The sequence below is a fragment of the Micromonospora gifhornensis genome, assembly GCF_016863515.1.
Taxonomy (GTDB): domain Bacteria; phylum Actinomycetota; class Actinomycetes; order Mycobacteriales; family Micromonosporaceae; genus Micromonospora; species Micromonospora gifhornensis.
Map to the genome: position 1 here is coordinate 1 of NZ_BOPA01000027.1, position 164375 is coordinate 164375.

Below are 164375 nucleotides of genomic sequence, written 5' to 3' on the forward strand. Positions count from 1 at the left end.
AACTTGCCGATCGGCGGTGGTGCCGATACTGCCGAATCTCCGCTGCTAGGGCACCTAACATGAAAACAGCCAAGAGGATCCGGAGGAACGTTCCCAAGCCGAGGTTTCCCTCGCCGATCCGCGAAGCTCCACTCACACCCGCCCAAATCGCCACTGCCGCATACGCCAAGATCCAGAGCAGATGCCGACGCCGGGGACCGCTTTCTACCATCTCCACCTTTCTCCGTCGGGCCGCGTGTCAGGCTCTCGGGCACTTTTGCAGTTATCCCTGTATCGGCCACAACTCGGGACACTGTTACTACCGGCAAAACAGGTCTCGCCAGAGCTTTCCAGGCTGCTGGAACGGTCCACCGTCGTCCGTGGACCGTCCGGGGTCGGCCGCTTCGGTCGTCGCCCAGCTAGTCACCCACCTGCTCGGCACCCAGGCCATCCCGACCTCCCGCGCGTTCGAGCAGGTACCCCGCTCCACCGTCTCCGGAACGCGCTCGCTGTCGCAGATCATCCAGCCGGCCTTCCTCGTAGAGCAGCCGGTTCAGCCGCCTGCGCGCATGCACATCTTGTTGGCCAAGAGTCGCCAGTTCGACATGACGGCCGGCGCGCGCGAGCAGATCCATGTGCCACAGGTGCGCGTTATGGCGCTCGTGGTCGGTGCTGTAACACTCCGCGACAGCACTGACTACCGCGATTGCTCGATCCCAGTCGCCCCGTTCCTCGGCGGCGCGCACAGTCTCCGACCAGTGAGGCACGGACGTAAGCGTAGGTGACACTCGACCCTCAGCTTGGGAATCGTGTTGATCTACACGCTGGGTGACCACGACCGTCTCGGTCCAGCACGGGGCGTGCACACGCGACTGCAGACTGCGCTGCCGTTGACCCATCTTGCCCCCTACATCGGGCACGGACCAGCACGCGGCAGGCAATGGCCCGGCGTCCGTGAGGGTCGTTGTCAGGTCTCCGTTGTACGTAGGGTGCGGAAGTGACAATAGGCGAGCGGCTCGCGAGCAGTTGGACTGGTACTGGCGCAAGAACCTGCGGCCGTCGGCCGCATAGCTGCCACAGGCTTCGGGCGACAATGGTTACGTGCTCACCTACATCCGTTGGTACTGGTCCGATGATGACCGTTGGAACTACGACGAGCTGGATGCTGATCGGTGGGCGCTACGTCACGTTGAGTTGCGCGGGTCGGACGGGGTCTTCGTGGCGGCGGCGTCGCTCGCAGAGGTGCTCATCGCTCGTGACTCAGGGACCGTGGGCGCGGTATCTGAGTACGAACGGCGGTACGGGGTTGTGCCGGAGGCCCCGTTTCCTCCACCCGAGCCCGCGTTGAAGCCTGCTTTGGAAAGCCTGTCCTCCGGGGAGTTTGAGCGTCTGTGGCGGGATGCTCGTCGACACCTGGAACAGCGGACCGGCACCTGACTCATTCGTGCCGAACGAATGGGTCGCTGCCTCAGCCCAGGGCGCGGGCCAGTTCGGTGCGGGAGCGGATGCCGAGCCGGTGGTAGATGTTGCGCAGGTGGTGGTCGACGGTCCGGGTGGACAGGAACATCTGCGTGGCGACCTCCCGGTTGGTGGCGCCGGCGGCGACCAGTTGGGCGATGCGCAGCTGCTGCCCGGTGAGCAGCCGTACCGCCTGCCGGTCCGGCGTACCGACGGACTCTCCCGCCGCGCGTAGTTCCACCGTGGTCTGCCGCGCCCACACGTCAGCGCCGAGCAGGACGAAGGTCTGCCGGGCCCGGTGCAGGTGGTCGCGGGCGTCGCGGGGGCGGCGGGCTCGGCGTAGTTCCCGGCCGTAGAGCAGTTCGGTGCGGGCCCGTTCGAAGGTGGCGGCGTCGGCCGGGTGCAGGCACAACGCCCGGTCGAAGTGTTCCTCGGCTTCGGCGCTGCCGCGCGGGGCCAGCAGCGCGTGGCAGCGGGCCGACAGCGCCCGGCGCAGCGGGCTGGCGGTGCTGCCGGCCCAGCGGTCGAAGACGGCGAGCGCGGCGCGGGCCCGGGCGGGTCTGCTGTCGTGGGCGGCGGCTTCCACCAGGTGGGGTGTGGCCATCACCTGGACGAGCACCTGGCCGCGTCCGGTGCCGGGTCGGGTGCCGGGTCGGGCCAGCGTGGCCAGCCGGTCGGCCGCGTCGGCGTACCGGCCGTCGACCAGGTCCAGCACCCCGAGGGCCCACTGGGCGAGGGCGTACGGGCGGCTGCCGGGTGCGGCGGTGTCGCCCAGCTCGGCGACGTGGCCGAGGCAGGCGTCGTGGTCGGCCCGCACGGCCGACAGCACGGCGAGCAGACCCAGGTGTACGCCGGCAGTGGCGTGCTGTCCGGCGGCCCGGGCCACCCGCAGTCCTTCCTGGCAGCTTTTCGCTGCGGCGTCGTGCCTGCCCAGCCAGTATTCGCTCATCGCGCGCAGTTCGAGCGCCCTGGGCAGTAGTGACACTTCGCCTCGGTCGGTGGCCAGGTCGACGGCGTCCTCGGCGAGCCGGTACGCCGCAGCGTCGACCGCGACCAGCAGGCCGGCGGCGGCCGCACCGGTCAACGCGGTCGGGGTGACTGCGGCACCGCGCAGCCGGCCGCCGAGGGCCACCGCCCGGCGCAGCAGCGGGCCGCCGTGGGCGTGCTCGCCCCGCAGGGTGGCGGCGACCCCGGCGACCAGGGTGGTCAGCAGGTCCGCCCAGGGCGGATCCCCGTCGCGGCGGAGTGCCTGCACCCGGCGGGCCACCTCGCCGTAGCGGTAGTGGTCCCCGGAGAAGCAGACGGCCTCACCGGCGCGGACCAGGGCGACCAGTGCCGACTCGCGGTCGACGTCGGCCAGTGTGGTGGCGGCGGCCAGCAGGGTGGGCAGTGCGGTCGAGGCGCGACCGCAGCGCAGGTGCATCTCACCGCGCAGCAGTTCGGCCAGGCCGCCCGTGGCAGCGGTCACCGGCGAGGCGTCGGCGCTGCATCCGGTCGGCGTGGGTGCGGTCACCGGCGGGCCAGCGGCGCTGTGCACGGTCGGCGCGGGTGGGGTCACCGGCGGGCTAGCGGCGCTGCGGCCGGTCGGCGTGGGTGGGGCCTGGTGTGGCAGTGCGCCGGTCGCGTCGGCGACGTGGTGCAGAAGCGCGTGGGCCCGCTCGGGTTGTCCCGCCTGCCAGGCGTAGCGGGCCGCGGTGACCTGCCGCGCGGTGGCGAGCGCCGCGTCGTCGCTGAGTTCGGCGGCCCGGGCCAGCGCGGTCGCGGCCACCGACCGGTCCTGGTGCGCTGCCGCCGCGTCCTCCAGCTCGGCGGCCAGCGCCGGATCATCTCCGTCGGTTGCCGCGGCCCGGTGCAGGGCCCGACGCAGTCGCGAGCCGGTGCCGTCGAGGGCGGCGGCGAGCAGCAGGTGGGCGTCGCGGCGGGCGGTGACGGAGGCGGTCGCCTCGATCATGCTGCGGGCCAGCGGTCGGGGAAACTCGGCGCCACCGGGTGTGGTGATCCGGATCAGGCCGGCGGCCTCGGCGGGCACGAGTGCCTCGACGCCGCTGCCGGTCGCGCGCAGTGCGCGTCCCAGGGTGACCGGGTCCACGGCGGCGGCCCGGCCGGTCGGGGTGGCGAGGTCGGCTGCGGCGATCGCGGCCAGCAGCAGCGCGCCCTGGGTGTCGCGGGGCAGGCGGGCCAGCAGGGCGCGGTACGTCCGGCCGAGGGTGCCGTCGGTCGGCGGTGCGGCCGGCAGGGGTTCGGTGCCGCACCATTGGCCGGGGGTCAGCGTGTCGGCGAGGTCGACGAGTGCCTGTGGGTTTCCGGCGGCGAGGGTGGTCAGGGCGGCCAGCACCGGCTCGGGTGGTGGTGGGCCGGGGCGTCGGGCGGTCAGCAGGGCGAGGCTGTCGGAGGGGTCCAGGGGCAGTAGTCGGCGGCCGGGTATCGCCTGCGCTGCGGTGTCGTTGCCGGCGGTGAGCAGGAGCACGACCGGCAGTTGGGGCAGCCGTCGGGCCACGAAGGTCAGTACCCGCGCCGTCGGGGTGTCGCCTGCGTCGAGGTCGTCCATGGTGCAGAGCAGTGGGCCGTCGTGGGCGGCTTCGGCGAGCAGTCCGAGGACGGCGTGGGAGAGGATGAGCTGGTCGCGGTCGGGGCAGCCTTCGCCGGTCAGGGCGTCGCGCAGCACCTGCCGCTGCCGTTCGGGTAGCGCGTGTGCGCGGTCGAGCACGGGGTCGAGCAGCCGCTGCAGTCCGGCGTAGGGCAGCATCGCCTCGTCGGCCAGGCCGGCGGCGGCCAGCAGGCGGCGACCTGCACGGTGGCGGTGGGCGTACGCCAGCAGGGCGGTGCGCCCCGCGCCGGGCTCGCCGTGCAGCAGGAGCGCTCCTCCGGCCGGTGCGGCGAGCAGCGAGCGGATCTCCCGGCACTCCCCCTGCCGGCCCCGTAGCACTTCTATTTGCACTGCTGATGCACTAACCATGCATCGAGTCTCACCTATCGGACAGCGCTTGAGAAGAGGTAGAAGCGGAATTCTGCGGCAACTGCCCCAGGTCACCCGCCTCGCGGTACCGGCCGCGACCCGTCAGCGCTCGTCCACCTGAGCCAGCAGCGCGCCGACGGTACGGGCCATCACCGCCCGGGCGGCGTCCACGCCCAGCCCGAGGCCGTCGCGCAGGGTGGACCAGGCAGGCCAGGTGCTGGCCGCCACCACCGCGTTGACCACCTGGTCGCGTGCCGGCCCGGCGCGGTCGAGTTCCTCGGCGAACAACTGCTCGATCTCGTCGCGTACCCGGGCGATGTGCTTGAGCCGGTTGCGGCGCAGCTGTGCGGAGAACGGCTCGCGCATCTGCGCGGCCCGCGCCGACGGTGCGATCAGTTGCAGCAGCTTGGCCCGCTGCCGGCAGAAGGCGTCGACCCGCTTGGCGAGCGGCAGGGTGGGCGAGATCGGCCGCCAGGCGGCGTCCTGCTGGCGCAGCAGCTCCGCGCCGCTGGCCTCGAACAGGGTCTCCATGTCCTTGAAGTTGGTCCAGAGCGTACGCAGGGAGATGCCGGCCCGCTCGGCGATGCGCTCACCGGTCGGACGCAGGTCGCCCTCGGAGATGAGCGCGAGATGCGCCTCGACGATGGCCGCCCGGGTGCGCTCCGCCCGCGCAGTGCGCCCGTCGACCCGACCGGCGGTCTCGGCACCGACCATCCGCGCCCGTCTCCTCACCCTTGCTGCTCCCTCGTGCCAGCCGAGTCTAGACGCGTGCCGGTACGGCATCCGCGTCCCGATACCGGCGCAGCTCCCGGCGGGCCAGCGACTGGCGGTGCACCTCGTCGGGGCCGTCGGCGATGCGTACCGCGCGGGCACGGGCCCAGAGCCGGGCCAGCGGGGTGTCCTGGCTGACGCCGGCCGCGCCGTGGGCCTGCACCGCCCGGTCGATGATCCATTCGACCGCCTCAGGTACCGCGATCTTGATGGCCTGGATCTCGGTGTGTGCGGCCCGGTTGCCGACGGTGTCCATCAGCCAGGCGGTCTTGAGCACGAGCAGGCGGGCCTGCTCCAGGCGTACCCGGGCCTGCGCGATCCAGTCCCGCACCACGCCCTGCTCGGACAGGGGCGCACCGAAGGCGTGCCGCTGGCTGACCCGCCGGCACATCAGCTCGACGGCCCGTTCCGCCATGCCCAGCAGCCGCATGCAGTGGTGCACCCGGCCCGGACCGAGCCGGGCCTGTGAGATGGCGAAGCCGGAGCCCTCGGTGCCGATCAGGTTCGTCACCGGCACCCGTACGTCGACGAAGTCGATCTCGGCGTGGCCGCCGTGGTCGCCGTCGTCGTACCCGAAGGCGGTCATGCCTCGACGGACGGTGACGCCCGGGGTGTCGCGCGGGACGAGGATCTGGCTGTGCTGCTGGTGCCGAAGCGCCGACGGGTCGGTCCGGCCCATCACGATGAAGATCGCGCACCGTGGGTCCATCGCGCCGGTGACGAACCACTTGCGGCCGTTGACGACGTACGCATCGCCGTCGCGTTCGATCCGGGTGGCGATGTTCGTGGCGTCGGAGGAGGCGACCGCCGGCTCGGTCATCGCGAAGGCGGACCGGATCCGGGCGTCGAGCAGCGGGGTGAGCCATCGCTCGCGTTGCTGGGCCGAGCCGAACTGGGCGAGCAGCTCCATGTTGCCGGTGTCCGGTGCGGCGCAGTTGAGCGCCACCGGGGCCAGCCACGGGCAGTGGCCGGTGATCTCCGCCAGGGGCGCGTACTGGAGGTTGGTCAGGCCCGCGCCGTGTTCGCCGGGCAGGAAGAGATTCCACAGGCCGCGCCGACGCGCCTCGGCCTGGAGTTCGGCCACCACCGGCGGTGCCGTCCACGGTTCGTCGGCCGTCCGGGTCTGGGCTTCGAAGATCGGCTCGGCCGGATGGACGCACTCGGTCATGAACTCGTGCAGGCGCTCGCGCAGCCGTTCGGTGGTGTCGTCGTAGCGGAAGTCCACGTCATCGTCTCCCTAGGGTGCTCAGGCCCTCGGCGATCAGCGGCGGCACCCGCGCGCCGATCTGGTCGAATCCGTCACCGACGGTCTGGCCCTGCACGTAGCGGTAGTGCACGCCCTCCAGGATCACCGCGAGTTTGAAGGCGGCGAAGGCGAGATACCAGGGCAGTGCGTCGACCGACCGTCCGGTGCGTCGGGCGTACCGGGCGGCCAGTTCGTCGGTGTCGGGCTGTCCGGGTGCGGTCACCCGGCGGGCGTAGACCAGCGACAGGGCCAGGTCGGCCAGCGGGTCGCCGAGGGTGGACATCTCCCAGTCCAGTACGGCGCGTACGGTGCGGTCCTCGCCGAGCAGGACGTTGTCCAGCCGGAAGTCGCCGTGCAGCACCGCCGCCGACCGGGTCTCGGGTACGGCGGCGGCCAGCCGGTCGTGCAGTTCGCCGATGCCGGGCAGGTCCCGGCTGCGGGAGGCGTCGAGTTGGCGTTTCCAGCGGCGGACCTGCCGGGCGTTGAACCCGTCGGGGCGACCGAAGTCGGCCAGGCCGACCGAGGCCGGTTCGACCGTGTGCAGCACGGCGAGCAGGTCGATCAACCGGAACGCCAGGTCGCGTACCTGCGACGGGGACCAGCCGACAAGCTCCTCCGGTTCCCGGTGCACCCGGCCGGGCACCTGCCCCATCAGGTAGAACGGCACTCCGAGCACCGTCGGGTCGGCGCAGTGGTGGACCATCGGCGGCACCGGGACGGCGGTCGGCGCGAGGGCGTGCATCACCCGGTACTCCCGGCCCATGTCGTGGGCGGTGGCCAGGACGTGGCCCAGCGGCGGGCGGCGCAGCACCCACCGGGTCTGCCCGTCGGTCACCGCGTAGGTGAGGTTGGACCGCCCGCCGGTCAGCAGCGCGCCGTGCAGCGGCCCGGTGAGCAGCCCGGGCACCTGGCGATGCAGGTAGGTCGCCAGCCGGTCCAGGTCGAGTCCGGGCAGCGGCCCGCCGTCGTCCGAAGCGGCGTCGTCCGGTGTGGCGTCGTCCGAAGCGGCGTCGTCCGGCGTGGCGTGGTCTGCCGGGTCAGGCATCGCGGTGCTCCGTCTGCTGCTGGAGGCGGTTCATGCCGCGCAGCCAGCGGTCCGGGTCGGCGGCCCGGTGGGCGTACCAGTCGGCCACCTGCGGGTGTGGCAGCACCAGGAACCGGTCGTCGTCCAGCGCCTCCAGCATGCAGTCGGCCACCCGGTCGGTGGTGACGGCGGTGGCGTCCAGCAGGGCGCTGCTCATCGCGTCGCCCGCGGCCAGCATCGGGGTACGCACACCCTGCGGGCAGAGTGCCTGCACGACGATGCCCCGGTGGGCGTACGTGGCCCGCAGCCATTCGGCGAAGCTGAGCGCGGCGTGTTTGGTCACCGCGTACGGCGCGTTGCCGAGCATGGTCAGCAGGCCGGCGGCCGACGCGGTGACCAGCAGCCGCCCCCGCCCGGCGGCGAGCCAGTACGGCAGCAGTTCGCGGGCGGCGTAAACGTGGGACATCACGTTGACCCGCCAGGCCGTCTCCCACGCCGCGTCGTCGGCGTCGCCTGCGGGTGCCACGCCGGCGTTGGCGCAGTACAGGTCGACGCCGCCGAGGCGTCGGCGGGCGAAGTCCACAAGTTCGGCGACACCGGCCGGGTCGGCGGCGTCACCGGGACAGGCGTGGCCGCCGATCCGAGCGGCCACGGCCTGTGCCGCCTCGGCGTCGAGGTCGTTGACGACCACGCGGGCCCCGACGGCGGCGAACCGCTCGGCGAGGGCCGCACCGATGCCGGAGCCGGCACCGGTAACCACGACCGCCGCCCCCGGCAACCACCGTGCTCCTTCCGGCTGGCCGGCGGTCGAGCCGTCGGTGGCCGGGTCGGCTGTCGACATCGGACTCCCGTCTGCGGTCGGGCGTGGTCCGCACCCGTACGCAGGTGCGGACCACGCGGACGTGTTGCTCAGGCGTTCGGCACACCGTTGGCCGGTGGTGACACCGGCGGTGCGGTGTACTCGTTGACCGGTCCGTCGGCCTCGTCGGTCTCGTACGTCGGGCCGAAGTAGGTCTGCTTGCCCCCACTGACCCGGCTCAGCCGGCCCCCGCCGTAACCGGAGTGGTCGGTGGCGGAGAAGCGCAGCGGCGCCACGCCGGGCCCCTGGTAGCCGCCCTTGCGGACGGCCTCGACAAGTGACTCGCGGGTGAGATCCTTGCCGGCGGCCAGCAGCACCTGCACGAACAGGTAGCCCACGGCCATCCCGTAGACGGCGTTGCCGTCGAACTCCGCGCCGCCGTTGTGTTCGTTGTTCACCTTGGTGAACAGCTGGATCCACGGGTTGTCGGTGTCGCCCTGCATCGGCAGGTAGTTCAGCCCGACCATGCCCTCCAGCAGTCCGGCGGCGTCGCCGAGTTGCCGGGCCAGCGTCGGGTGGTCGGCGCCCACGTTCGACACCACCCACTGGGGGCGGAAGCCCAGCCGGGCGGCGGTGCCGACGGACAGGGCGGTGAAGCCGGGCACGGTGGCGAGGATGACGACCTCGCAGCCGGCGGCCTTGAACGCGCCGATCTGGGGGGCGACGTTGGTGTTGCTTGTCACGTACGTCTCGCGGGCCACCACCCCGTCGGTGCCGAGCACCTTCTCCACGCCGGCCAGGGCGTCCTGCCCGAAGTCGTCGTCCTGGCCGAGGAAACAGACCTTCCGGCCGGGCAGGGTGGTCTTCACGTGGTTGGCCAGGATCTTGCCTTCGACCGTGTAGTCCGGGTTGAAGCCGAAGGTGTTCGGGTAGCGGTCGGGCTGGTCCCAGTTGCGGCTGCCGGAGGCGACGAAGAGGTCCGGCACCCGGTTGGTGTGCAGGAAGTCCAGCACGCCGGTGTGGGTGGGGGTGCCGAGGCCGTTGAGGACGGCGAAGACCTTGTCCTGCAGGACGAGTTGGCGCACGACCTGCTGAGTGGTGGCCGGGTTGTAGCCGTCGTCCATGACCTTGTAGGTGATTTTGCGGCCGTGTACGCCGCCGTTGGCGTTGACGTAGTCGAAGTAGGCCTTCGTGGCCGGGGCGATCTTCGAGTAGCCGGCGGACGCCGGTCCGGTCAGCGGCATGTGGGTGCCGACGACGATCTCCGTGTCGGTGACCCCGGGAACCGGCTCCCCCGAGCCGGGGCCGTCGTCGGAGCCACACGCGGTGAGAGTGAGCAGCAAGGTGAGGGTGGTGGCGATCGCGAGACCGCGCCGTTCCGTGGTTCGCATGGGACACCGACCTTTCATCGGTCCGGTTGTGCGAGGCGGGTGGTGGGGGTGGGGCGGGTTACGAGCGCCCGGCCGGCCTGAGGGCGCGCAGCGCCCGGGTCAGTCGGGACAGCTGACCCTGCACACCGCCGGGGGCGGCGATCATGACCACGATCAACGTGGCCCCGAAGATCGCCAGCGGGAGGTTGCCCTCCAGCCGTTGCGCCGTCGCCGGTGAGAGGGTGAACAGGTTCGTCAGGGAGTGCGTCAGGTCGGGTAGGACGACCAGCAGGAAGGCGCCCCACACGGCGCCGGCGAGCCGGCCGAGACCGCCGATGACGACGGCCATGAGCAGGAACAGCGAAAGGTTCAGTCCGAACGCGCCGGGTGACACGCTCTGCGCGAGCACCGCCAGCAGGGCGCCGCCGAGGCCGGCGCCGGCCGCGCTGACCACGAAGGCGATGACCTGCGTACGGGCGACGTGGATGCCGGCGAGCCGGGCGGCGACCTCGTCGTCGCGTACCGCCCGGAACAACCGGCCGTAGCGGCTGCGGACCAGGTTGGCCAGCACCACCAGGCAGAGCAGGGTCGCCCCGGCGGCCATCCACAGTTGCCACCGCTCGTGCGGGAAGTAGAGACCCAGCCCTGCCGGTGCGGGTGCCACCGGCACCGGCAGGCCCTGCTCGCCGTTGAAGATGCCGTCGAAGGTGACTGTCAACGCCGGCACCACCACCGCCACCGCCAGGGTGAGCCCGGCCAGGTAGGGGCCGCGCAGCCGGGCGGCGGCGACGCCGACGACCAGACCCACCGTCACGGTGACCGCCACGGCGGCGACCAGCGACAGCAGCAGCACCGCACCGGAGGTGACGCCCCGGTCGAAGAAGGCGGTCTGGCACAGCGCGACGGTGTACGCGCCGGTGGCCATCAACGCCCCGTGCCCCAGGGAGAGTTGCCCGCAGAGCCCGGTGAGGATGGTCAGTCCGGCGGTGGCGCAGAGGTAGGCGGCCACCGTGGCGAGTTGGAAGTTGCGGTACGAGTCGAGCTGGTAGCTGACCAGCAGCACTACCAGCGCGACGGCGACGGCGACGGCGAGGTGGCGGAGCAGGGTCGGCACGGACCGGCCGGTACGGACGAGGTCGACGGCGCGCTGTCGGTAAGGCGGCGCGGGCGCCCGGGTGGCGCTCACACCCGCCTCGCGGTGACCGTGGCGAACAGTCCGCCGGGGCGCAGCAGCAGCACCGTCAGCAGCAGGGCGAGCACCGCGAGCGGGATGAGGTCGCCACCGGCGTACCCGCTGACGTAGGACAGCAGCAGGCCGACGCCGAGTCCGCCGACGACCGCGCCGGGTGGGCTGTCCAGCCCGCCGAGCACCGCGGCGGTGAACGCGGAGACGAAGACCATGTCCATCGCGTGGGGATGCAGGCCCAGTTCGGTGGGGATGACAAGCATCGCGGCCAGTGCGCCGACGCCCGAGGCCAGCGCCCAGCCGAGGGTGAGCATGCCGCCGACGTTCACGCCGAGCAGTCGGGACACCTCGGGTGCGAACGCCGCCGCCCGCATCCGGAGCCCGATCGCGGTCCGGGTGAAGATCCAGACCAGGGCCGCGCCGACCACGCCGACGGTGGCGAAGACGAACAGGTCGTACGGGGACAGCAGGGCGGTGTCGCCCACCGTCAGCGCGGTACGGCTCATCGGGGCCTGTGCGGGCAGGTACTCGTTGCCGTAGACCATGCCGAGGAGTGCCTGGATCAGCAGGACCAGCCCGAGCGCGACGATCACCGGGTTGAGTGGTGAGCGGTGGTCCACCAGTCGCATCACCGCGATGTCGACGATCGCGCCGAGCAGCAGTCCGGCGAGCAGTGCCGCGGCGAAGCCGAGCCAGTACGAGCCGGTCGCGGCGGTGACGCTGTAGGCGACGTACGCGGCGGCGACCGCCATCGCGCCCTGGGCGAAGTTGACGATCCGACCGGCTCGCCAGATGAGCACCAGGGCGAGGGCGAACGCGGCGTAGACCGCGCCCCTCGACAGTCCGTCGAGGGTGAGGAAGAGGAAGCGGTCCACGGTCCTCCTAGCGTTTGTCAGAATCCGAGGTAGGCGTGGCGCAGGTCGGTGTCGTCGCGCAGCCGCTCGGCCGGGGCGGCCAGGACGACCCGGCCGAGCGACATCACGATGCCCTGGTCGGCGACGGCCAGGGCGCTGCGTACGTTCTGCTCGACAAGCAGCACGGTCAGCCCGGTGTCGTCGCGCAGCCGGCGCAGCAGCGCCATGGTCTGGGCCACCACGCGGGGTGCCAGGCCGAGCGACGGTTCGTCCAGTAACAGCAGGCGGGGGCGGGCGACAAGGGCCCGGCCGAGGGCAAGCATCTGCCGTTCGCCACCGGAGAGCTGGTGGCCGAGGTGCCGTCGTCGCCGCGCGAGCGGTTCGAACAGCTGGTAGACCTCGTCGAGGGCGCGTGCGGCGTCGCGGCGGTCGCGGCGCCACAGCGCGCCGAGGCGCAGGTTCTCCGCCACGGTGAGTTCGCCGATGACGCCGCGGCCTTCCGGTACGTGTGCCACGCCGCGCCGGACGAGTTGCTCGACCGGGGTGCCCCGCAGGTCCTGTCCGTCGAACATGATCCGGCCGGCGCTCGGGCGCAGCATGCCCGACAGGGTGCGCAGCAGGGTCGTCTTGCCGGCGCCGTTGGCACCGATGACTGCGGTGATGGTGCCGGTGGGCACCCGCAGGTCGACGCCGTGCAGCACCGGCACCGGCCCGTAGCCGGAGGCCAGGGCTTCGGCGGTGAGCAGGTCGGCGGTCATCAGGCGGCCTCGTCGACGGTCGCGCCGAGGTAGGCGTCGACCACGGCCGGGTCCTCGCGGACCGCCTCGGGTGGCCCGGCGGCGACGACCCGTCCGAAGTCGAGCACCACGATCCGGTCGCAGACCGCCATGACCAGGTCCATGTGGTGTTCCACGAGCAGCACGGCGCAGGGGTCGGTCCCCCGGTGCGGCAGCGTCCGGATCAGCTCGGCGAGGTTGTCCACGTCGTCGGCGCCGAGTCCGCCGGCCGGCTCGTCGAGCAGCAGCAGGCGGGGGCGGGCGGCCAGCGCGCGGGCGAGGGCGACCCGTTGGCGTACGGCGAACGGGAGGGTGTCCGGCGCGGCGTCGGCGTGCTGTGCGATGCCCAGTTCGTCGAGAACGGTGCGGGCGTGCTCGCGCAGCCGGCGCTCGTCGCGGTCGCTGCGGGGCAGTCCGAGCAGTGCCGGCAGCAGGCTGGCGCGGGCGGTGTGGGTGGCCCCGGTCATCACGTTCTCCAGCACGGTGAGCCCGGCGAACAGGCCGGTGCCCTGCAGGGTGCGGGCGATGCCCAGTCGGGTGAGCCGGTGCGGTCGGGGCCGCAGTGGCCGGCCGTCGAGGGTCAGCGTGCCGGTGTGCGCGGCGACGAAGCCGCACACGACGTTGAACAGGGTGGTCTTGCCGGCGCCGTTGGGGCCGATCACCCCGACCACCTCACCCGGACCGACCTGAAGGGAGACGTCGTCGAGGGCGGTGAGGCCGCCGAAGCGGACGCCGACCTGGTGCAGTGCGAGACCGTCCGTCATCAACCCTGCCCCTCGCCGTGCGGCCAAACTTATTACACTGGGAGTGTACGTTTCTCGCGTGTTTCGTCAACACCTTCGATGCCGGTCCTCAACGGACGGCAGCGCCGGGTGGGGCGGTGGCCGTGACCGGTGGGGGCAAATCGACCAGCCGGGCCAGGGCGGCCCGGTGCCGATCGGCGGTGCCGAAGGCGATCGCGGCGCTCTTGGCGCGCTTGAGGTAGAGATGCGCCGGGTGCTCCCAGGTGAAGCCGATCCCGCCGTGCAACTGGACGCAGACCTCCGCCGCCCGCACCGCCACCGGCCCGCAGTACGCCTGGGCCAACGCGGCCGCCAGCGCCGCCTCGGGACCGCCCGCGCCGAGCCGGTCGGCGGCGTAGCGGGCCACCGCCCGGGCCTCGGTCAGTTCCACCCACACGTCGGCCAACCGGTGCTTGACCGCCTGGAACGAGCCGACCGGACGGCCGAACTGGTGACGCTGGCGCACGTAGGCCACCGTCGTGTCCAGACACCACTGGGCCAGCCCGACCTGTTCGGAGGCGAGCAGCGCCGCGCCGGCGGTCAGCGCCGCCGTCACCGCGTCGGCAGCGGCAGCGCCGGTGGCGATCGGGCGGGCCGCCGCAGCGGTGAACTCGATGTCGACGAGCGGTCGGGTCGCGTCCAGCGACACCACGGCGGACATCCGCACCGCCGGTTCGGCGGCGTCGATGACGTAGAGCGCGTCGCCGGCCGGAACCAGCAGCAGGCCGTGCGGCACGGCGTCGGCCACACCGCTCACCCGACCGGTGAGCGTCGGTCCGGGACCGACCGTGACCGGGGCGGGGCGGGCCTCTGGCCCGGTGGCGAAGTCGGCTGCGGTGGCGAGGTCGGGTGCGGTGGCGAAGCCGATCGCCATCGTCACGTCGCATTCACCGGCGGCCAGCCGGCGCAGCAGGGTGTGCTCGGCACAGGCCAGCAACGCCCGGGTCGCCACGGCGGCACCCAGGAAGGGCACCGGCGCGACCGCCCGACCCAGCTCCTCCAGCACCACCGCGACCTCACGGAAGCCGGCCGCGGCGCCACCGTGCTCGGCGGGCACGGCCAGCCCGGTCACGCCGAGCTGGTCGACAAGTCGACGCCACAGTGTCGCGTCGTACGGATCGTCGCCGTCGACGGCAGCGAGCGTGCGTTGCCACGGGGCGTGCGTGGCCAGCAACGTGCGTACGGTGTCGCGCAGCGCCTCTTCGTCGGCGTCGTAGAGCAGGTCGCTCATCGGTCCACCCGGGGTTCGGTGGGCAGCCCGAGCACCCGCTCGGCGATGATGCTGCGCAGGATCTCCGAGGTCCCGCCCTCGATGGAGTTGCCCCGGGCGCGCAGGTAGCGGTAGGTGGCGGTGCGGCCGAGCAGGTCGGGTTCGGTCGGGCGACGCATCGTCCAGTCGTCGTGGCGCAGCCCTTCGGAGCCGCGCAGCTCCACTTCCAGTCCGCTGATCCGCTGGCTCAGTTCGGCGAAGGAGAGCTTCACCGCCGAGCCTTCGGGGCCGGGCTCGCCGGCGGCGATCAGCTGCCGCAGCCGCAGCGCGGCCAGCCGGGCGGCTTCGGCCCCCACCCAGGCGCGCAGGACCTCGTCGTGCAGCCCGGCGGTGCGCAGCTCCGGGCGTTCCCGCCACAGTCGCGCCAGCACGCCCACCATGCCGCCCTCGCGTGGCAGCGGCCGGCCGCCGATGGCGACGCGTTCGTTCATCAGCGTCGTACGGGCGATCTGCCAGCCCTGCCCGACCGCGCCGATGCGGTGGGCGTCGGGCACCCGGACACCGGTGAGGAAGACCTCGTTGAACTCCGCTTCGCCGGTGGCCTGCCGCAGCGGGCGCACCTGCACTCCCGGCGCGGTCATGTCGCAGACGAAGTAGGTGATGCCGTGGTGCTTCGGCGCGGCCGGATCGGTCCGGGCCAGCAGGATCGCCCAGCGCGCCTCGTGGGCCAGCGACGTCCACACCTTCTGGCCGTCGATGACCCAGTCGTCGCCGTCGGGCACCGCCCGGGTACGCAGGCTCGCCAGGTCGGAGCCGGCGTCGGGTTCGCTGAACAGCTGGCACCACACCTCTTCGCCGGTCCACAGCGGTCGCAGCCAGCGTCGGCACTGGGCGTCGCTGGCGTGCCGCAGCAGGGTGGGCGCGGCCATGCCGAGACCGATGCTGTTGCGCCGGGGCTGGTTGTCCGGTGCGCCGGCTGCGGCGAAGGCGTCGTCGACGACCGCCTGCAGCTGCGGCGGCGCGCCCAGGCCGCCGCGCCCGGGTGGGTGCTGCACCCAGGCCAGCCCGGCGTCGAAGCGGGCGCGCAGGAAACCGAGGCGGTCACCGTTCGGGTCGTGCGTGTCGAGGAACGCGGCGACCAGCGCGCGCAGCCCGTCGGCCGTGTGGTCGGACACCCACCACCTCCAGAATTATTGCACTGTCGATGCAATATACGGCCGCCGGTCCTCGGGACGGAAGACCGGCGGCCGAACGATCCGGGGCAGCCGCGTCGCGGCCGCCCCGGCAGGACGTCAGTGCGGGCAGGTGTTGCGGTACTCCTCCACCGCCGAGCCGCTCGGGCCCGGGCAGAGGAACTGGTCGTAGCGGGTGTCGTCGTCGACGAACCGCTTCAGCCAGGCCACCATCTGCTTCGCGGTGGGGGTGTTGACCGTGTTCGGGAAGAAGTGGCCCTCGTTGTTGAGTTCCAGGTACGCCTTCTCCGCCGAGGCCGGGATGCTGTTGTAGAACGGCTCGGAGTGCGTGGCGACCGAGGCGACGGAGTCGCTCTCACCGCCGATGATCAGCGTGGGCACCCGCAGGTTCGACCAGTTCTTGGTCAGGTTCCACGGCGCCAGCGGCACGGCGGCCTGCAACGACGGCCGGCTCGCGGCGGCCTCCAGGCTGCCGCCGCCGCCCATCGAGTGACCGGCCACGGCGAGCCGGCTGGAGTCGATGCGGCTGCGCACCGAGCTGCGCTCGGTCAGGTAGTCCAGCGCGGCCAGCAGTTGCCGACCCCGGCTGCTCGGCTGGTCAAGCCGGGTGATGGTGTCGATGCCGATCACCACGAAGCCGTGCGAGGCGATCCGCGGACCCAGCCAGTCCAGACTCGACCAGGAGGCGGTGTAGCCGGGCGAGATGGCCACCGCGCCGAAGGTGCCCGCCGTGGTGGTGGTCGGGTAGTAGATGACGCCGCCGCCGAAGCCGCTGACCAGCGAGGAGACGTTCGTCGACGAGGTCGCGAAGGGGCCACGGCTGGCCTCCAGGATCGCGTTGGTCGGCGCCGGTCCCCGCTCGTACGGGTTGGCGGCCTGGGCGGCGGACGAGGTGGCGACGACGCCACCGGCGGCCAGGACGGCGGTCATCGCCAGCCGGGCCAGCAGGGTGAGGGAACGGGGACGGGTGGTGGTGGTTGATCGCACGTCGGGTACTCCCTTGGGTTGGAGCTGTATCGACTGCGATCAGTGTTTGGGGCGGCCCGCCGACACCGCATCGGCGAAATCACCAGTCACCCGCTCGCCCGGCCCCGGAGCAGCCGGCCGCGCCCGCCTCGCGTGGTATGCGCCTCTGCGCCCGATTCCCGCCCAGTTCTGCGCGTTGGTGCCAGTGCAGTACCGAGCGCGCGCTCCAACCTGCCGACGGTTGCGACGTCGGGTCGCCACCCCCCGCAGGTCCCGGGGGCATGGGAAGCGCGACCACGGGTAGGAGCGAACATGGCCGTGATCAGTGATTACGCACTTCTCGGCGACTGCCAGGGCGCGGCGTTGGTCTCCTCGGACGGGGTCGTGGACTGGTGGTGCCCGCCCCGGTTCGACGCGCCGAGCGTCTTCGCCCGGCTGCTCGGCGCCAGCGGCGGCTTCTGGTCGATCCGGCCGCTCGGGCGGTACACGACCTCCCGGCACTACATCGACGGGACGATGGTGCTCCGCACGGAGTTCCACACCCCGACCGGCGTGCTGCGGTTGACCGACGCCCTCAGTCTCGGCGCCGGAGAACGCGGTCACCGCATCGGCTTCACGTCTCCGCACGTGCTGATCCGGCAGGTCGAGGCCATCAGCGGCACGGTCGACGTGGCGGTCGAGGTCGCGGTCCGGCCGGAGTACGGGCTGGTCAGTCCCACGGTCACCGAAACGCCGGCGGGAATGGACATCGCCGGCGGCGGCGACCGGTTGACCCTGGCCGCGGACCGTGACCTTGCCGTCGACGGCTCACTGGTGACCGCGCGATTCACGCTCGCCGAGGGCGACAGCGCGGTGTTCGCGCTGCACCACCGCCGCTCCGCCGACCCGCCGACCGCGCCGCTGGACGGGCGGGCGGCACTGCGGGACACCATCGCGGCCTGGCAGTCCTGGGACCGCCTGCACCAGGACTACCAGGGCCCGTACCGCGAACACGTCCGACGCAGCGCACTGGTCCTTCAGGCGCTGACCTACCAGCCCACCGGTGCGGTGGTCGCGGCCGCCACCACCTCGCTGCCCGAGCAGGTCGGCGGGGCGGCGAACTGGGACTACCGGTTCGGTTGGCTCCGCGACGGCAGCGTCACCCTCAGGGCGCTGTGGGTCGCCGCCTGTCCGCACGAGGCGAGCCGCTTCTTCGACTGGATGGCCACCTCCATCGGATCGGTGGACACCACGGAGAACATACCGATCATGTTCGGCGTGGGTGGCGAGCGGGACCTGACCGAACACACCCTGGACCACCTTGACGGCTACCAGGGCAGCCGACCGGTACGGGTCGGCAACAACGCCTGGCAGCAGAAGCAACTCGACGTCCTCGGCGAACCGTTGGAGTGCGCCCTGGTCCTGCGCGACGAACTCGGGGACCTGTCGCCGGCCGCCAAGACCCTGCTGCGCACCCTGGCCGACCGGGCCGCCGACACCTGGCAGGAGCCGGACGCCAGCACCTGGGAGGGACGCGAGGGCGAGCGGAACTACCTGACGTCGAAGTTGCTGTGCTGGGTGGCGCTGGACCGGGCCATCACCCTGGCGTCGACCCTGGACGCCGAGGCGCAGGTGCCCCGGTGGTCGCAGGTCAGGGACCAGATCCGTACGGCGATCCTGACCCAGGGCTGGAACGACTCGCGTCAGGCGTTCACCGGCGCATTCGGCTCCGACCACCTCGACGCCGGGCTGCTCGTCATGCCGATCACCGGGTTCCTTCCCGGTGACGACGAGCGGGTCATGGCCACCGTGGACGCGATCAGAACTGAACTGGGGCGCGACGACCTCCTGCAACGATGGACCGGAGCCGGTGAGGAAGGTGCCTTCATCATCTGCTCGTACTGGCTGGCGGAGGCCCTGGCGCGGGCCGGCAGGCTCGACGATGCCAAGCAGGTCTACGAGAACGTCACCGGCCACGCGAACGACCTCGGGCTGCTGTCGGAGGAGATCGACCGCCGCGACGGCAGCCTGATCGGGAACTTCCCCCAGGCGCTGTCCCACATCGGGGTCATCAACGCCGCCTGGATCATCGGCGAGGTCGAGTCCGGCAACCGGCCGTGAGCCCACGGGTGCCTCCCGTCGGCACCCGCCCGGTTACGACTGCGGCGAGCGGGTACGCGCCGGTGGACGGGGAAACAGCCACGAAAGGGGAGCGTGCTGATGACCGGACGGCTGGCAGGCAGGACCGCCATGATCACCGGATCCGACTCGGGTATCGGGCAGGCCACGGCGATCGAGTTCGGCCGGGAGGGCGCCGACGTGGTGGTGCACTACCTGCACGACCACGCGGGCGCGAACCACACCAAGGCCGAGATCGAGAAGACCGGTCAGCGGGCTGTCGTGGTGCAGGGCGACATCAGCGTCGAGCATCAGGTCGAGGCCATGTTCGACGAGGCCCTCGGGGAGTTCGACCACCTCGACATCCTGATGAACGACGCGGGCGTGGACGCCTCCGGCATCCCGGTGGCCGACCTGGACACCGAGACCTGGGACCGGGCCATCCGCACCAACCTGTACGGGATGTTCTTCTGCTGTCGGCGGTTCATCCAGCACCGCCGCGACCAGGGCGGACACGGCAAGATCATCAACATCACCTCCGTCCACCAGGAGGTGGCCCGCGCCGGCGGCTCCGACTACGACGCCAGCAAGGGCGGCATGCTGGAGTTGGCCAAGAGCATCGCCCTGGAGGTCGCCCCGATGCACATGAACGTCAACAACATCGGGCCCGGCATGGTGCTCACCCCGTTCAACCAGCAGGCGATCGACGACCCGAAGTACCTGGAGGAGCAGGTGCAGTCCATCCCCTGGAAGCGGGCCGCGCAGCCGCAGGAGATCGCCAAGCTCGCCGTCTTCCTGGCCAGCGACGACGCCGACTACGTCACCGGGTCGACGTACTTCATGGACGGCGGACTGATGCAGAACCAGGGCCAGGGCGCGTAGACGCCCTGTCGGTCAGACGTCCGACGCTAGGCGACACCGCCGGCTGGGGGCCGGGCGAACGGGCCGGTGCCGGTGAAGGCGTACTCGGCGAAACGGGCACCGATCCGCTGGTGGGCCTCGGGGCTCGGGTGCAAGCCGTCGGGCAGCGGGAGTTCAGCGGCATCGGTGGCACCGTACAACGAGGTGCCGTCCAGGAAGTGCAGGTTCCTGTCGGCCGCCCGGCGTTCGACCAGGGACCGCAGCTCGCGCCGGATGACCTGGAGCGTCAGACGTCCCAGCGCAACGTCGTGCGGTGTGCCGGTCGCGACGAAACGCACCTGACCGGTGCCGATCGAGGCAGGGTCGATCGCGCCCGGCCCGGGAGTGTCCTCGTGGATGCCGCAGAACAGGGGCGAGATCAGCAGCAGTGGCACGTCCGGATGGCCGTCGCGGATGGTGTCGAGGAAGCCGTGGACGGCGGGGACGAAGACCCGCAGCCGCATCCCGTCGAGGTTCACAACGTTGATGCCGAGCTTGACGCTCACATAGTCGGCCGGGGCGTCGCGGATCACGCGGGCCAGGAACGGATCGACGAACGCGCTGCCGCCCAGGCCGAGATTGCGCAGCTCCACTCCGGCACGGCGGGCGGCGACGGCCGGCCAGATCTCGCTGGGTGCCAGCGCATTCGAGCCCTGACTGATCGAGCTGCCATGATGCACCCACTGCGGCAGGTCGACGTCGTCCGGCTCGACCGGGGCATCGGCACGCAGCTCGACCAGTTCGACGGACTCGTTGTGCGGCAGCCAGACCTCGATCCGGTGCCGGCCCTCGGGTAGGCCGGAGACCCGTGTCGTGTGCGCCGGGCCGGGGTGCAGCGTGCTGTCGCCGCTGGCGAGGTCGACCTCGAACCGGTCGCCGCCGTCGAGCACGTCACGGACGACGAGGCCGCCGTCGGCGTAGACGTCGATGCGCCCACGCGGCCGGTCGGTGCCCACATAGGCGATCCGGGTCGGGTGGACCACCAGGTCGAACGCGCTCGCCGCCGTCCGGAACACCACGCGCACGCCCGAGGGCTGGTTCTCCATCGACAGCAACTGCCCGTCGGGGAACTGCTCCCGTACCCAGGCGGGCAGCCGGTGCGGTCGGATGCCGCGCGGAGTGACCTCGACCTCGGCGACGCCACGGATGAACTCGGGCCGCACCTGCATCAACGATTCCTCTCGAACAGACGACGTCAGCGGCCGTACGCCTCCAGCAACCGCAGCCACACCTCGCTGACGGTCGGGTACGCCGGAACCGCGTGCCACAACCGGTCCAACGGGACCTCACCGACGATGGCGACGGTCGCGGCGTGGATCAGCTCCGCCACGTCCGGACCGACGAAGGTGACACCGACGATCACCTTGCGGTCCTCGTCGACGACCATCCGGGCCTGCCCCTGGTAGTCATCCGCGTGCAGGGCAGCGCCGGCGACCGCACCGAGGTTGTAGTCGACGACCCGGGTCCGCAGCCCTGCCGCCTCGGCCGCAGCCGCCGTCAGACCCACGGCGGCGATCTCCGGGTCGGTGAACACCACCTGCGGCACCGCACGTTCGTCGGCCGTCGCGACGTGCCGGCCCCACCGGCCGTCGTCGACCTTCTCGCCCTTCGCGCGGGCCACGATGACGTCGCCGACCGCGCGTGCCTGGTACTTGCCCTGGTGGGTGAGCAGCGCCCGCCGGTTGACGTCGCCGGCGGCGTACAGCCAGTCGCCGGCGGCGACGACCCGCATCGTGTCGTCGACGGTCAGCCAGTCACCGGGCGTCAGGCCGATGGTGTCGAGTCCGAGGTCCCGGGTGTTCGGCGTACGGCCGATCGCGACGAGGACCTCGTCGGCCTCGACCCGCTCGCCCTTTGTGGTTTCGACGTGGACGGTGCCTTCGTCGTCGCGGTGCACGGACACGGCCTCCGCGTCGACGTGTACGGTCACACCGGCCGCACGCAGCGACTGCGTGACCTGCTCGGCGGCGAACCGTTCCACCGACGGCAACACGCCGTCGCGGGCCAGTATCGTCACCGAGGACCCGAGTGCGGCGTACGCGGTGGCCATTTCGGTCGCCACCACGCCGCCGCCGATGATGGCGAGTCGGCGGGGAACCGACGTGGCCGCAGCGGCTTCGCGGCTGGACCAAGGCGCTGCGGCGCGCAGGCCAGGGATGTCCGGCTTCCGGGAACTGCTGCCGGTGGCCACGACCACCGCGTGCCGCGCGGTCAACGTCGTGGTGGCGCCGTCGGCGTCGGTCACCTCGACGACCTTGGCGGAACTGAGCCGTCCGTGACCTCGGTGCAGTGCGATCCCGGCCGATTCCAGCCAGGACACCTGCCCGTCGTCGCGCCAGTTCGCGGCGAAGGAGTCCCGCCGCGCCAGCACCGCCGCCGCGTCCAGGTCTCCCGTCACCGCCTCACGCGCCCCGGGCACCTGGCGGGCCGCGCGTAACGCGGACCCGCTGCGCAGCAACGCCTTGGTCGGCATGCAGGCCCAGTACGAGCACTCCCCGCCGACCAGTTCCCGTTCGACGATGGCCGCGGTCAGGCCACCCTGCACGACCCGGTCGGCGACGTTCTCCCCGACCGGTCCCGCGCCGATCACGACGACGTCGTACGCCAGTTCGGTCATGTCAGCTCCCCTTCGCAGCACGGCCGAGGCGGATCGCCGCGACGAGGAAGAAGATAGCGCCCGGGATGGCGTAGCCGGCCGCATTGATCAACGACGGGCTCTCCGCGGCAGCACCGGCGACGAAGAACCCGCCGGCCAGAGTGGAGATGCCACCACTGATGATCATCGGCCACTGGCCGCCCATTCGCCGACGGGTGACGCCCACGATCAACTGGACCAGACCGGCAACGATGGCCCAGCCACCCCATACCCGCAGCACAGCGGGGATGCCGGAGGTGCCCGCGGCACCGACGCCGACGGCTGCGGCCAGGCTCACCGCGATGTTCACGTACAGCAGGACCGGCGAACCGGTGGTCCGCGTCGAACGAAGGTCGACGATGACGGCGCCCACGTCGAACAACGGGTAGAGCACGAACAGTGCCACCGTGAGCAGGCCGAGTTCCTTGGCGGTGGCGATCGTGACGCCCGCCCAGACGATGGCGAACGCGAAGCGGATGAAGTACAGGCGCCGCAGTGCCGAGGCTGTCTGGGAGATGGCGGGTGAAGCAGCAATGGTGGTCACGGTGACCCTCTCCACGGAAGGGATGGGAGACAGAACGTTCTCCCACCGCAACAGTGCCAGCGCCGAACCGCATCGTCAAGACCGAACGTTCTGTCCGCTAGGCTGGAGGCATGACACGCGGCGAACCCGACAGCCGGCCCTCGGAGGCGCGAACCCGTCTTCTCACCACGGCGACCAGGATCTTCTACGCGCACGGCATCCACTCGGTGGGCGTAGATCGGATCATCGCCGAGGCGAAGGTGACCCGGGCCACCTTCTACCGGCACTTCGCCAGCAAGGACGACCTCATCCTCGCCTACCTGCGGGAGGTCCATGGGGTGAATCGCGGCGCGGTCGAGACGGCCATCGCCGCCAACCCGTCGCCCGCCGATTCCCTACTGGCCATCGCCAGATCCATCGCGCAGAACATCCAGTCCCCCGGATTCCGCGGATGCGCCTTCCTGAACGCGGCGGCCGAGTACCCCGACACGGACCACCCCGTGCATCAGGAGATCATCGCTCACCGGCAGTGGTTCCTCGACACGCTCACCAGGCTGATGGCGCAGATACGCGAGGAGACCGCAGACGACGCCGCGCGCCACTTCGTCATGCTCCGCGACGGCGCCATGGCGGCCGGATGCCTCTACGACCCCGCGTTGGTGTCCGAGACCTTCCTGCGCGGGATCGAAGGGCTCCTTCGGGTCGGCACATCGCCGAGAACAACCTGAACGAATGACAGACGAAACGCCGAACGGCGGCCTGCTGAACCAGTCAGGCCGCCGTTCGACGAAGCGTGAAATCAGAGCGAGCGGATGTCCGACGCCTGAGGGCCCTTCGGGCCCTGGGTGATGTCGAACTGGACGCGCTGGTTCTCCTCAAGGCTGCGGAAACCGCTCGCCGAGATCGCCGAGAAATGGGCGAAAACGTCGGCGCCGCCGTCGTCCTGGCTGATGAAACCGAAGCCCTTGTCACCGTTGAACCACTTCACGGTACCAGTAGCCATGTCTGCTCCTTCGCAGGCTGTTGGAGACCGCACTGTGCGGTCTCGCGTGCCGCTGCGTTGATGACCCGCGTCGGGAACGACACGAAAAACGAAAAAAGCACCTGAACGGGTTTTGGTTAACCCATCAGGCGCCGAGACGTCAACGGAAATCAAAACTGCAACGAGGCAACCGTAGCACAGAACTTGACGGCGTGCGGGCCACTGGCCGCTGGCGCCCGTGGGGTGGGGACGGCTGACGTGACAGCGGTAGCGCGTAGTGGGCGTGCGCGTAGAGTGGAGCGGTGAATCACCGTCTGCGTCCGCGCCCACCGGCACTTCGGACGTGCTGCCGGATAACGCCACGTTGCGGGCGGTGACCAGCGTTGTCGTGAGGCAACCCATCGGAGGTCTGGCTGACCTCCAGTTTCGGGTGCCGCCATTTCGGGCGGCCCTCCGGCACAGGAGAAGGACATGACTTTCGCACTGGCCCCATCGGCGGTCTCTTCACCGGAGCCGCGCAGGCCGATCAAAAATCTTCGCGAAAAAGGGGCGGAAAGCTTTCACTCTGCGCTCGCCAAGGTTCTGACCACGGCCCTGGAGAATGCCCTGGAAGCAGGCGACCACCCGAGAGCAATCAGCATCATCAATCGTGGTTTCGCCGAGGGAAGCGCTCAGCTGGGCTGCGACCTCCTCTGCCGGGCAATCGCCGTCGTCGGAACAGCCCGGACCTGGACCGTGCAGCTCGCGCCCCTTCGTTCACCGTAGTTACCCAGCCGGTCCGACCTGCCGCGTCCCTCAGATCGCTTCGCCCGGGTAACCGCAGGTCGCGGCACTGCGGCCACCGGGGACGGTCGGGGACGGCCACCGATCAGAGCCTCGACCTGGCGGCGCGGGATCTTCGGTCGGCACACCGTCGACCAGACCGCCCAGAGCCGACAACGGGAAAGCCTTGACGCGGGAACACCGATCGAGCATCGTCGATTGAAATCGACCTCATAGATGCTCGACACGGGGAGAACCGATGAAGACCCTCGTCACTCTCGCCTCTGCTGCCCTACTGCTGCTGACCACGGCCAGCGCACCCCACCGCCCGCCCACAGCCGATGCGCCCTGCCGCGGGCAGATCCACCCGAACCCGGGTTTCGAGCGCGGCACCACCGGTTGGACCGCCGACCCCCGCATCGTCGTACTCGGCGACACGGCCCGGCCCGCCCACACCGGCCGCGCGTACGCCACCTTCGCCGGGTTGGACGTCAGCCGGTACGACCTGCTGCGTACCGACGTGACGGTGCCGGCGAACTGCAACCTGACGGTCCGGTTCTGGGTCCGGACCCTCACCACCGAGACCAGCCGCGGCGACTACCTGAACGTCGGGCTGGCGGTCACCGGGATCCCCCCGAAGACGAGGTTCTCGCTGGCCTACGACGGCGGGTCGCAGTGGCGGGAGTACAGCATGTCCTCCGAGACGGCGACGACCGAGCGCACCGCGACGGTCACCTTCCTCGCCAGCGAGACGGCCGGCAACGGGGTCACCGCCTTCGACGTCGACGACGTGACCTTCACATTGAGCTGACCAGGACAGGGCAGTGTTCGGCACCGTGCCCGAGCGCCACTACGTCCACAACGAACAGCGCGGTGAGACCCTGCACCGCTCCGCCGCCGAGTCGATCCAGCGCGAGGTGATCGCCCTCGACGTACCCGAAGGCGCACGCGTGCTGGAGATCGGCACCGGCACCGGATACTCCGGGGCGTTGCTTGCCGCCCTGACCGGGACCTCCGGTCGTGTGACAAGCGTCGACATCAGTGACCACCTGGTCGGCTGGGCCAACCGGTTGCATCGCCAACGCGGCCTGACCACCATCACCTGCCATGTCGCCGACGGCCTGGCCGGCTACCTGCCGCACGCCCCCTACCAGCGACTCGTGGCCTGGTGCACGCCGCCCCGGTTGCCCCGCGCCTGGGTCGACCAGGTGACCGCCGACGGCCGGATCGTGGCCTGTCTACCTGTCGCCGCGCAGCCGTCCACCACGGTGATCACGAGCATCACTCTCGCGGCCGGAACTCCACGCGTCGACACGCTCACCTTCGGCGGGTACGCCCAGAGCACCACGCGCGCGGTGCCCGACGCGCTGACAGTTCCCGGTCGTTGGGTGGATCACGTCCGTCGACAACCCGGGACAGCGTGGCTGTCCATCGGTTGGCGCGACCGCGACGACAGGCAGCACACCGGTGCCCGCGCCGCCCTCGACCTGCTACTGCGCCCCGGTCACACGGAGACGTACGCCGGATCACCGCTGGACTGGCTGTCGTGGACGGTTTTCTCCGTCATCGTCGCGGGCCGCAACCGCAGCGTCGTCGCCTTGCCCCCTGACGGCGTACGCGGAATCGGCCACACCACCGCCTCCTCGGCAGCCGTGATCCTGACCGACTCCACGATCATCGCGGACAGTCCTCGGTCCCCCTCGCTTGCCGCGTTGCGGAGCTGGCTCGACCGGTGGGAACACGCCGGCCGACCCGCCGCGACGTGGTACGAGCCCACCCTCACGCCCAACGACGACGAAGACCTTCCCGGCTGGGATCTCACCGTCGCTCCTCGAACAACCTGATACTCGAACAATCCACGGCCCTCAGCCCTCAGCGCGCCGCACGGCCGCGCGACTCACGCGCGCGCCTGCGGCAGGCGTCGATGATGTCGGGGCGCAGCAGGTGGCCGAAGCCGGCCCGGTCGAGACGCTGAATCAGTCCGACGCGGTCGGTACGCAGGGCGGTGGCGGTGGTGTCGAGGTTCCAGTCGTGGGCGGCGAGCTGGGACAGCAGATGTCCGCGGCGGGTCTGCGCAGCCGACAGCCGGAACGTCTTGAGGTAGGCCAACTGGCCGGTCTCGTCGGTGATGACCTCGCCGATGTGGTTGTCGGTATCGGGGTCGAAGGCGGGCAGGAACCGGGCCAGGGTGAAGCGGCCCATCCGGTGCACCGGGGTGACGGTGAGCCGTCCGGCGGCGAGCAGTCCGTCGGCCAGCACGGCGTGGAAGCCCTGCCACTCGGCGTCCACCCGGGCGAGTTGGGCGCGCAGATCGGCGACGCTGGTGACGGCCGTGTCGTCGAGCCGGACAGTGAAATCCGGTACGGCCGGATACAGGTGGGCGTAGTGGAACAGCAGATCGCCGTAGAAGTCCTGCAGCAGCGTGGGATGCAGGGCGCGGTAGTCGTCCGGGTGCGGAACGACGAACGCGGCAGTGAGCGCGTCGGCGACGTAGAGCACCATGCCGCACTGGTCGGGATGGATCTCGAAGACGCGCAGCGCGTCGTCGAGGCCGGCGATGGCGGCACCGGTGTAGCCGGCCTCCACCCGGGGGGACAGGCCACGGGTGACTGCCTGGCGGGTCCACTCCTGCCAGGCGATGGGCGGGCCGCCGAACTGCAACGCCAGGTACCCCTCCATGGCCAGGTGCAGCGGCAGGAAACGCAGCCGCTGCCGGTCCTCCCGGCGCGCCATGCGGCGGCGGAACACCAGCCGGATCCCCTCCGGAACTTCGGTGTCGGTGCTGCCGCGCAACTGGGTGCCGTAGGCGGCGGCCGGGGTGCTGTCGGTGGTCCAGGTGGCGACGAACGCGTGCGGGATGAACGAGACGTACGCCGTGCGGGGCGCGGTCTGGACGATCGACAGTGCGTCGGGGTCGTGGAGCCGGGCGTGCAGGCGCAGGTCGGTGACGGGGTCGCGCCGCAGGAGCGGGACGAGGCGGATCGCCCCCCACGTCTGGGCGGGTCCGGCGGTCAGCCCGGCCAGGTCGATGCCCTCGATGACGGCGGTCACGACACTGCCTCCTGGGCGTCGAGGAACCGCTCGACCCGGTCGGCGAGGTGGCGGCGTAGCTCGTCGAAGCCGGCGCTGCCGGTGGCGAAGCGGGCCAGTTCGACGAGCGCGGCGGCGTCCTCGGCGTCGCGGACCCCGACGGTGGCCACGCCGGCGGCCAGGCGGTGTACGTCGAAGGTGTCGGCGTCGTAGACCGGGTTGAGGTGCACGATGCTGGTGTGCTGGTCGGGGTCGAGGCGGGTGCGCCAGATCCGCAGCACCTCGGCGGCCTGTCCGGGTGGGGCGTTGTCCCAGCCGTCGGAGACGATGACGAGTCGGTCGGGGCGACGTTCGAGCGCGTCGAGGATGCGCACGCCCAGCCCGGTGGCCCCGACGGGGTGGACCAGCAGCGGGTCGCCGCGGTGGTGCAGCCACAGCCCGGTGAAGTCGGCGGCGAGGGCCTCCAGCAGATAGTGGGTGGCCAGGGCGACGGCGAGTGGCCGGCGACGTTTGGTCCCGGAGCCGGCGGCGGAGTAGCTGTCGTCGAGGACGGCCACCACTTGGCCCCAGGTGCCCGCCTGCCGGCGGGCGGCTCGACGCGCGGCGGCCCGGAGCGCGCCGGTCAGCTCGTCGCGACGCCGGAGGCGTTCCGGACGTGGCAGTGACAGCACGTAGCTCGCCAGCCGGGTCAGGGGTGCCGTGGCCAGGTCCATCGCGACGCCGTCGACCTTGTGCCGTACGGCGTTGCCCTGCAACCGCAGCCGTTCACCGGCGGTGAGCCTGGGTGCGATGCCGGACAGGAACCGGGCCCGGTCGATGCCGTGCTGGGCGGCCAGTCCCTCGGCGACGGTGTAGGGCAGCTCGTACAGGGCCCGCTGGTCGTAGTGGGCGCGCCGCCACGCCTCCAGGATCGGTGTCTCGTAGCGCTTGGGTCGACGCCAGTCGAACAGCACCGTGCCGACCTCGCCGGGAAGTGGCAGGTGGGCGTGTCGGGCGGCGACGGACAACGAGCGGCGGTACTTGACCGCGTCGAAGGCCGGGTCGGGGCGGGCCGTCACCCAGTCGCGGACGATGGCACGGGTACGCCGGTTGTTGATCCCCCGCCGGCGCAGGTCGCGGAACACGCCGTACACCCGTTGTGGTGGTAGGGTCCGCAGCCGTGCGGCGATCAGTCGCCCCTCCTGCGCGCGTTGCTCGCGGCTGGCCTCTGCGGCGGTGCGCAGCAGGTTCGTCACGACCATGGCGGCGTTGAGCTGGTTGACGTCCAGGGCGAGGGTCGCGGCGTACAGGTCGCGGTAGTTGCCCAGGACGTACTCGTGGAGGAAGTCCAACGACAGGCGCTGCGCGGCGGCGGTGGAGCGGAACTCGCGTTGGGCCGTCGAGGTGATCGCGGCGTTGACGAACATCACCACGTCCTCGCACGCGACCCGATCCGCCCGCGACATGACCGCGACTGCACCTTCTCTCGTCACCCTGGGTGCCGGCCGGGGAATGGGGGCACGAACTGCGAAGCATCGCTTCAGAGGCGGGTTCCGGAAGTCGCACCGAAGTCCCGCGGCCGGCCCGGCCACGATACCGGTCACGATCAACCCGGTTCGGCGGCGTGGAGGGGTGACCCGAGGGCGTCCGGGCAGGGTCCCGGGTGTCGATACTGATGGACGTCGTGCAGACCCATGAGGGACAGTCGCATCATGGAGAATTCTGTCGCCGTACGGCATCGCTCGATGGACGAGATCATGGCAGGGCTGCACCTGGTGCGGCAGTCCCCCCGGGAGTCCGGCACCCTGGCGTTGGCCGTACGTCGGCCGGCCGTCGACGCCCGCGAGGTGCTGTCGGAGGCCGAACTGGACGCGGGCGTCGGGTTGCTCGGCGACAGCTGGGGTCAACGACCCAGCAAACGCACACCCGACCGGTCACCGCACCCCGACATGCAGCTCAACGTCATCAACTCCCGTTTCATCGAGCTGATCGCCGGTGCCGATCGCGACGCCTGGGCGCTGGCCGGTGATCAGCTCTACGTCGACCTGGACCTGAGCGTCGAGGCGCTGCCGGCCGGCACTCGTCTGGCGATCGGCGACCGGGCGGTCATCGAGGTGACCGACCAGCCGCACAACGGTTGCGCCAAGTTCGCCGCCCGGTTCGGACGCGACGCTCACAAGGTGGTGTGGACCGAGGAAGGTCAGCGACTACGGTTGCGTGGCCTCAACGCCCGGGTGGTCGTCGGTGCGACGATCCGGGTCGGCGACCCCATCCGGCAGCTCCCGCCCGACCAGCCGCTGCCATGACCTCGGGAAACGGCTGCCGGGCGTGACGCGTCACCTGGTCGTGCCCGGTCGGGGTGTGCCGTCGGCCGACCACTGGTCGCGAAGGTGGGTGCGGGACCGTCCGGGGTTTCAGTGGGCGCCGGAGCCGCCCGGGCCGCCGTACGTCGCCACCGAACGGGTCGCCGCGCTGCACGCTGCCATCAGCGCTGACCGTGAGCCGGTGATCCTGGTGGCGCACAGTGCGGGATGCCTGACCGTCGCCGTCTGGGCCCACCGGCACCTCGGTCCCGTCCGGGCCGCGCTGCTGGTCACACCGCCGTACCTGGATCCGGACTGGAAACCCGGTCCGGGCGAGAGCGTCGATGTCGTCATCGACCACGTGCCACGCGAGCCCCTGCCGTTCCGCTCGATCCTGGTAGCCAGCCGCACCGACCCGAACACCACCGTCGAACAGTTCGAGGCGTACGCGCGGGACTGGGGTTCGGAGCTGTTCGACGCGGGCGCGGTCGGGCATCTGGATTCCAGGGCCGGGTTCGGCCCCTGGCCCGACGGCGAGGATCTGCTCCGGTCGCTGGCCGCGGTGACGGGCTGACCGGGCCGGTCGGGGCTACGCTGCCGGGATGCGGCTGGTCATCATGGCGGACACGCACGTGCCGAAGCGGGCCCGTGACCTGCCGTCCGGGCTGTGGGCTGCCGTCGATGCCGCCGACCTGGTCATCCATGCCGGCGACTGGGTCAGCGTGGAATTGCTCGACGAGGTGGAGCGGCGCAGCGCCCGGCTGGTCGGGGTCTACGGCAACAACGACGGCCCGCAGCTGCGTGCCCGGCTGCCGGAGATCGCCCGGGTGCAGGTGGCCGGGATGCGGATCGCGGTGGTGCACGAGACCGGCCCCGCCAGTGGCCGGGAGCGTCGCTGCGCGGCCCGTTTTCCCGACTGCGACCTGCTCGTCTTCGGGCACTCCCACATCCCGTGGGACAGCGAGGCGCCGGGCGGTCTGCGGCTGCTCAATCCCGGCTCGCCGACCGACCGGCGGCGTCAGCCGTACGCGACGTATCTCACCGCCGATTTGGCCGACGGCCGGTTGGACGCCGTCACTCTGCACGAGGTAACGCCGTCCAGCCGGCCGCAACGCCGTGTGACGCCCTAGGGTGCCGCCACCGCCGCGTCGTTGCCCGGCATCCGGGTCACGCTGGGCAGCTGCGGTGCAGTCTCTGCCGAGCGACTGCTCACATCGCTGGTCGGGCACATCGCGGTGAGCAGGAAGGTCTGCCAGGCGATGTCGAACGGGTGCGGGTCGGGCAGACCGACCTGGTAGTGGCTGATGTTGATGCCGGAGGACACCTGGCGGGTGCCGTCGCGGCTGTGCAGCGAGTAGGTCAGGTGACCGAACACGGCGCCGTCGTGGCCCCAGAACTCGCCGCACGGGGTGGGCAGCGAGTAGATGCCGAGGCCGTAGGTGCCGGCCTCCGGCAGCTCCGGCAGCATCGGCACACCGTCGAGCATCTGCTTGAGGGTGGCGGGGCTGAGCAGGTCTCCGTCCAGCAGCGCGCGGAAGAAGGTGTTCAGGTCCGCCGTGGTGGAGATCATCTCGCCGGCCGTCCATCCCCAGCTCATGTTGAACTCGCTGAGGTCGCGTGCGCCGAAGGGGGCGAAGTAGGCGCCGCTGTGTGGGCCGCGGATCGTCGGATCGGTGCCCGGGAAGCTCGTCCCGGTGAGCTTCAACGGTCGCAGGATGCGCCGCTGCACCTCGGCCGGGGCGTCGTTGCCGGTGACCGCCTCGATCAGCAGTCCCGCCAGGACGTAGTTGGTGTTGGAGTAGCTGAACGTCGCGCCGGGAGCGCCGGTCGGCGGCATGGCCAGGCCGGTGGCGACCAGGTCCGCCGGGGCGTACGTGGTGACCTGCATCTGGTTGATCGCCGCGTACGAGTCGATCATCGCGTTGGTGTAGTTGCCGATGCCGCTCGTGTGGTTCAGCAGCATCCGGACGGTGACCTGGTCACCGCGCTCCCCCGGCACGGTGTCGGGGAGCCACTTGCCGACCGGGTCGTCCAGACCCAACCGTCCCTCGTCGACGAGTTGCAGCACGGCGGTGGCCACGAAGGTCTTGGTGATGCTGCCGATGCGGTGGCGCATCTGTGGCTGCATGGGTCGAGGTTTGGTCAGATACGCCTGGCCGGCGGCGGCTCGCCAGTCATGCCGCCCCTGGCGCACCTCGGCCAGGACGCCGGGCACCCCGGCCTCGGGTACTGCGGTGAGCGCAGCGCGCAACTCGGCGCGGTCCGGCCTGCCGGCGGACGGTCCGGGCTGCGCTGCGGCGGATGCGGGTAGAACAGCGATCGTGGCCGCCAGCATCACGCCGGCGGCCACGACCTTCCGTGTCCGAAGAGTACTGAACATCCCTACATGATTGTCGCGTGCCGGGCTGAATGCACCCTCTGCCGGGAAATCATCGACCGACTCGCACCGCCAACCGGTCGAGGTAGCGCACCTGTAGCCATCCGAACGCGACCAGGAAGATCAGGATCATCGGTAGCGGCAGGACCGCGCCGAGGGCGAACTCGTCGGTGGCCCTCCCCCACCTGGCGAACATCATGATGGCTTCCAGCGGTGCCGGTCGATTCATCGGTGTCGACGCCACGAGCATCGGCCAGAGCACCTGTGCGGCGGTGACCAGCCAGGTGACCAGCCCGACCAGCAGGATCATCGGCGCCGCCGGGGCGAGCATGGCGCGCCCGAACCCACCGCCTGCCCGCCACCGGGGCTCCAGCCCACGGAACAGCACGGTGAACAGGAACAACGCGGGAATGCTGACCCAACCCGGCGGCACCAGCCCGAGGAAGGTGTTGAGCTGGTCGAAGTCACGAGCCCGCAGGTACGACTCGATGGCCAGCGGCCCGGTGCCGACGAACAGCCACGGCGCGAAGGGCAGCAGGAGCAACTCGCTGAACCGACCGAGGGGACGCAGGCCGCCGATGGCGAAGCCGGCCGCCGCCGCGACCGCGACCGTGACCACCGCCGACAGCAGGGTCGGCAGCCAGGTCGCCGTCAACATGCTGCTCAGGTCGGGAGCCGGCATCGGCGGGATCTCGGTGGTGAAACGCAGGCTGCGGGTCAGCCACGGCCAGGCCACCCACAGCATGACGGCGAACACGATCGCCCCCGCGACCGCCAGCCCGATCCGGGCCTGCCGGTTACCGGTCGACTCGGTGGCCGGGGCGGACTCGGCGACCGGACCGGACTTGCTGACCACGCCCTCCGGGTGCTCGCGGTGGGTGACGGCCTCGTCGACCACCTCGATGCGGACCCTGGTGAGCAGCAGCAGGACCGTCGCCGCCAGGCCGAGCAAGGCCAGCGGGATCAGCAGCAGCACCGCTGCGGCGGAGCCGCCACCGAGGTCCATACGCTGCAGGGATTGGGTGACCACGTGCGCCACGGGGGTACGGCTGTTGCCCGTCATCAGCGTCGCGGTGAAGGTCTGCAGGGTGACCGCGATGATGCCGAGCATCAGCAGACCGGCGACGGTCAGCGCGGCCGGCAGGGCGTCGCGGCGGTGCGGCCGGCCGCGGAGCGTGCCGAGGAAGGCGGTGGTGGCGATCGCCACCACCAGTCCGGCGCCGGTGACTGCGGTGAACTCCACGAGGGTCGCGAGGGGACGGTCCAGCATCGTGCCGGGTTCCACCCGGTCGAGGCGCCAACCGATGAGCAGCGCCACCGGCGCGTACCCGGCGACCGGGAGCACGACCAGGGTCCGCAGCGCCAGCCGGGCCGGGCGTCCGGCGCGGTCGGCGAGCAGTGCCAGCACCGGGGCGACAAGCAGGGCCAACGCCAGCGGTACCAGCGCCAGGAGCAGGGCCGAGCCCAGGTCACCGAGGAATCCCCGGGTGAAGAGGGCTTCGTAGTTGGCGGCGCCCACACTCTCGCTGGGGCCGACCATCCGGTCACGGGTGGTCGAGCGCCCCAGGGCCTGCACGGTGGGGAGCAGGTACGACCAGGCGAGGGCGAGTAGGGCGGGAAGCAGCAGGACGAATCCGATACCGATCCGGGTACCGCTGTTCGGTCCGGCACGGCCTGCCGTCATCGTGGGTGCTGCCACGCTCATGGTGCTCCTCGTCTCGTCGGACTCCTCGGCCGGGCCTGACGATAAGCACAGCGATCAACCCTGCGCCACCTGACGAACGGGTGCACCTCATCGATGTCGCCGCCGTTGAGTACGGGCACGTCGGCATCGCTGAGTACAGATACTCAGAGCGGGCGGATCGTGCCGCCCGGCGGCGTCATCGGGTGGCGGGCGACAGCTCCGTCGGGTGTTGTCGCGCTCGGGAGGAGTGACCACCGTCGCTGATCCGGCCACTGGCCGGAAGGCCCGGCCCGGACTCCGTAGCCTGGGCTGGTGACATCGGTGCGGGAGCGGATCAGGGCGGTTCTCGCCGGGGCAATCGACTACGAGGCGGGGCTGGACGCCCTGGCCGTGACGCGGTCGACCGAGGTCGATCCGGAGCTGGTGGCCGCGAAGGACGAGGCGTGCGCGCGGCTGTGGCGGGGCGGATGGCAGCCGGCCGAGGTGCACCGGGTGGTCGCCCGACGGGGTCAACCGCGCCAGGCCGACCTGGTGACCGACGCGGTCGCCGCGTACCTGCGACGGTTTCCCCGCGACGCGGTCGACGAGCGGTGGCTGGCGCAGGCGGACGCTCTCGGCGCGCGGGTCTGGTGGACCGGCGACGCGACGTACGTCGACGAGCTTGCCGCTCGCTGGCGGCTCGACCGGGTGGCCGTACTCGATCTGCTTGTGGGTCTGCTCGTCATCCTGGCCGCGCTCCCGCCGATCGAGGTGCTGGTGCCCCCGCCCGGGTCCGCTCCCCCGCCGGGCGGCGGGTCGGGCCGTGCCGGGGCGTCCCGGATCGACGCCCGGCTGCTGGACCGGGTACGCGCCCTGCTGGCCAAGGCGGAGTCCACGACCTTTCCGGCCGAGGCGGAGACGTACACCGCCAAGGCCCAGGAGTTGGTCACCCGACACAGCCTGGACGAGGCGCTGCTGGCCGCCCGGGGCAGTGACGCGACGCCGGTGGTGCCGTACGCGCGGCGCATCGGCGTGGATCATCCGCATGAGCGGGAGAAGGCGTCCCTGCTGGATGTCGTCGCCCGAGCCAACCGCTGCCACACGGTGTCGTCACCGGAACTGGCGTTCAGCACCGTCTTCGGTTTCGACACCGACATCGACGCGGTCGACCTGCTCTACACCTCCCTGCTGGTGCAGGCGCACCGGGCGATGGCCCGGGCCGAGCCGCCGGGCGGCAAGGCCGGCCGGAACCGCCTCAAGGCGTTCCGGCAGTCCTTCCTGGTGGCGTTCGCCGTCCGGATCGACGAACGGCTGACCGACGCGGCACAGCGTGCGTTGGCCCAGGTCACCGGCGGGAGCGACGGGACGGGGGTGAGCGATCCGGTCGACCTGCTGCCGGTGCTGGCCTCCCGGGACGAGCAGGTCCGCGAGACCATGCGGCGGGTCTTCCCGCACACGGTGCGGGCCCGGGCCAGCCGGGTGGAAAGCCACGAGGGCTGGGAGTCCGGTCGGCAGGCCGCCGACCGCGCCACCCTGCCGACCGACACCCCGAGGCGCTGATAGCCCGGTGAGATGAACCGGCGCAGACTCGGAGGACCCTGACGCCATCCCCCGGGCGTTCAGCTCCGCAAGTCTGCGGCGATCTTACGAGCGAGGTTTTCGACTCTCGTCAGCCGAATGGTGGCCACTTCGGTAAGTGATCTCCGACCGTAAGTCTCCAGCGTCGCCCGGAAGATCGATTCCCGGTTGACCCAACCGAGCCTGCTGGCATGAGCGGCCATCACCGTGGCCAGTTCCTCCGGTGGGATTTCGTCGAGGCTGCGCGGCCCCAGGGTTCGTAGCGCCCATCGGGGTTGGCTGGGCAGTCGGTACGTGGACGGCTGCACGCCGGGCTCACGAAGTGGGTTGTCCTGGACCAGCAGTCCACGGCGAACCGCAGCGCTGATGACCTTGTTGATCGCGCTGGCCGACGCCCTGGTTACGCGGTGACCTCCGGCGGCCTTGACGTAGGCGGTTTGCAGCCGTTCGCCGACCACCGGTCCTTCACATTCGACGATGGCGAGTAGTGCTTCCCGCATTCCGGTCGGGGCCGGATCGGCGGGACGCGGCGCGGTGCCTTGATAGATCTCGTACGGCGCAAGCCGCAGGGATCCGGATTCGATCGGAGCTGCTGGCGCGTTCGACGAGGCAGAATCCCGCTCCGCCTCGATCTCAGGCTCAACCTCGGGCTCGATCTCAGGCTCAACCTCAACCTCGGGTTCGGGTTCGGGTTCGGGTTCGGGTTCGGCATGATAAACGGTGACGTCCTCGGCGGGCTCCTGCGCTCGCGTGGGTGGTTCTTGTCCGTTGTCCGGATCGGCCCAGTCGGAGGGGTGGATGCCCCGTCGATCCAGCGCTGCCCACAGGTCGCGCAGCACGGCTGCCTCGTCCACCACGAACGCGGACTCCGGGATGCGGAAGAACTCCCATCCGCAGCGTTCCAGCTCCCGTTGCCGCGCCATGTCAGCCTCGTACCGGTCCGGGCCATGCCAGGCGTCACCGTCGCACTCGATGGCGAGCCGGCCGTGCGGACCGACCACCACCAGGTCGATCACGTAGCCGATGGCCTCGTACTGCGGTACGACGGTGAATCCACGCCCGACCAGCCGGTTGTAGACGCGCTGCTCGAAGAGGGAGTCGAACGGCGCGACCCGCTCGTCTTCGGGCACGCTGGTGGGCAGTTCGACGCCCTCATACTCGGAGGGACGCGCGGCCACGCCATAGCAGTAGTCCAGCAACTGATAGCGCATGTCCTCCGGGTTACCGATGTCGCTGGAGCGGATCGAGTGGAAGACCCACATCTGGTCCTTGGCGCGAGAGGCCGCAACGTTGTAGCGCTGCAGGTACATCTCGCTCGTGGCCGCGCCGATGCGCGTCCCCGGCTCGATCGCCGCGACCATGCTGAGGAACATGACGTCACGCTCGGAGCCCTGGAAGTCCGCCGAGTCGCCGCAGCGCAGGTCACGTCGCTCCCACTCAGCCGGGTCGAGCTGCTCCAGCAGCAGTCGCTGGATGTGCTTGGCCTGGTGGGGTCCCTGTAGTGAGATCACGCCGAAGGTCAAGCCGTCGTAGCGAGGATCCTGCGTGCACGCCAGAACCTGCCTGGCGATCGCCTCGGCCTCGGGGGGATTCACCTTGGCGGTCGTGCCACGCACGTAGCCGTTCTCGACGTACACGGGCTTGATCGGCTCCAGCCGGTCGGCACCGTACTGGCGCACCGGGATGAGCCGGATGTTCTCCGGCTCGTAGGCGATCCGGTTCGAGAAGTTGATGATCTCCGGAACGCAGCGACGGTGCTCAGTCAGCGGAATCAGGCCGGTGAAGCGCATCTTGGCCTCGTCGAAGAGGCTTCGCTTCGGATCCTGCCAGGACGCCCGGTACGGGTCGTCGTAGAGATACTGGGACGCGAGGTCACGCAGATGCTGCTGATCGACACCGACCGCGGCGGGTGAGACCTGTTTGTCGTCACCGATGACCACGATCTTCGGGGCGAGATACTGAAGGAACGCCGCCGCCAACCCGGCCTGAGACGCCTCGTCCACGATCACCACGTCGAACATGTTCGGCTGGACCTGCAACTGCTCCGCGATCCGGTAGAGCGGCATGATCCACACCGGTACCGAAGAACGGCAGCGGTCCATGGCCTGGCGGATCTCCGCGCGACGCAGGTGGGCGTATTTTCCGGTGCCCTTGCCGAGACTGCGGACGAGTTGTCCGTACTGTTGCAGGTTGGCTCGCGCCGAGCCGCTGATTCGTCCCGGTGACGCGGCGTGCCGCCAGGCGCGCTCGGCGGCCAGTTCCTCGACGTGGTGACGGATCGTCCGTTCGACCTCGCTGATCTTTGCCTGGAGCCGGTTGAGGTCGGCGACCTGCCGGTCGGCCAGCCACGCGCCCACCACGGCCCAGTCCCAGGCCCGCTCCCAGCCGAGCAGACGGCTGTCCCACAGCGGGTCGTCGGGGCTGGCGACGATCGCTTCGTACACCCTCGCGGCCTGCTGCCGCAGCGGGGCGCCGAGCTTGTCGCGCCGCTGCGCCTGCGCACGCGCCTCGACCAGACGAGCGATGCGGTGAACCGCCACGGCGTAGCCGTTGACGTCGCGGTCGGCAACGGCCTTGGCCAGGTCGAGTAGCACCGGTGACGCGCCCGGATCATGCACCAGGGCGGCGACCGGCTCGCCAGCCGCATCGACTGCGGCCCGCGTCACGAGCAGGAGATCGTCGGCGGCCGCCGCGTCGACCAGAGAGGCGTAGGCACGCACCGCAGAAAGGTCGGCCCACTGCGGACGCGGCAGGCGCCATGCGGCGAAGTGCTGCTCCAACGCGGCGAGGTCGGCGCCGAGGGCGAGGACTCGTCGCAGCTGTTGAAGCTCGGTGACGTGCCAGGTGAGTCGCTCCTGGAAAGTGTCCTCGGGCGGCACGACGACACTTGTGGGCCAGGCCCGATCCAGTGCGGTCAACAGCCGGGTCGCCTCCGTCCAGGCGACGAAGGAGTCGATGGCCGCGACCGAGGTGGGCGGTTGCCCGTCTACGCGTACGTGGGTGAACAGGTCGCGTGCCGCCTTCACCGGCTTCGCGGCCAACATGCCCAGCACAGGCGTCCCGTCGGCAGCGACCTTGATCTTTCCGCCGACGGTCAGATGGTCCCTCAGGTGACGCGCGAGCGCCACCAGCGGCGCCAGATCGGCACTGGTCGAGCTGACCTCGGTGATACCGAGAGTCCGCACCGGCGCCTGCGCCTGCTCGGTGAGCTGCTGCACCTGGGTGGCCCGGTCCTGCCAGACCTGGCCACGGCCGGAAATCACATCGGCCAGCGCCTCCGCCATCCAGGCTTCCCGTCGCCGGGCCAGGTCGTCGGCGGTGTCGGCGAGCTGGTGCAGCTGCTGTTGCAGCACCGCGCGCTGGGCCGGCGCCAGGGCGCGAATCGTCGCGAAGGCGGGATGTTCCCGTCCATCCTGATACGTCTCGTGGGCAGCACGGGCCTGGGTCTCGGCAGCGACCACCGCCGAGAAGTCGGCGGGCGGCACCAGTGTCGCCGGGTCGACCAACGTGTCCTGGGACGCCTCCTCGTCGGCAATCAACCGCGCGTCACGCAACAGCCGCAACCATTCGACCAGTTCCGCTGCCGTCAGGGGCGGCCGGTCAGACGGATCGGCGGGCGCCAGCGGACCGAGCCATCCGTAATGCTGCTCATCGGCACGATGCGCCGTGGCGATCGCCGCGAGTGTTCCCTGGTACGGGCCTCGGTCGTGCACCAGCACCTCAGCAGAGCGCACATCGACCACCCGCCGGAAGAGCAGCGCACGCTGCCGTCGCAGCCGGTCGATGGCGTCCAGGTGGTGCTGGATCCGGCCCGCGATCTCGTCGGCGTCGAAGTCGATGGCCCGTTGCGAGATGGTGTTGACGGCGACCTTCAGATCGGCCATGTCTTCGCGCGATGCACCGACGACCGCAACCGACAGCGGCCTGATCACCGCGGGCAGCTTCGCCCGCACCTCCTTGAGTGCCCGGTCCGTCTGCGCCGTGACCAACACCCGCTTGCCCTGCGCCAGCAGGTGGCTGAGCAACGCGGCGGCGGTGTGGGTCTTACCCGTGCCGGGCGGCCCCTGCACCAGCGTCTGGGCGTGCCGGTCGACCTGCCGCAGGATCTGCAACTGCTTGTCGTTCACCGGCAACGGCAGGTACGCCTCATCGTCCACCGCCACCAGCGCGCCCGGCGTGTGGTCGGTCTCCACCGCCGGCCGGTGATCCGGGTCCACCAGCGGGAGGATCCCCTCCGGCACGGTCTCCGAGTCGATCAGCTGTTCGCGGATGCGCTCCAGCACCTCGACGAGGCCGTGATTGCGTCGGCGCAGCACGATCGCCGGGGCCAGCGTCACTTCCGCGGTCTCTGTGGCAGCCCGTCCCGGCTTTTCCGTCTCGATGTAGACCGCATCCGGGTCGAGGCTGTTCGCGACGCGTTGCAGCAGCTCCCCGATGGCCGCCAGGTCGAGCGGGTGGTGCGCGTAGGAGCGGCCCAGTTCCCGCACCTCGCCGATGTGCCGTGACCTGGTCAGGTGCGAGTCAAGCATGTCGAGTTCCAGCCGCAGCGGCTCGACCGACGCGGCTGCGGTGATGCGCAGGGTGCCGCTCACCGGGTCCAGTTCGATGTTCACCGGGACGGTGATCAGGTGCCGTCGCACCGCAGGGTGATCGGCCGGACGCCAGACGAGGCAACCGACGGCGAGGACCAGTTCCTTCTCCTCCGCCTTGCTGGCTGCTTCCGCCTGCATCGAGAACAGCGCGCCGTACGCGTCACGAACTGGCTTGTCGATGCGCTCTCGCTGCGCCCACTGCGTCCAGCCGATCAGCCACCGCCGGTACGCCTGCTCGACCCACGGGTGATCGGCCAACCGCAGCATCTCGGGCTGCGATTCCTCATCCTCCGCGTCCTCGTCCTCGTTCTCGTCCACGGCCTCGGGCTCTGGCCCGGGGATCTCGAGACGGAGCTTCGGTTCGACATCCGGGTCATCGAATCCGCCGTCCAACCATCGCACCACCTCCGGGCTCGGGACCGGCACGCGTACCGGGTCCAGGCGATCGATGTGCCCGATCTCGTCGCCCGGCTCCGGCGTCACGTCCCAGTGGGCGAAGTGCACCGCCGGGTGCCGCGGGATGTCACGCATCCAGGCGACCTCGTACCCGTCCAACGTGCGCGGCGCCGTGATGGCGGACTGCTGAGCCCGTGCCAGGAACTCGAACAGTCGCACCGCGCGGTCGATACGGCTCGCTGGGGCGGTGTGCAAAACGGAAGTTCCTTCCAGAAGCGGTTGCGGATCGAAGCAAGTCATGTCGTCAGTCATGGCGAACCCCGACCGAAACTAGTCGTAATACGACAGATGCTGCTGCTGGTCGTTCGGAGGGTTCTCCGAGCCGTACGGAGGATCATGGGCCGCCGGACGGACGCGCCCTCTGAAGAGTGCTGCGCAGTTGGGGCAACAGCGCGGTGACGTCCTCGTGCCAGCCGCGTAGTTCGGCGACTGTCGGCGCCAACTCGTACGTGTGGTGATGCATCGCCCGGCACAGCCCGTGCCAGGCGATACGCGCGGTCGAGGCCGCCTCGGTGCCGGCGAAGACCGGCAGGGCGAGCAGTTGGTGACGCATGGGCCGGTCGGCGACGGACGGGGCGACCAGGTTCCAGTAGTCGCGCAGTCCTTCTTCGAGGGCGAGCCGGGTCAGGCAGGCGGATCCGCGCTGCCAGCAGCGGCGCATGCAGGTCGGCGGGGTGTGCAGCAGCTCACCGGCGGCGCGCAGGTAGTCCTGTGGGGTCATGACGGGTTGATCCTGTCCACTACCGCCCGAGCGTCTGCCACCAGCGTGGCGAGGTCACCCGCGGGTCCGCCGTGGGCGCCACGGTTGGCGGCGGCCACCACGCGCGGGGCGGCAGGGTGCAGCCGCGCCAGCGGCGTCTGCAGTTCACCGACGCGGTGGCGATCCGACAGCAGGGCCAGCGCGAGGGTCTCCCGCAGCCCCTGGGCGTCGCCGATCGCCGCCTCGGTCTGCGCGACCGGCTGCCCGGCCCGGAAATCACGGGTACGGATCCGCTCGTGGCAGGCGTACTCGATGGCGTCGCGGATGAGGTTGCAGACGACCGGGCGGCGGACCTCGTCGGTCATGCCTTCGTCGCGGGCGATGGCCATGGCGTCGTCGAGGTAGCGCCGGGCGGGGTCGCCGTGTGCGTCACCGGTGACGGTGACCTGGGACTGCGCCAGTCGGCTGACGATCCGGATCCGGGCGTCAAGTTGCAGGTGCCGCACGGCGGCCGGGAGGCGGTCGTCATGGGTGAAGACGATGACCTGCCGGTGCTTCGCCACCTGGTCCAGGACCTTGGCCAGGCCGTAGACCTTGGCCGGGTCCATGGACTGCACCGGGTCGTCGATGACCAGGAACCGGAACGGGCTCTCGGGCATGGTGGCCCGAGGCAGGAAGAGCGCGAGGGCCAGCGAGTGCAGTTCGCCCTGACTCATCACCCCCAGCGCGGCCCCGGGTACGCCGTCCACGTTGACCTCCAGGTCGACCCGGCGGTTGGTGCCGGTGCCGGCGAGCTGTATGGCGCCGAGGTCGACGTTGCTCTCCTGGCGCAGGGTGTTCCAGATGCCTGTCGCGTCCGCGGCGACCGGGGCGAGCTTGGTGTTACGGATCTTCGCGCCTTCGTTCTGCAGCCAGGTGACCGCCGTCTTCAGCGCCGTGAACGACTGGGCTGCCCGCCGGCTGGTCTGCTCGGTGTCGATCCAGGCGCGGATCTGGTCGGCGGCCGGTTGCCAGGCAGCCTGACGGCGTTCGAGTGCCTGTCGGGCAGCGGCCCTGACCGGTTGCAGGGCGGCGGCGAGCGCGTCGAAGACGACAAGCGCCGCCTCGACGATCTTGTGCGGGTCGGCCGATCCGACCAGTTCGTCCCAGTGCTGCCACGCGACCCGGACGTCGTCGGTTTCCACTCCTTCGGCGCTGAGGTCGATGGCGAGTACCGGCGGCAGGGCGGGTAGCCAGCCGCGCAGTGCGCGACGGGACTCCCGCTCCAGCCGGTGGGCGTCGTCGAGACGCTCGGCCCGTTCGGTGAGTTGCCGCAGCTGCTCCTGTGCCTGCGCGGCCCAGTCCTCGTCCAGGGTGCGACCCCCGCACACCGGACAGGGCTGGCCCGGGTGGCGGTGCTGGTGACGCAGGGCGTCGCCGAGCAGCCTGGCAAGCGCCCGAGCCTGCTCGACGGGCGTGCCGGCCAGGTCGTCGATCAGTTGCAGGGCGCCCTGAAGCCGCTCGACCTCACGTGCCAGGCCGTCTCGATCGGGCAGGTCGAGGACGTCGAGCTGGCGCAGCGGCACGGTGGTGGTGTCGGTGTCGGGTTCGTCGGCGACGGCCAGCGCGGCAAGCTCGTCCAGGTCGGCGACCTTGCCGCTGAGTGCCTGTTCGGCCCGGCGGGCGCGCGGGTCGGGGTGGGCGGCGAGTGTGGACTGCAGCTCGGGCAGCTGGGCGGTGGCCAGCTTGCGCCGGGTGTCCATCTCCCTGCGCGCAGCCTTGAGCAGGGTCTCGATCTCGACGAGCCGGCCGAGGCCGAGGATGCGGTGCAGGGAATCGTGCATCTCGCTGGGTCGGCCGCTGAGCAGGCCACCGAGTTCGCTGTAGGAGAGGAAGGGCCGGTACAGCTCCAACGGCTGTTCCCAACCGAGATCGGCAACAGACTGCCGACGCTCGCCGGAGATCTGCAGGAACGACGTACGGTCGTCGAGGTTCGCTCCTGGTTCCCAGGTGCATTCGACTGTGGCACCGTTGCGGTGGCCCTCGACGCCGAGTTGGACGCGGATGCGGGGGTTCTCGGTGGCGTGCAGATTGCGCCAGCCGTCCTGCCAGACCGCGCTGCGGCCGGCCCACCGCTTGTTCTGGCCGGTCAGGGCGAACTCGGCGGCTTCGGCGAAGCTGGACTTACCCGAGCCGTTGCGACCGGTCACGATCGTCAGTCCTGGGCCTGGCACGAGGCTGAGCGTGGCGGTAGGCCCGATGCCGCGGAACCCGGTCACCTCGATGCTGGCGAGGTAGGTCCCGATCGGCTCGGGAGTGTCGGTGTCCGGCGATGGGGATGCCGGTCGGCGTGCTGTCGCGCCACCGAGCACAGAGGAGAGTTCGTCATCGCCGAGCAGCGCGGCGATGACGACGTCCTTTGCGCTCTCGGACAGGTCGCAGTGGTCGAGGCGGTCGAGGATGAGCTGGTCGACGGTGTCGGCCTGGGGGTCGGCTGTCACGGGGTTCCTCCTGCCATGGGACTGGCGGACGGGTGGTCACGTCGGTGGACGCCGCGCTGGTGGCGACGTGGGCGCATCGGATCTGTCCGGCGCGGACAGTGAGCCGGGCGTGGGCAGCGTGGTGGTGCAGACGGGGTGGTGCGCCCGGGAATCGACACCCGGACCGAGCGCATCGACGGCGGCCGGAGCACACTCGGCTCGCTCGCCGAAAGCGACACTAGCACACACCGGAGTGAAAGCGGTGTCAAACCGTTTACACGCCACACCGATCATGTAGAGTGATCGGCGAGCAGGATGAGGCACGAACTGACAGGACACCGATGCCCCGACATGCGCAGGTGACCGCCGCCGAGATCTCCCGACTGGCCGGGGTCACGCGCGCCACCGTCAGCAACTGGCGTCGGCGTCACCCGGATTTCCCGGCCCCCGTCGGCGGCACGGAAAGCAGCCCGGCCTACGACCTGGGCGCCGTCCAGACCTGGCTCGCCGCCCGAGGTCAGCTTCCCGCCACCTCACCGGCCGACGACCTGCGCGCCGCCGTGCGGGCCACCGGCTCCGGTGGCGACGTACCCACCCGACTGCTCCCACTGGTCCTGGCCGCAGCCCGGATGACTCCCAGCGACCTGAAGCTCCTCATCGACCTGCCCGACCCCCATCTTGTCGAGCGGGCGCGGCAGGCGATCCGGCCCCACCTCGCCGAGATCCCCGGCACCGCCGACCTGACGTACGCGGTGGGCGAGGCCCCACTCCTGCGTACCCTGCTGCGTTGCGTCGCGGACGACGGTGCGCTGCGGGCCACGGACGTGCTCGCCGCCGCGGAACTCGACGGCACCAACGCCACCAGTCAGTACGACACACCTGCCCCGGTGGCCGGGTTGATGGCCGACCTGCTCGCCGAGGCGGGCAGGCCCTACCCGGCGACCGTGTTCGACCCGGCCTGCGGTGCCGGTGGTCTCCTGCTCGCCGCCGCCGCCAAGGGGACAGCGCAGGTGTACGGCCAGGAGATCGTCCCCGCCCAGGCCGCGCAGGCCGCCGTACGCCTGGCTCTGGCGGGGGCTCGGCCCAGCGTGCAGATCGGCGACAGCATCCGGGCCGACGCGTACCCGGCCCTGACCGCCGGGGCGGTGCTCTGCGCCCCGCCGTACGGCGACCGGGAGTGGGGTCACGAGGAGTTGGCGTACGACACGCGGTGGATCTTCGGTCTGCCGCCGAAGGCCGAGTCGGAGCTGGCCTGGCTGCAACACTGCCTCGCCCACCTGGCCGCCGACGGCCGTGCGGTGCTGCTGATGCCCCCGGCCGCTGCCGAACGCGCCTCGGGCCGCCGGATCAGAGCCGAGATCCTCCGCAGCGGCACGCTGCGGGCCGTCATCGCCCTGCCGCCCGGCGTCGCCGCGCCCCTGCACGTGGGGCTGCACGTGTGGGTGCTCGAACGCCCGTCCCCGCAGGCCACCTCGCCGCTCAGCGTTCTCGTCGTGGACGCCGCCACGCCCGGCACCGGTCAGCCGCACGGCAAGCGGGCGGCGTTGGACTGGCCGGCGCTGCGCGAGCGGGTCCTGACCGCCTGGCACGACTACGACCGCTTCCCGGACAATTTCGACCCGGTTCCGGGGGTCGCTCAGGCGGTCCCCGTCATCGACCTGCTCGACGAGACGGTCGACCTCACTCCCGCCCGCCACGTCCGGGCCACCCCGGTGCCGACGCTGCCCGACGAACTCGCCGCGATGGGTGACGAGTTGCGGTCGAGACTGCGGCGGGCCGCCACCGGGCTGATCACGTTGAGCGGCGGGCAGCCGTGGCCGCCCGTCGGCAGCGCCGCCCTGTCCTGGCGTACGGCCAGCATCGCCGACCTGCTGCGCGGCGACGCGCTGGAGTTACTGCGCACCCCGGCGGCGATTCGCGGCTCTTCCCCCATCGTGACCGACCCGTCGTCGCCGCGTACCCTGACGGCCCCGGATGTGCTGGCACACCGTCGCGCCTCCGGTCCGGCGGACGACGAACCCACCGGCGCGGAGGTCGAGATTCGGGAGGGAGACGTCATCCTGCCGGAGTTGCTGCACAACGGCACCGGCACGGCCCGGGTGGTCGACGCCGACGACGCCGGTAGCCGCCTCGGCCCGCATCTGCATCTGCTGCGGCCCGATCCGGCCCGCCTCGACCCGTGGTTCCTGGCCGGTTTCCTGGCCGCCGAGGAGAACATCAGCGCCGCCTCGTCCGGCACCAGCGTGATCCGGCTCGATGCCCGCCGCCTGCGGGTGCCGCTGCTGCCCCTGGCCGAGCAGCAGCGCTACGGTCGGGCGTTCCGGCAGCTCCACGCCCTGCGCACCGCCGCGGGCCTCGCCAACCGCCTGGCCGACGAGACCGCCCGTACCCTCGCTGCGGGACTCACCGGCGGCGCGTTGCACCCACCGGGCACCGCCCCACCGACATCCTGAATCCGACCCGACTCCCCCGGCACCGGCTCATCGGAAGGAATCCGTTGAACAGCAGCAAGCACACCGAACTGGCGAACCACGCCTGGTCGGTCGCCGATCTCCTGCGCGGCGACTACAAGCAGTCCGACTACGGCAAGGTGATCCTGCCGTTCACCGTGCTGCGCCGGCTGGAGTGCGTCCTGGAGCCGACCCGGCAGCAGGTGCGCGACACGCACGAGCGCTTCGGTGGTCAGGATGTCGACGTGGCCCGGTTCCTGCGCCGCGCCGCCGGGCACAGCTTCTACAACACCAGCCGCTACACCCTGAAGTCGATCGCAGGCGACTCCGGCCAGGTCGCCAAGCACCTGCTCGCCTACATCGGCGCGTTCTCCGAGAACGCGCAGGAGGTGCTGCACCGCTACGAGTTCCCGCAGCAGATCCGCCGACTCGACGCCGCGAACCTGCTCTACCAGGTGGTCGGGCGGTTCGCGGATCTGGACCTGCGGCCGGAGGTCGTCTCCAACCACCAGATGGGGTACGTCTTCGAGGAGCTGATCCGGCGTTTCGCCGAAGTCTCCAACGAGACCGCAGGTGAGCACTTCACCCCCCGCGAAGTCATCGAGCTGATGGTGAACCTGCTCGTCGCCCCGGACGACGACGCGCTGAGCATCCCCGGCGTGGTGCGCACGGTGATGGACCCGGCCTGCGGCACCGGCGGCATGTTGAGCGCGGCCGAGGAACACATCACCAGCCTGAACAAGTCGGCCACCGTGCAGGTCTTCGGGCAGGAGCTGAATCCGGAGTCCTGGGCGATCTGCCGGTCCGACATGATGATCAAGGGCCAAGATCCGGAGAACATCAAGTTCGGCAACTCGTTCAGCGACGACGGCCACCGGGGCGAACGCTTCGACTACCTGCTGGCCAACCCACCCTTCGGCGTGGAGTGGAAGAAGGTCAAGGACGAGATCGAGCGAGAGTACGAGACCCTCGGCGAGGACGGCCGCTTCGGTGCCGGCCTGCCCCGCATCAACGACGGCTCGCTGCTGTTCCTCCAGCACATGATTTCAAAAATGAAACCGGTCACCGCCGACGGCAAGGGCGGCAGCCGCATCGCCATCGTCTTCAACGGCTCGCCGCTGTTCACCGGCGCGGCCGACTCGGGTGAGTCGCGCATCCGCCGGTGGATCCTGGAGAACGACTGGCTGGAAGGCATCGTCGCGCTGCCCGACCAACTCTTCTACAACACCGGCATCTCGACGTACTTCTGGATCCTCACCAACCGCAAGTCCCCCGACCACGCGGGCAAGGTGGTGCTGCTGGACGCCCGCGACCAGTTCGCCAAGATGCGCAAGTCCCTCGGCGACAAGCGCAAGTTCCTCACCGCCGACCAGATCGCCGAGATCACCCGCCGCTACTCGGAGGCGCTGCACATCGCCGCCGACCCGGAGCACCCGCAGCACGCCAAGGTGAAGGTCTTCGCCAACGAGGACTTCGGCTACCGGCGGATCACCGTCGAACGCCCACTCAAGCTCCGCTTCGAGGTCACCGAGGAAACCCTGACCCAGGTACGCGAATCCAAGCCGATCGCCAAGGCTCTCGACGTGGACCTGTTCACCGCTGCCCTCAAACCGCTTGTCGGCCGCTTCTGGCAGACCAAGCGGGCGGCCTGGGACGCGATCCGCTCGGCGATGGCCGAAGGCGGCGTGCTCTGGCCGACCGGCGCCCCCTTCCAGAAGGCGCTCCGCGAGGTCATCGGCGTCCGCGACCCCGACGGCGAAGTCCAACTCGTCAAGGGCGACCCCGAGCCGGACACCGAGCTACGCGACTACGAGAACGTGCCGCTCCACGAGGATGTGGAGGAATACCTCCGCCGCGAAGTCCTCCCCCACGTCCCCGACGCCTGGATCGACCACACCAAAACCAAGATCGGGTACGAAATCCCCTTCACCCGCCACTTCTACGTCTACAAACCCCCAAGGCCCCTCGCGGAGATCGACGCCGAGTTGAAGGCACTGGAAGCCGAAATTCAGTCGCTGCTGGGAAAGGTCACGGCTTGATGGCCCACTTCACCAGCCTTCCTGACAGCTGGAGTTCCACTCGAATCGACCGGGTGGCCACCGTGCATGCTCGGATCGGGTGGAAAGCTCTTACAGCGGCGGAGTACCTGGACGACGGGTATGCATTCCTCTCCACACCTAACATCAAAACCACGGAGATTGATTTCGAAAAAGTCAACTTTATTTCCGAGTTCCGGTATCGAGAGTCGCCTGAATTGCAGCTGACCGAAGGAGATGTCCTCCTTACTAAGGATGGATTTACGCTGGGAACGGTCAACGTGGTGCGGCATCTACCTCGCCCGGCAACTGTTAACGGCTCTATCGCCGTCTTGCGCCCCTTCGACATACACCCTATTTACCTGCGTTATGTGATTGCAAGTAACGCCATCCAGGCGCAGATTCAGGCAGTTAAGGACGGGATGGACGTCCTTCACCTCTTCCAGCGAGACATCAAGAAACTATCCATACCACTGCCACCTCCAGAAGAACAGCGGCGCATCGCCGACTTCCTCGACGCCGAAACCGCCCGCATTGACAAGTTGGTACGCACACAAGGCCAAGTCTTGGCAAGCCTTGCCGAGCGGAAAGCTGCCAGCGTAGTCCAGCAGGTTATAGGTGGACACCGGCCTCACCGGCGGCCCTCGCTCCTCCCTTGGACCGACACGCTGCCAACCGAGTGGCCCGAAGTCCGCTTAGGACTCGTAGCCCAGATGGGAAGTGGTCACACGCCTAGCAGGTCGCGTCCGGAATGGTGGTCGGATTGCACAATTCCGTGGATCACGACCGGTGAGGTTAGTCAGGTTCGAGATGATCGACGGGAGGTGATTTACGAAACTCGCGAGAAGATCAGCGAACTCGGCATGGCAAACTCATCCGCAACCTTACATCCAGCCGGGACAGTTGTTCTTTGCCGCACTGCATCAGCCGGATATTCGGCAATCATGGGTACCGGCATGGCGACGAGTCAGGATTTTGTTACTTGGACCTGCGGACCACGGCTCGATCCCTATTACCTCCTCTGGTGTCTTCGCGCGATGCGTCAAGACTTGCTGGGTCGGCTAGCCATGGGGTCAACCCATAAGACGATCTACGTTCCTGATCTTCAGATGCTCAGGATTCCGCTGCCACCATTAGAAGAACAGCGGATAATTGTTCAGCGCATCCGGGAGCAAAATGCACTGAATGACAAACTCGCGGATTCAGTGAAACGGCAGCTTCAACTGTTGACTGAGCGACGGCAGGCGTTGGTTACGGCAGCAGTCACGGGTCAGATTGATGTGTCAACGACTATGGGCCGGGCTGCCGGGAGTTAGCCGCACTTTCAGAGCACCTTGGGGCACGACAGGGCGAAGGGAAATAGGTTGGGTGACCGACACAACCCCAGGCAAGAAGCATCTGACGCGTCGCGGGAGATGACCTCGCTACGCCTCCAGTTCCGACACGTACGCGATGCGCTCAAGCGGGAGTTCGAAGGCTTGATTGGCATCGACGACTTCTCCAATAGGTCGGAAAGCAGCCGCGAGCAAGCCTTCCTGTCAAGAGCGCTAGCCGCGCTGATCGTACGGGACTTGACCGGCTGCGACAGCAAAGCAGCTGCGGCCGCTGTCATCGATGGCAGAGATGACATTGGTATCGATGCCGTGGCCACCGACGAGAGCACCTCGCACCTTTGGCTAATCCAGTCCAAGTGGAGCGACTCGGGAAGAGCCGGATTTGGCGTCGCCGAAGCGCTAAAGTTTATTGACGGCTTACGTCATATCGACACCCGACAGTTCGATCGCTTTAATATTAGATTCCAAAACCTCGCGGACCAAGTTGCCGCCGTACTGACAAATCCCCATTCGCGGATTACGCTGGTGCCCGCACTGATGAGAACCGACAACCTGTCGGATGATGTCGCGCGTCGACTCGCCGACACGCAGGACGAGTTCAACCAACTGGGCACGATGCTAGATCATCGCATCTACCTTGCCCGGGACATCTGGGAGGTGGTGCGTAATGATTTCCGGGAGCCCCCCATCGGGCTTGTTGCCAAGATGCAAGACTGGATTCGGATAACGGAGCCGTACGAAGCGTTCCAGGGGACCATGTCTGTAGCCGAGGTTGCAGAGTGGTATCGCGCTCACGGAGACCGCTTGTTCGATCGCAACATCCGTAAGCCACTGGGTCTCACGCAGGTGAATCAGGGGCTCATCAACACGCTGGCCGGCGAGGCGCACAACTTCTGGTACTTCAACAACGGGATCACTGTCCTCTGCGAAGAGATCAACCCTGTCTACTTCAGCCGTTCCACACGGACGCCTGTCGAGCTTCGCCTGGCCGGTGCCAGCGTCGTGAACGGCGCCCAGACCGTTCACGCAATCCACCGAGCATCTGACAGCGATGTCGAGTTTGCTGACGGCCAGGTAAGCGTCCGGGTGATCTCCCTGAACAATTGCCCACCGGGGTTCGCGGACGCTGTCACGACCGCCACCAACACCCAGAACAGGGTGGAGCGACGTGACTTTGTCGCCTTAGATCCGGTGCAGACGACGATCAAGGAAGACTTCACACTCTCGCTGCAAAAGACGTATGTCGTCAAGCGGGGAGAGTTAGAACCGCCGGCCGACAGCGGATGTTCAGTAGTCAGCGCAGCTCTCGCGCTGGCCTGCGCCCATCGGAACCCCGAGCTCGCTGTTCGCGCCAAGCGCGGAACCGATCTGCTGTGGGAGGACGGAGCGCAGGGCGCCTACCAACTCCTGTTCAATTCTCAAGATCCACCATCGGCCTACCAGGTCTGGCGCTCAGTCCTCGTGCTGCGGGCGATTGATGATGCGCTCAGCCGGACGGCGAAGGATCGTCAAGCACGGGCGGAGGCGATCGCGGAACGGGGCAACCGCTTGGTCGCACATATCGTCTTTCAGCATCTCGACCTCGACGGCATTGATGACCCCGACGCCGACTGGGATGCCGTATTGCGACAAGTACCAGATGCGGTCGCACGTGCTATGGCATGGCTAATCCACCACTTGGACGCGGAGTACGGACAGACTTCCATCGTGGCCAGCACCTTGGCCAACACCGGCCGCTGTCGGAACCTCGTTCGCCTCGTCCTGGCGGACCTGCAACGCGGAATCCCAGTGCCGGACCTTCCGTCCGACTACCGGCCGGCATTACGGGTTCCAAAGCAGCGCAGGCCAAATGCCGTACCCACCCTCATCGACGCCGGGCGGCTGGCTGACGGGACGCCTCTGCGTTACCACGCTCGCACTCGTCCGGAGCAAGAGGCGATGGCACGGTGGCTAGCCGAAGACGCGCGCAGAGGCACAGCGACGTGGATCAATCAGCGCGTTCGTCCACTTCTCTGGACTGTTGATGGGAAGCGCTACTCGCCGAGCGCGCTCGTGCAGCGGATGTGGCAGCTGGCCGGCTGGACCACCGCACCCGTCGCGGTCCAAGGACCTTCTCGTTGGTATGTCGAAGGTGAGGGGTCGCTAGGGAAACTTGCACAGGAGACGCTTGTAGCGTCGGAGAATGACGAGGATGAACCCGAGCGGTAGATCTTGACACCCTGCCGGTCCTCGAAACGAGACGAAGTTGACCCCGGCCGAACTCGATGAGTTCGTGGCGGAAGCAGAGGAAGTTGCGGCGGAGTACATGTAGGCGTCGGTCGTCGGATGCAGCGATCCGCAGCTGCCCGACGGCCGCCCTCGATTGCGGCGAAACTCAGCGCCCCGGGCGGTGAGGTTTACCGAAAGCCGATTCGGCCGCGAACGCGCCAGCCTTGATGCCACCGATGAAGCCGGTCCACTCACCGCAGCTGAACGTCAGCACCGGCCCCTGCTGGTCTTTGCTGTCGCGGACCTGCGTGGCATGGTCGGCGTACCGGGCCTCAACGCACGCGCCGTTGCCGCCGCTGCGGCTGCTGGTTCGCCACTGGTTGTCGAGCGCCTTCATGGCGTCCCCTCGTCCCGAATCCTCTTGATCATCGCGGTTGAGGCCGTAGGCGACAGGGCTGCTGCGCGAAGGCTGCTGAACACCCGTGTGCACCTGTCAACGTCCTCACCTTCAGCGTAGAGGTCGCCGGTCAAGCCCTCGATGTACACCACCCCTGGTCCCTCGTCGAAGCTGAGGATGTGGAAGCTCGACACCATTGAGGCATAAGCCCCTTCTCGGAAGGGGATGACCTGGATGCTCACATTCCACCGCTTCTGCGCGTCGAGCAGCGCCGACAGTTGTTCCCGCATCACCTCGGGTCCGCCGATCTGTCGGCGCAGCACCGCCTCATCGATCACCGCAACCAGGCGTAGCTTCTCCTCGGTGAGCAGCTTCTGCCGCTCCATGCGCACCGTGACCCGCTCGTCTGTTGCCTGCGGTGTGGGCTGGGATGCGTCAGCGCTGATGATCGCTCTGGCGTAGTCGACAGTCTGCAGCAGGCCCGGCACGACCAGGGTTTCAAAGTTCTCGATCGCGGACGCTGCGGACTCAAGTCCGATGTACTGCCGGTAGGAGTTGGGCAGGTCGCCGTACTTTGCCCACCAGCCGCGCTGCTTGCCCGCTTGGGCCATCGATCGCAACGTCTCGCGCAGCTCGGCATCGGCCACCCCGTACCGGTCGAGTAGCGCGTTCAACGCTGGACCCTTCAGGCCGACCCTGCCCTGCTCGATCCTCCGCAGGGTGCTCGGCGACACCTCGATGAGTGCGGCTGCCTGCTCGGTGGTCACGCCGGCCTTCTCGCGCGCCCGCTTGAGCTGCGCACCGAGCTGGAACCGAACGAAGGTTGGGCTCTCCACGCTCGCGATTCTCCATCTTCCCGTGAGCTTGGCACCGACCATACGCGCCAACGCTTCCTGGCACCATGTCGTTGACTCCGTAAATCTGCGCGCGCAGAATGGGTGCGCAGGTAGAGGGCTACACCAGAGCGCCCAGAGCATGGAGAAGCCCCCACATCGGTCATCCGACCAAGACGCTCCGATGTGAGGGCTTGCCAGAACCCCGAAGGGATCTGAGATGCACGATACGTCCCCCCGCACCACGTTGAATCACCAGTGCTGGCGGTTACCGCGACACACCACACGCCCCGATGTGCCACTCCTGGTCGTCTCCCGCCCGCCGACTCCAAGTGGTCGCGAGCCCTCGCGGGCTCAGCGCCAGCATTCGGCCTTAACTCAGGATGGGCAGCCGTGATGGTCGAGCTGGCGATGATGGTGATCAGTGGGGTGCTGCTGGGCTTCCTGGCTGGGTTGTTCGCGTTCAAGGTGAAGTCGCGGTGGTGTCCGCGCTGTGGGGAGTCCACTCACACGATGCCGCCAGCCGAGGGCAGCCGATGACCCACCGGCGCGGCCACAACTCCGTACCCCTCGGACGGCGGGTGGCCGAGTTGCGCGCCCACCGGGGGATGACCCAGCAAGCGTTCGCCGATCGGCTCGGCAAGTCGAAAAGCTGGGTCGACAAGGTCGAACGCGGCGTACGCAGACTCGACAGGTACTCCGTCATCCGCGACATCGCCGACGTCCTACGCCTCGACCCGGACATCCTCCTCGGCCCCCGCCAACCACCACCCACCACAACACCCCGCCACGACGGGATCAACGCGGTACGCGCCGCGCTCGCCCGCCACCACCACCGACCCCAACGCACCGTCACCGCCCAGCAGGCCAGCGGCCAGATCGCGTACGCCTGGATGGCCTACCAACACGCCCGCTACCCGCAACTGCTGGGCACCCTGCCCGGCCTGCTCGACGCCACCGGCGGCACCCGAAACCTGCTGGCCTCCACCTATCGGCTCACCGCTAACGTGCTGGTCAAACTCGACCACGCCGACCTCGCCTGGCTCGCCGCCGACCGGGCCATCACCACCGCCGCCGATGATTCCACTCTCGCCGCCACCGCGACCATCGCCCTCGCCCAAGCCCTACGCGCCCTCGGCCACCACCGGATCGCCCTCACCACCGCCCTGGCCGCAGCAGACACCACAGACGACGACACCGTACGCGGCACCCTCTACCTCCAGGCCGGACTCGCCGCCGCCGGCGACGGCGACCGCCGCAACACCCACGACCTGCTCGACCACGCCGCCGCCCTCGCCGACCGACAGGTCAGCGACACCGACCCCCATCACACCGGCTTCGGACCGGCCGCCGTCCAGACGGCCAGATCCCTGGCCGCCCACCGCCTCGGCGACACCGCCGAAGCCCTGCTCCGCCACGAACACGTCGTCCGCGCCGACGGTTGGCGACACCTCCCGCCCGAGCATCGCGCCGCCCACCTCATCGACACCGCCCGCGCCTACCTCGACAGCAGCGACCCCGCCCGCGCCGGGCAGGCCCTGCTCGACGCCGACCGCACCGCACCCGCCGAGGTCCGCAACCGCCCGGTCGCCCGTACCCTGCTCACCGAGATCGTTCGGGGCGGACCGGCAGCGGCCGACGTGGCGCGACTGGCCGCCACCCTCGGCCTGACCCGATGAACCAGCAGACAGCGCGATCGCTTACGGCGGTGCGCGGGGGAAACAAAGATTGACTTCGGGTCGTGCAAATCGGAGATTAATTGACGCGGTTCGTGTCACGTTCCTCGTTATTCTGAGCGCTCGTTCCGTGACTGTGGGGAGATGGCATGGTGTCTTGGGATGCGGACCCATCCGCGACGTTCGCGCGACGGCTCGGCCGTTCGGCTGCCGACCTGGGTGAGAGTGGCGGCACGACCACCTGCCCCGACATCTGGGAACTCTCGAATGGCGACGTGGCGGTCATCGGCCGTGACCTGACCGACGTCTACGTCAGTCAGCTGCCCGAAGGCGTCAGTGTTGGTCAGGACGAGCGTTTGGTGGTCATTCCGCGCAGCATGATCCTCGCCGCGAAGCCGGACATCCCCGATGCGTGACCTGCTTCGATCTGCGTCCGGAAAGCAGCTGAGTCTGTCGGAATACGAGGCGGATTTCTACGCCACGGTGAAGTCCGTGGATGAGCCGATTCTGAAGACGGAGCGGATCCAGACGTTTCGTGAGCCCGGCAGCCCGAGCTGGGAGGCGTTCGCAGCCGGTAGGTGGGACGAGGCGTTACGGATCGCCTCCCAACCCAACCCCGAACTGGTGCAGTTCTTCGCCCGTCTCCATGAGCGGGGTTCCGGGCTGCACCGCCTTCGGATCGTGGAGCCGCCACTCACGCCGTACCTGATCTGGGAGCTGAACTTCCTTCGCTTCCGCGCCGAGGCCGGTGAGCGCATCCGAGTGATTACCGTCGACAAGGTATTGGATTTGGAGCAGGAGCACGGCGTGGTGCCGGAGCTGATGGTGGCCGGAGGCAAGGCCGTGTACGACGTCCGGTACGACGCGGATGGGACTCCGGTCGGCGCGGAGAAGTTCGTCGCACCGCAGGTTGTCGCGGGCTGCCGATCGCAGGTACGGGCGCTGCTCGCCATAGCGGAGCCGTTCGAGTCGTTCTTCCACCGGGAGGTCGACGGGCTGAAGCCGCCCACCGCCCACCTGTAGTAGCCTCGCCTCCACGGTCGAGCGTGGAGGCGACGTGTCCCGATCACGGATGGTCACCGGCATGGGCCGCCGATCGGTAACGCCGGCCCTACTCCTCCTCGCAGTGCTGGCCATACTCGCCGCAGTGCTGATGTCTCCCGCCGGCCTGCTCTGGATCGGCGAAAGACCCGGTTACGACTGGTCGTTGCTGGGCAACGTCGGTGAGGCGTACGGGGCCGCCTCAGCAATCCTCGCCGGTCTCGCGCTCGTCGGCGTTGCCATCTCCCTGATTCTGCAAGCGAAGGAGGCCAAGGCGGTTCGCGAGCAGGCACTTCGCGCTCTGCACACCGACTTGCTCAAGATGGCCATCGATGACACGGGACTACTGGAGTGCTGGGGGCCGATCGAGCAATCAACGGATCTGGAGTGGTTTCGCAAGCACGTCTACACCAACCTGATCGTGTCGCACTGGCAACTCATGTGGGAAGTGGACGTACTCAGCGAGGCACATCTGGAAGTCCTCGCCGACCAGTTCTTCAAGGGCACGGCCGGACGGCGCTTCTGGGCGGAGGCGAGAGGCCCGCGGATGAAGGCCGAGACATCCCGGCGTGCGCGTCGTTTCACCGTCATCGTCGATCGGAGCTACCAGGCGGCCGTCGACGCAGGCCCACCAGCCGGCCCTATGAACGGCCAACCACCGTCGAATGATCTCCCTGTAGTGCCCGACTCTCGCGTCGGGCAAGCCCGGGGAACACGGAGTCGCGCAGTCGACCTCGCGATGGGCGCTGTCCTCGGGGGCGGTGTGGCCGTCGCCGGCCACTACCTGGCACGGCGTGGCCGCGCTCGGGGCAGCTAGACACATACCACACCGGCGTTGCTGTGCCGTACGGTCACATATCAGTAGGCTCCGACGGATCGAGGTCCGTTGTGGGGGTGGCGGGATGGCGGTGCATCACGAGTCGGCGTTCGGGGACGCGATCGTCGCGGCGTTGCTGGGCAACGGGTGGGTCGAGGGTGATCGGGGCGACTACCGGCCCGAACTCGGGCTCGACACCGCGCAGTTGTTCACCTTCATCGGGGCGACCCAGCCCGACGAGTGGGAGGACCTGGTCACCTACTACGGCGGCGACCGGGATTCGGCGCAGCGCGGGTTCGTCAAGCGGCTCGACCAGGCGATCGCCACCGACGGTCTGCTCGACGTGCTCCGCAAGGGGGTCAAGGACCACGGGGTACGCATCCGTCTGGCGTACTTCAAGCCGTCGTTCGTGGAGTCCGAGGCGATCCTGGCTGACTACCGGCGCAACCGGCTGACCGTGGTTCGGGAGTTGGCGTACGCGACGAAGCAGGCCGACCGGGGCCACCGGCTGGACCTGACGTTGTTCCTCAACGGCATCCCGGTGGCCACCGCCGAGCTGAAGAACCCGCTCACCGGCTCCGGCGTCGAACACGCCAAGGAGCAGTACCGCACCGACCGCGACCCCACCGAGCTGATCTTCTCCCGGCGGGTGGTGGCGAACTTCGCCGTCGACCCCGACCTGGTCTTCGTCACCACTGCGCTGCGGGGATCGCAGACCCGGTTCCTGCCGTTCAACACCGGCAGCGCCGGGCCGGGCCGCCCCGGCGGCGCGGGCAACCCGCCGGCCACCGAGCACGGCAGGTACGCCACCTCCTACCTGTGGGAGCAGATCTGGCAGCGGGACAACTGGCTCGACCTGCTGGAACGCTTCGTGCACCTGCATCAGGAGAAGGGCGTCGGTGGTCGTACCCGAAAGACTTTGATCTTTCCGCGTTATCACCAGTGGCATGCGGTCAAGCGGCTGACCGCGCATGCGGCCCGGCACGGCGCCGGGCACAACTACCTGGTGATGGCCTCGGCTGGCTCGGGCAAGTCGAACACCATCGCCTGGCTGGCGCACCGGCTGTCGTCGCTGCACACCCCGAACGACCCGACGGCGCTCGACCCGGACGCGCTCGCCGCGGGCGCCACGCCGGGCAGCCCGGTCTTCGACAAGGTCCTCATCATCACCGACCGGCGGAACCTGGATTCCCAGCTGCGCGACACCGTCGGCAGCTTCGAGCAGACCGCCGGGCTCGTCGTGAAGATCGACGAGCGGTACGGCGCGAAGTCGGAGCAGTTGGCCAAGGCGCTCTCCCAGGAGAGCGGCAAGATCCTCACGGTCACCCTGGCGACGTTCCCGGCGCTGAAGGACTACCTCCAGCGCAACCCGACCGAGATCCGGGGCAGCCGGTTCGCCATCATCGTGGACGAGGCGCACTCCTCGCAGGCCGGTGAGGCGGCCACCGACGTGCGCCGGGTGCTGCGCGACCTCGGCCTGGATGCCGACTCCGACGACGCGGGCGCGACAAGCGCCGCCGGGCCGAAGACCACCGAGGAAAAGCTGGCAGCCAGCGTACGCGGGCGGCAGCGCAGCGCGAACCTTTCCTACTTCGCCTTCACCGCCACGCCGAAGCACAAGACCCTCGAACTCTTCGGCACCCTCGGTGACGACGGCAAGTACCACCCGTTCCACACCTACTCGATGCGGCAGGCCATCGAGGAAGGCTTCATCCTCGACCCGCTGCGCAACTACGTCACCTACGACACGTACTGGAAGCTGGTCAACGAGAACCCGGACGAGCGGGAGGTCGACTCGTCCAAGGCCAACAAGGAGCTGGCCCGGTACGCGCTGACCCACGCCTCCACGGTGGCCCAGCACGCGCAGATCATCGTGGAGCACTTCCGGGCGCACACCGCCGGGCGGCTCGGTGGTCGGGCCAAGGCGATGGTGGTCACCTCCTCTCGGCAGAGCGCCGTGCAGATGTCCCGCGCGATCAAGGGGCACCTCGCCGACCGGGGCTACCCCGACCCGGGCGTGCTTGTCGCCTTCTCCGGCATGTTGACGTACGAGGGTGAGGAGGTCACCGAGTCGAAGGAGAACGGTGGCCTGGCCGAGAGCGCCCTGCCGAAGGCGTTCGCCTACACCCGGGCCGACGACCGGACCGCCCGCGCCGGCACCGCCGCCGGTCAGCGGGAATACCGGATCCTGGTGGTCGCGGAGAAGTACCAGACCGGCTTCGACCAGCCGCTGCTCACCACGATGTACGTCAACAAGAAACTCACCGGTGTCTCCGCCGTGCAGACGCTGTCCCGGCTCAACCGGACCGCCGACCGCAAGAGTCAGGGTGATCTGGCGGTGCTGGACTTCTGCAACGACGCCGAGGACATCAAGGAGGCGTTCCGGCCGTACTTCGAGGAGGCCGAGACTCTTCCCTCGGACCCGAATCTGCTCTACACCGCGCAGAGCCGGGTGATGGGCGCGCAGTTGCTGGTCGAAGCGGAGATGCAGGCGTTCGTCGAGGCGTACCTGGCGGCCGAGGAGCAGGCCGGCGGCAACCCGGCGAAGTGGGAGAAGCTGCACGCCGAGCTGTACCGGCACCTCCAGCCCGCCGTCGACCGCTTCACGGCGCTGCTGAACGACGAGGACGACTGGGAGGACGCCGAAGCGTTCCGCGCGGACCTTCTCGACTACGTCCGCAAGTACGGCTTCCTCGCCCAGATCGTGCCCTACCGCGACACCGAACTGGAACGGCTCTACCTCTACGCTCGGCACCTGCTCAACCGGTTGCCCCGGCGTCACGACGGTGGCGTCGACATCGGCGAGGTCGACCTCAGCCACCTGCGAGTGGAGAAGACCGGCGAGCATGACGTCAGCCTCGACCCCGAGGGTCCGGCCGAGATGAAGGGCTTCGGCGACGGCTCGGGCGGCGCGAAGGAGCCGGAGAAGTCTCTGCTCTCCGAGCTGATCGCGCGGTTCAACGAGCGGTTCGGCACCAACCTGACCGACGACGACGTGATCAAGCCGTTGCAGGAGGCGATGGAGGTGGCGAAGGTGCGCCAGGCTGCCGTCGCCAACGACGAGGAGAACTTCGGGCACGTCTTCGTCCCGGTCTTCGAGGAGAAGATGATGGACCACTTCGAGTCCGCCGCCGACCTCGGCCGCCGCTACTTCGGCCCGCAGTCCGACTTCCGCAGCTCACTGAACCGCAGCGCCCGCAGCGCCGCCTGGCGGCTGATCCGCCGGCAGGAGGGAGTCGTCGACGACGAGGCCGCGTGACCAGGACCTAACGAAACGGAGACGGGATGCGGGCAGAACCGATCGCCGGACGGTACGAGCGGGTCGAGGAGATCGGCTCCGGTGGGATGGGGCAGGTCTGGCGCGGCTACGACAGCGTGCTCGACCGCGAGGTGGCCATCAAACTCGTCCGTCCCGACGCCGTACGCACCGCCGAGCAGGCGGACGAACTGGCCAGGCGGTTCCGCCGCGAGGCCCGCGTCACCGCCCGCATCGGCCACCACGGCGTCCCCCAGGTGTACGACGCGGTCCTCGACCACTCCTACGACCGGCTCTACCTGGTGATGGAGTTCGTCCGGGGCACCAGCCTGCGGGCCTTCATCGACCCTCAGCAGCCGCTGCCGCTGCCCTGGGCCGCCGCGATCGCCGCGCAGATCTGCACGGTGCTGTCCCACGCGCACGCCGTCCCCGTCGTGCACCGTGACCTCAAACCCGACAACGTCCTGGTCACCGCCGACGGCACGATCAAGCTCCTCGACTTCGGCATCGCCGCGATCCTGCGTACCGACGTCACCCGGCTCACCGCCACCGGCAGCGCCCTCGGCACCCACCATTACATGCCGCCCGAACAGATCCAGGGCGCGCAGATCACCCCGCAGAGCGACCTGTACGCCCTCGGCTGCGTCCTGCACGAACTGCTCACCGGACAACGGGTCTTCGCCGGTGGCAGCGAGTTCGAGTTGTGGCGTCAACACGTCACCGAAGCGCCCCCACCGCTGCGTACGCTCCGCCCCGACGTGCCCGCCGCGATCGAGGCACTGGTCCTCGAACTGCTGGCCAAGGCCCCCGAGGACCGGCCCGCGGAGGCCTACGACGTCTACGAGCGGCTGCTGCCGTTCCTGCCCCTGCCCGGATCGGCCCCGCCCGCCGCCGACTCCGCCCGCAGCACCATGCCGGACCCGACGCTCGTGTACCGCCGTCCCAACGCGCCACGTCGCCGACCTGAGCCCACCCCCGTGGTCCCGGCCCCCGCCAGCGAGACGTCGGCAGCCGACCCGGCGGCGATCCTCGCGACCGGGATCCGAGACGCGATGAAGGCCGCCGTGTCACACTCCGACGAGCTGCTGGAAGACGAACGCTACGCGCAGGCGGCAGAGCTGCTGGAGCAGGTGATCGGCTCGGCCAGCAACGCACTCGGCGCCGAGAGCCCTCGGGTGTTGACGCTGCGGTCACGGCGCGCCGCCATCCTCGTCATCGGCGGGGACTTCCGGCGCGCACTGCCGGAGTTCGACGCCCTCGCCGCCGCGTACGCCCGCACCGCCGGTGCCACGAGCGAGAACGCGCTGGAGTGCCTCCGGCAGGCAGCCCACTGCCGGGCTGAGCTCGGTCAGGCCACCACAGCTCTGCGCCAGTTCCGGCAGGTGCTGACCCACGTACGCGCCGCCTCGGGCGACGCCTCCCCCACTGCCCTCGACCTACGCTTCACCATCGGCATACTGCTGATCTCCGAAGGTAGGGCCACCGAGGCGGCGGCGGAGCTGCAGCCGCTGCACGACGACCTCCACGTCGTCTACGGCCCAGAACATGAGCTGACCCAGGAAGTGGACGACCTGCTTGCCCGGCTCCGACTAGCCGTCGGCGAATAGTGCGGCCATCGCGTGGCCCGCCGCAACGAGCGGGCGGCGGGGACTCAGCGACGTCGAAGGTGAGCAGCTCGGCAAGGACTCAGAGTCCGAAGCCGGTCAAGGCGTCCGGTCAGCGGGGTTGCCGCGAGCGGGTCATGGCCAGCCCGCCGAGTCCCAGGCTCGCCAGCCCCACCACCACGGCCACGACGCCGCCGACAATTCCGTAGCCGGTGCCGGGTCCCCCCTCGGCGGCGGCCACCACGTATCCGCCGAGGACCACGCCGACCAGCCCCGCCACCAGGGCGATGGTGGCCCCAAGCCGCCCGTTGCCGGTGCCGATGCGGCTGCGGGGGCGGGTCACGGCCAGCCCGCCGACGACCACACCGGCCAGCGCCGCCAGGGCGCCCACCAGGCCCACGAGTCGCCCGGTGGTCAGGTCGTACGCGTCGATGGCCGCTGCCGGCCCGTCGGCGGCGGCCGGGCCGCCGAGCCCGGTCGCGCCGAGCAGTACGGCGAGTGCGACGACTCCGATCATAGCGGCAGCGGTGACGGTCAGCACCTGTCGGATCCTTGATGAGCTCATGTCGTTCTCCTGATCGGTTTGACGGCGATACGGACGCTGTCGGCTCCGGGGGACGCTCAGATCGTCGCGGCGGTGCGGGTGCCGTGGCCTCCGACGGCGGATGGCACCGGCTACGCAGGTGGGCGTAGCCGGTTCGGGGCTTGCTACGCCGGTCGTCGTAGCCGGTCGCGCGGTTGTGCGCAGTGATGAGCGTGCGTGCCGGCGGTAGGTTCACGGAATGGAACAGCGAGCCGGGTCGCGTCCCCTGCGGGTGGTGGCGCATGACGTGGTGCTCGCGCTGCTCGTCACCGTGATGCAGGTGCAGGGCACGGTCGCCAAGGTCGCCGTCGAGGGCGCGCCACGGCCGCTGACCGACTTCGGGAACCTCGGATACGCGCTGCTGGTGGTCAGTGGACTGGTCCTGGCCGTGCGCCGTCGGTGGCCGGTGGCCGTGTTCGTGACCGCCGCGCTGGCCAGCCTGGTGTACTACGGTCTCGACTTCCCGGACGCGCCCGGTTGGCTGGGGTTGTTCGTCGCCCTGTACACGCTGGCCGCCTATGGTGACGGGCGTCGGTCGCTGGTGATCGCCGGTGTGGGTGTCACGGTGCTCGCCGTGGGATGGTTGGTCGCGGCGGCGGACATCGAGCCGCGGGCCGCCATCGGGTGGGTGTTCTTCCGCATCGGCGCGTCGGTGATGAGCGCGGCGCTCGGCGAATCCGTGCGGTCCCGACGCGTCATCGCCGCCGACGCCCAGCAGCGTGCGGAACTGGCCGAACGCAGCCGTGAGGAGGCGGCGCGGGCACGGGTCGACGCCGAGCGGCTGCGGATCGCCCGGGAGGTGCACGACACCGTGGCGCACGCCATCGCCATCATCAACGTCCAGTCCGGAGTCACCGCGCACGTGTTGGACAAGAGACCGGAACAGGCCCGGGAGGCGTTGCGGGCCATCGAGCTGACAAGTGCCCGGGCGCTGCGGGAGATGCGGACCATTCTCGGCGTACTGCGTGACGACCACGACGCTCGGGTGCCGCAGGCGGGCTTGGAGCAGGTCGACGAGCTTGTCGCCAAGGCGCGTGAGGCCGGACTCGACGTCACGGTCGAGGCGGCCTCGCCCGTTGCGTCGTTGCCGAGCGCGGTGGACGGTGCCGCCTACCGCATCCTGCAGGAGGCGTTCACAAACGTGATCCGTCATGTCGGTCCGACTCGGGTGACTGTCGTGTTGAGCGCCGGGGTCGACGTCCTGGAGGTTCGGGTGACCGACGAGGGCCGCCGCACCCCTGCGCCGGCGGGCGACGGTGCGGACACGCCGGCCGATCCTGGACGCGGGATCGTGGGCATGCGTGAGCGTTGTCAGCTGCTCGGCGGGGACCTCGACGCCGAGCCGACGCGGCGCGGCGGGTTCGAGGTCCGGGCCCGGCTGCCGCTGGCACCGGACGGGTCACGCCGGTGAACACGGCAGCTGCCCAGGCGCAGATCAAGGTGCTGCTCGCCGACGACGAGAAGCTGGTGCGTTCCGGGTTCAAGCTGCTGCTCGACCTGGAGGACGACATCACAGTGGTCGGTGAAGCGACGAACGGTGCCGAAGCGGTGGAGGGTGCTCGCAGCGCCCGCCCGGATGTCGTGGTGATGGACATCCGGATGCCGAAGCTGGACGGCATCCAGGCCACGACACAGATCAGCCGGATGCGCGGGCTGGAGCGGGTGCGGGTTCTCATTCTCACCACCTACGACACCGACGCCAACGTCTTCGACGCTCTGCAGGCCGGTGCCAGTGGCTTTCTGCTCAAGGACGCCGGACCTGCCGAACTCCTGCACGCCATCCGGGTGGTCGCCGCAGGGGAGGCGCTGCTCGCCCCGCGGATCACCCGCCGGCTCATCGGCCAGTTCACGGCACGGCGGACGGCCGCCGACGCCGCTCAGCAGCGGCTCGCGGTGCTCACCGGCCGGGAGCGGGAGGTGCTGGCGCTGGTGGGGCGGGGTCTGAACAACGACGAGATCGGCGGCGAGTTGTTCCTCAGCCCGGCGACCGCGCGTACCCATGTCAGCCGTGCGATGGCGAAGCTGGGCGCCCGTGACCGGGCGCAACTGGTGGTCATCGCCTATCAGACCGGGCTGGTCGGCCCCGACATGTGACCGGGTGTCAGCGGCCGGGCGCGGAGAGCCAGTCCTCGGTCGGGGTGAGCGGGACGGCTGCGGGGCGCTCGACTGTCGTCGTCAGTTCGATCCGTCGGCCTTCGGTGGCTGACCGGAGCAGGGCGGTCATGATGTCGAGGACGTGCAGCGCCATGTCACCGCTGGCCCGTGGTGGGCGGGTCTCGTCGGCCCGGACCAGGTCGATCAGGCCGACCCCTCGGGCTGCGCCGACGTAGCCGGCCTGCGGTTCGAGGGCACGCCACTCGGGGTCGCCGAGCGTGAGCTGGCGGACCGTGCCGTCGAAGTGGTTGGGGTCGGGTACGGCGAGGGTGCCGTTGTCCCCGTGCACCTCGATCGGTGCGGCCGTGGTCGCGACGCCGTCGAAGCTGGTCGTGAGGGTGGTCAGCACACCCCCGGCATGTTCCAGCACCCCGGTCACGTGGGTCGGCACCTCGACCGGGATCCGCTGCCCGACGCGGGGACCCGAGCCGATGACCCGGGAGTCACGCAGTTGACTGGCGGCCCCGATCACCGCCCGGACCGGCCCGAGCAGGTGGACCAGCGCCGAGATGTAGTAGGGCCCCATGTCCAGCAGGGGGCCGCCGCCGGGGGCGTAGTAGAAGTCGGGATGCGGGTGCCAGCGCTCATGTCCGGGGGTGACCATGACGGCCGAGGCGGCAAGTGGGCGGCCGATCAGTCCGCCGTCGATCGCCGCTCGGGCGGTCTGCGTACCGGTGCCCAGGACGGTGTCCGGCGCGCAGCCGATACGGACGCCGGCCGACGCCGCCCGGTCGACGATCGACCGGCCCTGCGGGAAGGTGGCGGTGAGGGGTTTCTCGACGTAGACGTTGCGGCCGGCGTCGATCGCCGCGCCCGAGACCTCGGCGTGCGCCGCCGGGATGGTCAGGTTGAGCACCGTCGTCACGTCGGGGTGGTGCAGCAGTCGCTCGACACTTACCGCCTCGGCGCCGGGAATCGTGGCGGCGGCCGCTTCGGCCCGCGCCGCGTCGATGTCGGCCACCGCGACGATGCGCACGGCGGGATGGTCGGCGAGGGTGCTCAGGTACGCGCGGGAGATGAACCCGAGACCTACGATGCCGATGCCGTGCGGGTCGCCCACACCATTCCCCTCTCGATGATGGTCTGCACGCTCGGGTGTTCCAGCACGTCGAGGCTGTGTCCGGGAGTCGTCACGACGATCCGCCCGGCACCCCAGTGTCGGGTCCAGATCGCCGGTGAGGTGACCGGCCGGTGCCACGGCTGCCATTCCCGCGTCGGGTGGGTGGTGGTGGCCAGGACGTCGATCAGGTCGTCGTGCAGCACCCAGTACTGCTCGGTGACCAGATCGAAGTCCTCGATCCCGGCGGTGATCGGGTGCTGCCGACCATGGTCGGTGATCGTGATCGAGTGGGGCAGGAAGGCGTCCTGTTCTCCGCCGCGGCGATCGCACGGCGGGACGCTCGGATGGGTGGCGAACTGGCCACCCACCAGGTGCAGGTAGTCCGAGCAGGCGCGGAAGGAGTCGACGATGCCGCCGTGCCAGCCGGTGAAACCCGTTCCGGCGGCGACTGCCGTGGCCAGGCCGGCCACCTGCTCGGCGGTGATCTGCGACATCGTCATGCACTGCACGATGAGGTCGGTGTCGGCCAGTTCGGCGGCGTCGGCGTAGATCTCCGTCGACCCCTCCACGCGTACCGTGTATCCGTTGCCTTCGAGGAACGGGATGAACAGGTCCGTCGCCTCGACCGGCCGGTGTCCCTCCCAGCCGCCTCGGACCACCAGGGCTCTGCGCCGCGTCACACTTGCTCCCTCCCCGCTGCACCACTGTCGCCCGGCCGACGCCCGGCGCCGTCCGGCCATCGACAACCGTACCCGTCGCCTCTGACGGCGCTACCCCGTGCGGTGGTGGTTGTTCGTCAGGGCCGCGGTGGCGCCGTCGGCGCCCTTCGTCCGCCGACGAGTCAGCGCACGCTGCTCGGGGCCGGCTCACGTCGCGGGTGAGCCGGCCCGGGGCGGCGTGGTCCGGGGTCAGCCGGCGTGCTGTGCGGCGGTCACGATGACGTCGGCGACGACGGCGGGCTGCGTCATGAACACGGCGTGGCTGGCCGGGACGTTGGTGATCTCCGCGCCGATGCGCTTGGCCATGTGCTGAAGCATCGCCTGGTCGAAGGCCTTGTCGTCGGTGGCGATGACGGCCCAGCTCGGCTTGTCGCGCCAGGCGGCGTGCTTCACCGGCGTCCCGAAGGCCGACATGTTGATCGGCACCTGCGTGTCGCGGAGGAAGGCCGCGTCGGCGTCGCTGGCGTCGGCGGCGAAGCCGGCCTTGAACGTGTCGTGGTTGAGGAAGCCGTAGCCGTCCGTGCCGACGTCGATGACGAAGTCGGGGGTCGGGGCGAATCCCTGGTACTGCATTGTGGTGTTCTCGCCGGCGTCGGGTGCCAGCGCCGAGACGTAGACGAGTCCGGCGACCGTCGGGTGTACGCCCGCCTCGGTGATGACCGTGCCGCCCCAGGAGTGGGCGACGAGGATCGTCGGGCCGTCCTGCAGGTCGAGCACACGGGTGGTTGCGGCGACGTCGTCCTCCAGCGAGGTCAGCGGATTCTGCACGATCGTGACCCGGTAGCCCCGGGCCGTCAGGTTCTCGTACACGCCTCGCCAACCTGAGCCGTCGGCGAACGCACCGTGCACCAGTACGACGTTCTTGATTTCCTGCCGGGTGGTGCTCATGGGGTTTGTCCTTTCGTTGCCGCGCCGGCGTGGGCTGGGGCGGATCGGGTGAGTCGACGATCGTGGCGGGAAGTGTCGGCCGCGGTGCTGGTGAACCGTCGACGTCCCGGCTGGCTCCATGCTCGGCCGGCACAGGTCGAGTCGAATCAGTCATTTGCCTGCCGATCCGGCGGGTCTGCTGCCAGTGGGAGGCGCGGTGACGGGCTGCGGCAGCCCCGATCGGCCCTGCCCGGCAATGGCAACAAACCGGGCACCGCGCCGTCGATGGCCTGTCGTTTGTAGGTCATTCGACCGATGTCGCCGCCCCGGCCGCGCACCGACCGTGGGCGGTGGGTCGCGTTGCGCCGCAGACCTGACGCCGCCGGGAGCGGGTGGTTGCGGCTGAACACCGAAGAGAGAGATCATCACGCATGCTCGACGCCTCGCCCGAGGGCGACCGGACCCCGTCGACGGTTTCCACCCCGCGACTCGTGGGTCGTGATCGGGAGCTGGTGGCGCTTCGCAGCGCGGTGGCCCGGCCGCCGGCGATCGTGCTGGTGGAGGGCGAGGCGGGGATCGGGAAGAGCCGACTGCTGCGGGAGTGGCTGGCCGCGCCGGAGCAGCGCAGCGCCCTGGTGTCGGTGTGCCCGCCGCTTCGCGAGTCGCTGACGTTGGGACCGATCGTCGACGCGTTCCGGGGGATCGACCGCCCGGTGTCACGACTGCCGCTCACCGCGCTCGCGGGTGCGTTGCGGCCGCTGTTCCCGGAGTGGTCGTCGGATCTGCCGCCCGCGCTGGAGCCCTTGGACGATGCGAAGGCGGCGCGGCATCGCCTGTTCCGCGCCCTGGACGAGTTGTTGCGGGCGCTGGGTGTCGACGTTCTCGTGCTCGAGGACGCGCACTGGGCCGACGAGGTGACCCTGGAGTTCCTGCTGTTCCTCACCTCCCGGCAGCAGTCGGACGGGCCGAGCCTGGTGATCTCCTATCGGCCGGAGGAGGTGGACGTCGGATCGCTGTTGCTGCGGCTGACCTCCCGGTTGCCGGCCGGCGTGACCCAGCTGAGGATCGCCCTGGCGCCGTTGCGGCCCGACGACACGGCGGCGCTGGTGTCCTCGATGCTGGACGGCAACCCGATCTCGCAGGAGTTCACCACGTTCATGCACGAGCGCACCGGTGGCGTTCCGCTGGCGTTGGAGGAGTCGGTTCGCCTCATGCACGACCGCGCCGACCTGGTCGTACGCGACGGGCAGTGGTTCCGGTTGAAGCTGCGCGAGCTGCAGGTGCCGCCCACGGTGCGCGATTCCACCCGGGAGCGGGTGGGCCGGTTGTCGCCGACGGCGCAGCAGGTGCTGCGGGCCGCGGCCATCCTGGCCGAGCGGTCGTCGGTGGCGACGATCGCGTCGACCGCCGGTCTGTCACCGGCGGCGTGTCGGGGCGCTGTCGTGGAGGCCGCCGGCGCCGGTGTGCTGGACGGCGACGAGCACGACAGGTGGCGATTCCGGCATGTGCTGGCCGCCACGGCCGTGTACGAAGCGATCCCGTTGGCCGACCGCAGGCAGTTGCATCTGCGGGCCGGCCGGGCCCTGGAAGACGTCCATCCGCCGCCCGTCGCCCGCCTTGCCCACCACTTCCGCGAGGCGGGCGAGACGCAGTCCTGGGCGCGGTACGCCGAGCAGGGCGCCGAGCTGGCCATGGCCTCGGGTGACCACACCAAGGCGGTCGACCTGCTTGTCGACCTGTTGTCGGGCACTGAGCTGCCGGCGGCGGATCGGGCACGGGTCGCGCGGATCGCCGGGGTGGCCGCGCTGGGTCGTCGGGAACCGGTCGACGACGTCTACCACCGGGTGATCCGTACCTTGCGTTCGGTGCTGGAGACCCCGGGTCTGTCCGCCCGCCAGCAGGCCGAGATCCGCAATCCCCTGGGTCGGCTCCTGATCATCGGGGGTGAGGCGCAGACCGCACTGCGTGAGCTGGCGCAGGCGGTGGCGAGCCTCGACCATGACCCGGTCGAGGCGGCACGGGCGATGACCTATCTCGGCTGGGCCTATGCGGGTCCGTGGCCGGCGGCGACCCACCGGCGGTGGCTGGATCGCGCCGCGGAGCTCGCCGTCGAGATCGATTCGCCCGCGGAGCGGCTGAACCTGGCCGGCAACCGCGCCGCCGCGCTGCTCATGCTCGGCGAGGAGGAGGCCTGGGACGTCGTCGCCGACCTGCCGGTCGACGGCGCGAGCGCGGCGGAGCGACTCGACGTGGCCCGCATCCACGCGAATGTCGGCACCGGTGCCCTGATCTGGGGTCGGTATGCCGAGGCGGAGAAACACCTCGCCGTGGCCATGGACCTGGCCGAGGCTGAACAGGCGTCGAGGTTGCAGCACAACGTCCGACTCGAACAGGCCAACCTGGCGTGGCTTACCGGCCGGTGGGAGGGGCTGGCGGAGCGCAGCGCGGCACTGGCCGACGCCGACCGGGACCGACCGGCGTGCTACCTCGGCAGCATTCGCCTCGCGGCCCGGCTGGCGGCTGCGGCCGGACGGCGGCGCGCTGCGGAGGAACAGTTCCGGTTGGTCCTTGAGGAGTTCGCCCGTCTCGGCGCGGCCGACGACACGATGGAGGCCGCCGCCGCGCTGGCCCGGCTGTGGCTGGCGGAGGGACACAGCGGCCGGGCGCTGCAGGTCACGAACGCGCCGATGGAGACGGTCGGAAACAAGGGCATCTGGGTCTGGGCGACGGATCTGGTCCCGGCCCGGGTCGAGGCGCACCTCGCCGCGGGTGACGTGAGGGCCGCGACGCAGGTGTGCGACCAGTTCGCCAGGGGACTGCGGGGGCGTACGGCACCGGCGCCGCGCGCCGCTCTCGCCGTGTGCCGTGCCCTGCTGGCCGCTGCGGCCGGAGACCATGCCCGGGCGGCGGCGGCGTTCGATCGGGCGGCGCGCGCCTGGAGCGCGTTGCCGCGCCCCTACGACGCCATGCTCGCCCGCGCGCGCCAAGCTGAGGCGCTCATCGCGCACGGCCATCTCGCCGCCGGTCGGGAGCTGCTGGCCGCACAGTACGAGCTGCTGTTCCGGATCGGGGCCCGGGGCGACGCCGACCGGGTCGCGCAGCGGCTGCGCGAACACGGCGCGGAGGTCCCGCGACTGTGGCGCGGCGGTCGACGGGGGTACGGCGATCAGCTCTCCCCCCGCGAGCTCGACGTGGTCCAACTGGTCGTCGCCGGCAAGACGAACCGGGAGATCAGCCGGATCCTGGCCAAATCACCAGCCACTGTGGACCAGCAGCTGCGTGCGGCGATGCGCAAGTTGAAGGTGACCTCCCGGACCGCGCTGGCGGTCAAGGCCGTGGAGGCCGGCGTGTTCGCCGAAGACGATTCCTTTCACGACCTGTCGTGAAAATTGACGTATCCGCCGGATAGCTACGGCATGTCGGTCCGCCGAACATGGCTGCATGATTCACAGCCCTGAGGCCATGCATGCCTGAGCGACCTGTCACGGGTGACGGCTCCACCGTCGCACACCAGCCCTCGATCGAACTGCCGCGCGATCCGCGCGGCAGCGTCGACGACGCCGACGACGCCCACGACGCCGCCGGTGCCGACGACCCGGAGAGCCACGACCCTTACCAACCCCTGTAGGTCGAAGGATCCCGCATGAGACTTCCCGCCCTCGCCGCTTCGCTGGCCGCAGCGGTCGGCCTGAGCATGATCACGCCCGTACCGGCGTCCGCCGCGGAGCCGGATCCCGGCGCCGCCGCCAAGATCGCCTCGAATCTGAAGGACCGCTTCCGCACGGAGCCGGCGTCCGACTTCTGGATCACGTTCGACACCAGCGCCGACCTCGGTCCGGCGAAGAAGATCACCGACTGGGCCGCTCGTGGGCAGTTCGTCCACGACGCGCTGACCACCGCGGCGAAGACGTCGCTGGCATCCGTGTCCGGCGAACTCGACCGGGCGGGCGTGACATACACCTCCTACCCGATCGCGAACACCGTGCTCGTCAAGGGAGGCACCGAGAAGCTCGCCCTCGACGTGGCGGCGAGGGCGCAGGTCGCCGAGGTCCACGCGACGCCGCAGGTCGCGCTTGTCGATCCGGTGGAGGAAAAGGTCCCGGCCGACCAGGCTGCCCGCCCCGCCGCCCCGAAGTCCGCCGCCGCCCCGAAGTCCGCCGCCGAGCCGGTGACCGGCTCGTGGGGGCTGGATGCCATTCACGCCCCCGAAGCCTGGGCGATGGGCGCCACCGGTGCGGGCATCACCGTGTCGAACATCGACTCGGGTGTGCAGTTCGACCACCCCGCTCTGCTGCACAGTTACCGTGGCACCGGGCCCGACGGCACCGTCGACCACAACTACAACTGGATGGCCACCCGGGGCCCGTGTACGGGCGTACCGTGCGACGACGACGGGCACGGCACGCACACCATGGGCACCATGGTCGGCGACGACGGCGCCCAGCGCATCGGTGTCGCGCCGGATGCCCGGTGGATCGCGACCGACGGCTGCTGCGCCAGCAACGGCGTCGAATCGCTGCTGCGCTCCGGCTGGTGGCTGCTCGCCCCGACCGACGTCCAGGGGAACAACCCCGATCCGGCCAAGCGCCCCCACGTCATCAACAACTCGTGGGGACAGACCGTCGAGGGCGACTTCGACGATTTCTTCCGGGCCATCGACGAGGCGTGGAGCGCCGCCGGCATCTTCAGCGTCTGGGCATCTGGCAACACCTCGCCGTACGCGGCCTGCGACACCGTCTCCTCTCCCGGCGCCGCCGAGAGCGCCTACTCGGTGGGCGCCTACGACTCGGACGGCCGGCTCGGGTCGTTCTCCCGCAAGGGCGAGGGAGAGAATGGCCGGATCAAGCCGGAGATCTCCGCGCCGGGCGTCAACGTCCGTTCGTCGTACCCGAACAACAGCTACGTCGAGGCGTCCGGCACGTCGATGGCGGCACCCCATGTGGCCGGCGCGGTCGCGGCGCTGTGGAGCTACGACCCGACCCTCGTCGGGCAGGTCGAGCGGACCCGCCGCCTGCTCGCCGAGTCGGCGGTCGACGTCGATGACACCGAGTGCGGGGGCACCGCCGAGGTCAACAACAAGTATGGGGAGGGCCGACTCGACCTCGTACGCCTGCTCGAACTCGCGCCCCGGCTGGGTGGCACCCTCACCGGTGTGGTGACCGCCGACGGCGCGCCGGTCCCCGCCGCCGAGGTGACGATCAGCGGACCGTTCAGCCGGTCGATCGGCACCGACACCGACGGCCGGTTCACGACCAACCTGCCGGCCGGCGACTACCAGCTCAGCACGAAGGTTTTCGGCTATCTGACCGCGACCGCGAACGTCACGATCTCGCTCGGCGAGGACACCTCGGTCAAGCTGCCGCTCACGGCCGCCGCCCGGCGCGACATCAGCGGCACGGTCGTCGACGACACGTCGAAGCCGGTCCCGAACGCTGACGTCTCCGTCAACGGCACGCCGCTGAAGCCGGTACGTACCGATGCCGACGGCGCGTTCACGATCACCGGGGTCCCCGAGGGCCGGTACGCGCTGAGTGTCAGGCCCAACGCCTGTTTCTCGCCCACGACGGTGCCGCTGACCGTCGGCGCGCAGAACCAGCCGCTGACGATTCCCGTCGGGCTCGTCGTCGACGAGGGCGGCTACCGCTGCGCCGTCTCTGACGGTGAGTATCTGCGCGGCACCGACCCGGTCACGTTCACCAGTGGCGTGTGGACGACGGTGAAGCTGCCGTTCCCGGTCGCGCTCTACAACAGCAGCCACGACACCCTCGGTGTCGGCCTGCGCGGCGTGATCTCCCCGGACACCAGCACCGGGCCCGGCACCGGCGGCGCGGGCATCTTCCCCTTCTACGTCCAGTCCCCGATGGAGTTCGCTCCCGGCGGAGGAGTCTTCACGGCAGCCACCACGGTCGGTGGCGAGGACGCCTTCGTCATCGAGTACCGCAACGCCAGGATCTGGGCCTATCCGATCCGCTCGGAGTTCACCGAGCCGGTCAGCTTCTCGGCGACACTCACCCGCTCGGGCACGGTGATCTTCGGGTACGGCGACGGCGTCGGGTCCGACGACCCGGTGACCGCCGGCGTGCACGCCGTGACCGGGATACAGGGCTGGGCCGGCGTCGACGGCATCCGGTTCTCCGACCGCGCTGCGGTGCTGCGCCACGGAATGATCGTCACCTACGACATGCCTGACTTCGGTTATCTCGACGCGACAGTCGTCGACCGCAACGACGGGCTGCCGGTGGCCGGGGCGACGGTCTCCTTCAGCAACGAGTCCGGGCTCGTGGAAGCCGTGACGACAAACGCACTGGGCACCGTGCATCGTCAGCTTCCGGTCGGCAACTACACCATGACCGTCGACGCGCCGAACTACACGACTGCGGCGTACCCCTTCTCCCTCGACAAGCTGTACGCGCGTGCCACGGTCGACGCGCGTCTGGCCACGGGTGTCGCCGGTCTGAAGGCCGACGGCCTCGACGCGGTGCTGGGTGCCGACCAGAACGGTGTCGGCACGCTGACGCTCACCAACACCGGCACCGCGCCGCTGACGTACCGCCTGGGTGAGGCCGCGCGTCACCCCGCCCTCGACGCCGCCGGCGCCACCCGGCGCACCGGCACGGGTGCGGCAAGCACCATCGACCTGGCCGCGTGGCGGGCCGGTGCGAGCGGCATGACGCCCTCGGACGTCGCCGGCACGGCGGCGGGCGGAACAGCGGCGCAGGCGGCGGGCAAGGTCGGCAAGACCGCCGGCGGAGAGGTCATCACCCGGTTCCCCCTTCCGGGCAAGGACAAGGTGCCCACCGGTCTCGGGTACGACGGCGACGTCTGGGTCCACGACTACACCGCGCGGACCAACACCGCCTACACGGTGACGGGCAGGCCGACCGGGAAGGTCTTCGACGCGTCGTGGAACCCGGCGTACCGGGCGTTCGACATGGCGCTGGACACCAGGACCGGTGACATGTGCCAGATGGAGGACAGCCCGGCCAGCTACATCCACTGCTTCGACCGGGAGACCGGTAAGAAGACCCGAGAGATCAAGGGTGACTGGTCCACGCTGCAGCTGACCGGACTCGCGTACAACCCGGGCCGGGACGTGTTCTACGTCGGTGGTCGGGCGAACGGCCGGATCGGCACCGTCGCCGGGACGTCGCACGACAACCCGGGTGCGCTGCTGTCCTTCTGCGCCCCGCCGCTGCCGGAGGTGATGGGTCTGGCCTACAACCAGGCCTCGGACACCATCTGGTACACCGACCTCACCTCGGGCCGGCCCACCCGGCTGCTGCAGGTCGACCCCGACGACTGCTCGATGGTGAACGCGTGGTGGTTCCCGGGCCAGAAGGCGGGTCAGGGCGCCGGTCTCGCGACCGACGCGACCGGGGCGTTGTGGGCGGTGGACCAGGTCGCCGATGACGTCGTGCTTGTCGACGTCGAGGACGATCTGCTCACCGATCTGCCGTGGCTGTCGCTCTCCTCGACCGGCGGCACCCTCGCGCCGGGCGCGTCGACGACCGTCAAGGTTTCGATCTCCGCGAAGGGCACCAAGGCCGGCGTCCTCGGCGCGAACATCGTGGTGAGCTCCGAGACCGGACGCCAACCGAAGACGTACGTGCCGGTGACGCTCACGACCACGACGTACCAGGTCGGCATCAACGCCGGCGGCTCGTCGTTCACCGACGGCGCCGGCTACACCTGGTCGGCGGACCAGGCCACCCGCAACGGGGCATGGGGCTACGAGGGCAAGACGAAGGTTGCCTCCACGCGGTCCGCGATCGACGGCACCACCGACGACGCCCTGTTCCAGTCGCAGCGCACCACGCCGCACACGGGCCTGTTCTACCGCTTCCCCGACGCACCCAGGGGCACCTACGCCATCGACCTCGGATTCGCCGAGATCGAGAAGGTGGCCAGGGGGAAGCGGGTGTTCGACGTCCTGGTCAACGGAGCGCTGACCGAGTACGCGTACGACGCGGTGGCGGCGGTGGGGCCGAACACGGCCGACTGGCGTACCGCCGTCGTCGCCCACGAGGGCGGGCCGCTGACCGTGGAGTTGCGGGGTTCGAAGGGTCTGCGGGCCCCGACGATCGCCGCGCTGCGGGTCACGCTCGACCCCCGCGCGGACGCGGCGGAGCCGCAGCCGGAGCCCGAACAGCCGGAGCCGGGTCCGGTGCCGGTGTCCCCCGCGGGTCGCTCGTACTCGGTGAAGGTGACCGAGGGGCTCTACCGTCAGGGCACCGAAGAGTCGGGGTGGTACGGCGATGATTCCTGCGGTGTGCTGTGGTTCGCCGCCGACCGGCTGTTCCCGTTCTACGACACGGCCTGGGACGGCGTGTGCGTGACGACGAACGGTGCGCTGACCTTCGACCGCACCAACACGCGGGGCACCAACGGCGCATTGCCGTCGTCGAGTCCGATCGACGCGATCTATCCGTTCTGGGACGACCTGATCGTCGACGACCGGGCCGGCATCCACCTCGGCACCACCGAGGTGGACGGGCTGGCGGCGCAGGTCATCGAGTGGCGCGATGTCGCCTTCTACAGTGACCGGTCGGCCCGGGTGAGTTTCTCGGTGACGCTTGTCGCCGACGGGCGGATCCAGATCGGGTACGGCGCGGGTGTGGGCGGCGACAACCCCCTCACCCGGGGGTCGTCGGCGACGGTCGGCGTGGAGAGCCTGACGCGCAACGCCGCGAGTCAGCACTCCTTCAACCAGCCGGTCCTGACAGCCGGTCTGGGCTTGGAGTACACCCTCCCGGCCGCGGGCACGATCGAGGGCACGGTCACCGACGCGAACGACGACAAGCCGATCGCGGGCGCGGTCGTCACCCTCACGGGGCCCGGCGGTGACCGGGTCATCACCACCGACGCGAAGGGTCGGTGGAAGGCCCAGGCGCTGGTCGGCGAGAACACGGTGCAGATCTGGGCGCCGAACTACGTCGCGGCCAGCCGCCCGGTGACCATCGCCAGGAAGGATCAGGCGGAGGTGGTCGACGCGGCGTTGACCTCGGGCGTCGCCACCGTCGCCGCCGGTGACCTCGACTGGCTGCTCGGCCCGGACCAGAAGGCGAGCGCCGAGGTGACGGTGACCAACAGCGGCTCCGCGCCGCTCGAGGTGCGGCTCAGCGAGCGCAAGCGCACCGACGACGGTGGGCACGAGGCCGCCGACCTGCCGTGGCTGACCCTCACGGGTGCGGCCGCCACCGGCACGGTCACGCTCGCGGTCGGCGAGTCCACCACCGTCACGGCCACGGTCGACAACGCCGCCGTCGTACCCGGTGTGCTCGTCGGTGGCCTGCTCGTGGCGTCGAATGCCGGCAAGGGCGACAGCCAGCTCAGGTCGGTGCGCCTGGCGACCTCGGCCTACTGGCGGGGTGTCGACGTGGGCGGGGCGGGGCACGTGGATGCCGACGGTTTCGTCTGGTCGCCCGACCAGGCCCTCGGCTCGCGGCCGTGGGGCCACGTCGGTGGCAAGGCACGGACCACCAAGGCCGACATCGCCGGTACGCAGGACGACGCGCTGTTCCGCACCCAGCGGACCGGTGAGACGTTCAGCTACGTGTTCACGAACGCGCCCGCCGGGACGTACCGGATCGGGCTCGGCTTCGCCGAGATCGAGAAGGTCAAGCCCGGTAAGCGTGCCTTCGACGTCCTGGTCGGCGGCAAGGCCGTGCTGCACGACCACGACGTGCAGGCGAGGGTGGGTGAGCTGACGGCGGAGATGAACGCGGTGACCATCGTGCACGCCGGTGGCGACCTGACGATCGAGCTTCGTCGCGAGAAGGGCGAGCGCGATCCGATTCTCAACGCCCTGAAGGTCCAGCAGGACCCGCGCCTGTGAGGTAGGCGTCCAGGGTCGCCGGTAGGGGTCAGGGTCTCCGCGGAACGGTTCCGCCGTGGAGGCCCTGACCCGCGCCCGTGTTCGGGTGCCCGTCTCACCGTCCGTCGCTCGCGCCTCGGCGGGACTGTCGGCGTGGCGGGCATCACCGGCAGACGCGCCGCAATCGCCACAAAGGCCAAAGCCTGCTCAGATGACATTGACGCTCTTGACATTCTCTAGAATGCATAGTTAACATGACCGTAATCGTGTTAGCGCTAACTGCGTGTCTGTCCGAGGAAACAGCATCGGATGCGACCGCACACTAATGGTCGCGCACTCACGGACCGGCCCTGCGGAAACCCTCTCCTTTACCTTTAACGGTCGCCTCACCACCGACTAGTCACACCACAGGCCGGCCAACCCGAAAAACGGACTCTTCCGCTCGCTGTTAGCGCTAACCCTGCCGAATGGAAGGTTAGGAACTCATGGCTGACGAAAGGGCCGCCGGGAAGCGACGTCGAGGCATAGCGGCGATCGGCCTCGCTCTCGCGGTAGGCGTCGGGATAGGCCAACTGTCACCGGTGGCGCCGGCTGCGGCGGAAAAGCCCGAGAAGCCGGGGGCACAGGGCGTCGGACCCAAGACCCAGCTGGCCAAGGTGCCGCTGAGCGGCGTCGACATGACGCAGACGTACGTCAACCCGATCAACCTGCCGGGGATGGCGGTACGCAACATCGTCGGAACGATGCCGCCCACCGACGCGAATGTCGCCAACACCTCGCAGATTCCCGCCAGCTTGAACCTGCCGACGTGGACGGCGGCGTCCGGACGGACCCTCTCCAGCCGGTCCAGCGTCGGTTTCACCAGGATCTCGGAGAACTCGGCGCGCACCGGGGCGGACTGGTCCGCGGTGAACGTCGACGGGACCATCTACCTCTACGCCTCCGGCGCCATGCAGAACGCGCCGAACAACAACCGCACCGTCTGGTCCACCACCGACTACCTCACCTGGACGCCGCACGAGATGAACCTGGGCCTGGTGGCGCCCACCGTCGTGCAGGTCGGCGACACCTTCTACATGGCCGGCAACAACACCCCGGTCTACCGAGCGGACTCCCCCACCGGCCCGTGGACCAGCATGGGCAACTTCCTGCGCCCCAACGGCCAGGTCCTGAGCGTCGGCGACGTGCAGTTCTTCCTCGACACGGACGGCCGGCTGTACCTGACGTACAACATCGGCTCGCCGATCATGGGCGCCGAACTGGACCCGAACAACCCTCGCCAGCTCATCAGCGACCCGGTGGTGCTCTGGACCTTCGACCCACGCCAGGAGTGGCAGCACATCGGCGACAACAAGGCCACCTACACGCACGGGTACGTGGAGGGTTCGCAGCTGTTCAAGCTGGGCGACACGTACTACCTGCAGGTCGCGTCCGGCGGGACGGAGTTCACCACGTACGCGACAGGTGTCATGACGTCGGACCGGCCGCTGTCCGGGTTCAAGGAGACGCAGCGCAACCCGATCGGCGCCGGCGACAACCACCCCAGCGCGGTGTATCCGAACGCCGGGCACGGCAGCTTCGTGGTCGACGCCTCCGGCAACCTGGTGTTCTTCTACACCTACGTCATCGCCTACGAGGAGTTCTTCGAGCGACGCCTGGGGATGGACGTCTGCACCGTGATTCCCAACGGTCCGCAGAAGGGTGCGATCGAGTGCGAGTTGTCCAACACGCCGCAGTTGGCTCCGGGCAGGAAGATCTCCGGCCGCGACGACGTCGGGCTCTACAACGTGGCCACCAACAGCCAGGCGTACTGGTCGAGCAGCTACGCGCCCGGACGTAGCCCGTACTACGGCAGCGACCGGTCCCTGTCGACCTGGTGGGAGCCGGCCGACAACGACAGCACGCCCACCTACATCAGGGGCTTCGGCACGGTGTTCCACATCTCCGCAGCCCAGATCCAGTGGAAGGAACTCGGGCGCACGTTCACCAAGGACAACGCCGTGCAGTACACCCTGGAGTACAAGGACATTCCCACCAACACGTGGCGGACGCTTGTCGACCGGAGTACGAACACCACCGCGTACACGGCTGACTACGTCACCTTCGACCGGGTGCTGACCAACGCGGTCCGACTGAGGATCCTGGGTACGACCGAGAACGTGAAGGTCGGCGTACACGAGCTAGGCGTGTTCGGGGAGAACTACCACCTGGTCGCCTCCAAGGGCATGCTCACCCCGTAGTCCGGTTACCCGGGGCGAGGCAACGGGAGCGGGCGAGATCAACCGATCTCGCCCGCTCCTTCGTGTGGCGGTTTCCGCACCGCCTCGGCGTACCTGTGCCGGCTACCGCACCGTCAGGTTCTGATAGGTGTCGGCGTGGCCCTGGTAGGTCGGGTTGCCGGAGTAGGCGACGTGGACCCGGTAGTTCCCGCGCTTCAGATCGGCGGTCTGCAGCGTGACGACGGCCTTGCCGTCGACAAGCGACACGACCTGCACGCTGCCGGCGAAGGTGACAGTGACCTCGCCGGTCGGGGTCGCCGCGTCCTTCTTCGGCCCACCCTTCGGCTCGACCGTCACGTTCAACGTGAACGTGTCGCCCCGGACCACCGACGCCGGTGCGGCCTTCGCGTGGACCTTCACAGCCTTCGAACCCTGCGGCACCTGGACCGACGCGGTACCCGCCGACGCCTTCAGGTAGTCGACGCCGAGGTACTCGGCCTTGACCGACCGGGTACCCGCAGGCAGCCCCGTCGGCAGCGTGACCGTGGCCGCGCCGTCGGTCAGGTAGGCGACCTCCGACCACGAGCCGACACTGAACCGCACCTGACCGCCGGTCTCGAACCCGTCGGCCGCGGTGACCGTCGCGGTGGCCGTGGTCGTCTGGGCCCCGCTCGCGTACGGCTCGACCGACACCTCGGTGGTGGTCGTGACGTCGCTGTTCGGGATCCCGCGGATGTCGTTCCACTCGCGCAGGGTCAGCGGGATCACCGTGCCGTGACGCGGCCGGACGACACCGGCGTTGGTCATCGTGATCGGCTTGGCGTTCCAGGTCGGCGCCTCGATGTCCTCGTGGCAGGCGGCCTGGTAGCCACCACCGTTGGTGTACCGGTCACCCCAGAGGTAGAACTGGCCGGGGCAGGCGGTGTCACCAGGGTTGGCCTTGAAGATGACCGGCCCCTCGTAGCCCTGGTTGGCGACCCACGTCGTGCGTCCCAGCGCCGGAGCCAGCAGCGTCCAGTTGTTGATGTTGCTGTCCAGGAAGTCGGTGTGCTTCTCCGAGAAGATGTCCGAGCCCTGGTTGCCGGCCTCGTTCTTGGTCACCCGGTAGTAGTGGTCGCCGACCTTGATGGCGGTCGTGTCGATCCGCGACAGCGGCGCCGGGTCCTGCCAGACCTGCGGGGCGGAGAACGTCTGGAAGTCGCGCGTCGTGGCGTACCACATCTGCGCGTTGCCCTGACCCGTACGGTTCACCGGGTTGTTCCACAGCGACTGCGCCCAGAAGACGGCGTAGGCGCCGATCTCGTCGACCCACAGCGACTCGGGGGCGAAGGCGTTGCCCGCGTCGTCGGGGGCGACCTTCACGTGCCGCTGCGGAGTCCAGTTGACCAGGTCGTGCGACTCGAACACCTCGATGTACTGGGTGTCGTTGATGGCGTAGCCGCCCTGGTCGTACCAGTTCAGATCGGTGGCGATCATGTAGAACGTGTCGCCGTCGGGTGAGCGGACGATGTGCGGGTCACGAAGGCCCTGGTCGCCCAGCTGGGAGATGAGCGACGGCCGACCACCGGTCAGACCGGTCCAGTCCAGCGCGGTGTTGCCGTTGGAGGTGGCGAACATGATCTGCTCACCGTCGGCGATCCCCTCACCCTTGAAGTACCCCATGAAGTACCGCTCGTACTCCTCGGAGCGGGGCATGGCGGTGATGGTCACCGGGAACGACTTGGTCTTCGACGCCGACCCCTTGGTGATGGTCGCGGTCAGGGTGGCCTCGACATCCGCACGGCCGAAGGCCGGACGGGTCACCTCGCCGGTCGGGGAGACGAGGTCGGTTGTCGACGTCCAGGTGATCGTGGACCCGAACTCGCCGGTCGCCGGGAGGTTGATGTTGCCGCGTACGTCGTCGGTGGCGTACAGGGTCAGGTCGAGCGTGTCACGGTCGACCGCCTGCGCGTTGTCGAACTCGGCCTTCACCACGACAGGGATGTCCCGCGTGGCGACCTCGGTAGCGCCCTTGCGGACCGTCGCGGTGAGGACGGCCGTCGCGTCGGGCTGTCCCTGCGCGGGCCGGGTGATCCGGCCGGTCACCGGCACCTTGCGGGCGCTGTTGACCGCCGGCGGGGTGTAGACCGCGACGACCGACGGGTCCGAACTCGTCCAGGTGATGGTCGAGCCCGCCGCGGAGCCCACCTTGGGCAGCACGATGTCGCGTACGATCGCGCTGGTCAGACCGAGGTCGATGGCGGCGGCATCGGCGCGGACGCCGTCGGAGACGGTCCGCTGCGCCAACGCGAGCGTCTCATCGGCGCTCACGGCCCGGTCGTAGATGCGGAAGTCCCGGAGCGTGCCGCGGAACGAGTAGTGGCCCGAGTTCTGCGAGCGGGCGAGGAAGTTGCAGGTGGTCCCTGCGGCGTTCACCGACGGCGGCGTGGTCAGGTTCGTCTGCGTCGCGTGCAGCACGCCGTCGAGGTAGAGCCGACCGGTCCAGCTGGTGCCGTTCGCGTTCAGCGACTGGGTGTACGTGACGTGCGTCCACGCCCCCTCGGTCATCCGGACCCGGTTCTGCTGCAGGTTCGCCGAACCCACCGCAATGCGGAAACGCTGGGTGTTCGACGCGAAGATGGCGCCCTGGGCGCCGGTGTCGGCGTCACACGACCCGGACTTCGCGCCGAAGCTCCACATCTGGTGCTCGCCGACGTTCGCCGGGTCGATCCACACGTCGTAGTCGACGGTGAGGTTCGACATCCCGGCGGTGAGGTTGTCCGGCAACTTCACGTACGCGCCCTCAAGGGCGCCCTCGTACGAGTCGGGGTTGAACCTGACTCCGTTCCCGGTCAACGTTGCCTTCTGCGGATTGACGAGCGTGGCGTTCGCCGCCGCCCCGGCGCTACCGGAGTTGACGAGCGTCGTTCCGCTTGTCTCGTCGAGAGCGAAGCGGTGCACCAGGCCCTCGTTGAGCTGGTCGTCGGCCGCGTACGACGGGGTGGCCGCGAACGAGGTCGAGAGAAGCGCACCCAGGGCAAGGACCGCGATGGTCCTACCCTTGCGATTCAGCCTGGGACGTGACCTTGGCTGCCTCGATCTCAATGGGTCCTCCTTGGTGGTGGACTCTCTGGTGTGGACGAGAGTGGTGTTGTTAACGCTAACTTCGGCGTACTGCCAGGTCAACGAGACGATGCGTGACGACCGAGGCTGATGAATCCGGGTCAGCGGTCGTCCAGCGTCATCGCGCTCGACCGGGGCCCACGCCGAGCCGCCCGATCGTCCTGAGTACGCCCCCATTTGCATGTTCACGGCCCCACACGTACGCGTGAGCTGGGCTACACGTCCTTGCCCCTGACGTCGGCGTCAGCAATTAGCGTCGCCGGTCGACAACGAGTGAGGGAGTACGACAATGAGCCGCGCGTTTGGGTATCGCGCCTTCGGTGGCCCGGAGGTCCAGTTCTACTTCGATCGGCCCGATCCACGGCCCGGCGATGGGGAGATCCTCATCCAGGTTCGGGCCATCGGGGTGGCCCGCATCGATCACATGCTCCGGTCCGGACTCGTCCGGGCGCTCAACGGGCACCTGCCCTTCCCGCAGGTGATGGGGATGGAGGCCGCCGGCGACGTGCTCGCGGTCGGTACCGGCGTCACCGACATCACGGTGGGCGACGCGGTATTCGGGTTCGCGCTCAGCGGCGCCGGCACGTACGCCCAGACGACGGTCCTGCCGGCGGCGAACGCGGCTCGTAAGCCGAAGGCCCTGCCCTACGAGTGGGCGGCGACGATACCGGTCTCCGGCACCACCGCCCTCGACGGGCTCGACCGGCTCGACCTGCCGGAGGGTTCCACACTGCTGATCAACGGCGTCGGGGGCAGCACGGGCCAGATCACCGCGCAGCTTGCTCGATCGCGGGGCCTGACGGTCATCGGAACCGGCAGCGACAGCAAGCGTGCCGAAGCCGAGGCTCTCGGCGTCGCCTTCGCCAGCTACACCGTCGGTGACGTCGTCGAACAGGTACGCAATGTCGCTCCGGCCGGTGTCGACGGCCTGATCGACCTCGTCGGCGGCGACTCGCTGCGGTCGGTCGCCGCGCTGGTGACGGATGCCCGGCAGCTGTTGTCGGCCGCCGACGTCGCCGTCAGCGAACTGGGCGGCGAGTACCTGCCCCGCCGCCTCGACCGGGCGTCACTCGAGACGGTTGCCGCCCTGATGCTCAACGGCACCGTCGACCCGCGGATCACCCGCACGTACAGCTTCGACCAGAGCGCGGAGGCGCTGGCTGCCGTGGAGACCGGTCACACCGCCGGCAAGCTGGTGATCGCTGTCTGACACGCCGCCGGCAGCGGCGATGGTCCCCGGCGGCATGACGCACGGAGTGGAACCACGCCCGATGGCAGTGGTTCCACTCCGTTGTCGATGCGGTCAGGCCGGCAGGAGGACCTGTCCCGGGGTCGTCCGGCCGGTGGTGGTGCCGTCACCGAGTTGCCCGAGGAAGTTGTCGCCCCAGCACCACAGGGTTCCGTCGGTGCGGACGGCGCAGCCGTGGTGCGACACCGCCAAACTTCCCGTCCAGGTCGTTGCGGTGCCGACCTGGGTCGGGGCCACCCGGTGGGTGGTGGTGCCGTCACCGACCTGCCCGTAGGTGTTCCTGCCCCAGCACCACAGGCTGCCGTCGGTACGGGCCGCGCAGGACGAGTCGATGCTCGCCTCGACCCGCGCCCAGGTGGTGGCGGTACCGATCTGCAGTGGCACGGTCTGGTGACCGCTGCCCCCGCCCAACTGGCCGTACCCGTTCTCGCCCCAGCACCACAGGGTCCCGTCGGTGCGGACCGCACAGGTGTGGACGTACCCGGTCGTCACTGCGGACCACGTGGTCGCGGTGCCCACCTGGGTCGGTGTCGTCTTGTAGCTCATGATGCCGAGACCGAGCTGCCCGTCGGAACTGCTGCCCCAGCACCACAGGGTTCCGTCGGTGCGGACGGCGCAGCTGTGTCCGTACCCGGTCGCAACACTGGCCCAGGTGGTCGCCGTGCCGACCTGGAGGGGGGTGGGCGACATCAGGTGGGTCATACCGACGCCGAGCTGGGCGTGAGTGTTCAGGCCCCAGCACCACAGGGTGCCGGTGGTCCGGACCGCGCAGGTGTGATTGTTGCTGGTGCTGACGCTGGCCCAGGTGGTGGCGTCACCGATCCGGACCGGAGTGGTCCGGCTCGTGGTGGTCCCGTCGCCGAGCTGCCCGTTGTTGTTGGCACCCCAGCACCAGAGCGTCCCGTCCGTGCGCACCGCGCAGGTGCTGCTCTTGCCGCCGTCGACCTGCGCCCAGGTGGTGGCGTCGCCGATCCGGACCGGAGTGGCCCGGCTCGTGGTGGTCCCGTCGCCGAGCTGGCCGTTGAAGTTGTTGCCCCAGCACCAGAGCGTCCCGTCGGTGGGGATCACACAGGTGTGCAGATCACCCGTGGCGACCTGGGACACCGCCGCGGCGGCGACCGAGGCGCTCGACGTGTCCCGGTCGGCGGGGCTGCCGCCCGCCGCGGCCGCGCCCGCCGTAAGGCCGACGGAGAGCACGGTGATTCCCACGACGGCCGTCGCCGCGGCAACGGCGGTTCGAGCTGCCCGCCGCCACCGCGTCCGCAGCCGGCCCTCCTGATGTTCCTTCACGTCTTGTTCTCCCAAGGCATCGTCGGTTGTGCAAAGTGGAGGCGGCGCTGCCTCGGCACGGGTACGGTTCGGCGGCATGGCTCAGCATGCTGCGAGTGCGATCAACTGACCGTGGCAGGCGGTTCGTTGCCCAGACGTCCCCATGCCCTCAGCCGATACAAGAGGGCGGGTGTTCCCGCGCGGATGGCTCGCAGCAATCTTGCCGCACACCAGAGACAACCGTCAATGTTACTGCGTCCCAACCTCGAAGGACTCCCCGATGACTGACCTGTTCGACCTCGCCGCTCTGGTCACCGCCCGGCTGGACGCCGTCAACGGCCGTAGCCGCGAGGAGATCGGCCTGCGCATCCTCAAGGTCACCGAAGAAGCAGGCGAAGTCGCCGCAGCGTGGATCGGCGCCATCGGCCAGAACCCCCGCAAAGGCATCACCCACACCAGCGACGACGTGGCCGCCGAGCTGGCCGACGTGGTGCTCACCGCCCTGGTCGCCATCACCAGCCTCGGCCACGACCCCCGCCACGTCGTCACCGCCTGCGCCGACAAGGCCGCCGCCCGCCTCGACACCTACCCGAGCACGCCGCCCGAATAGCTACACGCCGCCGAGCGTGCCAAAGCCTCCACCACCCGAATACGAATCGGAAGCCAGGGGTCAACCGCAGCGGTCAGGGACAGTGGTCCGGGCGGAGGAAGCCTGACAGCAGTTGCCTGAACTCGTGCGGGTGCTCGATCGCCGGTACGTGCCCGCATCGGCCGAACACGTGCAAACGGACATCGGCCAGGTGTGCGAGTAGCGGCTGGGCTGCCGTCTCGAGCGGAGTGACCCGGTCCTCGGCGCCGTGTACGAGCAGCACGGGCACGCGGATCCCTGCCAGCGTCTGCGCGGAGAGGGTGAGGTCGTCGGCCCATCGCGCCCGGGGTGGCGGGAACAGCGAGGCGAATGCGTCTGCTCCCGCTCGCATGGCGGCGGCGCGGGCGTCGACGGCCGCATCGGTCACGAGTGTCTGGTCGAGGACGAGGCGACTGAGCATGTCTCGTGCGCCGAGCACGCCGGCGGGCGCAGCCCAGATCGCGTCGAGATCGGCGGACAGCGGCGCGTCGGGGGCGCCCATCGTCGAGACAGCCACGACCCGGGTGACCTGCTGGGGGCGGGCGGCCGCCAACGCCAGTGCCACAGCGCCACCCATGGAGTGACCCATCACGGCGTAGTGCTCGATGCCGAGAGCGTCCATGAGGCCTGCGGCCTGTTCCGTCCACAGCCGGAGCCCGCCCCTGGAGCCCGCCGGGACGGGTGTGCGGCCGAATCCGGCCTGGTCAGGAGCGACGAAGTGCCAGGAGGTGCCCAGTGCCTGCGCGGTGGTCGCCCAGGCTCCGGACCCGGTCGTGCCGGGTCCGGAGCCGTGCAGCATCAGCACCGCAGGTCCGGTACCGCTCTCCATGAGGTGGACGGGAGAGCCGTGGACCGTGACGGTCCGAAGTGCTGTCACCGGAAGATGCCAGTGCTCACGCGGGGTTGACGGACTTCGAGAAGACTTCCATCATCGCCCTGCCGAACTGCGGCATGTCGGGCCATCCCCGGCAGGAGACGAGGTTGCCGTCCACGACGTCGGGGGCGTCGATGACCGTCGCGCCCGCGTTCTCCATGTCACCGGTGATGGGTGGGAAGCATGCGGTCTTTCGACCCTTCAGCAGCCCGTACACCGCGGGCACCTGGGCGCCGTGGCACACAAGCGCGATGGGAAGGTTGCGGGCGAAGAAGTGTTCGGTGATGCGCCGGACGTCGGCGTCGACCCGGATCCACTCGGGGGCTCGTCCGCCGGGGATGATGAGGGCGTCGTAGCGTTCGACGTCGACCTCGGCCCAGGGCACGTCGACCGGTAGCTTCCGGCCGTTCTTCTCCACGTAGGCGTCGGAGTTGGGGTCGAACTCGTGGATGACCAGTTGCACGTCACGCATCGTGCGTGACGAGACGTCGACGTCCCAGCCGCCTTCCTGCACGCGGTAGTAGGGGTACATGGTGTCGAGTTCTTCGGCGGCGTCGCCGGTCAGGAGCAGCGCTCTGGGCATCTGCTTCTCCTCGCATCTGGGGACGGGCGAGATAGATCCAATACGATCGGATCGGTTCAGCATTACCCGGCCCCGTCCGCCCGTCAAGCCTCTACCGCCACCGGGTCCGTTTCCTTGAGTTCGTCGAACAGTCGTCGAAAGCGCTCGCCGGAGCGCAGGATGTGCCGGCGCATCGCGTAGGCGGCGGCGTCGGGGTCTCGTGCGGCGATCGCGGCCACGACGTCCTCGTGCTCGGCCATGGCCAGGTGGGTGACCTGGGCGTCGCGGTGCAGCCGGAAGAGGTGCACGTGGCTGTGCAGGCGGGCGAGCGTTTCACGGATGACCTGGTTCTCCGCGCTCAGGGCGACGAGGTCGTGAAAGGCGGCGTCCCGCAGACCGAAGGCGCCGTAGGCGGTGGGCCCATCTCCCCCTTCCAGCTCGGCCATCTCCTCCAGCATTCGTCGCAGGTCGGCCACCTGCGCCAACGTTGCGCGTTCGGCGGATCTGCGGGCCGCTGCCGGTTCGAGGAGCAGGCGGACCTCCAGCATGTCCTCGAACCGGTTACGGGTGATCTGGGGCGGAATGCGGTAGCCGGCGTGGGGCACGCGTACGACCAGACCCTCGGACTCCATGCGGTTGAGGGCGTCCCGGATCGGTGTCTGCGAGACTCCCAGTTCTCGCGCCAGAACGTCGATCGTGACCCGGGAGCCGGGCTCGATCCGCAGCGACATCAGCTGTCCGAGCAGCGCGTCGTACACCTCGTCGGCCAGCCGGCCGCCGGCACGCCCCGACGATCCTCCGCCCGTCCCCGCCCTGCGGCCCCGCCCGATCATCGCTTCGTCATCCATCGTGGCGTGAGGTCCTTCCTTGCGTCTTCCGGAACTCATTGACACCAGCCATCACGCTGCGGCATGCTGACGCCCCACCGGATCGTATAGGAAAAGTGGCGACTGACCGCCATCCTGCAACCCGCAGGGCACCGCCCACACCACCGCTCCGCTCGATCATCTGAAGCTCCCCTCAGCATGCGCGACGTCGGGCTCGGTTCGTCACCGGGCGGCAGTTGGACCGACGATTTCTCAGCGGCATGACGGCCCGGTACAGCGCGGCGCACTCGGGGTGCCGGTCCGTGGGTCGCCCTTGGGCGGCCCGGCACCACGCGCTGAACAACTCAGCAACTGCTCGGCGAAGCACATAGCGAGGTTCTTGAAGCCCGTCCCCAGAAAGCAGGCAGGAATATGCGGCATTCACAGCGAATGGATCGATTGTCCGCTCCCCGGCGGAAGGTGCAGCTGGCAACGGCGGCCATGCTGCTGATGGCCACGACCGTGGCGGCATGCGGCGACGGCGGGGACGACGGTGCGACGGCGAGCGCTCCGAAGGCACCGGCGACCATCCCGGAGCTCACCAAGGACCCGCTGACCCTCAGCTTCATCTGGTTCGACTGGCCCCCCGCCAAGGCCCTCGAAGACTTCGCAAACGCGGAGTACACAAAGGACCGCCCGAACGTCACCGTCAAGGTCAACACCGTACCGAACGCGAACTGGCACGACGCGATGTTCACCCAGTTCGCCGCCCGCAAGACCGACTTCGACATCGCGATCCTGGACTCGCAGCACATCGGCGAGGCCGTGACGAACGGCAACATCCTCGACATCACCGACTTCGTCAAGAACAACATCGAGGTCGACGCGTACAACCCGTATCTGCTGGCGGCCTACGGCCAGTTCCCGCAGGCGGAGACCGGCCAGCGCGACGAGAACGCCAGCCTGTACGGGCTGCCGCTGCTCGGCGACACCTGGACGATGATCTACCGCAAGGACCTGATCGGCGACAAGCCGCCGCAGACCTGGGACGAGATGATCTCCGTCGCCGAGAAGTGTCAGGCGGACAACCCTGGCGTCAGCGGGCTGGCTTTCCACCAGGCCAACGGCTCCGACGCCGCGGCCGTCACCTACAACACGGTCAACGGCGTGTACGGCGGCAACCTCTGGGACCCGAAGACGCGCAAGATCGACGGTGTTCTCAACGACGCCGCGGGCCACGAGGCGATGGACGTCCTTGTCAACAAGATGAAGCCGCTGACCGCCAAGGGCTCCGGCAACTGGTTCATCGACGAGGTGAACGCGGCGGTCGCCCAGGGCAAGGCATGCATCGCGTTCAACTGGATCGCCGCGAGCGGCGGCCTGCTCGATCCGAAGGAGTCGACGCTCGGCAGCACCCGGGAGCAGATCCTCGACAAGCTGGGTTTCGCCACCCTGCCGAGCCAGAAGACCGACCTGGTCCCGCTCGGCGGCATGGGGATGCACGTGTCGGCCTACTCCGCCGAGGCGAACCAGGTGGAGGCCCTGAACTTCATGAAGTGGTTCCAGCAGGCTGATGTCCAGAAGAAGTGGGCTGCGGCCGGTGGTGTGCCGTCGCGTACGGACGCCCTGTCCTCGCCCGAGTTCCTCAACGCCGGGCCGTTCAACCAGGTGTACGCCGACTCGGTGCCGCGGATGCGGGACATGTGGAACGTGCCCGAGTACGCGCGCCTCGTCGACATCGAGAACACCAACGTCAACGCGGCTCTCAACGGTGCGAAGAATCCGAAGGCTGCGCTCGACGACATCGCCAAGGAGCAGCAGAGCGTACTGGACTCCAGCGGCCGCAAGGGTGGCGGCGGACTGTGAGTTCCGTACCTGTGATGACCGACGATGCCGGGCAGGTGGCGGCGACGCCGCCACCTGCACCGGGTCGGTCCCGCCGGCTGAGCGACCGCGGACTGGCGGTGGCGTTCATCTCCCCCGCGTTGCTGCTGTTGCTCGCGATGTCGGTGTTCCCGCTGCTGTGGGCGCTGTACCTGTCGTTCACCGACTACTCGGCCACCCGTGGCGGGCGCGCCTATTTCGTCGGGTTCGGCAACTACACCGCCATCCTGACGTCGGCGCAGGTCCACCAGCGGGCCCTGACGACGTTGATCTACGTGGTCGGCGCGGTCACCCTGCAGACGGTGCTCGGCTTCACCATCGCGTACCTGATCTCCCGGCGTACCCGTGGGCGAGGGCTGCTGACCACGTTGTTCCTGGTCCCGATGATGCTGTCGCCGGTCGTGGTCGGGCTGTTCTGGCGGTTCATGCTCGACGCACAGTTCGGCGTGGTCAACAGCATGCTCGGGTCGATCGGCCTGGGTCAGGTGGAGTGGCTGACCCGGCAGCGCACGGCGTTGATCTCCCTGATCGTGGTCGACACCTGGCAGTGGACGCCGTTCATCATGCTCATCGCGTTGGCGGGGCTCACCGCGGTGCCCAAGTACCTGTACGAGGCCGCCTCGATCGACCGGGCGTCGGAGTGGTTCCGGTTCCGCACCATCACCCTTCCGCTGGTGTGGCCGCTGCTGCTGATCGCCGTGTTGTTCCGGGCCATCGAGGCCTTCCGGCTGTTCGACCTCGTCTACATCCTCACCAACGGCGGCCCGGGTGTCTCCACCGAGACGTTGTCGTTCCACGTCTACAAGGTCGCGTTCCTGGGCTTCAACACCGGAACCGCATCGGCGTACGGGATCCTCATGGTCCTCGTCGTCATCGTCCTCTCGCAGATCTACCTGCGCTACCTGAACAGACTCAAGGAGGGCTGATGGCCGTCTCCGTCGACGAGGCCGTGTCCACAGGTCCTGCCCGGGATCGCGGCCGCCCCGCACGCCGCCGGGGCGGCCGGGGCCGCTCGGTGCTGGAGGTCGCGCTGCTGACCGTGCTGGCCGTCGTGATGCTCTTCCCGGTGCTGTGGATGATCGAGACGTCCATCAAGGAGAACCGGGACGTCTACGCCGTCCCCGCCGAGTTCTTCGGCTTCACGGTCACGATGGAACATTTCAAAGACGTGTTCGTCGGCCCCGACGGCGGTCGCTCGGCCCTGTCCGTCGCGTTCCTCAACTCCGTGCTGGTCGCCGGGGCCTCGACGGTGCTGGCCACCCTGCTGGGGGTCCCGGCGGCCTGGGCCTACTCACGCTTCGCCGTGAAGGCCAAGAAGGACCAACTGTTCTTCATCCTGTCCACCCGCTTCATGCCGCCCGTGGTGGTCGTGATCCCGATCTTCCTCATGTACCGCCAGGTCGGACTCATCGACAGCAAGCTCGGCCTGATCCTCATCTACGCCGCGTACAACCTGCCGTTCACCATCTGGATGATGAAGGGATTCGTCGACGAGGTGCCCTCGGAGTACGAGGACGCCGCCATGCTCGACGGGTACACCCGTCTGCAGGCGTTCCGGCGACACACCCTTCCCCTGCTCGTGCCCGGCATCGCCGCGACGGCGGTCTTCGCCCTCATCTTCTCGTGGAACGAGTTCGTGTTCGCCATCTTCCTCACCTCCAGCGACAGTGTGCGTACCGCCCCACCCGCCATCGCCGGCCTCATCGGTGGCACCACGACGGACTGGGGTCTGGTGGCCGCTGCCTCCGTGGTGTTCGCCCTACCGGTGCTCGTCTTCGCCTACCTGGTCCGCAAGCACCTCATCGCCGGTGTGACGCTCGGGGCGGTGCGACGCTGATGGCCGGCATCGAGGTGACCGCCCTGCACAAGCGCTACCCGGACGGCACGGTCGCGGTCGAACAGGTCGACCTGTCGATCGGCCACGGCGAGTTGTTCGTGATGCTCGGCCCGTCGGGTTGCGGCAAGACGACCACGCTGCGCGCCATCGCCGGCCTGGAGCGGCAGACGACAGGCGACATCCGCATCGGTGACACGCTTGTCAACGACCTGCCGCCGGCCGAGCGGGACATCGCCATGGTGTTCCAGTTCTACGCCCTCTACCCGCATCTGAAGACCCGCGACAACCTGGCGTTCCCCCTGCGGGCCGAGGGGCTGCCCAAGTCGGAGGTGCTCAAGCGGGTCGACGAGGCCGCCCGGCTGATGCGGCTCGGTCCGCTGATGGATCGGCGACCGCGTCAACTGTCCGGCGGGGAGCAGCAGCGAGTCGCGCTCGCCCGCGCCCTGGTGCGACGGCCGCGCGCATTCCTGATGGACGAGCCGCTCACCAACCTGGATGCGGAGCTGCGGGCGGACATGCGTACCGAGATCAAGCACCTGCAGGGAGAGTTGGGGGCGACGATGGTCTACGTCACCCACGACCAGGTCGAAGCGATGTCGCTCGGCCACCGCATCGCCATCCTCAACAAGGGCCGCGTCGAGCAGATCGGCACGCCGCTGGAGGTCTACGACCGTCCGGCGAGTCTCTTCTGCGCCGCCTTCATCGGCTCACCGCCGATGAACCTGATCGAGGTGGAGGTGGCCGACGGGGCGTTGCGCGCTCAGGGCGGGCTGGCCCTCACGCCACCGCCCGGTCTGTCCCGCGACTGTCACCTGGTCGCAGGTGTGCGGCCGGAGGCGCTGGAGGTCACCGCACCGGGGGCGGAGCGTTCGGTCCCGGCCCGCGTGGTCTCGGCGGAGTGGCTGGGCGACGAAATCATCTACGTCGTCGACCACGGCGGCCAGCGCGACGTGCGGGTGCGGATGCCACCGACCGTCCGATTCGACGCTGACGCACCGGTCGGGCTCCGGCACACCGGCGCGACCCCGGCGGTCTACGACCTGCGTACGGAAGAGCTGGTGGCCTGATGGGAACCGTGGCAGCACACGGGCTGTGCAAGTCCTTCGGCAAGGTTCAGGCCCTGGACGGGGTGAGTCTGGACGTGCCGGACGGTGCCTTCTTCGTCGTCCTCGGCCCCTCCGGGGCGGGCAAGACGACGACGCTGCGGGCGATCGCCGGTCTGGAGAAGCTCGACGCCGGGTCGGTGCACCTGGACGGCAGGGACGCGACAGGTGACGCTCCGGCCGAACGCGACCTGGCCATGGTCTTCCAGAGCTACGCCCTCTACCCGCGACACACCGTGTACGAGAACATCGCATCGCCGCTGCGGGCCCGCCGCTGTTCTGCCAGCGAGATCGCCGCCGCCGTCGAGCAGATGTCTCGCCTGCTGCACATCGAACGGTTGCTGCAACGTCGTCCCGCGCAGTTGTCCGGCGGTGAGATGCAGCGGGTCGCCCTGGCCCGGGCACTGGTCCGTAGCCCGCGCGCGTTCCTCATGGACGAGCCGCTGACGAACCTCGACCTCAAACTCCGCGTCGAGATGCGTACCGAGCTCACCCGCATCCACCGCAGCCTCGGAGCAACCTTCGTCTACGTGACGAACGACCAGGTCGAGGCCCTGTCCATGGCCGACCAGGTCGCGGTCCTCAAGGAGGGAACGGTGCAACAGGTCGGCACACCGACCGAGGTGTACGAGCGTCCCGCCAACCAGTGGGTCGCCGGATTCGTCGGCAGCCCTCCGATCAGCCTGCTCGCCTGCCATGCCGAGGGAGATCGTCTGGTCGGTGCGCAGGGGTGGACGCTGCCGCGGCCCCGCTGGAGCACCGCGCAGGACGGTCAGCCGCTGCTGCTGGGCCTGCGGGCGGAGGACCTGTCCGTCGAGCAGCGGGGGGACGCGTCGTTGCCGGGAGAGCTCTACGGGCTTGAGCCGCTCGGTGACCGGACGGTGGTCGACGTCCAGGTGGGGACGACGATCGTCAAGGTCAAGGCACGACCCACGGTCACCGGTACGCCGGGCGAGCGGCTGCAGGTCACGGTCGACCTGGACCGGGCGCACCTGTTCGACGCGGACACCGGCCTGTCGGTGTCCGAGGCGGGGCGGTAACCGCGCCGGGCGCGACGACACGCCGCGCCCGGCTCGTCCTTGCCTGCGCCCAGGTGCAGCCCAGCGTTGATGATCACAGGAGGCGACGCGATGAGTGACCCGACGAACGTCCTGGCCCCCGAGCACCGGCGGCTGCGCATCGGCGACGCCTGGCGCGATGCCGCAAGCGGGGCCACATTTGCCGTCGAGGACCCGGCCACCGGCAAGACCATCGCCGAGGTGGCGGACGCCGGTGTCGTCGACGGGCTCGCCGCGCTGGACGCGGCGAGCAGGGCGGCGGGCCAGTGGGCGGCGACCGCGCCGCGGAAACGGTCGGAGTTGCTGACCGCGACGTACCGGGCCCTGACCGGACGATCCGAGGAGGTCGCCCGGCTGATAACCCTGGAGATGGGCAAGCCGCTCGCCGAAGCCAGGGCGGAGGTGGCCTACGGCGCCGAGTTCTTCCGATGGTTCGCTGAGGAGGCGGTACGCGTCGAAGGCCGCTACAGCACCGCTCCCCCAGGCGGGTACCGCATCCTCACCGTGCCGAAGCCGGTCGGCCCGTGCGTGTTCGTGACGCCCTGGAACTTCCCGCTGGCCATGGGCGCCCGCAAGATCGCTCCCGCGCTGGCCGCGGGCTGCACGACCATCACCAAGCCGGCCGCCCAGACCCCCCTGACCATGCTGTTGCTGGCCCGCATCATGCAGGAGATCGGCGTTCCCCCGGGCGTGGTCAACGTGGTGACCACCAAGCGTTCCGGCGAGGTGGTCTCCGCGCTGCTGGCCGACAGCCGGACCCGCAAGCTGTCGTTCACCGGGTCGACCGAGGTCGGGCGGGTGTTGCTCCGACAGGCGGCGGACAACGTGCTGCGCACCTCCATGGAATTGGGCGGCAACGCCGCCCTGATCGTGTGTGCCGACGCCGACCTGGACGTCGCGCTCGACGGCGCCATGGTGGCCAAGATGCGCAACATCGGGCAGTCCTGCGTCGCCGCCAACCGGATCTACGTCGAGGAACCGGTGCGCGAGGAGTTCACGGCACGCTTCGCCGAACGGATGGCCGCGCTGTCGGTGGGCCATGGTCTCGACGACGGCGTGGACGTCGGAGCGTTGATCGACGCCGTCTCGGTCACCACGATCGACGACCTCGTCGCCGACGCCGTCGGTCGCGGCGCCCGGGTCCTGGTGGGCGGCGAACGTCCGGACGGGCCGGGCCACTTCTACCCGCCCACGGTCCTCACCGACGTGCCCGACGACGCGCGGATGCTGCAGGCCGAGATCTTCGGCCCGGTGGCGCCGATCATCTCGTTCACCTCCGACCAGGAGGTGATCGCCAAGGCCAACGACACCGAGTACGGCCTGGTCGGCTACGTCTTCACCCGTGACCTGCGGCGTGCGCTGCGCTTCATCGAAGGGCTGGACACGGGAATGCTCGGCGTCAACCGTGGTCTGATCTCGGACCCGTCAGCGCCGTTCGGAGGCGTGAAGCAGTCCGGCATCGGCAGGGAAGGGTCGCACGAGGGCATCCTCGAGTACCTCGACCTCACCTACGCCGCGATCGACCTCCCGTGACCGGCCTGCTGCCCCGGCCGCTCAGCGTGTGCCTGCGTCACCCGGAGGGCCAACTGTCCCCGGTCTCGCAGGTGACCTGGACGTCCGCCCCGCCAATCGTCGCCGACGTTCCGGAGAGGCACCGACATGCTTGAGACCGTCCGCGGACCACGCCAACTGATCGTGGGCGAAGGGGTCGCGCAGAACATCCCCCGAGTGGTGGCCGAGAGCGGCTCACGCGTCCTCATCGTGACCGACCAGGTGCTTCTGGGGCAGCCGGGCGTGGCCGACATCGTGGCCGCCGTACGGGAGAAGGTCGAGGTCGTCGAGGTGTTCTCCGACGCGACCGCAGACGTGCCACTCACCGACGTCGCCCTGGCCGTCTCGGCCGCCGCCGAGGTGGACGCCGACGTGATCCTCGCCATCGGCGGCGGCACGGTCATCGACCTCGCCAAAATCGTCGGCGTCATCCGCCGCCACGGCGGAACGCCGCGCGACTACTACGGCGAGTCCAGAGTGCCGGGGCCGACGATTCCACTCGTCGCGGTCCCGACGACGTCGGGCACCGGCTCCGAACTCACCCCCGTCTCGGTGTTGACCGACCCGGACCGCGCCCTCAAGGTCGGGGTCTCCAGCGTCCACATCGTGCCCGACTTCGCCATCGTCGACCCCGAACTCACCTACACCTGCCCGGCGACCGTCACCGCCCACTCCGGCATCGACGCGTTCTGCCACGCGGTGGAGAGCTACACCGCCCGACCCCGGGCCCACGGACCACGCGACCCCGTGGAACAGGTGTTCCTCGGCCGCAACCCGGTCACCGACCACTACGCGCTCCAGGCCGCACGGCGCATCGCCCGTAGCCTGCGCCGTGCCGTCAGCAACGGAGGCGACACGCAGGCACGCGCCGACATGTCCTACGGGTCCATGCTCGCCGGACTCGCCTTCTCCCACGCGGGCAACGCGGCCCCGCACGCCCTCCAGTACCCCATCGGCGCCGCCACGCACACGCCGCACGGCCTGGGCGTCGGGCTGCTACTGCCCTACGCCCTGGACGCAGCCCGGGACGCCATCGGCGACCGGCTGGCCGTCCTCGCCGGGGTGTGCGGGCTCGACGTGACCGACGCCTCGGATGCCGAGGCCACAGACACGTTCCTCACCTGGCTCGACGGGCTCCTCGCCGACATCGGCATCCCGCCCACCTTGGCGGACATCGGCGTGGCCCGCGCCGACCTGCCCCGCTTCGCGGAGATGGCCAGCGGCGTCACCCGCTTGATCCAAAACCATCCCGGCCCGACCGACACCGCCAGCCTGACCGCGATCCTCGAAGCGGCCTGGACCGGCGACCGAACCCGACGGTCCTGAGCCCGCGCGGAGATGGTGACCGGGCGACCGGTGCCCCGATAACGGTGGGGACACGGCTACCCCGGTCAGCTCATGTCGATGGCGTATGCCTCTGCGCGCACGTCGAGGTCCGGGTGCTGGCGTAGCCGGATCAGCAGGTCTCGCCATGGCGTTTTCCATCCGAAGCCGGCGCCGTGACGGACCAGCGATACCGCGAACAGGCCACCGGCAAGGTCGCCGCGCTCTGCCAGGTCGACGATGGTGGTGGCGAGAGCGTCGGTGTCGGGCCACTCGTGCAGGCTGCGCAGGCGGACGCCGACGCGTTCGGCGGTGCGGACCGCGAGGACGGGTCGGCCTTCGCACAGGTCGGCGATCTCGTCGAGATTGTCGAGTCGGTGAAGGTCGACCAGCAGCGCGGTCGCCGTGCCGGTGAAGCCGGGTCGGGTGGCGAGCCAGCGTGCTGATTCGACAAGTGTGCTGCGGTCGGCACTGGGCGGCTGGTGGCCGGATCGGACGGCCGCACCCCGGGCGAGAAGTTCGATGCGGCGTCGGTGCGGGCGGTCACCCGTGGCGGGGTCGCCAGGATGGTTGTCGTCGGCATCCCGGGCGACGAGGCGTGTCAGCGCATCACGGAGTACGTCGTCGCCGCCGGCCTTGAGCAGATCGGCGACCTCGCTGGACGTGGTCGTCTCGTCAAGGTCGATGAGGCGGTGCACGACGAGGTCGGCGACTCCGGTCAGCCACGGTGACCAGGCCCCGAGTTGGACGAACGCGGCACGTCGGATCTCACGGTCGGTGGCCCGACAGGCGTCGACGACGAGCGCGCCGTAGGCCGGGCGGTGTCGGTGCGGGATCGTGTCCGGGTACGCGTCGAGGACGGCGCGGCGCTCCTCCCGGCTACCGTCGACGGTGGCCCGCAGGATGGTCCAGCTCGCGTCGGTGTGTAGCCGCTGCCGGGCGGCGGACACGATCGCCGCGCGCACGTCGCGGTGCGCGTCCGGGCGTCGGTGGACGTCGAGCAGGGTCGTCAGCGTCTGCGGCGGCCCGTAGCGGGCCAGCAGCCGAGCTGCCTCCTTCCGGCTGGTGATCTTCACCGCGCCGGTGAGCACCTCGCTGAGCAGCCGCACCAGCAGCGACGGTGCGACGTGCCGGGCGGCCCGGCCTGCCGCGTACAGCGCGACCCGAGCCCGGTCGCTGTCGGCGTACCGCAGCAGGAGCCGCAGTGCCTCGTCGGGCCGGTCGGTCCAGACCAGCGCGCCCAGCGCTGCCTCGGCAATCGCCACCTCAGGGGCGTCGACGTGACGCAACACCAACTCCCGTCCCGCACCCGGAACGCGGGCAGCGGTCCAGATCGCCGCCGCCCGGAACCACACCTTCTGCCCTGTGTCGGCGATGACGAGTTCCTGCAGGTGCACGAAGCGGGCCTGTTGGCGGGGCAGCCAACGCTCCGGGTGCACCGCCCGGACGGGCACCCACGGCGTTCCCGCCTCGATGAACCGGCCGCGGGGACGGTGGTCCAGCGCCTGGTCGAGCAGGTCGGTGCGGACGGTGCAGATCGTCGTCCACACCTCGTCGATCGTCACCGCCGACGGATCGGTCGCGACTACCTCGGCGACGCGGCCCGCACGCGTACGTGGATCGTCCAGCCACAATCCGATTGCGGTACGGGCCACCGAGGGCAGCGTGTGCGGGCCGATCGCGCGACGCAGCAGGTCCTGCAGTTGCGGCACGCGCCAGGCTCGTTTGCCGAACGCGTAGCTGAGCGCGAAGAGCGGCCCGTACCGGCCCCGGTCGATGCCGGCCGTGACCCAGTCGTGCAGCCGCTGGAAGACCAGCGTCTCCTGCCCTCGCCGCAGCACCGTGTCGAAGCGGCGCAGCACCGGCACGTGGGCACCGGTGCTCACCAGGTCGATCGTGAGTAGCGCCCACTCCCACAGCGGCGGCACGGCGACGTGGTGTTGCAGCACGTCGACGGCGAGGCTACTCAGTGCTGTCGTGGTGGCGGCGGAGGCGTCACGGGCGTCGACCGCGTCGGTGCTCAGCTGCGTGAGACCGGCTGCCGTGTCCGCGGTGAGCAGTGGCGCCACCCTCGCCAGTGCGGTGAGCGCGGCGGCCCGGACCGGATCCTGCTCGTTACGCAGCCGACTGAGCCGCACAACCACCTCCGCCACCGCCTGTGGGTCACGGGAGCGGCGGGCGGCCTGCAAGAGCAGCGTGTAGCTGTGCGCCCGCTCGTCGGCGTCGCCCGAACGCAGCGCGTTCTCCAGCGCCGCGGACGCCTGCGGCCAGTTCAGGTACGCCGACCAGGTCCGTACGTCGGCCTCCCGTTCGCGGATCTTCGGCAGGCCCAGCACCCGGTTCGCCTCACGCACCCGGACCGCGGCTGGCAGCACCTCCATGATCTCGGCGCTCGGTATCCACGCCGCCGTGTCGACCTCGGCCAGGGCACGGTCGTACAGCTCCCCACGCCGGGCCGGCGCGACAGCATCGAGCAGTGCCGCCAGAGCCCGGCTGCGGTCGTGGAGCCGACTGGCCAGCGACACCAACTCGTCGGTGGGCAGCACCGCCAGCCGCCGCAGCACAGCCGGCGGAAGCGCGGAACGCCGCAGCCACGCAGCCCGGCCAGGCGCGGTGAGCAGCCGGATAACCCGGCTGGCGTCGTACGCCGCGAGCACCCCGTACGCGGTGAGAGGGCCGGGTAGCCACTCCTCAGGCGCGTACCGTTCGAGCAGGTCGAGTGCCTGCGCCGGGTCGCACCTCAGCACCGCAGCAGCGGCCTCGACCCAGATTCTTTGCCGCAGTTCGGGTCGGGCTGCGGCGAGCCGCTCGCGGACCCGGTCCAGCAGCGGGCCGGAGTGCCACCGGACAAGCCGCTCCAGGCGCATCGCGTGCTCCAGGTCGGGCAGCAACGCCCGCACCGTCGCGGTGCCGCATGCCGGCAACAAGGCGGCGGCTTCTTCATCACCGAACTGGGCACGGATCTCGCCGATCAGCGCATCGGCGATGTCCGGTGCGGGCCGGCGGCGAAGATCCCGATAGACACGCCGTCGCTCTACCGCCGGCCGATCGGTGACCTCACCGATCGGGAGACCCATACGCAGCGCCGAGGTGAGCGCGGCACCCCTGATCGATGGCTGGGGATCACGCAGCGCCGCGACGACGCCATCGCTGTCCCCCGCCACCCGCGCCGCGACGAAAGCGAGGTGCCGCTCGTAGGGGCCCCGCTCGCGGAGGTCGGCACACACCTGCATCCGGTCAGGGGCAGTCTGCGCCCACTGCGCGAGACGGTTCATCCGTTTGCGGTAGGGCAACGGATCGAGCGAGTTCAGCAGGTCATGGGTGGCAGTGAGCACAGCGTGCATTCTGCCCTCCACCCCATCCGCGAGGAGATCGATATATCGTCCCGTTCGGCGGCAGCCAGCCGTCGTCAGCGAGGATCTGCCGGATCTCGATGGAGCCGAGATGCCTGCGGACGGCGTCGGGTAGCAGCGCCGCCGCAGTCCGCCTGTTGAGGGCGTGCGTCCGCGCTCCCAGCCGCCGATTTCACGGCAGTTCCGGAAAGCGCTCCACGAAGGTGCGATACACCGGTGTGCCCGGCAGACCATCGCGGATGGCAAACACCACGCGGTCGAATCGGTCGACCATCTCCAACGCGTCGGCGAACGCACCGGCCACCGCGGCGGGGTCGTTGCGGAACACGCCGCACCCCCACGCACCCAACACCAGCGTCCGATGCCCGTGCGCAGCCGCGGCCTGCAGCACCCGCCGGGCGCGCCGGACCAGCACCGCCGGTACGTCCGTCGTATGCTCGGGCTGGTTGCGGAGGATCGCGCCAAGGTTCGGCGCCGCAGCGGTCAGGAACGATGTGGTGTACGACTGGTCGAGCAGGTTGCCCTTGTCGTCACGGAACACCGGCACGTTCGGGGAGTAGATGACGCGGTCGCTGTACCGCAGATCCCGCTGTCCTCGATGGAACGTGTAGAACTCTGGTGCCGCAAGCAGACACGGGTACAGCGCCGATGCGCGGGCGATGCTCTCCTCCTGCGCTTTCGCCCCGCCCAGGAATCCGCCACCCGGGTTCTTCGCCGACGCGAACACCAGACAGGCCGCCCCAGGCCCCAGCCGGTAAGCCGCCTGCAACGTCGACTCGTACGTCACCTCCACCTCACCCGCGCCAGGCGCCGCGCTTTCCACCGCAAGGACCTCGTTCGGCAGGTGATGGCGCGTGCCGGCGACTGCGGCACGTACCGCCTCGCCGATGACGACCTCATCACCGGCGGCGTTGCGATAGCGTCCCGACTCGGCGATCGCCACCGTCTGCCGAGCGATCTCACGAAGTCGGCCGCTCACCGGCACACTCGGTGAGTCGGAAGGTGAAGGGTCCGCACAGCCAGCAGGCTAGGCAGGTAGCGCGGCTGACGACAAGCGGTTTCCCGGGCCCTGCACGAGGCCGTGGATCACGGAAAGTCGTCGGGCGTGATGTCGGGCAGCGTGGCGAGCAGTTGCCCGGCCAGGCGCCGTACGGTGTCGTCGTCCCGCTGGCGGCCGAGCCGTATGAGCAGCTCTCGAGTCCGGGTGTCTCGGTAGTGGTGTCGGGTCAGCGCCAGCAATGCGGTCCGGCGGATTTCCCAGTCGTTGTCAGCGGCCAGCCGGAGCAGCAGCTCCGGCACTCCGGCCCGGCCGGCCAGGGTCGCGCCGAGTTGTTCCACCGCTCGGCGCCGGACCTCCAGGGCCGGGTCGTCGCGGACCAGTCCGACGAGCAGCACCTGAACCTCGGGGTCGGTGCCGAAGTGTTCGCCGAGCGCGGCGGCGATGCGGGCACGGATCGCCGGGTCCTGGTCGGACAGGCGGCGCATCAGTCGCAGTGTCACCGCCATGGAGGCGCTCCCCTGCTCGGTGAGGCAGCAGACCGCGGCGTCGAACACGGTCGGGTCGGTGTCTGACTCGACGCATTCCAGCAGCGTGTCGGTCACCACGTCGGGACTGCCGTGACGGCAGAGCGTCCGCACGGCGGCCAACCGGATGCCGACGTAGCTGTCCCGGCGGGCTCGCCGGCACAGTGTTTCGACAAGGCTGTCGGTCTCGCCGTGCCGGGCGAGCGCGTCGGCGGCCGCGCGCAGCACGTTCGGGTCGGGATCTCGGCTGACCTGTTCGGCCAGGCACTCCCGTACGGCGGGGTCGGGTGGGTCGGCGAGACGGGCCAGGCTTCGGGTGACCCGCAGTCGGACGAGCGCGTCGCGCTCTTCGAAGGCTCGGCTGATGAGCAGGTCGCGGGTGGCACGGCCGAACAGTTGTCGGCCGGTGAGCAGGTCGACGGCGGCGAGTCGGACGCTGGCGGTCGGGTCGCGTCGGGCGCTGGCCAGTAGTAGTTCTTCGGTACGCGGGTCCGGGTGGGTCTCGGCCAGGGCGCGTACCGCGGCGAGGCGTACGGTGGCGTCCTCGTCGGCGCGAGCCGCCCGCGCCACCACGGTCCAGCAGGCGTCGTCGGTGCTGTCCCGGTCGATCAGTGCGGTCACGGCGGCAGCCCGCACGGAGGCGTCCTCGTCCTGTTCAATCTGATCGATCAGCCGGGCCCGGCAGCGGCCGTCCGGGTCAGGCACGAGCGTCAACCGCTGTACGGCGGTGGCGCGGAGCCGGGCGGAGCTGTCTGAGCCGGCCAGCTTCAGCAACAGCTCGGTCTCCTCCGGCCCGGCCCGGCCCGGCAGCAGTCTGGTCGCCAGGCAGCGCCGCACCTCGTCCGGGGAGTCGCCGGTCATTCGCTGTAGCGCGCGACTGCGGGCGGTCTCGGCGTGTTCGGGCAGGGCCAGCAGGGCTGTCAGCGCCTCCTGCACGACTGCGGGATCGGAGTCCGTGGCCAGCAGTCGCTGGAGGGTGCCGGGTGCGTGCGGTAGGTCGGTGCAGCGCGCGGTGAGCACGGCGACCGCCGCCCGTCGTACCGTGGCGGCGTTGTCCTCGGTGGCCCGGAGCAGGACGTGGCGGATGTTGTCGCTGAGTTCCGCCCGACCGCCGAGAGACTGTACGGCCAGCGCGCGGACCGCGGGGTCGGGCGAGTCGGTGAGGTCGCGTAGCTCGTGGATGAGGTCGGCATCGGCGCCGAAGTGAGTGATCAGGGCCCGTACGGCGGCCTGCCGAACGGCGGTGGAGACCTCGGCTCCGGCCTGTGTGATCAGGATGTCCCGGTAGCGGTGACGGTCGCCGTCGGTGGCGTTCAGCCGGCCGGCGGCTTCGGCGAGCCCGGCGACCAGGGCGAGGTGGGCTTGCCGCTCGCGGCCGTGCTGGAGCTCCCGGACCAGCAGTTCCTCCAGGTGTTCCTCGGTGGTGGACAGCGCTGCGGCGATCCGGGTGGCAAAGGTGGAGCCGGAGCGCCAGCTGGTGCGTACGCCGCGGCGGCGGTACCAGTTCAGGAAGGTGTGCCGGCCGGGCCAGTTCGGCCCGAGTGCCCGCACCGACGAGAGCAGTTCCTGTTCGGTGAGCTCGGTCAGGTTGGGGTCGTCGGCGGAGATGCCGTGTTCGACAAGCAGGACGATCTGGCACAGCACGGCGTTACCCGCAGCGGTCAGTTCGGCGGGCTGTGGGGTTTCGGCCACGCATTGTGCGGCCAGCACCAGGTTCCAGGGCGGGGCGGTCAGGTTCAGCGGCGGCCAGGGTTGGGTGGTCTCGGTGGCGAGCAGGGTGATCAGGTCGTTGGCGATCCGGGCGGGTAGGGCACCGGCGACGAGGCGCAGCACCTCTCGCCAGGACGGGTCGGCCCAGTGTTCGCGGAAGAGGGCGCGGAGCCGGTCGAGGTCCCAGGCACCGGGGTCGTTTTCGAACCTGTCCACGATCTCCTCGGCGCAGAAGAATTCCAGGAACGCGCGGTGCACGAACCCGAACAGTCGCAGTCCGTATCGTTCCAGGATGAAGCTTCGGTGACGCAGTTTTTCGATCATCGAGTAGGCCATGGCGAGCGCCCGCTCGTTCTCGAAACCGTAGAACGCGACGAGGTGGTCCCGGAAGACGCGGCCCAGTTCGTCGGAGTCGATGTAGTTGCCTGCTGGTCCCGATTCCCGGAACTGCATGTGGAATGCCAGGTGACGCAGTAGTCGACGCTTCGCCTGCAGGTCCAGCGACGGGACGTCGCCGTGGCTCTCCCGCAGTTGTTTGGTCACGTCCCACTCGGAGATGAGGACGTCGGTGACGTGTGCGTACAGTCGGCGTCGGTTGCGGGGCAGGGGGTGGCTACGGCCGACGATCGTCATGAGCATCAGCAGGAGTGGGTTGCCGGCGATCTCGTGCATCGCTCGGGAGTTGCGCAGCATGTCGAGAAGCTGTCGTCGTTGCCGTTGTGCTTCGACAGCTGGGGTGGACATCACGTAGCGGTACCAGTTGTCGAGGAACTGGGTGATTTGTTCGTCGTCGAGGTCTTCGAGGGTGAAGTGGTCGAACCCGGCGTTGGCGAACGTGTGTCGCTGGTAGCCGGCCGCCCGTGAGGTGACCACTGACAGCACTCCCGGGTACTCGTTGGCGAAGGTGGCGATCTGTGCGGCCACCTCTTCGCGCTGAGCCGGGTCGAACACCTCGTCGAGTCCGTCGAAGAGGAAGAGGGCTTGGCCGCCTTGGCGCAGGTATGACTCCAGCACCTCCTGGTCGATTCCGGTCAGTCCCTGTTGGTGGCGGTGTCCGACGTAGTCGAGTAAGCCGTCGCAGCGGCCGTCGCCGCGGTGCGCGGCGTAGGAGCGAAGCTCGATCAGCACGGGCAGGTACTGGTTGAGCGCCGCGAGTCGCGGTTCGTCGCAGGCTCCGGCCAGTGCCAGTGCCAGGTACTGCGCGGCCGCTGACTTGCCGGAGCCTGGGTCGCCGAGCAGGACGATCGTTTGGCGGCCGGGGTCGCAGACCACGTCGAACAGCGAGAGCGCGTCCTTGGCCGCGTACTCCTCCCAGAGTCGTTCGAGCTCTTCCGGGTTCACCACGCCGGGTAGGCCGCTGGTGTCGCCGTCGGATGTGGTGCCGGCCCATCGCCACCAGGCCAGTGGCATCTCCGGGCGGGCTTCCTCGTGTACTCGGGGCTCGACGAACAATTTCGGCAGTCCGACGGTGAGGTAGCCGATGGTGGGACGTGGTGAGACGGCGTCGACCGGGACGGCTTGATATCTGAGCGCCAGTTGCTTGTGGTAGTGGCTGCGTACGGCTTCGGGTAGGTGGGTGTCCGGATCGGCGGGTCCACGTGCGGGAGAGCGTCCACTGCGTACGTCGGCCAGCGCCGCGGTGACCTTGGCGGTGAGGTCGTCGACGCTGGTGAAGAAGGCGCACAGGTGTCGTTCCTTGAGTTCGCGGCGCAGTTCGACGATTCGCTCGCCGTCGGCACCCCGGTCGACCTGGTCGACCGGCCAGGGGGTCTCCTCGGCGAGGAGGAAGACCAGGCAGGGTTTTCCGGCCGCGAGTGCCTCGCGGTACTCCAGTTCGGTGATGGAGGATTCCTGACCGGGCGGGCGAAATCCGTAGCGCCAGGCAAAAAGTCCGATGTAGAGGTCGCAGCGGCGTACGTCGGCCAGGCAGCGGTCGAGCGGTGGTCGGACGTCAGCACCGTACGCTTCCATGGCGACGTCCTCGATCTCCAGACGGCGTGCCACTGCGTGTACGGCAGCGCGATATTCCAGCAGGTCTTTCTGAGTGGCCGAAAGGTAGACCTTCATAAACGGCAACTCCAGGGGTAGCTGGCGTCCGCACTATCGAAAATATCAGTCGTCGTCACGTTCGTGCGGCCGGCGACGCTCCGCCGCCATAGGATTCCCGCCGATGTCGGGCCTATGATGCCCCCAGGGCAGACGCCGACCCGCGGGTCGATTCCGTTTTCGCCGGGTCCCGTTACCTCAATGGGGTCGGTGTCCGCGCAGGTCACGGCGAGGTTAATCAGCGGGGGTCGCATTCCGCAGGATGATTGCGGGCGGACGGCGATGCGGAGGAAGCCATGATCACTTTCGGTGAGGTGCACACCAACCTGCTTCAACACAGCACGGCGCTGGTTCAGGAGCAGAGTTCGCAGGTGCTCAGCCTGGTCGAAGGCGAGGCCGTGCTGACATCCCGCCGTCCGTCGCTCTATGCGGTCTCGCCCGATGTGCGCACCGGCGTGGACTGCTGGCTGCCCAGCGCCAGGCGGAGGAGGCTACGGGGGGTGGGCGCGGTGGTCACCCGGGCCATCATCACCGGTGGCCGAATCGTGCAGGCGTCGTCGGTCATCCAGGTCGTCGCCGGAGAACGTCGCCAGCCCTGGTCGCACTATCTGGCCAACCCGGGCATCCTGGAGACGGTCGGCAAGCTGGACAGCGCCGACCTGACCTCGGGGTTCCTGCACGGCCACGACACGGACGTGCTGAACCTGGAGGCGATCACCGGGCGGGTGCTCGACGGGGTGCAGATGTCCGACCTGCTGGACCGGCGTCCGCCGCTGCGTGCGGCGCGTACCCGGCTGCGCTGGACCGCGCAGGTGGGCCAGCAGCCGGACCGGGAGGTTTCGGCCGTCGTCACCGTGGACTCCCCGACCCTGCGTACGGTCGAACTGGTGCTTGCCCCCCAGGACGTGCCGGCGGCCGTGGCCGGTCTCTGCGAGGACCTCGCGTTGCACGACTGGCTGCTGACCACGCTCTCCTCCCTGATGGAGGCCGTTGTCACCCGGTCGGGCAACGGGCAGGAGCATGTCGAGCGATTGCGTCCCGTGTTGGAGCACCTGCTGCATCTGTGGTTGCCGGGCGCGCGGGTCGACCCGCGACTGCGGCCCATCTGGGACCGGTTGGAGCAGGTGCCCGGATTCAGCCGCCAGTGGAACTCGTCGGTGAACTGGATCCGCGATCAGATCAGTGTGGGCAACCTGGCGCTACTGCGTGACCTGGCGAGCCGCATGTCGGTCGACCAGCCATGTGGACGCTGAGCACACTCACCCGCCGATGAACACGTAACTCAGCCGGTCGACGAGCTCGCTGGGCAGGTCCAGGCCTTCACCACCGGCGCGCCGGGTGACCTGTTGCGCGACCGCCGGCGGTACCGCCACCTGACCGAGGATGGTCCGTACCGCCAGCTCGACCGGCAGGTACTGGGTGTCCATGAGGGTCAGTGTGCGGTACGCGCAAAACGGCGCGGCAGTCGGGTTGAGCTGGACGATCGCAGGCAACTCGTCCCAGTCGGCGGGTAGCTCGCCGGTGAGCCGGCTCGGTTGCATCAGGGTCTGCCCGCGGTGTCGCAGCACGCCCAGCCGGGCCATCTGCCAGACCGATGCGAGCAGCGCGCACGCCCACTCCCGGGTCTTCGGTCCGTCGGACCACAGCTCTATGTCGACGAAGATCGAGTGCCGGGGGTCACCGGACTGCACCGGCGGGGACCAGGGGCGAGGCAGGGTCATCGCCGGCGCGTCCACGTACCCGGGTGAGCGCATGCCGTTGGACAGCCACCCGGATTCACTGAGCGGGGGCCGGCTTCCGGTGGTGTGCCGAGGTGGCTCCACCACGAGGGTGTCGACCACCATCTGGGCGAGTTCGACGCCGCCGTGACGGGCGAAGCTGGATTCCCGAGCCACGTAGTCCAACACCAGGCCCAGCTCTGCCGCGGCACTCTGCACCTGTGGGATCACCTCGCGGGGTGAGCCGAACCGGTGGAAGTAATCGTCCACCATGAAGCAGGTGCTGATCCGCGGCTGGCGCGGGGCCGACAGTCCCTGGCGGGCCAGCGCCGGGATCGCCGGTGACCAGTCGGCGATGCGCGCGAACCTGCGCCGCAGGTCCTGGCAGCCGCTGCCGAAGTCGTCCGCGTAGAAGTGGCCCAACTCGACCGACAGATGTGAGTACGCCACGCTCTCTGTCCGACGCACCGCAGCTGCCTCCTGGAACCTGACATCCACGTCGATCACACGGTTTCCCATGCGGTCTCGTCGAAGAGCTTTTCGGTCAGCTCCACGATGGCGTCCACCGTCTTCACATTCGCAATCTTGGCTTGTACGTCATGGTCCGAGATGAGCTGTTCGCGCCACTGCAACAGCGGGTCCAGCGGTACCGCGCCGAGCAGCGTCGTGCGTCCGACACCTCGACGGCGGGCCAGTTCCGACAGTTCCGTGTCGCACTTGCGCAGGAATGCCTGCTGCGCGAGGTCGAGGTGGCCGACCTCGGGGCCGCGGGAGTCGATCACTGCCGTGCGGATGAAACGCAGCGACTCCCGCAGCCGCTCCGGCTCGTGGCCGTACTCTTTGGCCATGGCGAGGATGCCACCCGCCTCAAAGGCGAGATCAGCCGCCGCGGTGACGTGCTGAGGAGTCCAGCGATGGAAGACCAACCAGCGCGCGACCACCTTGCGTAGCGCGGGGGTCGCGGTGGCAGCCAGCACCATCTGACTGGCGTACGACCGGCCGGCGCTGAGGTCCACGAGGGTCAGGTCGAACTCCTCTTCCAGTCGGAGGAAGAGCTCGGCGCAGCGTTTGGCGATGTCGTTGGTGAAACCGAACTCACTGCCGTTGCGCTGGCCGGGTAGGAGCACCAACGGACCCGAACCGATCGGTCGCTGGCGCAGGCTGGCCCGTTCCGAGCTACCCCACACGTCCAACTGCTCGGGAAACGGGATTTCTCCGCGCAGGTAGCGGTGCAGGCCTCCGTTGTTGGGTCCGGCGCCCTCCACCCCGTTGACGGCGTCCGGGATCTGAAACGTGATGCCGGCGGTAGGCGAGCCGAAGTCGTAGTCCAGGTAACAGGTGGGACGGCCGGACAGGGCGCTGCGGTAGGCGATGTTCGCGGCGGTCACCGAACGACCGGTGCCACCCTTGTGCGACGTGACGAAGACCAGCATCAGATCCCCTCGCTGGCTTTCTGCTGCCCGGTAGTGACGTCGTTGAGCAGGAGCAGCAGCGTGTTCGCCAGGGCGGCCGCCGTGCCCGGGCGTTCGTCCACCAGCAGTTGCGCCTGGCGCAGGCTCGCCCGGATGCTGCGCATGCTGCGTTGCATCGCCTCGCCGGCGAACGTGCCGCGCATCAACTCCCGGTCGAACAGGTATTCCGCTTCGTCGATCAGATCCTGCGCGTACCCGGAGAGCCGGGCTGCGCGCGGGAAGGGCCGATCCCAGAGCAGCTGACCGGCGTTGACCAGCGCCTGTACGACCCGCGCGGTCAGATACCAGGAGGGCGCCTCCGGCCTGGGAGCCAGCCCGGGGAAAGCGCCGCCGGCATGGTCCCACAGCCCTCGGTGCCGGCCGTCGGGAATGCGGCGCAGCACCAGGTGGTCCCACACCTCGTCGGCCAACTCGAGCAGTTCGCTGCGCCGCCGGGCGTTGCTCAGCAGACCGGCGACGGTGATCGCCCGCTGCAGCAGCACGGTGGAGAACTCGTTCACGACCCACGTCATGATCGGCTTGGACGTGTCGTCGTTGAGGGTGACCCGCTTACCGGGAGTGTGCACAAGCAGCGCTGACTCGCCGGGCGTTGCGCGTCGGGTGACGCGGGCCCGCTGGGCCAGTTCCACCAGGACCGCGGCGATGCGGCCGAGTTCCTCGTCGCCGCCGCGTCCGACCGCGAGCAGTCCCTTGACTGCCAGCGACGTCGCTTGGAGGGTGTAGTAGTCGGTGCGGTCGCCGTCGGTCGTGCGCCACGGGATGTCCTCGATGGGCCATCGCCGACGGTTGCCGAAGGTCGCCACCGTCGCCCAGTAGGTCCGGGTCAGCTCCCAGCGTAGCTGCAGCGCCCGGGACAACCGCTGTTGTTCCTCGTTGAGCAGGCCGAGCAGGCGGGTACGTTCGGAGTTCAGGTCTTCGATGGCATCCATCGCGATGACCGTGAAGTAGAGGTAGGGGGCATTCTCGGCCGAGCCTTCGCGTTGCCGGCCGATCGACTCGCTGGTGGGGACTTCCTCGGCGCCGGCGATGATGCCCCACGACCAGCCGCATTCGAAGAGCATGTCGCTGTTGTCGAGGTCTTCGGTGACCCGGCCCGACCCGATGACCACGCTGCGCAGACTGGCCATGGTGTCTCGCAACTGCTCGCGCAGCGCCGCGACGAGTTCCCGGCGCGGTAGCTCGTCCTGGTTTACCATGTCGCACAGTCGTCGGCCGTACTCGTCGGTGGAGGTGAAGACGAAGGTGCTGAAGCTGCGCAGCAGGCCCACCATGGCGGCGGTGAGCCGAATGCTGGCCATCGTCTCCAACTCGTCCAGTTGCGCGAGCAGTTCCCGTCGCTGGGTGGCACTGCGGTAGACCTTGACGAAACCGATGGTCGCCAGCGTGAGGGTGACGGAGACGGCGAACGAGTCGACGATGTCCTGGGACCGTTGTTCCTCGGTGAGCTCCGGGCCGCCCTCGACGGGGGTGAGGTAGCCGCCGCCGCCGAAGACGGGCGTGCCGTCCTCGGCGGTGTACCGCCGGAAGTAATCGATCATGACGGTGACCAGCCGGCGGGGTATTTCGATCGCACCGCCGAGGGAGTTGAGGGCCTCGATCACCTCGTCGTCGGCGCGGTCGGGGTCGTCGAGCGACAGCGCAGGGATCTTCGATGCGGGCAGGAGCAGGGTCAGCAGTTGCTCGGCATCATTTATGGAATTGCTACCGCTTCGGCCGCCCCAGTGCCATTCGCCTTTTTCCCAGCAGCTCCGCACCGTGGCCCGCCAGATGTCGAGGATCTCCTGGCGCGGCTGTATCCGCATGATCCACCGCCGTCTGCATGTAGTCGCCGACTCGGAATTGCTGGTGTTGCTGTGCGCACGGTGATCCACGATGACCGGCACGGATGTGCAGTGTCATGGTAACGGGCCGGTCGAGTGTCACCGGAGACGCTCTGCCACCCGCATGTCAGCGAGCCGCAGGACATGGTGCAGGGTTCCACGCGGCAGGCCGGGGCATCCGGTCGGGGGCTTCCATGACAGTCGCCGGCGCCTATCCGCGGGTGCGGCCGGTGGTCAGCAGCATGCTCTGGTATCCGTCGCGCAACGGCGGTCGAGGGCGCTCCTCGTGGACGGTCACGTCGTACGCGCCGGCCGCGATGCCAGCCACCACCTCGGCGCGGTGCAACGCCACGGCCGGAAACGAGCGCAGGCCGACGCGGTATCCGACGGATCCGAGCATGACGGCCACGGCGAAGGGTGCGCCGGGACGCAGCGCCCGCAGGAACCGGGCGACGGCGTGTTCGGCCTCCGCCCGGTCGGCCGAGATGGAGCAGGCCACGAAAAACATCGTGCCCGCGTCCCAGGTGTGCTGCGGCAGGTCGAAGACGCTGGTCCGGCAGACCTGGCCGACCTGAGCCAGGCGCTGTCGCGGATCCGACAGCGCCGCGTACGCCGGATGCTCGACGCAGACCTGCCAGTACGGATCCCAGAGTTCGTCGTAGCCGTCGACCTGCGTACGCAGCCAGCGCACGTTCGACGTGGACAATTCACACAAATCGATGGCACGCGCGAACGGCAGGAGCGTCAGGGCCGGATAGAGGTTGGCGCCCGATCCGACGTCGACACAACGCGCGTCGGTCAGCTTCGCTGCGGCGAAGAAGTCCCGGGTTCGGCGGAGCAGCTCCCGGTCGTCGGAGCGCAGGTCCGCGTAGTTGTGCCGGACATAGGCCTGCGGGTCGAACCTGTCCCACTCGACCTCGGTGTTCACCGGCCCCGGGGACTGCATCGGCACGGATGACGCGGAATCGCCACGACCGCCGGCCTCCGGGGTCAACGCCATGGACGTGCCTCCATCGGTCTCAGCGGATCACACTGGGTTCTCGCTCCGGCGCGCTCGGTGCACTGGCCATTGTGTATCGAACCTGTTACCTGCCCGCAAGTGACGGCACGTCACCACGGACAGCGCCAGAGGAGCGCTCGAGTGAACTCGATGGAGGCCCGCCAGTGCGTGCGCATGCACATTCACATCGATTGACGTGGTGCGATTGCTTCACGACGTCGCGGCCCACACGGACACCGGGTTCTTCGCAAGGCCAGCACGAGCCGGCCCGGTGCGCTCCACCAGGCTCAAGCGCTGGTTGGCGGCCGGCTTTCCATCATGTCCGCGGCCCCACGGAAGCCAGGTCCTGGGAAAACGGGAGAAGCCGGTGGAACTTGCCGGCATAGCTCGCGATATCGGCAGCATTCTGCGAGAAGTGATTGTCGTCGTCATGGTCCGACATCGACACGGTCCGGTGCATGATCCTTCCGTCGATGACAACAAATGACTCGCGAAGCGACTTCTGTATCCGGCGGTTCTGCACCCATTTGACGTTGATCCCGAGATTTGCCTCAATTTCCATGAGGTCGTAGAGTTTCGGTGTCACGTTCTCGGAGATGAAGATGCGGGAGATTCGGACACCGCGGTCGGCGATGAGCGAACGCTGGATCTCCAGATACTCGCGGTAAAGCGGCAACTGCCACCACACGTCCTCGACCTCGGCCGGGCTCGTGCCGAGCACCTCGGTTGTGGCGGAGCGCATCAGATCCAGCAGCACGTTGGAGTACGTGAAGTCGAGTTGCAGACGGCCATCGGCGAGGCCGGACAGGTCGTCCAGAGTGTTTCGTACCCGCGCCACGGCCTGCTCCACGAGGATGTGATCGAGGTTCTCCGCGCGGCTGGCCTGCCCGATCTTCGCCAGCCGCTTGACCTCGGGGTCGAACAATCCGAGGTTGGCGCCTCTGCTGATGAAATCGTACGTCTCGGTAACCGAGCGCAGGGCAGACTCAGTTCGCGTCCAGCCCTGGTCCAGTTCGCGGTGCGCGCGGGCCTGCTCTTCCTTGATCTCGTTGAGTTTCTGCATCATCCCGAACAACAGGCTCGTGGCCACGCCCGTGAGACCCAGGGCAACGCTCATCGGCCCGCTGATGCCAGCCAGCAACGTGGCGACGATTGCGACGAGAGAGACCAGCGTGCCCAGAACCGAGATTGCCCAGTCAGCCGTGAACCTCTTGAGGTCGCGCATTCGATGACCACCCTAAACCCCGACCAAGGAGTGATGTCGTTGGCGCAATCTCGGCGGAATCATCCACCAAGGAACTCATCCTAGGAGCCGTAGTCAACGCAAGCCGGCTGCACCGTGCACCTCGCACCGGTGCTGATCCAACCGATGGCAGCCGACGACGTCGTCGCGGTGGCCGAGGTCGTGGTCGGCGCGCCGGCCAACGCGGTGGTCGAGGTCGCCGGCCCGGAGCAGTTCCACCTCGACGATCATGGACAGCATTTCGTGGATAGCGGGCGCGATCCCGTGCGTCTGTGGTGGTGAATGAGGCGTACGGGACGGAGTTCAGCGGTTGGACGACAAGGCGAGAGCCAGGTTCGGTGACTTCGCGCAGAACCGGACCGCCGCCCTGATCAGGGCGGCGTACCTGCTCACCGGCGACCAGCATGCCGCCGAGGATCTGGTGCAGTCGGCGCTGGCCAAGACGTATGCCAGATGGCCGACTCTCCGGCACGAGGACCCCGAGGGGTACGTGCGCGCGGTGATGTACCGCGAGCGGGTCAGCTGGTGGCGGCGCCGGGGACGACCGCGATGAACACCTCGATCGACGACCTCATCCGATCCACCCTTACCGACCTTGCCGAGGAGGCAGTTCCGATGAACCTGACAGACTCCGCCGTCGCCCGGGCGCGCCGGCGTCGTACCCTCACCGTCTCGGTGGGGGTGGCGGGCGTGGTCGCCGCCCTCATGGTCGGCACGCCACTGGCGTTGGCGGTGAGCCGGGACGCCCCGCCGTCCGCGCCCGCCGATCAGCCACCGGTGAACTTCCCCAGCCCTGTCCCCTCCCCGCCGGTGGACCTGCCGAGTCCTGTCCCGATCAGCCCTGTCCCCTTCCCTCCGGTGGATCCGAAGGGTCCGGGCGCGGGTTCCTGACTCCAGGAACCATCGGCCGGGCGGCCCGAGCTTGGACAGACCGGAGCCGCCCACCGCCGGGCTTGCCGCACGTCTGCGCTCGGCGGTGATGTGCACGTGGGAATTGGCCCGTCAAAGCCGTGCAAGCGGGGCGTGTGCTCGGCCCGGAGGGGGTGCGAGGCTGAACGCGTGGCTCCCCGATCGACGTACCTGCGGCAGGTTGATGACATCCTCGCCCGGGTCGAGGTCATTGCCAGGTCTCTCGACTCGTACGCCCCGGGTGCCCGCGAGTCCCTGGGCCGGTGCGATGCCCGCCTGCCGGTGACGCCTGTATGAGCCTGGTGTCGGCGTTCGTGCCGATCTGGATCCTCACCGCGGTCGGCTACGCGGCTTGTCGGTGGGGCCTGCTGGGCGAGGCGGGGGCGTCGGTGCTCGGCCGGTTCGTATTCCACCTTGCGATGCCGGCCGCCCTGTTCCTGGCCCTGTCCCGAATGCCGCTCTCCGGGTTCGCAGGCCGCCCGCTGCTCGCCTTCGCGGTGAGCACCGCCGTGGTCCTCGGATTCGGGTGGGTTGGCGCGAGCCGGCTGTTCGGTCGCGCACCCGGCGAACGGCCCATCTGGGGCATGGCCGCCGGGTACGTCAACTCGGCGAACCTCGGCATCCCCATCGCCACGCAGGTTCTCGGCGACGTGTCGTTCCTGGCGGAGGTGGTGCTACTCCAGGCACTGGTGGTGACACCCGTGATCCTGGTCGCCCTGGACCGGCACAGCGACCCGGCCGGGCGGGTACGGGTCCGCCGCATCGCCTCCCTGCCGGTACGCAACCCGGTGATCCTGGCGTCGCTGCTCGGCGTCGCGTGCTCGGCTGCCGACCTACAACTGCCGTCGGCGGCCGACGCGTCGCTCACCCTGCTGGCGGGTGCCGCGGTTCCGGCGGCCCTGGTCGCCCTCGGCGCGTCCCTGCACCACACGGCGCCGTCCCGGGCAGAGCCGGCCGAACCGGTCGGGGTGGCCGAGCTGGCTGTGATCACCGCGTTGAAGCTCGTCGCACAGCCGGTCATCGCGTACGCGGCCGGGCTGGCCTTGCACCTGTCCGCGCCGCAGTTGCTCGCCGTGGTGGTGTGCGCGGGCCTGCCGACAGCGCAGAACACGTTCATCTTCGGCCAGGAGTACGGTGTCGGCCAGGCGTTCGCCAATCGGGCGGTGGTGGTGACCACGACGCTGTCGCTGGCGACCCTGGCCGCCGCGGCGACGCTGCTCGGGTAGGCCCGTCAACTGACTGGTCCGGCAATCCTGGTGAATGCTCCGGTCGTGGGCGAACGCGCGCGTTGACCTGCGCCGAGAAGCCTCGTCAGCCAGGCTGCCTGGCACCGCGGGCGTTCACGCGTACGGACTTCGCACCTGCTCGAAGTGGAACTCGCGGATGAAGCAGTCTCGTGGTTGACCGACCGCGAAGAGCACGCAGTCGATGACCGACCGCGCGGTGAGGTCGCTGTCCGCCTGCCGCGGCCCGTCCTGGACGAAGTCCGGTGGAAACAGGGAGATCACTCGGATCCCTTCCGGCCGGAGCCGGTACGACAGGATCTCAGCGAGCCCGGCATGGGCGTGCTTGGCCGCGTAGAACGCGGGATGGGCGCCTGAACGGCGGTGCCCCACCTCGCCGCACGCGGAGATCATGTTGACGACGTCGGGCCGCGACGATGCGCGTAGCAGCGGCAACAGATGCTTGGTCAGTAGCACGGTGCCGGTCCCGCCCGCAGCCATCACGCTTTCGATCGCATCGTCGGAACCGTCTGTCAGGTCCTGACCTTCGAGGTATGCGGCACCATTGTTGATCAGCACATCGAGGTGGCTCGTCCGGTCGGCCACGGCCGCGGCGAACACGCGCACGGAGTTCGGTACGGCGAGGTCGCAGCGGAACGCGTGAGCCCGACCCGGCCCTCGCCGGCTGATCGCATCCGCAACCTGCTCGGCCGCCGCCAGGTCGCGGGCCGAGAGGAAGACCTGTGCGCCGCGTTCGGCGAACGCTTCGGCCAGGAGTCGCCCCGTGCCCCGTGCCGCACCGGTGATGACGACACGCACACCATCAAGATCCACGGCAGGCAGTGAAGCACCTCAACTCTGGTTGAGGTCAACCCATCTGTGATCTCAGTACGTCGAACTCGCAGCCTGGCGAGGAGGGGTCGAAGCCGTGTTCGGTCAGCCAGCGGGATGCCAGCAAGCTGCGTAGCGACCACCAGGCGCGGATCACGTCCCGGTCGACGTCGGTGCCGTAACCGGCGAGGAGGTCGCCGAGACGTTCCTCGTGCCCGAGAGTCAGGATGGCCAGGTCGAACAGCGGATCGCCAGGTGCCGCCTCGGACCAGTCGATCACCCCGGTGACCTCGTCGCCGTCGGTGAAGATATGGGTGATCTGCAGATCACCGTGCATGAACACTGGCGTCCACGGCCGAATCGCGGCCTGGGCTATCTCGCGGTTGCGGTCGACCAGGCCGGCAGGCAGGACGCCGTTGTCGACGAGCCAGGCGCATTCGCGCTCGAGTTCCGCGTCCAACCCGACGAGCTTCTTACCGACCCACGGCGGCGGTGGCGCGTCGTGCAGCTTCCGGATCGCAGCACCCGCCGCGGCCCAAGCCGCCGGTGACGCGGGTGACGGCTCACCGAGACGGCCGAGTGCCTGGCCAGGGAGGGCGGCGATCGCGAGGACGGGCGGCTTGCGCCACAGGACCTCGGGAGTCGGGACGGGTGCCAGCCGCATCGCCTCGACATCGACATCGATGCGCGCCTGATCGCTGTCGACCTTCAGGAACACGTCGCCGACGCGCAGGGTCACGCGCTCGTTGTGGGCGACGACGACCGCAACCTCTTCCACACCGGCCATTATCGAAGGCTGGCTGTCGACGCCGCCACGGATTGTCTGCGTGCGTTACGGCGCCACAAGCAAGCGCCCTGGCCGACTCGTCCCACACCGGCACGACCATCCGCTGGACGTCGCCGTCGAGGCTCCGCGCCGCCTTGCCGTTCCTCTTGGAAGAGGCTTCAGGTGCGCGCGGGGTGTAGGCGGCTCCTCAGGCGACCGGGAGGTCGATTCGTCGTCCGGTTCCGTCCGGAGCCCCGTCATCGGTGACGATGGCGAACGCGCCCGCCGGCACGCCGTCGAGAGTTGCCACCCGTGATGCGGCGGCCAGCAGGCTGGCCTCGCTCGCTGCGGTGATGAAGAAGACGTACACGTCGCCGAGTTCCTCGCCGTCGTCGTACACCTCGATCGTGCCTTCGTCTTCCACGTCGACCAGGAAGTCCTCGACCTGGTCGATCCAGGGAAACGCGTAGGCGTCCGGATCAAGACCCGGAGTTGGCACCAATGGGACGTGGATCTCGACGATGCTGGCCATGTCGACATGATCTCTCACGCGGAGGTGGGCGGCTCGCGTGCGTAGTCTGCGGCAGCGCCGGTAGCCCTCATGTCGCGGCGCGCGTCCGGACGGTGTGATGGGCTGCGAGAGTGTTCGGGTGTACGACCCGACCCAGTTCAAGGGCACCGCGCGGTACTACCGGCAGGGGCGGCCGCCCTACTCCGCTCAGCTGGGCGAGGTGCTGGCAGGTGAGCTGGGGCTCGACGGTAGCGGCCAACTGCTGGATGTCGGGAGCGGCCCGGGCACGGTGGGGCTGCAACTCGCGTCGCTGTTCGCGCACGTGACGCTGCTGGAGCCGGACCTGGACATGCTCGCCGAGGCCCGCACCTACGCTGCGGCAGAGAGGGTGGCAGGGGTCGACTTCGTCCGGGCCACCGCTGAGGACCTTCCCCACCTGGCGCTGCCGCCGATGCGGACGGTGACGTTCGGGCAGTCGTTTCATCGCACCGACCGCGTCCGTGTCGCCGAAGCCGTCTGGCATGCATTGGAACCGGGTGGGGCGATCGTGCTCATCGGTCACGACCCGACCCGGCCGGCCCCGCGGCAGCTGCCGGACACGCCACCCGTTCCGCATGACGACGTCGATCGGCTCATCAGCGCCTACCTCGGGCCGCAGCGACGCTCGGGTGCCCGACCAGCAACGTTCTACCAGGCGGAGCGCTTCGAGCAGACGCTTGCCCGCACTCGCTTCGGAAGGCCGCGCGTGGTCTACGCGCCGGGACGGCCCGACATCGTCCGTGATGTCGACGGCGTCATCGCCGGCTACCTGTCGATGTCCTTCGCTGCGCCTCACCTGTTCGGGTCCAGGCTGAACGCGTTCATCGCAGAGCTTCGGGTCCTGCTGGAGCAGGCATCGCCGGCGAGCGGTCTGTTCTGGGACTGGCCCGGTGACACAGAAATCCTGATCGCCGAACGACGGTGACGTCCTCCAACGGCACACGAAGTACATGCGGTTGACTCCAGGAAGGCGGTCCGACAGCCTGCGCGCCGCGGCGACGGTCGGTCGACGGCAACCCGACGCCCTGCCCATTGCGGCGGTTCAGCACAGCAACGCGGCGCCAGTCTCCGTCCGCACCAGGCCGGTGCCCCTCACCACCGCTACGCGGAAGCCACGGACGCGTGTGTTCAGTGTGGTCGTTGGGCGAGGATGAGCCGGCAGCGCGGGTTGCCGTCGCGGCGCTGTCCCAGGGCGGTCAGCGCGACGGTGGTGACGGTGAAGCCGGCCGCTGTCAGGTCGTCGCGAACTGCGGGCAGCGGGTTGGTCCGGTAGTACATGACGAACGGGGGTCGCCACACGGTGTTGCGTACCCGCATGGCCAGGTCGAAGCCGAGCGCGGCCCAGTGCGCGGTCGAGGTCAGCGGCGGCGGTGCACCGATCGGGAGGGCGAAGATCCCGCCGGGCCGCAGCGCGCGGTAGACGCCCGCGAAGAGGGCGGGTCGCTCGGTGGGCAGGAAGTGCCCGAGCGCTCCGAAGCTGACGGCCAGGTTGAAGCCTCCGGTGAACGGCAGGGCGCGGGCATCAGCCTGAACCCACGTGGCGTCCGGGTGGGTGCTGCGTGCCTGGGCGAGCATGCCGGCGCTGAAGTCCACGCCCGTGATGCCTGCGCGGCACACGGACCTGAGCACCGCCATGCCCGCTCCGGTGCCGCAGCACACGTCCAGGCCTTGGTCGAACGGCCCGAGTTCGGACAACGCGTCGGCGGTCGCGCGGAGATAGCTGTCCGGCGTACGAAAAGGTGTGTGGTCGAACTTCGGGGCCAGCAGGTCATAGCCGCGCTCGACCGAGGAGAACGCCTGGACGCAGAGTTCCCGCAGAGACGGACCCTGAGGCGAGAACACCGGCCAAGGGTACCTGCCGAAGCCTCCTGTGGGGCGTCCTCCCGGTGATCACCGAGTGCTGGCCTCGGCCGTGGTCGGACCGCCCGTGGCTGATCAGGCGCGGGTGCGCTGCCGCAGCCGAGTCGAGACGACCGCGACGGCCACCATGAGGACTGCGAGGACCAGGGACGGCAGGGCGTCAGGCCGGCGCAGCAGCTCCCCCGTTCCGGCGTTGCCCAGTTGATGCAGCGTGCCCAGCAAGAGGGTCGGGGCGACGGCGATAAGCAGTCGCTGGTCGGCCGTCGCCACCCACAGGAAGACGGCTACGCCGACGATCACCATGGCGATGGAGATGATCTGCGTACTCACAGGGGCGGGGCGGTAGCCTTCCACCGGGATCAGATGCAGCGCGACTATGACGGCGGTGACCAGAATTGCGTTGCCCCGGGGCGCAGGCGGCACGTCGGCCGGTCGCCGCAGGCCTGCGATGATCAATGGCGCGGCGACGACCGGTGCCCACCACTGCGTTAGTCCGTTGAGGAACAGGTACGGAGAGATGACGGTCGGCACCACCGCTGCAGTCACCACCAGGACGGCAGCAGTGCGGTCGTGGCCCACGACGAGCGCCACCAGCGCTGCGCTCACCATGACCAGGTGGATGCCCTGATCCCGCAGGACGCCGAGGGGGTCCAGGAATACGCCGAACTGGAACGTCCCGACGATGTCGTTCAGGCCGATGAGCACACCCAGTGCCAGCACCGCCATGGCGCCCAGGTGCAGCCCCTGCCAGAGCAGCACGGCGGTGGGCCGGGCCGCGGTGCTGCCGCCGTGCACCCGCAGGCCGCCCCGGATCAGTGAGGCCGCCTGCCGGATGCTGGGCCAGCGGCGGGTGGTCGGTTCGTCGCCGATCAACGTGTCGATCAGTTCGTCGGCACGCTCCCGGCGGTAGTCGGCCGGGTAGGCCCGCAGCAGCATGCGGTACCGCTTCTCCAGAACATCAGAACTCATGCTGGTCTGGTCCTCACGATAGAAGGTTGATCGGTGCTTCCCAGCGGGAAGCTCCGGTGCGGCAAACGATCCATGACCACCCGGGCGGCCCGGGCGAGCCGGTCGGCTTCCTCGGCGAGTACGCGGTAGCCCTCGTCGGTGAGCCGGTAGTAGCGACGGGCACGCCCGTTGACAATCTCCTCACCATCGGCGGTGATGAGTCCCTCGCCGAGCAGCCGGTCAATCACCGAGTACAGCGAACCGGCAGCGAGTGTCACCCGCTCGTCGGACAGCTCGGTCACCCGCTTGATCACGGCATAGCCGTGGAGCGGGCCGCCGATCAGAGCCGCAAGGACGAAGTACGACGGTTCCCGCAGCGCGGGACGCGAAGTCGATCGCATGACTCGAATATACAAGCAACATGAGTATCTTGCCAAGGTGACCGTCCAGCATGGTGGCGGCGGCGGCCTCCCCGGTGAGACCAAGTTCAGCGGCCTCGGTCGGGGTGAGCAGGCAGGCAAGGACATCCACGCCGATGTCACGCAGGGCGGTCATCTCGTCGTCGAGCCAGTCGTCGCCGCGCGGTCGCGGCATCGTGCTCAACTGGCCGGGTGGCGGCGTCGGAATGCGGTACAGGGTGGGAGTGAGTCGCATGTGGTGGCCTGACTGTGTTCGGAAGGGCGGGGTCGTTTGTCAGGGTCGGCCCACCGGCGTAGGACGAGGTTTCCGAGGGCGAACGTAAGGAACAGAGCCCCGAGGATGCCGAGCGGGACCTGCGGTGATGCGTCTGTGGAGTTGCTCAGGTCGGCGGAAAGCACAGAACGACGCTGACACGGCTTCGGATCCGTGTAAACGTTTAGGTGCTTGCAGGTCAGTCGTCGTCCTCGTCGTTGTCGGTGGGGAACAGCAGCATGTCGGCGACAAAGCAGGTCACGTGTCCGGCAGTGTCATAGCCGATCCAGGTCGGGTAGCTGCCGTCGCCCCAGCCGCTGGACCATGCGACCATCGCTCCAGAGTCGATCGTGCGGTGCCGGGGGTCGACCAGGCCGTCGAGGGTCAGCCAGACGTCCTGCATCCGTTCGCTGGCGTCCGCGTCGACGAAGCAGGCCATGCCGGCGTCCACGCCGAATCCGAAGTACTGCCGATGGCCCAGATCGATCGGGTTCTGGCCATCGCGCAGGGCTTGAGGGGGCGCGGCGCTCGCCACGGCGCACGGGCCTCCACGCGCACCGGCAACTCGTGCTGGACGGCGTCGACGATCTCGCGGGATGTCTCTCCGGCGAGGCGTAACAGCTCGTCCCATCGGCCGAAGGCCGGGATGGGTAGCCGCGGCGGTCGCTGCTGCGAGGTTGAGTCCCGCCTGGTGCCTCGGTCACCGTGCGGTTCCACGATGTCGGTACGCGTTCCGGAAACGGTGTACGTGGTGGTCATCCTGGCCGCGACGTGCGGATATTCGTGCTTGCCTACGTCGGCCGGGCCATCCCAGGTGCGGACTTCGCGCAGGAACAGATCGCCCTCGCCGGTGCCGCGCAGCAGGTGCCGAGACAGGGTTCTCTCCGCGGCGTCGAATCGAGTTATCCGGCAGTACCCGTCGCTCCAGGACAGGTCCATCACCGCATGCAGCCGACCGTGGAGCAACAGCACGACGGTGTACGGCTCGGCCGCCGCGTCGCGTGCTTTCGCAGCGCTCGACGTCAACGGATTGACGACACCAGCGTCCCATCCGTCGCAGTAGACAGCCTCCAGCCTGGCTCGCACGGAGGTGACCCTACCTCCGCGTCTTCTCCTTCAAGACCGGGTGTGCACACCTGGCTTGGTTCGGCTGATCCGTACCTCACCGGGCTGAGGTCGGCGGGAAGGTTGCTCACCTGGCACGGGGATGCATCCGCACCTGCCCGGTCGTGTGGCGGCACACGTCGCTGATGGGATGGCGTGGCCACCGGTTCGGCGACAGCGTGCCGGCACGCCAGCGGTGTGTCACGATGCTGCCGTGGTGAACATCGAGGTTGTGATGGGTGACATCACGCGGGAGGACGTGGACGCCATCGTCACGGCGTCCAACGAGTCGCTGCTCGGCGGTGGTGGTGTCGACGGTGCGATCCACCGGGCTGCCGGGCCTCGCCTGGCCCGGGCCGGGGGTGCGATCGGCCCCTGCGAGCCGGACGACGCGATGGCTACCCCGGCCTTCGACCTCGACCCGCCGGTGCGGCACATCATCCACGCGGTCGGGCCGATCTGGGAGGGCGGCGGCCACGGTGAGGCGGACGTCCTGGCCTCCTGCTACCGCAGGAGCCTGCAGGTCGCCGACGAACTCGGCGCCCGCAGCGTCGCCTTCCCGGCAATCGCCACCGGCGTGTACGGCTTCCCTGCCGACCAGGCAGCCCGCATCGCCGTAGCAACGATCAGGTCAACGGCGACAAACGTCCAACGGGTACGACTCGTCGCGTTCGACGAAGACGCCCGCGAGCATCTGCAAGCCGCGCTGACGGCCACGGGTTGATCCGTCCGGCACTGCGGCCGGCGGCGTGACAAGCGCGGTGCTGCGAAAGGCCCGCGTAGCCTGCGATCTGGTGCGGGGTTCATTCAGGTGCCGATCCTCTTACCGGTCGCCGCGTCCTGAGGCGATCGTGATCGCCTCGATCACCCGCCGGGCCGCCGCCGGATCATCGACGAAGCTGGCGGCGGCTTCGAGGTCGACCGGCGGCCCACCGGCAAGGCTCGCGGCCAACGCGATCATCTGCCGGTCGCGGTCCGGCACATCGGCAGTCGCGGCGAAGCGAACCACTGCCTCCCAATCGCGGACCTGCCCCATCTCCACGGTGCCATCCGCGCCCCACAGCAGACTGAGGCGCTCCACGAGGTCAGCGAAGCCGGGCTGATCCGGGACTGCGGTGAAGGTCAGCAGGTGCACGGCGGCCCGCCGACCGGGTGGGGCACCGGTGGCGATGTCGGTGTCCAGGAGACGCCGAATCACGTCACCGGTCAACTCGGAGGGGAGGTCCGGCCGGGGACTGCGATGCAGCGGCGGCGCGGTCTCGGGGTCGGCCAGCAACTCCGCCACCCTTAGGCACTCTCCACACGGCGGCAAGGCGGCGATGTCCACGTGCGTGTCAGTGCGATACGCGTCGTAAGGAACGTCGATCGCCGCCTGGTCATCGCCTCGGACCGGACGCTGCGGGGCCGAACACAGCGTGTAACCCGTCATGCCGTCGTCGCCGCCGCCCACCGGGTGGAGGTCCACGGACAGGTGCCGGAACGTGCCGTCCGTACACGGTTCAGGTGTCATCGGGTCCTCCTCGCCACCGGACACGACCCGGCAGCCCGTGACAGCGAAGTCTATCCATGTCCGGCAAGGAGGTTCCGCCCCACGGCATCCGACCCGCTGGCATCTCGTCAAGAGTCAGCCGGATCCCGGCCCGGACTACGATGCCCCACGATGATCCCAGGCGGGTACCTGCGTTGGCTTCCGGTCGTGGCGACTGCGGTGGCTCTCGTCATGGCCGGCCTGGTCGGTACGCGTCACCTCGTGGCCTGTTACCGCAAGCGCGGTGTCCCGGCAGGGCTGGCGGCCCGGCGGGCATGGGCCACGACGGTCATGTCGGTCTGGACGCTGCCGTGGCTGGTGGTGGTCCTCACCCCACTCGACGCACCCCGTGATGTTCGGTTGGTGCCGCTGCGTGACCTTGTGGAGATCCTCGCCGACCCTCCGCTGACCGCGTTCTTCCAGATCGTCGGCAATCTGCTGGTGTTCGCGGCGGTCGGGTTCGGTCTGGGCATGGGATGGCAGGTACGGCTCACACATGTGGTCATCGTGGCTGCCGGCATGTCGACCGCGGTGGAAGTGTTGCAGTACGCCCTGGCACTCGGACGTGTCTCGTCGATCGACGACGTGCTGTTGAACACGGCGGGCGCGGGCCTGGCCGTCCTCGCGGCGCGTCGGCTGCCGGTTCCCGCTCGCCTGTTGCCCGTACCGCCGCCGCGATGAGCCCGGTCACGGAGCCGGACACCCACCACGTTCGGGGCTTCTCCCCCGGTTCCTTTCCGGAACTCCACGGGCTGCTGGTGTTCCCGATCCGGGACGGCGCGACGCTTCGATGCGGCCGCCCAGCATCAGCCCACCCAGCAGGACGAGTGCGAAGATCGGCAGCCAACCGAGGCGGGGGAGGATCCACCACGGTGTCTCGGGTGCGGTGTGCAGTCCGGCTAGTCGGGCGTGGCCCAGCGCGAACATTGTCACCGCGACCAGCGCGGTCTGGTGCCACAGGAAGATCCGTACGGCCCACAGGTTCGCCAGGGCCACGACTGCCCAGGCCAAGGGGCGGCGGACGAGCCGGGTCAGCGGGCCGCGCAGCAGTACCGCGAGCCCCACCTGGGCCAGCCCGAAGGTCACCGCGACGAGCGCGGGCGGGTTCAGGTTGGACCGGCTTTGACCCGGGACGCCGACGAGGCTGGCGGGATAGCCGAACCAGAGCATCAGCACGGCGGTGGCCGCGGTCCCGCCGACCAGTAGCCCGACCGCCGGCAGCCGGGCCCCTCGGGCGCAGGCCACCCCGAGACAGAAGGGCACGAGCCAGGCGGTGGGCACGTTCATTCCACCGAGCCAGGCCGGGCCGCCGAGGCCGAAGCGCGCCACGTCGACCGCGACGACCGCCGTCACGAGCGGCACGACGAGCCGACCGGGGCGGTTCAGCACGAGCGGGGTCACGGTGAGGAGCCCCGCGTACACCACGAGGAACCACAGCGGGCTCAGCACGATGGTCCAGACGGCTCGCGCCGATTCGCCGTCGATGGCCGGCATCCAGATCAGTGCCGCCACGGCCCAGAAGGCTACAAGTGCCAGCGCCGGACGAAAGAGCCTGTTCATCCGCGCCAGCAGCCATTCGCGGTAGCCGCCTGCCGTGGGCAGCCCGCGCGCTGCGGCGTACCCGCCGACGAAGAAGAAGACGGCGAGGGTCTGCAGTAGCCAGGACAACGGTGCGAGAGCGGGAAGGTACGACAGCGGGCTGGCCACCCGCAGCCCCGGCTCGGTGACCACGAACGCGGTGACCAGCCAGTGACCGAGCACCACGCCGGCGATGGCCAGTGCACGAAGTGCGTCGATGGATCGGTCCCGACCGGCCGGCGTGACCGCTTCCACGCGCGCGGCGAGTGACCTGGCGGTCATGACTCCCCCAGTGCCACGGTGGCCAGACTCCGCAGCGACGTGGTTCCCGGCAGGAAGTACCCGTCGTGCCCTTCGGCACCCGAAACGTTCAGGTACCGGGCGCCGAACGAGGGCCGGCTCGGGTTCGTTCCGTGTCCCAGGCCGAGGATCCGCACCTCGGGAATCCGGCGGGTCCAGTCACCCTCGGCGGTGCCGACCCACAGTCGCGCGCCGGTCCTCAGCTGATCGGCGTTACCGACGTCGAGGCCGGGGCTTCCGAGCACCACGATGTCGGTGACCTGAACGGGCAACCGGGCGGCGGCGTACGCGAGGACGAGGGAGCCGTAACTGTGCCCGATCACCGTGATCGTTGCGTGTGGCCGGGCCGTGGCGAGCTGCCTGACGTAGCCCGTCAGGGCAGTTGCCCCCGCCATCGCGCGTTCCGACCGGGCCGCAGCGAGGCCGATGCCGTCGGGCGGCAGATAGCCGAGCCAGGCAACCACCGCGACCCGCCCGCCGCACGCGGCGTGCAACTGCCGGGCCTGCCAGTGAGGCGAGCGGTGCGCGACGTCACCGTGCCCACGGTCGAAGTTCTCAGAGGTGGTGTCCACGCCCGGCACGAGTACGACGATCCGGTCCGCGGCCCGCAGATCACCCACGGCCCGCACCACCGGCGGACCGGTCGGCACCGCAGTCGGGGCTGGGCACGCCGCGGTCAGCAGCGCCGCCGCGAGCAGCCGCAACAACCATCGCTTCATGGCAGTGACGCTAGGTACCGGCCCTCTGGTGCGGCGTCACTCTCGGGTGCCGATCCCGACCGGTACCGGGGTACTACCCGCCGGGGTTGATCAGGCCACTTTCGTACGCGTAGACCACCGCTTGCGCCCGGTCTCGCAGGTTCAGCTTCGTCAGCATCCGGCTGACGTGCGTCTTGACGGTCTGCTCGGCGAGCACCAGATCTGTCGCGATCTCCCGGTTGGACAGCCCGCGGGCGACCAGCCGCAGCACGTCCGTTTCCCGCTGGGTGAGCGTGTTGATCGGATCCGAGCGGGCGGGTCGCGGCCGGGCCCGGCTCGCATAGTCCTCGATGAGTCGCCGGGTCACCGAGGGGGCGAGCAGCGCGTCACCGGCGGCCACCACGCGTACCGCGTGAACGAGGTCGGCAGCCGGTGCGTCCTTGAGCAGGAACCCGCTCGCGCCAGCCCTCAGCGCCTCGAAAACGTAGTCGTCCAGGTCGAAGGTGGTCAGGATCAGCACTCGCGGCCGGTGCCGGCCGGGTGGCACCTCCAGGATCCGGCGCGTCGCGGTCAGACCGTCCATGGTCGGCATACGGATGTCCATCAGGACGACGTCAGGGTCGTAGCGGCGCGCGGCGGCGACCGCCTGCTCGCCGTCAGCGGCGTCCGCGAGGACCACCATGTCCTCCTGGGCGGAGAGCAGCGCCCCGAAACCCTCCCGGACCATTGCCTGGTCGTCGACGAGCAGAACCTTGATCACGTCTGGCCGTCCAGGGGCAGCGTCGCCTGCACCTCGAAACCGCCGTCCTCGGTCGGTTCGGCGTTCAGCCTGCCGTGGAGCATGGCCACGCGTTCGCGCATGCCGCGCAGGCCCTGCCCGCTGGAACCGGACGCTGCGGTATCCGTCGGGGCAGCCGGCCGATCACCGCCGTCAACCGTCGCCTCGTTGCGCACGCGGATGTTCACCTCGTTGCGGGTTCGGCGAAGCGTGAGGTCGACCGGCGCGCCCGGAGCGTGCCGTGCCGCATTGGACAGCGCCTCCTGCACGATCCGGTAGGCGGACAGATCCACGGCGTCCGGCACGCCGGTCAGGTTCCCGTCCACCGCCAACGCGACCGGGGTTCCGGCCGCCCGCGTACCTGCCACGAGCGCGCCCAGGTCCGCGAGGCCGGGCTGAGGAGCTGTCGACGGCTGCTCGTCCGGGCCGCGCAGCACGCCCAGCAGTCGCCGCATCTCGGTGAGCGCCTCCCGGGAGGACTGTGATATCTCACCGAACTCCGCACGCGCCGCCGGTGGCAGGCTCTCCAGTCGGTACGCCGCGGTCTCCGACCGTACCGCGATGAGGGACATGTGATGGGCGACGACATCATGCAGCTCACGTGCGATGCGGGCGCGCTCGGTAAGCATCGCGCCCCGCTCCTGCTCCGCGACCAGGCCGGCGCGTGCCTGCGCCCATCGACTCAACAGGTGGCCGACCAGCAGGACGACTGTGACCAGCAGCATGCCGCCGTAGGCGGCGCTCGGCCCGAGAAACAGCAGCGGCATGGCGATGCTGAACGCCCAGACCCAGAACAGCACCCCCGGCGGATGGCGGTAGCCGACCACAACCAGCACGACGAGGTAGACCAGAATCAGCACCGGATTGCCCGGCCAGGGGAAGCCCTCGTCGTACAGGTGGTTGGCGCCGCTGATCACGGTGGCTGCCACCGCCACCCGCCACGCCCACAGCGCGCGCCCGGGCAGCAGCGCCACCGGCAACCCGGTCAGCGCAGCCATGAGGATGGTCTCGAGACTGCCGACCTGGTACCGCGAAAGCACCGCCAGCGCGCAGAGCGACAGCAGGAACGCGGTCAGCGGCGCCCACACCTGAAGATACGGGCGCAGACCTGCCCATGGAGGCACTCGGCCGAACGGCGCGGGCATCCCCGGTCGCGCGTCGTGGCCGGTGGCGACCGCCCGCATCAGATCGCGCAGCGGTGCGGGCACGGGCATGGGGACAGGGTACCGTCGCCTGCCGTGCTGCCGGCGTTACCCGGTGCCGGCGGGATGCGCCGAAGACGGCCCCGGCGGCTCTGTGCTGATGAGCCGACGCGGCATGCGTCAAGGCCGCGTACAGTTCCTGGTCGGACTTGGGGTGGGCCGGGTAGTTCCGGCGCAGGAACGGGATGAGACAGCGGCAGCATGACGGCAGACAACATGACGGAAAACGGTCACCAGGGCATCGACCGTAGCCAGCTGGAGACCTGTCTCAGCGTCTTTGAGGCGTTGGAGGATCTGCCTCCCGATCATCCCGACGTGGTACGGGTGCAACGCGCCACCGCGAAGCTCTACAAGATGATCAAGCAACGGCGCCGTTCGGAACGGCGGGACGCCATCCTCGCGGCCGACCAGGCGGTGACGGCCGCCACTGCCACCGGCGCTCCCGGCCGGATCGACGACGAAACGCAGGGCATCCCGCTCGCCTCCCCCACCGACGGCACCACTGCCGGTGTGCTGCACAACCCTCGTGGCTGCTACATCTGCAAGCAGCGCTACCGCGAGGTGGACGCCTTCTATCACCAACTCTGCCCGCCCTGCGCCGCGTTCAACCGGGAGCGCCGCGACGCGCGTACCGATCTGACCGGCCGGCGTGCGTTGCTGACCGGCGGCCGGGCAAAGATCGGCATGTACATCGCGTTGCGGCTGCTCCGCGACGGCGCGCACACCACGGTGACCACGCGGTTTCCGCACGACGCGGTCCGCCGATTCGCCGCGATGCCCGACAGCGCGGACTGGCTGCACCGCCTCCGGGTCGTCGGAATCGACCTGCGCGACCCGGCCCAGGTGATCGCCCTCGCCGACTCGGTCAGCGCCCAGGGGCCACTCGACATTCTGATCAACAATGCGGCGCAGACCGTCCGCCGCACTCCCGAGGCGTACGCACACCTCGTCGCCGCGGAGGCGGCCGCCCTACCGGACGGCCCGCTACCGGAGATGATCACGTTCGCCAAACCGACCGAACCCGGCGGGCCGACCGGCGTTCTGACCGCCGGTCCGCAGACGACGATCACCCCGCACGCGCTCACCGCGCTCGCGCTGACCAGCGGCTCCGCGTCACCGGAACGGATCGCCGCAGCCACCGCCATCGACGCCGGCGGTCTGGTGCCGGACCTCGGGGCGGTCAACAGTTGGGTGCAGCGGGTGCACGAGGTGGACCCGGTCGAACTGCTCGAAGTGCAGCTGTGCAACGTGACCGCGCCGTTCGTGCTGGTCAGCCGGCTGCGGCCGGCGATGGCCGCAGCGACCGCCCGCCGCAAGTACGTGGTGAACGTGTCAGCGATGGAGGGCCAGTTCGCCCGCGGCTACAAGGGGCCGGGACACCCGCACACCAACATGGCCAAGGCTGCGCTGAACATGCTGACCCGCACCAGCGCCCAGGAGATGCTGACCGACGGCATCCTCATGACCAGCGTCGATACCGGCTGGATCACCGACGAACGGCCCCACCCGACGAAGATGCGGCTCGCGGACGCCGGTTTCCACGCCCCGCTGGACCTGGTCGACGGCGCGGCCCGCGTCTACGACCCGATCGTCCGGGGCGAACAGGGCGAGGACCTGTACGGCTGCTTCCTCAAGGACTACGCACCCAGCCCCTGGTGAGCCGTGCGAGTCGGACACGCACCTCAGCCGAGCGGAGCGCAGATGATCACGGGGTACGACACAGTTCTGGTCACCAGCGCGCCGGTGGACGCCGGCATCCGGGGGATGCTGGACGATCTGCATGGCAGATGGCCGAACATGGTGGTCGCCCTGGGCGGGGAGCAGGTCGGGCCGTTTCTTCCATGGCGGAGCACACGTACGCAGGTGCCGGCCGGCGCAGGTGAGGTGTACGTCGCGCGCGATACGCAGATGGAGCGGCGCTGGGACGATGTCGGGTACTCGCTCATGGAGCAGGCCGAGGGACCGTTTGCGGTGCACTGATCAGTCAGGCACACCGCTGACCCTTGCGCTGCGACTCACGCGCAGCGTTTCTGCTGCTCACGTGGGGGTTCTATGGGGATGTCGCGCCTGCGGCTTCGAGTAGCGCTTGCGTCTCGGAGTTGCCGTTTCGGACGGCCCATTCGAGGGGCGACAGTCCGCTGCCGTGGTCTTCGCGGAGGTTCGGATCCGCGCCCTGCGCGAGGAGTTCGCGGACGACGTCGTCGTGCCCCCACGCTGCGGCTGCGGTCAAGGGTGTCCCCTCGTCGCCACGCCCGCTTTCGACATTCGGGTCCGTGCCGGCAGCCAGGAGAATCCGCACCGCCGCACGCTCGTTCTGCACGGCGGCCAGGTAGAGCGGCGTCGTGCCGTCACGATCTGCCGCATTCGGGTCTGCCTCCGCACGCAACAGCGCACGCACGGCCGGAAGATCGCCACGCAGCAGCGACGTCATCAGGCGGGCGGTGAGCTTCTTGCGCTCTCGGACGTTCACCAGCGTCAGAGTAGGTGGTTCGCCTCGTCAGGAGCATTCCCGCGCACGGCGCACGGGCACCGCTCGTGCCGCATGTCGGGCGCACGCCTTGTGCACCGCCGAACGGAGGAGGCGAGGCCATTGACCGTCGGTCAGACTCCATGTGTGACGGCTGCCAGCAATCGCGACCGTGTCCTCGAAGCACTTCGGCTCAGTTCGAGGCCGCTGGACGATGACCAACTGTCACAGCGTACGGGTGTCCGGCCACGGCAGCAGGTCAACCAGATCTGCCGCGCATTGCAACTGGCCGGAGCCGTCCGGCGGTGGGAAGGCCCCGACGGGAAGATCGTCAACGAACTCGTTGAGCGGACGGACGGGGTGCTGGCCGAGGCTCCGAGAACACCGCACAGCGGGCCGCTTGCACCTGCTGCCGTTGTTCGGACCCTCGACGATCACTTGCCTGCCGGGCACTCTGCGGAGCAGCGCCACGCGGAGCGAGTCATGCTTGATCTGCTCGGCCGCGACCTCGCCCTGACACTGGAACCGGCGAAAATCGCAGTGCCGTCGGGGGCTCGGGTCGAGATCGACGGCTGCGACAGCGGCCGGACTGTTCTCGTGGAGTGCTGGGCCCATCAGGGTCCGCCGAAGTCGGCGCAGCGTCACAAGGTACTGGCCGACGCGCTGAAGCTCACGTGGATCGCCAGCACGATGTACCCACGTCCCCGCCTCGTACTCTGCATGAGCGACCCGGCCGCAGCGAGGCCGTTCCAGCCAACGTCGCGTACCTGGGCCGCACAGGCGCTACTGGATCTCGCGATCACCGTTCATGTGGTCGAAATCCCTGACGACATACGTCAGAAGGTCCGCGCCGCCCAGGAGCGCCAATACCGTTAGCCGTCGACACCGGGCCGACCACCGTCATCACCGACGCCGCCCTGGTCGAGGGTCGAGCCGGCCTGCCAGCCGGCCGGGTCGACGCCGCCGGGTACCGGCGTCGCCGGGTCGTAGGGTTGTCGGGTGAAGACGAAGGTGCCGAGGTCGAGGTGGCTGACGGTGCCGTCCGCATCGCGGTGCACCCGCAGCCTTTCGCCGGCGAAGTAGCCGTTGAGCCCTTCCCAGTCGCCGTCGCCGGTGGGGCGTAGTCGGGTGCCGTTTCCGCCGGACATCGCGGCCAGCTCCATGAAGCCGTCTGCTTGTGGGCGTAGCACGTACGGGGCTGGTCCCCGGTACCACGGGCCGGCGAGGTCCAGCAGCTGTGGATCGATCGAGGGCAGCGGCCGCCACGGGGCCGGGATTCGCGGCTCTCGTTCGGCGACGGTCTGCAGCAGGTCAGCGGCGAGAGTGCCGGCGGACAGGCCGGCGGTCACGTTTGCCATCACGACCGCGCCCAGGGCGTCATCGGGACTGACCCACACGGTCGCGACGAAGCCCGGCATCGAGCCGGTGTGCCCGGCCAAATCTGCGCGACGGTGTCCGGATGCAGCACCCGGTCGTCGCCGTCGATGAGGAACGCGGCGAACCGGGCCAGGTCCGTCGTGGTCGACCACAACTGCCCGGCAGGAGCCATCAGACCGGTGTCCACGGCGGGCTCCGCCAGCAGCACATCGGCCCAGGGGTGCACCGCCCAGCCCGTGGCGTGCGGCGCGTAGCCGGGATTGGAGTAGTGATGGCGGTGTCCGGCCGGATGCAGCTGCGGATCGTTGCCCAGCACGTCGGCCAGGTCGGGACGCAGCGTGCCCGGGGTGCGTTCCCACCACGGCCCGGGTGCCTCAGCGATCAGCCCGGCGGTGTGCGCCAGCAGGGCACCGATCGTGGCCTCGCCCGCGACCGTGCCGGGCAGATGCTCGCCCAGCGGGTCGGTGAGCGCGAGTCGCCCCTCGTCGCGCAGGCGAAGCACCAGCACCGCCAGGAACGTCTTGGTGATCGAGCCGATGCGGTACTGGATATCGCCGTCGGGCACCTGGCCGTCCACTGTGCCCCAGCCGCCCTGCCAGACAGGACGGCCGTCCCGCACCACGGCCGCGACCACCGACGGCGCCCGGCCCGCTACCTGACCGGTGGCCAACCGGTGGACCAGCGCGCGTCGAGTCTCAGGCAGCAACGGCGCCGGAGTCGATGACATGCCGGCAAACCTACCGGCTGGCGGAGTTGGGATGAGTTGGTCTCGCGCTTCCCTGCGGAAGTCGTGGCTCACCTGTTGCCGAATGCCTGCCATCCGGGCCACCGCCACCGGTCGACCCCAGGCCAGGTCGCCACGAGCCCGGCGGAGAGAACGCCGCCGAATGCCACCGTTCCCTCGTGGGATGCGTAGGCGATCCAATCGTGCTGCTCGTCGGTCCAGTAACCCTCCGGCCCCGTGTACCGCGGGGCGACGATCTCGACATCGAGCAGGTAGTCGGCCCCATACTCACGTAACTCGACCACCCGCGGCCGGCCCAACTCTCGCAGCACTCGGCGAACCTGATCCACGCCGTCGCCCTGCCACATCGACTCCTCCGTCAGCACCAGCACGTCGTGTGGAAACGCAGCACTGAGCATCGGGTGCCACCCGCCGCTCTGCACGCCCCATCGCCGCTGCAGCGACGTCCGCCAGGCCGATGACTCCTCGCGCGTGAGCACGCGCCGATACGGGACCGGGTCGGCGCGGACGTCGGCCTGCGCCGTCCAATGCTGCACCTTCGCGGCGAACAGCCGGCGCTCGTCGGCCGCGGCCTGTGCTTCGACCTCGTCGTACGGCGGCTCGGTGAGCGGGGAGTCCCCACCGTCGGCAGCCGCCAGCATCATGCTGACCAGTACGTCGACGGCGGGCAGCCGATCCGGATCGAGTCGCTCAACCTCCATCAGCATGGCTTCCACGACGTCGTAGCGGGGGAAGATCCGCTTCGCCTCGGTGGTGTAGTGGTACCCGTCGGCTCGGCGGCTACCGTCGGGCAGCCGGCCGTACTCGCTCTGAAGTTCCTCGTACCGCGTCATCAGATAGCGGCGTGACGCCCAGTGCAACGTCGTGGGATCCACCCGTGCATCCTCTCCGGTCAGTCCACGACACCGAACCTGCCAGCTACCCGCTGCTTTCCGACAGCACCGCAACGGTGACCGCTGGCGCCTCTACCGCGCAGGGGTGCGGTGCCACCGCATCGGATCGTCCTCCAGGGCGGAGCGGTCCCAGTGCCCCTGGTCGGCTGCGGCTTTGTAGGTGCTGTAGAGGAACTCGGCGACGGCACGGTCGGGGTCCGGTGCGGCGCGGGCGACCTCGTACGGCAGCAGGAACTGCTTGAACTCGGTGCTGAAGTACGCGCCTTCGGGGCCGATCTGCTGCTCGGCGAACCCGTCGGGTTCGGGATAGGCGTAGGAGTAGAAGGCGCCTTCCTCGCCGCCGCCGGGCCAGAATCCGCAGCTGGACAGCTCGCGGGAGTAGCCCTCGGCCATGACCCAGTCCGCGCAGTTGGGCATGCCGCCGGGGTGCGGCGGGGCCGACCGGCCGGAGAAGCGGGTGCAGGCGAGGTCCATACCGCCCCAGAAGAAGTGCACCGGGCTGACCTTGCCCACGAAGTAGGACCGGAACTCGCCGAACACCCGGTCCGCCTGCACCACTTGTCGCCAGAACAGGGTGGCTGCCTCGCCGTCGTAGGAGGCGTGCTCGTAGTCCTCGGCGAAGGGGATCGCCGGGTCGACCTCGTTGGGGCGCGCCCGGATCGGCGCCTCGATCCCGAGCTGCTTGAGCATGTCCATGATCCGGGCGTAGAACTCGGCGACCGGCATCGGCGCAAGCGGGAGGCTCCGCGCGTCGCCGCTGCTGGTACGGACATCGAGCTGGTGGCCGAGGAAATCGAACTCGATCTCGAAGGCACCCGTGCCGTACGGAATGGTCGACGTCGTCAACCCACGCGGGCTGACGTACAGGGTGACCTGCCACCAGTGGTTGATCATCGGAGCGTGCGCCATGCGGATCTTGCCCACGATCTGAGTCCACATGTGCAGGGTCTCGCGGGTGGCGGTCCAGTCCGATACCCGCAGGCTCGGCCAGCTCGTCGTTGCCGGGCTTGTCATCGCTACTCACATCCTTGACGCGGTACATGCGAGGGTGGCGGTCGTCGTAATCGTGCCCTGCGGGCCGGCACCGGACAGAGCACCACGGTTCGATGATCGGCCGTGTTGCCCCTTCCGGGTGATCAGCGGTGCTCCGGGTTGACGTTACCGGGGCGTGCGTTGATTCCCGTAGGTCGGAATCCCACCGTACGGGTTCGTAGGCCTGCAGAACGCGTCCTTCGGCATCGTGCTGCCCACCAGGTAGATGGTGGTCACGTTCAGCACGGACGCGTTGTCGCCGTACACGTAGACGCCGTGGCCGCTGCCGTCGACGCTGACGCGCCGGGGGCGCTTGGCGAACTTCTCCCGGAGCAGCTCGCCACCTCGGTGCGGCGTGCCCGGGTCACGCAGGTTCTGCACGATGAGCACGTTGCGTGGCCCCTTGTCGTTGATCCGCACCGGCGGTTCGGACGGCTCGTGTGCCCAGTAGGCGCAGGGGGTGATGTTCGCGCTGGCCGCGCCGAACATCGGGTACCGCCTGCGGTCGGCGCTGCCGATGGGCTGACCGGCGGGCGGGGTGCCGTCAGGCCATCGCGGGAAGGATGACCCGTTCCAGCACCGTGAGCGGGGTCTGCCACTGGTCGGGGTCGTCGTAGTTGCCGGCGGTGATGGCTACGGTGAGGTCCAGGTCGGGCAGGACGAACAGGCGCTGGCCGCCGTTACCCATCCCTGCCAGCAGCCGATGGCCACCGATGGATTCGATGTACCACTGGTAGCCGTACTGCGTGCCCCAGGTGGTCTGCAGGCGCGGCTGAAGCATCGTGCGGATCCAGTCGGCGGGGACGACCCGCTGACCGTCCCAGGTTCCCTCGGCCAGCACCAGCTCACCGAGCCTGGCCAGGTCGCGGGGCGCGAGTCGCAGCCCGGACGCGGCGGACGCCACTGCGTCCGCGCCGGTCATCCACTCGAAGCTGCCGATGCCCAGCGGCGCGAACAGCACGGCCTGCGCGTACTGCGGCAGCGACTGCCCGGTGCCGTCGGCGATCAGTCGGCCGAGCAGGGCGGTGGCACCGCCGCAGTAGGTCCAACGGGTGCCGGGCGGTTCGAGGATCGGCCGCTGAAGGATGTACCGGTATCGGTCCGGAGCCAACTCCATCGCGATCTCGGCGTTGGCCGGGCTGTCGTACGGGAGATCTTCGCGCCACTCCACGCCCAACGACATCGTCAGCGCGTGCTCGACGGTGAGCCGGGCACGCCGGGGGTCGGCAGCCAGGTCGGGGTACTGGGGGAACCGTTGCAGGAGCGGCTCCGCCGGCGGCGGGACGAGTCCTTCGCCGAGCGCTATGCCGTACAACAGAACGGTCACACTCTTGGTGACCGACCGGATGTCGTGCAGCGTCTCGGGCCCGAACTCGACGACGCCCAGCGAGTCACCCCAGGTGAAATCCTCTCCGGCCCCGTAGTACTCCAGCACGGTGTGACCACCGCGAACCGCCGCGACGGCATGCAGACCATCAACGTGGCCGGCTCGACGTATGTGATCGAGACGGTTACGCATCTGCGTCGTCATGGGCACTCCGGGGAGGCGATGTCGGCCATGGTTCGGGTTGACATTGTCGCATGCCATGACTCAACATGTTGATACAAAGCTTGCGACAATCAGGGGTGGTGGCATGCGACAGACAGATCACACGGAGGTCAGGCAGTGGCTGACCCGGCACGGCCTGGCCGACGTCGAGCCGACTCCGCTGCTCGCGGCACGGCTGGCGGCGCGCCGACGCGCCAGGCTCGCCGACAGTGCCCTGCTGGCCGGGTTTCTGATCGGCGCGGCACTCACGCACACGTTGCGACTTACCTACGCCACGTCTTTCTGGCTGCCCCTGCTGGCGTTGACGGCGCTGGTGGTCGGGGTGCTGGCGGCGCAGTGGCTGCTCGGCTGGTGGGTGCGGCGCGTCGATCAGCGGGCCGGTGGGCACCTGTCCCGGCGGGTCGCCCACCCGGTCCAACTCGGCTGGCCAGCGGTGCTCAGTCGGCCGTACGCCGTCTTCACCGTCGCCACCTTCACCAGCGCCGCGCTGCTCGCGGTGAGCGTGCTGCCGGTCTCGGACTCCAGCTTGCGGTACGGGGCGGCCGTCGTGCTGATCGGTCTCGCCGGCACCGGCGTCGGCACTGTCATGCAGCTGCGTCAGGTGCTGGCCAGCCCGGCCGTGGCGGAGGACGAGGCGTCGCTCACCGCCGATGTCATCATGCGGGTCGAGGACGCCCGAGCCCTCGTCACACCCAGTCTGACGTGGTCGCTGCCGGCCATCTTCCTGTACGGGGAATCCCTCGGCTGGTGGAACGCTGTCTCGTTGCTGCTCGTGGTGGCGGGCGTCATCGCGTTCTGCCTGATCCAGACCCGGAGCCCGGGCGCCGGGACGGCGGCGCGGCAAGCCATGGCCGTCCGATGATCGTCATCGACGCGGCCTCGCCGACGCCGCCGTACGAGCAGTTGCGGGCGCAACTCGCCCGACAGATCCAGGACCGCTCGCTGGCCGTCGGTACGAGACTGCCGACGATTCGTCGACTCGCGGCCGATCTCAGTCTGGCCGTGAACACCGTCGCTCGGGCGTACCGGGAGTTGGAAGAGGCCGGGTTGATCGAGACCCGCGGGCGGGCCGGCTCGTTCGTCTCGGCCGCCGGCGTGCAGGCTCTCGATCGGGCCCACAGCGCCGCCCGCGACTACGCGGCGGTCGTCACCAGTGTCGGCATCGATCCCGCTGAGGCCGTCCGGATCGTCGAGGCGGCTCTTGGCGTGCGGCAACGCTGATGAGTGGACCAGGACGCTCGCGAGCGGTGTGGGATCTCACCGGCCGTTGTGCAGTGCCCGGGCGATGTCCTGCCGCAGGCGTACCGTCTCTTCGTCGCGGTCACACAGCAGCAGGGTCGTGAACGGGACTACCTTGCCCTCCGGCTGGCCGAGCGGACTGGCCCAGTGGTGTACTGCCCGGGCGAGGATACGAAAGAGTGTGTGCCGATCCTGGGTACTGTCCGCCATCAGTCGGGGTGCGTTGTCGACGATCAGCAGGTAGCCGTCCGCGGGCAGCCAGTGCAGATCTTCGAGGCAGTCGGACAGGGCGTCCCAGTTCCAGCCGAAGTAGCGGGGAAAGCACAAGGCGTCCGAGAAGTCGTACAGGACGTGGTCGGCGTCCGTCATCCTCGTGCCGTCAAGGCGGGCGACGACGAATCTGCCGGACGACGGCAGCACTGCGGCCAACTCCACGAGAGACCCACGCGAGCAGGCAACGAGTGGATCAGGGGCCGGCCGCCACGTTTCGTCAGTCATCCCGTCCATCACGATCGGCATCCTCCCCCACCGGCCGCCTTGTCCGCCGGGCACTGGCCCGAGGCCGGGTGGCGTCAGTGCGAGAACGGCTCCAGGCAGCCGAATTCGGCAGCCGCGCCGGTGACCTCGACCATGACTCGGTCGGGCCGTACGGCTCCGATCGCACAGCCCACGTTCCCGAACCGAACCGCGTACACCGCACCCGGTGGTGGGGTGTCCTGCCCGATCGGCGGTCGCATGGCGGTGACCTCGATCGCGTCTGCCTGAATGCCCAGATCGAGCAGCGCCCCCTGGGTGGACGCCGGCGCGAAGTCTCCGGCGGCGCGTAGCGCCTCGAGCGGGGGCCGGATCCGCGCGGCGAGTTCGCGCCCGGCGCGCTCATCCGCAGCGGACAGTTCCTTCCGCCGCTTCCAGCCGTTGTTGTCTGCATGGTTCGCGGGTGCGTCCGGCTGCCGAGCGGTCGACTCCGCCACCACGGGGGGCGACGTGTACGTGGGTGTCGCCTGCACGTCGCCGTCCCGGGTGCCCGGGGCCGCGCAGCCGGACGCCAGCACATCGCGGGATCCGGTTTGATGTTAGGCGGCGATTGGGCTGGGATCGGCGTGGTCGGTGTCGTGTTGGTCCGGCTCGACGATGACGAGGCGGGCTTTGGCGAGGAGTTCCAAGCCCATGTAGCGGCGTCCTTCGGTCCATTCGTCGGTCTGCTCGGCGAGGACCGCGCCGACGAGGCGGATGATCGCCGCCCGGTTCGGGAAGATCCCGACGACGTCGGTGCGTCGGCGGATTTCCTTGTTCAGGCGTTCCTGCGGATTGTTGGACCAGATCTGGCGCCAGATCTCGCGCGGGAAGCCGGTGAAGGCCAGGAGGTCGTCGCGGGCGTCGGCGAGGTGCTCGGCTGCGGCCGGGAGCTTCGCTTCGATCGTGGCGACGACCCGCTGGAACTGGGCTCGGACAGCGTCGGCGTCGGGCTGGTCGAAGATCGTCCGAACAAGGGTGGCGATCCATGGCTGGGCCGACTTCGGGACCTTCGTGAGCAAGTTGCGCAGGTAGTGGGTACGGCAGCGTTGCCAGGCGGCGCCGGGCAGAGCGGCGCCGATCGCGCCAACAAGACCACGGTGGGCGTCGGAGATGACCAGCTGAACGCCGGTCAGGCCGCGGGCGGTCAACGACCGCAGGAACGCCAACCAGCCGGCGCCGTCCTCATCCGAGGCGACATCCACGCCGAGGACTTCACGTTGGCCGTCGGCGTTGACTCCGACCGCGACAAGCGCGTGGACGTTGACCGTCCGCCCGTGTTCGCGGACCTTCATCGTCAACGCGTCCATCCACACGAACGGGTAATGCGCGGCGTCCAGCGGCCGGTTACGAAACGCCTCGACCTGGGCGTCCAGGTGCGCGGCCATCTCCGACACCTGCGACTTCGACAACTGTTTGACGCCGAGTTGCTCCACCAGCTTCTCCACCCGGCGGGTCGACACCCCGAGCAGGTAACTCGTGGCCACCACCGAGACCAACGCCTGTTCGGCCCGACGGCGGTGCGTCAGCAGCCAGTCCGGAAAGTAGCTGCCTTGCCGCAGCTTCGGGATGGCCAGGTCGATCGTGCCCGCTCTGGTGTCCCACTGTCTCGGCCCGTAACCGTTGCGGGAGTTGACCCGCTCGTCGCTGCGCTGCCCATAATCAGCGCCACAGATCGCGTCCGCTTCCGCGGACATCACCGCCTGCACGAACGTCTTGATCATCGTGCAACACGTCCGGCGACGCGCCCGCGATCTGCTCGCGCAGCAGGTCAACAGGGTTCACACTCTCTGAAGCGGCCATCGCGTTCTCTCTTCCTTCTCTGACTTGGTCGTCTTGAAGGATCGACGCGATGGCCGTCTCTCATCTACGCAACACGCCCATCACGGGCAAGTCGTACACCACTTCCGTGGACGCAACCCATGCTTCGCCAAGGTCGACAAAGAAAGCGGCGAGTGGGGTGCTGGGTGGCGGTAATGATTTGGTCGTCTGGCGACAAGTGTGAGTGTGAAACCACCATCTGGAGGATCGGTGCGGGACGATCATGGGGCGGCCGCGGACCGTCAGCGCCTGACCGAGGTGTTTCGTCGGCATGGCGATGCGGTCCTGGCGTACGTCAGTGCCCGGTTGGACCGGGAAGATGCCCAGGATCTGGTGGCCGAGGTGTTCACCGTGGCGTGGCGGCGACTTGAGGCCATCAGGGAAGGCCAGGAGCGGCCGTGGCTGTTCGGGGTCGCCCGACGGCTCATGATGCAACACCAGCGAACACGCGGAACTGCTGCGGCGCTACAGGATCGGTTGCGCGCGTACGCCGATCGTGACGATGACCATCTCAGCCAGGTCGCCGCACAGCGGGTAGACGTTCTCACGGCGTTGGAAGCCCTGCCCGAGGGGGACCGTGAGGTGCTGCTGCTGCGCTACTGGTACGACTTCAGCGGCCGCGACGCGGCTTCAGTGCTGGGCTGCTCCACGGCGACCTTCGCCGTCCGGCTGTATCGAGCCCACCGCCGATTCAAGGCGGTCCATGAGGAGCAGCCAGTGGCTCAGCAGTCGCCGTCCGCGGCACGTCTGACGGCACACATGAGGGGGCTTCAGTGAGACGGCACGACAGCGACATCGGTCAGTTGATCCGGGGCGTCCGCCCCGAGGGCCGGGCTAGCTTTTCGGCCAGCCCGCAAGGAGAAGCGATGCTCGCTCGGATCCTCGACACGCCACGGCAGCCCCCGGGCCGGTCACGACGTAGGGCTGCCCGCGTCGCGGGCGCGGTGGTGCTGGGCGCGCTTCTCGCTGGTGGCGCGACCGCCGCGATCGGCGCCTACAACGCGCCCACCGCTCCTCCCGAAGCGCTGCCCGCCAACGGTGACGCCTTCGTGTGCGCCACCGCCAACCTGCAAAGGATGGGCGACGCCGCATCGCACCCGGGCGAGTCCCCGGTCGACGCGTGCCGCAGATCATGGAGCCGAATCTTCAGCGACGAGGCACCTGAGCATCTGTACCCGTGCGTGAAGGCCGAGAAGACCAGCCCCTCTTCCGACGCCAACGCCTCCCCGCCCTCCACCGAATGGGGCCAACTTGTCTACGTTCTCGACGGCCAGCAGTTCAAGAACGCGCCAGGAACCTGCGGATCCGTTGGCATGCTGGTAGCCCCTACCATCGACTGACACACGTCGACCTGGGAGAAGGAAGTCTCCCTTCTCCCAGATCACCCCGACGGCGAGGTTCGACCGGTAGTTGCCGACTGCCACAGTCACGATCCTGTTCCAGACGTTTGACCCGGGCATCGTGAGCCTGTTGAGCCGGCTACCCCGCATGTCGGTGCCGTCAAAGTGGCAGGAGCTCAGTTCCAGACCGGCGAGGTCACACGACGGCAGGGGCGATGCGCGGTAGGTGTCAGGACGACCATGCGCAGTTGGTGAGAGTGCAGTCGCGGTTCGGAAGTGCCGATGACCCGGTGCGAAGCCGAACGCGAGTACTCGACCAGCGGCCCGATCCGGCGAATGGTCAGGTACTGACGACAACCTCCGGCCGGCCCGCAGCTTCTTCACCCCGCTGCTCGCCATCCGGGGCCTCGACGTGAGCAGAAGCAGCAGCTACCCCCGGGCGATCGCCTCGGCCATCGCCACGGTCATGGAGATCGTCGCCAAGGCCCGCCGCAGCGCCACGCCGCCACCGCTCACCCAATGGATCGTCACCTTCATGGGCCGCGACCGCGTCTACGACATCACCCGCGCCCGAACCCACCTGCAATACCAGCCGACGATCACCGTCGACGAAGGCCTGCGCCGGATGACAGCCCTTGAACGGTAGCGGGATCCCCATGCCCGCGGAACCGGGGGCCGACCCGGCGCTACCTGATATTCAGTTGGCCTGGCCCGGGCATCGGCCGCACGGCGGAGGCATCGTGACGCCCCCGCCGTCGGCAGTCGATCAACACACTCGCGGCCACTCAGACACCGGGCCCGAGCGGATCGGCATCAGATGTCAGGATGGTCTCGGTGCCGGACGGTTCGATGAACACCTGCACCGGTCCCGCCAGGACCGCCACCCGCCCGGACGGGTCCTCCTCCCGCACCACCCTGACCTGCGCCGCCTCGACAGTCAGGCTCACCCGCACCGTCGCCGCACCACCAGGGACGACCAGCCCACCACCGGCCTCCCCGACATTGCTCCCCTCCCCTACCCCACCAACCCCGTCCTCGGACTCCACCGCAGGCATGCCCAAATGCATCCCCCGTGCGGGGCCGCCCCCGGGATCTCGGGCGTGTCCGTGAATGATGAAGAAGCCGAGTTCCGCGTCGGTGGCCTTACCGAGGACCTCCCGCAACGCCGTACGGCACGGCTCAAAAGGCCACCGGTGCTCACCGCGTTCCAGCTTGCCCACATAGCGGGCATCAACGCTGACCCGCCTACCGGCATGTCGGTAGGCGTACGCGTTGACCGCATCCGCCAACTCCTGACGCGACATCGGCCGCCCCGAACCCGACGGCGACCGCCGCGCCAACCGCGCCGCACGCAGCAGTTCGTTCGGCCCCGGCCGATAACCCACGATTGACTCTCCTGGTCCGTTGACTGACGCTCACCGGCTGACGGCAGGACGAAGGGATATGCGCGGTGGGCTTGCCCGTCGACCGGGCAAGCCCACCGCCGTAGGCCAGCGGCGGGGAGCAGACCGTCGGCCACCCGCCCACGCAGCCCTGACGGCGGTACGCGAACGAGGAATCACCCGTACGGTCGACGGCATGGCCGAGGCCAGCACTCGCCGGTGCGTCGGGTCGCGATCCGACCTGCCGCCGTGAGGCACGTCCATCTGGTTCTCCCTGCCGTGACGTTTGCCGCTGGCCCGCCGCCGCACCGCTGGGGATCAGCGCGTCAGCACATCCAGGCTGACTTGGCCGGTGGACCAACGGAATGCCTCGCCGGTGCATCCGCAGCGCACCGGCCGTCACCCCATATGCGGCTACCATCACCTCCACCGATGACTGTCCGTCCCGGAAGGACGTGCGATGGCTACGGTGACGACCTGGACCGGCCAGGACGCGAACGCGCTGCGGAATGCGTTGCGGATGAGCGTGACCGCCTTCGCCGAGCACCTCGGCGCGGCGCGACGGACCGTGGCCAAGTGGAGCAGCCAGGGCGAGCAGGTGCTCCCCCGCGCGGACATGCAGGCAGCGCTGGACACCGTGCTCTCCCGAGCCACGCCTGAGGTACGAGAACGCTTCGAGGCACTGCGGACGGCTGGCACCAGCGGTGCACCTGTGGGTACCGCACAGCCGGATAGCGACGCGCGAACGGATACTGGCGATGAGGGTGACTCGGGCTCGGATGGTGACGTGCGACGCAGACTTCTCCTAGGCGGGGCGGCGATCGGTATCGCCGCCGTACCCAACGTCGCTCCACTACTCGACGCGCTCGTCTCGCCCACGCACTCCAATGGTGCGGCGCTGTCATTTTCGCAGTTTTCCCAGGCCGTCGCCGCCGCCAAGGTCGACTACCAAGCCTGCCGGTACGAGCGCGTACTCGACCGACTTGTGACGCTGTTGCCGTCCCTCGAAGCGGTGAAGTCGGGCGCGGATGGCGAACAGCGGTCGCAGGTCGAGATCCTGACCGCCGACCTTTACCACGTCGTCGGCAGCGTCCTGCTGAAGGTGGGCGATCCCGGGATGGCTCTGGTAGCGGCCGAACGGAGCAGCCGGGCCGCTGCCCTGAGTCAGGACCCCGTGGCGATCGCCGCGAGTGCCCGGATCATGACCCATGCGCTGATGGGCAACAACCACGACGCCCAGGCGGTGGCCCTCGCCGGGAACACGGCCGAGTCCCTCGACCGGGACACCCACCTCGCGTCGACCGACGCAGTGGCCGTCTACGGCGCCCTCGTCCTGCGAGGAGCCATCGCCGCCGCCCGCCGCGACGACCGGGACACCGCACACGCGATGCTTGATGAGGCAACCCGCGCGGCAACCCGCCTCGGCTACGACGGCAACGACCGGTGGACCGGCTTCGGTGCCACCAACGTGCAACTGCACCGGGTCAACATCGCTCTGACCCTTGGCGACGCCGGGACAGCCATCGCGATCGCCCGTACGGTGCCGTTGGAAAAAGTGACGCTGGCCGAGCGCAAGGCCTCCCTGTTCGTTGACGTGGCACGCGCCTACACCCAGTGGGGACGCTACGAGCACGGCCTCAACGCGCTGCGCACCGCGTACGAGGTGGCACCCGAAGAGATCCGCTGCCGACCGACGGTCCAACGCATCGCCGGCGACCTCGCCACGCTCACCAACGGCTCTACCCGCACCGCCGCTGTCGGCTTCGCCCACCGCGCCGGGATCCGGTTGTGACCGGCGGTCACCTCCAGATCGTCGTCTGCGGCGCCGGTCCGGCCACCGACGTAGCCCAGCTCATCGAGGCAGCGCAGCAGCGATGCTGGACAGCGGCGGTCACCGCCACGCCAAGCGCGATGGACTTCATCGAAACGCAGTCACTCGAAACCCTCACCGGACATCCGGTCCGGTCGACCTACCAGTCGTCACCCGGCACCCGCCGATCGCTCCCCGCAACCGATGCCCTGATCATCGCCCCCGCGACCTACAACTCGATCAACAAGATCGCCCTCGGCCTCGCCGACAACTACGCCATGACCTCGGTCGCCGAGCTGATCGGCAGGCAGGTGCCGACCGTCATCGTCCCGTTCGTCAACGCCGCCCTCACCGCGCGGGCGCCATTCCGGCACGCTGTGGCCAGCCTCCGCGACGAAGGAGTACGCGTCCTGCTCGGCCCCGACGACCACTGGGAACCACACCCGCCCGGCAGCGGCAATGAACGGCAGAAATTCTTCCCCTGGACGGCGGCTTTCGAGACGGCAGCCCAGCTCGCCCACGAATCGCGACCGGCCGCTCCCGGCCACGCCTGATCGTGAACGAGCCAACGACGGTGTCAGATGACCTCACAGTGACGGCGTCCGATGAGCGCCAACTCGGTGGTCGTCGTTCCCATCGGGAGCCCTCGTACAGAGAACCCGACCTGTGCCTGCTGGCGCAGCGGGCACAGGTCGTTCGTGGCTCTCGGCATGTCAGGTCGCGGCTGGTTGCTCCTGCGCGTGGGTGAGGCTCTGCCGGTACTCCAGGGCCTCCGGGATCTCCTCGTACTGCAGTAGGTTGCCGGTCAACGCCAGGAGGTGTGCCTTGGCTTCCTCCGGCGTGACGTAGAAGAACTCCCGACGGTGATTGACCAGGTTGACGCGCCGGTCGGCCAACCGTGCGTGCATCTGCGCCTCGATGCCGACAGCGTCTTCGGAGAAGAACAGGGCGTGCACGTCGAAGTTGAAGGGCACAGAGGCGTCGCTGAGTTCGCGTACCCGGTCCATCGGGTCCAACCGACGGGTCATGCCGACCTTGACCATCTTCTCGCCGAACGAACCAAGGTTGGAAATCACGTAAACGTAGCCGGCACGCACGTTGGCGGCCCGCCGGTCAACGTCCTGGATCGCGTTGTCGATCTGCGCCAAGCGGTCCTGCATCTGAGCCACACCGTCGGTATCGCCCTTGGCCTGCAGAGCAGCCATGGCGTTGGCATAGTGCTGACGTTCCTTGTCGAGCCGAGCGCGTTCGCGTTCGATCTCCTGCTGGGCACGTCGCTCTTCGCGCAGCCGGGCCTTCTCCTCCCGTTCCCGCTCCTTCTCCTCAGCCACCTTCTCCTGGTAGTCGGCAGTGAGCTCCAACTCCTTGACCCGCAGCCGGTGATATCCCTCGGCAATCCGAATGTCCATCGTCTTGCCGAGCTTGGCGATGGTCGCCGCCACCTTCCCCAGTCGGTCGACGGCCGAGGCAAGCTTGTACGGCTTCAACCCCCGTACCAGGTTGTCCGCCTCGGCGTTGTAGGCGCGAAGCATGAGCTTGGAGAAGTCCCGGACCATGGCCCGGCCCTCGGCGACCGAGCCGTTGACCGTCCACCCGGTAGCAGCCTGGACCGCTCCCCCGTCCTTCCGGGCCATAGCCTTGATCTGGTCCTGAAGGCGGCTGAGCTGGCTCTGGTAGGCGACCGCGTCCGACAGCGGGTGCCGGTACTGGTATACACCGGCCTCCTGCAGCAGTGAGGTCTCCTCGGTGACCACGATCTGCCGCCGAAGTCCGCTCAGCTGTCGATCGAGTTCGGCTTTCTGGGCCTCACCCTTCGCTGTCAGATCGGCAATCTCACGACTGAGCCGGGCCCGGTGCTGTTCCAACTCCGTGGCGGACAGCACACCGAGCCGTGACATCTCCGCCCGCAGGCCCGCCAGTTCACCATGCACCCGATCCAGCTCGCTGTGAAGCTGCGCATTCTCCACAGCCAGTTCGCGCGCCTTGCCCCGGGCACCGAACAGAGGAATATCTGAGGTCCCACTGCGCTGCTGCGAGACGACCACGGGAGCAGCAGCAGTCTGCAGGGCTGGCCCCGCCGGGGCCGGAGACGGGGCCGGGGCCGGAGACGGGGCCGGGGCCGGAGACGCCGAATCCTGAATCCACAACTGCCACCCCTGCGGAGGAGGACCCCAAGCGGGATCCGGTGTCCAGCCGGCGGGCGGAACCCATCCAGCAGGCGGAGTCGGCCAGTTCGGCGGTGCGTTGAAGCGGTATCCCATTGTTCCCCCATGCGTCACCAAGGCCCGACGAAACTAGCGCCGTGGCTTCTGACTCGACATCGAGAACTTAGGTCGGCAGGTCAGCCATCCAGACGACCACGGATAACCAAGTGGAGGCCTCAGTCTGGTTACCGACAGAAGTCGGCGTTACGTCTGAGACGCGGTCTGCTGGCCGTGCGAGCTACCCGCCAGCTCGTCGTCGCGTCCGGTCTGGGGTAGTCCGGCAGCAGCCGCGATGGCCTCGACTGCTTCGTTCAGTCCGGTGGTCTCGGGGAGGACGAGTTCGTCTGGCCACCCCAGGACATCGTGGGCGGCGTACCAGCCGCTCATCTGGTCGGTGGTGAACTCGGTGGCCTGCGGGCGGGTGAGGTGCCGTCGCAGGGTCTCGGCCAGGGACACATCGAGGTAGCAGAACAGCGACCGGCCGCGGTGGCCGTCCCGCAATGAGGTCAGCATGTCCCGGTAGCGGCTGGTGTGCAGGATGCCTTCCAGTACAACGTGGTAGCCGTGGTCGAGAGCGAACAGGACGGTCTGCCCGATCAACGCCGGTGCGGCACCGCCGGGCTTGTCCCGTTCGAGCAGCACGATCCGCCGCAGGTAGTCCTGCTCGACCAGGGCGCAACCCCGACCGTGCCGGCGTCGTAGCTCACGGGCGATGCTGCTCTTACCCGAACCGCAGTTGCCCCGGATGCAGACAAAGATCGTCTCGGGGCTGCCAGTGGATTGAGCGTGCACGATCTCTCCACGGATTCACTCGTCACGAACGATGAGGTCGAGAGCGACGACGGCCAGTTGGGTGAGGTCAGCAAGTTGGTCCTCGCCGAGGGCCCGGACGGGACGATGCAGAAGGTCGGTTGGGATGAGTGGTAGGGCCCGCTGCCCCTTGCGGCCGCCCGTCGGCGATTGAGTCCCACCGCGTTCGATCGTGGTCGACCGACTCCACAAGTGGCCTGGCGGGGTGAACCGCCAGGCCACGGGGGTGGCGGGTTACGGGGTCCAGACCACGTGCGGGTTCACGTGGCCGGTCCAGTTGAAGATGGCCATGTTGTCCCAGCCGTTGCCGGTGCCGTTGATGTCCGCCGGGTCCCAGCCGTTGCCTCGGATCGCGTACCAGGTCGGTTCCCAGTAGAAGACGCCGACGCCGCCGGCGTTGCGTACGGTGTTCTGCACCCAGCTGAACTGTTGTGCCTGCCCGGCCCAGGTGGCCGGGATGTTGTCGCACAGCACGGTGCCGGGGATCGCGTTGCCCTGGTGGTCGGCGTTGGCGGTGGTGAACTGGTATGCGGTCTCGGCGAGCACGACCGGTTTGCCGTAGCGGGACTTCACGTCGGCGATCACGTTGTACAGGTTCGCCAGCGAGCCGTGCCACATGCAGTAGTACGACAGCGCGGTGACGTCCCAGGTCACGCCCTGTGCTCTGATGCCGTCGTAGAACCAGCGGGCGTTGGCGTTGCTGTCCGCGTTCGCCGTGTGGATCCACACCTGGGTGCCGCTGTTGCAGGCTTTGGTGGCGCGGTAGCCCTGCTTGAGCAGGCTCGCCAGGGGCGCGAAGTTGTTGTTGACGACCTGCCCGGCCGGCCACAGCATGCCCACGTTGATCTCGTTGCCGATCTGCACCGCGTCCGGGGTGGTGCCCTGTGCTTTCAGCGCGGTGCACACGTCGTGGGTGTAGGTGTAGACGTCATTTTGCAGCTGGCTCAGCGAGTGGTGGGCCCAGGCTGCGGGCGGATACTGCTTGCCCGGGTCGGCCCAGGTGTCCGAGTAGTGGAAGTCGATCAGGAGCTTGAAGCCCTTCGCTTTGATCGTCCTGGCCTGCTGGAGCACCTTGGCCTTGTTGTTGTAGCCGCTGATCGGGTTGTTCCAGATGCGCAGCCGCAGGTAGTTGACGCCCTTGGCGGCAAGGATGTCGTAGGGGTCGGCCTGCGCGCCGGAGGCGTTGTAGTAGCGGGCCCCGAGGTCGAGGCTGCGTTGCAGTGAGGAGACGTCGGCGCCGCGCATGGTGAGGGTGTTGGCGGCCTGCGCGGGGGCGGTCAGGGCCAGCGGGGCCGCGAGGACGACCACCGCCAGGACGGCCCGGAGGGACGGTTTCATGGCGCTCCTTCACGTGGAGGATGCGATGCCCAGAGATGGGTCCAGCGTGGCGACAAGCCCGTTAGATCGAAGCTAATCAATCATACGTGTCACGGTCGGCCGCGCGTAGGCGCTCGTCGGGGACCGGCCCCGGTCAGGATTCCACCTCGGGTTCGTCCGTGTCGGGGCCGTCGGGCCGCGCTGTGGTCCGCAGGCGTACGCGGGTGATGGCCCGGCCTGTCACCTCGGCCACCTCGGCGGTCAGACCCGGCAACTCGACCACTTCGCCGGGCGTCTTGGGGATGTGACCGAGGTGTGCCAGGACAAGGCCCGCCACTGTGGTGTAGTCGCCGGGCTCGAGCGTGTCCTCGTCCAGGTCGACGCCCACGTCCGGCAGGTCGTGCAGCGGGAAGCCGCCCGACAGCAGCAGTGACCCGTCCGCCTCCCGCACCAGTGCCTGCACGTCCCGGTCGGTTTCGTCGTAGATCTCCCCGACGATCTCCTCGACCAGGTCCTCCATCGTCACGATGCCGTCGATGGCGCCACGCTCGTTCACCACGAGGGCGAACTGCTGCCGCTGTGACCGCATCTCCCGAATCGCCTCGGTGACCTTCAACGTCTCCGGTAGATACAGCGGCGCGCTGACGTGTTCGGCGACCGGGCCCTCCTGGTCGAGCAGGTCACGCATGTGCACCACGCCGACGGTGTCGTCGAGGCCGGCGCGGCCCACGACCGGCGCGCGGGTCTGCCCCGATCGGCCCAACTCGCGCAGCGCCTGCGGCGCGGTCAGCGACTCGGACAGGGTGACCACCTCGCGACGCGGGACGAGGATCTCCCGCAGGTTCCGCTCGGCCACCTCGAACGCCCCAGAGATGATCATGCGGTGTTCGGGGGTGAGGTTACGCTGCGCGGCGACGATGTCCCGCAGTTCCTCGGTGGTGACCTCCTGGCGGCGGGCCCGTGGGTCTCCGCCCGTCAGTCGCACCACCGCGTCGCTGGCCTTGCCCAGCAGCCACACCACCGGGCGGGAGAACGCCGACAACGCGTCCAGCGGGCGGGCGACCAGCAGGGCCCACCCTTGCGCCCGCTGCATCGCGATCCGCTTCGGCGCCAGCTCACCCAGCACCAAGGTGACGAAGGTCAGCACGATGGTGACCAGCACGATCGCGACCGGCTCCGCCGCCGACCCCAGGAACCCCAGCGGTCCCACCAGCGGCGCCGCCAGTGACACCGCGGCGGCCGCCGAGGCCAGGAACCCGGCCAGGGTGATGCCGATCTGAATGGTGGCGAGGAAACGGTTGGGATCGCGTGCCAGCCTCGCCAACACCCGTCCCGCCCGGGAGGTGCGCTCCAGGCGCTGCAGCTGACTCTCCCGCAGCGACACCAACGCCATCTCGCTGCCCGCGAACACCGCGTTCACCAGCACCAACACCAGCACCAACGTGACCTGCACGCCATAGCCGCCCACGGCCTGTTCGACGCCTCCTCGACCGGGCACCGCCCGCAGCCTCGACCGTAGGGACAGGCCGATACACGGTGTCGACTCCCCTATGGTGAGGGTTGGGCGGGCAGTCTGTGCCCGCTTGTCCTCAGCTGCACCACGACTCCTCATCCTCGCTCCCGTGATGACGGAGGTTGGGAAGCTGGGCTGGGTAGACCGGGCGGACCTACCAGGAGGCCCGCCCGGGGTGGCGATCTCAGTGTCCGCGTACCTCGGCGGCAGCCGCGACCAGGTGCCGCAGCGACGCTTCGACCTCGGGATAGCTGCGGGTCTTCAGGCCGCAGTCCGGGTTGACCCACAACCGTCGGGCCGGCACGGCCGCGACCGCCCGGTGTAGCGCCTCGACCATCTCCTCACGCGGCGGCACCCGGGGTGAGTGGATGTCCCAGATCCCGGGGCCGACGCCCCGGCGGTAGCCGATCGCGGCGAGGTCGTCGAGGATCTCCATCTTCGACCGGGACGCCTCGATGCTGGTGACGTCGGCGTCGAGGGCGTCGATGGCGGTGATCACCTCACCGAACTCCGAGTAGCACAGGTGGGTGTGGATCTGGGTGTCGTCGGCGACGCCGCTGGTGGCCAGTCGGAACGCGCCGACGGCCCAGTCCAGGTATGCCTTCTGGTCGGCCTTGCGCAGCGGCAGCGTTTCGCGCAACGCCGGTTCGTCGACCTGGATGACCCGGATTCCTGCCGACTCCAGGTCGTGGCACTCGTCCCGCAGGGCGAGCGCGACCTGGTCGGCAGTGTCCGCGACAGGCTGGTCGGTACGGACGAAGGACCAGGCCAGGATGGTGACCGGGCCGGTGAGCATCCCCTTGACCGGCTTGCTGGTCAGCGACTGCGCGTAGGTGGACCACTCCACCGTCATCGGTGCCCTGCGCGCCACGTCGCCGTAGATGATCGGCGGCCGGACACAGCGGGAGCCGTACGACTGCACCCAGCCGTGTTCGGTGGCGGCGAAACCGTCGAGCTGCTCGCCGAAGTACTGCACCATGTCGTTGCGTTCCGGTTCGCCGTGCACGAGCACATCCAGACCCAACTGCTCCTGCAGCCGGATGACATGCTCGACCTCGGCGCGCATCCGCGACGCGTAGCCGGCGTCGTCGAGGCTGCCGGCGCGGTGTGCGGCGCGGGCCTTGCGCAGCTCGGTGGTCTGCGGGAACGACCCGATCGTGGTGGTCGGCAGCTCCGGCAGCCCCAGCCGTTCCTGCTGGCGGGCCGCCCGGCTGGCGTAGTCGCCGCGCTGCCGGTCGGTGGGGCGCAGTGCGGCGAGGCGTCCGCGGACGTCGTCGTGGCGCCAGGCCGCCGGGATGGCCGGCAGCGGTGCGGGCAGCGCGGTGGTGCCGTCGCGCAACGCGCGGCCGAGCAGGACGACTTCGTCGACCTTCTGCCGGGCGAACGCGAGCCGCGCGGCCAACCGGGGGTCGAGGCGGGCTTCGGCGGTCAGGTCGACCGGGACGTGCAGCAGGGAGCAGGACGTGGACACGGCGACGTGGTCGGCCAGCCCGGCGACCGTCGCTCCGGCCGCGATCGCGGCGCGCAGGTCGGTACGCCAGATGTTTCGTCCGTCGACCAGGCCGGCGACGATGGTCCTGCCGGCCAGTGGGCCGGCGGCGGCGAGTCGGTCGAGGTTGCCCGGGCCGGCGACCAGGTCCAGGCCGATTGCTTCGACCGGGGTGTCCAGTAGCGCCGGCAGGGCGGCGCCGAGGTCACCGAAGTAGGTGGCGACGAAGATCTTCGGCCGGTGCGTGAGTTCACCGAGCCGGATGTAGGCGCGGCGTAGGGCGTCGATCTCGGCCGGGGTGCGGTCGGCGACGTAGGCGGGCTCGTCCAGCTGGATCCAGGCCACCCCCGCCTCGGCGAGTGCCGTGAGGATCGCGGCGTACGTGTCGACCAGGTCGTCGAGCCGGGCGAACGGATCGTCGCCCTTGGCCAGCAGCAGGAACGTGGCCGGCCCGATGAACACCGGTCGGGTGGTGATGCCCAGGTCGCGGGCCTCGGCGTGCTCACCCAGCGCCTTCGCCGGGTTCGCGGTGAAGACGGTGTCGGGGCCGATCTCCGGCACCAGGTAGTGGTAGTTGGTGTCGAACCACTTCGTCAGTTCCAGCGCCGGCTCGGCGTCGACGCCGCGGGCCATGGCGAAGTAGGTGTCCAGCGCGGGCAGGCCCAGCCGGGCGAAGCGGGTGGGGATCGCGCCGACGGCGACGGCCGTGTCGAGGACCTGGTCGTAGTAGGAGAACGTGTTCGACGGGATCGCGTCGAGGCGGGCGTCGTGCAGCGTCCGCCACACCTGCGCGCGCAGCCCGGCGGCGGTGCTTTCCAGAGCGTCGACGTCGATGGTGCCGGCCCAGTACGCCTCGACGGCCTTCTTCAGCTCACGATCGACGCCGATACGCGGGTAGCCGAGCACAGTGCTCTGGCCGAATGCGGTAGTCACCTGTGGGGTCCTTCCCTCGAAGTGCCCAGCGGACCCGGGAGGGAAGGTAGGCACGTCTCACGGTGCCCGCTTCCGCCCTGGCCCTCCCGAGAGGCCGCCGGCGGCGCACACCGGTGGCGTGCGCAGCGCTGGCAGGTCTTCGGACTCGCGGGCATGACACGAGGTCACCTACTGGCCGTCGCTTCCCGGACCTGGCGGTCCAGTGCTTCGTTGACGGCGGTCGTTCCCACTCACCGCTGCGGGGCAGTCCCGGTCTCTCACCGGGTTCCCTCTTACGACACCCCACCCTGGCGGGATGGGGCGAACCAGCGCCGCTCGCCATCGTACGGGCCTGTCGGTCGTCTCCGCGTCATGCTGTCCGACGTGCGGGATGGATGTCAGGTCGAGGACGCCGGGGTCGGTGGCGTGTCGGACGTGGTACGGGCCGGTGTGTCGAAGGTTCGAGGCGTTTGGTGTGTACGCGTTGGTCGTCTCGGCTGATCGACCAGCATGGCGTCTCTCCCTTGATCGGCCGGTCAGCCGCTACTCGTACAGTCCCGACGCAGGGCCGTTCGTTTGACAGCCCCACACGGACGTACCCAAGTGACCCAGGCCGGATGCGGCCGGCCGGCGCTGGCGTCCGCCTTCCACCCGCTCAGGCGTTGAGGTACGCCAGGACGGCGAGGACGCGCCGGTTGTCGTCATCGGAGGGCGGCATGTCGAGTTTGGTGAATATGTTGTTGATGTGTTTGCTCACGGCCTTCTCGGTGATGCGGAGCTTGGCTCCGATCGCCGCGTTGGAGCGACCTTCGGCCATTTCACCGAGGACGTCGCGTTCTCTGGGGGTGAGCACCGCCAGCGGCTCTCGGCGGGCGAGGAGTTGCGAGATGACTTCATGGTCCATGGCGGTACCGCCGGCGGCGACCCGGCGCACGGCGTCGACGAACTCGCCGACGTGGGACACGCGGTCCTTGAGCAGGTAGCCCACGCCGCCGTGTGGCGTGCTGAGCAGTTCGCGGGCGTACAAGGGCTCGACGTGCTGGGAGAGCACGAGGATGGGCAGGCCGGGAATCTGGGTACGAGCGGCGATCGCGGCCTGCAGACCTTCGTCGGTGAATGTCGGCGGGAGGCGGACGTCGATGACCGCCACCTGGGGCCGGTGGGTGGTCAGGGCGGGCAGCAGCGCCGGGCCGTTGTCGACGGCGGCGACGACGTCGAAGTCGTAGGCCCGCAGGATGCGGGTCAGCCCGTCCCGGAGGAGCGCGTGGTCCTCGGCGATGACAACGCGCACGGCAACTCCATGGTGATGACGGTGGGCCCACCGGGCGGGCTCGACAGGGCCATCGTGCCATCGAAGGCGGCGAGGCGGCGTTCGATGCCCCGCAGACCGGTGCCGGCCGCGGGGTCGCCGCCGCCCACGCCGTCATCGGCGACCACCATCGTCAGCGTTGCGTCGGTGTGCCGCAGGGACACCGATCCGGTGTGGGCGCGGCTGTGGCGGACCATGTTGGTAAGCGTCTCCGCGACGGCGAAGTAGGCGGCCGACTCGACGGGGGTGTCGAGGCGGCCGGGCAGGTCGACATCGACTGTGATCGGCACGGGCAGGCTGAGCGCCAGCGCCCGCACCGCGCCGTCCAGCCCGCGTTCGGCCAGCACGGGTGGGTGGATGCCCCGGACCAGGTGCCGCAGCTCGACAAGTGCGGCGCTGCTCGCTGCACGTGCTTCGGCGAGCATCTCGTGGGCTGCGGCCGGGTTCCGGTCGATCAGTTCGTCGGCGAGACCGATCGTCATGCCCAGCGAGACGAGCCGCGCCTGGATGCCGTCGTGCAGGTCGCGCTCGATGCGGCGCAGCTCGGCTGCCTGGGCGTCCACCGTGTCGGCGCGCGTCACGGTCAGCTGGGTGACCCGCAGGCGAAGTTCGGCGGCCTTGGTCGGTGCGAGCAGGAGTCGGGCGAAGTACGCGTCGGCGCGCCGTAGCCAGGGCGCCACCCACAGACCGCCGGCCAGGATGGCGGCGCCTTGCGGCAGGCAGATCAGTCCTTCACCGAATGTGTCGATGGACCAGACGGTGCCGTAGCCGTACCAGTCGGTGCCGAGCCAGATCCACAGCGGTGTCAGCGTCAGACCCATGATCCCGTACAGCGGCACGGCAAGTGAGATCGCGCCGAGGGTGGCCCCGACGATCCCGCCGGGCAGCAGCCAGGCGAGGTCGCGCCAGGTGGCCGGGTCCGTGACGATCCACCGGAAGCGCCGCCAGCCGCCGGCGATGCCCCGCTGCGGGGGCGGCTGGTAGGGGCGTGGCACCGGGACCCCGGCCGATGTGGCACGTCTGCGTTCGAGATCCGCCCGCTTGCGGACCAGCGTCGTCGTCCAGGACACCAGCGCCATGCCGAGCAGCGGCACCGGGACCAGGACCAGCGCCAGCAGCGATACGACGAGCAGCGCGACGTTGGCCAGGGTCAGGCCGATCGCGGCCAGACCGGCGAGCACCGCGCGTACACCCCGACGCGCCCACTCGTACGTCCGCTCGTCAGGCCCGGCCACGTCCACGGGTGCCATTGTGCCCACGCGACCGCCGTTTCTCGGGGGTGCTAGCACCCCCGATCGGCGGGGTGACAGCGTTCCTGACAGCGCCCGTCCGAGGCGGTCTGCTGGAATCATGACGACTACCACGAGACCGTCGCAGTCGACGACCGGCAGTGACTTCGCCGTCCTGTCCCGCCGGATCACCGACGCCGGGTTGATGCGCCGCCGGCCCGCCTACTACGTCGTCCGGCTGAGCATCGTCACGCTGATGTTCGTCGGCGGCTGGGCGGCCTTCTTCCTCATCGGCTCCTCCTGGTGGCAGATGATCACCGCCGTGTTCCTCGCCGTCACGTTCGCCCAGGTCGCACTCGTGGCGCACGACCTGGCGCACCGCCAGGTGTTCCGCACCAGACGTCCGAGCGCGGTCGCCGGACTGCTGGCCGGCAATCTCGGCATCGGCATGAGCTACGGCTGGTGGATGGACAAGCACACCCGTCACCACAACAACCCCAACCACGACGACCTCGACCCGGACGTGGCTCCCGAGGTGCTCGTCTGGACCACCGAGTCGGCGGTCGGCCGGCGCGGGCTGAAGGGCTTCATCACCCGGCACCAGGCCGTGCTGTTCTTCCCGCTGCTGACGCTGCTCGCCGTCAGCTTGAAGGTGTCCAGCGTCAAGGCGTTGCGCGACGGCACGGTGAAACAGCGGCGTGCGGAGAGCGGGCTGCTGATCCTGCACGCCGTCGGCTACCTCGGCGCGCTGGTGCTCGTTCTCTCGCCGTTGCAGGCCGTCGCCTTCCTGCTGCTGCACCAGGCGCTGTTCGGCGTCTACCTCGGCATGACCTTCGCCCCCAACCACAAGGGCATGCCGCACCCGACACGCACCGAGGACTATCTCCGCAAGCAGGTGTTGACCTCCCGCAACGTTCGGGGGAACCGGCTGGTGGACGCGGCGCTCGGCGGTCTGAACTACCAGATCGAGCACCACCTGTTCCCCGGCATGCCGACGCCCAACCTGCGCAGGGCACAACCGATCGTGCAGGCGTACTGCGCCGAGATCGGCGTCGCCTACGTACAGACCGGTCTCGTCACCTCCTACCGCCAGGCCCTGCGACACCTGCACGAGGTGGGCGCACCCGCACGTGCCGAACACGCACGGCGCTGATGCAGTACATCGCAGCGTGGATCGGCGCCGTCGGCCAGAACCCCCGCAAAGGCATCACCCACACCAGCGACACGTGGCCGCCGAGCTGGCCGACGTGGTGCTCACCGCCCTGGTCGCCATCACCAGCCTCGGCCACGACCCCCGCCACGTCGTCACCACCTGCGCCAACAAGGCCGCCGCCCGCCTCGACACCTACCCGAGCACGCCCGACCGAATGAGCTACACGCCGCCCAGATCAGCAGAAGCCCAGTTTGGAGGCCACGGAACACCGCACCGCCGCCCGGGTCCGAGGTTCGGCTGATCGATGCCGAGGTGGATCAGGGGAAGGCGTTCGGTGCCATGCAACTGGCAAAGATCAGCGCGAGCACCCAGTCCAGGTTGCTCGGCAGGCAAAGCCGCACCACGAACCCCGGCCGCCGCGTGCGCGGCCGGGGATCCCGTCTGCGGGGCGGGCCAAGACGGCGGTCCAGGTCGGGCGTGAAGTACTGCGACAACCCCCACTTCAGCCCGCTCACCAGAACCATCCCGAGAGTGAACATGCCTACCGTGGCAGCGCCCACCATGACCGCCTCGAGCACCGAGTCGCCGGCCGAGCCCGAGCGCAGCAGCGACGCTGCCACGTACCCGGCCAGCGGAACCATGCTCAGCCCGAACCACGCCTGGAAGCGGAAGAGGTTGGCCATCTCCGCGTCACCACCCGAAGGCGGCCAGTCCCGAGCGTGGCCACGCACCTCCTCCAGCGTCCAGACGAACCGCTTGTCCCGGTTGGCCAGGCGCACCAGCAAGGGCGCCATCAGGACAACGAGCGGACGGCCCAGATCCCGCAACCGTCGGCGCGGCTGACCAGGTTCACCTTCGACATCATCGTCGGTCATCAAGCAGATCGCGTGTCCTCTACGTCGCTGCCACCAGGCCGGAGTGGGATATCTGCCAGGCTCCCTCACCGCGCTGCGGTGTCCGAGGCCCGACCGGTCGCATAGTTCCACACCGTACGGATCGGGACGGAGTCGTGGGTGTGGGCCGGCCTCTCCAAGAACAGCAGATGCTTCAGCTCGTCGATGCGGCCCTCCCCGGCCAACAGCCAGGCGCGGATTAGCCAGTCGCCCGGGCCGAGGATGTCCGGTGTCTCGTTCAGCACGACGTTCCGGTCGAGCAACAGCAGCAGCTGCGGCAGCATCTCGTCCAGACGCTGTCGTGCACCAGGCCGATGTTGATGTAGAAGACCAGACCCCGGCGGCTGGAGTGATTCGATGGCTGCACCTCGAGGATGAGCGCGTCTCCTTGTAGCGAGAACCGGCGAAAGACGCGTCCCTCCTCACCTCGCTCGAAGCCGTGCCCGGCGAGCTGGATCGCCAGGTCCTCGACGAAGCCGTTCATCGACGACTGCGCGGACAAGAGCAACTCCTTTCCCGCTCGCGGGGAGGCAGCGAGCAGATCATCCTGATGCGGCCGAGGTGCGGGGGTCGGAAGTTCTGCGACCATTCTGTCCGCTCGGTCCAGGTGTGAGGTGGCCCTGCTCAGGGCGGTTCGGATTCCGTGACCGCACCGGTCTGAACCGCCGTGACCGTGCCGAGAGTGGACGGTGACCGTGCCGGCTGCCGACATGCGTAGCGTCGAGGGATGACATCGGTGCATGAGAACCCGGCAGTGGCGGATCGGTGGGTGCGAACTCTTACCACGAGCAGCGCCCCCCGCATCCAACTGGTCTGCTTTCCGCACGCCGGTGGGACGGCCAACTACTTCCTGTCGCTGGCCCGGGCGCTGCCAGCGGAGGTGGAGGTGTTGGCGATCCAGTATCCGGGGCGGCAGGACCGACGTGCCGAGCGCGCCCGTACCTCCATTGCGGAACTCGTCGACGAGGCGGACGCGGTGTTGCAGGCTCGGCTCGCCGGGCCGTTTGCGTTCTTCGGGCACAGCATGGGTGCGGTGATCGCACACGAGGTCACCCAGCGGCGTGCCCGGGCCGGTGCCCGACTGCCGCAACGGCTGTTCGTCTCGGGTCGGCGCGCGCCGGATCAGCCGCCGTGCCGGCCGAATCCGCCACGCACGGACGTCGGGATCCTGGAAGATCTGCGCGAAGCCGGTGGCACCCATCCGCTGTTTCTGACCGATGCCGAACTGCGCGCCGAACTCCTGCGGGTCATGCGTGCCGACTATCAGGCCATCGACTCGTACGCGTGGCATGCGCAGCCGCCGGTGAACTGTCCGATCACCGCTCTGACCGGTGACGCCGACCCGCAGGCTTCCGTCGCGGCGGTGCGCGCCTGGTCGGCACACACCTCGGCCGGGTTCGACCTGCGCGTCTTCTCCGGCGGGCACTTCTACCTCGACGAGCACCGGTCGGAAGTGGCCGGCGCGATCGGTGAGGGACTGCTTCCACTGCCCTGAGGGCCGGTCATCCCCCCAGCGGGGGTGACCGGCCCATCGGTGCGGGTCAGCGTGCCGAACTGGTGGCCAGCGCCGGTGGCAGGTACCCGACCTCGGTGAAGAATCGCAGGTAGGTGTCCAGTACGTCCGCGGTGACCGGGGCCGGTGGCAGACCGGCGGCGGCCAGCGCGGCGTCGGTGTCGGCTGTGTCGATCACCGGGTAGAAGGCGTCGGTGTCGGCGACCATCAGCTCGAACGCGTCGAGCAGCGGGTAGAGCGCGTTGTCACGGTCGGCGAGCACCGCGGCGTGCCACTCTGCCCAGCTGGTGACGGTCAGCTGGTGTCCGTGAGCGCGGAGCCGGTGCAGGATGTCGCGCCAGGCGACCCGCTCGCTGTTGTAGAGGTGGTGGGTGCTGCCGATGTGCTTCGAGTCGGTGGACAGCGCGATGATCGACGCGGCCACGTGGTCGACCGGCACCAGGGGGACGCTGCCGCCGAGGCTGTCCGGAACCGTGCCGGCCTGGATCAGTCCCTTGATGCTCAGCCACAGGTAGTCGCGGGTCTGGCAGGCACCGTGGCGGCGGTCGCCGGAGACCAGGTCCACCCGGTACACCGAGACCGGCAGACCACGCTCGCGGGCCAGTCCGATGATCTGCTCGGCGACCCATTTGCTCTGCAGGTAGCCGCTGGGCAGCAGGTCGGCCGGGCCGGTCGGGTCGTGCGGGCCGTGGCCACGCCCGTCGGGGGCGGGGCCGGCGAACACGCCGGTGGTCGAGACGTAATGGACCGGTACGGTGCGCTGCGCGGCGGCCAGGCGCAGCACCTCGCGGGTGCCGTCCACGTTCGCGGCGCGCAACGTGGCGTACGGCTGGAGCCAGTTCACCGTCGCCCCGGCGTGGTAGACGACGTCGATGTCGCGGGCCAGTGCGTCGAAGGTGCCCGGGGTGAGGCCGAGGCGGTCGGCGGCGAGGTCCCCCACCACGGGTACCACTCGGCCGGGGTCCAGCTGGTCCTCGATGCGGTACCACCGGGCGGTCTCGCGTAGCCGCTTCCATGCGTCGTCCGGGTCGTTCGCCCGGATCAGGCAGTGCACCGTGGCGGTGGTCGTGGCCAGTAGTTCACGGAGCAGGAACGCGCCTACGAAGCCGGTGGCGCCGGTGAGCAGGATGTGCCGGGGTGCGCCGTCGGGGATGGAGCCGGGCGTCGGACGGATGTCGTCGGGCAGCGTGACGTCGGCGGTCAGGTCGAGCCCGGCCGGCTGTTCCGGGCCGGTGTCGAGCAGGCTGGTGTGCAGGTAGTCGGCCAGGGCCTGCGGGGTGGGGTGGTCGAAGACGGTGGTGGCGGGTAGGGCCAGGTCGGTGCGCTGGGCCAGCCGGTTGCGCAGTTCGACGGCGAGCAGCGAGTCGATGCCGAGGTCGGTGAACGTGCCGTCGGCGGGCAGGTTGTCGGTCCCGGTGCGGCCGAGCACGTCGGCGGTGACCGTGCGGACCAGGGTGGTGAGGGCTTGGCGGCGTTCGTCGGCAGAGAGCCCGGTCAGGTCGGTCAGCTTGTCGGCGGACCGGTCCGCGTCTGCGGGTTCGCGTCGTACCGTCGGCGGCAGCAGGGTGCGCAGCACCGCCGGCACGGTCTCCGGGCGGGCGCGCAGGGCGGTCAGGTCGATCGGTACGCCGATGAGCGTCGGGTCCGCATGCCGCAGCGCCGTGTCCAGCATGGTCAGGCCGGTGGCGGGGTCGATCTGCTGATAGCCGGCGCGGGCGATGCGGGACCGGTCGGCGTCGGTGAGGTCTCCGGTGATGCCGCTGCGGCCGGCCCACAGGCCCCAGGCGATCGAGGTGGCCGGCAGGCCGGTGGCGTGGCGGTACGCGGCGAGCCCGTCGAGGAAGGCGTTGGCGGCGGCGTAGTTGCCCTGCCCGGCGCCGCCGATGGTCGCGGCGAGCGAGGAGAACAGCACGAACGCGGCCAGGTCGAGGTGGCGGGTGAGTTCGTGCAGGTGGGCGGCGGCGTCTGCTTTGGGGCGCAGTACCCGGGCCAACCGGTCCGGGTCGAGGTCGCCGATCAGGCCGTCGTCGATGGTCCCGGCGGTGTGGAAGACGGCGGTGATCGGCGGTGCGGCCGCCAGCGCGGCGCGCAGCCCGTTCCGATCGGCCACGTCACAGGCAACGACCCGGGCGGTGGCGCCGACGGCGGCGAGGTCGGCGATCAACTGGCGGGCGGCTGGTGTGTCCGGTCCGCTGCGGCTGAGCACGAGCAGGTCCCGGACGCCGTGGCGGGTGGCGAGGTGTGTGGCTACCAGGGTGCCGAGCGAGCCGAGCCCGGTGACGAGCACGGTTCCGGCGCTGAGGCGGGGGCCGGGTCCGGGTGGGGTGGTGACCCGTTCGGCGCGGGGCACGTACGCGGTCCCGGCCCGTACCGCGATCTCCGGTTCACCGGTGGCGGCCAGGCTGGTCAGTAGTTCCGGGGTGGGTTCGTCGTCGAGGTCGACGATGACGAGACGGCCGGGTTGTTCGGTGGTGGCGGTGCGGGCCAGTCCGTGCAGGGCGGTGGCGGCCGGGTCGGTGACCGGGCCTGGGCCGGTCGCGCCGCGGGTGAGCAGCACGGCCGGTGGGCCGGACGGGGCGGCCAGGTGGCGGCGCAGGGTGTCGAGCAGGTCGGTGGTACGCCGGTGCAGGTCGGTGGCCAGGTCGCAGGTTGCGGTGGCGCGACCGTCGATGACGGCGGGGGTGGGGCCGGTGGTGGTCGGTACAGGCATCGGCTGCCAGGTGATGCGGAACAGGGCGTCACCGGGGCGGTGCCGGGCGTGGGCCAGGGTGTCGGCGTCGACCTCTCGGGTGCGGACGGTGGCGACGATGGCCAGCGGTTCGTCGTCGCCGGTGGTGAGCAGCAGGCCGCGGGGGGCGCTGCCGTTGCCGGCCGGGTCGGTGACGATGGTGCGTACCCCGGCCGTGGTGGCGGCGCTGCGCTGCACGGCCACGTCGCGCCAGTGGTACGCCTCGCCGTGGTGGCCGGTCGCGGCCAGCGCGGCGTGCAGGAGTTCGGGGTGCAGCACGTAGTTGCCGGCCGTTTCGCCGTCGGGCAGCCGCACGGGCACCGGCTCGCCCTCGGCCGTCGGGATGGACGCGGCGTCGGCGGCCAGGTCGCCGGTGGCGAGCAGGGTCCACGGGACGTCGGTGTCGTCCGGGCGGCCGTGCAGGGTCACCGGCCGGGTGTCGCCGGTGGGCGCGCCGACCCGGATCTGCACGCGCAGACCCCGGTCGGGGCAGATGACCGGGCCGGTCACGTCGAGGCGGCGCAGCACCGGTCGGCCGCACTCGTCGCCGGCCCTGATGGCCAGTTCCACCAGGGCCGACGGTGGCAGCAGAACGGCGCCGTCCACCCGGTGGCGGTCCAGCCAGCGGTGGGTGGCGGGGGCGAATCGGCCGGTGAGGACCAGCTCGCCGGTGTCGGGCAGGGTGACGGCGCCGGCCAGCACCGGGTGGTCGGCGGGGGTGAGGCCGAGGGCGGCCGAGTCGGCCGAGGGCGGGGTGACCCAGAACCGGCGCCGTTGGAACGGGTAGGTGGGTAGGTCGACGTGCCGGGCGCCGGTACCGTCGAGCACTGCCCGCCAGTCGACGTGGTGACCGTGCCGGTGCAGGGTGGCCAGCGCGCCGGTCAGGGCACCCACCTGGTCGTGGCCGGTCTGTGCAGGTACCGCCACGCCGGTGTGGTCGGTGAGGGTGGCGGCGACCGCCGGGGTGAGCACGGCCGCCGGGCCGGCTTCGAGGAAGGTGGTGGCGCCGGCGTCGGCCAGCGCGCGGACACAGTCCTGGAAGCGGACGGTGGCGCGGACCTGCCGTACCCAGTAGCCGGGGTCGGTCAGCAGGCCGGGGGTGGCGAGGTCGCCGGTCACGTTGGACACGATCGGCAGGGTGGGTTCCCGGTAGGTGAGGGTGGCGGCGACGCGGTGCAGCGGGTCGAGGACCGGGGTGGTCATCGGCGAGTGGAAGGCGTGGCTGACCGCGAGCCGGTGGGTGGTGATCCCTTGGGCGGCGAGTCGTTGCGCGACGGCGAGCACGGCGGGTTCGGGGCCGGCGAGGGTCACTGCGGCAGGGGCGTTGACGGCGGCGATCACCACGTCGTCGTCGTGCTCGTCGAGCAGTGCCTGCACCTGGTCGGCGGGGGCGGCGACGGCAACCATGGCGCCCCCGGGCGGGAGGTCCTGGAGCAGTCGGGCGCGGGCGGCGACCAGGGTGACGGCGTCGGTCAGGTCCAGTACTCCGGCGACGTGCGCGGCGGTGATCTCGCCGAGGGAGTGTCCGCCGACCATGTCGGCGCGGACGCCGAGGGACTCGGCCAACCGGAACAGCGCCACTTCCCACGCGAACAGTGCTGGTTGGGTCCAGCCGGTGTGTGCCAGTTTCCCGGCCCGGTCGGTGCCGTCGGGGGCGAACAGGACGTCGCGTAGCGGCTCGTCGAGGTGTGGGTCGAAGGCGGCGCAGACCTCGTCGAGCGCGGCGGCGAAGGCGGGGAAACGGGTGTGCAGGGCAGCACCCATGCCGGGGCGTTGGGCCCCCTGCCCGGAGAAGATCACGGCGAGGCGTCCGGGTTCGCCGGTCGGGGTGGTGTCCGGTGCGGCGGCCAGCGCGGCGAGGCCGTCGAGCAGGCCGCTGCGGTCGGCGGCGACCACGTGTGTGCGGTGTCCCAGTGGGGTGCGGTGCAGGGCGAGGGTGTATGCCGCGTCGGCCGGTTCGATGTCGTGCCGGTTGCTCAGGTGCGCGTGCAGCCGGGTCGCCTGGGCGCGCAGCGCGGCGGCGGTGCGGGCGGAGAGCAGGAACGGGTACGGGCCGGGCTGCCGTGGTGTGTCCGGTTCCGGTTGCTCGGGAACGTGTTCGAGGATGATGTGGGCGTTGGTGCCGCTGACGCCGAAGGACGACACGGCGGCGCGGCGGGGGCGTTCGGTCTGCGGCCATGGGCGTGCCGAGGTGAGCAGGTCCAGTGCGCCCTGGGTCCAGTCGACGGCTGGGTTGGGTGTGTCGAGGTGCAGGGAGCGGGGGGCGATGCCGTGGCGCATGGCCTCGATCATTTTGATCGCGCCGCCGGCTCCGGCGGCGGCGACACTGTGGCCGATGTTGGATTTCAGCGAGCCGAGCAGCACCGCAATGGCGCGGTCCTGCCCGTAGGTGGCCAGCAGGGCCTGGGCTTCGATCGGGTCTCCGAGTCGGGTGCCGGTGCCGTGGGCTTCGATGACGTCGACGTCGGCGGGGGTGAGCCGGGCGTCGGCCAGGGCCTGCCGGATGACGCGTTGCTGGGCCGGGCCGCTGGGCGCGGTGAGGCCGTTGGAGGCGCCGTCGGAGTTGATGGCGGAGCCGCGTAGGACAGCGAGGATGCGGTGGCCGTGGCGGCGGGCGTCGGTGAGGCGTTCCAGCAGGAGCAGGCCGACGCCTTCGGCCCAGCCGGTGCCGTCGGCGGTGGCGTCGAAGGATTTGCAGCGGCCGTCGCGGGCGAGGCCACGCTGCCGGGAGAAGTCGATGAACCCGCCGGGGTGGCCGTAGACGGTGCAGCCTCCGGCGACGGCGAGGTCGGCTTCCCCGGCGCGCAGGGCGCGGGCGGCCAGGTGCAGGGCGACCAGGGACGAGGAGCAGGCGGTGTCGACGGAGAGTACGGGTCCTTCGAGGCCGAAGGTGTAGGCGATGCGGCCGGAGGCGATGCTGCTGAGCCGGCTGGTCATCATGAAGCCGTCGAGTTCGGGTGGGCCGTCCAGGCCGAGGTACGACTGTTCGCCGACGCCGACGAACACGCCGGTGCGGCTGCCGCGCAGCGGGCCGGTGTCCAGGCCGGCGCGTTCGAACAGTTCCCATGTGGTTTCCAGGAGCACCCGCTGCTGGGGATCCATGCCGAGGGCTTCGCGGGCGGAGATGCCGAAGAACTCGGCGTCGAAGTCGGTGGCCGCGTCGATGAAGCCGCCGTGGCGGGTGTAGGAGGTGCCGGGCGGGCCGTCCGGGTGGTAGAGCCGGTCGACGTCCCATCCACGGTCGTCCGGCCAGGTGGTGATGGCGTCGACACCGTCGGCGACGAGCTGCCACAGTTGTTCGGGGTTGTCGGCGCCCGGGTAGCGGCAGGCGGTGGCCACCACCGCGACTGGTTCCGGGGTGCCGGCCTCCAGCTCGGCGACGCGTTCGCGTGACCGCTGCAGCTCGGCGGTCACCCACTGCAGGTATTTCAGCATGCGGTCCTCTTCGGACACGACGTCTCCTCGGGGGTCGGGTGGGCGGCCGGGCGGGGGTGGGTGCGGCCGGGGGTGGATCAGGCGCCGGCGGGTCGGGCGGCGCGGCCGAGCTGGTCGTCGATGAATGCGAACAGTTCGTCGGCGTCGGCTGAGTGCAGCAGTTCCGGTTCGGGACCGGGTTCGGTCGGTGACCGGCGGGCCAGTACTTCGCCGAGTCGGGCCAGCACAGCGGTGCGCCGGTCTGCGGTCAGCGTGTTGCGGGCCAGCGCGGCGTCGAGACGGTCCACCTCGGCCAGTAGGTCGAGGTCGTCGGTGTCGGCGCTGGTGGCGGTGGCGGCGGTGATGGCGTACTGGTCGAGGAGCAGTCCGGCCAGTGAGCGTGGTGTCGGGTGGTCGAATACGGCGATGGCGGGCAGGGTGATGCCGAGGGCGGTGGAGAGCCGGCTGCGCAGTTCCACGGCGGTCATCGAGTCGAAGCCGAGGTCGGTGAAGGCGCGGTCGGCACCGAGCCGGGAGGGGTCGCCGTGGCCGAGCACGGTGGCGGCTTCGGTGCGGACCAGTGCGAGCAGCCGGTCGGCGCGGGCGTCGTCGTCCAGGCCGGTCAGATCCACCGCGGCCGGTACTGGTGCGGTTTTCGGTTCGGGTACGGCGGTCGTGGTGGCGGCGTCGCGCAGGAGCCAGTACCGCTCGCGCTGGAACGGATAGCTGGGTAGGGGGATGCGGGTGCCGGCGGTCACCGGCGGATAGGTGTCGGGGTCGACGGGTTGGCCGTAGGCGTACAGGTGGCCGAAGAGTTCGGCGGCGGCTTGTGGTTCGGGGCGGTCGCGGCGCAGCGTGGGCAGGGCGGCGACGCCGTCGGGCAGGTGGGCGGCGAGCATGCCGGTGAGGATCGCGTCGGGTCCGACCTCGATGAGCGTGGTGACGTCGTCGGCGAGCAGCCGCTGGGCGG

General features: G+C 69.6%; 137 protein-coding genes, 1 pseudogene and 1 riboswitch. Of the genes and pseudogenes, 60 read left to right on the top strand and 78 right to left on the bottom strand.

All coding sequences use genetic code 11. The annotated features are described in order from the left end of the window. Nucleotides 1-398: 398 nt before the first annotated feature. Nucleotides 399-746, bottom strand: a complete 348-nt coding sequence (locus Vgi01_RS19425; RefSeq protein WP_146017508.1) for a hypothetical protein — start codon at nt 744-746, stop codon at nt 399-401. Nucleotides 747-1080: 334 nt separating this feature from the next. Here Vgi01_RS19425 and Vgi01_RS19430 point away from each other — a divergent pair, with 334 nt between their 5' ends. Then, nucleotides 1081-1416, top strand: a complete 336-nt coding sequence (locus tag Vgi01_RS19430) for a hypothetical protein (protein ID WP_102657562.1) — start codon at nt 1081-1083, stop codon at nt 1414-1416. A 31-nt stretch (nt 1417-1447) separates the two neighbouring features. Here the strand turns inward: Vgi01_RS19430 and Vgi01_RS19435 are convergent, their stop codons facing one another. The 13 genes from Vgi01_RS19435 to Vgi01_RS19495 all read right to left on the bottom strand — a co-directional run bounded on the left by Vgi01_RS19435 (nt 1448) and on the right by Vgi01_RS19495 (nt 16591). Next, the gene (locus Vgi01_RS19435; protein ID WP_239089062.1) at nt 1448-4375 is read right to left on the bottom strand and encodes a helix-turn-helix transcriptional regulator; all 2928 of its coding nucleotides are present in this window, start codon (nt 4373-4375) and stop codon (nt 1448-1450) included. 120 nt (nt 4376-4495) lie between these two features. Continuing rightward, nucleotides 4496-5107, bottom strand: a complete 612-nt coding sequence (locus Vgi01_RS19440) for a TetR/AcrR family transcriptional regulator (protein WP_102657560.1) — start codon at nt 5105-5107, stop codon at nt 4496-4498. A 46-nt stretch (nt 5108-5153) separates the two neighbouring features. Then, nucleotides 5154-6389, bottom strand: a complete 1236-nt coding sequence (locus tag Vgi01_RS19445; RefSeq protein ID WP_204291939.1) for an acyl-CoA dehydrogenase family protein — start codon at nt 6387-6389, stop codon at nt 5154-5156. Nucleotide 6390: 1 nt separating this feature from the next. Beyond that, entirely contained in the window at nt 6391-7455 is a 1065-nt protein-coding gene (locus Vgi01_RS19450) for a phosphotransferase family protein (protein ID WP_204291940.1), read from the bottom strand. Continuing rightward, a complete protein-coding gene (locus Vgi01_RS19455; RefSeq protein WP_239089063.1) occupies nt 7448-8275 on the bottom strand; it encodes an SDR family NAD(P)-dependent oxidoreductase in 828 nt (275 codons plus the stop codon). The genes Vgi01_RS19450 and Vgi01_RS19455 overlap by 8 nt, the downstream gene beginning before the upstream one ends. 68 nt (nt 8276-8343) lie before the next feature. Next, entirely contained in the window at nt 8344-9624 is a 1281-nt protein-coding gene (locus tag Vgi01_RS19460; protein ID WP_102657558.1) for an ABC transporter substrate-binding protein, read from the bottom strand. 58 nt (nt 9625-9682) lie between these two features. Further along, nucleotides 9683-10789 (bottom strand): branched-chain amino acid ABC transporter permease, encoded by a 1107-nt coding sequence (locus tag Vgi01_RS19465; protein WP_102657557.1) that lies wholly within the window; start codon nt 10787-10789, stop codon nt 9683-9685. Then, nucleotides 10786-11664: a branched-chain amino acid ABC transporter permease gene (locus tag Vgi01_RS19470; protein ID WP_204291941.1), complete on the bottom strand. Its 879-nt coding sequence runs from the start codon at nt 11662-11664 to the stop codon at nt 10786-10788. The genes Vgi01_RS19465 and Vgi01_RS19470 overlap by 4 nt, the downstream gene beginning before the upstream one ends. 17 nt (nt 11665-11681) lie before the next feature. Beyond that, complete coding sequence (locus Vgi01_RS19475; protein WP_102657555.1) at nt 11682-12401, bottom strand: ABC transporter ATP-binding protein; 720 nt, start codon at nt 12399-12401, stop codon at nt 11682-11684. After that, nucleotides 12401-13183, bottom strand: a complete 783-nt coding sequence (locus Vgi01_RS19480) for an ABC transporter ATP-binding protein (protein WP_102657554.1) — start codon at nt 13181-13183, stop codon at nt 12401-12403. The genes Vgi01_RS19475 and Vgi01_RS19480 overlap by 1 nt, the downstream gene beginning before the upstream one ends. Before the next feature lie 88 nt (nt 13184-13271). Next, entirely contained in the window at nt 13272-14432 is a 1161-nt protein-coding gene (locus Vgi01_RS19485; protein WP_204291942.1) for an acyl-CoA dehydrogenase family protein, read from the bottom strand. Further along, nucleotides 14429-15586, bottom strand: a complete 1158-nt coding sequence (locus Vgi01_RS19490; RefSeq protein ID WP_204291943.1) for an acyl-CoA dehydrogenase family protein — start codon at nt 15584-15586, stop codon at nt 14429-14431. Before Vgi01_RS19490 ends, Vgi01_RS19485 begins: the two co-directional genes overlap by 4 nt. A gap of 117 nt (nt 15587-15703) precedes the next feature. Continuing rightward, complete coding sequence (locus tag Vgi01_RS19495; RefSeq protein WP_204291944.1) at nt 15704-16591, bottom strand: alpha/beta hydrolase family protein; 888 nt, start codon at nt 16589-16591, stop codon at nt 15704-15706. A gap of 291 nt (nt 16592-16882) precedes the next feature. On the opposite strand from Vgi01_RS19495, the gene Vgi01_RS19500 reads away from it, so the two are divergent. Together Vgi01_RS19500 and Vgi01_RS19505 are read left to right on the top strand one after the other, a co-directional pair. After that, nucleotides 16883-18670 carry a glycoside hydrolase family 15 protein gene (locus Vgi01_RS19500; protein WP_204291945.1) on the top strand — a complete coding sequence of 596 codons (1788 nt, stop codon included), beginning with the start codon at nt 16883-16885 and terminating at the stop codon, nt 18668-18670. A 99-nt stretch (nt 18671-18769) separates the two neighbouring features. Next, entirely contained in the window at nt 18770-19549 is a 780-nt protein-coding gene (locus Vgi01_RS19505) for an SDR family oxidoreductase (protein WP_204291946.1), read from the top strand. A gap of 26 nt (nt 19550-19575) precedes the next feature. On the opposite strand, the gene Vgi01_RS19510 is transcribed toward Vgi01_RS19505, so the two are convergent. Genes Vgi01_RS19510 through Vgi01_RS19520 form a run of 3 tightly spaced genes read right to left on the bottom strand, consistent with a single transcriptional unit; the run spans nt 19576 to nt 22761 of the window. Further along, on the bottom strand, nt 19576-20736 hold the full coding sequence (locus Vgi01_RS19510; RefSeq protein WP_204291947.1) for a GDSL-type esterase/lipase family protein: 1161 nt from the start codon (nt 20734-20736) through the stop codon (nt 19576-19578). 26 nt (nt 20737-20762) lie between these two features. Next, the gene (locus tag Vgi01_RS19515) at nt 20763-22184 is read right to left on the bottom strand and encodes a dihydrolipoyl dehydrogenase family protein (RefSeq protein ID WP_204291948.1); all 1422 of its coding nucleotides are present in this window, start codon (nt 22182-22184) and stop codon (nt 20763-20765) included. Between the two features lies 1 nt (nt 22185). Beyond that, complete coding sequence (locus Vgi01_RS19520) at nt 22186-22761, bottom strand: hypothetical protein (protein WP_233196747.1); 576 nt, start codon at nt 22759-22761, stop codon at nt 22186-22188. Between the two features lie 95 nt (nt 22762-22856). Between Vgi01_RS19520 and Vgi01_RS19525 the strand changes: the two genes are divergently transcribed. Next, nucleotides 22857-23453, top strand: a complete 597-nt coding sequence (locus Vgi01_RS19525; protein ID WP_204291949.1) for a TetR/AcrR family transcriptional regulator — start codon at nt 22857-22859, stop codon at nt 23451-23453. 71 nt (nt 23454-23524) lie between these two features. On the opposite strand, the gene Vgi01_RS19530 is transcribed toward Vgi01_RS19525, so the two are convergent. Then, the gene (locus Vgi01_RS19530) at nt 23525-23728 is read right to left on the bottom strand and encodes a cold-shock protein (RefSeq protein WP_102657548.1); all 204 of its coding nucleotides are present in this window, start codon (nt 23726-23728) and stop codon (nt 23525-23527) included. 450 nt (nt 23729-24178) lie between these two features. Between Vgi01_RS19530 and Vgi01_RS19535 the strand changes: the two genes are divergently transcribed. The 3 genes from Vgi01_RS19535 to Vgi01_RS19545 all read left to right on the top strand — a co-directional run bounded on the left by Vgi01_RS19535 (nt 24179) and on the right by Vgi01_RS19545 (nt 26313). Further along, nucleotides 24179-24472, top strand: coding sequence for a hypothetical protein (locus Vgi01_RS19535; RefSeq protein WP_146017507.1), 294 nt, complete (start codon nt 24179-24181; stop codon nt 24470-24472). Nucleotides 24473-24728: 256 nt separating this feature from the next. Next, a complete protein-coding gene (locus Vgi01_RS19540; RefSeq protein WP_102657547.1) occupies nt 24729-25280 on the top strand; it encodes a hypothetical protein in 552 nt (183 codons plus the stop codon). A 13-nt stretch (nt 25281-25293) separates the two neighbouring features. Beyond that, a complete protein-coding gene (locus Vgi01_RS19545) occupies nt 25294-26313 on the top strand; it encodes a protein-L-isoaspartate O-methyltransferase family protein (protein ID WP_102657546.1) in 1020 nt (339 codons plus the stop codon). Nucleotides 26314-26341: 28 nt separating this feature from the next. Here the strand turns inward: Vgi01_RS19545 and Vgi01_RS19550 are convergent, their stop codons facing one another. Together Vgi01_RS19550 and Vgi01_RS19555 are read right to left on the bottom strand one after the other, a co-directional pair. Then, nucleotides 26342-27520 carry an ARPP-2 domain-containing protein gene (locus Vgi01_RS19550; RefSeq protein WP_204291950.1) on the bottom strand — a complete coding sequence of 393 codons (1179 nt, stop codon included), beginning with the start codon at nt 27518-27520 and terminating at the stop codon, nt 26342-26344. Next, nucleotides 27517-28944 carry a hypothetical protein gene (locus Vgi01_RS19555; protein WP_102657544.1) on the bottom strand — a complete coding sequence of 476 codons (1428 nt, stop codon included), beginning with the start codon at nt 28942-28944 and terminating at the stop codon, nt 27517-27519. Before Vgi01_RS19555 ends, Vgi01_RS19550 begins: the two co-directional genes overlap by 4 nt. A 246-nt stretch (nt 28945-29190) precedes the next feature. Here Vgi01_RS19555 and Vgi01_RS19560 point away from each other — a divergent pair, with 246 nt between their 5' ends. From Vgi01_RS19560 to Vgi01_RS19570, 3 genes are read left to right on the top strand one after another with little or no spacing between them, the layout of a single operon-like run. Next, nucleotides 29191-29784, top strand: a complete 594-nt coding sequence (locus tag Vgi01_RS19560) for an MOSC domain-containing protein (RefSeq protein WP_102657584.1) — start codon at nt 29191-29193, stop codon at nt 29782-29784. 22 nt (nt 29785-29806) lie between these two features. After that, nucleotides 29807-30355, top strand: coding sequence for an RBBP9/YdeN family alpha/beta hydrolase (locus tag Vgi01_RS19565; protein ID WP_158244881.1), 549 nt, complete (start codon nt 29807-29809; stop codon nt 30353-30355). A gap of 28 nt (nt 30356-30383) precedes the next feature. After that, nucleotides 30384-30911 (top strand): metallophosphoesterase family protein, encoded by a 528-nt coding sequence (locus tag Vgi01_RS19570; protein WP_204291951.1) that lies wholly within the window; start codon nt 30384-30386, stop codon nt 30909-30911. On the opposite strand, the gene Vgi01_RS19575 is transcribed toward Vgi01_RS19570, so the two are convergent. Together Vgi01_RS19575 and Vgi01_RS19580 are read right to left on the bottom strand one after the other, a co-directional pair. After that, on the bottom strand, nt 30908-32131 hold the full coding sequence (locus Vgi01_RS19575; protein ID WP_204292023.1) for a serine hydrolase domain-containing protein: 1224 nt from the start codon (nt 32129-32131) through the stop codon (nt 30908-30910). The genes Vgi01_RS19570 and Vgi01_RS19575 overlap by 4 nt on opposite strands. A gap of 79 nt (nt 32132-32210) precedes the next feature. Continuing rightward, nucleotides 32211-33863, bottom strand: coding sequence for a sugar ABC transporter permease (locus tag Vgi01_RS19580; RefSeq protein ID WP_204291952.1), 1653 nt, complete (start codon nt 33861-33863; stop codon nt 32211-32213). A gap of 291 nt (nt 33864-34154) precedes the next feature. Between Vgi01_RS19580 and Vgi01_RS19585 the strand changes: the two genes are divergently transcribed. Continuing rightward, nucleotides 34155-35381: a DUF2786 domain-containing protein gene (locus Vgi01_RS19585; protein ID WP_239089064.1), complete on the top strand. Its 1227-nt coding sequence runs from the start codon at nt 34155-34157 to the stop codon at nt 35379-35381. A 59-nt stretch (nt 35382-35440) separates the two neighbouring features. Here the strand turns inward: Vgi01_RS19585 and Vgi01_RS19590 are convergent, their stop codons facing one another. From Vgi01_RS19590 to Vgi01_RS19600, 3 genes are all read right to left on the bottom strand, one after another. Beyond that, nucleotides 35441-40606 (bottom strand): PDDEXK-like endonuclease domain-containing protein, encoded by a 5166-nt coding sequence (locus Vgi01_RS19590; protein WP_204291953.1) that lies wholly within the window; start codon nt 40604-40606, stop codon nt 35441-35443. Nucleotides 40607-40781: 175 nt separating this feature from the next. Continuing rightward, the gene (locus Vgi01_RS19595) at nt 40782-41168 is read right to left on the bottom strand and encodes a hypothetical protein (RefSeq protein WP_204291954.1); all 387 of its coding nucleotides are present in this window, start codon (nt 41166-41168) and stop codon (nt 40782-40784) included. Then, nucleotides 41165-43627 (bottom strand): AAA family ATPase, encoded by a 2463-nt coding sequence (locus tag Vgi01_RS19600; protein WP_204291955.1) that lies wholly within the window; start codon nt 43625-43627, stop codon nt 41165-41167. Before Vgi01_RS19600 ends, Vgi01_RS19595 begins: the two co-directional genes overlap by 4 nt. 320 nt (nt 43628-43947) lie before the next feature. On the opposite strand from Vgi01_RS19600, the gene Vgi01_RS19605 reads away from it, so the two are divergent. The 4 genes from Vgi01_RS19605 (at nt 43948) to Vgi01_RS19620 (ending at nt 51634) form a co-directional block, all read left to right on the top strand. Next, nucleotides 43948-46059: an N-6 DNA methylase gene (locus tag Vgi01_RS19605; protein ID WP_204291956.1), complete on the top strand. Its 2112-nt coding sequence runs from the start codon at nt 43948-43950 to the stop codon at nt 46057-46059. Between the two features lie 44 nt (nt 46060-46103). Further along, nucleotides 46104-48095, top strand: a complete 1992-nt coding sequence (locus Vgi01_RS19610) for a type I restriction-modification system subunit M (RefSeq protein WP_204291957.1) — start codon at nt 46104-46106, stop codon at nt 48093-48095. Beyond that, complete coding sequence (locus Vgi01_RS19615; RefSeq protein ID WP_204291958.1) at nt 48095-49408, top strand: restriction endonuclease subunit S; 1314 nt, start codon at nt 48095-48097, stop codon at nt 49406-49408. The genes Vgi01_RS19610 and Vgi01_RS19615 overlap by 1 nt, the downstream gene beginning before the upstream one ends. A 99-nt stretch (nt 49409-49507) precedes the next feature. Continuing rightward, the gene (locus tag Vgi01_RS19620) at nt 49508-51634 is read left to right on the top strand and encodes an AIPR family protein (protein ID WP_204291959.1); all 2127 of its coding nucleotides are present in this window, start codon (nt 49508-49510) and stop codon (nt 51632-51634) included. A 166-nt stretch (nt 51635-51800) separates the two neighbouring features. Here the strand turns inward: Vgi01_RS19620 and Vgi01_RS19625 are convergent, their stop codons facing one another. Then, nucleotides 51801-52031, bottom strand: coding sequence for a DUF397 domain-containing protein (locus tag Vgi01_RS19625; protein ID WP_204291960.1), 231 nt, complete (start codon nt 52029-52031; stop codon nt 51801-51803). Then, on the bottom strand, nt 52028-52867 hold the full coding sequence (locus Vgi01_RS19630; RefSeq protein WP_204291961.1) for a helix-turn-helix domain-containing protein: 840 nt from the start codon (nt 52865-52867) through the stop codon (nt 52028-52030). The genes Vgi01_RS19625 and Vgi01_RS19630 overlap by 4 nt, the downstream gene beginning before the upstream one ends. A gap of 390 nt (nt 52868-53257) precedes the next feature. Between Vgi01_RS19630 and Vgi01_RS19635 the strand changes: the two genes are divergently transcribed. The 7 genes from Vgi01_RS19635 to Vgi01_RS19665 all read left to right on the top strand — a co-directional run bounded on the left by Vgi01_RS19635 (nt 53258) and on the right by Vgi01_RS19665 (nt 61261). Then, the gene (locus Vgi01_RS19635) at nt 53258-53404 is read left to right on the top strand and encodes a hypothetical protein (RefSeq protein WP_204292027.1); all 147 of its coding nucleotides are present in this window, start codon (nt 53258-53260) and stop codon (nt 53402-53404) included. Further along, a complete protein-coding gene (locus Vgi01_RS19640; protein WP_204291962.1) occupies nt 53401-54543 on the top strand; it encodes a helix-turn-helix domain-containing protein in 1143 nt (380 codons plus the stop codon). Before Vgi01_RS19635 ends, Vgi01_RS19640 begins: the two co-directional genes overlap by 4 nt. Nucleotides 54544-54689: 146 nt before the next feature. After that, nucleotides 54690-54956 carry a hypothetical protein gene (locus Vgi01_RS19645; RefSeq protein ID WP_204291963.1) on the top strand — a complete coding sequence of 89 codons (267 nt, stop codon included), beginning with the start codon at nt 54690-54692 and terminating at the stop codon, nt 54954-54956. Beyond that, the gene (locus Vgi01_RS19650; protein WP_343898430.1) at nt 54949-55563 is read left to right on the top strand and encodes a DUF6879 family protein; all 615 of its coding nucleotides are present in this window, start codon (nt 54949-54951) and stop codon (nt 55561-55563) included. The genes Vgi01_RS19645 and Vgi01_RS19650 overlap by 8 nt, the downstream gene beginning before the upstream one ends. Before the next feature lie 34 nt (nt 55564-55597). Next, the gene (locus Vgi01_RS19655; protein WP_204291965.1) at nt 55598-56398 is read left to right on the top strand and encodes a DUF6082 family protein; all 801 of its coding nucleotides are present in this window, start codon (nt 55598-55600) and stop codon (nt 56396-56398) included. A gap of 85 nt (nt 56399-56483) precedes the next feature. Next, nucleotides 56484-59657, top strand: coding sequence for a type I restriction endonuclease subunit R (locus tag Vgi01_RS19660; protein ID WP_204291966.1), 3174 nt, complete (start codon nt 56484-56486; stop codon nt 59655-59657). A gap of 26 nt (nt 59658-59683) precedes the next feature. Continuing rightward, nucleotides 59684-61261, top strand: a complete 1578-nt coding sequence (locus Vgi01_RS19665; protein WP_204291967.1) for a serine/threonine-protein kinase — start codon at nt 59684-59686, stop codon at nt 61259-61261. Between the two features lie 109 nt (nt 61262-61370). Here the strand turns inward: Vgi01_RS19665 and Vgi01_RS19670 are convergent, their stop codons facing one another. Then, complete coding sequence (locus Vgi01_RS19670) at nt 61371-61823, bottom strand: DUF6223 family protein (protein WP_204291968.1); 453 nt, start codon at nt 61821-61823, stop codon at nt 61371-61373. A gap of 217 nt (nt 61824-62040) precedes the next feature. Between Vgi01_RS19670 and Vgi01_RS19675 the strand changes: the two genes are divergently transcribed. Together Vgi01_RS19675 and Vgi01_RS19680 are read left to right on the top strand one after the other, a co-directional pair. Next, complete coding sequence (locus Vgi01_RS19675; RefSeq protein WP_204291969.1) at nt 62041-63252, top strand: sensor histidine kinase; 1212 nt, start codon at nt 62041-62043, stop codon at nt 63250-63252. Beyond that, nucleotides 63249-63935: a response regulator transcription factor gene (locus tag Vgi01_RS19680; protein WP_204291970.1), complete on the top strand. Its 687-nt coding sequence runs from the start codon at nt 63249-63251 to the stop codon at nt 63933-63935. The genes Vgi01_RS19675 and Vgi01_RS19680 overlap by 4 nt, the downstream gene beginning before the upstream one ends. 7 nt (nt 63936-63942) lie before the next feature. Here the strand turns inward: Vgi01_RS19680 and Vgi01_RS19685 are convergent, their stop codons facing one another. The 3 genes from Vgi01_RS19685 to Vgi01_RS19695 form a co-directional block, all read right to left on the bottom strand. Beyond that, nucleotides 63943-65055, bottom strand: a complete 1113-nt coding sequence (locus Vgi01_RS19685; protein WP_204291971.1) for a Gfo/Idh/MocA family protein — start codon at nt 65053-65055, stop codon at nt 63943-63945. Then, nucleotides 65025-65735 carry a ThuA domain-containing protein gene (locus Vgi01_RS19690; protein WP_204291972.1) on the bottom strand — a complete coding sequence of 237 codons (711 nt, stop codon included), beginning with the start codon at nt 65733-65735 and terminating at the stop codon, nt 65025-65027. Before Vgi01_RS19690 ends, Vgi01_RS19685 begins: the two co-directional genes overlap by 31 nt. A 228-nt stretch (nt 65736-65963) precedes the next feature. Beyond that, nucleotides 65964-66662, bottom strand: a complete 699-nt coding sequence (locus Vgi01_RS19695) for an alpha/beta fold hydrolase (RefSeq protein ID WP_204291973.1) — start codon at nt 66660-66662, stop codon at nt 65964-65966. Between the two features lie 410 nt (nt 66663-67072). On the opposite strand from Vgi01_RS19695, the gene Vgi01_RS19700 reads away from it, so the two are divergent. The 4 genes from Vgi01_RS19700 (at nt 67073) to Vgi01_RS19715 (ending at nt 78695) form a co-directional block, all read left to right on the top strand. Next, a complete protein-coding gene (locus Vgi01_RS19700; protein ID WP_204291974.1) occupies nt 67073-70027 on the top strand; it encodes an ATP-binding protein in 2955 nt (984 codons plus the stop codon). Between the two features lie 80 nt (nt 70028-70107). After that, the gene (locus tag Vgi01_RS19705) at nt 70108-70269 is read left to right on the top strand and encodes a hypothetical protein (RefSeq protein WP_204291975.1); all 162 of its coding nucleotides are present in this window, start codon (nt 70108-70110) and stop codon (nt 70267-70269) included. Nucleotides 70270-70284: 15 nt separating this feature from the next. Beyond that, nucleotides 70285-76476, top strand: coding sequence for a S8 family serine peptidase (locus tag Vgi01_RS19710; RefSeq protein ID WP_204291976.1), 6192 nt, complete (start codon nt 70285-70287; stop codon nt 76474-76476). A 464-nt stretch (nt 76477-76940) separates the two neighbouring features. Continuing rightward, on the top strand, nt 76941-78695 hold the full coding sequence (locus tag Vgi01_RS19715; protein ID WP_102657532.1) for a family 43 glycosylhydrolase: 1755 nt from the start codon (nt 76941-76943) through the stop codon (nt 78693-78695). Nucleotides 78696-78797: 102 nt separating this feature from the next. On the opposite strand, the gene Vgi01_RS19720 is transcribed toward Vgi01_RS19715, so the two are convergent. Next, on the bottom strand, nt 78798-81614 hold the full coding sequence (locus Vgi01_RS19720; RefSeq protein WP_204291977.1) for an immunoglobulin-like domain-containing protein: 2817 nt from the start codon (nt 81612-81614) through the stop codon (nt 78798-78800). A gap of 451 nt (nt 81615-82065) precedes the next feature. Here Vgi01_RS19720 and Vgi01_RS19725 point away from each other — a divergent pair, with 451 nt between their 5' ends. After that, on the top strand, nt 82066-82986 hold the full coding sequence (locus Vgi01_RS19725; RefSeq protein WP_204291978.1) for an NADP-dependent oxidoreductase: 921 nt from the start codon (nt 82066-82068) through the stop codon (nt 82984-82986). A gap of 93 nt (nt 82987-83079) precedes the next feature. On the opposite strand, the gene Vgi01_RS19730 is transcribed toward Vgi01_RS19725, so the two are convergent. Further along, on the bottom strand, nt 83080-84315 hold the full coding sequence (locus tag Vgi01_RS19730) for an RCC1 domain-containing protein (RefSeq protein ID WP_102657529.1): 1236 nt from the start codon (nt 84313-84315) through the stop codon (nt 83080-83082). A 259-nt stretch (nt 84316-84574) separates the two neighbouring features. On the opposite strand from Vgi01_RS19730, the gene Vgi01_RS19735 reads away from it, so the two are divergent. Then, the gene (locus Vgi01_RS19735; protein WP_204291979.1) at nt 84575-84904 is read left to right on the top strand and encodes a MazG-like family protein; all 330 of its coding nucleotides are present in this window, start codon (nt 84575-84577) and stop codon (nt 84902-84904) included. A gap of 73 nt (nt 84905-84977) precedes the next feature. On the opposite strand, the gene Vgi01_RS19740 is transcribed toward Vgi01_RS19735, so the two are convergent. The 3 genes from Vgi01_RS19740 to Vgi01_RS19750 form a co-directional block, all read right to left on the bottom strand. Further along, nucleotides 84978-85751, bottom strand: a complete 774-nt coding sequence (locus Vgi01_RS19740; RefSeq protein ID WP_239089066.1) for an alpha/beta fold hydrolase — start codon at nt 85749-85751, stop codon at nt 84978-84980. 64 nt (nt 85752-85815) lie between these two features. Beyond that, the gene (locus tag Vgi01_RS19745) at nt 85816-86379 is read right to left on the bottom strand and encodes a DJ-1/PfpI family protein (RefSeq protein WP_102657526.1); all 564 of its coding nucleotides are present in this window, start codon (nt 86377-86379) and stop codon (nt 85816-85818) included. Nucleotides 86380-86462: 83 nt separating this feature from the next. Further along, nucleotides 86463-87206 (bottom strand): GntR family transcriptional regulator, encoded by a 744-nt coding sequence (locus tag Vgi01_RS19750; RefSeq protein ID WP_204291981.1) that lies wholly within the window; start codon nt 87204-87206, stop codon nt 86463-86465. Nucleotides 87207-87614: 408 nt separating this feature from the next. Here Vgi01_RS19750 and Vgi01_RS19755 point away from each other — a divergent pair, with 408 nt between their 5' ends. From Vgi01_RS19755 to Vgi01_RS19785, 7 genes are all read left to right on the top strand, one after another. Then, nucleotides 87615-89030: a sugar ABC transporter substrate-binding protein gene (locus tag Vgi01_RS19755; RefSeq protein ID WP_239089067.1), complete on the top strand. Its 1416-nt coding sequence runs from the start codon at nt 87615-87617 to the stop codon at nt 89028-89030. 14 nt (nt 89031-89044) lie between these two features. Next, a complete protein-coding gene (locus Vgi01_RS19760) occupies nt 89045-89974 on the top strand; it encodes a carbohydrate ABC transporter permease (RefSeq protein ID WP_102657523.1) in 930 nt (309 codons plus the stop codon). Beyond that, nucleotides 89974-90885 (top strand): carbohydrate ABC transporter permease, encoded by a 912-nt coding sequence (locus tag Vgi01_RS19765; protein WP_102657522.1) that lies wholly within the window; start codon nt 89974-89976, stop codon nt 90883-90885. Before Vgi01_RS19760 ends, Vgi01_RS19765 begins: the two co-directional genes overlap by 1 nt. Next, nucleotides 90885-91952 carry an ABC transporter ATP-binding protein gene (locus tag Vgi01_RS19770; RefSeq protein WP_102657521.1) on the top strand — a complete coding sequence of 356 codons (1068 nt, stop codon included), beginning with the start codon at nt 90885-90887 and terminating at the stop codon, nt 91950-91952. Before Vgi01_RS19765 ends, Vgi01_RS19770 begins: the two co-directional genes overlap by 1 nt. After that, entirely contained in the window at nt 91952-93028 is a 1077-nt protein-coding gene (locus Vgi01_RS19775; RefSeq protein ID WP_204291983.1) for an ABC transporter ATP-binding protein, read from the top strand. The genes Vgi01_RS19770 and Vgi01_RS19775 overlap by 1 nt, the downstream gene beginning before the upstream one ends. Nucleotides 93029-93118: 90 nt before the next feature. After that, on the top strand, nt 93119-94579 hold the full coding sequence (locus Vgi01_RS19780; RefSeq protein ID WP_204291984.1) for an NAD-dependent succinate-semialdehyde dehydrogenase: 1461 nt from the start codon (nt 93119-93121) through the stop codon (nt 94577-94579). Between the two features lie 126 nt (nt 94580-94705). Next, complete coding sequence (locus tag Vgi01_RS19785; RefSeq protein WP_204291985.1) at nt 94706-95923, top strand: iron-containing alcohol dehydrogenase; 1218 nt, start codon at nt 94706-94708, stop codon at nt 95921-95923. 65 nt (nt 95924-95988) lie between these two features. On the opposite strand, the gene Vgi01_RS19790 is transcribed toward Vgi01_RS19785, so the two are convergent. The 3 genes from Vgi01_RS19790 to Vgi01_RS19800 all read right to left on the bottom strand — a co-directional run bounded on the left by Vgi01_RS19790 (nt 95989) and on the right by Vgi01_RS19800 (nt 104574). Continuing rightward, nucleotides 95989-99264, bottom strand: a complete 3276-nt coding sequence (locus tag Vgi01_RS19790) for a hypothetical protein (RefSeq protein WP_204291986.1) — start codon at nt 99262-99264, stop codon at nt 95989-95991. Between the two features lie 181 nt (nt 99265-99445). Continuing rightward, nucleotides 99446-100252: a TIGR02452 family protein gene (locus tag Vgi01_RS19795; RefSeq protein ID WP_204291987.1), complete on the bottom strand. Its 807-nt coding sequence runs from the start codon at nt 100250-100252 to the stop codon at nt 99446-99448. A 107-nt stretch (nt 100253-100359) separates the two neighbouring features. After that, on the bottom strand, nt 100360-104574 hold the full coding sequence (locus tag Vgi01_RS19800) for a HEAT repeat domain-containing protein (protein ID WP_204291988.1): 4215 nt from the start codon (nt 104572-104574) through the stop codon (nt 100360-100362). Between the two features lie 275 nt (nt 104575-104849). On the opposite strand from Vgi01_RS19800, the gene Vgi01_RS19805 reads away from it, so the two are divergent. After that, a complete protein-coding gene (locus tag Vgi01_RS19805) occupies nt 104850-105806 on the top strand; it encodes an SCO2521 family protein (protein WP_204291989.1) in 957 nt (318 codons plus the stop codon). Between the two features lie 6 nt (nt 105807-105812). Here the strand turns inward: Vgi01_RS19805 and Vgi01_RS19810 are convergent, their stop codons facing one another. The 5 genes from Vgi01_RS19810 to Vgi01_RS19830 all read right to left on the bottom strand — a co-directional run bounded on the left by Vgi01_RS19810 (nt 105813) and on the right by Vgi01_RS19830 (nt 111788). Further along, nucleotides 105813-106790, bottom strand: a complete 978-nt coding sequence (locus Vgi01_RS19810; protein ID WP_239089071.1) for an SCO2522 family protein — start codon at nt 106788-106790, stop codon at nt 105813-105815. Next, nucleotides 106775-107704 carry an SCO2523 family variant P-loop protein gene (locus Vgi01_RS19815; protein ID WP_013733235.1) on the bottom strand — a complete coding sequence of 310 codons (930 nt, stop codon included), beginning with the start codon at nt 107702-107704 and terminating at the stop codon, nt 106775-106777. The genes Vgi01_RS19810 and Vgi01_RS19815 overlap by 16 nt, the downstream gene beginning before the upstream one ends. After that, nucleotides 107704-109545 (bottom strand): SCO2524 family protein, encoded by a 1842-nt coding sequence (locus tag Vgi01_RS19820; RefSeq protein WP_203223489.1) that lies wholly within the window; start codon nt 109543-109545, stop codon nt 107704-107706. Before Vgi01_RS19820 ends, Vgi01_RS19815 begins: the two co-directional genes overlap by 1 nt. A gap of 229 nt (nt 109546-109774) precedes the next feature. After that, nucleotides 109775-110563, bottom strand: coding sequence for an SCO2525 family SAM-dependent methyltransferase (locus Vgi01_RS19825; RefSeq protein WP_013733233.1), 789 nt, complete (start codon nt 110561-110563; stop codon nt 109775-109777). A 316-nt stretch (nt 110564-110879) separates the two neighbouring features. Then, a complete protein-coding gene (locus tag Vgi01_RS19830; RefSeq protein ID WP_102657511.1) occupies nt 110880-111788 on the bottom strand; it encodes a hypothetical protein in 909 nt (302 codons plus the stop codon). 144 nt (nt 111789-111932) lie between these two features. On the opposite strand from Vgi01_RS19830, the gene Vgi01_RS19835 reads away from it, so the two are divergent. The 4 genes from Vgi01_RS19835 (at nt 111933) to Vgi01_RS19850 (ending at nt 113941) form a co-directional block, all read left to right on the top strand. Then, nucleotides 111933-112088, top strand: a complete 156-nt coding sequence (locus Vgi01_RS19835) for a hypothetical protein (RefSeq protein WP_158244879.1) — start codon at nt 111933-111935, stop codon at nt 112086-112088. Nucleotides 112089-112116: 28 nt separating this feature from the next. After that, complete coding sequence (locus tag Vgi01_RS19840) at nt 112117-112359, top strand: sigma factor (protein ID WP_373307001.1); 243 nt, start codon at nt 112117-112119, stop codon at nt 112357-112359. Nucleotides 112360-112421: 62 nt separating this feature from the next. Continuing rightward, nucleotides 112422-112697 (top strand): hypothetical protein, encoded by a 276-nt coding sequence (locus Vgi01_RS19845; RefSeq protein WP_204291990.1) that lies wholly within the window; start codon nt 112422-112424, stop codon nt 112695-112697. Nucleotides 112698-113008: 311 nt separating this feature from the next. Continuing rightward, the gene (locus Vgi01_RS19850) at nt 113009-113941 is read left to right on the top strand and encodes an AEC family transporter (RefSeq protein ID WP_102657507.1); all 933 of its coding nucleotides are present in this window, start codon (nt 113009-113011) and stop codon (nt 113939-113941) included. A 114-nt stretch (nt 113942-114055) separates the two neighbouring features. Here the strand turns inward: Vgi01_RS19850 and Vgi01_RS19855 are convergent, their stop codons facing one another. The 3 genes from Vgi01_RS19855 to Vgi01_RS19865 all read right to left on the bottom strand — a co-directional run bounded on the left by Vgi01_RS19855 (nt 114056) and on the right by Vgi01_RS19865 (nt 116067). Further along, nucleotides 114056-114772, bottom strand: a complete 717-nt coding sequence (locus tag Vgi01_RS19855; protein WP_204291991.1) for an SDR family NAD(P)-dependent oxidoreductase — start codon at nt 114770-114772, stop codon at nt 114056-114058. A gap of 34 nt (nt 114773-114806) precedes the next feature. Then, a complete protein-coding gene (locus Vgi01_RS19860; protein ID WP_204291992.1) occupies nt 114807-115556 on the bottom strand; it encodes a phosphotransferase family protein in 750 nt (249 codons plus the stop codon). A 187-nt stretch (nt 115557-115743) separates the two neighbouring features. Next, nucleotides 115744-116067 carry a hypothetical protein gene (locus tag Vgi01_RS19865; protein WP_203224561.1) on the bottom strand — a complete coding sequence of 108 codons (324 nt, stop codon included), beginning with the start codon at nt 116065-116067 and terminating at the stop codon, nt 115744-115746. Nucleotides 116068-116266: 199 nt separating this feature from the next. On the opposite strand from Vgi01_RS19865, the gene Vgi01_RS19870 reads away from it, so the two are divergent. Beyond that, nucleotides 116267-117010: a class I SAM-dependent methyltransferase gene (locus Vgi01_RS19870; protein ID WP_204291993.1), complete on the top strand. Its 744-nt coding sequence runs from the start codon at nt 116267-116269 to the stop codon at nt 117008-117010. Nucleotides 117011-117213: 203 nt separating this feature from the next. Here Vgi01_RS19870 and Vgi01_RS19875 read toward each other — a convergent pair whose 3' ends face one another. The 3 genes from Vgi01_RS19875 to Vgi01_RS19885 all read right to left on the bottom strand — a co-directional run bounded on the left by Vgi01_RS19875 (nt 117214) and on the right by Vgi01_RS19885 (nt 119294). Next, the gene (locus tag Vgi01_RS19875) at nt 117214-117927 is read right to left on the bottom strand and encodes a class I SAM-dependent methyltransferase (RefSeq protein WP_203224559.1); all 714 of its coding nucleotides are present in this window, start codon (nt 117925-117927) and stop codon (nt 117214-117216) included. A 93-nt stretch (nt 117928-118020) separates the two neighbouring features. After that, the gene (locus Vgi01_RS19880) at nt 118021-118914 is read right to left on the bottom strand and encodes a hypothetical protein (RefSeq protein WP_238360413.1); all 894 of its coding nucleotides are present in this window, start codon (nt 118912-118914) and stop codon (nt 118021-118023) included. Continuing rightward, nucleotides 118911-119294: a PadR family transcriptional regulator gene (locus Vgi01_RS19885; protein WP_102659720.1), complete on the bottom strand. Its 384-nt coding sequence runs from the start codon at nt 119292-119294 to the stop codon at nt 118911-118913. Before Vgi01_RS19885 ends, Vgi01_RS19880 begins: the two co-directional genes overlap by 4 nt. Nucleotides 119295-119331: 37 nt before the next feature. Here Vgi01_RS19885 and Vgi01_RS19890 point away from each other — a divergent pair, with 37 nt between their 5' ends. Next, nucleotides 119332-119559 carry a hypothetical protein gene (locus Vgi01_RS19890; protein ID WP_204291994.1) on the top strand — a complete coding sequence of 76 codons (228 nt, stop codon included), beginning with the start codon at nt 119332-119334 and terminating at the stop codon, nt 119557-119559. A 205-nt stretch (nt 119560-119764) separates the two neighbouring features. Here Vgi01_RS19890 and Vgi01_RS19895 read toward each other — a convergent pair whose 3' ends face one another. After that, a complete protein-coding gene (locus Vgi01_RS19895; RefSeq protein WP_204291995.1) occupies nt 119765-120100 on the bottom strand; it encodes a DUF4241 domain-containing protein in 336 nt (111 codons plus the stop codon). Nucleotides 120101-120883: 783 nt separating this feature from the next. Here Vgi01_RS19895 and Vgi01_RS19900 point away from each other — a divergent pair. Further along, nucleotides 120884-121393 carry an O-acetyl-ADP-ribose deacetylase gene (locus Vgi01_RS19900; protein ID WP_204291996.1) on the top strand — a complete coding sequence of 170 codons (510 nt, stop codon included), beginning with the start codon at nt 120884-120886 and terminating at the stop codon, nt 121391-121393. Nucleotides 121394-121492: 99 nt separating this feature from the next. On the opposite strand, the gene Vgi01_RS19905 is transcribed toward Vgi01_RS19900, so the two are convergent. Beyond that, nucleotides 121493-121954, bottom strand: coding sequence for a hypothetical protein (locus Vgi01_RS19905; protein ID WP_239089072.1), 462 nt, complete (start codon nt 121952-121954; stop codon nt 121493-121495). Between the two features lie 375 nt (nt 121955-122329). Between Vgi01_RS19905 and Vgi01_RS19910 the strand changes: the two genes are divergently transcribed. Beyond that, nucleotides 122330-122878, top strand: coding sequence for a VanZ family protein (locus tag Vgi01_RS19910; RefSeq protein ID WP_203224553.1), 549 nt, complete (start codon nt 122330-122332; stop codon nt 122876-122878). A 6-nt stretch (nt 122879-122884) separates the two neighbouring features. Here Vgi01_RS19910 and Vgi01_RS19915 read toward each other — a convergent pair whose 3' ends face one another. The 4 genes from Vgi01_RS19915 to Vgi01_RS19930 form a co-directional block, all read right to left on the bottom strand. Continuing rightward, nucleotides 122885-124057, bottom strand: a complete 1173-nt coding sequence (locus Vgi01_RS19915; protein WP_204291997.1) for an acyltransferase family protein — start codon at nt 124055-124057, stop codon at nt 122885-122887. Continuing rightward, nucleotides 124054-124794: an alpha/beta hydrolase gene (locus tag Vgi01_RS19920; protein WP_203224551.1), complete on the bottom strand. Its 741-nt coding sequence runs from the start codon at nt 124792-124794 to the stop codon at nt 124054-124056. Before Vgi01_RS19920 ends, Vgi01_RS19915 begins: the two co-directional genes overlap by 4 nt. Before the next feature lie 73 nt (nt 124795-124867). Then, nucleotides 124868-125533: a response regulator gene (locus Vgi01_RS19925; RefSeq protein ID WP_102659725.1), complete on the bottom strand. Its 666-nt coding sequence runs from the start codon at nt 125531-125533 to the stop codon at nt 124868-124870. Further along, entirely contained in the window at nt 125530-126765 is a 1236-nt protein-coding gene (locus tag Vgi01_RS19930; RefSeq protein ID WP_203224550.1) for a sensor histidine kinase, read from the bottom strand. Before Vgi01_RS19930 ends, Vgi01_RS19925 begins: the two co-directional genes overlap by 4 nt. Nucleotides 126766-126969: 204 nt before the next feature. On the opposite strand from Vgi01_RS19930, the gene Vgi01_RS19935 reads away from it, so the two are divergent. Next, complete coding sequence (locus Vgi01_RS19935; RefSeq protein ID WP_373307002.1) at nt 126970-128412, top strand: SDR family NAD(P)-dependent oxidoreductase; 1443 nt, start codon at nt 126970-126972, stop codon at nt 128410-128412. Nucleotides 128413-128454: 42 nt separating this feature from the next. Next, complete coding sequence (locus tag Vgi01_RS19940) at nt 128455-128733, top strand: hypothetical protein (RefSeq protein ID WP_204291999.1); 279 nt, start codon at nt 128455-128457, stop codon at nt 128731-128733. 70 nt (nt 128734-128803) lie between these two features. Here Vgi01_RS19940 and Vgi01_RS19945 read toward each other — a convergent pair whose 3' ends face one another. Then, entirely contained in the window at nt 128804-129223 is a 420-nt protein-coding gene (locus Vgi01_RS19945; protein ID WP_204292000.1) for an ankyrin repeat domain-containing protein, read from the bottom strand. A gap of 144 nt (nt 129224-129367) precedes the next feature. Between Vgi01_RS19945 and Vgi01_RS19950 the strand changes: the two genes are divergently transcribed. Further along, a complete protein-coding gene (locus tag Vgi01_RS19950) occupies nt 129368-130096 on the top strand; it encodes a hypothetical protein (protein WP_126713464.1) in 729 nt (242 codons plus the stop codon). Here Vgi01_RS19950 and Vgi01_RS30755 read toward each other — a convergent pair. The 6 genes from Vgi01_RS30755 to Vgi01_RS19975 form a co-directional block, all read right to left on the bottom strand. Next, nucleotides 130093-130578 carry a DUF7586 domain-containing protein gene (locus Vgi01_RS30755; RefSeq protein ID WP_239089073.1) on the bottom strand — a complete coding sequence of 162 codons (486 nt, stop codon included), beginning with the start codon at nt 130576-130578 and terminating at the stop codon, nt 130093-130095. The genes Vgi01_RS19950 and Vgi01_RS30755 overlap by 4 nt on opposite strands. Then, nucleotides 130578-131324, bottom strand: coding sequence for a serine hydrolase domain-containing protein (locus Vgi01_RS30760; RefSeq protein WP_239089074.1), 747 nt, complete (start codon nt 131322-131324; stop codon nt 130578-130580). Before Vgi01_RS30760 ends, Vgi01_RS30755 begins: the two co-directional genes overlap by 1 nt. A 68-nt stretch (nt 131325-131392) precedes the next feature. Further along, entirely contained in the window at nt 131393-132217 is an 825-nt protein-coding gene (locus Vgi01_RS19960) for a hypothetical protein (RefSeq protein WP_204292001.1), read from the bottom strand. Between the two features lie 90 nt (nt 132218-132307). Then, the gene (locus tag Vgi01_RS19965; RefSeq protein WP_204292002.1) at nt 132308-133249 is read right to left on the bottom strand and encodes a DUF5996 family protein; all 942 of its coding nucleotides are present in this window, start codon (nt 133247-133249) and stop codon (nt 132308-132310) included. A 144-nt stretch (nt 133250-133393) separates the two neighbouring features. Then, nucleotides 133394-133756 (bottom strand): alpha/beta hydrolase, encoded by a 363-nt coding sequence (locus Vgi01_RS19970; protein WP_204292003.1) that lies wholly within the window; start codon nt 133754-133756, stop codon nt 133394-133396. Nucleotides 133757-133811: 55 nt separating this feature from the next. Beyond that, the gene (locus Vgi01_RS19975; protein WP_204292004.1) at nt 133812-134798 is read right to left on the bottom strand and encodes a serine hydrolase domain-containing protein; all 987 of its coding nucleotides are present in this window, start codon (nt 134796-134798) and stop codon (nt 133812-133814) included. A gap of 103 nt (nt 134799-134901) precedes the next feature. On the opposite strand from Vgi01_RS19975, the gene Vgi01_RS19980 reads away from it, so the two are divergent. Together Vgi01_RS19980 and Vgi01_RS19985 are read left to right on the top strand one after the other, a co-directional pair. Next, complete coding sequence (locus Vgi01_RS19980) at nt 134902-135678, top strand: hypothetical protein (protein ID WP_204292005.1); 777 nt, start codon at nt 134902-134904, stop codon at nt 135676-135678. Next, complete coding sequence (locus tag Vgi01_RS19985; protein WP_102659736.1) at nt 135675-136037, top strand: GntR family transcriptional regulator; 363 nt, start codon at nt 135675-135677, stop codon at nt 136035-136037. The genes Vgi01_RS19980 and Vgi01_RS19985 overlap by 4 nt, the downstream gene beginning before the upstream one ends. Nucleotides 136038-136073: 36 nt before the next feature. Here Vgi01_RS19985 and Vgi01_RS19990 read toward each other — a convergent pair whose 3' ends face one another. From Vgi01_RS19990 to Vgi01_RS20000, 3 genes and pseudogenes are all read right to left on the bottom strand, one after another. Then, nucleotides 136074-136574, bottom strand: coding sequence for a barstar family protein (locus Vgi01_RS19990; protein WP_308441799.1), 501 nt, complete (start codon nt 136572-136574; stop codon nt 136074-136076). A gap of 53 nt (nt 136575-136627) precedes the next feature. Next, entirely contained in the window at nt 136628-137062 is a 435-nt protein-coding gene (locus tag Vgi01_RS19995) for a DUF6993 domain-containing protein (protein ID WP_239089075.1), read from the bottom strand. Between the two features lie 66 nt (nt 137063-137128). Further along, a pseudogene (locus tag Vgi01_RS20000) lies at nt 137129-138371 on the bottom strand (IS256 family transposase). Between the two features lie 228 nt (nt 138372-138599). Between Vgi01_RS20000 and Vgi01_RS20005 the strand changes: the two are divergent. The 3 genes from Vgi01_RS20005 to Vgi01_RS20015 all read left to right on the top strand — a co-directional run bounded on the left by Vgi01_RS20005 (nt 138600) and on the right by Vgi01_RS20015 (nt 140375). Then, nucleotides 138600-139166, top strand: coding sequence for an RNA polymerase sigma factor (locus tag Vgi01_RS20005; protein WP_204292008.1), 567 nt, complete (start codon nt 138600-138602; stop codon nt 139164-139166). Nucleotides 139167-139255: 89 nt separating this feature from the next. Continuing rightward, entirely contained in the window at nt 139256-139729 is a 474-nt protein-coding gene (locus Vgi01_RS20010; RefSeq protein WP_204292009.1) for a hypothetical protein, read from the top strand. Nucleotides 139730-140141: 412 nt separating this feature from the next. Then, nucleotides 140142-140375, top strand: coding sequence for a hypothetical protein (locus tag Vgi01_RS20015; RefSeq protein ID WP_204292010.1), 234 nt, complete (start codon nt 140142-140144; stop codon nt 140373-140375). Nucleotides 140376-140514: 139 nt separating this feature from the next. Here the strand turns inward: Vgi01_RS20015 and Vgi01_RS20020 are convergent, their stop codons facing one another. Further along, nucleotides 140515-141114 carry a hypothetical protein gene (locus Vgi01_RS20020; RefSeq protein ID WP_204292011.1) on the bottom strand — a complete coding sequence of 200 codons (600 nt, stop codon included), beginning with the start codon at nt 141112-141114 and terminating at the stop codon, nt 140515-140517. Nucleotides 141115-141571: 457 nt separating this feature from the next. On the opposite strand from Vgi01_RS20020, the gene Vgi01_RS20025 reads away from it, so the two are divergent. Both Vgi01_RS20025 and Vgi01_RS20030 read left to right on the top strand, forming a co-directional pair. Beyond that, nucleotides 141572-142903: a hypothetical protein gene (locus Vgi01_RS20025; protein ID WP_204292012.1), complete on the top strand. Its 1332-nt coding sequence runs from the start codon at nt 141572-141574 to the stop codon at nt 142901-142903. Next, nucleotides 142900-143475, top strand: coding sequence for a flavoprotein (locus Vgi01_RS20030; protein ID WP_204292013.1), 576 nt, complete (start codon nt 142900-142902; stop codon nt 143473-143475). Before Vgi01_RS20025 ends, Vgi01_RS20030 begins: the two co-directional genes overlap by 4 nt. A 159-nt stretch (nt 143476-143634) precedes the next feature. Here Vgi01_RS20030 and Vgi01_RS20035 read toward each other — a convergent pair whose 3' ends face one another. Both Vgi01_RS20035 and Vgi01_RS20040 read right to left on the bottom strand, forming a co-directional pair. Beyond that, a complete protein-coding gene (locus Vgi01_RS20035; RefSeq protein ID WP_239089076.1) occupies nt 143635-144852 on the bottom strand; it encodes an SNIPE associated domain-containing protein in 1218 nt (405 codons plus the stop codon). A gap of 477 nt (nt 144853-145329) precedes the next feature. Next, on the bottom strand, nt 145330-145917 hold the full coding sequence (locus Vgi01_RS20040; RefSeq protein WP_204292015.1) for a kinase: 588 nt from the start codon (nt 145915-145917) through the stop codon (nt 145330-145332). On the opposite strand from Vgi01_RS20040, the gene Vgi01_RS20045 reads away from it, so the two are divergent. Then, nucleotides 145912-146052: a hypothetical protein gene (locus Vgi01_RS20045; protein ID WP_204292016.1), complete on the top strand. Its 141-nt coding sequence runs from the start codon at nt 145912-145914 to the stop codon at nt 146050-146052. The two genes, Vgi01_RS20040 and Vgi01_RS20045, sit on opposite strands and share 6 nt — an antisense overlap. A gap of 117 nt (nt 146053-146169) precedes the next feature. Here Vgi01_RS20045 and Vgi01_RS20050 read toward each other — a convergent pair whose 3' ends face one another. The 5 genes from Vgi01_RS20050 to Vgi01_RS20070 all read right to left on the bottom strand — a co-directional run bounded on the left by Vgi01_RS20050 (nt 146170) and on the right by Vgi01_RS20070 (nt 153725). Beyond that, complete coding sequence (locus Vgi01_RS20050; protein WP_204292017.1) at nt 146170-147273, bottom strand: glycoside hydrolase family 53 protein; 1104 nt, start codon at nt 147271-147273, stop codon at nt 146170-146172. 133 nt (nt 147274-147406) lie between these two features. Continuing rightward, a complete protein-coding gene (locus Vgi01_RS20055; RefSeq protein WP_204292026.1) occupies nt 147407-148720 on the bottom strand; it encodes a hemolysin family protein in 1314 nt (437 codons plus the stop codon). Between the two features lie 229 nt (nt 148721-148949). Next, the gene (metE, locus tag Vgi01_RS20060; protein WP_102659738.1) at nt 148950-151187 is read right to left on the bottom strand and encodes a 5-methyltetrahydropteroyltriglutamate--homocysteine S-methyltransferase; all 2238 of its coding nucleotides are present in this window, start codon (nt 151185-151187) and stop codon (nt 148950-148952) included. Nucleotides 151188-151300: 113 nt separating this feature from the next. Next, a riboswitch (cobalamin riboswitch) is annotated at nt 151301-151512 on the bottom strand. Between the two features lie 309 nt (nt 151513-151821). Beyond that, nucleotides 151822-152457, bottom strand: a complete 636-nt coding sequence (locus tag Vgi01_RS20065) for a response regulator transcription factor (protein WP_102659739.1) — start codon at nt 152455-152457, stop codon at nt 151822-151824. After that, the gene (locus tag Vgi01_RS20070) at nt 152409-153725 is read right to left on the bottom strand and encodes a sensor histidine kinase (protein WP_204292018.1); all 1317 of its coding nucleotides are present in this window, start codon (nt 153723-153725) and stop codon (nt 152409-152411) included. Before Vgi01_RS20070 ends, Vgi01_RS20065 begins: the two co-directional genes overlap by 49 nt. 100 nt (nt 153726-153825) lie before the next feature. On the opposite strand from Vgi01_RS20070, the gene Vgi01_RS20075 reads away from it, so the two are divergent. Continuing rightward, a complete protein-coding gene (locus Vgi01_RS20075; protein ID WP_204292019.1) occupies nt 153826-154857 on the top strand; it encodes a fatty acid desaturase family protein in 1032 nt (343 codons plus the stop codon). Nucleotides 154858-154930: 73 nt separating this feature from the next. Continuing rightward, the gene (locus Vgi01_RS20080; protein WP_204292028.1) at nt 154931-155158 is read left to right on the top strand and encodes a hypothetical protein; all 228 of its coding nucleotides are present in this window, start codon (nt 154931-154933) and stop codon (nt 155156-155158) included. 16 nt (nt 155159-155174) lie between these two features. On the opposite strand, the gene Vgi01_RS20085 is transcribed toward Vgi01_RS20080, so the two are convergent. Both Vgi01_RS20085 and Vgi01_RS20090 read right to left on the bottom strand, forming a co-directional pair. After that, nucleotides 155175-155732 (bottom strand): hypothetical protein, encoded by a 558-nt coding sequence (locus Vgi01_RS20085; RefSeq protein ID WP_203224539.1) that lies wholly within the window; start codon nt 155730-155732, stop codon nt 155175-155177. A 65-nt stretch (nt 155733-155797) separates the two neighbouring features. Continuing rightward, nucleotides 155798-156034, bottom strand: coding sequence for a hypothetical protein (locus tag Vgi01_RS20090; RefSeq protein ID WP_239089077.1), 237 nt, complete (start codon nt 156032-156034; stop codon nt 155798-155800). Between the two features lie 443 nt (nt 156035-156477). On the opposite strand from Vgi01_RS20090, the gene Vgi01_RS20095 reads away from it, so the two are divergent. Next, nucleotides 156478-157245: a thioesterase II family protein gene (locus tag Vgi01_RS20095; protein WP_204292020.1), complete on the top strand. Its 768-nt coding sequence runs from the start codon at nt 156478-156480 to the stop codon at nt 157243-157245. 46 nt (nt 157246-157291) lie between these two features. On the opposite strand, the gene Vgi01_RS31175 is transcribed toward Vgi01_RS20095, so the two are convergent. Both Vgi01_RS31175 and Vgi01_RS20105 read right to left on the bottom strand, forming a co-directional pair. Further along, a complete protein-coding gene (locus Vgi01_RS31175) occupies nt 157292-163444 on the bottom strand; it encodes a type I polyketide synthase (protein WP_204292021.1) in 6153 nt (2050 codons plus the stop codon). 59 nt (nt 163445-163503) lie between these two features. Further along, on the bottom strand, nt 163504-164375 hold an 872-nt coding region (locus Vgi01_RS20105), incomplete at its 5' end, for an acyl carrier protein (protein WP_239089078.1).

Coding starts and splice junctions, on each gene's coding strand:
- Vgi01_RS19580 (WP_204291952.1), bottom strand. CDS start 33,863: ATGAGCGTGGCAGCACCCACGATGACGGCAGGCCGTGCCGGACCGAAC.
- Vgi01_RS19535 (WP_146017507.1), top strand. CDS start 24,179: ATGACTTTCGCACTGGCCCCATCGGCGGTCTCTTCACCGGAGCCGCGC.
- Vgi01_RS19740 (WP_239089066.1), bottom strand. CDS start 85,751: ATGGAGAGCGGTACCGGACCTGCGGTGCTGATGCTGCACGGCTCCGGA.
- Vgi01_RS19915 (WP_204291997.1), bottom strand. CDS start 124,057: ATGACCGCCAGGTCACTCGCCGCGCGCGTGGAAGCGGTCACGCCGGCC.
- Vgi01_RS19625 (WP_204291960.1), bottom strand. CDS start 52,031: ATGAAGGCGCTCGACAACCAGTGGCGAACCAGCAGCCGCAGCGGCGGC.
- Vgi01_RS19755 (WP_239089067.1), top strand. CDS start 87,615: ATGGATCGATTGTCCGCTCCCCGGCGGAAGGTGCAGCTGGCAACGGCG.
- Vgi01_RS19485 (WP_204291942.1), bottom strand. CDS start 14,432: ATGAGCGACCTGCTCTACGACGCCGACGAAGAGGCGCTGCGCGACACC.
- Vgi01_RS19780 (WP_204291984.1), top strand. CDS start 93,119: ATGAGTGACCCGACGAACGTCCTGGCCCCCGAGCACCGGCGGCTGCGC.
- Vgi01_RS19510 (WP_204291947.1), bottom strand. CDS start 20,736: ATGCAGGTGCGGCCCGAGTTCATCCGTGGCGTCGCCGAGGTCGAGGTC.
- Vgi01_RS19505 (WP_204291946.1), top strand. CDS start 18,770: ATGACCGGACGGCTGGCAGGCAGGACCGCCATGATCACCGGATCCGAC.
- Vgi01_RS19775 (WP_204291983.1), top strand. CDS start 91,952: ATGGGAACCGTGGCAGCACACGGGCTGTGCAAGTCCTTCGGCAAGGTT.
- Vgi01_RS19745 (WP_102657526.1), bottom strand. CDS start 86,379: ATGCCCAGAGCGCTGCTCCTGACCGGCGACGCCGCCGAAGAACTCGAC.
- Vgi01_RS19660 (WP_204291966.1), top strand. CDS start 56,484: ATGGCGGTGCATCACGAGTCGGCGTTCGGGGACGCGATCGTCGCGGCG.
- Vgi01_RS19910 (WP_203224553.1), top strand. CDS start 122,330: ATGATCCCAGGCGGGTACCTGCGTTGGCTTCCGGTCGTGGCGACTGCG.
- Vgi01_RS19880 (WP_238360413.1), bottom strand. CDS start 118,914: ATGAGTTCTGATGTTCTGGAGAAGCGGTACCGCATGCTGCTGCGGGCC.
- Vgi01_RS20085 (WP_203224539.1), bottom strand. CDS start 155,732: ATGACCGACGATGATGTCGAAGGTGAACCTGGTCAGCCGCGCCGACGG.
- Vgi01_RS30755 (WP_239089073.1), bottom strand. CDS start 130,578: ATGGCAAACGTGACCGCCGGCCTGTCCGCCGGCACTCTCGCCGCTGAC.
- Vgi01_RS20090 (WP_239089077.1), bottom strand. CDS start 156,034: ATGCTGCCGCAGCTGCTGCTGTTGCTCGACCGGAACGTCGTGCTGAAC.
- Vgi01_RS20070 (WP_204292018.1), bottom strand. CDS start 153,725: ATGGCACCCGTGGACGTGGCCGGGCCTGACGAGCGGACGTACGAGTGG.
- Vgi01_RS19980 (WP_204292005.1), top strand. CDS start 134,902: ATGCGACAGACAGATCACACGGAGGTCAGGCAGTGGCTGACCCGGCAC.
- Vgi01_RS19935 (WP_373307002.1), top strand. CDS start 126,970: ATGACGGAAAACGGTCACCAGGGCATCGACCGTAGCCAGCTGGAGACC.
- Vgi01_RS19645 (WP_204291963.1), top strand. CDS start 54,690: ATGGTGTCTTGGGATGCGGACCCATCCGCGACGTTCGCGCGACGGCTC.
- Vgi01_RS19810 (WP_239089071.1), bottom strand. CDS start 106,790: ATGGGAAACCGTGTGATCGACGTGGATGTCAGGTTCCAGGAGGCAGCT.
- Vgi01_RS19460 (WP_102657558.1), bottom strand. CDS start 9,624: ATGCGAACCACGGAACGGCGCGGTCTCGCGATCGCCACCACCCTCACC.
- Vgi01_RS19675 (WP_204291969.1), top strand. CDS start 62,041: ATGGAACAGCGAGCCGGGTCGCGTCCCCTGCGGGTGGTGGCGCATGAC.
- Vgi01_RS19615 (WP_204291958.1), top strand. CDS start 48,095: ATGGCCCACTTCACCAGCCTTCCTGACAGCTGGAGTTCCACTCGAATC.
- Vgi01_RS19785 (WP_204291985.1), top strand. CDS start 94,706: ATGCTTGAGACCGTCCGCGGACCACGCCAACTGATCGTGGGCGAAGGG.
- Vgi01_RS19765 (WP_102657522.1), top strand. CDS start 89,974: ATGGCCGTCTCCGTCGACGAGGCCGTGTCCACAGGTCCTGCCCGGGAT.
- Vgi01_RS19815 (WP_013733235.1), bottom strand. CDS start 107,704: ATGCTGGTCTTCGTCACGTCGCACAAGGGTGGCACCGGTCGTTCGGTG.
- Vgi01_RS19750 (WP_204291981.1), bottom strand. CDS start 87,206: ATGGATGACGAAGCGATGATCGGGCGGGGCCGCAGGGCGGGGACGGGC.
- Vgi01_RS19555 (WP_102657544.1), bottom strand. CDS start 28,944: ATGTCGCGGGCGGATCGGGTCGCGTGCGAGGACGTGGTGATGTTCGTC.
- Vgi01_RS19700 (WP_204291974.1), top strand. CDS start 67,073: ATGCTCGACGCCTCGCCCGAGGGCGACCGGACCCCGTCGACGGTTTCC.
- Vgi01_RS19770 (WP_102657521.1), top strand. CDS start 90,885: ATGGCCGGCATCGAGGTGACCGCCCTGCACAAGCGCTACCCGGACGGC.
- Vgi01_RS19850 (WP_102657507.1), top strand. CDS start 113,009: ATGAGCCTGGTGTCGGCGTTCGTGCCGATCTGGATCCTCACCGCGGTC.
- Vgi01_RS19735 (WP_204291979.1), top strand. CDS start 84,575: ATGACTGACCTGTTCGACCTCGCCGCTCTGGTCACCGCCCGGCTGGAC.
- Vgi01_RS19500 (WP_204291945.1), top strand. CDS start 16,883: ATGGCCGTGATCAGTGATTACGCACTTCTCGGCGACTGCCAGGGCGCG.
- Vgi01_RS20075 (WP_204292019.1), top strand. CDS start 153,826: ATGACGACTACCACGAGACCGTCGCAGTCGACGACCGGCAGTGACTTC.
- Vgi01_RS19620 (WP_204291959.1), top strand. CDS start 49,508: ATGACCTCGCTACGCCTCCAGTTCCGACACGTACGCGATGCGCTCAAG.
- Vgi01_RS19525 (WP_204291949.1), top strand. CDS start 22,857: ATGACACGCGGCGAACCCGACAGCCGGCCCTCGGAGGCGCGAACCCGT.
- Vgi01_RS19885 (WP_102659720.1), bottom strand. CDS start 119,294: ATGCGATCGACTTCGCGTCCCGCGCTGCGGGAACCGTCGTACTTCGTC.
- Vgi01_RS19695 (WP_204291973.1), bottom strand. CDS start 66,662: ATGAGCACCACCCGGCAGGAAATCAAGAACGTCGTACTGGTGCACGGT.
- Vgi01_RS30760 (WP_239089074.1), bottom strand. CDS start 131,324: ATGTCATCGACTCCGGCGCCGTTGCTGCCTGAGACTCGACGCGCGCTG.
- Vgi01_RS19970 (WP_204292003.1), bottom strand. CDS start 133,756: ATGTTCGGCGCGGCCAGCGCGAACATCACCCCCTGCGCCTACTGGGCA.
- Vgi01_RS19475 (WP_102657555.1), bottom strand. CDS start 12,401: ATGACCGCCGACCTGCTCACCGCCGAAGCCCTGGCCTCCGGCTACGGG.
- Vgi01_RS19640 (WP_204291962.1), top strand. CDS start 53,401: ATGACCCACCGGCGCGGCCACAACTCCGTACCCCTCGGACGGCGGGTG.
- Vgi01_RS19860 (WP_204291992.1), bottom strand. CDS start 115,556: ATGGCCGGTGTGGAAGAGGTTGCGGTCGTCGTCGCCCACAACGAGCGC.
- Vgi01_RS19930 (WP_203224550.1), bottom strand. CDS start 126,765: ATGCCCGTGCCCGCACCGCTGCGCGATCTGATGCGGGCGGTCGCCACC.
- Vgi01_RS19975 (WP_204292004.1), bottom strand. CDS start 134,798: ATGACGACGCAGATGCGTAACCGTCTCGATCACATACGTCGAGCCGGC.
- Vgi01_RS20025 (WP_204292012.1), top strand. CDS start 141,572: ATGGCTACGGTGACGACCTGGACCGGCCAGGACGCGAACGCGCTGCGG.
- Vgi01_RS19440 (WP_102657560.1), bottom strand. CDS start 5,107: ATGGTCGGTGCCGAGACCGCCGGTCGGGTCGACGGGCGCACTGCGCGG.
- Vgi01_RS19940 (WP_204291999.1), top strand. CDS start 128,455: ATGATCACGGGGTACGACACAGTTCTGGTCACCAGCGCGCCGGTGGAC.
- Vgi01_RS19760 (WP_102657523.1), top strand. CDS start 89,045: ATGACCGACGATGCCGGGCAGGTGGCGGCGACGCCGCCACCTGCACCG.
- Vgi01_RS19570 (WP_204291951.1), top strand. CDS start 30,384: ATGCGGCTGGTCATCATGGCGGACACGCACGTGCCGAAGCGGGCCCGT.
- Vgi01_RS19715 (WP_102657532.1), top strand. CDS start 76,941: ATGGCTGACGAAAGGGCCGCCGGGAAGCGACGTCGAGGCATAGCGGCG.
- Vgi01_RS19670 (WP_204291968.1), bottom strand. CDS start 61,823: ATGAGCTCATCAAGGATCCGACAGGTGCTGACCGTCACCGCTGCCGCT.
- Vgi01_RS20095 (WP_204292020.1), top strand. CDS start 156,478: ATGACATCGGTGCATGAGAACCCGGCAGTGGCGGATCGGTGGGTGCGA.
- Vgi01_RS19450 (WP_204291940.1), bottom strand. CDS start 7,455: ATGCCTGACCCGGCAGACCACGCCACGCCGGACGACGCCGCTTCGGAC.
- Vgi01_RS19920 (WP_203224551.1), bottom strand. CDS start 124,794: ATGAAGCGATGGTTGTTGCGGCTGCTCGCGGCGGCGCTGCTGACCGCG.
- Vgi01_RS19530 (WP_102657548.1), bottom strand. CDS start 23,728: ATGGCTACTGGTACCGTGAAGTGGTTCAACGGTGACAAGGGCTTCGGT.
- Vgi01_RS19595 (WP_204291954.1), bottom strand. CDS start 41,168: ATGACCCCACAGGACTACCTGCGCGCCGCCGGTGAGCTGCTGCACACC.
- Vgi01_RS19820 (WP_203223489.1), bottom strand. CDS start 109,545: ATGCGGATACAGCCGCGCCAGGAGATCCTCGACATCTGGCGGGCCACG.
- Vgi01_RS19560 (WP_102657584.1), top strand. CDS start 29,191: ATGGAGAATTCTGTCGCCGTACGGCATCGCTCGATGGACGAGATCATG.
- Vgi01_RS20050 (WP_204292017.1), bottom strand. CDS start 147,273: ATGAAACCGTCCCTCCGGGCCGTCCTGGCGGTGGTCGTCCTCGCGGCC.
- Vgi01_RS19480 (WP_102657554.1), bottom strand. CDS start 13,183: ATGACGGACGGTCTCGCACTGCACCAGGTCGGCGTCCGCTTCGGCGGC.
- Vgi01_RS19845 (WP_204291990.1), top strand. CDS start 112,422: ATGAACCTGACAGACTCCGCCGTCGCCCGGGCGCGCCGGCGTCGTACC.
- Vgi01_RS19830 (WP_102657511.1), bottom strand. CDS start 111,788: ATGCGCGACCTCAAGAGGTTCACGGCTGACTGGGCAATCTCGGTTCTG.
- Vgi01_RS19790 (WP_204291986.1), bottom strand. CDS start 99,264: ATGCACGCTGTGCTCACTGCCACCCATGACCTGCTGAACTCGCTCGAT.
- Vgi01_RS19725 (WP_204291978.1), top strand. CDS start 82,066: ATGAGCCGCGCGTTTGGGTATCGCGCCTTCGGTGGCCCGGAGGTCCAG.
- Vgi01_RS19605 (WP_204291956.1), top strand. CDS start 43,948: ATGCCCCGACATGCGCAGGTGACCGCCGCCGAGATCTCCCGACTGGCC.
- Vgi01_RS19985 (WP_102659736.1), top strand. CDS start 135,675: ATGATCGTCATCGACGCGGCCTCGCCGACGCCGCCGTACGAGCAGTTG.
- Vgi01_RS19800 (WP_204291988.1), bottom strand. CDS start 104,574: ATGAAGGTCTACCTTTCGGCCACTCAGAAAGACCTGCTGGAATATCGC.
- Vgi01_RS19710 (WP_204291976.1), top strand. CDS start 70,285: ATGAGACTTCCCGCCCTCGCCGCTTCGCTGGCCGCAGCGGTCGGCCTG.
- Vgi01_RS19650 (WP_343898430.1), top strand. CDS start 54,949: ATGCGTGACCTGCTTCGATCTGCGTCCGGAAAGCAGCTGAGTCTGTCG.
- Vgi01_RS19990 (WP_308441799.1), bottom strand. CDS start 136,574: ATGCCGATCGTGATGGACGGGATGACTGACGAAACGTGGCGGCCGGCC.
- Vgi01_RS19515 (WP_204291948.1), bottom strand. CDS start 22,184: ATGACCGAACTGGCGTACGACGTCGTCGTGATCGGCGCGGGACCGGTC.
- Vgi01_RS19825 (WP_013733233.1), bottom strand. CDS start 110,563: ATGGCGTTGACCCCGGAGGCCGGCGGTCGTGGCGATTCCGCGTCATCC.
- Vgi01_RS19865 (WP_203224561.1), bottom strand. CDS start 116,067: ATGGCCAGCATCGTCGAGATCCACGTCCCATTGGTGCCAACTCCGGGT.
- Vgi01_RS19665 (WP_204291967.1), top strand. CDS start 59,684: ATGCGGGCAGAACCGATCGCCGGACGGTACGAGCGGGTCGAGGAGATC.
- Vgi01_RS20010 (WP_204292009.1), top strand. CDS start 139,256: ATGCTCGCTCGGATCCTCGACACGCCACGGCAGCCCCCGGGCCGGTCA.
- Vgi01_RS19835 (WP_158244879.1), top strand. CDS start 111,933: ATGGCAGCCGACGACGTCGTCGCGGTGGCCGAGGTCGTGGTCGGCGCG.
- Vgi01_RS19455 (WP_239089063.1), bottom strand. CDS start 8,275: ATGTCGACAGCCGACCCGGCCACCGACGGCTCGACCGCCGGCCAGCCG.
- Vgi01_RS19965 (WP_204292002.1), bottom strand. CDS start 133,249: ATGACAAGCCCGGCAACGACGAGCTGGCCGAGCCTGCGGGTATCGGAC.
- Vgi01_RS19805 (WP_204291989.1), top strand. CDS start 104,850: ATGATCACTTTCGGTGAGGTGCACACCAACCTGCTTCAACACAGCACG.
- Vgi01_RS19705 (WP_204291975.1), top strand. CDS start 70,108: ATGCCTGAGCGACCTGTCACGGGTGACGGCTCCACCGTCGCACACCAG.
- Vgi01_RS19540 (WP_102657547.1), top strand. CDS start 24,729: ATGAAGACCCTCGTCACTCTCGCCTCTGCTGCCCTACTGCTGCTGACC.